This is a genomic window from Nocardioides marmorisolisilvae (assembly GCF_031656915.1).
GTDB classification, from domain to species: domain Bacteria; phylum Actinomycetota; class Actinomycetes; order Propionibacteriales; family Nocardioidaceae; genus Marmoricola; species Marmoricola terrisoli.
Map to the genome: position 1 here is coordinate 57,672 of NZ_CP134227.1, position 226,257 is coordinate 283,928.

A 226,257-nucleotide genomic window follows, 5' to 3' on the forward strand; every position below is an offset into this window, starting at 1 on the left:
CCGACCTGCTCAGCGCCCGGAGCACGGATGGCTGAGCCAGGATCCGGGCCAGGGGCCGCGCCCGAGCCAACCAGCGCCGGCCGCGGACGTGACCCGCGACGGACCTTCGCGCCGGTGCTCCTGCCGGGTGCAGCGGCGGCCGCGCTGGCGGCGGTCGCTGGGGCGAAGGTCTGGGCGCGGCTGGACAGCTCGGCCGACTCGGTCTCGGCAGGACTGCCGATCGACCGAGGCGTTCTCGACGCCGCGGGCCAGGTCCCGCTGGCCTCCGCGCTGAGCCTGGCCTGCCTGGCGGCCTGGGGCGCGATCCTGGTCACCCGAGGGCGCTTCCGCCGGGTGGTCGCCGCGGTGGGGCTGGTGTGCGCGGTCGCGCTGCTCGCCGTCACGGTCCGGTCGGCCTGGTCGGCGCCCGACGCCGTACGTCGAGCGGTTGACACCCAGCTCGGGCTCGGCAGCCCCGGCACCGGCACGGCTGCGGTGTCGCTGACCGGCTGGTTCTGGGTGTGCCTGGTCGCGGCCCTGGTCACCTCGGTGGCGCTCGCTCTGGCGATCCGGTTCGCCAGGTCGTGGCCGGCGATGGGGGCGAAGTACGACGCCCCGGGCGCGGCCGCACAGCGGGCCGCCGAGGCGGAGCCGAAGACCAATCTGGAGATCTGGAAGGCCATCGACGAGGGGCGCGACCCCACCGAGTGAGCAGTCCCCCTACTATGTTCCCCGTCCGAGACGCCAGAGGAGCCCTGAGCCATGTCAGACAACCACGGCAACACGCCTGCCGCCTGGACCGCCGTGACGATCGCCCTGCTCGGCTTCCTGGTGGGCGGGATCGGCCTGATGGTCGCCAGCATGCCCACATTCTGGGTCGGGGTAGCGATGGCTCCGCTTGCGATCATCGTCGGCACCGTGATGTCGCGGATGGGCTACGGCGCGGCACGCTGATGGCCATCGCGGGTGCCGTGACCGACGGCCCCGCCCGGCGAGCCCGGCTGTCCACAACGGTCGCGGTCGTGTTGCTCCTGCTCGTCGTAGCGCTGCACCTGCGCGATCCGCACCGCCATCTGTGGGTGCTCTGCCCGTTCAAGGCGCTCACCGGCTGGGACTGCCCCGCCTGTGGAGGCCTGCGGGCGGTCAACGACCTCGGCAACGGCCGGCTCGTCGCCGCCGCGCACAGCAACCTGCTGTTCGTGGCATCGTTGCCCCTGGCTGCCGTCGCCTGGCTGGCTTGGCTCCGCGGCGCAGGACGGGACCGGGTTCCAGCGGGGCTGAGGCGCCTCGCGCTGACCGCATACGTCGTGGTCGCGCTGGCGTTCACCGTCTTCCGGAACACCCCGTGGGGCTCGGCGCTGCACGTGTCGTGACATTCTTGGGGGCGTCCCCAAACCCGTCCCGCAGGCCCGTCCCGTAGTGAGGTTGTCGCATGTCCGTCCTCGACGACATCGTTGCCGGTGTGCGCGAGGACCTCGCCGTACGCCAGCAGGAGCTGCCCGAGGCCGACCTGCACCGCCAGGTCGAAGCCGCCCGGACGCCGATCGACCCCATGCCCGCCTTCCGTGAGCCCGGACTCGCCGTGATCGCCGAGGTCAAGCGCCGTTCGCCGAGCAAGGGGGACCTGGCCCCGATCCCGGACCCGGCCGCGCTGGCCACGGCGTACGCCGACGGCGGAGCCGATGCGATCTCGGTGCTGACCGAGCAGCGGCGGTTCGGCGGATCCCTCGATGACCTCCGCGCCGTCCGTGCGGCGGTGCCGACCCCGTTGCTGCGCAAGGACTTCGTGGTCACCGACTACCAGCTGATGGAGGCGCGGGCCGCCGGCGCCGACCTGGTGCTGCTGATCGTCGCCGCCCTCGACGATGTGCTCCTGGCGGACCTGCACGCGACTGCCCGGGAGCTCGGCCTGACCCCCTTGGTCGAGACGCACGACCACGCTGAGATCGAGCGTGCCGTGGCCGTCGGCGCCCGTCTCATCGGGGTCAACGCCCGCAACCTGAAGACCCTCGAGGTCGACCCCGACGTGTTCGGACGGCTGGCCGCGACGCTGCCCGCCGACGTGGTGAAGGTGGCCGAGTCGGGGGTCGCCGGCGTCGACGACGCCCGCCGGTACGCCGACCAGGGCGCCGACGTGGTGCTGGTCGGCGAGGCACTCGTGCGCGACGGCGATCCCGCCTCGGCCGTCGCCGCGATGCGGGCGGTCGGCAGATGAGTCAGCAGCCTCGCGACCACGGACCCGACGAGCGCGGCGTCTTCGGTGCCGACGGCGACGTCCAGTGGGGCGGGCGCTTCATGCCCGAGGCGCTGATCGCCGAACTCGACCGGCTCACCGAGGTCTGGCAGCAGGCGATGACCGACCCCGAGTTCACCCGCACCTTCCAGCAGATGCTGCACGAGTACGCCGGAGTGCCGAGCCTGCTCTACGACGCCACCCGGCTCTCCGAGCAGGTGGGCGCCCGGATCCTGCTCAAGCGCGAGGACCTCAACCACACCGGGGCTCACAAGATCCGCAACGTCCTCGGTCAGGCGCTGCTGGCGCGGCGGATGGGAAAGACCCGGATGATCGCCGAGACCGGGGCCGGCCAGCACGGTGTCGCCACCGCGACCGCAGCGGCCTACCTCGGACTCGACTGCGTCGTCTACATGGGCGAGCTCGACACCCAGCGACAGGCACTCAACGTGGCTCGGATGCAGCTCCTCGGCGCCGAGGTGGTGGCCGTGGGGTCCGGCAGTCGCACGCTCAAGGACGCGATCAACGAGGCGATCCGGGACTGGGTGGCCAGCGTCGAGCACACGGCGTACTGCTTCGGGACCGCGGCGGGACCGCACCCGTTCCCGGCGATGGTTCGCGACTTCTGTCGCGGCATCGGCGACGAGGCCCGCGTCCAGTGCCTGGGGCTGACCGGCGCGCTGCCTGATGCCGTCGTGGCCTGTGTGGGCGGCGGATCCAACGCGATCGGCCTGTTCACCGCGTTCCTCGACGACGCCGACGTCGCGATCCACGGCTACGAGGCCGGCGGCGAGGGCGTGGATACCCCGCGCCACGCCGCGACGATCTGGGCCGGCGATGTCGGGGTCCTGCACGGCGCCCGCACCTACGTGCTCCAGGACGAGGACGGTCAGACGATCGAGTCCCACTCGATCTCCGCCGGCCTGGACTACCCCGGGGTCGGCCCGCAGCACGCACATCTGGCCCGTTCGGGCCGGGCGACCTATGAGCCGGTGACGGACGCCGAGGCGATGGAGGCGATGGCGCTGCTGGCCCGGTCCGAGGGCATCATCTGCGCGATCGAGTCGGCGCACGCCGTCGCCGGTGCGTTGCGGCTCGCCGAGCAGCGGCCCGGCTCGACGATCCTGGTGAACCTCTCCGGACGAGGCGACAAGGACATGGGCACCGCGATCGAATGGTTCGGCCTGGGCCGCACCGACGGGGCGGGCCACCCCGACCGAGCGTCCGACGCCGAGATCGCGGAGGGGGCGAAGTCATGACCGGACCGAGCTCCCGGGCCGCCTTCGACGCCGCGCGCGCCGACGGCCGAGCCGCACTGGTCGGCTATCTGCCGGCAGGCTTCCCCGACGTCGATGGAGGCATCGACGCGATCCGGGTGATGATCGACTCGGGCTGCGACGTCATCGAGGTCGGCCTGCCCTACAGCGACCCGGTGATGGACGGGCCCACGATCCAGGCAGCCGCTCAGCAGGCCCTGGCCGGGGGGGTCCGCACCGCCGACGTGCTGCGCACGGTGGAGGCGGTCGCGGCGGCCGGCGTGCCGGTGCTGGTGATGACCTACTGGAACCCCGTCGAGAGCTACGCCCGGTCAGCGACGGCGTCGGCGCGTTCCGGTCGTGCCGGTGCCGCAGACAGCGGCGTCGCGCGCTTCACCGCAGACCTGGCCGCCGCAGGCGGGGCCGGGCTGATCACCCCGGACCTGACCCCGGACTCGGCCGACGAGTGGATCGCGGCGGCCGACGAGCACGAGCTCGACAAGGTCTTCCTGGTCGCGCCGTCCTCGACCGACGAGCGGCTGGCGATGACCACCGCCGCGTGCCGCGGCTTCGTCTATGCCACCGCGGTGATGGGGGTGACCGGCGCCCGGGCGAGCACCAGCGAGCTGGCCGGACCGCTGGTCGCCCGGACGCGCCAGGCGACCGACCTGCCTGTGGGCGTCGGGCTGGGGGTCTCCGACGGCGACCAGGCGGCCGAGGTCGCCTCGTACGCCGACGGCGTGATCGTGGGCTCCGCGTTCGTCCGCACCCTCCTCGACGCCGGCTCCGATCGGGCTGCCGGTCGCAAGGCACTCGCCGCGCTCACCGAGGACCTGGCCGCAGGGGTACGCCGTGCCCGTCGCTGACCCGCGGTCGACCGATCGCTCGCCTGCTGCGCGCCACCGGGCGGGCAGGGGCCCCGCCCGCTGGCTGCCGATGCTCGCGGTGGTCGGCCTGGCGGCCGCCGGGTGTGGGAGCACCGACCCGGCGGTGACGGACGTCCAGCGCCAGAACAACCACGGCTACCACGGCACCTACGTGGCCCCGCCGTACGACGTGCCCGCCGTCCGACTCACCGACGACGGCGGCCGGCCGTTCACCCTGGCCAGCGACGACCGCGCCGTCGACGTCGTGTTCTTCGGCTACACCAACTGTCCTGACGTCTGTCAGGTCGTGATGAGCACGATCACGTCGGCCTACCTCCGGTTGCCCGAGTCCGAGCGCAGCCGGGTGCGGGTGGTGTTCGTCACCACCGATCCTGCGCGCGACACCGGATCGGTGCTGGCGGACTACCTGGCCCGCTTCGACACGCACTTCCTCGGCGCGACCGGCCCGATCGACGCGATCGACCGGCTGGGCAAGCCGCTCGGGGTCTACGTCAAGAAGGGACAGCGACTTCCGAGCGGAGGCTACGAGGTCGACCACACCACGGCGGTGTACGGCGTCACCGGTGGCACCGCGCCGCTGGTCTGGTCGGGATCGACGTCGCCCAAGGACATGGCCGAGGACCTCTCGCGCCTGGTGAAGGAGAGCGCCGCGTGACCGCACTGTTGATCCCGGGCTTCATCCCGAGCCCGAGCCAGGGGGTCTGGCACCTCGGCCCGCTCCCGGTCCGTGGCTATGCACTGTGCATCATCGCCGGCGTGATCGCCGCGGTGTGGCTCGGCGAGCGCCGATGGGAGCAGCGCGGGGGCACCCGCGGCGAGATCGCCGACATCGCGTTGTGGGCGGTGCCGTTCGGCCTGGTGGGGGCCCGGGTCTACCACGTGATCACCGACCACGAGCTGTACTTCCCCAGCCATCCGATCGGGGCCCTCGAGGTCTGGAACGGCGGTCTGGCGATCTGGGGTGCGATCGCCGGCGGTGTGCTCGGCGGTGCGATCGCGTGCCGTCGCCGGGGCATCAGGATGCGGCCCCTGATGGATGCACTGGCGCCCGGACTGCTGCTGGCCCAGGCGATCGGCCGCTGGGGCAACTACTTCAACCAGGAGCTCTACGGCAAGCCGACCACGCTTCCGTGGGGGCTGAAGATCGACAGCTCCCACTGGGTGCCGCCGTACACCGCCGACAACCCACCGCCCACCGCGCACGGGCTTCAGTACGCGACCTTCCACCCCACGTTCCTCTATGAGTGCGTGTGGAACCTCGGTGCCTTCGGGCTGGTGCTGTGGCTGGACCGGCGGCTCCGCCTGGGCTTCGGGCGGTGCTTCGCGCTGTACGTGGCCTGCTACTGCGCCGGGCGGTTCTGGATCGAGAACCTGCGCATCGACGTCGCCGCCGACGGTGACCATTTCCTCGGGATGCGGTTCAACGCGTGGGTCGCGCTGGTGCTCTTCGTCTGCGGGCTGGTCGCCTTCGTGGTGATCGGCCGCCGGCACCCTCGCCCCGGCAGTCGCGAGGAGTCGCCGTACGTCGACGGGCACCGGCCCGCCGACTCAACCGACCCCGCCGACTCCACCCGCTCCTCCGCGCCGAGGGAGGACGAGGACGTTGCTGAGCCGCCCGACCCCTCGACGCCCACCGGCTCGGCGGGCGCACAGCACCCCGGCTGACCGCGCCAGCCGGGGCGGCGGTCCGGCGCGGGGTGCAACCTTGTGCCAGCGTCGGACGTAAGGATCTGTGAGTCGGGTCAACAGTGGTCCGGACGGAGCCCTGGGGGACACATGGACGAAGCCGAGTTCGACGACTTCTACGAGTCGTCCTTCCGCCGGATCACCGGCCAGGTCTACGTGATGATCGGCAACTGGGACGAGGCCGCCGACTGCGTCCAGGAGGCGTTCGTCCGGGCCTGGCAGCACCGCGCTCGCCTGAGCCGGGAGTCCTCGCCCGAGGCGTGGGTGCGCACCACCGCCCATCGGCTCGCGATCAGTCGATGGCGTCGGATGGTGCGCTCCCGACGCGAGCCCGACCGTGCCCACGAACGACCGGCGGCGGCCAACGGGCCCAACCCGGACCACGTGGCCATCGTGGCCGCCTTGCGCCAGGTCACGGACGCGCAGCGTCGCGCCCTGGTCCTGCACTACGTCTGCGACCTGCCGATCGCGGCGATCGCCGCGGAGACCGGCGCGGCCGAGGGGACGGTCAAGGCCCAGCTCTCCCGGGGGAGGGCCGCGCTGTTGGCGCAGTTCCGACCCGGTTCCGACCCACTTGAGGGAGTCCGTCATGCCTGAGCCCCTGGAACTGATCAAGCGGGTCGCCGAGGACGCCCCGCACCTGGTCCCGCAGCCCGCCGCCGAGGTGCGTCGTCGTGGCGACCGTCGCCGGCGCCGCCGTACCGCCGGGGCCGTCGCAGTGGCCGCCCTCGTCGTCGCCGGTGCGGTGACCGCGACCGTCCAGCTGACCGGAGGCAACGACGACGCCGTCGTACCGATCGGTCCGTCGCCGAGGCACACTGCGCCGGTCCGGCCGACGCCCACGGCGAACGCGGTCACCGGCGAGGTCCTGACCCATGATGGCTACGGGAAGATCAGGCTCGGGATGAGCCTCGCGCAGGTGCGGGCCACCGGTCACGTCGTGCTGACGGCGCATCGCTTCCGCGCTCCCGTGCGTTGCCTCAATGCGCAGTACTTCGACGCACCGGTCCGCGGCGGCCGGGGGACGGGGAACCACGTCGAGCTGGCGGTGTCCCAACGGCACGGTGTGGTCGCGATCTTCGCCAGCGACAGCGTGTCCACGGTCGACGGGATCCACAACGGGAGCACGGAGGCCACAACACGCGCGACGTACCCCCATGCGCGCAGCGAGGCCAACGGCTGGTTCCAGCGGCTCAGCCCGGCCGGCCAGCAGCCGGAGATCGACTACCGGTTCAGTTTCGAGCGGGGTCATGGTCCGGTCACCGACCTGTTCCTGCAGCGCTCGGACCAGGACTGTTACGAATGAGTGCCCGAGTGCGCTCGTGAGACGTCCGTCCCACGAAACGGACGCGCGCTCCCAGCCCGCTCTGGGGTAGATTGAGCTCTCCGCTTGGGCCAATGTCGTCCCAACACACGCATGCCCATATCCGCCGTGCGCGCCGAGGTCCCGAGCCGGGATCAGCAGCGCGCACTCGAAGACGACGGGAGAGTGCTCATGCCGGCATACCCGCCGCCCGCACCCGGGGCACAGACGTTCGGTGGTCCGCCACCGGCCGAGGGGCTGTACGACCCGCGACACGAGCACGACGCCTGTGGGGTCGCCTTCGTCGCCACCCTGACCGGCGAGCCCAGCCACGACATCGTGGTCAAGGCCCTCACCGCGCTGCGCAACCTCGAGCACCGTGGCGCGGCCGGCTCGGAGACCAACTCCGGTGACGGCGCCGGGATCCTGCTGCAGGTGCCCGACGCGTTCTTCCGCGAGGTGACCGCGGAGGCGGGATTCGAGCTTCCCGCGGCACGCGCCTACGCCGTCGGCACCGCGTTCATCCCCGGCGACGCGGACACCGTGGCCAAGACCCGCCGCCGGATCGAGGAGATCGCTGCCGAGGAAGGTCTCAGCGTCCTCGGCTGGCGTGACGTGCCCACCGACCCGTCGTCGCTGGGCCGGACCGCCCTGGCCACCATGCCGACCTTCGTCCAGCTGTTCGTCGCCTCCAAGGGCGCCCGGGTGCTGGGGATGGGGCTCGAGCGGCTGGCCTTCTGCCTGCGCAAGCGCGCCGAGCACGAGACCGACGCCTACTTCCCGTCGCTGTCGAGCCGGACGATCGCCTACAAGGGCATGCTGACCACCGATCAGCTCGACCACGTCTTCCCGGACCTGCGCGACGAGCGGGTCGCGTCTGCGGTCGCGGTCGTGCACTCCCGGTTCTCGACCAACACCTTCCCGAGCTGGCCGCTGAGCCACCCCTACCGGTTCATCGCCCACAACGGCGAGATCAACACCGTGATGGGCAACCGCAACTGGATGCGTGCCCGTGAAGCCCTGCTGGCCAGCGACCTGATCCCCGGTGACCTGGACCGGCTGTTCCCGATCTGCACGCCCGGCGCTTCGGACTCCGCGTCCTTCGACGAGGTGCTCGAGCTGCTGCACCTCGGCGGACGCTCACTGCCGCACTCGGTGCTGATGATGATCCCCGAGGCGTGGGAGAACCACGCCGAGATGGACGCCAGTCGTCGCGCCTTCTACGAGTTCCACTCCGCGCTGATGGAGCCGTGGGACGGCCCCGCCTGCGTGGTGTTCACCGACGGCACGCAGGTCGGTGCGGTCCTCGACCGCAACGGCCTGCGCCCGTCCCGCTATTGGGTCACCGACGACGGTCTCGTCGTGCTGGCCTCCGAGGTGGGCGTGCTCGACCTCGACCCGGCGACGATCGTCCGCAAGGGTCGGCTGCAGCCCGGCCGGATGTTCCTCGTCGACACCGAGGAGCACCGGATCATCGAGGACGAGGAGATCAAGTCCGAGTTGGCCGCCGAGCACCCGTACGACGAGTGGCTGCACGCCGGACTGATCCGGCTCGGTGACCTCGTCGAGCGTGAGCACGTGATCCACAGCCACGCCTCGGTCACCCGCCGCCAGCAGATCTTCGGCTACACCGAGGAGCAGCTGCGGGTACTGCTCAGCCCGATGGCCAACACCGGCGCGGAGCCGATCGGGTCGATGGGCACCGACACGCCCGTGGCGGTGCTCTCGGACCGGCCGCGGCTGCTGTTCGACTACTTCGCGCAGCTCTTCGCGCAGGTCACCAACCCACCGCTGGACGCGATCCGTGAGGAGCTGGTGACCAGCCTGAACGGAACCATCGGCCCGGAGGCCAACCTCCTCGACCCGACACCGGCCAGCTGCCGCCAGGTGGTGCTGCCGTTCCCGGTGATCACCAACGACGAGCTCACCAAGATCCGGCACATCAACCACGACGGCGACATGCCGGGCTTCATCACCCACGTGTCGCGTGGCCTCTATGACGTCAGCGGCGGTGGCGCCGCCCTCGGGCGTCGGCTCGACGAGATCTGCCGCGAGGTCAGCGAGGCGATCGCCGGTGGCGCGCGGATCATCGTGCTCTCCGACCGGCACTCCGACGCGAACCAGGCGCCGATCCCGTCCCTGCTGATGACCGCCGCGGTGCACCATCACCTGGTCCGGGAGAAGACCCGCACCCAGGTCGGGCTGCTCGTGGAGGCCGGCGACGTCCGCGAGGTGCACCACGTCGCCACCCTGATCGGGTACGGCGCGGCCGCGGTGAACCCCTACCTGGCGATGGAGTCCGTCGAGGACCTGGCCAGGGACGGCTTCTACGTCAAGGCCGACCCCGAGGCCGCCGTCCACAACCTGGTGAAGTCGCTGGGCAAGGGCGTGCTCAAGGTGATGTCCAAGATGGGCGTCTCCACGGTGGCGTCGTACACCGGCGCTCAGATCTTCGAGGCTCTCGGGCTGTCCCAGGGACTGGTCGACAAGTACTTCACCGGCACGACCTCCAAGCTGGGCGGCATCGGCCTGGACGAGATCGCCCACGAGGTCGCGCTGCGGCACCGCACGGCGTACCCCGTCGACGGGATCGCGCCGGCCCACCGCAGCCTGCAGATGGGCGGGGAGTACCAGTGGCGGCGCGAGGGTGAGCTGCACCTGTTCAACCCCGAGACCGTGTTCCGGCTCCAGCACGCCACCCGGTCCGGCCGCTATGACGTCTTCAAGCAGTACACCCGCGCCGTCGACGACCAGGCCGAGCGGCTGATGACGCTGCGGGGCCTGTTCCGGTTCAAGGACGCCGAGGTGTCGGGTCGCCAGCCGGTGCCGATCGACGAGGTGGAGCCGGTCTCCGAGATCGTCAAGCGGTTCTCGACAGGCGCGATGTCCTACGGGTCGATCAGCAAGGAGGCGCACGAGACGCTCGCGATCGCGATGAACCGGCTGGGCGCGAAGTCCAACACCGGAGAGGGCGGCGAGGACCCCGACCGCCTCCACGACCCCGAGCGCCGGTCGGCGATCAAGCAGGTCGCCTCGGGCCGCTTCGGCGTCACCGCGGAGTACCTCACCAACGCCGCCGACATCCAGATCAAGATGGCTCAGGGCGCCAAGCCCGGCGAGGGCGGTCAGCTGCCCGGCCACAAGGTGTACCCGTGGGTGGCGAAGACCCGGCACAGCACGCCGGGTGTCGGACTGATCAGCCCACCGCCACACCACGACATCTACTCGATCGAGGACCTCGCCCAGCTGATCCACGACCTCAAGAACGCCAACCCGCAGGCCCGGGTGCACGTCAAGCTGGTTGCCGAGGTCGGAGTCGGCACGGTGGCGGCCGGGGTGTCGAAGGCGCACGCCGACGTCGTACTCATCTCCGGACACGACGGCGGCACCGGCGCGTCGCCGCTGACCTCGCTCAAGCATGCCGGCGGCCCGTGGGAGCTCGGCCTGGCCGAGACCCAGCAGACGCTGCTGCTCAACGGCCTGCGCGACCGCATCGTGGTGCAGACCGATGGTCAGCTGAAGACCGGCCGCGACGTGCTGATCGCGGCGCTGCTCGGTGCGGAGGAGTACGGCTTCGCTACCGCTCCCCTGGTGGTGTCGGGCTGCATCATGATGCGCGTCTGTCACCTGGACACCTGCCCGGTGGGCGTGGCCACGCAGAACCCGTTGCTCCGGGAGCGCTTCAGCGGCAAGCCGGAGTTCGTGGTCAACTTCTTCGAGTTCATCGCGCAGGAGGTCCGCGAACTGCTCGCCGAGCTCGGCTTCCGATCCCTGGACGAGGCCATCGGCCACGCCGAGGTGCTGGATGCGCGCGCGGCGGTGGACCACTGGAAGGCCGCAGGCCTGGACATCGCCCCGATCTTCCACGTCCCGGACCTCCCCGAGGGTGCCTCCCTGCACAACACCCACGGCCAGGACCACGGCCTGGACAAGGCTCTGGACAACGAGCTGGTGGCCCTCTGCGCGGACGCGCTCGAGAAGGGCGAGCCGGTTCGGGCCGAGCTGAAGGTCCGCAATGTCAACCGCACCGTCGGCACCATCCTCGGGCACGAGCTCACCAAGCGGTACGGCGGCGACGGCCTGCCGGACGGCACCATCGACCTGACGTTCACCGGCTCCGCCGGACAGTCGTTCGGAGCGTTCCTGCCGCGCGGGATCACCCTGCGGCTCGAGGGGGACGCCAACGACTACGTCGGCAAGGGCCTGTCCGGCGGCCGAGTGATCGTCCGGCCGGACCGAGCCGCGAGGTTCGACGCTGCCGAGCAGATCATCGCCGGGAACGTGATCGGCTACGGCGGCACCGCCGGCGAGATCTTCCTGCGTGGCAAGGTCGGCGAGCGGTTCTGCGTCCGCAACTCGGGCGTGACCGCCGTCGTCGAGGGCGTGGGCGACCACGGCTGCGAGTACATGACCGGCGGTCAGGTCGTCGTCCTCGGTGAGACCGGCCGTAACTTCGCCGCCGGCATGAGCGGCGGCGTTGCCTACGTGCTCGACCTGGCAGAGGCGCGGGTCAACCCCGAGCTCGTCGAGCTCTCCGCGCTCGACGAGGCCGAGGCTGCGTCGTTGGGCGAACTGGTCCGCCGCCACGTCGACGAGACCGGCTCGACCGTCGGTGAGCGACTGCTCGCCGACTGGCCGTCGGCCGCAGCCCGGTTCACCCGGGTGATGCCCAGTGACTACAAGCGCGTGCTCGAGGCTCGGGAGGAGGCCCGCGAGGAGGGCCTCGACGAGGACGAGACCGCCGCTCGGATCATGGAGGTGCTGCATGGGTGACACATCGATCGTCTCGAACACGGGACGTCCGCTGGCTGCCGCCGCCGGATCTCCCGACGTCGCACGGATCACGGAGGCTCGTCTCAATGGCTGACCCCAAGGGATTCCTCAAGAACGGCCGCGAGGTGGCGGACCGACGCCCGGTCGAGGAGCGCGTCAAGGACTGGAACGAGGTCTACCCGGGCGGGCCCGGCCGCGCGCTGCTGCCGATCATCACGACCCAGGCTGGACGCTGCATGGACTGCGGCATCCCGTTCTGCCACCAGGGTTGCCCCCTGGGCAACATCATCCCCGAGTGGAACGACCTGGTCTGGCGTGACGACTGGGAGGGCGCGATCGAGCGCCTCCACGCGACCAACAACTTCCCCGAGTTCACCGGCCGGCTCTGCCCGGCTCCCTGCGAGACCTCCTGTGTGCTCGGCATCAACCAGGACCCGGTGACGATCAAGAACGTCGAGGTCTCGATCATCGAGCGGGCCTTCGAGGACCGCAACGTCCGACCGCAGCCGCCGGAGTGGCTCTCAGGGCGCACGGTCGCGGTGGTCGGGTCCGGCCCCGCAGGGCTCGCGGCCGCGCAGCAGCTGACCCGCGCGGGGCACACCGTCGCGGTCTACGAGCGCGCCGACAAGGTCGGCGGATTGCTGCGATACGGCATCCCGGAGTTCAAGATGGAGAAGAAGGTCCTCGACCGCCGACTGGACCAGATGCGTCGCGAGGGCACGATCTTCCGCGCCGGAGTGGAGGTCGGCCGGACCATCACCGGCAACCAGCTGCGCGAGCGGTACGACGCCGTCGTTCTCGCGATCGGCTCGACGGTGCCTCGTGACCTGCCGTTGCCCGGCCGGGATCTGGCCGGCATCCACCAGGCGATGGAGTACCTGCCGCAGTCCAACAGGGTCTCGCTGGGCGAGTCCGTCGAGGGTCAGATCCGCGCCGACGGCAAGCACGTCGTGATCATCGGCGGCGGCGACACCGGAGCGGACTGCCTCGGAACGGCGCACCGGCAGGGAGCCGCGAGCGTCACGCAGCTCGAGATCATGGCTCAGCCACCGACCTCGCGCCCCGCCGACCAGCCGTGGCCGACGTACCCGATGGTGTTCCGGGTCTCCTCGGCGCACGAGGAGGGCGGGACGAGGGTCTACGCGATGTCGACCCAGGAGTTCCTCGGCGACGACGAGGGCCGCGTCCGTGCCCTGCGCGTGGTCGAGGTCGACGCGAAGTTCCAGCCGATCGAGGGCACGGAGCGGGAGATCCCGGCCGACCTGGTGCTCTTCGCGATGGGCTTCGTCGGTCCCGAGCGCGACGGTCTGGTCGAGCAGCTCGGCGTGGAGCTGGACGAGCGCGGCAACATCGTGCGCGATGCGTCGTACGCCAGCACCGTGCCGGACGTGTTCGTCGCCGGTGACGCCGGGCGCGGCCAGTCGCTGATCGTGTGGGCCATCGCCGAGGGCCGGGCCGCAGCAGCGGCCGTCGACGCCCACCTCACCGGGGCGACGACCCTGCCGGCTCCGATCCCACCGACCGAGCGCCCGGTCACGGTCTGACCCGGCAGACCTCGAGGCGGGGCACACGCCGGACGGTGGGGTCAGGCTGGCAGCCCGTCACTGGCGGGTCAACCCGCCGGTGCTCCCGGGCTGCGATTGGATCGTTCAAGTCCGGACGCATTAGGCTCGGGGCGTGCGTAGAGCAAAGATCGTGTGCACCCTCGGGCCCGCGACCTCGACGATGGAGAAGATCCGTGAGCTGGTCGACGCCGGGATGGACGTCGCCCGGCTCAACCTGAGCCACGGCTCGTACGCCGAGCACGAGGCGGTCTACCGGATGGTGCGTCAGGCGTCCGACGAGTCTGGCAGGGGGGTCGGCATCTTCGTCGACCTGCAGGGTCCGAAGATCCGGCTCGGCAGCTTCGCCGACGGGCCGGTCGTCCTGGAGCCGGGACAGCCGTTCACGATCACCACCCGGGACGTTCCGGGCACTGTCGAGCTCGCCTCGACGACGTACGACGGCCTGCCCGGCGACGTCGGCGTGGACGACCAGGTGCTGATCGACGACGGCAAGGTGCGGCTGCGGGTCACCGAGGTCGACGGGCCCGACGTGCACACGGTCGTGGTGGTCGGCGGGCGGATCAGTGACCACAAGGGGATAAACCTCCCTGGCGTTGCGGTGAGCGTGCCCGCGCTGTCCACGAAGGACAAGGATGATCTGCGCTGGGCACTGCACCTGACCGTCGACTACATCGCGCTGTCCTTCGTGCGGTCGGCCAGCGATGTCGACGAGGTGCGCTCGATCATGAGTGAGGAGGGCGTGCTGCTCCCCGTGATCGCCAAGATCGAGAAGCCGCAGGCGATCGAGAACCTCAACGAGGTGGTCAGGGCGTTCGACGCGTTCATGGTCGCGCGCGGTGACCTCGGCGTGGAGTGTCCGCTCGAGGACGTTCCGTTCCTGCAGAAGCGGGTCATCGACAAGGCGCGCCGCAACGCCAAGCCGGTGATCGTGGCCACCCAGATGCTTGAGTCGATGATCGCGAACCCGGCTCCCACGCGGGCCGAGGCCTCCGACGTCGCCAACGCCGTCCTCGACGGCGCGGACGCAGTGATGCTCTCCGGTGAGACCAGTGTCGGGAAGTACCCCATCGAGACGGTGAAGACGATGGCGCGGATCATCTCCTCGACCGAGGGCCACGAGCTCGAGCAGATGGCCGCGATCGACTGGAAGCCGCTGACCCGCGGAGGCGTGGTCGCCAAGGCCGCGGCCGAGGTGGCCGAGCGCGTCGGGGCCAAGTACCTCGTCGCCTTCACCCAGAGCGGGGACTCCGCTCGCCGGCTGGCCCGCTACCGGGGGCGCATCCCGATGCTCGCCTTCACCCCCGAGGCGGTCGTCCGCTCGCAGCTCTCGATGACCTGGGGGGTCGAGGCGTTCAAGACGCTGCCGGTGGAGCACACCGACGAGATGGTGCGCCAGGTCGACGAGGAGCTGCTGCGCATCGGTCGGGTCCAGGAGGGCGACCTGGTGGTGATCATCGCCGGCTCCCCGCCGGGCATCCCGGGCTCGACCAACGCGCTGCGGATCCACCGGATGGGCGACGCCATCAACGAGGTGGCGCCGGCCTACCGCCGGCGTGGATGAGCAGCAGGCGCTGTCAGGTTCCCGAAAGGTGCCGCCGCTAGCGTGGATGGGTGACTTCAGCTCGAACTCGTCGATGGGCTGGTATCTCGGCCGCGGTCGGACTTGCGCTGGCTCTCGCAGGTTGCGCACAATCGGCCGCCCGGCCGACGGCCGCCACGCAAGCCCCGTCCGCATCTGCGACCTCGGCATCGGTGGCGACCCGGGTGCCCTGGCCGTTCCGCAACCCACTGCCCGGAATGCCGCCGGTCCTGCACGACGACGTGTACGCCGCCACCCGCGCCGGGATGCTGAGCCCGCGTGTGGCGCACGACCCGGCGTACCTCTACGTGCCCGACTCCGACGGCAGCCGGGTGACTGTGATCAACCAGCGCACCCGCCGGATCGTGCGAGTCATCCCGAGCGGCTTCCTCAACCAGCACGTCGTCCCCAGCTACGACCTGCGCACCCTGATCGCCAACGCCAGCGCGTCCGACGAGCTGGTCGAGATCAACCCACGGACCGCCCGCCGTACCCGAGTCATCTCGGTCCCGCGGCCGTACAACCTCTACTTCACCCCGAACGGCAAGGAAGCCGTGGTGATGGTCGAGCAGCACGACATCATCCGGTTCTCCACGCCGCACACGTTCCGGAAGATCGCGGACGTCTCCGCCCCCGACTGCCGTGGACCCAACCACGCCGACTTCTCCGCCAACGGCCGCTTCTTCGTGGTGACCTGCGAGTTCTCCGGTGAGCTCCTGAAGATCTCGACCCTCCGGCACAAGGTGATCGGCCACCTGGCCCTCGACCCCCGACCCACGAGTCGACACGTCGCACCGGGGACGATGGGGATGAGCATGCCCCAGGACATCCGGCTCTCACCCGACGGTCGCACGTTCTACGTCGCCGACATGGGCACCAACGAGCTGCGGCTGATCGACGCCCGCACGCTCAAGCAGCGGCGGGTGATCGGACTGCCCAGCCACCCGCACGGCCTCTATCCGAGCCGGAACGGCAAGCTGCTCTACATCTCCGACCGCGGCGCCGGCAAGGTCAGCGTGCTCGACTTCGCGACCAACAAGATCGTCGACACCTGGACGATCCCGGGGGGCGGCAGCCCCGACATGGGTGGGGTCTCCGCGAACGGACGGATGCTGTGGCTCTCCGGCCGCTACGACGGCGTCGTCTACGGGTTCAACACGCGCACCGGCAAGCTGGTCGCGAAGATCCCGGTCGGCGGCAGCCCCCACGGGATCGCGGTGTGGCCGCAGCCGGGCCGTTACTCGCTGGGGCACACCGGGAACATGCGGTGAGGCGGATCCTCGCCGGAGTCGTGCTGCTCGCGGTGGCCGGCTGCGGCGGCACCCGTCCCGCCGCGGCGCCTCCCGCCGGGCCGACCGACACTCCCTCCAGCACGACGTCCGGCCCGCACGGAGCCGGCAGGTTCGGGCCGGGCAGCGCGACGGCGACCATCGTGCGCTGGCGGCTGCCCGAGCCGGTCGCGCGTGAGGTGATCGCGTCGGCCAGCGGGACCCGGGTGATCGTGGCCGGCGGCATGCGCGCCGACGACACCTCCACCGCCCGCAGCTACCGGCTCGACCTCTCCACCGGACGGACGACCTCGGCGCCTGCCCTGGCGGTCCCGGTGCACGACGCCGCCGGCGGCGCCTGGGCCGGCCTGCCCGGGGTGTTCGGAGGCGGCAACGCCAGCGAGCAGTCCGTGGTGCAGCAGCTCCGTGGCGGACGCTGGCGGGTGGTGGCGCACCTGCCCACCACCAGGTCGGACCTGTCGGTCGCCGAGGTCGCCGGTGCGACGTACGTTCTCGGTGGGTACGACGGCTCCTCCGTCCCGCGTCCGGTGCTGCGCCAGCGGAGCGGTGCGGGGCTGGTGCCGGCCGGCAGCTTGCGTCACGGGGTGCGGTACGCCGCCTCCGCTGTGGTGGGCCGTGACGTCTACCTCTTCGGCGGCGAGGTCGCCGGCCGGGAGCTCGGTGTCGTCCAGCGCTACGACGCCCGCACGGGCCGGACGGCGGCGGTCGCCCGCCTCCCGCACCCGCTCGGGCACGCGATGGCCGCCTCCATAGCGGGCCGGGTGCTGCTGATGGGGGGCCACACGTCGCCGACCGGCCGCACGGCACGGATGTGGTGGTTCGACCCTTCCTCGGGACGGTTCCGCCATGCCGGCCGCCTGCCGCGTCCGCTCAGCGACGCGGCGGTGGCGGTGGCGGGCAGCTCGGTGATGCTGCTCGGTGGGGAGGACCCCGCGGTCACCGACCGGGTGGTCCGGGTCGTCGTGCACCCGCGCTGAGGGGCGGCCCTGTGCCGGACCTGATCGATGCGAGGACGCGGGACCGGCCCGGCTCCGGTTCCGGTTCCGGTTCCAGGCACGATCCTGGCCGTGAGGATCGAGACAGAGGTGCCCCGGGTGGGACTCGAACCCACACTGGACGGTGTTTGAGACCGCGGCCTCTGCCGATTGGGCTACCGGGGCGATGACCGCAGACGCTACCGGATCCGAGCTCTCGGCTAGCCTCCCGGGTGTGACCGAGCAGCGCCGCGTGGTGATCGCCGAGGATGAGGCCCTCATCCGCATGGACCTGCGCGAGATGCTGGTCGAGGAGGGGTACGACGTCGTCGGCGAGGCCGGCGACGGGGAGACCGCAGTCCAGCTGGCCGAGGAGCTGCGGCCCGACCTCGTGGTCCTCGACATCAAGATGCCGCGCCTCGACGGCATCACCGCCGCCGAGCGGATCGCCGGTCAGCGGATCGCGCCGGTGATCATCCTGACGGCCTTCAGCCAGCGCGACCTCGTCGAGCGGGCGCGGGATGCCGGGGCGATGGCCTACGTGGTCAAGCCGTTCTCGAAGTCCGACCTGGTGCCGGCGATCGAGATCGCTGCGGCCCGGTTCGCCGAGGTGCAGGTGCTCGAGGCGCAGGTCGAGGACCTCGACGAGCGGCTGGCCACCCGCAAGGCGGTGAGCCGGGCGCAGGGGGTGCTGCAGGACCGGCTCGGACTCAGCGAGCCGGACGCCTTCCGCTGGCTGCAGAAGACCGCGATGGACCTGCGCCTCTCGATGCGCCAGGTGGCCGAAGGGGTGGTCGAGCACGGCCCCTGAGCGGCCGGACGGTGGCTCAGATCACAAGATCACAAATGGCTAACGACCTAGGGGTAATCACGGGTGTGGCCTCCACGTGTCCCGGTCGGCGGCTAGGTTCTAGCCACTTCGTATCAAGCGCGCCCGTCATGGCTCGGCCGGCGGCACGCCAACTCCAGATGGAGGCTCAATGATTCGCCATCAAGGCATCCTCCGATCAGCTGCGGTGCTCGGTGTGGCCACGCTGGCGCTTGCCGGTTGCGGCAGCAGCAACTCAGGGGACAACAACACGTCGCCCAGCGCGAACAACAGCGCCAGCTCCGGCTCCGGCGGCGGGCAGGACGCAGGCAATGGCCGGCTGGTGATCGGCACCCTGCTCCCGCAGACCGGTGACCTCGCCTTCCTCGGCCCGCCCGAGTTCGCTGGCGTCGACGCTGCGGTCAAGGACATCAACGCGGCCGGGGGTGTGCTCGGCAAGCCGGTCACACAGGTCAAGGCCGACTCCGGTGACGGCACGCCCGACATCGCCGGCTCGTCGGTGAGCAAGCTGCTCGCCGGCAACGCCGATGTCATCATCGGTGCCGCGGCATCGGGTGTCTCGCTCTCGGTGATCAACCAGATCACCGATGCGGGCGTGGTCGAGTTCTCGCCGGCCAACACCTCGCCGACGTTCGACGACCCGAAGACCGACCCGCACAGCCTGTACTTCCGTACGTCGCCCTCCGACGTCCTCCAGGGTGCGGTGCTCTCCAACACGATCCTCGAGGATGGCCACAACAACGTGGCGATCCTCGCGCGTCAGGACTCCTACGGCGAGCTACTGGCGGCCCAGGTGGCCAAGGGCATCAAGGCCGGTGGCGGCACCGTCACGGCCAAGGTGCTCTACTCGGCCGACGCGACCAACTTCACCGCCGAGGTGAACAAGATCGCGGCGACCCACCCGGATGCGATCGCGCTGATCGCCTTCAACGAGACGACCAAGATCATCCCCACGATGATCGCCAAGAACATCGGCCCGAAGAACCAGCAGGTCTACTTCGTGGACGGCAACACCGCGGACTACTCCAAGGACTTCCCGAAGGGGACGCTCACCGGAGTCAAGGCCACCTACCCGGGAGCACAGCTCACGGGCAGCTTCAAGAAGGTGCTGCTCCAGACGAATCCCAAGCTGACGGACTTCACCTATGGTCCCGAGGCGTACGACGCGACCACGCTGACCGCGCTTGCGGCCGACGCGGCCAAGTCGGACTCACCGACGAAGTACGCGCCGTACATCATCAAGGTGTCGAAGGACGGCACCAAGTGCACGTCGTACAAGCAGTGCCTGGACCTGCTCAACCAGGGCAAGGACATCGACTATGACGGTGTCTCCGGCCCGGTCGACCTGGGTACCACCGGTAGCCCGACGAAGGCCACCATCGGCATCTTCCAGTACGGACCGAACAACACGTACCACAACGTGAAGTACGTGACCGGTGTGATCCCGGACTGATCCATCCGAACAGCAAGCAGGGGCCCGGCTGATGCCGGGCCCCTGTTGCATGCCGCGGGCTGCGGCGATGATGGCTACTTGGCCAGAGTGCCGAGGTAGAGCTCGATCACCTTGGGATCGTTGCCGAGGTCCTTGCCACTTGCCGTGTATGCGTTGCGGCCCTGGTCCAGGACGTAGCCCCGGTCGCAGATCTGCAGGCAACGACGGGCGTTCTGCTCGACCATCACGACCGAGACGCCGGTCCGGTTGATCTTCCGCGTCTGGACGAAGACCTCGTCCTGCATGACCGGCGACAGCCCGGCGGACGGCTCGTCGAGCAGCAGCACGGAAGGCTCCATCATCAAGGCGCGACCCATCGCGACCATCTGGCGCTCGCCTCCGGACAGTGAGCCCGCCCGCTGGCCGCGGCGGTCGATCAGGGCGGGGAACAGGTCGCCGACGAACTCGAACCGCTTCCGGAACGACTTCGGGCTCTGGTAGCTGCCCATCTCGAGGTTCTCCTGGATGGTCAGCGAGGGGAACACGTTGTTGGTCTGGGGGACAAAGCCGATGCCCTTGCGGACCAGCGTGTCGGCCCGCTCGTTGGTGATCTCGTCGCCCTTGAGCACGACCTTGCCGCTGCGGACGCGGACCAGCCCGAAGAGAGCCTTGAGCAGAGTCGACTTGCCGGCCCCGTTCGGGCCGATGATGCCGACCAGCTCACCGGGCTGGCAGTAAAGGTCGGTGCCGTTGAGGATGTTGACGCCCGGCAGGTAGCCGGCGATCAGGTCGTCGGCACGCAGCACGGCGCCCTCGGCAGCGGTGAGGTGTGCCGTGCGGCCGGCCGCGGCCTCGGCGGACGTGGGGGTCGAGTCGGCCATCAGGCGTCCTTGTCAGTTGCTTCGTCGTCGGCGGCAACCTCGGCTGCGGCCTTCTCGTGGATCTCCTCGACGACGTCCTCGCTGAGGTCCTGGTCGTGGTGCGAGCCCAGGTAGGCGTCGATGACGCGCTGGTCGCTCATCACCGAGTCGGGCGGGCCCTCGGCGACGACCTGGCCCTGGGCCATCACGATCACCCAGTCGGAGATGTCGCGGACCATGTCCATGTCGTGCTCGACGAACAGCACCGTGCGGCCCTCGTCGCGCAGCGACTTCACGTGGCCGAGCAGTGACTGCTTCAGGGCCGGGTTGACGCCCGCCATCGGCTCGTCCAGCATCACCAGCTCAGGGTCGGCCATCAGCGCCCGCGCCATCTCGAGCAGCTTGCGCTGACCGCCGGACAGCGTGCCCGCGAAGTCGTCGCGTAGCCGCGCCAGCAGGAATCGCTCCAACAGGGCGTCGGCCTTCTCGGTGATCTCGTGCTCCTGGCTGCGCCACATGCCGAGCAGACCGGGCAGGAAGCGCTCGCCGCGCTGGCCGGTCGCTCCCAGGCGCATGTTCTCGATGACCTTGAGCTTGGCGAGCACCTTGGTGAGCTGGAAGGTGCGGATCATCCCCATCCGGGCGACCTTGTAGGCCGGGACGTTGGCGAGCGACCGGCCGTTGAAGGCCCACTCGCCGGACTGCGGCCGGTCGAACCCGGTGAGCAGGTTGAAGAACGTGGTCTTCCCGGCACCGTTCGGCCCGATCAGCGCGGTGATCACGCCGCGTTGGATCTCGACGTGATCGACGTCGACGGCGGTGAGTCCGCCGAAGCGACGGACCACGTTGTCGGCGACGACGATCGCGTCCGGCTTCGGCGCGCCCGGCTCGCGGGGCACGTCGGCGAGCGCGGCTCGGGCGGCGCTCAGGCCGCTGGTGTCAACGGGCATCGATCGCCAACTCCCTTCGGTCGCCGAAGATTCCTTGTGGTCGGTAGATCATCAGCAGCATCAGCGCCAGCCCCATGATGATCAGCCGCATCAGGCTTGCCTGGTCGCTGTTCATCAGCCAGGTGGGCATGATCGGGTGGTTGCCGGAGGTCATCTGGCCGAACATCACGTCCAGGAACTGGATCAGGAACCAGAAGATGATCGAGCCGACGACCGGACCGAGCACTCGGGCCGCGCCGCCGAGGAGGAGGACGGTGTAGGCGAAGAACGTGGTGTCGGTGGCGACCCACGTGGGGTTCATGTTCGAGTGCTGCAGGGCGACGAAGAATCCCGCGAACGCGCCGAACAGACCGCCGAGAACCAGCGACTGCATCTTGTAGAGGTACACGTTCTTGCCGAGGCTGCGGACCGCGTCCTCGTCCTCGCGGATGCCCTTCATCACGCGGCCCCAGGGCGCGCGCATCAGCAGCCAGACCAGCACGCACCCGATGGCCACGATGATCCAGCCCAGGAACAGCACCCAGAAGTCGTAGGGTCGCCACGACACGATGCCGAGGTCGACCGTGTTGTGGAAGGGGTTCATGTTCGAGAAGGCGTTGTCGAAGTGGATCAGGCCGTCCTGGCCGCCGAACCATTTCAGCAGCGTCACCGAGCCGAAGCTGAAGCGCAGGATCTCGGAGGCCGCGATGGTCACGATCGCCAGGTAGTCCGCACGCAGTCGCAGCGTCGGGACGCCGAGGATCAGGGCCAGCACGACGGTGAAGAAGAGGCCGGCGAGGATGGCCAGCCAGAAGGGCAGACCCCACGTCGAGATGAAGGCGGCCATCACGTAGCCGCCGACCGCCATGAAGCCGGCCTCACCGAAGTTGAGCAGCCCGGTGTAGCCGAAGTTGATGTTCAGGCCGATCGCGGCCAGGGCGTAGACCACGGCAGTGGGGCCGAGGCCCGACTGTAGGGCCTGGCTGATGGTGCTTCCCCAGTCCATGCGTTCCTCCTCAGCCCACTCGCTCCGCGCGCCCGAGCAGCCCCTGCGGGCGGATCAGGAGCACCACGATGAGCACAACCAGTGCCCCCACGAACTTCAGCTCGGCCGGGATGACCAGCGTGGAGACTTCGATGAAGATGCCGATGATGAACGAGCCCAGCAGCGCGCCCCAGACGCTGCCGAGGCCACCGAGGACGACCGCGGCGAAGACCAGCAGCAGGATCTTGAAACCGACCTGGTAGTCGAACCCCTGCGTCATGCCGAGCAGTACGCCGGACAGGCCGGCGAGCCCGGCCCCGACGGACCAGACCACCGAGATCACCCGGTCGACGTTGATGCCCGAGGACGCCGCGAGCGCGGGGTTGTCGGAGACTGCGCGGGTCGCCTTGCCGATCCTGGTGCGCTGGATCGCCAGGCAGACCAGGACCAGGACGACTGCGGAGAAGATCACCACGCCGAGGTCCTTCGGGGTGAAGCTGACCTGTCCGACGTTCCACGGTGAAGGGTTGGTCCACTGCGTGTAGTTGTGGGTGTCGGCGCCGGCTACGTACTGGTAGATGTTGCGCAGGAAGATGGACAGACCGATCGAGACGATCATCGCTGCGATCAGCCCCACGCCCTTGCGACGCAAGGGACCCCACAGGATCTTGTCCTGTGCCCATCCGAAGAGCGTGGACAGCACGATGGCGGTGATGATGCCGGCCACCATGGTGACGTTGACACCGCCGAGGTCGACGTTGCCGGGGAGGCGGTCGATCGCGAAGGCGGCCATCGCGCCGAAGGTGATCAGCTCGCCGTGGGCGAAGTTCACCAGCCCCGTGGTGCCGAAGATCAGGGACAACCCGAGGGACGCCATCGCCAGCAGGAACGAGAAGACCAGTCCGCCGACGGCGAGTTGGATGCCCTGGATGAGATTGCTGGTCTCCTTGGGCGCGTTCCCGATGGGGAACGTCACGTAGCGGTCGCTCTGCAGGTTGAAGGTCAGCGGCAGCGACTCCTGCTTGGGGTTGCGCAGCTTGGTCCCGTGGGGGAGCGACTTCGAGTCGATGTGCACCGTGAAGGTGTGGCCCAGGATGTCGATCGCCTTGCCCGGGAGGGTGATGTCGAAGATGCCGGTCTGGTCGGTGACCGACTTGCCGACGACCTTGTGCGCTTCGTCGGTGACAGTGATCGTGACGCCGGGCACCGGAGTCGCCGGCTTGTGCCGGGCGTCGAGCAGGCACCCCTGCACGTGGATGGTCTCGTCGTTGTGGGCCGGCGGCCGGACGCAGGTCGGAGACGCTGCTTGGGCCGGGGAGCCGACGAGGACGGTCAGCAGGGCTACTGCCATGGCTGCCAGGGCAAGGCAGGCCAGCCGTACGGGGCGGGTGTGCATGTGGCTCCCAGGATCGCTGGTGGGTCTTGCGGGACTATAGGGCCAAAAGAGTGATCCGGCGCACATTTGGTCTGGCCCCGCTCACACTGAGTCCGACGTGTTACCGGCGACGCTCATCGAAGGGCGGCGACCAGCTCGGTGAGCACCGGTGCCATCACCAGGGCCGGGAGCAGGTCGCCGACCTTGATCCGGCGGACGTCCAGGAGCCGGAGGCCGACCCCGACCAGGAGCAGGCCGCCGGTGGCGGTCAGCGCGGCCAGGTGCGCATCGGGCAGGAAGTTGCCGAGCAGTGCACCGACCACCGTCAGCGCCCCCTGGATCGTCACGATCGACACGACGCTTGCCGCGACCCCCCAGCCGAAGGACGCCGCGAAGGCGATCGCGGCGAAACCGTCCAGCGCAGCCTTGAGGTAGAGCTGCTGCGGGCCGTCGCCGATCCCCTCGGTCAGGGAGCCGAGGATCGTCAGCGGGCCGACGCAGAAGACCAGCGAGCTGGTGACGAACCCTTGCACGAAGCGTTCCCGTGCGGCGTGGCCGGCGCCGCCGGACCGGCGCAGGACCAGGCGCTGGAGGTGGCCGCCGACGCCCTCGAGCCGGTCCTCGATGCGCAGCAGCGAGCCGAGGATGCCCCCGGTCAGCACGGCTCCGAGCACGATCAGTGTGGGCGCCGACGTACCGACGAGAGCGGACAGGGCGGGGTCTGTGACCGAGGTGGCAGCAGACGCGGCGATCAGCAGCGTGACCAGACCGAGGCCGTCGGTGACCACGGTGCGCGTGCGCTCCGGCAGCCGATGCCCGACCAGGACGCCGATGGTGGCGCCGAGGAGCACCGCGACGGCGTTCACCAGCGTTCCGATTCCGGGAAACACGGTTCTCCTCTACCATCGCGACAGAGACCCCGGCCGGGGGGACGGCACAGTGTCTCACTGCAGTCGGCGGGCGCAGGATGCGCGCACCGACGTCGACCTGTGGAAGGTGGGGAGCGATGCGTCGGCAACCGATGCCGGTCCGCGATGCCGTACCGGAGGATGCAGCCGCACTGGTGCTGCTGTGGTCCGAGGCCGGTCCCTCCGGTGAGCCGCTGGCCACCTTCGCCGAGGAGGTCCCGCGGGCGCTGGCCCATGTCGCCGCCGACCCCGACGAGCGCGTCGTGGTCGGTGAGTCCGACGGCGCCATCGTCGCGATGATGCACCTTCGACGTGCGCCGCTGACGCCCCTGCACCTCGAGCAGGTGGTGCACACCTCGTTCCTGCTGGTGCGGCCCGAGTACCGCCGACACGGCTATGCGCACGCATTGCTCGAGACCGCGGTGGCGTGGGCCGAGGAGAAGGACATCGCACATGTCAGCGCGGCCGCGTCGAGCGCCTCGCGTGACACCAACCGGTTCCTGGCGCGTCTGGGGCTCGGGACGGTCGGCACCTACCGGATGGCTGCGACGGCGACCCTGCGCAAGAAGCTGACCCCGCCGGCGCCAGGTCCTCGTAGCCGCAACGTCGGGCAGGTCCTTGCGGCCAGGCGGTCGATGCGGCGGCGGCGCGCGCTGACCGACGCCGACGACTGACCCGCCTCCCCGGCGGAGCGTCCCCGCCACCCACTAGGGTCGACAGGGTGGCAGAAACCAGACCTCGCCTCCTGCTTCTCGACGGGCACTCCCTCGCCTACCGAGCCTTCTTCGCCCTCCCGGTGGAGAACTTCTCGACCACCACGGGCCAGCCCACGAACGCCGTCTACGGCTTCACGTCGATGCTCATCAATGTGCTCCGCGACGAGGATCCCACCCACGTCGCAGTGGCCTTCGACAAGTCGCGCCAGACCTTCAGGCTCGCGGAGTACGCCGAGTACAAGGCCAAGCGGAACAAGACCCCCGACGAGTTCAAGAGCCAGCTGCCGCTGATCCAGGAAGTGCTCGACGCGCTGCGGATCCGGCACCTCGAGATGGACGGCTACGAGGCGGACGACATCATCGCCACGCTGACCACCGAGGCACTGGCCGCCGGCCTCGAGGTGCTGATCCTCACCGGCGACCGCGACTCGCTGCAGCTGGTCACCCCCGAGTCGACCGTGCTGTACCCGATGCGTGGAGTCTCCGAGCTCGCCCGGATGACGCCTGCCGCGGTCGAGGCGAAGTACGGCGTCCCCCCGCACCGCTATCCCGAGCTGGCTGCGCTGGTCGGTGAGGACTCCGACAATCTGCCCGGCATCCCCGGCGTGGGGCCGAAGACCGCGGCGAAGTGGATCGTCCAGTACGACGGCCTCGACAACGTCATCAACCACGCCGACGAGGTCAAGGGCAAGGCAGGTGAGAACCTCCGCGCCCATCTCGACGACGTGATCCGCAATCGCCGGCTCAACGCACTGGTCCGCGACCTGCACCTCGAGGTGGGCCCGACCGACTTGGTGCGCAACCCCTGGGACCGCGCCGAGGTGCACACGCTCTTCGACGGGCTCGAGTTCCGGGTTCTGCGTGACCGACTCTTCGAGACGCTCGAGTCCGAGGAGGACGTCGACGAGGGCGGGTTCGAGCTCAGCGCCACCACGCTCGCGGCCGACGGCGTCGCCGACTGGCTGGGTGCGGTCGGCACGCTCACGGTCGGGGTGCACGTGCGCGGATCGTGGGGCTCGGGCACGGGACGCGTGGAGGGCGTCGCGCTGGCGACCGCGGCCGGCGACGCGGCGTATGTCGATGTGGCCACGATGAGCCAGGCCGACGACGCCGCGCTGGCCGGGTGGCTCGCCGACCCGGCGCGACCCAAGGTGCTGCACGACGCGAAGGGACCGCTCCACGCGCTCGGCGCCCAGGGCTGGCCGCTCGCTGGGCTGCAGAGCGACACCGCGCTGGCGGCGTACCTCGTCCGGCCCGACCAGCGGTCCTACGATCTGGCGGACCTCACCGTGCGCTACCTGCGCCGCGAGCTGCGCGACGAGAGCACCGGAGAGCAGGGGATGCTCTTCGACGACGAGCGGGTTGTCTCCGAGGCGGCGATGCTCCGCGCGCGCGCCGTCGTCGACCTCGCCGAGGCGCTGGACGCCGCAGTCGAGGAGCACGGGGGCACCCGGCTGCTCGCCGAGGTCGAGCTGCCGCTGGTCGGGGTGCTCGCCACCATGGAGCGGGTCGGGATCGCCGTGGACCACGAGCTGCTCACCGAGCTCGAGTCGGGGTTCGCCGACCAGGTGCGCTCGGCCGCGCAGGAGGCCTACGACGTCATCGGCAAGGAGATCAACCTCGGCTCGCCCAAGCAGCTCCAGGTCGTGCTGTTCGACGAGCTGGGGATGCCGAAGACCAAGAAGACCAAGACCGGCTGGACCACCGACGCAGACGCGCTGCAGGGCCTCTACGAGAAGACCGAGCATCCGTTCCTGCAGCACCTGCTGCGGCACCGCGACGTGAGCCGGCTTCGGCAGACCGTCGAGGGACTGCTCAAGACCGTCGCCGACGACGGCCGGATCCACACCACCTTCAACCAGCTGATCGCCGCCACCGGGCGGCTGTCCAGCACCGACCCGAACCTGCAGAACATCCCGGTCCGCACCGAGGAGGGACGCCGGATCCGCGAGGCGTTCGTCGTGGGGCCGGGCTACGCGACCCTGCTCACCGCCGACTACAGCCAGATCGAGATGCGCATCATGGCGCACCTGTCCGAGGACGCCGGTCTGATCGAGGCGTTCCGCTCCGGCCAGGACTTCCACCAGGCCACCGCGTCCCGGGTCTTCGGGGTCGGCGCCGGCGAGGTCACCCCGGAGATGCGCGCCAAGATCAAGGCGATGAACTACGGCCTCGCCTACGGACTGTCCGCCTACGGGCTGTCCCAGCAGCTGCGGATCGACACCGGCGAGGCGCGCGGGCTGATGGACGAGTACTTCGAGACCTTCGGTGGGGTGCGCGACTACCTCGCCGGCGTGGTCGAGGAGGCGCGCCGGACCGGCTTCACCGAGACGATCATGGGTCGTCGGCGCTATCTTCCCGACCTGACCAGCGACAACCGACAGCGTCGGGAGATGGCCGAGAGGATGGCGCTCAACGCTCCCATCCAGGGGTCGGCCGCCGATGTGATCAAGGTGGCGATGCTCAACGTCGACCGGGCGGCCTCCGAGGCCGGCATGTCCTCACGGATGCTGCTGCAGGTGCACGACGAGCTGGTGTTCGAGGTCGCCGAGGGCGAGCAGGAGGCTCTCGAGCTGCTGGTGCGTGAGCAGATGGGGGCAGCTGCGGAGCTCACGGTCCCGCTCGACGTGTCGGTCGGCACCGGTGGCAGCTGGCACGCCGCCGCTCACTGAGGGGCCGCCGGCCAGTGTGGTGGGCCGGTCTCAGCGAACGGGCGAGCGCTCCGACGAGCGGAGCCGCAGCAGGCTGAGTGCGAGCAGCGCGACGAACAGCGTGGCATCGGTGGCGACGACGATCATCAGCAGCTCGTTGAAGCTAGTCGCGGTCCGGCCCACGGCGACAAGGACGACCAGCGCCGCCCAGATGAGCAGCACTGAGCGTCGGGCCTGGCGGGCCAGCACGCTGTAGACCAGCAGCTGGAGCAACGAGAGCAAGGTACCCAGGGCCGCGAACACCCACAGCTGGTGCTGGATGGCCAGGTACTGGTGGCCGCCGACGAAGATCAGCGCGAGACCTGACAGCGCGGCCGCGCCGCCGGCGGTCAGGACGCCGATCAGCGCCAGCAGCCCCAGTCCCTTGAGCAGTGTGCCCACCCGAGCTCCCGCGGTGCTCATCGTGGGAAAGGCCATCACGACCACGAACTGGGGGAGGAACAACCCCGCCTTGACGAGGATGAGGCCACCGGCGTAGAGGCCGGCCTCGTGAGAGCCCAGGGTGTTGCGGGCGACCAGGAGGTCGACGTTGGACAGCGCGAAGAAGGCCAGCAGGGTCTGGCCGTTGTGGGCCGTCTCGATCCACAGGGCGCGAGCCCGGTGCTCGCCCGAGCCGGCGTCGGAGCGGTCGGGACGCGACCGTCGCAGCGCGAAATGGCCGACGACTGTGGGAACGAAGGCCGAGAGCGTCACGCCGAGCATTCCGGAGAGCTCGGTCGGGTGCCACGCGACCGCAGCCACCCCGATGACCAGTCGGCTGACTCCCATGGAGAGGTAGACCAGGGAGAGGGAGGTCCAACGGCGCTCGCCCTGCAGTACGCCGGCTTGCGCGCCCATCAGGCTGAGCGGGGCCATGGCGACCCCGACGAGCGCCGCGGTGGCCACACTGTGCAGGTGCAGCAGCGCGTTCAGTGCGGGGGACAGGACCAGGCAGAGCACGGCAAGGCCCACCGACGCCTGCCAGCCGACCCGGAGCACCGTCTTCTCCACCTCGCCGGCATGGTCCAGATTGGCGGAGATCCTTCGGGCGGCCACGGCTTGGAGGGCGAGCTGGAGCACGCCGAGCACCAGCATCACGTTCATCAGCGACGCGACCGCGCCGTACGCCTGGGGGCCGAGCAACCGGGCCGCGACGATGGTGAAGCCGTAGGTCGAGACGTTCATGATCCCGACCGCGACCGCGATCACCGCACCGCCACGCAGGGCCTTGTTGGTGGCGTTGGCCGTCGTGCCCGGCGCCTGCTGCTGCACGCCGGCGAGTCTCCCACACGGGCAAGGGAACGGCCCTTCGGCGCGGTGTCGTTGGGTACGGTGACCCGGACATGAGCGCACGACAGGTCCGGCCGACCACGGTGGCCTCCCTTGCCGTGTATGGACTGCTCCTGCTGAGCGCCGTCGCCGAACAGTTCGGCAAGGTCACCAGCGACACGAAGTCGCAGCTGGTGGTGACCCCGTCGCGCTTCCTCGGGCAGGCCTTCTCGCTCTGGGATCCCACCGAGACGCTCGGCCAGCTCCAGAACCAGGCGTACGGCTATCTGTTCCCGATGGGGCCGTTCTTCCTCGTCGGCCACCTCGCGCATCTGCCTCCGTGGCTCACCGAGCGCTTCTGGTCCACGCTGCTGCTCGTCCTGGGCTGTGAGGGCGCTCGCCGGCTGGCGGCCGCCATCGGGCTGTCGGCGTGGCCGGCCTGGGTGGCGGGGATGGCCTACGGGCTCAGCCCCCGGGTGATCAGCGAGGTCGGCGTGCGCAGCGCCGAGATCCTCCCCGGCGTCGTTCTGCCGTGGGTGCTGCTGCCGATCGTGCTGGTGGTGACGGGCCGGCTGGGACCACGGCGCGGCGCGGTGCTGTCCGTGGCCGCCTTCCTCTTCTCGGGCGCGGTGAACGGGACCGCCACGGTCGCGCCGCTGCCGCTCGTCGTGCTCGTGATCCTCTGGGCGGTACGGCGGGGCCGGCTGCGTTGGTCGTTCGTGGCGGCGTGGTCCGGACTGATGGTGCTGGCGAATCTGTGGTGGGTGCTGTCGCTGCTGAAGCTGAACAGCTACTCGCCGCCGTTCTTCGACTACGTCGAGGACGCCACGACCACGACGTCGACGAGCGACTTCCTCGAGGCGCTGCGGGGCGCGAGCAACTGGGTGAGCTTCCTCAACGTGGGGTCGGCGCCGAACTGGCCGGCCGGGTGGGTGGTGAGCTTCTCTCCGGCGTACGTCGTGGCCAGCGGCGTGCTCGCGACCGTGGGGCTGCTCGGCCTGGCGCGCTGGCGCAGCCCCTGGCGCACTCCGTTGGCGGCCAGTGCGCTCCTCGGGCTCATCTGCCTCACGATCGGGCACGCGTCCGCCCTCGAGTCGCCGCTGGCGCCCTCGGTCCGCGACCTGCTCGACGGTCCCTTCGCGCTGCTCCGCAACGTTGCGAAGGCCGACCCGCTCTTGCGGCTGCCGCTGGCGATCGGCACGGGCTGCGTGGTCGTCGCGCTGTTGGGCCACGTGCCCCGGTGGCGGATCCGGTGGTGGCCCGCTGCGGCTGCCGTGGCGGTCGGGGCGCTCGCTGTCGGGATGGCTCAACCGGCATTGGCGGCGAACCTGCGAACGCCGGGCTGGACGAGGGTCCCGTCGTACTGGTCGCAGGCTGCACACTTCGTGGCCACGGGAGCGCATGGATCGGCGTCATGGGTGGTCCCGGGCACCGGATTCGGCATCCAGACGTGGGGCTGGACCGACGACGAGCCGATGTCGATCGTCGGGCGATCACCCTGGGTCACCCGCTCGCAGGTGCCCCTCGCCCCGCCGCAGACCATCCGGATCCTGAGCCAGCTGGAGAACTACCTGGCGACGGGGTCGGGCTCTCCCCAGCTCGGTGGGATCCTCGCGCGGCTCGGCATCGGCGACATCGTCGTGCGCCACGACCTGGCCCCGGACTCCGGTGACGCGACCTCCGCCAGCCTGGTCTCGATAGCGCTTGCGCGTTCCGGCGGGCTGACCCGGGTGCGCACCTTCGGACGCCTCGACCTCGGCCCGGCGATCGAGGTCTACCGGGTGGACCGGCCGGTGCCCCCGGCGGGCCTCACCGTCCGTTCGGCCGATGCGGCGGTGACCGTGGCCAGCGACAGCGCGGACGTGGTCAATGCGATCGGGGCCGGGCTGATCCCGGTCGGGCGGGCGGCGGTCGTCCGCGGCGACAGCGGCTGGGTCCGCCCCGTCCAGGTGCTCGGGGACGCCTACCGCGACCGGGAGCGGCAGTTCGGGCGCGTCCAGGAGGCGGAGGGCCCGATGCTGGCGCGTGGTGAGCCTCGGCACGGGCGGCGGGTGGTCGCGAACTACCCGAGCAACCCGGGAGCGCGCCCGACACTCGTCCAGTACGCCGGCCTGCGCTACGTCACCGCGTCGAGCTCGCAGGCATGGACGAACAACCTCGGCGCGGTCCTGCCCGAGGACGCGCCGTACTCCGCGGTCGACGGCGACCTGAGCACGGGCTGGGTCTCGGGCTACTACCACCGCGCGCTGGGCCAGTGGGTCGAGGTCCGCTATCGCGCGCCGCACACGTTCCACCGGGTCACCGTCGCGACCCCGCAGGGGGACCCGGTCTACGACGACGTCACCCAGGTCACCGTCACCGTCGGGCGCACCTCCCGGCTCGCCCACGTGGATCCCTCCACCGGCATCGCCTACGTCGACCTGGACGGAGCGACCGGCGACCGGCTGCGGGTGACCGTGACGGGCGTCGAGCACCCCGCGCAGCGCGGCCCGGTGCGGATCACGGAGATCGCCGGCCCCGGGCTCCCGGCGCGAAGGACCCTCGTGCTGCCGTCACCGCCGATGGCCCCGGACGTCGACTACCTGTTCACCGCTGCACCGGAGACCCGAGCCTGCCTCCCGACGCTGCTGGGTCCCGACTGTGACCCCGAGCGGATGAGGGCGAGCGAGGAGAGCGCTGGGATCGACCGGACGTTCCGGGTGCCTTCCCGTGGTCGGTGGACGGTGGGCGGCACGGTGGTGGCACGCTCGTCGCCAGCGACGGTCGGTCTGCTCGACCCGATCGGTGGTCGGGTCGTGATGCGCGCCAGCTCGACCTACGCGGACGACCCCACGGTCTCGGCCCGGATGGCCTACGACGGCACGCCCAACACGTCCTGGATCGCCGATGCCCGGGACCCGGCTCCGACGCTGACGGTCGACTTCGCCAAGCCCCGCCGGATCGATCGGATCACGGTCAGTGCCCCGGCTGCTCCGGCGATCGCGCCGACGACCGCCGTACTCCGCTCGGGAGGTGAGGTCCGGCGGGTCTCCCTGGACGACCTCGGCACCTTCGCGCCGCTACGGGTCAAGCACCTCACGATCAGGTTCGCGAACCCGACCCGCCGGGGCGCGCCTCTGGGGGTGGGCGACGTGTCGCTCCTGCCCGGACGGGTGGCGGTGCCGCTGCATGGCGACGCGCTCACCGGCGCGGTCTGCGGGTTCGGGCCGGAGGTCCGCATCGACGGTGCCCGCCACCGTACGGCGGTCCGCGGGCTGATCGGCGACGTGGTGTCCTCGGGTCCGCTCAGCATCGTGCCGTGCGGCGAGCCGCTGCGGCTGTCCCGCGGCGTGCACCACCTCCGCGTCGTGTCCACCTCCCAGTTCCAGCCGGTCCGGGTGAGCCTGACCCGACACCAGAGGACGAGCACGGTCGGCGTCAACCGGACCCTGCGCGTCGAGCACCGCTCGGCGTCGGGGCGCGTGGTCCGGGTCGGCCCCGGGGGAGCGGCGCTGCTGTCGCTGACTCAGAACTTCAACCGCGGTTGGGTGGCGACCCTGGACGGCCGTCCGCTCACGCCGCAACGGATGGACGGCTGGGCTCAGGGCTGGCGGCTCCCGGCCGGCGCCGGTGGGACGGTGCGGATCCACTATGCCCCGGAGGCGTCGTACCGCATCGAGCTCGTGGGCGGCCTCGCCCTGGCCGGGGTGGTCCTGCTGCTCGCGCTCGTGCTGCTGGGGTCCACCCGCCTGACGGCCGGCATGCCGGTCGAGCAGGACGCCGTCCGGCGGCCCGTCGGTCGCCGACGGTACGTGCTCGGGGGCTTGCTGATCGTGGTCGGCGTGCCGTTGGGCTGGCTGCTCCTCGGTGTGCCCGGTGCGGCGGCTGCGCTCGTCGCCTGGACGTTGAGGCGCTGGCCCGGTGTGGTCACCGGGTTGGCGGCCCTTGCCGTGGTTGCGGGGACGGTGCTGGCCGGCGCACAGCTTCTCGAGGTCCCACAGCTGCCGGGTGCGGTCTCGGCCGGACTGTGCGGGCTGGGCGCCTGCGTGCTGCTGGTCGCTGCGTTGCTCCCCGCACGGCGGGCGCAGTGACGAGGCGCGGTCCAGAGACGGAGCGGCTGGTCGAATGGGGCTGGTGCGCGCTGCTCGTCGTTGCGGCCCTCGGACCGGCCCTCTGGCGCGCGGGGTACGTGCTGCGCAGCGACATGGTCTTCGTGCCGCATCAGCCCTGGAAGGGAACCTGGCTCGGGCTCGACGGGACGGTGGGCCGAGCAGTGCCGGCAGACGCGATCGTGTCCGTGCTGACCCACCTGGTGTCCGGCGACGTGGTGCAGAAGCTCGTCTTGGGCGGCTCCCTGCTGCTGGCGGGTCTCGCGGTCCGCGCCCTGGTGGCGGACTGCTGCCTCGCCGGCCGGCTGGCCGCGACGACCCTCTACGTGTGGAACCCCTGGGTGGAGGAGCGGCTCGCCATCGGGCAGTGGGGCACCGTCCTCGGCTACGCGCTGCTGCCATGGGTCGTGGTGGCGGCGCGAGGACTGCGCCGGGACCGCCCCGGCCGGGGTGTGCCGCTGCTGGTCCTCGCGTTGGCGGGATGCTCCGCCTGCACGCCGTCTGCGGGGCTCCTTGCAGGCGCGACCGCCCTGGCGGTGGTGGTGACAGGCCGGAACGGTCGTGCGACGCGGGCCGGTGTCGTGGTCCTGACCACGCTGGTGGTGAGCCTGCCCTGGGTCCTGCCCTCCCTGCTCGGCGGCGGCCTGCGGGCGGCGTCGGGTGGGCAGTTCCAGGTGTTCGGCGCCCGTGCCGAGTCCGGTCTCGGCACCGCTGCCAGCGTGTTCTCGCTCGGCGGGATCTGGAAGGCGGCCGCCGTACCTCCCGAGCGGACCAGCTCGGCGATCGTGCTGCTCTCGCTGGTGGTCACCTGCGTTGCGATCGCTGGCGCCGCCCGCTGGTGGTCGGTGACCCGCGATCGCACCTGCCTGGGTTTGGCGCTGCTCGCGGCAGTGAGCGTCGTGCTCGCGCTCGCGGCCGCCGTCCCCGGGGTCGCCGCCGCTCTGGACAGCGCGTCGGTGTCGGTTCCCGCTCTCGGGTTCGTGCGCGACTCGCAGCGGTTCCTCGCCCCGCTGGCGTTGCTGCTCGCGGTCGGGACGGCCTGGTCGGTCGACTGGCTGTGGCGGCGTGCTCGGGTCGACGGCGCCCGCATCCTGGCTGGTGCGTTGGTGCCGTTGCCGGCGTTGCTGCTTCCGACGATGGCCTGGGGCCTGCACGGCGACTTCCGTCCGGTGCAGTATCCCGCCGAGTGGGGCACCGTCGCCCGCCAGCTGGCGGACCGCCCGCAGCCCGATCGGGCCACCGTCGTACTGCCCTGGCACGGCAGCTACCGCGGTTTCGCCTGGAACGGCCACCATGCCGTGCTCGACCCGGCCGACCGGTTCTTTCCCGGCCCGGTGCTGGTCGACGACCGGCTCTATGTCGGCAGCCACGTGGTCGGGTCGGAGCGTGCCCTGCTCGGGCGGGTCGGTGATGCGCTGGCAGCGCCGGACCCGGCACGCCGGCTGCGCGCCCTCGGCGTACGACGGATCCTGGTCGAGAAGGGCAACGGACAGCCGGCATCTGCTGTGCCGACGGGGCGCATCGTGCACGACGGGCCACAGCTGCGCCTCGTCGACCTCGGTACGGCGGCGTCGCTGCCGCGTTCGGGACCACCCACGCTCCCGGTCCTGGCGGTCGATGCCGGGTGGGCGGTGCTCGTGCCGGCCTGTGCGGCGCTGCTTGTCGCGAGTCGGCGCGGGGTCAGCGTGCGCCAGCGCGCTCGACCACGATGAACGCGCGGTCGCTCGATGGCCGTTGCTGCTGCTCGAGCGGGAACCGGCGGCGAAGGACCCAACGGACGACGAACCGCGTCAGTGCCCGGAGGTCGTGACCGTAGCGCGCGCGCACCGCGGTGCGGAGCAGCTCGTCACCCTCGGGGTAGCTGCCGGTGAAGTGGACCCGGACCGTGCGCGCCGGGTCGGCCGCCCTTGCCCAGTCGACGACGTCGGCGGGACGGGGCAGGCCGTGCTCCAGGTGCTCGGCCAGGAAGGGCAGCGTCAAGGAGTGCTCGGCCCGCATCCAGTCCGCGAGATCGCGCTCCGCGGCGCACTTGCCGGGGGAGCCGCACGGAACGCCGATCACCACGCGCCGTCCTGCCACGCGGACCAGCTCCGCGACGTGCGCGGCCCGCTGGGCCACCGGGATGTGCTCGAGCACGTCGCTGCTGGTGACCACGTCATAGGCGTCGTCGGGGTACGGCAACCGGCCGGCCGGCACCACCACGTCGGCGGGTGCCTCGACGTTCAACGAGGTCACCCGGGCAGCGCCCAGCAGGCTGGCCAGCTCGTGGCCGCGCCCTCCGACGTCGAGCACGCTGCCGTCACTGCCCGCCAGCTCGGCGACGGTGAGCAGCCGGTCCCACTTGTCCGGCTGCCAGGTCCAGCGCGCCACGAGACGCCCCCGCAATGAGGGCACCGAGGTGGAGTGACGACGGTCGACACAGCGCGGCATCGGGCCAGCCTAGGAGGGGGTGGGACCTTGGTCCTGAGCTTGCGGCGATTGGTGATGCGCCGGCGCTCAGGTCGTGTAGCCTTCAGCCACATTCCGGGGAGGGAATGTGGGAGGGGAATCACTGTGAAGATCGCCATTGCGGCTGCCGTGGGAGCGGTCATTGCCGTTGCTGGTGCGGTCGGTGGAGTCGCTGCGTACCAAGGGAGCCCGCACGGGGTGTCCCAGACCAGCCTCTACACCTACGCCGACAACTGACGTTTCCAGCTTGATGGCCCCACGCCGTACGGCGTGAGGTCCGTCTGTGGCTGGGGAGGGCCGTCAGACATGCAACTGATCATTCCTGCGTACAACGAGGAAGCCAGGCTTCCGGAGACGCTGCGCGCCCTGCGGGCCTACGCACTGTCGCCCCGGGTCGTGCCCGGCCGCCCGCTCGAGGTCATCGTCGTGGACAACGCCAGCACCGACGGCACCGCGCTCGTGGCCGCCGCCGCCGACTCGCCGGCGATGCGCGTTCGGGTGGTGCACTGTCCGGTGCGCGGCAAGGGTGCAGCGGTCGCTGCGGGGGTGGCGGTGACGACAGCCGACGTCGTCGGCTTCATGGACGCCGACGGGGCGACCGCCCTGGTTGCCTTCGCCGATGCCGCCGTGCTGCTGGCCCAGGGCGTCGATGTCGCCATCGGCTCCCGAGCGGTCGCAGGTGCGGTGACCTCCGAGCGGCACAGCCGGGCGCGTGCGTTCGGCGCCCGCGCCTACCGCAGCCTGGCCGGCCGGATCGTTCCCGGTGTCCTGGACACCCAGTGCGGGTTCAAGCTCATGGGCGGCGACCTCGCCCGTGTCGTGTTCGCGGACATCGCGACCACCGGCTTCAGCTTCGACGTGGAGGTGCTGGCCCGTGCGCGCACGCTCGGTGCCCGGATCGCGGAGTTCCCGGTGCACTGGGTCGACGTGCCGGGCTCGACCTTCAGTCCGGTGCGCCACGGGCTGGACAGCTTCTGCGCCCTCGCCGTCATCGCCTGGCGGGTACGCCGTCCGGTCCGCACGCCGGTGACGCTGCCGGTCCGGACGCCCGCGGCACTCGAGCTGGCGGCGGAGGGCTGATGGACCTCATCGGCAGGCACGTCGTCGTGGCCAACTGGCGCGATCCGGACCACTCGCTCGCAGGCGGCGCCGAGCGCTACGCCTGGGAGTTCGCGTGTGCTCTGGTTGCCGCCGGTGCCCGGGTGGACTTCCTCACTGCGCGGGAGGCCGGCCAGCGACGCAGCGAGCTGCGCGACGGCATCCGGATCCTCCGCCGGGGTGGCCGCCTCGGCTTCTACCCGAGCGCCGCGCTGCACCTGCTGCGCCATCGGCGCCGGGTCGACGCAGTCGTCGACGCCGAGGCCGGGATCCCGACGTTCTCCCCGCTGTTCGTCTCCCGTCGGACCGGCGTCGTGCTGCTGATGCATCACGTACACCAGACCCAGTTCGACACCTACTTCCCCCGTCCCCTGGCCGTGGTGGGTCGGCTGCTCGAGCGGGTGGCGATGCCACGGGTCTACCGGGGCCGCCCGGTCCTCGCCGTGTCCGAGTCGACCCGGACCGAGATGGCCCGGCAGCTCGGATGGACCCCCGCGGTCACGGTGCTGCCCAACGGCACCGCCGCCGTCGTACGCCGGGACGTGCCGGCAGAGGACACCGTCGACCGGGTCGTCGTGCTCGGTCGGCTCGCCACCCACAAGCGCGTCGACCTCGTCGTGCGCGCGGTCGCCGCGCTGGTGCCGCTCCGCCCGGCGCTGCACCTCGACGTGGTCGGGCGGGGGCCGGAGATGGAGAGCCTGGCGGCCCTCGTCGACACCCTGGACGTCGCGAAGCACGTGACGTTGCACGGGTATCTCGACGAGGCGGACAAGGCCGACCTGATGACCCGCGCCCGCCTGCACGTCTGTGCCTCGGATGCCGAGGGGTGGGGGCAGGTGGTCGTCGAGGCCGCGTCGTACGGCGTGCCGACGGTGGCGCGTGACGTCCCCGGCATGCGGGACTCGGTGCGCGACACGACCACGGGCTGGCTGCTCCGGGAGCCGGCCGACGACCTCGTGGCCGTCCAGGCACGGCTGCTCGCAGGTATCGAACAGGCCCTCGAGGAGCTCGACGACGAGGAGCGGCGCGAGGAGATCGCGGTCGCGTGCCGCGCATGGGCGGCGCGGTTCAGCTGGGAAGAGATGCACGACGGCGCTGTTGCCGCCGTGCTGCAGGCACTGGAGAAAGGCGGGACGTCATGTCCTCCATCGCAATGAGTCATTCCGAGGCCGAGGACGGGCACTCACGCCGCCGCATCACGGCGAGTGCCGGATCCGCAGGTGGGGCCTCGCCGTGGCTGGCCGTGGTCGCCGCCGTCGGCGCCTTCCTCCTGGTCGCCGGGATGCTGGTCCACTTCTATGCCACCCCCGCATTGGCGGTGGCGCCGAGCGACCAGAGTTCGGTGACCTCCCTGTCCGCGGCGGGTGCGACCGTCTTCGACACCAACAGCCTCAAGGACGTCACGACCGACCTGTCGATCAAGGCGCGCACCGTCGGCGACGTCGCCGCCTCGCAGAAGGCACCCGGCGACGCCGTGGTGTGGGTCAGCTCCACCTCGATCCGCGACGGCCAGGGTCAGGTGCTGTCCCGCAGCATGAAGCGTGCCGCGTTCGACGAGCGGACCGGCTCGGCGGTGAACTGCTGCGGGAGCTTCATGCAGACCGCGCAGGGCGCGCGCACCTCCGTGGTCCGCCACGGGCTGGTCTTCAAGTTCCCGTTCTTCGCCAAGAAGCAGACCTATCCGTTCTGGGACGACACCCTGGGCAAGGCCGTCGACGCGAAGTACGTCGGCATCGGCAGCGTCCAGGGGCTCAGCGTCTACCGGTACGTCGCCGACGTGCCGGCCAGTCAGGTGGGGACCCGGGACGTGCCGCGGTCGGTGCTCGGGCTGCATGGGTCGAGCAACATCGCCGCCGACAGCAACTACCAGAACCACACGACGTACTACGTCGAGCCGGTGACGGGCGCGATCATCAACCAGGTCAGCGACACGAAGTCCTGGCTCAGCGCTGCGGGCCACGACCTGGTCACCACCCAGGCCCACATCGGCTACACGCCCACCCAGGTCACCTCGATGGTCAAGGACATCAAGGGCAAGGCCTCGATGCTGTCGCTCGCCGACGGCGTCGTGCCCTGGCTGCTCTCCCTGGTGGGACTGGCCATGATGGGTGCCGCGATCCTGCTCGGCCGGCGGCGCCGGGTCGTCTGAGTCCGTACTCCGACCCAGACGGCCACGCGACCGGCTTCAGCCGCCGAGCTGGCCTGCGACGGCCTCGAGCAATTGCTCGAGGCCGTCGTGGTCGTGGTCGCGACCCCTGGCGCGCAACGTCACCACGGTGCGGTCGGCGACGGTGGCGGCGCCGAGAGACAGCCCGGACCCGCCGCCCGAAACGGGGTAGAACGCGATGTCCTCCACCCCGGGCGCGTGCACCCGCCCCAGGTGGGAGACCAGCAGCGTGGACCCGAGCCGAGGCGCGGCGAGCCGGGTCGCAGCCCCCACGACGGTCGTCAGCGGGCCGTTGCCGGGAGCGCGTGAGGGCTGCAGGGGAGCGGTGCGCAGCGCCACTGCCACCTCGTCCCGGGAGAGGCGCTCCACGTCGCGCAACCGGAGGAAGCCGCTGTGGTCGCCCAGGTGGCGCGCCCCGGAGCCGGTCAGCGTCACGCCCACAGCAACGCTGATCCGCGCGGACCGGCCGCCGCGGTGGGCGTTCCACGCGCGTACGGCGAGTGCGCCCGCCCGGACCAGGTCTGCAGTGCTCAGCGGCGCGTCCACCGTGCGGCGTGCGAAGACGTCCGGAGACGGTCTCCCCGCTGCTCGGCTGCGTCGCGAGGGAGCCACCCGGGCCGAGGGCCGGACCAGCACTTCGGTCAGCCGGTCCACGACTGCCGGCAACAGCGGGGCGTCCCGGTCCGCGGGCGCGATCCCGCGGGCCGCTGACGCGGCCGGTGCGCCGATCAGCTCGCCCAGGACCGAGAGCAGGCTCAGTCCGTCGAGCACGCGGTGGTCGCCGCGCAGGACCAGGCCGTCCGCGTGCACCGCCACGTCCAGCGGCTCCTCCGGCGCAAGCCGTGCCGACAGGGAGGCGAGCAGTGCCGGGGCCTCACCGGCGGCCACGGCGTCGAGCGCTGGCTCGGGCCACCGCTCGCGTCGTGCCAGGGCCTGGAGCCGTCGCCGGACGGATCCGGACTCAGGAGGTGTCGTCGTACGAGCGTCGAGCAGCACGTTCCAGGGGATCCGCGGATCGCCCAGGCCGTGGCGCGGCGGAGCGCCGGTCACGATGTCGGCCGGGTCGCGTGCAGAACGAGACTCATGCCCCGGCGTCGTCGCAGTGGCAGGTGCGCCTCGACCGCGAGGACGGCACGCAGCACCATGTTGAGCAGCGCGTTGACCGGCTGCATCTCGCTCTCGGAGGTGCGCCGGCGCCGACGGCGGACCCTCGCGATCGGCCGCAGCAGCACGTTCCAGCCGAAGACGTCCTCCACCTGCAGCCCGGAGCCTTGGACGAGCTCGACCAGGCTGCGTCGCTCGTAGCGCCGGAAGTGCGCGAGCGCGACGTCGTGCCCGCTCCACAGGTCGGTGCCCGCAGGGACGGCCAGGAGGAGGTGGCCACCGGGGCGGAGCACCCGTCGCGTCTCGGCGGCCACGATGTCGTCCCGGTCGACGTGCTCCCAGGCGTCCGTCGAGAGCACCAGGTCGAAGCTGGCGTCGGCGAAGGGAAGCGCGCGGGCGTCGCCGCGGACCACGGGCAGGCCGCGCCCGTGGGCGACCTCGGCCGACGCGGGGGAGTGGTCCAGACCCGTCACCTGCCAGCCGAGGTCCCGCAGCACCTCGGTGTTCCCGCCCGACCCGCACCCGACGTCGAGCGCGCGGCCGATCCGGAGCGGGGCGAGCTCGCGACGGACCATCGTCCGGCGCGCGGCATACCACCAGTGTCGCCGCTCGAGCGCGGCCGACTTGCGGATCTCGGCCTCGTCCATCCCTGTCCCTCCCGCGGCGGTGTCGGCTCCCCGAGGGTGGTCGCCGGAGCCCTGTTGCCCGGGCGGGAGCCTAGCCGAGGTCGGCGACGAAGATCGCGGTGCCGGGGGTGAGCAGGCCGCGGGTGCGCGACCACCCGCCCCAGGTCCGGTCGTGGTCCTCGGGCCACTCGGGCTCGACGATCTCGCGGAGGCGGAAGCCGGCCGTCGAGAGAGCGTGCACCCAGTCGCCGATGGTGCGGTGATGCTCGACGTACCGGGTCTCGCCGGTCAGGTCGTCGACCTCGACGTACGGCGTCCGGTCCCAGTAGGACTGTGAGGCGATCAGGCCGCCCTCGCCGGGGTCGTCGGGGAACATCCACCGGGTGGGGTGGGTGACCGAGAACGAGAACCGTCCACCGGGTCGGAGCACGCGCGCGATCCCGTGCACCAGCGCGTGGGCGTCGGCGATGAACTGCAGCGCGCCGAAGGCCGAGAACACGATGTCGAACGAGCCGTCGCGGAACGGCAGGTCGGCAGCTCCCGCGCAGAGCAGCGGAACCCGGGTGCCCTGCTCATCGTCGATCCGGACGCTGTGCTGCAGTTGGCGCATGGACACGTCGGTGCCGACCGGCCGGCCGCCGTGCTCGAGCACCCATCGGGAGCACTGAGCGGCCCCGCAGCCCAACTCCAGCACGTCACGTCCGGCGACGTCGCCCAGCGCCCCGACGACGTCCTCGGTGACGCCCTCGGGCCCCCAGAGGAAGCCCGCGTCGCCGAGGAACGCGCCGTGCGTGGCCTGGTACTCGTCGGCGTAGGCGTCCCAGTCGGCGCGGTTGGCCCGCAGCGAGTCACGCTCGTCGACGGCGCGACGGTCCGGGTGCACCTGGTTCATGATGAGACCGTAGCGGCAGCCGGCCGGCCGGCTCGTCTTGCCTCACGTCAAGGTGTCCGCGTGGGTTCATCGGTTGCCTCACGTGAAATGTCCGCGTAGGTCAGGCTGCGGGGCGGGTGCCTCGGGTGCGGGCGGCGGCGAGGTCGATGAGTTGGTTTTGGATCTTGTTGATCGCTCTGGTGACCTTGGCCGGGTTCAGTGCGGCGTGCTCGGTCTCGAGCCTGCTTCGGATCTTTTCGTCGAGGACGCCGGCGTCGAGCAGCCGCTGGTAAGGGGTGCGTGGCGGGTCGTAGATGCGCTTCTTGCGGCCCGCTTTCGTGGTTGTCCACCCGGTCGCCTTGACGCAGGGCAGCAGGTGGTTCTTGCGGGCCATGACGAGGGCCCACAGGTCGTTGAGTAGCGCCAGTTCGGCTTCGGTCTCGTAGCGGTAGCGGAAGGCGTGCTTGCGGACCCAGTCGCCGTTGCGCTGCTCGACGTGGGCGTTGTCGTTGTGCTGGTAGGGACGGGCGCGGGTGACAGGGATGTCGTGGTCGTCGCACCAGGCGATCACGCCCCAGTTGATGAACTCGCTGCCGTTGTCGAAGTCCACCCCGGCCACTGGCACTGGTGCTTGCGCGGTGATCCACTCCAGGGCGCCGTGGACGTGCAGGAACGCGTTGTTGCGGATGCTGCGCAGCATCGTCCACCCGGTGAGCGGGTCCGTCGCGGTCAAGGTGCGCAGGAACTCGCCCTTGAGGGTGTGCCCGCAGTGCGCGACGGTGTCCAGCTCCAAGAACCCAGGCACCGTGATCGGCTCGTCCATGCTTGTGCGCGTCGGGATCGAGGAGCGCAGGATGTGGGAGGGCTTGGTGCCCGAGAGCGCGCTCGGGTAGGCGGCGTCCTTGTGGGGCTTGAGGTAGCGGTCGATCGTCGCTGCGGACATCGAGCGCAGCTCGTCGAGTACTTCGGGTCTGACGCGCGGAGCGACCTTACCGAGCTCACCGAACCGGACCAGGCGTTCGAGGGTGTCGTCCATGACCGCGGCCAGGTACTTGCCCGACGGCTGGCCCGATAGCCGCCAGACCTCCTGGAGCACGATCAGGGCGTCATAGGAGTACTTCTTCGGCCGTGGTCTGCGCTGGACATCACGGGCTGCGCCCTTGCGCGCTGCTGCCACACGGATCGCACGCCGGGCGTGATCGCGGGTCCACCCGGTCGTCTCGACCAGCGCATCGAGCATCGCGCCCTTCTCGGCCCTGTTCGCACGGGCGTACTCACGAGCGAACTTCTTGGTGATCTCATGCCGCGTCGCCATCGACAACTCCCTGTTCACCAGGCCAGGGAACCGCTCGCGCTACGCGGACATCCTTAGATGAGGCACGTGCTGCCGTTCCCGGACATTTTTGGTGAGTCAAGTCGCGGCTTTGACCGCGTGCGTGCACGCCGGATACCCTGTCAGGTGCGCCAGTTGCCTGCCTGGGTCTCAGACGGAGCAGCCTCTCGCTCGTCATCGGCCCCACGTTCGGGGCAAGCGAACATTCGTGATGGTGAAACCGGCACCGGCGCGCCCGAAACGAGAAGTGCCCCTACTACTCACAGCCAACCGAAGGATCCACCTTCCCAATGACAAGCACCCCAACGCTCTCCGAGACCGTCGCCCCGCAGGTAGCGGTCAACGACATCGGCTCGGAGGCTGACTTCCTCGCCGCGATCGACTCCACGATCAAGTACTTCAACGACGGTGACATCGTCGACGGCACCATCGTCAAGGTCGACCGCGACGAGGTCCTCCTCGACATCGGCTACAAGACCGAGGGCGTCATCCCCTCGCGTGAGCTGTCGATCAAGCACGACGTCGACCCCAACGAGGTCGTCGCCGTCGGCGACAAGGTCGAGGCTCTGGTCCTGCAGAAGGAGGACAAGGAGGGTCGGCTGATCCTGTCCAAGAAGCGCGCTCAGTACGAGCGCGCCTGGGGCACGATCGAGCAGGTCAAGGAGGAGGACGGCGTCGTCGAGGGCACTGTCATCGAGGTCGTCAAGGGCGGCCTGATCCTCGACATCGGGCTGCGCGGCTTCCTGCCGGCGTCGCTGGTCGAGATGCGCCGGGTGCGCGACCTGCAGCCGTACGTCGGGCAGAAGCTCGAGGCGAAGATCATCGAGCTGGACAAGAACCGAAACAACGTGGTGCTGTCCCGTCGCGCCTGGCTGGAGCAGACCCAGTCCGAGGTCCGTCATGGCTTCCTCACCCAGCTCCAGAAGGGCCAGATCCGCAAGGGTGTGGTCTCCTCGATCGTCAACTTCGGTGCGTTCGTCGACCTCGGCGGCGTCGACGGTCTGGTGCACGTCTCGGAGCTGTCCTGGAAGCACATCGACCACCCGAGCGAGGTCGTCACAGTCGGCGACGAGGTCACCGTCGAGGTGCTCGACGTCGACATGGAGCGCGAGCGCGTGTCGCTGTCGCTCAAGGCGACCCAGGAAGACCCGTGGCAGCACTTCGCCCGGACCCACCAGATCGGCCAGATCGTGCCCGGCAAGGTCACCAAGCTGGTTCCGTTCGGTGCGTTCGTGCGGGTCGAGGAGGGCATCGAGGGCCTGGTGCACATCTCTGAGCTGGCCGAGCGTCACGTGGAGATCCCCGAGCAGGTCGTCCAGGTCAACGACTCGGTGATGGTCAAGATCATCGACATCGACCTCGAGCGTCGTCGGATCTCGCTCTCGCTGAAGCAGGCGAACGAGACCGAGACCGCCAGCCAGGTCGAGGAGTTCGACCCGACGCTCTACGGCATGACCGCCACCTACGACGAGCAGGGCAACTACATCTACCCCGAGGGCTTCGACCCGGAGACCGGCGAGTGGCTCGAGGGCTACGACGAGCAGCGCGCCACCTGGGAGGAGCAGTACGCCAAGGCGCACGCTCGCTGGGAGGCGCACGTCAAGCAGCAGGCCGAGGCCAAGAAGGCCGAGGTCGAGGCCGGCGAGGCCACGTCGTACAGCAGCGACGCAGGCGACGACTCCGGCTCCGCGCAAGGTGGCTCGCTGGCGTCCGACGAGGCGCTGCAGGCTCTCCGCGAGAAGCTCACCGGCAACGCCTGAGCCACTCGGCGAGGCCACTGAACGACCGCAGCAAGCCCAGCGGCACCCCGATCGGGGTGCCGCTGGTTTGCGTTTCGAGGACCGCCCTCAGGCCGCCGGCCGATCCGCGCCGGTGTCGAACGCGTCAGGGTGATGGCTGCGGGGGAGCGGGTGGGCGCGGGGGTGTCCGTAGCCGTCGTTGACGACGTAGTCGTAGAGAGTGGCGCCAGCCCAGCTGAGGGCGGTCAGGGCGGTCAGGGCGAGGATCAGGATCAGCAGGCTCATGGCAGCAATCCTGCGATGGAGAGATTCCTGCCACCAGTGGCAGGAATGACATTATGCATTGATTTCCTGCCAAGGCGGGCGCATGCTGGAGCGATGGTGCACCGGATGCAGAGGGTCGTCGTGATCGTGCAGGACGGCGCCGAGCCGTTCGGGCTCGGGTCGATGTGCGAGGTGTGGGCCGAGCCTTACCACCCCGAGGACGACGCCCCCGTCTTCGACTTCCGGGTCTGCACCCCCACCCCGGGCCGCGTGCGTGGGGCCTCCGGCTTCGACCTGTACGTCGAGCACGGACTCGAGGTGGTCCGTGGAGCCGACCTGGTGTGCGTCTGCCCCAAGCGTGACTTCACCGAGCCCGCTCCGGCGGTGGCGGATGCGTTGCGTGCCGCACACGACGCCGGCGCGACGATCTTCGCGCACTGCACGGCCGCCTTCGCGCTCGGCGAGGCGGGTCTCCTGGACGGGCGTGCCTGCACCACCCACTGGCGCCACGTCGACACCTTGGCCCGGACCTACCCGGAGGCCAGGGTCGACCCCGACGTGCTCTACGTGCAGGACGGCCGGGTGCTCACCGGGGCCGGCTCCTCGGCCGGGATCGACGCCGCGCTGCACCTGCTGCGCACGACGTTCGGCGGCAGGGTCGCCGCGACCACGGCGCGACGGATGGTGGTCGCCCCGCACCGTGACGGCGGCCAGGCCCAGTTCATCCGGTCGGTGGTACCCGACTTCGAGTCCGACGCGCTCGGCTCGGTGCTGGCCTGGATCCCCGAGCACCTCGGGGACGACCTCAGCGTCGAGGCACTGTCCAGGCACGCGCTGATGTCTCCGCGGACGTTCGCCCGTCGGTTCCGTCAGGAGACCGGGAGCACGCCCCACGCGTGGGTCACCCACCAGCGGGTGCTCGCCGCCGAGCAGCTGCTGGAGGAGACCGCGCTCCCGGTCGAGGAGGTCGCCTCCGAGGTCGGCTTCGCCAACGCGGCAACGCTGCGGCACCACTTCACCCGGGCCCGCAGGGTCAGCCCCCGGCAGTACCGCCGCACGTTCAGCTGTGCAGCGGATCCGGAGGAGCGGACCGGCTGATGCCCGGCAGCTCGTTGCGACGCACCTTGCCGGTGGCCGTGCGCGGCAGTACCGGCACCGGGTGGTACTCCTTGGGCCGTTTGGCAGGGGCGAGCCGCTCACGGGCGAATGCGTCCAGCTCGACGGGATCGGCGCTGCCGACGTACGCCGCACAGACCCGCTGGCCCCAGTGCTCGTCGGGTTGCGCGAACACCGCGATGTCGTTGACCCCGGCCGCCTCGGCCAGCACGTTCTCGACCTCGGCGGGGTAGACGTTCACGCCGCCGCTGATGATCAGGTCCTCGCGACGGGCGTCGAGGTAGACGTAGCCGTCCGGGTCGATCCGGCCGAGGTCTCCGACGGTGAAGGCATCACCCGACGGTAGATGCCGCCACGCCGCCGCGGTCTTCTCCGGGTCGCCGAGGTACTCGAACCGTGCGTACCGCGGCACCGTGCACCACAGCAGCCCGTCGTCGTCGACGGTCATCATCCGTCCCGGTCGGGCGCGGCCGAGGGTGCCCGGTCGGGTCAGCCACTCCTCGCTGCGGCACGCGGTGAACTGCCCCTCGGTCGACCCGTAGAACTCCCACGTCGACTCCGCCGGGAAGAGCTCGATCAGCCGTCGCTTGACGTGGGCGGGGCACGGTGCCCCGGCGTGGGCCACCAGCCTGAAGCAGCCGAGGTCGGGAACGCCGACCTCGTCCCAATGGGAGAACAACCGCTGCAGGTGGGCGGGCACGCAGAACATCGTGGTCGGGCGCTCGGTCCGGATCGCCTCGGTCACCCTGGCGGGATCGAACGCGCCAGGGGCGACGACGCGACCACGGGCCAGGAGAGTGCCCATCGCGAAGCGCAGCGGCGCTGAATGGTGCAGCGGGCTGAGCACGAGGTTGACGTCGGTGTCGGTGAAGCCCCACAGGGAGCGCTCCTCCTCGACGAGAGCCCGGGCGTCGGACTCGTCGAGGGGGCCGCTGAACACGCCCTTGGGTCGCCCCGTGGTCCCGCTGGTGACGTGGATCGGCCGGCCGCGCGGAAGCCCGAGACGGTACTGCGGAGGAGTGTTGGCCACCATCGAGACCAGCTGCTCCTCGGTCTCGACGACCAGGTGCGGACGGACGTCCTCGAGGATCCGCTGCCGCTCGAAGGAGGTCAGCTTGGGGTCCAGTGGCACCGGGAAGCGTCCGGAGGCGAGCAGGCTGATCACCAGCTCGACGTACGCCACCGAGCCCGGGACCAGCAGTGCTACCCGGTCGCCCCGTCGCAGCTCCACATGTCCGTCACCGGCTTCCACTCCTGCACGGTACCGAGGACCGACCCGGCATACTCGCGGGCATGGTGCTCGACGACATCGGCCCAGCGCCGTACCTCGCCGTCGTGCTGGTCGTCTCGGTCATCGCGCAGTGGCTGGCCTGGCAGGTGCGGATGCCGGCGATCCTGGCGCTGCTGCTCGTCGGCTTCGGGCTCGGACGGCTGGTTGCTCCCGAGCAGGTGCTGGGCCGCGAGGTGCTCTTCGGCGGGGTGACGATCGCCGTCGGGATCATCCTCTTCGAGGGGAGCATGTCGCTGCGGCTCAAGCACGTTCGCGACCTCGGCAAACCGGTGCTGCGGCTGTGCACCGTGACGGTGGCGATCGCCTGGGCGCTGATCACCCTGACTGCCTGGCTGCTGGGCTTCCGGCTCCCGCTGGCGCTGCTGCTGGGGGCGATCCTCGTGGTGACCGGGCCGACCGTGATCGCGCCGATCCTGCGCCAGCTGAGGCCGACCCGGCGGGTCTCGTCGCTGCTCCGGTGGGAGGGCATCGTGGTGGACCCCCTGGGTGCGCTGCTCGCCGTCCTCGTCTTCCAGGGTGTGCTGATCGGCGGGCTCGGCGAGGCCCTGCCCGAGCTGTTGTGGGCGGTGGTCAAGACCCTGCTGGTGTCGGTGGCGATCGCTCTCGCGCTCGGGATCCTGTTGGAGTTCTTGATGCGTCGACACGCGGTACCCGACTTCCTGCACGGGGTCACCTTCCTCGCCGCGGCCGTCGGCGGCCTGGTTGGCGCGAACGCGGTGCAGGACCAGAGCGGGCTACTGACGGTCACGATCCTCGGGGTGTACGTCGGCAACCGGCCCGATCTGCACGTGGAGCATGTCGCCGAGTTCAAGGAGCACCTGCAGGTCTTGTTCGTCGGCGGGCTGTTCGTCGTGCTCGCCGGGCGGATCAGTCCGAGGCAGATCCTGGACGTGGCGCCGCAGGCACTGCTGTTCGTGCTGGTCCTCATCGTGGTGGTCCGACCGGTCAGCGTCCTCATCGGTCTGTGGGGCACGAAGGTCACCCGGTCCGAACGGATCCTGCTGGCCTGCATGGCGCCGCGCGGGATCGTCGCCGCCGCGGTGAGCAGCATCTTCGCGCTCGCGATCGCCTCCGCCGCCCATGACCGTCCCGGCCTGCGGACCCTTGCGGGCCAGGCCGACCGGCTGGTCCCGGTGGTCTTCGTCGTCGTGGTGTGCACGGTCGCGATCTACGGGTTCGGGGTGGGCCGCCTCGCGGAACGACTCGGCCTCGCCAGCCCGTCGCCCCAGGGCGCCTTGTTCGTCGGCGACCAGGACTGGGTGGTGCAAGCGGCGCGGGTCCTCGACGAGGGCGGCATCCATACGCTGGTGGTGTCCCGGCACTACCGGTCGCTGGCCGGAGCCCGCATGTCGGGCCTGCCCACGGTGACGGCGAACATCTTGAGCGACTACGCGGTCAAGGACATGGAGCTGGCCGGGATCGGGACGCTGATCGCCTGCACACCGGAGGAGGAGGTCAACGCCACCGCGGCGCGCGAGTTCGCGCACGTGCTCGGGCGGGCCCACGTCTACCAGCTGCGACGCGACCAGACCGAGGATCGGTCGGGCGACCAACGCAAGGCGGAGGCTCGGCACCTGTCTGCGCGGTTCCCCTTCCGTCCCGCCCTCTCGGAGCCCGAGCTCGAGGAGCGGGTCGCTGCCGGGATGACCGTGAAGCGGACCAGGCTGTCGGAGGCGTTCACCCTCGACGACTTCCTGGCCAGGTACGGCGAGCAGACCGTGCTGATGTTCGCCGTCAAGGGGGATCAGCTCGAGGTGCTGCACGAGGGCAGCAAGCCCCCGCAGACCGGGGTCAGCGTGGTGGCCCTGGTCCACGACCGTAAGGACGAGGCAGCCGGAGCGGGCTGACCCCGGCTCGGGCTGGGCCGACGGACTGCGACGAGAGTGACAGGTCGAGGTCTGCCATACTCCCGCCCATGCGAGTGGGCCTGACCGGCGGGATCGCGTCGGGCAAGAGCACGGTGTCCGCGCTGCTGACCGAGCTCGGTGCCGTCGTCATCGACGCCGACGCGTTGGCGCGCGAGGTGGTAGCCGCCGGCACGCCGGGGCTGGCCGCCGTCGTCGAGGAGTTCGGGCCGGCTCTGCTACGACCTGACGGCGAGCTGGACCGTCCGGCGATGGCTTCGCTGGTGTTCGCCGACACCGAGGCGAGACGGCGACTCGAGGCGATAGTGCATCCGCTGGTCTTCGAGCGGATCGTCGAGCTCGAGGCATCCGCACCGGCCGACGGCGTGGTCGTTCACGACATCCCGTTGCTCGCCGAGTCCGGCCGCGCCACCGGATCGGATCGAGGGGGCTTCGACGCGGTGATCGTGATGGACGTGCCCGAGGAGGTCCAGGTAGCCCGCATGGTCGCCGACCGCGGCTGGACCGAGGCTGAGGCGCGCTCCAGGATCGCTGCGCAGGCCGATCGGGAGCAGCGCAACGCGCTGGCGACGTACCTCATCGACAACACCGGCACCCTCGAGGACCTGCGAGCCCGGGTAACGGAGGTCTACCGCGCGCTCACCAGCAGCGGTGGCACCGACGCCTGACTGCCGACCAGTCCGACCAGCCCGCTCAGGCCGGTCAGGCCGCCAGGTCGGGGTCGGCGAGTCGGCGCAGCTTCGCGATCGCCTCGCGCTCCAACTGGCGGACCCGCTCTGCGGAGATGCCGTGCCGGGTGCCGATGTCGGCCAGCTTGTGCTGGCGACCGTCGACCAGGCCGTAGCGGGACCGGATGATGTCCGCCGAGCGCTCGTCGAGGTGCCCGACCAGGGACAACAGCCGGTCGCGCGCCTCCACGTCCAGCACCGTGAGGTCGGGACCGGGGGAGTTCTCCTGGGCGATCAGGTCGCCGAGTGAGGTGTCGCCGTCCTCGTCGATGGGGGTGTCCAGGCTGACATGGTCGCGGCCCCAGCCCATCAGGTCGATCACCCGGTCGACGTCCATGCCCAGCTCCTCGGCGATCTCCGCGGGCTCGGGGTCCCGGCCGAGCTGGCGCTCGAGCAGCCGTCGGGCCGAGCCGACCTGGTTCAGCTCCTCGACCACGTGCACGGGCAGCCGGACGACACGTGCCTGCTGGGCGATACCGCGGGTGATGGCCTGCCGCACCCACCAGGTGGCGTAGGTCGAGAACTTGTAGCCCTTGGCGTAGTCGAACTTCTCGACGGCGCGGATCAGGCCGGTGTTGCCCTCCTGGATCAGGTCGAGCATCGGCATCGCGCTGCGACCGTACTTGCGGGCGATCGACACCACGAGCCGGAGGTTCGCATTGATGAACTGCTGCATGGCGCGCTCGCCTTCCTCGGCCATCCAGCGCAACTCGTCCTCGGTCGCGTACTTGGGGGCGCCGCCCTTCTTGCGTCCGACGCGGCCCTCGTCGAGCAGCGCCTGGGCGAAGAGGCCAGCCTCGATGGTCTTGGAGAGCTCCACCTCGGTGATCGCGTCGAGCAGGGGGGTACGGGCGATCTCGTCGAGGTACATGCCGACGCTGTCGCGGCCCTCGATGTCCCGGTTGTTGCGGCGAGTGGTCACTGTGACGCTCCCTTCCTACAGGGGGGCCGGTGCTGCTGGCTCCGTACTACTCCAACGCTCCGAGGGGGCCCGGGATTCCCGGTCCGGCCGCTTCGCATGGGCTGTCACCCGTCTAGACGTTTGGGAGTTCCCGGAAGTTGCCGGTCCATGCGCTTCTCAGTCAGTTCACAGGCGTCCGTCCTCCACAGGCGAGGGCCCGGCCCTGTGGACGACGGCGCCGAGATGGTGGAGATCGGCCGCCGATCTGTGGAGCGAGGCCGGTACTTCCGCAGTTGCGCGAGATTCCTTCCCCACGACCCTTGCGCGCGGCTCGTCCGTGCCGTAGACATCTCTCACCGGGGCCCGCAAGGGTCTCGGGGCCGAACGAAGAAGCACCGTCCAGTGAAGGTGGGGAGACCCGCCTGAGGCGACCGGGTGATGAGGTCAGCCGGAGGGTGCGGAGGCGAGCGGTCTGGGTCGGAGCATCACGGCCGGTCCGCACCGTAGGGCCCGTGAAACTCATACTTTCGCGGGCCCTACACCTTTCTCCGAGTGCTCGGCGTGGCTCGGCTCCCGGGGTCCCTCTCCGGGCTCGAGCGTCGGATCACTGGCTGAGCTGCTCCAACCGGAAGGTGTCGGTCCACGGGATCGGCGCACCCTGCGCGCATCTCCATGGTCAGGTCGACGGCGTCGCCGAGTGCCGATTATGAGTCGTCGGCGAGCACGGGGGCCCGGAGCGCGGGGTCGTCGGCGGGGAACGACCGGACCGGGCCGGGACCCGTCTCGGCCGTCTCGAACCGGACGGTGACCACTCCCTTGCCCGAGCCCCACACCCACCCTGGTCCGTGCTCGTCGTGGACGACGTCCATGCCCGGGTGCCAGCCGGTCCGACGCCGGGTCGCGATCACGTCGGCGGCCGCCGACGTATCCACCACGTCGCCGGCATCGTCCGGGGCCGGGTCGGGGTCCTCCGCGGTGAAGAGGTCGTCCTGGATCCAGTCGGCGAGGCCCGAGACCCCGACCCCCAGCAACCGCACTCCGCCCGACGTGTCCACCTCGCCGAGGAGTGCACGAGCCAACCGGGACACCGTGCGTGCGTCGTCGGTGGGCGCGGGCAGCGTCGTCGACCGGGTGTGGGTGGAGAAGTCGTGCAGCCGGACCTTGAGGGTGATGGTGCGGCCGGACAGCCCCGCACGACCGAGCCGTTCGGTGACCTTGGCCGCCTGCCGGTCCAGCAGCGCCTCGAGCAGTCGTCGATCGACGTGGTCGGTCTCGTAGGTGTCCTCCACGCTGATCGACTTCGCCTCGCGGGAGGCCGTCACGGGCCGGTCGTCCTCGGCGCGAGCGAGCAGGTGCAGGCCCCGGCCGTGGGCGCGGCCCAGGACGCGAACCAGCTCCTCCTCGCTGATCTGCTCCAGGTCACCGACCGTGTGCACGCCGATGCGCCGCAGCCGCTCGGTGGTGGCAGGGCCGACCCCCGGGATCACGGTGACCGCCATCGGACCGAGCAGCTCGCGCTCCATGCCTGGTGCCACCACGACCAGTCCGTCGGGCTTGTCGAGGTCGCTGGCGATCTTCGCGACCAGCTTGGAGGTGCCGATGCCCACCGAGCTGGTCAGCCCGCGGGTGGCGTCGTACAACCGCTGCTTGAGCTCGCGGCCCACCCGACTGACCGTCGCGACGGTGAGATCAGCGAGGTCGGCCGCGGCGAGGTCGACGAAGGCCTCGTCCAGGGAGAGCGGCTCGACCAGCGGGCTCATCGAGCGGAGAACCTCCATCACCCGCCGGCTGCTGTCCCGATAGGCCTCGAATCTGCCGGAGAGGAAGGCCGCGTGCGGGCATCGGCGCCGCGCCTCCGAGGTGGGCATCGCCGAGTGCACGCCGTACTTGCGCGCCTCGTACGACGCGGTGGCCACGACTCCACGACCGCCGACGCCCCCGACGACGACCGGCTTGCCGCGCAGGGACGGCTTGTCGCGCTGCTCGACCGCGGCGAAGAAGGCATCGAGGTCGACATGCAGGATGGACGCCTCGGCACGCACCCGTGCATGGTGCCACGCGCAGCGGAGGACGGCTGACCGTTCCGGGTCCACATCCGAGCCGAGCAGGGACCTTTCCACAGCCGTCTTCGAGGGGGCACGGAACGGTCCCCGGCCGGGCGCACGGTGTCGCCATGACGAACGAGACCTACACCGCACGCACGGCCGTCGACCTGATCGCCATCGCTCCTCACGCGCTGGGCTTCCAACCGCATGACGACGTCGTGCTGATGGCCTTCGGGTCGCCCGGGGGCACGTTCCACGCGCGGGTCGACCTGCTCACGGGGACCGACGACCAGCACCAGATCGCCGAGATGCTCGTCGGCGCCGTGGTGCGCAACCGCGGGACCGGGGCGGCCGTGCTGATCTACTCGACCGATGCCGAGGTCGCGGCGGCCCAGGGGAGGGTGCTGTGCGACCGGTTGCACGCCGCGGGCGTCGACGTGATCGATGTGGTGCGGGTGGAGGCCGAGCGCTACTTCCCGGCGCTGGAGGACGGCGCAGAGGGCACGGCGTACGACGTCACGGGGCACCCGTTCACCACCCAGCGGGTCTTCGAGGGTGAGGTCGTGGAGCGTTCTCGTGAGGCGCTGGCCGACACGTTGGTCGGCACCGATGAGGACGACCGCGAGGCCGTCGCCCGGGCGGCCGAGGCGATCATGGCGGCGGGGTCCGCGCCCGGACCGGTCGCGCGCGATGCGCAGTGGCTGCTGGCCTGCCTGCGGGCCAGGCTTCGGCGTCGCGGCGGTCTGCCGCTCACGGCCGCCGACGCGGGCCGGGTGCTCGCCCTGTGCCGGTCGATCCCGCTCCGCGACCTGGCTTGGGCGGAGATGACCCGGGACAACGCCGCCGCGTGTGTCGACGTGTGGCGCGACCTGGTCCGGCGAGCCCCCGACGAGTTGTTGCCGCCCGCCGCCGCGCTGCTGGGGTTCGCGGCCTGGCTCGCTGGCGACGGTGCGCTGGCGTGGTGCGCTCTGGACCGATGCACGGAGGTGGACCCCGACTACTCGTTGGCGCAGTGCATCGCCGACCTGCTGCTCGGCGCCGTCCCGCCGACGGTGTGGGACGAGATGTGTGCCGACGGGGCCGGGTGAGGAACCCGTCGGGGATCCCGGTGGGGCGATCTGCGCCGTAGTGTGCGGACATGGGACGCGACGTCGACCTCCAGGAGTTCAGCCGCGCCGACCGGACGCGCTACCGAGAGAAGGTGCGTCGCTGCCTCGACGTGCTGGCGCTGATGCTGCGGGAGTCCCGCTTCGACTCCGAGGACCCCATGACGGGGCTCGAGATCGAGTTCAACCTCGTCGACGACGAGGGCCGGCCGGCGTTGAAGAACGTCGAGGCGCTGAGTCGGATCGCCAACCCCGCCTTCCAGACCGAGCTCGGGCAGTTCAACCTCGAGATCAACGTCCCGCCGCGGCGGCTGGACGAGAACGGCGCGGCCCGGTTCGAGGAGACGTTGCGCGCCAGCCTCAACGACGCGGAACGGGCCGCGAACGAGGTCGACGCCCATCTGGTGATGATCGGCATCCTCCCGACACTCGAGGCCGGACACCTCGGGCCCGCCACGATCAGCCCCAATCCCCGCTACCAGCTGCTCAGCGACCAGATCCTGGCCGCGCGCGGCGAGGACCTGCTCATCGACATCTCCGGGCAGGAGCGGTTGCGCACGACCTCCGAGTCGATCATGCCTGAGGCCGCGTGCACCAGCACCCAACTGCACATCCAGGTGAGCCCGGACAACTTCGCGGCCTACTGGAACGCCTCGCAGTCGATCTCTGCCATCCAGCTCGCCCTGGGCGCCAACTCGCCGTACCTGCTCGGCAAGGAGCTGTGGCACGAGACCCGGATCCCGCTGTTCGAGCAGGCCACCGACACCCGGAGCGAGGAGCTCAAGACCCAAGGGGTGCGGCCGCGCGTCTGGTTCGGCGAGCGTTGGATCAACTCGATCTTCGACCTCTTCGAGGAGAATGCCCGCTACTTCCCGGCCCTGCTGCCGATCACCGAGGACGAGGACCCTGTCGCGGTCCTGGAGGCAGGTGGCACGCCGGCCCTGGAGGAGCTCAAGCTGCACAACGGCACCATCTATCGGTGGAACCGACCGATCTACGACGTGGTCGGCGACGTGCCGCACCTCCGGGTCGAGAACCGGGTGCTCGCGGCCGGTCCCACGGTCATCGACACGATGGCCAACGCCGCGTTCTATTTCGGCGTGGTGCGGTCCCTCGCGGAGAGCGAGCGGCCGCTGTGGTCCCGGATGTCGTTCTCGGCGGCCGAGGAGAACTTCCACGCCGCCGCCCGGTGGGGAATCGACTCTCGGGTCTACTGGCCCGGCATCGGGGAGGTCTCCAGCACCGAGCTGGTACTGCGCAGGCTGCTGCCGATGGCTCGCGAGGGGCTTGCGACCTGGGGCGTCGACGCAGCGGAGGCCGACCGGCTGCTCGAGGTGATCGAGCGCCGCTGCGTGGTCGGGCAGAACGGTGCCTCCTGGTTCGCCGGCCGGGTCCACGAGCGTGAGGCGACCGGCGTCGACCGCGGAGAGGCGGTCCGCCGGACGCTGCTCGACTACCTCGACCGGATGCACGCCAACGCTCCGGTGCATGAGTGGGACCGGCCGGTCGAGACAGGCTAGGCGTCGTGACGGAGCAGCCGAGCCGGTCTGACCCGGTGCCACGGATGCTGCTGGCCACCGACCAGCTCCGCCCAGCCGTACCGCGTCACCAGGAAGAACCCCGGCATCGCCAATCCGTGCCGGTCGTGCGCCGTCCGGGCTGCGGCCAGCCAGTCCCAGTCGGCGTCGTGGGGCTTCAGGTCGCCGCCCCGGGAGATCCAGGCCAGTGGGTCGGGGACCTCGAGACCGTCGATCGCACAGGTGGCGAGGTCGGCCCTCAGACCGTGGTCGTACCAGGGCTGGTCGCACACCGAACGGGTCTCGCCACCGGGGAGCCCCACGTGCAGCGTGACCGGTAGCTTGCGGCGCCGGCCGGCATCGGCGACGAACTGCTGCATCGCGATGTTGACCAGTCCTGCCAGGGGCACTCCGCCCCGCACCCATTCCGGCGACATGCCGCCATGATGCCCCCCGAGGGCCCGCTCAGCACGGACTCTCCACAGGCATCGGAAGCCGCCGTACGGCGTGACCTCCGGCGGATCCGAGCGTTCATGCTGGACAGGTGCGGTCGGGTGCCGCTTGGCCGCGTGTCACAATGGTCCGTGCGGCTGTTGACAGGTACGAGCCTTGGTGTGCCCGGGACCGCCGCGAGCCCAGTGAGAAGCAACCCAGACAGCACAACGGCTGCGCATCAGTGCCCCCCGTAGATCGACCCGAGAGGTAGTTCGTGTCCGCGAGCTCATCCCCTGCCGGAAAGACGGCCAAGAAGGCGACGGCGGCGCCGAACACCGCGAAGAAGCCCGCCGCCAAGCCTGCGGCGAAGAAGGCGCCGGTCGCCAAGAAGATCGCCCCCGGCACTGCCGAGGCGCTGCAGGCGACCGCCCAGGTGATCGGCCCCGACGGCAAGCCGGTGCTGGCCGACGTCCCCGACGAGCAGTTCGAGGCCGACGTCAAGGCTGACCCGACGATCGAGGAGGACGAGAAGAAGGCGTCCTTCATCGTCTCCGCCGCCGACGACACCGACGAGCCCGAGCAGCAGGTGATGGTGGCCGGTGCCACCGCCGACCCGGTCAAGGACTACCTCAAGCAGATCGGCAAGGTGCCGCTGCTCAACGCCGAGATGGAGGTCGAGCTCGCCAAGCGGATCGAGGCCGGCCTGTTCAGCGAGGAGAAGCTCGCCAAGGGCGGCAAGATCTCGCCGAAGATGCTCGAAGAGCTCGAGTGGATCGCCGCCGACGGACGGCGCGCCAAGAACCATCTGCTGGAGGCCAACCTTCGCCTGGTTGTCTCCCTGGCCAAGCGCTACACAGGTCGCGGCATGCTCTTCCTCGACCTGATCCAGGAGGGCAACCTCGGCCTGATCCGTGCCGTGGAGAAGTTCGACTACACCAAGGGATACAAGTTCTCGACCTACGCCACCTGGTGGATCCGGCAGGCGATCACCCGGGCGATGGCCGACCAGGCTCGCACCATCCGCATCCCGGTGCACATGGTCGAGGTGATCAACAAGCTCGCCCGAGTCCAGCGGCAGATGCTCCAGGACCTCGGTCGCGAGCCCACGCCGGAGGAGCTCGCCAAGGAGCTCGACATGACCCCGGAGAAGGTCGTGGAGGTGCAGAAGTACGGCCGCGAGCCGATCTCCCTGCACACCCCTCTTGGTGAGGACGGCGACTCCGAGTTCGGCGACCTGATCGAGGACTCCGAGGCGATCGTCCCGGCCGACGCGGTGAGCTTCACGCTGCTGCAAGAACAGCTGCACGCCGTGCTCGACACGCTGTCGGACCGTGAGGCCGGGGTGGTGTCGATGCGGTTCGGCCTCACCGACGGACAGCCGAAGACCCTCGACGAGATCGGCAAGGTGTACGGCGTGACCCGCGAGCGGATCCGCCAGATCGAGTCGAAGACGATGTCGAAGCTGCGTCACCCCAGCCGTTCACAGGTGCTGCGCGACTATCTCGACTAGGACGAGCGAGGATCACCCTGGCGGAGCCAGGTCCTCGACGGCCAGCGCGCCGAACACCATCGCGCTGCCCAGCGGCGCACCCGGCCCCGGGTAGACGGCTCCGAACACCGAGGCTGCACCGTTGCTCGTCGCGTAGAGCCCGGCGATCGGCCGGCTCTGGTCATCGAGCACCCGGGCCGCGGCGTCGGTGACCAGGCCGCCCTTGGTGCCCAGGTCCGAGAGCACGAACTGCGCGGCATAGTACGGCGGCCGGTCGATGGGGGTCAGTGCCGTGTTGGGCCCGTCGCCGCCGGCGAAGAACGTGTCGTACTCGTCGCCCCCGCGCCCGAAGTCCTCGTCGACGCCGGTGGTCGCGAAGTCGTTGAACCGGGCCACCGTGGCCGGCAGGTCGGGCAGCCCGAGCACGTCTGCGAGCTCCTCGAGCGCGTCCGCACGCACCCAGGTGCCGCCGGCGAGGTGCGCCTCGGGGTCGCCCTCGGGCATCGCGATCGCGGGAAGTCGGCCGGCCTCGCGGTCGTCGAAGACGAACCACGACGGCACCCGGTCCGCCGACCTCGCCATCTCACGGCCGAACCGGTCGTAGGGCAGGCACTCGTTGGCGTAGCGGTGCCCGGTCTGGTCCACCATCAGCCCGCCGCGGAAGCCCAAAGTGAAGCTCCCAGAGCCATCGGGCTGCACCAGACCGGGGCAGAACCAGCCCTGGTCGAGCAGATCGGTCGCGGCTCCGATCTCGCAGGCCGCGGCGATCGGCTCGCCGGTGTTGGTGCCGGCGGGAGCCATCGACCAGCGCGAGTCGCCGGGCACGCCGTACTGGCTGCGCCACGGCTGGTTGTGCTCGAACCCGCCGGCCGCCAGCAGGACGCCGCACCGGCCGTCGATCCGGACCCTGCCCGACTCACTGACCGCCTCGACCCCGACCACGCGGTCGTCCTCGACGACGAGCCGGTCCATGCAGTGGCCGGTCAGCACGGTGCCGCCGTCCCGGGTGAAGGCCCACAGCAGCCGGGCGATCAGCGCCTGGCCGCCGCTGAGGGTGTTGCGGCCGCGCTCTCCAGCGCGATCACGCTCGATCGGCGGCCGGACCAGGGCAGCGACGACGTCGGGCAGGTCGGAGCGCCTGACCTTCACCGGTTGGATGGAGCGTCCCCCGCCGACGCGCCCCGGCGCGTCGAAGTACTCCGGGAACGGCGACCACTCGAACTCCATCGTGGGATCGTCCTCGAGCGCGGCGACGAGGCCGGGGGCCGTGGCAAGGAAGGCGTCGATCTTGATCGGGTCGGGGTCTGCGAGCACCGCGTCGAGATAGCTGCGCGCCGACTCGGTGGAGTCGGTCAGGCCGGCACGCTGCTGGACCTGCGAGCCGGGCAGCCAGCAGGAGCCGCCGGAGTACGCCGACGTCCCGCCGAGCAGTGCGGTCTTCTCGACCACCACGGTGGACAGGCCGCGCTTCTGGGCAAGGTGCGCCGCGGTCATGGCGCCCCCACCGGAGCCCACCACGACGAGGTCGAAGCGGGCGGGGGAGTCGGTCATCGCGAGCCCTTCGTCTAGAACACGTTCTATTCCCCGGCTAGCCTGCTCCACCGGCGACTTGCCCGCAACCTGCACGGCGGTCGAGGGACGCCCCCTAGGTTGTGCTCATGAGCAAGATCCTGGTCGTCCAGCACCAGTCGGACTGCCCGCCGGGGTGGTTCGGCGACTGGCTGCTCGAGGAGGGCTGCCAGCTCGACGTACGCCGTCCGGACCGCGGGGAGCCGGTCGGCGCCACGCCTCAGCACGTCGGTGTCGTCGTCCTGGGCGGGTCGCCGAACGCCCACGACGACGAGTCGGCTCCCTGGCTAGCGGCGGTGCGCGCGCTGTGTGCCGATGCGCTGGCTCGGGAGGTGCCGCTGTTGGGGATCTGCTTGGGTCATCAGCTGCTCGCCGTCAGCGTCGGCGGACGTTCGGTCCGCAATCCCGACGGCCAGCAGATCGGAGTGCTGCCCATGGGTTGGACCGAGACCGCTGGTGCCGATCCGCTCCTCGCCTCGCTTCCGGCGGTGGCGGTGCAGTGGAACCACGACATCGTCGTGGGCCTGCCCGAGTCGGTGCAGGTGCTCGCGCGAGCAGCCGGGGGAGAGGTGCAGGCTGCCCGGTTCGGCCCGACCGCATGGGGCCTGCAGTGCCATCCCGAGGCCGGCGCCCAGATCTGCGCGGCCTGGGCCGAGCACGATCGTGGGGAGTATGCGGCCCGCGGCGAGGACGTGTCGGCCTACGTCGACGGGGTGCGGGTCGCCGAGGTCGCCCTGGCCGATGCCTGGCGACCGGTGGCGACGGCGTTCAGTCGGCTGGTCCGGTCCCGGAGTTGAGCCAGGAGTCCTTGCGCGAGACCAGCTCGAACTGCTCGGTCGCGCTGAGGGCGGCGAACGGCTCGGCCATCTCGGTGGCATAGCCGGTCACCTCTACCGCGTCGGCCGTCGGCACCACCGAGTGCACCACCTGGTCGTCGTAGAGGTGCAGCATCGTGAACGACTGGTGGCCGTCGACCCCGGACAGCAGCCGGTCGGCGGGCGCGACGTCCATGGTGTAGCAGGTTGCCCCGGCCACCGAGACCGGGACGCCGGCGAACGTCGAGAACGACGTGAAGTGGAAGTGCCCGCCGATCACCGCGCGCACGTCGGTGCCACGCACCACCTCGGCCAGTCGGCGCTGGTCGTGCAGCTCGATGAGCTCGGCCAGCGGGAGCATCGGCATCGGGATCGGGGGGTGGTGCATCGCCAGCAGCGTGCCGTCGGGGGCCGGCTCGGCCAGGAGGTCGGCCAGCCACGTGAGCTGATCGTCGGTGAGTTCGCCGTGGTGCCAGCCGGGCACCGTGCTGTCCATCGCCACGATGCGCAGCCCGCCGATGTGATGGACCCGGTCCTGAGGTGTCTCGGACTCGGCGTCGAAGAGGCCGTGGGAGTAGGCCGCCCGCTCGTCGTGGTTGCCCATCACCCAGACCACCTCGGCACCGAGGTCGGCCGCGACCGGCTCGACGATCTCGCGCAGCCGTAGGTAGGCCTTCGGCTCGCCCTTGTCGGCCAGGTCCCCGGTGAAGACCAGAGCCTCGGGCGGCGTCTGGAGGCGTCCGAGCAGCCGTAGCGCTCGTTCGAGTCGGACCTCGGTGTCAACGGCGCCGTACTGCAGCGCTCCGCCGGCCAGCAGGTGCGGATCGCTCAGGTGCGCGATCGTGTGCCGGGGCGCGCCGTGCTGCCCGAGGTTCGTCACCGCACAACGGTACGCCGGACTTCGCCACCAGACAGCCGAAATCATCCCAACGGATGACGACTCCGCCGCGCTCGCTCGCACACCATCTGCGGTATGCGGAGTGTGCGGGCTCTCGGACTTGCGCTCGCGTGCGCCCTGGTCACGGCTCTGGTCACGATCCTGCCCTCGTCGCTTGCGCCGGCCGTCGCCGACTCGACCGACGTCACGCCGATCCTGAGCGGCGGTGAGGCGCACTGGGTCGGCACCGCGACCCGGGTCTACAGCGGGAGGTCCGACGACGGCTACGTGCGGACCACCGACGACGCCACCTCGACGATCAGCTGGGACACCCGGATCCTGCTCGCCGGCCACTACCCCGACGACCCGAAGACGCCGGTCGGGGTGGGCGGCAACGGCTATGTGCTGCCCACCGACTTCAGGACCGACCTCGGCACCGGCACGGAGCACCTCACGCAGGAATGTGACGTCGACAATGGCGACCCCGACTGCTCGGCCAACATCACCCCGACCACCGACTGCAGCTGGCACGAGATCACCGCTGGCCCGGCGGCCTTTGCCTATGACGGAGGCCTCGGACACAGGTGGGTGATCTCGGAGGGGAATCCCACCGGCCACGGCGCGGACAGCAAGTACAGCTGCGCCGCGCAACAGCCCTGGTACGAGCCCGGGATGTGGCGCGACTGCGACGAGTTCGCTGGTGACAACGACCCGTGTGGGGCCTTCGTCGACTTCCCGGCGGAGCCCCTGACCGGAGCCGCGGCGAAGATCACCAAGACCTTCGACCACGCGAAGTCGCCCGCGGAACCCAACTGCGAGCGCACCGACGACACCGAGTCGTGCACCCAGACCGGCTCGTCGACGCTCACCGTCAGCTGCGCACTGTGCGTCACCGCCATCGACTTCCAGCAGGCGAACATCGACCGGGGCGGGATGCACGCCGTACCCGACGACGGCACCTTCGACGGCAACGTCGTGCGGGTCACCGCGACCGTGCACAACCAGACCAAGCACGCCATCACCGCGCCGGTGCGGTTCCGCGACCTCACCGTGGACAAGGACCTGCCGGTCGCGAAGGACGGACTGAAGCCGACCTCGTCGGTCACGTTCCCCGCTGGCGCGGACACCAAGGTGACCCTCGACTGGGACACCGAGGGCTTCGCGTGGTACCTCCCGCACAAGCCGGACCCGCACAAGGTCGCGGTCCTCACGCCGTACGGCGGTGGCCGCCGCGACCTGTCCGTGCGCCCCAAGCCTGTGCTGCTGGTGCACGGCTGGAACTCCGACGCGTCCACCTGGGACGGCTATCCCGACCGGTTCAGCAACATCCGCAGCGACTGGATCGCCCAGGCGGTCACGGGGATGAACACCGACCCGGGATCGGGCGACCCGATCGATCGGAACGCCCGGGTCCTGGGGTTCGCCATCGACAAGCTGCGCGCCCGCTACGACGCGGCGCACATCGACCTGTTGGCGCACTCGATGGGCGGGCTGATCTCGCGCGACTACCTGCAGTACCACGCGCCCGACGTCGCCGATCACCGTCCACTCGTCGCGCACCTGGTCATGCTTGGCACACCCAACATGGGCTCGGACTGCGCCTATCTGGCCTTCATCGCCGGGAAGACCGGACAGCCGACCTTCCAGCTGACCCCGGCGTTCATCGAGGGTGTGTTCAACCACCGCGTCACCGACCGTCGCGGCACGAAGTTCTCTGTGCTGGCGGGCATCGCCACGGGAGGCTTCCTCAACCAGTTCGCGAGCCATGTGCTGTGCGGGTTGGAGGAGCCAAACGACCTGGTGGTGTGGCGAACATCGGCGTTCTGGACGATCGTCGACCGCGCCGAGCAGCAGGGCCTGGTGCACATCAACATGACCCACGACGGACGCGCGTTCAGCACCTTCGTCACCCGCCATCTCGAGGTCACACCTGAGGGCACCGTGGCCGGTGCCCGGGCCGTGGCGTCGCCTCGCCCGGCCGTGGTGGCTGCGAGACCCGACCCCCTGCCCGGCATGGCGCTGGCCAAGACCGTGCGGGTGCCAGGACACCACACGACGAGAGTCCGGCTGGCAGTCCGCTCCGGCACCAGCGTGGGCGCGCTGCTGGTGGCGCCGGCAGGGATCCGCGCTCGACTGCTCGACCCGCACGGCAGGCAGATGTCTACGGTGGCGACCGGTCAGGAGCTCAGCGCGGTCGCAGCGAAGGTGCGCCGGCACGGCACGTGGACCATCGAGCTGAAGAACCTGCGTGCGACCACCGCGAGGGTCGGCATGGCCGCCCGGATCGGCGGGGACGACTTCGTCGTCAGACCTTCGGTGAAGAGGAAGTCACGCCACCGGCTCGCGCTCACCGTCAAGGTCGGTGGTGCCGGCCACCATGTCAGGGCGACCGCGCTCATCAGCAGCACCTCGAGCATCTCGCACCCGACGAGGTTGCGCCTGAAGCGGCACGGCACGGCCTGGAAGGCGACCACCACGTCGCTTCCTGCGGGCACGGTCATCACGGTGAAGGTGAAGGGCTCGCACGGCACCAGGACAGCGCTGGTCGGCGTGCCCTGACCCGGGCGCGGCCTCAGGTGTCCAGCACGAACCACACCGTCGTACCGACCGCGTCGACCACCGAGCCCCAGCGCGAGGCGAGCGCGTCGACGATCTGCAGCCCGCGCCCGTAGCCAGCCAGGACGTCGGTCTCCGCGGGCTGCGGAAGGTGCTCGGAGCCTTCGTCGCGGACGGTGGCCGTGAGCACGCCGCCGTCGAGGACGACCCGGACCTCACAGCCCCGGGTCGTGTGGATCAGCGCGTTGGTGATCAGTTCGCTGAGGCACAGCCCGGCGGTCTCGACCTGCTCCTCGGCCAGGCCCCAGGTGGACAGTGTGGCGGCGACGCTGCGCCGGGTGTCGCCGACGGTGCGTGGGTCGGTGTCCACGTCGTACGACACCGCGCGGGCATCCTCGGGCACCGGTTCGTCGGCCAGTCGCCGTCCGTGGCGGCGGCGCAGCCGCTGGCTACGTCGGAGTCGACGACCCAGGTCCGCGGCGATCGACTCGAGATCGGAGGTGTCAGGTGACCCGGTGCCCGCGAGGTAGAGCACGATCCCGCCGAGCACCTGCCCGGTCGCCCTGATCGGTACCGCCACCAGGGCCGACGTGACGGTCGGGTCCTGCCGGGAGACGAAGGCGGGGTAGCCCTGCTGAAGTTCGGCAAGCGAGCCGGTGATGGAGTCGCCACTGCGGACCGCCGTGTTGAGCGGCACGTCCTGGTAGGCGTCGACCTCGCACCAGTCGATCCGCTCGGCGTTGTCGCGGTCGCTGGCGGCGAAGAGCAGCCGCCGGCCGCCGCCCTCCGAGACCGCGAGGCCGACACGTCGTACGCCGGGCAGCGCAGTGAGCTCGGCGAGCGCCTCGCGCGCCCAGCCGTCGATCGCGGGCGCCCAGGCTCGGGCGCCATCGACTGCCCGGTTCACGCCGGACAGCCTAGTTTCGTCGCGTGGCTGTGTGGGGAGCGCGGGTCATGTCGCAGGCCACGATCGGCGGCCTGCAGGCGATGCGGATGCGTGCGAGTTGCGGTCGCGCCGTTGCCGCATGGTGCGGGACGGTGCCCTGGGCGGCGCCGCGCCACCGTCGTCGTGGTGGGCGATACTCGGCCCCATGGAAGTCATGGACTTCGAGTTCGCCGGACCAGTCGTCGAGTGGCGCGGCCCGGCGCCGTACTTCTTCGTGGCCATCCCGGTGGAGGAGAGCGCCGACATCAAGGTCGCCGCGCGAGGGGTCGAGTACTGGGGTCAGGTGCCGGTCGTCGTGCGGATCGGCGACACCGACTTCACCACGGCGCTGTTCCCCAAGGACGGTCGCTATCTGCTGCCGCTGAAGGGCGTGGTCCGCAGGTCCGCGCAGATCGAGGTCGATGAGCTGGTGACGGTCGCTCTGTCAGTGGGGCGCCGCTGAGGGCCCTCTCCTGCTCGTCAACGGGACGTCCCGATCGTCGTCCCATGCGGCGGCACTGATCTGCCACCCGGCTTCGGTGCGGACGAACTGGATCGACTTCATGCCTCCGCCGGCGTACGGCGCACCGTTCATCCGGCCGTCCTTCGCGTACCGGCCGAACCAGTGCGCGATGTCGCCGAAGATATCGATGCGCCCGCTGGTCGGCCACTCGTGGAAGTCGGTGAGGGTGCCATCGGTCAGCAGTGCCTGCCGCGGCTTGATGAAGGAGTCGACGTCGTAGGACGCGGGCACCACTCCGCAGGTGCGGACGATCCGGGCCTCGGGCAGCATCGCGGTGCGCAGCTCCTCCATCCGGACGTCGAGGCCAGGGCCCGAGGCGAAGGCGTCGAAGAACCGGCGGACGAGCGATTCGATCTCCCGCAGGTCGTCCGAGACTGTGGTGGGTGCTCGCCAGGCGTCTTCAACGAGGGCGAAGACGAGCTGAGTTGCCCAGGCGCCCTTGAACCAGATGTTGTCTACCAGCCGGGCTTCCTGCACGAACCCCAGACGACGCAACAAACGGACCGATGACTGATTGCCGTCGATGCACATGGCGGTGACGCGGTGCAGCCCCAGGTCGTCGAAGGCCAGGCGCAGCATCTCGGTGGCAGATTCGGCGGCGTACCCGCTTCCGTGATGCTGCCGCGCGAAGGCGAAGCCGATCTCGCCCTGGCGATGCTCGGCGCTTGCCCACTTGAGCAGCACCTCGCCGATCACCTGGCCCGTCTCGCGGAGTTCGACAGCCAGCACGAGCCACTGATCGGGACGGTCGATGCAGCCCTGATCGACCTTGACCGCCAGTGCCTCTCGGGTGGCCTCGCGATCGCGGACCGGCCACGGGACGAAGCGCACCACCTCAGGGTCGGAGTGGAACTCGAGCAGATCCTCAAGATCCTCCGGCCGGTGCGGTCGCAGCGCCAGGCGCGCGGTCAAGATCGGATAGTCCGGACGGAGTCCGACCGGCAGATGCGCTTCATGATCGACGTTCCGCATGCCTGCCAACGTAGATCACGACCACCCCACGCGCTCATAGCTCGAGCCTCTGCCGTGGTCCGCGACTCATCGACCCGGATCCGGGCAGGCGGCGCGATCGTGGGTGCCCATGTGCCAGCAGATGGCGCACCGAGGCGACGGGACCCGCAGAGTCACATCTGGAGCAGGGCGCCGGTTGCGTCCAAGATGCTGTTGCCGGTGGGGTCGACCAGCTTCCGAGCGGCGAATCCAGCCGCGTCCGCCGAGGACTGGTAGCGCAGCGCGGGGGAGGGATCGGCGGCGATCTGGCAGATGACCTCCGCGACTGATTCGGGTGACTGCCCCGCGGAGCCGAGGGCGGCCATGGTGGCGGTGAACCGATCGATGAGCTCCTTGTAGGGATCATCAGCGGCGATGTTGTCGACGCTGCCGCCGAGCTTGGCGAAGAAGGGCGTGCGCACGGGACCGGGCTCGAGGACCGAGACGTGCACTCCGAACTCCCTCATGACCGCGGCAAGGCCCTCCATCAGTCCCTCAACCGCGAACTTGGAAGCGTTGTAGGCGTCGCTGAAGGGCAGCGCGACCACCCCGTTGAGACTCGTCACGGTGATGATTCGGCCCGCGCGCGCGACCCGCATGCCCGGCAGGACCGCTTTGGTCACGCGGGCGACGCCCAGATAGTTGAGGTCCATCGTCTGCGCCAGCTCGCGCACGTCGAGCTGCTCGAGTGTGCCGCGGTGCCCGGCGCCGGCGTTGTTCACCAACAGATCGACCGCGCCCAGGTCGTCGATGACGGAGCTCACGCAGCTGGCGACCGATGCGTCGCTGGTCACGTCGAGGGCGCGGACCTGCACCGTCGGCAGTGCGGCGGCGAGTGCGCGCAGGGTGTCCGCCGTCTCTGGTTGGCGCGCCGTGGCGACGACCTCCCAGCCCGCCGCTGCCAGGGCGCTGGTGGTAGCCAGTCCGATCCCGCTGCTCGCACCGGTGATCATGGCGATCTTGGACATGTCGTTCCTTCTTCCGGTGGGCCCCCGAGTCATCGTCGCAGAGGTCGCCTGCCGCCGGGCTGAAGTGCCCAAAGATCACGTCCAGCGGCCGGGACCCTCACCGGGGCCCGAGGCCGACGCTGCCGTCGATGAGCTCGCGCGCGGCATCGAGATGGCCGGCGTGGCGCGCGGTCTCCTCGATGAGGTGCAGGGCCACCCAGCGCACGTCGGTGATCGGCTCGTCCGGCCAATCCATGCCGTGGTCGGCGGCCAAGGTTTGGTCGAGTTCGCAGGAGCGCAGGAGCGCAGGATCGCGTTCGAGTGCTCGCACTGGCGTCGGTAGTGTGCGATCACCGCCGCCGTCGAGTGCTCGGTCACGAGGGCGGCCTCCGGATCGTACGGCGGATCGACGACGCCATCGTCCCACTCGACGCCCGACTGTGACCCGGCGACAACCCGCTGGAACCACGCCGCCTCGGCGTTGGCCAGGTGGAGGATCATCCCGATCGGGGTCCAACCCGACGGCAGCACGGGCGTGCGCAACTGCTCTTCGTCCAGCCCGTCGAGGATCGCCAACACGGCACCGCGCTGCTGATCGAGGAAGTACACCAGCCGATCGCGTTCATCAGGCGTTGGCGACGCGGGCCGATGGGCGGGCACGCCGCCATCTTCCTGCGCTGGATGATCCGCTCTCGTGACCGTCTCCCTTCATTCCTTTCGCAGTTTGCAACTCCGCACGGTTCGCCGCCGAGTCCGCCGCATCGGGGAAGGTCAGCCGGGTTCCTCGCGTAGCGCCTCGAACTTGGCGGTGAAGCGGTCCAGGCCGGCCGCGGCCGTCCGTTCGATCGCGTCACCGATCACGACCTCCGCCCGAGCATGGTGTTCTGCGTCGGGGCTGCGCAACAGGCTGAGGGCGCGGTACCACGCGATCGGGTTGCGGATCGGGTGGAGACCGCGCTCGTCCAGCAGCGCGTCGGCGCGACCGAACAGCTCGTCGGCCTCGCCATACCTGCCCTGGGCGCCCACCGCGGCCGCCAACATCGCAGAGATCGGGCCGTTGGTGAAGATGTCGACGTTGGCCCACAGGTCTTGGTGGGGGCGGAGCACCGCTTCGACGGCACGACCCAGCTCGACGTCGTCGATCACCAGCGCCACGTAGCCGAGATAGGACTGAGAGAGCAGCGTGAAGTCGTCGACCGGGAACGCGTCCGGCCGACGCAGGCCGAAGGTGTCGACGATCTCCAGGGCCTCGGCGATCCGGCCGGCCATGCAGAGCAGGGTCGCGTGCAGGCATCGCCAGGCCGCTGCTTCGCCGTACCGGTCTGCGAACTCGCCGGCGGCGTCCGCCAGGTCCTCGGCTGTGCCCCTGGCGTACTGGATCGCCAGGGTGTTGGCGGCCCACCACTGCTCGGCGTCCACCATGCCGATCTCGGTGGCCAGCGTGAGGAAGCGGTCGTTGAGGGAGGCCGCCTCGTCGAGCTCCCCGTCGTAGAGGTGGTACTGCACCCAGTTCGCCATGGAGGCGGTCAAGGCAGCCGGCGGACAGTCGGTCCGGGCCAGCTCGAGCCCCTCGGCGGTGTAGCGGCGCGCGCTCGCGATGTCGCCGACGCCGAGGTACGCCGCGTTCGCGAACACCCGGGTCATCACCGCGAGGAAGGGGTCGCCAACCTGGTCCGCGAGTCGGACTGCCTCGGCCATCAACGGGGGAGCACCCGCCGCTCGGTCGGGGACCAGCTGGGTCCGGGCGGCGCGAAGCAGGACGTCGCTGAGCACTGCTGGGTCACCCAGCTGCCGTGCGATCTCGATCGACCTGTCGGCCAAGGCCAGCCGACGCTCGACGGGCACCGTGTGGTCGTAGGTGGTCTCTTCGGCGAGGGTGGCGCCGAGGAGGGCGGCCTCGGCGTTGCGTTCATCGCCGTACGAGGCCAGCACCGCCTCAAGTGCTTCGACGCGCTCGGCGTCGACGTCGTTGATGACGCTGCTGGTGCCTCGGAAGTTCGCGAGCGCGGCACGCGCGGCGAGGTCGCGGCGGCCGAGCTCGAGCGCCTCACGGGTGGTGTCGAGCAGGGTCTGCCGGAACTCAGGGTTGCCGAGGTCGCGTTGAGCCTCGCCCAGGCCGCACGTTGCCTCGGCGCGTCGGTGGGGGTCCGGCGCACCGGCGTCGATCAGCTCGATGGCCTGGCGGTAGAAGCCCTCCGCGCCGGCTATGTCTCGCGAGTCGGAGGCCTGGCCGGCCGCACTGAGCAGGTGTGCCACTGCGGCGCTGCTGTCGCCTCCGATCGGCCCGGCCTCGACCGCGTGATGGGCGAGTGCCACCGCGTCGTCGGGCCGCAGTTTCTCCAACGCGTGCAGAACCGCCTCGTGCAGCCGGCGCCGGCGGGCCGAAGACAGCTCGGCGTACAGCGTCTCCTTGATCATCGCGTGGAAGAACCGGAAGCGATCGCGGCCGGCCTCCTCGATCACCCGGGACCGACAGGCATCGTCGAGCGCATCGAGGATGGTGTTGTCGTCGATGTCGCTGACCTGGGCGACCAGCTCCAGGTCGAAGTCGCGTCCGATCACTGCTGCGACGGACAGCAGCCGGTTGGCCTCCTCCGAGAGCCGGCCCAGCCGCCTGCCGATCACGTCCCGGACTCCCTCGGGCACGTCGATCTGCCCGGGGTCGGTGACCTGCCAGCGCCCGTCGACGAGGCTGACCGTCGCCGTCTCCACGAAATGGCGCAGCACCTCGCCCACGAACAACGGATTGCCCTCGGTCTCGTCGAACGCCAGCCGGGCCAGCCGGAGACCGTCGTCGTCCAGCTCGTGTCCTGCGACGGACTGCACCAGCGCGACGGACTCCTCGAGGGAGAGCCCGCGCAGGTCCATGCGCTCCACCCCCGGCAGCCGGCGCAGGTCCGCCAGCACCGACGTCAGCGGGTGCGCCCGGTCGAGCTCGGTGTCCCGGTAGGTCGCGACCACGAAAAGTCGCGCCGCGTCGTCCCCTGCGGCCGCGCGCAGCAGGTGTGCCAGCAGCAACAGCGTGGACCTCGTCGCCCAGTGGATGTCATCGACCACCAGGACCAGCCCGTCGGGACGGGAGGCCTCGAGGAGCCAGGAGGTGACCGCCTCGAAGAGGCGATACTCCTCGGTCCGGGGATCCGAGGCGACCGCCGGTGGCAGGTCGGCCACCCGCGCGGACAACTCCGGGCACAACCGCACGAGCTCGCCTGGGAGCCGCCCCAGTCGTGGCTCGGGGTGGTGGCTGCTGTAGAAGTCGAGGGCCTCGACGAAGGGCTGGAACGGGACTCCGAGCTCCTCGTCGCAACATCCGTAGAGCACGGGTACGCCTCGCGCGTGAGCGTGTCGCGCGAGCTCGCTCGCGGTGCGTGTCTTGCCGATCCCCGGCTCGCCGGACAGCAGGGCGGCGGCCACGTTCGCTCTCCTCTCGAGGACCGACTGCAGCATCGCGGTCATCGAGCCGGTGAGGGCACCGCGGCCGACGTACGTCGCTGCGACACCACTCGCGAGGAGGCCGGGGAAGGGGAGGAGAGCACCGGTGGCGAGCTCGTCGGCGGGAAGCGGGTCCCATCGCACCTGGCAGGAGGAGAGTGGCTCGGGCAGGCCCTTCAAGGAGAGCTCGCCGACCGGCTCGAAGACGAAGCTGCCGCGCCCGCGGGACAGCGCCCGCACGAGATCGGCGACCAGGATCTGCCCGGGCTGCGCGGCTCCGCACAGCCGAGATGCTTCGACGACCGGCGTTCCGAGCACGTCCCCGGCCTCGAATGAGACGTCGCCCACAGAGAGGCCGACGCGCAGCCGTACCGCATCTTCGCCGTCGGCCACAGTGAGCCTGTCCGTCGATTCGCGTGCGGCGAGCTCGGCGTGCTGCTGGATCTTGACCGCCGCGCCGACGGCGTCGACCGCGGAGTCGAAGACCGCGAGAACGCCGTCGCCCAGGCCCTTGACGACTTGGCCGTGCTGCTCGCCGACAACGGCCCCGATCTGTGACTCGAGGGCACGGGCGAGCGCATCGGCGCGCTCCTCACCGAGCCGTGCTCGGAGCGCAGTCGACTCCACGACGTCGACGAATACGACCGACGCCGTCGCTGTTCGGGAAACTGGCCCCTTTCCAGCCGGGGCGCTCACATGGGGATGATAAGGGCGTTTCGCGCGAAAGGACCGGTGAAAGGGCTCAGGAGGTCGTCATCGCGGTGACGCCAGCAGGCAGCTTCTCCAGGCGAGCCGGGACGTACTTGTGCCACGGAGTCCCGACGAACTCGTCGCGGTCTTCCGACGCGGTGAGCTCATTCAGGCGTACGCCGACCCGCTCTCCGCTTCGCGAGGTGACGCCCAGTCCGTTGGGCAGCGACACGTGGCCAGCGCGCATGGAGTCGACGATCTCCACGGGCACCTCGGCTGCGCCGCGCCGCGTGCTCACCCGCACCCGGTCGCCGGTCTCCAGCCCGAGCGCCGCCGCGTCGGAGACGGAGAGGCGCAAGGCGCCCTCGGGATCGCGTCGTCGCCAGCTGCCGTCCCGGATGATGGTGTTGGCGGTGAACGCTCGTCGTTCGCCAGCGGAAAGCACGAAGGGATAGTCCCGATCGACCGGGACGGGATCGTCGGTGGTCAGCCCCGCCACGACCTCCAGCAGCTCAGGCACGTCGAGCTGGATGCGATGGCCGCCGAGCCGCTCCCACGAGGCGTCGTACTCGTCATCGGTGATGACGACGCCGTGCTGGCCGGCGAGGATGGCGTCGAAGAGCCGGTCACCCGCCATCAGACCGTCGCCGTACCCTGCCCTGGCGACGCCGGCGGGATTCTCCATCGCGCACATCACCGATGCGCCCCACAGGACCGCGGCGGCAGCCGCCCCGCCGGGCAGGGTCGGGCCGAGGGTGCGGTAGAGCAGCACTGGGGCAAGGCGCGCGAGGCGATGGTCGGTCAGCACGCGCATCATCGCGGTGGCGAACGCCTCGCGGCCCTCGGCGAGTGCTGCGCGCAGTTCCGCATAGTCGGCCTCGCATACCGCCCCGGACAGCTCGCACAGCCGGGCGTGGATCTCGGGCTCAGCCAGCATCCCGGCGGGTGCTTCGACGACCGGGTGCCGCAGGTGGAAGATGTTGCGCGGGAACTCGAAGTCGAAGAACGTCGCCTCGTACTTCTCGAACTGGGTGGGCGCCGGCAGCACGTAGTCGGCCTCGAGCGCGGTTTCCGTCAGCGCGACGTCGATGACCACGAGCAGGTCGAGCGCGCGGAACGCCTCGGTCATCCGCTGGCTGTCGGCCAGTGAGTGGAGCGGGTTGCTGCTCTCCACGATCGCCGCCCGGAAGCGCGCAGGGCGGTCGGTGAGGATCTCATCGGGGATCACGTTGCAGGGCACCAGCCCGCTGATGATCGGCGCGCCGGTGACCGGCGTGCGTGGCGTCTCGTCGAGAGCCTTCCCGCGATCGCGGGCGATCCGGGCCAGCCCGGAGAACACGTACTGGGTGCCAGGCTTGGCGAAGTTGCCGGTGAGCAACCAGACCAGCTTCTCGACGTACGACACGACGGTCGAGTGGCGGTTCATCTGGACGCCGAGGTCCTCGAGCATCGCGACCGAGTCCGCGCTCGCGATACGCCTGGCGGCCGCGCGGACGAGGTCCTCGGGCACGTCGGCGATGGCGCAGTGCGACGCGATCGGAACGTCACGCATGACCGCCGTGACGGCGTCGAGTCCGTCGGCACGCTCGGCGAGCCAGTCGTGATCGATCAGATCCTCCTGAACCAGGACCGCGACCAACGCCGTGACCAGGTGCAGGTCGGTGCCTGGACGAAGCTGCAGGTGGAAGTCGGCCAGCTCGGCGGTCTCGGTGCGGACCGGGTCGATGACGATCATCGAACGGGCCGGATCCTTGCTGATCTCCTTGAGCACCGAGCGGGCGCGGGGGAATCCGTGGGACTGATACGGGTTCTTGCCGAGGAAGACCGCCACCTCGGCGTGCTCGATGTCGGAGCGGTGTGGCCGCCCGAGCATCCGTGCGGACACCCAGAAGTCGCCGGTCTTCTCCTGCGCCAGCGCGCTGGATCGGTAGCGGGCGCCGTACGCAGCCATCGTGGCGGGGGAGTAGGCACCGCCGAGGTGGTTACCCTGCCCGCCACCCCCGTAGTAGAAGATCGACTCGCCGCCGTGCTCGTCCTTGATGGCCGTCAGTCGCTGGGCGATTCCCTCCAACGCCGTGTCCCAGTCGACCTCCTCGAACGTGCCGTCCTCGCGCCGGCGCAGGGGAGACATGAGCCGGTCGTTGCGGCCGTTCTGATAGGCGTCCAGGCGCAGGGCCTTGTTACAGGTGTAGCCCTCGGAGGATGGGTGCAGCTTGTCGCCGCGGATCTTGGTGAAGCCGCCGGTCGCGGGGTCGACCAGGATCTCGATGCCGCAGTTGCACTCGCAGAGGATGCACGCGCTCGCCTTCCACGCTGATGCGTCAAGGTCGGATCCTGCCGCCGGAGGTCGAGTGAGCTCCATGACAGAACGTTAGATGCTCGGGACCCTCCGTGCGTGAAAAAGATCCTGTGCGACTTTGGGGGATCAGATGTCGTAGGTCATGATCGACGTTGCCGTGTGACCTGCGCATACGGCGTTCCAGAGGGCCCGCGGGGTGCACTCGGTACGCATGACGTTGAAAGCTTTCGCGCGGTGACGTGATGGATAGCAGCAGCGGCGCAGCAAGGCTCATCGCGTAGAGGTTGATGAACCACAACAGCCGTGCGTCCTCGACGGGTCGGGTCGTCAGAGTCGCCCGGCTCACCGGCACCGACGCGTGCTGAATGGCTGGGTCAGTGGCGGCGGGTCGCTCGAAGGACGACGTCGTGGAGCGTTGCAGCGCCGCCGCTGTGGGCGCCGGCCAAGGTGCGGTGTGACTCCCGTGCGGTCACGACCTTCCACACGGTCAGGTCGAGGCGTGCCGTGACGCCGGCCGCGGTCACCGACGCTGAAGCAGGAGGATCAGCCCCGTCCGGCCGGTTCCCGTGCCCGCCATCGTGGTTGTGGTGGAGGTGTCCGACGATCAGCAGGGTGCCGCCCGGGGCGACCCAGGAGGCGACACGGTCGTAGAACTCCAGCTGCGGCATCGCAGGGTGCGCGTAGTGGGTGGTGACCAGGTCGTACGTCGCACCCGGTCCCCCACCGGGACAGGTCTGCCTGGACCCAGCGCACCCGATCGGCGACGCCGCTCGCGGTGGCGCGCTCGGCCGCTCGGCCGCTCGGCCTAAGGCTTGCCCCGCGATGTCCGCTCCGGTGACCTGCCAGCCGCGTGACGCGAGCCAGATCGCCTCCACTCCCGCGCCACAGCCGGTATCGAGCGCGGTCCCGGGTTCCAGGTTGTCGACCTCCCGCACCAGGTGGGGGTTGGGCGGGCCCTCGGCCATTGCCATCGGGGCACCGGTTCGGTCGCCCGGCCAGCGCTGGTCCCAATAGTCCTCGTCGAACGAGTGCGTCATCGGTGGGCCCGCTCCCGTCCGACGGCGGCCACGGCCTCGGCGAGGTCTTCCATCACGAGGTCGGCATTGATGTGCTGGGCCGCACGAGCTCCCTCCGCGGCGGCCGCACTGACTTGGGCGGAGAGATCGGAGGCGTTTCCAGCGACCCATACCCCGGGGACGCTGGTCCGCCCGGTGGCGTCGGCCTCGATGAACGAGCCGGCCGGATGTTCGGTCGGTTCGACGCCGATCCCGGCGAAGACGTCGGCACGGGCGACCATTCGCGGCGAAACTACCGCAACGTCGACCTCGATCAGCTGCTCGTCGGCCAGACGCACGCCGGTCACGCGATCGCCGACGACCTCGACCTGCGCGATCGGGCCTTCGATGATCGCGATGTCGAGAGCGTGCAGTCGGGCCCGGTCCTCCGGGGCGGGCGGCTGCTCGCCGGCGAAGAATACGACGTAGGGGCTCCACTGGCGGAACAGCAGGGCCTGGTGGACCGACATCGGCCCGGTGGCCAGCACTCCGACGGAGCGGTCGCGGACTTCCCAGCCGTGGCAGTACGGGCAGTGCAGCACGCCGTGGCCCCACTGCTCCCGGATACCGGGGATGTCGGGCAGTTCGTCGGCCAGGCCGGTAGCGATCAAGAGCCGTCGGGCCTGCAGGGTAGGGCCGTTGCGGAGCGCGACCGCGAACCCACACGTCCCTAGCTGCACGTCGACCACCTCGTCAGCGACGAGATCGCCGCCGTACCCGAGGACTTCCTGGCGACCGCGCGCCAGCAGTTCGCCAGGACTCACCCCGTCCAGCGCCAACAGCCCGTGCACGGCGTCAGCCGGCGCGTTCCGCGGTTCGCCGGCGTCGACGACGGTGACTCGGCGGCGGGCCCGCGCCAGGGTCAGCGCGGCGCTGAGTCCGGCCGCGCCTCCGCCGACGATGACCACGTCCCACACTGGGTCTTGCTCCGCCATGTCAACTCCTTCGATGGGCGAGGGCATCGCTCGACACCCGCTTGCTCAGATGGTGCGCAGGAGGGATCGGATTCGCAAACGTTGTTGCCGAATGGCAAACTGAAGCCATGGACGACTCGCCCGATCGCACCCTCGACGCGTTGGGGCCGCGACTCAAGGAACTCCGCCGGCGTCGCGACATCACTCTCAGTGGCCTCGCCCAGGAGACCGGCATTTCGACCAGCACACTGTCCCGGCTCGAGGCCGGACTGCGGCGTCCGACTCTGGAACAACTGCTGCCCCTGGCCCGCGCGTACGGCGTCACCCTCGACGAGCTTGTCGATGCACCACCCACCGGCAACCCACGCATCAACCTGCGGCCCATCCCGTGCGCCGACGGGTCCACGATCCTGCCCCTCACCCGCCGTCCCGGCGGGATCCAGGCCTACAAGTTCGTCCTCCCCGCCGGGCGAGATGACGCCGAGCCCGACATGCGCACTCACCAGGGATACGACTGGGTCTACGTTCTCAATGGCAGGCTCCGCCTCGTCCTAGGGGAGCACGACCTCATCCTCGAACCCGGCGAGGCTGCCGAGTTCGATACCCGCACCCCGCACTGGTTCGCCGCCACCAGCTCAGGACCTGTGGAGTACCTCAGCCTGATCGGCAAGCACGGCGAACGCGCACATGTCCGGGCTGCTCCCAAATCACGCAGCTCCAGCTAGACGCTGCGAGCGGCCAGATCCGGGCGTTCCGCATGAGATCGTGTAGCGGGACGGCGTGTGCGATCGCCAAGCCACTGGCGTCGGCCGAGTCCTTCGGGCCGCGACGAGAAGCATCTTTGGGAGCACGCGCTGCAACGCGATTGAGTTCATCATCTGGCGCCGCGATGTCGTGGCGGTCGGGGCGGCGCTCGGCGGCACCGTCACCGCGGATGCGGTGTCTTGGGGTGTTCGGGGAAGAGGATCTCGAGGGCGATGCGCACCTCGGCCCAGCGGTCGGCGCCGATCCTGGCGGAGAAGTCGGCCTCCATGGCGGCCATACGCCGGCGGGCTACCGCGAGACCCTCGAGACCGCGCTCGGTGTAGCGGACGACCACACCCCGACCGTCGACCGGGTCCGGTTCGCGGCGGACCACTCCGCGCCGTTCCAGATCATCGACGACCTTGGTGATCGCCTGACGGGTGACTCCCGCGGCGGCAGCCATCTCGCTGGGACGGGCTCCGAGCTCGCCGAGGTTGCGCAGCACGACGTGGTGCCCGGGATTGAGCTCGCTGAAGCCGGCGCGAGTCGCCGCCGCGGCCACCTCGGCGTCGACAGCGGCATGCGCATCGCGCAAGAGGACCTGCAGGCTCTTCGGCATCACACCACGCTACAAATAGTTCACCATGGTTGACAATATTGCCACGCGGGTGGATGCTCAGAAAATCGATCTCGGATGACAGCGGCAACGCCGCGGGAAGTAGTACCCGATGCCTACAGTGCTGGCCTTCCACGAAGTCGAGAACGTCGACCAATGGCTCACCTCGCCCAAGCGGACCGAGCTCTTCGGGAAGTACGACGTCACCCAGATCCGCACCTTCACCGACCCCAACGGCTCCAACCGCGTCGGGCTGATCCTGGAGGTGCCCGACCTCGCAGTGGTGCCGAAGGTCCTCGCGGATGAGGAGATGCCCGCAGCGATGCAGCATGACGGCGTCCGGCCCGAGACACTGCTGATCCTGCAAGAGATCTCGCGCTGATGACCCGCGTGGTCGTCAACCACCTGCGGCTCGCGGCACCGCTGACGGAGTCGGTCATCGGTGCTGCCGGCGAGGTCTGTGAACAGATCCTGGCCGCAGGCGCACGATCCGTCAGCGTCGTGCAAGTCGACGACGGCCACGCGATCCTCGTCCTGAGCTTCCCTGACAAGGAGACCGAGGAGCGGGTCTCCGCCGACATCGGCGGACCCTGGATGCGAGAGCACCTGCTCCCGCTGCTCTCCGGACCGCCCGAGCGCAGTTCAGGGGTGCTGGTCGCCGGTACATCGTAGAGAGGCCGCAGTTTCCTCTCGGTGGCCCTGCTGGCGGCTTGTGATTCTCAGAGGGCCTACCGATGACTGAACGGAGGAAGCCCGATGGACAACTCAAAGCCGAATCCACAGTTGGTCCAGCACGTGTACGACGCCTTCAGCCGAGGCGAGATGGACACCACGGGTGCGACGTAGGCCGACGAGGTCAGCCAACACAAGCCCGGCAGCGGATCGGCCCGCGGAGCGTGCCACAACGGGATCGCCTTGCGGTGATATGAAGTCCCGACTCAGAGCAGTAGGTTCCAAGTACTGCTTGCGGGCTGCCATGGCGTGGATGACCATCTCGCCGCCGCTCTCGAAGATGAGAACGACGGTCTCGAGCAGGCGCGCTTGAGTGCCGAATCCGAGCCGAAGCTCGAGGTGCGGCCAGTCCGCTTCGTCGAGTGGCTCGGCCCAGACCGGCCAGTCGGCTGCCTGGACCGAGTCCTCTGCGAGTACTCCGTGCTTGAGTGCGCTGTCGTGGACCTTCACGCCTCGAAGCTGGCCAGCGCCCTGCGGATCGCCTCGGATCGCGAAATGTGCTCGCGTTCGGCGATGGCGTCGACCGCAGCGAGCTCTTCAGCGGTTAGACGGACGGCCACTACCTGCATCGGTTCGGCGCCACGCCCGGGACGACCGCGTCCGCGGCGCTTCATCTCCTCGACGTCGTAGCCAGCTTCGGCCTCGTCCGCCCACTGCTGGACCTGCTCGTCACTGACCATGCCAATATCGTAAGACGAAAAACGGGTCCCGCGGAAGAAGCCGTCGTGGGAACCGAGTCACGCTCGACAACGCCTCATAAACCAACCGGCCCCTGACTCGAGACCCACCCGCTGGGAATGAATCTTCGCGTCAGAGGCCAGTTCACTGGGCCGTATGGCCTAGATGTCGTAGTAGAGCTCGAACTCGTGAGGGTGCGGGCGCTGCTGCACGGGCAGGATTTCGTTAGTGCGCTTGTAGTCGATCCAGGTCTCGATCAGGTCCGGGGTGAACACGTTTCCGACGGTGAGGAAGTCGTGGTCGGCCTCGAGGGTGTTCAGCACCGCGTCGAGCGAGGTGGGAACCTGGTCGATCTCGGCCATCTCGTCCGGCGGGAGCTCGTAGATGTCCTTGTCCACCGGGTCGGCAGGCTCGATCTTGTTCTGGATGCCGTCCAGGCCGGCGAGCAACAGCGCGGAGAACGCCAGGTAGGGGTTGGCCGACGGGTCGGGACAGCGGAACTCGATCCGCTTCGCCTTCGGGTTCGACCCGGTGATCGGGATCCGGACACAGGCCGAGCGGTTCCGTTGGCTGTAGACCAGCGAGATCGGCGCCTCGAAGCCTGGCACCAGCCGGTGGTAGGAGTTCACCGTCGGGTTGGTGAACGCCAACAGCGACGGGGCGTGCTTGAGGATGCCGCCGATGTAGTAGCGCGCCATGTCGGACAGCCCGGCGTACCCCGTCTCGTCGTAGAACAGCGGCTCGCCGTTGTTCCAGATCGACTGGTGGCAGTGCATCCCGGAGCCGTTGTCGCCGAAGATCGGCTTCGGCATGAACGTCGCGGTCTTGTTGTTGCGCCATGCGACGTTCTTGACGATGTACTTGAACTTCATCACGTCGTCGGCGGCCTTGAGCAGCTCATCGAAGCGGTAGTTGATCTCCGCCTGCCCTGCGGTGCCGACCTCGTGGTGGGCACGCTCGACCTGCAGTCCGGCGCGCTCCAGTTCGACGACCATCTCGTCACGGAGCTCGCCGAAGTGGTCGTACGGCGCCACCGGGAAGTAGCCGCCCTTGTACTTCACCTTGTAGCCGCGGTTGTTCTCCTCCGACCCGGTGTTCCAGGCGCCTGCCTCGGAGTCGATGTGGTAGAAGCCCGCGTTGGTCTTGGTCTCGAAACGCACCGAGTCGAAGACGTAGAACTCGGCCTCGGGGGCGAAGTAGGCCCTGTCGCCGATGCCCGTGCTCGCCAGGTAGGCCATCGCCTTGCGCGCGATGTTGCGAGGGTCGCGCGAGTACGCCTCCCCGGTGATCGGGTCGTGGATGAAGAAGTTCACCACCAGGGTCTTGGCCACCCGGAACGGGTCGATGTACGCCGTCGTCGGGTCGGGGAACAACTGCATGTCCGACTCGTGGATCGCCTGGAAGCCGCGGATCGAGGAGCCGTCGAAGCCGAGGCCTTCGTCGAAGACCGACTGGCCGAAGGACGAGACTGGCACCGTGAAGTGCTGCATGACGCCGGGCAGGTCGCAGAAGCGCACGTCGACCATCTCGACGCCCTCGTCCTTGATGTACTTCAGCAGCTCTTCGCTGTTGTTGAACATTCGTCCTCCTTGGCCCGCGATGAGCGGGCCGCACAGTGGTCCGGGCGACACCATGGGGGCGCCGCGTTGATCCGAAAGGTACGCATGGGCGGTTAATCGACCGTATCCGCTTTGTTTCGGGCGTGTAACACCTGCCCACCTGACGGTCAGCGTGCTCCCGCGGATAGGGTCGGCGCGATGTCTGGACCCTCCGCCCCTCCGCCCGCGCCCGCCGGCCTCGAGCTGGCTTCGTGGGGGCGTCGGATCGGCGCCGTGCTGATCGACGGCGTGGCGAGCGCGCTGGTGGCCCTCGCGATCCTCGGTCCCGAGGGATACAGCCGGAGCTCGTTCGCCCCCCTGATCGTGTTCTTCATCGAGACCGGAGTCGGCACTGCCATCGTCGGGGGGTCCTTCGGCCAGATGCTCACCCGGATCCGGGTGTTGCGCACCGATGGCAAGCCGCTCAGCCTGCTCATGGCCCTGTTGCGTAGCCTGATGGTGTGCCTGGTGATTCCGCCGCTGGTGTTCCGGCCCGACGGACGTGGGCTGCACGACATGGCCACGGGCTCGGCTGCCTACCGGTTGCCGAAGGCCCGCTGATCGACCCGCTGAGCAAGCGTGCCGATCGACCACCGTTGCTGACAGGAGCGAGAACATGAACAGGTCCCGAGCCCTTGCACTGGCCGCCGTCTCCACCACCGCAGTCCTCGGTCTGACCGGGTGCGGCGGCTCCAGCGCGGCCGGCCACAGTACGTCGGCTCCCGTGTCGTCTCCCTCCGGGTCCACGGGCACGACCACGGGGTCCGCCACGGCGGGCCGCCTGACGAAGGCCGACTTCGTGCAGACCGTGTCCTCCGCTGTCGGTGCCCAGAAGACGGCGCACGTAGCGGTCCGGTCCCAGCTGCTCAAGGTCGACGGTGACGTGTCCTATGCGGGCAAGGCCTCGGCGATGGCGATGACCCTCGCGGTGAACGGCCAGAAGGGCGAGGTGCGGATCGTCGACGGCGTGCTCTACATGTCGATGCCCGGGCTCACCCCCGCCGGCAAGTTCGTCAAGCTCACGGCGAGCGACCCCAATATCGGCCCGCTGATCGGGCAGATCCGCAACTTCGGCCCGCAGGGCAATCTCGAGGCGATGTCCAAGGGCCTGCAGAAGGTCCAGTACATCGGCGCCGACACCGTCGACGGCGCCAAGGTCGACCACTACAAGGTCACCGTCGACGCGCGCGCGATGCTCAAGCAGATGGGCACAGCGGTCCCGAAGGCCGCCAAGGACAAGATCCCGCACACGGTCACCTACGACATGTATCTCGACAGCAACCACCTGATGCGACGGATCGTCATCGACCTGATGGGTCAGCAGACCCGGGTGGACGTCACGAACTGGGGCAAGCCGGTGCACATCAGCGCCCCGCCAGCCTCGGACCTGGTGGCCAAGCCCAAGGCCTGACCGGGGGCGCACGCCGCAGTCAGCGACCGCGGAGGTTGCCGCGCATCCCCTTCATCGACGTCGGCACCGGCCCCTTGGGCAGCGGTACGGCGGACCGGTTCGCGTCGAGTGCCTTCAGCCGCTGCAGCACGTCGGTCATCTCTGCGGGCTTGAGGGTGCGCTTCATCTTGGTCATGTGCTTGCCAAGCTTGCGCAGCGGAACCTGACCCTCGCCGTCGCCGACGTACACCTCGTGGATCGCGGTCTCGCTGGCCACCCGCTCGTGCTTGCGTCGCTCGGAGGACATCAGCTGCTTGAGCCGGTTCGGGCTGCCCTCACCGATCAGCACGATGCCCGGAGGGCCGACCAGCCGGGTCACCAGGTCCTGCTGCTTGTTGAAGGCGATCATCGGCTCGATCTTCCAGCCCCGCTTGAGCATGCCCAGCGCAGCGGCAGCGGCGCCGGGCTTGCCCTCGATCTGCGCGAAGGCCGCCTTCTGCGCTCGCCTGCCGAAGACCATCAGGGCGGCCAGGGTGCCGAAGAGGATGCCGAAGACGATCGGGAAGACGATCCCCTGGAGCACGAAGAACAGCACTGCGAAGGCGATCACACCGACGACGGCGAAGGTGCCGAGGAGGATCCAGCCCAGGTTGGGGTCGGACTGCTTGGTCAGTCGGTAGGTCTGGATGATCTGGGCCGCGCGGCCCTGCTTCGACTTGTCTCGTGCCATGGACCCCAGTCTCTCAGACCGTGGCGGTGCGGGCTGCCATCGCCTGCTGGTAGAGCCGGCCGGCGCGGTACGACGAACGCACCAGCGGGCCGCTCATCACGCCGGCGAACCCGATCTCGAGCGCCTCGTCGTGCAGCTCGACGAACTCCTCGGGCTTCACCCATCGCTCCACCGGGTGGTGGCGCAGCGAGGGGCGGAGGTACTGGGTGATCGTGACCAGCTCGCAGCCGGCGGCATGCAGGTCGCGCAGCGCCTGGCTGACCTCCTCGCGGGTCTCGCCCATGCCCAGGATCAAATTGGACTTGGTGACCAGGCCGAACGCGCGGGCCTGGGTGAGCACGTCCAGGGAGCGGTCGTAGCGGAACGCCGGGCGGATCCGCTTGAAGATCCGCGGCACCGTCTCAACATTGTGGGCGAGGACCTCGGGCCGGGACTCGAAGACCTGCTGGAGCAGCTCCGGGATGCCGTTGAAGTCCGGGATCAGGTTCTCCACGCCGGTGTCCGGGTTCAGCTCGTGGATCGCGCGCACCGTCTCGGCGTACAGCCACGCGCCGCCGTCGGGCAGGTCGTCGCGGGCCACGCCGGTGATGGTCGCGTAGCGCAGGCCCATCTGCTGGACCGACTCCGCGACCCGGCGCGGCTCGTCGCGGTCCAGCGGCTCCGGCTTCCCGGTGTCGATCTGGCAGAAGTCGCAGCGTCGGGTGCACTGGTCGCCGCCGATGAGGAAGGTCGCCTCGCGGTCCTCCCAGCACTCGAAGATGTTCGGGCAGCCGGCCTCCTGGCACACGGTGTGCAGGCCTTCGCTCTTCACCAGCTGCTGGAGCTCCTGGTACTGCGGTCCCATCTTCGCGCGTGTCTTGATCCACTCCGGCTTGCGCTCGATCGGGGTGGCGGCGTTGCGGGCCTCGAGACGGAGGAGTTTTCGACCATCGGGAGCTACTGCGGAAGTCACCCGCTCAGCCTACGTCGCGGCGCACGAAGCTGAGGAACGACGGCAGCACCGCCACCGCGAGCAGCACGGCGAGGAACCAGGCCGCATTGCCGTGACCGAGGTGCCGGGCCGCGTCGCAGCTGGAGTAGGCGCCGCACCCGACGCCCGGGTCGGCGTACACGAAGTGGCTGTTGAGCCAGGCGTAGATGTTGTTGCCGATCGCCCAACGCGACGCGCCCGCGATCGGGATCAGGTTCACCAGCACCTCGCCGCCCGCTGCATACGCGAACAGCAGCCCGAGGGTCGCCACCGTGTGCCGGAAGAACATCGTCAGCGCGTAGCTGCCCAGCCCCGCGGCCATCGCCAAGCCGACGGCGCGGGCCCACTGCCAGGCGACGTCGTGGAAGAGGTGCGGACCCTGGTGCAGGTCGCGCACATCGGAGGTGATCCACAGGGTCGCCCAGAAGCAGGCCAGCAGGGCGCCGGTGACCACGGCGGAGGCGATCAGGACGACCATCGCCTTCGCGACCCAGACCGCGCCCCGCCGGGGCGCGAAGGTGAGCTGTGTGGTCAGTGCCCCCGAGGCCCAGTCGGCGCCGATGAAGGTCGCTGCCGCGAGCACCATCAACGCGACCAAGCCGACCGCCACGTCGGCTCCGCTGCCGCCGAGGACCTGCCGGAGGTCGAGCGGTTGCCGGGGCAACAGGCTCTGTGCAGAACCCGCCAGCGTGTCGCGACAGTCCTGCGCCGTGGCCCCGGAGCCCAGGAATCGTGCGGGATCCTGTCGGCAGCTGGCGATCTGGGCCTTCAGCTGAGACTCGCCGGCGATCAGCTGCGCCTGTGCTCGAGCCGTCGCGATCTCGGCGCTGCTGGGCGGCCGGGTGTCCCAGATCGTCTTCGCGGCGACCACCCCCACGAAGACCGCCCCCGCGAGCAGCAGCAGGGCGATCGCGCGACGGGAGACGAAGCGGCTCAGCTCTACCCGCAGCAGTCGCGTCATCGGTTCCCACCGTCCTCGTCCGTGCCGGTCATCGGGTGCCCGGTCAGCTGCAGGAAGTACGACTCCAGGTCGGGACGCACGGCGGAGAGCTCGCCGACGAAGAGGTCGTGGCCGGCCAGGATGCGGGTGACATCCTCGGGGTGCTCGTGGCCACCGACCAGGAGGGCATCTGCGTCGTGGCTCACCTCGTAGCCCGCCGCGCGGAGGACCTCAGCTGCTCGGTCGGGCTCACCGACCCGGACGCGGGTGCGGGACAGCCGCTCGCCGATCAGCGCATCCACGGGACCTGTAGCCAGCAGCCTGCCCCCACTGAGGATCGACACGTCGTCGCAGATCTGCTGCACCTCGGCCAGGTTGTGGGAGCTCAGCAGCACGGTCGTACCTCCGTCGGCGAGGCTGCGCACGAGCTCGCGCAGGTCGCGTACGCCGGCGGGGTCCAGACCATTCCCCGGCTCATCCAGGATCAACAGGTCGGGGGAGCGCAGCAGTGCCGCGGCCAGCGCCAGTCGCTGCTTCATGCCGAGCGAGTAGCGGCCGAACCGGCGACGGTCGTGCCGGCGCAGCCCGACCTGCTCGAGGACCTCATCGACACGGCGGCGCGGCAGCCCAGCGGTGCGCGCCAGCAGCATGAGGTTCCGGCGGCCGGTGAACCCAGGCGTGAACGCAGGCTCCTCGACCGTTGCGCCCAGCCTGTCGACCACGGCGGACAGGTGGGCCGGGACGCGCTGGCCGAACAGCTCGATGCTGCCCGCTGTCGGCCGGGCCAGGCCGAGCAGCAACCTGATCGTCGTGGTCTTGCCGGAGCCGTTCGGGCCGAGGAAGCCGTGCACGGTCCCGGCGGCGACGGTCAGGTCGAGCCCGTCCACGGCCACCACCGCACGCTGGCCGGGGGAGCGGAACACCTTGCGCAGGCCCGACGTACGGATCACCGGGTCGCTCGTGGGGGCCTCGCTCACCGGGTCAGTCTGACGCAACGGCGCCTACGGCAGCGGGACGACGCGCACGGACACGCAGGCGACCGGGTGTGCCCCGGAGCACAGCGATGGTCGGGCCCGATGGCGACCGTCGATTCGAAGGCGGTGGTGCAGCGCCGACCCGTCCTCGCCGCCGCGGTGACGCTCAGGGACCGAGCACGGGCACGCGCAGCCTGCCCGGCTCGGGGCGCGGCTCGTAGTCCGGCGTCGGGTCGTACGGCGCCCAGGCGAGCAACTCACGCAGATGTGCCTCGGCGATCGGAGCCACCTCCTCGACCGTCACGTCGCGACCGAGCTCGGCGCTCAGGCTGGTGACCCCGGCGTCGGAGATCCCGCAGGGGACGAAGCGGTCGTACCACCCGAGGTCGACGTCGCAGTTGAGGGCGAACCCATGCATCGTCACGCCGCGACTGACCCGCAGGCCGATCGCACCGACCTTGCGCTCCGGGCCGCGGTCGTCCGCGCGCAGCCACACCCCGCTGCGCCCCGGAACCCGGGCGGTGGTGACGCCGAGGTCGCGGCACACCCCGATCAGAGCCTCTTCAATGCGACGCACGTAGTCGACGACCAGCACGTGGTCGGGCAGCCGCACGATCGGGTAGCCGACCAGCTGGCCCGGTCCGTGGAAGGTGATCTTGCCGCCCCGGTCGACGTCGATCACGTCGGCGCCGCCCGGGTCGGTGGGTCGCTCGTGGGGGTCGGTGCGCTTGCCGCAGGTGAACACCGGGGGATGCTCGAGCAGCAGTACCGTGCCGGGGCCGCCGGCCACCACCTCGGCGTGCACCTGTCGCTGTGTCTCCCAGGCGTCGACGTAGTCGACGGCCGCGTCGCCGAAGCCGACGACGCGGAACTGAAGGTCACTCACCTCATCGAGGCTACTCCTGCGGGCAGCGACCGGATCGGTCGGTGAAGCGTCGGTGAAGATCGGCGAAGGCGTCCTGTGGACGACGGCCGGAGAGCCGCTGCGGTGCCCCAGAGTGGAGGCATGGTACGGATCTGCGTCCTCCTGGCACTGGTCGGCACGGCCTTCCGCGTGTGCGGTACGGCGGCCGCGCTGCCGGATCGACGGCCGGCCGCACCGGGCGCCCTGCCGGACCCGTTGGCGGTGCTGCACCAGTGGGACGACGCTCGCGCGGCGGCCTGGTTGCGCCAGGACGAGAGTGGGTTGCGTCGTCTCTACGTGCCCGGGTCGACCGCTGCCAGGACCGACGTACGCCGGCTGCGGGAGTACTCCGACCGCGGTGTGCAGGTCGTCGATCTGCACACCCAGATCTTCTCGGTGCGGGTGCTCGGCCGCAGTGGTGGCAGTCTCCGGCTGGTGATCGTCGACCGCGCGGTCGGCAGCGGGATGGGTCGCCAGCGGTGCGTCGCCCTCCCGGTGTCCCCGCCCCGGCAGCGCACCGTCGAGCTGCACCGCGGCGGGGGCGGTGCCTGGCTGGTCGCCTCGGTCAGCGGCTGAGGCGACCCGGCGCGGCGGGGGCGAAGGCGGCGGCGAGGATCGACCGCACATCGGGATCGGCGAACTCGTAGCCGTCGTCCAGCAACCGCTGGGGCACGGCCCGCACGGAGCCGAGCAGCTCGGGAGCCATCGGGCCCGCTGCGAGGCGGATCGCTGCCGATGGGACGCGCAGCATCGCCGGACGGTGCAGCGCGTTGGCCAGCGCCGTGGTGAAGTCGGCGTTCGTCGGCGTCCGCGGGGCGCAGAGGTTCACCGGGCCGCTGGCCTCGCCGGTGGCCAGGTGCGCGACCGCCCCGACCCAGTCGCGCCGGGAGATCACCGGGAAGAACTGGTGGCCCGCATCGATCGGCCCGCCGAGACCGAGGGAGAAGAGGATCCGCAGCTGCTTCAGCGGCGGACTCGCTGCGTCGAGCACCGGCGCCGTTCGCAGCACGACCACCCGGGCGCCGACCTCGGCGGCAGCCTCAGTCGCCTGTTGCCACTCCCGGGTCACGTCCGTGAGGAGGCTGTGTCCCCGGGTGTCCGCGTCCTCGGTCAGGGGTTGGTCGCCGTGATCGCCGTACCAGGAGATGCCGTTGCCGGCGAGCAGCGCGGGCCGGTGCGCTCCTGAGGCGATCGCCTCGGCCAGCGCCCGCGTGGTGGTGACCCGGCTGTCTCGCAGGTTGCGGGCCCACTTCCGTGAGCGAGGGTTCCCGAACGTCGGACTGCCCGCCAGGTTCACCACCACGTCGACATCGGCGAGCACGTCCGGGTCGAGCGGGCCGGCGTACGGGTCCCAGCGGCGTTCGCCCGATCCCGCCGTACGGCGCACCAGGCGAGTGACCCGATGGCCCTCACCCGTGAGGTGCTCGACCAGTGCGTTGCCAAGGAAGCCGGACGACCCAGCGATGAGCGCGTGCATCTCGTCAGCCTGCCATGATCGCGGTCGCAGCCGAGCGGATAGCCTGTCGCTCGTGAGTGATTTCGATGTCGTCGTCCTCGGTGCGGGCCCCGGTGGGTACGTCGCCGCCATCCGCGCCTCGCAGCTCGGCCTGAAGACTGCTGTCGTCGAGCTGAAGTACTGGGGAGGCGTCTGCCTGAACGTGGGGTGCATCCCCTCCAAGGCGCTGCTGCGCAATGCCGAGCTGGCGCACATCCTCAGCCAGGAGAAGGAGAAGTTCGGCATCGTCGGTGACGCGACGATGCAGTTCGGACCGACCCACCAGCGCAGCCGTGCGGTGTCCGACGGCATCGTCAAGGGCGTCCACTTCCTGATGAAGAAGAACAAGATCGAGGAGATCCACGGCTGGGGCACCTTCACCGGTCCGAAGAGCATCCAGGTCAAGGGCGAGGACGGCTCGATCCGCGAAGTGACCGGCGAGAACATCATCATCGCCGCCGGCGCGACCACGCGCCTGGTCCCCGGCGTGCAGCTGTCGAAGAACGTGGTGACCTACGAGGAGCAGATCCTCGACTCCGAGCTCCCCCGGTCGATCGTGATCGGCGGCTCGGGCGCGATCGGTGTGGAGTTCGCCTACGTGCTCAAGAACTTCGGGGTCGATGTGACCATTGTCGAGTTCCTCGACCGGATGGTGCCGACCGAGGACGCGGAGATCTCCAAGGAGCTGCTCAAGCACTACAAGAAGCTCGGCATCAAGGTGCTGCTGTCGACGGCCGTCAAGGGCGTCGAAGACACCGGTGCGGGCGTGAAGGTCACGGTGGCCCCGGCGGGTGGCGGTGACAGCCAGGTCATCGAGGCTGACCGATTCCTGGCAGCGTTCGGGTTCGCTCCCCGTGTCGAGGGCTACGGCCTGGACGCCGCCGGCGTTGCGCTCACCGACCGCGGCGCGGTCGCGATCGATGACTTCGGGCGCACCAACGTCGAGGGCGTCTACGCGATCGGCGACTGCACCGGCAAGCTGATGCTCGCCCACACCGCGGAGGCTCAAGGCGTCGTCGTCGCGGAGACCATCGCCGGTGCGGAGACGATGGCGGTGGAGTACGACTTCATTCCCCGGGCGACGTACTGCCAGCCGCAGATCGCGTCCTTCGGCTACTCCGAGGAGCAGGCCAGGGAGAAGGGGTACGACGTCAAGGTCGCGAAGTTCCCCTTCTCCGCCAACGGCAAGGCAATGGGTCTGGGCGAGGCGGTCGGCTTCGTCAAGGTGGTGGCCGACGCTACCCACAACGAGATCCTCGGCGCCCACCTGATCGGTCCCGACGTCACCGAGCTGCTGCCAGCCCTGACCCTGGCCCAGAAGTGGGACCTCACGGCCGACGAGGTCGCCCGCAATGTCTTCGCCCACCCGACGCTGTCCGAGGCCGTCAAGGAGGCTGTCGAGGGTATTGCCGGCCACATGATCAACCTCTGACGGCGCCGTGAAACGCACGCGCTGGCGGCGTTCTCGTCACTTGCCGACCAAACCCGGGTCGGCTGCGTTCCTCGGCCTTGCCATCACGCACGTTTGACGGCGCCGGGCGGTGAGCACACGCGCTGGCGGCGTTCTCGTCACTTGCCGACCAAACCCGGGTCGGCTGCGTTCCTCGGCCTTGCCATCACGCACGTTTGACGGCGCCGGGCGGTGAGCACACGCGCTGGCGGCGTTCTCGTCACTTGCCGACCAAACCCGGGTCGGCTGCGTTCCTCGGTCTTGCCATCACGCACGTTTGACGGCGCCGGGCGGTGAGCACACGCGCTGGCGGCGTTCTCGTCACTTGCCGACCAAACCCGGGTCGGCTGCGTTCCTCGGTCTTGCCATCACGCACGTTTGACGGCGCCGGGCGGTGAGCACACGCGCTGGCGGCGTTCTCGTCAGCGGAAGGTGAACATCCGCAGGCCGTCGGCGTACGGCGCCGGCTGGCCGGTGAACCGGGAGACTCCCACGCGGTAGGACGCATCCTCGGGGCGCACGAACGCGACCTCGCAGAAGCCGTGGTCGAGGAAGGCCTGGCGGACGAACGTGCTCGGGTCGCCGTCGACGGCCGACGGATCCCGCGGGTCGATCCGGTGGCCCCGGGTCCAGATCACCAGCGCGTTGCCCGCGAGCAGGTGCGGGAGACTCTGCACCGTGGCCAGCACATCGGCGTCGGGAACGTTGCCGAAGACCCCGCAGGCCATCAGCAGGTGGGCCGGGACGCGCTCGCGAACGCTGTCGCTGACCCCGGCGTCCGCGGTGCGTACGTCGACACCGGACAGCCCCAGGCGTGCGGCCTCAGCGCGGGCCCGATCGGCGAGTGGAGCGTCGTTCTCGACCAGCGTCGCGCTGACCGTCGGGTGGCCCGCGGCGAGCACCGGCAGCACGTCTCGGCCGTCGCCGGCGCACAGGCTGACGAGGCGGGGATGGTCGACGCCCTCGGTCTCCAGCCAGGACAGGGCCCGGTCGAGCTCGTGGCGGATCACCTCGAGCCGTCGGGACAATGACGACACGGGGTCGTCGTACTCCTGGTGCCAGGCGTGCCAGTCCCGCTTCACCTCAGACCTCGAACTGCGCGCCTTCGAGCCGTGTCTTGACGTCGGCCAGGAAGCGCCCGGCGTCCGCGCCGTCGATCAGCCGGTGATCGTAGGTGAGCGCGAGGTGGACCATGTGCCGCACCGCGATCGTCTCGCCGAGGTTCGGGTCGTCGATCACGACGGGACGCTTGGTGACCACGCCTGGGCCGAGGATCGCCACCTGGGGCTGGTTGATGATCGGGGTGTCGAACATCGCCCCGAACGTGCCCAGGTTCGTGATCGTGAAGGTGCCTCCACTGAGATCGTCGGGACCGATCTTGTTGTTCCGCGTGCGGTCGGCGATGTCGGCGATCTTCTTGGCCAGCCCAGCGATGGACAGATCGCCGGCGTCCTTGACGACCGGGGTCAGCAGGCCCTTGTCGGTGTCCACGGCGAAGGCGATGTTCTCGCGGTCGAAGTACGTGACCTCGCCGGCCTCCGTGTCGATGTTGGCGTTGAGCTTCGGGTGCTGCTTGAGCGCATCGATCGCCGCCTTGGCGAAGAACGGAAGGTAGGTCAGCTTGACCCCCTCGCGGGCCAGGAAGTCCGCCTTCGCGGCATCCCGCAGACGAGCGATGTTGGTGACGTCGACCTCCATGACCTGGGTGAGCTGGGCAGAGACCTGCAGCGACTCCACCATCCGGCTCGCGATCACCTTGCGCAGCCGCGACATCTTCTCGGTCTTGCCACGCATCGGAGACGGGGCCGACGGCGCTGCCGCCGGCGCGGCGGCGGCAGCCGACGACGCTGCCGGGGGCGCGGCTGCCTTCGCGGCCTCGGCAGCAGCGAGCACGTCCTGCTTGCGGATCCGACCACCGACACCGGTGCCCTTGACGCTGGCGAGGTCGACGCCATGCTCGGTGGCCATCTTGCGGACCAGCGGTGTCACGTAGGCGCCGGCGTCGTCGGAACGGGCCGCGGGTGCGGCGGGCTGCGCCTGGGTTGCGGGCGCCGACTGCTGCGCTGCCGGCCTCGGCTGCTCCTGGGGAGCCGGTGCGGGCTCCTCCTGCGGCTCGGACTCCTCCTGCGGCTCGGACTCCTCCTGCGGTGCGGGCTGCGGCGCGGGCTCAGCTTGCGACTCGGGTTCCGGCTCAGGCTTGGTCTCAGCCTGCGGCGCAGCGTCTCCGGAGCCGACGATCGCCAGCTCGGCGCCGACCTCGACGGTCTCGTCCTCGCTGACCTTGATCTCCAGGAGAGTGCCCGCAACCGGCGAGGGGATCTCGGTGTCGACCTTGTCGGTGGAGACCTCCAGGAGCGGTTCGTCGACGGCCACGGTGTCGCCAACCTGCTTCAGCCACCGGGTCACCGTGCCCTCGGTCACCGACTCGCCGAGTGCCGGGAGCGTGACCGGCGTACCGGAACCGCCGCCGGATGCTCCTGATCCGGACGAGGGCTTCTCGGCCGCAGCCGGTGGCTCCTCGCTCGCCTCGGCCCGCTCCGGCGCGGGCTGTTCCTCTTCCGCCTCGGGGGCGGCCGCGTCCTCCTCGGGCTCGGCCTCGGCCTGGGCCGAGGAGCTGGAGTCGCCGGACGACGCCGTGCCCTCACCCTCGTCACCGATCACGCAGAGCTCGGCGCCGACCTCGACGGTCTCGTCCTCCGCTGCCTTGATCTCCAGCAGCGTGCCGGCCACCGGAGAGGGGATCTCGGTGTCGACCTTGTCGGTGGAGATCTCGAGCAGCGGCTCGTCCACCGCAACGGTGTCGCCGACCTGCTTCAGCCATCGGGTGACGGTGCCTTCGGTGACGGACTCACCCAGCTCGGGCAGCTTGACCGGTGTCGACATCGTGTTCCTTCGTCTCGTGTGCGGGATCAGAGGCAAATCTATGCGGCTCGGACGCGGTTCGTCAGGTGTGGGCGTGCAGCGGCTTTCCGGCCAGCGCCAGATGCGCCTCGCCGAGCGCCTCGTTCTGGGTCGGATGGGCGTGCACCAGCGGCGCGACGTCCTCTGGGTGGGCGTCCCAGTTCACGATGAGCTGGGCCTCGCCCACGAGCTCGCCGACGCGGGCGCCGACGAGGTGGACACCGACGACGGGGCCGCCCTTGCTCCGGACCAGCTTGACCGCGCCCTGGGTCTTCAGGATCTGGCTCTTGCCGTTGCCGCCGAGGTCGTAGGTGAGCGTCTCGACCTCGCCGTACCGTTCCCGGGCCTGGGCCTCGGTGAGTCCCACTGACGCGACCTCCGGATCACAGTAGGTGACCCGCGGGATCCCGGACTCGTCGAAGGACGGTGGAGCCAGCCCCGCGATCTCCTCGGCGACGAAGATGCCCTGCTGGAAGCCGCGATGCGCCAGCTGCAACCCCGGGACGATGTCCCCCACCGCGTAGACCCCGTCGACGTTGGTGTGCATCCGGTCGTCGGTGAGGACGAAGCCACGGTCCATCGCGATGCCCTGCTCGTCGTACCCGAGGCCCTCGGTCACCGGTCCGCGACCCACCGCTACCAGGAGTACGTCGGCCTCGAGCGTGGTGGCCGCGCCGGATCCCGGCTGGACCGTCACCCGGACCCCGTCTTCATGCAGCTCGATCGACTGGAACGAGGTGCCGGTCATTGCCTTGATGCCGCGCTTGCGGAACGCCCTTTCGAGTGACTTCGACGAGGACTCGTCCTCGGGCGGCAGCAGCCGGGGGAGTGCCTCGACGATGGTCACCTCGGCGCCGAACGAGCGCCAGACGCTGGCGAACTCGCAGCCGATGACGCCTCCGCCGAGCACGATCGCCGAGCCGGGCACCCGGTCCAGGCGGAGCGCCTGCTCGCTGGTGATGACGCGCTCGCCGTCGACGTCGAGGCCCGGCAGCGACCGTGCATAGGAACCGGTGGCCAGCACCACGTTGCGGCCGGTGTACGTCGTGCCGCCGACCTCCACGGTCCCGGGGCCGGTCAGTCGACCCTCGCCCTCGACGACGGTGATCCCACGTCCCTGGATCAGACCGGTCAGGCCCTTGAAGAGCCGGTCCACGACGCCATCCTTGTAGCCGTTGACGCCGGCCATATCGATGCCGTCGAGGCTGGCCCGGACGCCGAACTGCGCGGACTCCCGGGCGAGGTCGGCCACCTCGGCGGCGTGCAGCAGCGCCTTGGTGGGGATGCAGCCGACGTGCAGGCACGTCCCGCCGAGCTTCCCCTTCTCGACGAGGGCGACCCCGAGTCCGAGCTGGGCGGCCCGCAGCGCGCAGGCGTAGCCCCCCGATCCGGCCCCGAGAACGACGACGTCGAACTGTTCCACCACTGCAACCCTCTCGCGTCGAGCAACCACTGCCCGGCCATCCTTGCACTTGGTCCTGCTATGCCTCGTCCGCGGTCCGGCCCGCGCAGCCGGGCTCGATGTCGACGATGGTTCCTCCCGAGTGCTCGTCGCCGGATGCCCCGGGCAGTCTAGGGACTGACCAGCCGGTACTCACGCAGGCGGACAGGCCCGTTGTCGTGCCATCGGTGGGTCCGGTGCAGCACACTTGTCCCATGAGCCTGTTCGACCGGTTCCGCCGTCGATCCGCCACGGCCGGCGCCCCGCCCGTCGTCGCTGAGTCGCAGCAGCACCTCGAGCGCTTCATCGGGTCCCGGCGTGGCGTGGAGGGGTTCGTCGAGCCTCGCACGGCGGTCAGCGACGTGACCCTGCTGCTGGTGGCGCACGACGGCGAGTGGACCCGCCGACGGGTGCCTTCGGTGCAGTGGGCACACCAGTTCGCCAACCGGCTCGGGGTCCCGTCGTACGACGCGGCCGTGGTCGGCATCCCTGCGCGGATGCGTGAGTACAACCGCCGCCAGAGGCAGTTGAGCGTCACCGACACCCCGCTCGGCGACGAGCCCGTTCAAGACTGAGCCAGGTCCTCACCGGCCGGGCGGGCCAGCGCAGCGACGTACTCGACCAGCGTGCGCACGCCGAAGCCGGTGGCGCCGCGAGGTACGTCGCCCCAGGCGGCCCCGTTGTTCCACGCCGGCCCGGCGACGTCGAGGTGGGCGAAGGGCACGTCGCCGACGAACTGCCGCAGGAAGGCCGCGGCGTAGGACGCCGAGCCCCAGCGGACCCAGTTGTGCTGCAGCACGTCGGCCAGCCTGGACTCCGTGCGAACCTGCTCCTCGATCCGCTCGGGGATGGGGAGGTGCCAGACGAGCTCGCCCGCTGTCTCTGCGGCGTCCCGCATCCGCGTCACCGGCCCGTCGTCGCCGAAGAGCCCGGCGACCCGGTCGCCCAGGGCGACCACGCACGGTCCGGTGAGGGTGGAGATCTCGAGGATCACGTCTGGTCGGGTCTCGGCGGCCATGCCCAGGGCGTCGGCGAGCAGCAGTCGGCCCTCGGCGTCGGTGTTGGTGATCTCGACCGTCTTGCCCCCATGGGTCCGGATCACGTCGCCGGGCCGCATCGCCGAGCCGGAGATCATGTTCTCCGCCATCGGCGCGAAGGCCTCGACCGCGACCGGTAGGTTCAGGGTCGCGATGGCGTGGATCGCGGCCACCACGGCCGCGGCGCCCGCCATGTCGTTCTTCATCGTGGCCATCGAGCCGCCCGGCTTGATCGTCAGCCCGCCCGAGTCATAGGTGACCCCCTTGCCGACCAGGGCGACGGACGCCACCGGGGCCTCGTGCCGCCAGCTCAGCCTGGCCATCCGGGGCGGGTTGGCCGATCCCAGCCCGACGCCCAGGATGCCGCCGCAACCGAGCTCCTCGAGCTCGCGGACACCGAGCACCTCCAGCGTCACGCCGGCGTCCTTCCGCGACGTGGTGAGCTCCTCGACCGCATCGGCGAACCGGCTCGGGGTGAAATCGTTCGCCGGCGTGTTCACCCAGTCCCGCACGTGATCGGTCAGCTCTGCCAGGACCCGAGCCCTCGTCATGGCTGCGGCTGCGTCCTGGCGTCGGGCCACCTCGCTCAGCAGGATGACCTCGGTGGGGGCACTGGCCGCCTCGCCCGACTTGTATCCGCTGTACTCGTAGCCGCCGGACATGAAGCCGTTCGCGACGGCACCGACGTGTGCAGCGTCCCCCGCGGGCAGGGCCACCGCGACGGTGGCCGCGTTGGCCACGTTGCGGGCCGCGACGCCGGCGCCGCGACGTACCTCCTGCAGGGACAGCCGGTCGCGCTCGCCGAGGCCGACCAGCACGAGCGTGGCCGCCTTCACCGCCTCGCCGGCCGGGATCCGCAGCACCTCCCCGCTGCGCGCGGTGAAGCCCATCGACGCAAGCAGCGGTGCGAACTTCCGGCCGTACGCCGACGCGACGTCCTCACCACCCGGGCAGACCACCAGACCACCCTTGGCGTCCCGCGCGACCCCGACCACGACGACGTCGGTCCGGGTGGTTGCCGGGCTGCCCTTGCGAAGTGTGTAGGTGGTCACGATCGGCCATGCTAGTCAGCAGCCTCGGGTCGGCGGTGGGGTAGTTTCCCCAGGCATGAGCATCAAGCGGTCCCCCCTCCATGAGCGCCACGTCGCGCTGGGGGCGAAGTTCTCGGAGTTCGGTGGCTGGGAGATGCCGCTGGAGTACCCCACGGGGGTGGTCAAGGAGCACAACGCCGTCCGTCAGTCCGTCGGCATCTTCGACGTCAGCCACCTCGGGAAGCTCGTCGTCCGGGGAATCGGTGCGAAGGAGCTGGTGAACTCGTCCTTCACCAACGACCTCGAGCGGATCGAGGTCGGCAAGGCGCAGTACACCCTGTGCTGCGACGAGCAGTCCGGTGGCGTCGTCGACGACCTGATCGTCTACCTCAAGGACGACGACCATCTGCTGCTGGTGCCGAACGCGGCCAACTCCGGCGAGGTGCTCCGCCGGCTCTCACAGCACAGCCCCGAGGGGGTCACCCTCACCGACCACCACGAGGACGAGGTGGTCATCGCCGTCCAGGGGCCCCACTCGGACGACGTGCTCAAGGCGGTCGGCCTCCCGGTCGGCCACGACTACATGTCGTTCGTCGAGGCGCCGTTCGGCGGCGAGGACATCGTGGTCTGCCGCACCGGCTACACCGGTGAGCGGGGCTACGAGCTGATCGCTCCCGCGTCGGTCGCCCTCGGACTGTGGGACGTGCTGATGGAGGCCGGGGAGAGCCACGACATGCTGCCCTGCGGGCTCGGAGCCCGGGACACCCTGCGCACCGAGATGGGCTATCCGCTGCACGGGCAGGATCTCAGCCCGCAGATCACCCCGAACATGGCGGGCCTCGGCTGGGCCGTCGGCTGGAAGAAGCCCGCCTTCTGGGGCAAGGACGCATTGGTGGCTGAGCGTGAGGCGGGCACCACCGTCGCGCTGCGGGGTCTGATCGCCAAGGACCGGGCCATCCCGCGCCCCGGGATGAGCGTCCGGCTGACCCGCGACCTGCCGATCGGCGAGATCACCTCGGGCACGTTCTCGCCGACGCTGCGCAAGGGTGTCGGGCTCGCACTGATCAACAAGCAGGCGCAGCTCGGCGCCGAGGTACTCGTCGACGTACGCGGAAAGCCCGAGACCTTCGTGGTGACCAAGCCGCCGTTCGTCTCGACCGATGTGAGGCAGTCATGAGCACGACACCGGAAGCGTCCGCATTCCCATCCCGCTCCGCGGCCGAGGCACTGCCGTGGTGGTGGCAGCGGCTGAACGCCTCGGGCGCGGTCATCGAACCCGAGGGTGGCCGTCAGGAGTTCCCGACCCGCGGCGATGCGGAGTCCTGGCTGGGCGAGTCCTGGGCGGAGCTGGTCGAGGAGGGGGTCGCGTCGGTGACGCTCTTCGAGGGTGACCGGGAGGTCTACGGCCCGATGTCGCTCTCGGCCCAGTAGCGCTACTTGGGCTTGCCGCCGATGCCGACCTTCGCCTTCGGCATCCGCATGAAGCGCATCTGGATGACCCGGGTGATGGCGTAGAAGTTCACCCCGCGCAGGCTCTCGTCCGGGAATTTGGCCCGCAGCGCCCGACGGAGCCGGACGATCATCCAGCCGGTGTCCACGATGACCAGCAGGATCGTGGCGGTCCACAGTCCATTGCCGAAGCTGCTCGCCTGGTGGCTGCCGGAGTAGCTGAGCACCATGATCACGATCAGCAGCGGCAACAGGAACTCCGCGAAGCACAGCCGGCTGTCCACGAAGTCGCGGACGAACCGCTTGACCGGACCCTGGTCACGGGCGGGCAGGTAGCGCTCGTCGCCGGACCGCATCGCCTCGCGCATCTTGCGGGTGTCCGAGGACCGGCGCTGACGAGCGCCCTTCTTGTCCGCAACCGCCCGTGCACGCTCCCGCGCCGCGGCCTCCGCCTCCTTGCGGGTAGGCGTCGGACGGCCCTTGCCGCCTTCCTTCTCCTGCGTAGCGGAGGGGGTGGTGGCCTTCTTGTCACTGCGTCCGAACAACTGCTGCCTCGTCGTGTCGTGGGTCGCCTGGTGGTGGGTGGAGCTCATCTTGAGCCTATCCGCCCGCAATCTCCGGGCCCGTGGTGGGACATGTCGGCTAGGTTTGATCGAGGCGCAGTACGACGCCGTACGGACGAGGTAGAACAGGGGCTCAGCGCATGAGCATGATGAAGCGGATCGGGATGATCTTCCGCGCCAAGGCCAGCAAGGCACTCGACAAGGCGGAGGACCCCCGCGAGACGCTCGACTACAGCTACCAGCGCCAGGTGGAGATGCTGACCAAGGTGCGCCGCGGCGTCGCGGATGTCGCGACGAGCCGCAAGCGAGTCGAGCTTCAGGTCAACCAACTCAACCAGCAGTCCGACAAGCTCACCGAGCAGGCCAAGAAGGCCCTATCGATGGACCGGGAGGACCTCGCTCGCGAGGCGCTGACCCGCAAGTCCGGCGTCCAGTCCCAGATCACCGACCTCCAGGCCCAGCACGCGCAGCTGCAGGCCGAGGAGGAGAAGCTGACGCTGGCCTCCCAGCGGCTGCAGGCCAAGGTCGAGGCGTTCCGGACGAAGAAGGAGACCATCAAGGCCACCTACACCGCCGCCGAGGCGCAGACCCGGATCAACGAGGCATTCTCCGGGATCTCCGAGGAGATGGGCGACGTGGGGATGGCGATCCAGCGTGCCGAGGACAAGACCCAGCAGATGCAGGCGCGTGCCGGCGCCATCGACGAGCTGATCTCGTCCGGTGCGCTCGAGGACAGCTCGTCGCTCGGTGGCGGCGACGACATCAGCCGCGAGCTGGAGTCGATGAGCTCGCAGTCCGAGGTCGACTCCGAGCTCGCGGCACTGAAGGCGCAGACCACGCCCGAGGTCGCCGGCTCGCAGACCGCCGCGCTCGGTCAGGGTTCCGGCGAGGCCGCCGCGCCCGCGGCGTCCCCGGCCGCCGAGGAGTCCGCACAGCCCGAGGGGCAGGGAGGCGCGCAGTCATGATCGTCCGGATCCTCGCGGAGGGGCAGTTCGACGTACCCGACGCGGAGCTCGACCGGCTCAACGAGCTCGACGCCGCTGTGCAGCGTGCGGTCGACACGGGCGACGAGGCACATTTCGGGGCGGCACTCGAGGCCCTTCTCGGCGCAGTACGCACCTCGGGTACGCCGCTGGCAGCCGACACGTTGGCGGACTCCGACTTCATCCTGCCGCCTGCCGACGGAACTCTCGACGAGGTCCGGGCGTTGCTCAATGACGACGGGCTCATCCCCGGCTGACCTCAAGGCAGGAGCACTCTTCCTCATGGCGCGCACCCGTTTCATCAAGGACGGTGGTCTCACCTTCCGGATGACCACGGTGATGTTCCTGCTCGGTGCACTCTTCGTGGCGCTGATCGTGGCCCTCATCTACGTGTTCGGCAGGAACAACGCCGGACTGGCGTTCCTGATCGCGATCGTCGGACTGGGCATCGCCTGGGGTCAGTGGTACTTCTCCGACACCGTCGCGATCAAGGCGATGCGCGCACGCGAGGTGACCCAGGACCAGGCGCCGGAGCTGCACGGCATGATCGAGCGGCTGTGTGCGCTGGCAGACATGCCCAAGCCGCGGATCGCTGTCGCCGACACCGCTCTGCCCAACGCATTCGCCACCGGCCGCTCGCCGAACCGCTCCGTGGTTTGCGTGACCACGGGGATCCTGAACACCATCAATGCCGAGGAGCTCGAGGGCGTGCTCGCGCACGAGTTGTCCCATGTCGCCCACCGCGACGTGCTGGTGATGACGATCGCCTCCTCGGCCGGCATCATCGCGGGACTGCTTACCCGCGGTGCCCAGTACGGCGCGATGTTCGGGGGCGGCCGTCGCAACAACAACAACAACAATGCCGGTGGCATGCCGATCTGGCTGGTGATGCTCGTGGTCAGCCTCGTCGTCTACGCGATCAGCTTCCTGCTGACCCGGATGCTCTCGCGCTACCGCGAGCTGTGCGCGGACCGCTCGGGTGCCTACCTGACGCAGAAGCCCGGCGCGCTCGCCTCTGCGCTGCAGAAGATCTCCGGAGAGATCTCCGCCACGCCGCAGCGCGACCTGCGCGAGGCCCAGACCATGAACGCCTTCTTCATCGCCCCAGCCATCCACGGCCTGGGTCTGCGGACCCTCAGCTCGACCCATCCGACGCTCGAGCAGCGCTTGGATCAGCTCGCGAAGATCGCCACCGAGCTCGGCCGGCCGCTGGACGGCCCCCAGTTGGGCGCCTGATGGGACTCTGGGACGTCATCCGCGGGCGATCGGCGACGCGGGGCCCCAACCTCGACAACCTGTTCGCCATCCCAGGTGCCGCCATCACCCTCCAGACGTCGCTGGGGATGAACCCGACAGGCATCGGGTCGGTCTGCTTCCGCGCAGCCGCGGGCGCGGCGATGGCGGGCGTCGAGGCGGACGCCGTCGCGCTCATCGAGACCGACGGCGGGCCCAAGGTCGAGCACTCAGAGGACGGCTTCGGGTTCAGCTGGCTCGTCGTACGCGCCGAGCCGACCGACGTCTCCGGCCTGGTCACCGACCTGCACGCGGTCAACACCGGTCTGGAGACCCAGGGCTTCGGCTCCGGCCTGCTCTGCTCGGTAGTCGGCTTCGCCGACACCGACGGGCGTCGCGTCGGACTGGTCTATCTCTACAAGCAGGGCACGTTCTACCCGTTCAGCCCGTCGGGTGAGAAGGCCCGGAACAGCATGTTCGAGCGCCAGGTCCGAGACGCGATCGGCAGTGACCTGCCCTTCGAGCCCGACCCGGGTCGCTGGCTCGCCCTCTGGGGAGCTCCGGGGCTCTGAGCCGCCGGACCGGGGACGATTCCACCACCGCGGCGGTTCAAGGATTGTCTCGGCTCCCGCGCATGCGTGCAGACGACCTGGTGACGACCTGGTCCGGAAAGCCGAGTTGCTCAGCTACGAGGTGCTCGGCAAGCCGCCGGTCCCCGCGCTGAGGGAACCTGCCGCCTCGGCGGCGCAGGTGTTCGGCACCACGGTGGGGGAGGTCAATGCCGTCACCTGCAGGAGGCTCCCGGCCACGGCCGCTCGGCTCAGTCCCTCGCGGATCGTCCGGGCAGCGCGAGCATGCGATCGAGGGCGAGCCGTGCCTCGGCCTGGGTCTGCTCATCGACCTCGATGACGTTGACGACGTGGCCGTCGACGAGCGACTCCAGTGCCCACACCAGGTGGGGAAGGTCGATCCGGTTCATCGTCGAGCAGAAGCAGACCGTCCGGTCCAGGAATGCGATCTGCTTGTCCGGATGGGCGTTCGCGAGTCGCTTGACCAGGTTGAGCTCCGTGCCGATGGCCCACGACGAGCCCGGCGGCGCGGACTCGATGGTCTTGATGATGAACTCGGTGGATCCGACCAGGTCCGCTTTGGTGACGACCTCGTGGGTGCACTCGGGGTGGACCAGGATCTGGATGCCCGGGTGCTGGGCGCGCAGCTCATCGACCACGTCGGCGGAGAACTTGCCGTGGACGGAGCAATGGCCCTTCCACAGGATCATCCGGGCGTCACGCAGCTGGTCCGTGGTCAGGCCGCCGTCGGGGAGAAGCGGGTTCCACACCACGCATTCATCCAGGGAGAGGCCGAGCTGGAGCACCGCGGTGTTGCGGCCGAGGTGTTGGTCGGGCAGGAAGAGCACCTTCGCGTCCGGCTTCTGCGCGAACGCCCACTCGAGGGCGACCTCGGCGTTGGACGACGTGCACACCGCGCCGCCGTTGCGCCCGCAGAACGCCTTGATGTCGGCCGAGGAGTTCATGTAGGTGACCGGTACGACGGAGTCGGCGACCCCGGCCGCGGCGAGCGCCTCCCAGGCATCCTCGACCTGCCTGAGCCGGGCCATGTCGGCCATCGAGCAGCCGGCCGCGAGGTCCGGCAGCACGACCTTCTGCTCGTCAGCCGTCAGGATGTCCGCCGACTCGGCCATGAAGTGGACCCCGCAGAACACGATGTACTCGGCGTCGGGTCGGGCCGCGGCCTCGCGGGCCAGCTTGAAGGAGTCACCGGTCACGTCGGCGAACTGGATGACCTCGTCGCGCTGGTAGTGGTGACCGAGCACGAACACGCGCTCCCCAAGCCGCTCCTTGGCCACGCGGGCACGCTCGACGAGAGCCGGGTCGGAGGCCGGTGGCAGGTCGCCCGGACACTCGACGCCGCGCTCGGTGCCGAGATCCTTGCCCTTGCCGAGAGGCAGCAGCGGAAGGTCAACGGTGGTCATGCCGGCGATTCTCCCACGTGCGGTCTGCAGCGATCACAGGAAGGAGCCATGGTGGAGGTAGGGCATCGGAGGCTTCATCCCGCGCAGGGCCAGGTGACCTGACGTGCGTACGGCGAGCCGCGCGGCGATCCCCACGTCGAGAGCCCACTCGTTCGCCGCCGTCACGTGGGCGACGGAGACCTCGGTGCCCGGCTCGGAGGAGGCGAGCGCCTCCCAGAGCAGGCGCGTGGCGGTACGCCGGTTGGTTGCCGCGACCAGCACTGGTCGACCATCGTCGACATAGGCGTATCCCGATCCGGTGCTGCGGTCGGTCACCAGCAGCCGGTAGAGACGGGTGAGCACCTCGTGGTCCACGCCGTGCGCCGCGTCGCGAAGCCGACGGTCGATCGAGTCCATCAGTTCGAAGTCGCCCGCGGTGCCCTCGCGGACGTGCTCGACCACGGGGATCGCGCTGCGGTCGACCGTCCCGGTCAACAGCAGTTGCGGGTGCAGGGTGAATCCCGCCAGCCGGTAGCGGCGGATCGCACGCGGATCGTCTGACGCCGCGAGCATCCCACGCAGGCATCCCCGGGAGTGACCCAGGGACGCGGCCAGCAGCGGCGTGCCGATCCCGACGCCCTGGCGACCGGGCTGCACGGCGTACGTGGCGAGGATCCAGGTCAGGTCTCGCCGGTAGGACACCGCGAAGCCGGTCACCTCGGCGTCGACCTCCACCACCCAGCACCCCGCCGGGTCGGTGGCCAGGAAGTGTCGGGTGCGCTCCTCCCACGCCGCGCGGTGTCTCGGGCTCGACTCGGTCGGCTCGGGATCGGTGCGCCGCGCGGTGGCCCGGTCGACCTCGCGGAAGGCCGCCTGGGTGATCTCGCTCGCCGTCACGACGTCCTCGGGTCGCATCGGACGGACCAGCACTGATCGGGGGTCGACCATCCGGTCGTTGCTGTCCTGGGCCATGGGTGGATGCTGCCGCATCGCCCCTGCTGGACGACACCGGATATCGTCACCGGCCATGCGCGTGGTGGTGGCTCCGGACAAGTTCGCGGGGACGCTCACAGCAGGCGAGGCGGCTGACGCGATCGCGTCGGGCTGGGCCCGGCACGCGTCGGCGGACGAGCTCGTCCGGGTGCCGATGTCCGACGGCGGTCCCGGCTTCATCGATGCGCTGCACGCTGCACTGGGCGGCGCGCTGGTCGCGGTCACCGTCCCGGATCCGTACGCCGCGGCCACACCTGCCGCCGTGCTGCTGGTCGGTCGGACCGGCTACGTCGAGAGCGCGCAGGCCATCGGGCTGCACCTGACACCGCCGAACGACCGGGACGCCACCCGAGCCAGCACGGTGGGACTCGGCGAGCTCCTCCGCGCCGCGGTCGACGCGGGGGCGGCGCGCGTCGTGGTCGGGCTGGGTGGCAGCGGCACCAACGACGGGGGAGCCGGACTGCTCGCGGCGCTCGGCGCGACCGCCGAGGGAGGGACGCTCGATGGTGGGCCGGCCGGGCTCGCCGGGGTGAGGTCGGTCGACCTCGAGCCGGCGCGACGCCTGCTGGGCGGTGTCGAGCTCGTGCTCGCCAGCGACGTCGACAACGAGCTGTTGGGCATCGTCGGGGCCACCAAGACGTTCGGCCCGCAGAAGGGGCTGAGCGAGGAGCAGCTGCTCACCGTCGACGGTTGGCTCCAGGGCTTCGCCGAGGCCACCGACCGCAAGGCAGCGTCACAGAAGGGCGCCGGCGCGGCGGGTGGTGCCGGGTTCGCGCTCCGACTCCTCGGGGCCATCCACCGGCCCGGGGTCGAGGTCGTCGCGGAGGCGGTGGGACTGGCCGAGCACCTGCGCGGTGCCGACCTCGCAATCACCGGCGAGGGGTCCTTCGACTTCTCCTCACGCGCGGGCAAGGTGCCCTACGGGGTCGCCCAGGCCGCCGCCGAGCGGCTCGCCGCCTGCATCGTGCTGGCGGGCAGGGTCGGCATCGGGGCCCGGGAGACCCGGGCGATCGGGATCGAGTCGGCGTACTCGATGGTCGAGCTGTTCGGCGAGGAGCGCGCGCTCGGCGCACCGGCGGCCACGCTGGCAGACCTGGCGGCCCGGGTCGCCCGGACCTGGTCGCGCTGAGTCGCGGACTTCTCCTTCTGCACGGGAATATCCAACCGTGTGCGACCATTGATGCAGACGTACGACGAAGCTTCGTTGGCAAGGGAGAGAGCATGACCGAGCAGGTCGACACCCAGACCGAGCACCGCACCGACGGCATCAACCTGAGCAACGCCGCCGCGTCCAAGGTCAGGAGCCTCCTCGAGCAGGAGGGTCGCGACGACCTTCAGCTGCGGATCGCCGTCCAGCCCGGTGGCTGCTCGGGTCTGCGCTACCAGCTGTTCTTCGACGAGCGCACCCTCGACGGTGACGTGGTCACGGACTTCGACGGAGTCGGCGTGGTCGTGGACCGGATGAGCGTGCCCTACCTCAATGGCGCCACTATCGACTTCGTGGACTCGATCGAGAAGCAGGGCTTCACGATCGACAACCCGAACGCCAGCGGATCCTGCGCCTGCGGCGACTCCTTCCACTGACTCGACCCAGTCAGCACGCACCCGGGCGTCTTGCCCGGGCCGTTGACCGGCACGCCACGAGCGCGCCCTGGGCTTCGCGAGGAAGCCGGCGCGGTCAGTCGAACAGGCTGCCGGCGAACTTCGCGGCGGACTCGCTGACCGCCAACGCCGTGCGGCCGAGCTGACGCGGCGCTTGGAGGACTGCGCCCGGCACCACGTCGACGGTGCTCCGGGCGGCACCCAGCAGGGCAACCGCGCGCGCGATGTGGGCCTCCGCCCGGCATGCCGAGGCGTCACGGACCATCTCCGAGGTGGAGTCGAGATCGTCGTACGCGAGGTGTGCGGTGGTCATGTCATCGAGGCTAGGGGCTACCGATGGGTACCCCCAGCGGTACCGCTCGGTAGTGTTTCCTGTCGTGTCCCTCCTGATTGCCGGCTCCATCGCGACCGACCACCTGATGACCTTCCAGGGCAAGTTCGCCGACTCGCTCGTCGTCGAGCAGCTCGACAAGCTCTCCGTCTCGTTCCTCGTCGACGATCTCGAGATCCGGCGCGGCGGCGTCGCGCCCAACATGTGCTTCGGGCTGGCGATGCTCGGTCTGCGCCCGGTACTGGTCGGCGCGGCGGGGGAGGACTTCCGTGACTACCGGTCGTGGCTGGAGCGACACGGCGTCGACTGCGACTCGGTGCGCATCTCGCAGAGCCTCCACACCGCCCGGTTCGTGTGCACGACGGACACCACGATGGCCCAGTTCGCCTCGTTCTACCCCGGCGCGATGAGCGAGGCTCGCGAGATCGAGCTCGCCCCGATCGTGGAGCGGGTCGGCGAGCCCGACTACGTGCTGATCGGCGCCGACGACCCGGACGGGATGCTGCGGCACACCCAGGAGTGCCGGGACCGCGGCTACCGCTTCATCGCCGACCCCAGCCAGCAGCTCGCCTTCGGTGAGGGCGCGCTGATCCGCAGTCTCGTCGATGGCGCGGAGATGCTGTTCTCCAACGAGTACGAGTCCCACCTGATCACCGAGAAGACCGGCTGGAGCGCCGAGGAGGTGCTCGCGAGGGTGGGCACCCAGGTCACCACTCTCGGGGCCGACGGGGTCCGGGTGACGCAACGCGGTGAGCAGCCCATCGAGGTGTCTGCGGCACGCGGCGTCGAGGCTCTCGAGCCGACCGGTGTCGGCGACGCCTTCCGCGCAGGCTTCCTCGCCGCGTTCGCGTGGGGGGTCGGCCTCGAGCGCGCTGCCCAGGTCGGGTGCGTGCTCGCGGCCTACGTCGTGGAGACGGTGGGCACCCAGGAGTACTCGTTCGAGCCGGCCGGCTTCGTGGCGCGGGTGCGATCGTCGTACGGCGATGCCGCTGCCGACGAGGTGGCCGCCCACCTGCCGGGTCTCAGCTGACCCGACGCACCAGGTATACAGGGGTGCCGTCCTGGGCACGGACGCTGCCGGCGTACTCCTGAGACCGCATCCGGCACCATGCCGGCACGTCGACGGCGGCGGCGGGATCGTCGGCGGCGACGCCCAGGATGCCGCCCACGGGCGTCTCGGTGAGGTGCCGGGCCAGCTCGATGATCGGGCGCGGACAGGGCATCCCGCGACAGTCGAGCTCACGGTCGGGGCGCGGGCCGTCCTGGGATTGCTCCGGGTTCACAGACCGACCTCGCTGCGGAGGCGGGCCAGCACCCCGGGAAGGGCGGACAAGAAGCGCTCGACGTCCGCCTCACTGGTCTCACGGGTGAGGGATACGCGCACGTTGCCGTGGGTCAGCACCCCCATCGCGGCCAGGACGTGGCTGGGCTCGAGCGTGCTCGCCGTGCACGCAGATCCGGACGCCACCGAGAAGCCGAGCCGGTCCAGCTCGGTGACCAGGGCCTCGCCGTCGATGTAGAGGCAGGAGAAGGTCACCAGGTGCGGAAGCCGTCGCTGCGGGTCGCCGACCACCTCCACGTCGGGCAGAGCGGCCACGGCGCCGCGGATCCGGTCGACCAGGCGGCGCTGGCGCGCAGTGGTGGCTTGATCGTCGGTGACGGCGCGCAGTGCCGCCGCCGCTGCGAGTGCTCCGGCCACGTCCTCGAACCCGATGCCGCGATCGTCAGCACGATCGTCGACGGGGAACGGGGCATGCCAGCGGGCGCGACCGCGTACGAGCAGCACGCCTACGCCGGCGGGTCCGCCCCACTTGTGCGCGGAGAGGGCTGCGGTCGCCCAGCCGTCGGGCAGCGCCAGCCTGCCTCCCGAGGCACAGGCATCGACGAACAGGTCGACCGCCGGCGCGGCCTCGGCGATCTCGGCGATCGGCTGGATCGTGCCCACTTCGTGGTTCGCAGTCTGGACCGCGAGCACGGATATGGGTCCGCCCTCGAGGGCGGCAGCGACCGTCGTCGGCTCCAGCCGGCCGGTCGGGTCGACGGGTAGCGTCTCGAAGCGGCCCCCGCGATCCGCGTGCCACCGCCCGGCGTGCATCACGGCGCTGTGCTCGACGGCCCCGGCCAGAACGCGGGCCTCGGGCCGGCGGGAGACCAACCCGAGCAGGCCCAGGTGCACCGCGTGGGTGCCGGACGGGGTGAAGGTGACCTCCTCGGTGCGCACCCCGAGACTCTCGGCGATCGAGGCGCGGGCGTTGTCCAGCAGCATCCTCGACCGCCGGCCGGGCTGGTGCAGGCGCCGCGGGTCGGCGTACCCGACCGCACGGGCCCGGTCGATGACCTCCAGCGCCGCCGGGTGCAGCGGCTCGCCCGATGCGGTGTCGAGATAGGTCTCGATCGGCGCGTCAGTTGGGGGATGCGTCACACCGGGAACTTACCGCCGACCTGCGGACCTTCGGAGGTTACCTCGGTAGTAGTGTTCGCCATGTCTGCTGTTGCGAAGTTGAAGAGAAAGGGCTCGTTCGTGAGTCTGGAGCTCCCCAAGCGCGCGCGCACCTTGGCGTTCGTCGTCGTCGGCCTCTCCTCCCTGTTCCTGCTGAGCGGTTGCTCGAGCGCGGACAAGGGTGAGTGGAAGCGACTGGCGATGCCGGTCCCGGCCACTCAGGAGGCACCGCACACGCTGCACCTGTGGCAATGGGCGTGGGTGGCGGCACTGATCACCGGCGGCATCGTGTGGGGGCTCATCTTCTACGCCTCGTTCCGGTTCCGCCGGCGCCACGAGGACGAGGTCCCGGTCCAGACGCGCTACAACCTGCCGATCGAGATCTTCTACACGATCGCCCCGATCATGATGGTGATCGTCTTCTTCTTCTTCACCGTCAAGACCCAGAACGAAGTACTGCACCAGTTCGAGCACCCTGACCGGACGATCACCGTCGTCGGCCAGCAGTGGTCCTGGACCTTCAACTACAACCTGGGCTACGACGACACGACCAACAAGTTCGTGCCCACGGGCAAGGTCGTGTACGACGCGGGCACCACCGCCAACCGACCGACCCTCTGGCTGGTCAAGGGCGAGCGCACCGAGTTCCACCTCTACTCGCCCGACGTGATCCACTCCTTCTGGGTGCCGGACTTCCTGTTCAAGATGGACGTCGTACCCGGGCGGGACAACAAGTTCGGGCTGACCCCCAGCAGGCTGGGCACCTTCGAGGGTCGCTGCGCCGAGCTGTGCGGCCTCTACCACTCGCAGATGCTCTTCAACGTCAAGGTCGTCACCAAGCCGCAGTTCGACGCCCACATGGCGGAGCTGGCCAAGCAGGGCAACACCGGTGAGGCGGTCGGCGGTTCGGATGTCTCCACCCAGACCGGTCTCGAGACCACGCAGAACGGAGGACAGCAGTGACTGCCGTTTCCGACGCACCCGTCGTGACACCCCAGCGGACGCTGGGGCAGCAGGTGGTACGGATCCTCACCACCACCGACCACAAGCTGATCGGGAAGCTCTACCTGGGGACGTCGTTCGCCTGGTTCATCATCGGCGGGATCATGGCGCTCCTGATCCGGTCCGAGCTGGCCTTCCCTGGTGAACAGATCGTCAACGACGAGACCTACAACCAGCTGTTCACGATGCACGGCACGATCATGCTGCTGCTGTTCGCGACGCCGCTGTTCTTCGGCTTCGGCAACGCGATCATGCCGCTGCAGATCGGCGCGCCCGACGTGGCGTTCCCACGGTTGAACATGTTCAGCTACTGGCTGTTCCTCTTCGGTGGCCTCATCGCGGCCTCCGGCTTCCTGTCACCGCAGGGCGCCGCGGACTTCGGCTGGTTCGCCTACTCGCCGCTGTCCGACGCGGTCCGTTCGCCCGGCATGGGCGGCGACCTGTGGGTGATGGGGCTGTGGATGGCGGGTCTGGGCACCATCCTGGGAGCCGTCAACTTCATCACCACGATCATCTGCATGCGTGCCCCGGGCATGACCATGTTCCGGATGCCGATCTTCGTCTGGAACACACTGGTCACCAGCCTGCTGGTGCTGATCGCGTTCCCGATCCTGGCCGGTGCGCTGCTCTCGCTCGAGGCCGATCGCAAGCTCGGAGCGCACGTCTTCGACGCGGTGCACGGCGGTCCGATCCTGTGGCAGCACCTGTTCTGGTTCTTCGGCCACCCCGAGGTCTACATCATCGCGTTGCCGTTCTTCGGCATCGTCACGGAGATCTTCCCGGTGTTCAGCCGCAAGCCGGTGTTCGGCTACGTCGGTCTCGTCGGGGCGACCATCGGCATCGCAGTGCTCTCCGTCGCCGTGTGGGCGCACCACATGTTCGTCACCGGCGCGGTCGACCTGCCCTTCTTCTCCGGCATGACCTTCCTGATCGCAGTGCCTACCGGCGTGAAGTTCTTCAACTGGATAGGCACGATGTGGGGGGGATCCATATCCTTCGACACACCGATGCTCTGGTCCGTCGGGTTCCTGACCACCTTCCTCTTCGGTGGCCTGACCGGCATCATCTTGGCGTCGCCGCCGCTGGACTTCCACGTGTCCGACTCCTACTTCGTGGTGGCGCACTTCCACTACGTGGTCTTCGGCACCGTGGTGTTCGCGATGTTCGCGGGCTTCTACTTCTGGTGGCCCAAGATGACCGGCAAGATGCTCGATGAGCGCTTGGGCAAGATCCACTTCTGGCTGCTGTTCGTCGGCTTCCACACCACGTTCCTCGTCCAGCACTGGCTGGGTGTGGAGGGCATGCCGCGTCGGTACGCCGACTACAGCGCCTCCGACGGCTTCACCACCCTCAACCAGGTGTCGACCATCGGCGCGTTCCTGCTGGCGTCGTCGATGATCCCGTGGTTCATCAACGTCTACAAGAGCTCCCGGACCCCGAAGGTGCCGGTGGACGACCCGTGGGGTTGGGGTCGTTCGCTCGAGTGGGCAACAAGCTGCCCGCCGCCGCGGCACAACTTCAACTCGATCCCGCGGATCCGTTCCGAGTCGCCGGCCTTCGACCTGCACCATCCGGAGATCGCAGCGTTGGAGTATGCCGAGAACGAGAACATGGAGCGGGTGCTCGCCGACGCGCCTGAGGTCAGCGGGCGACGCGAGCACCTCGACGAGAGAAGGGATGACCGATGAAGTCCGAGGCATGGATCTTCGTGATCTGCACGGTGTTCTTCGCGCTCGTCGCCCCGGCGTACTGGTTCATCACCTATGACCCGACCGGCACCTCGGCACTGGTGATGACGACCCTGCTGATGGCGCTGTGCAGCTTCTACCTCGGCTTCCACGCCTCCCGGATGGAGCCGCGTCCCGAGGACCGCAAGGACGGCGAGATCGCGGAGGGAGCCGGCGAGCTGGGCTTCTTTCCGCCGTACAGCTGGTGGCCGCTGTGGTGCGGACTGACCCTGGCGATGATCGTGCTCGGCGTGGTCATCGGCTGGTGGCTGGTCGTGATCGGCTCCGTCCTCGGCCTGGTGGCACTGCAGGGGCTGATCTTCGAGTACTACCGCGGCGAACACGCGCACTGACGCGACGAGCGGTGCGAGCGCGCTCGTGCTCCGCAACTCGTGACGGACGCGTGATGAGGCACACCTCGTGCCCTGGCGAGAACTGAGGGTTCTCGTTGTTAGGCTTTCACCCTGTTCTGATGGCCGAATGCGCGAGCGGCGGCCGCTGAAGCGAGGGAGAAGCCCCGATGTATCGTGCCCCGAGGCGCACCGTGACCGTCTTGGCGGTGGCGACCGTGGCGGCGCTCGCCATGTCCGGCTGCAGCGCCGCGAAGGTCCTCGAGACCAGCTCGGGCACGTCCGGGTCGCCGACCTCCTCGCCCACGCCGAAGGTTCCTCAGGTCGCGATCCACATGAACGTGCGTCGGCACGCGACGCGGGTCGCGGTCGACCAGAAGATCAAGGTCTCGTCGACGAACGGCGAGCTGCAGCAGGTGACGCTCACCGGCCCTGGCGGCACCGTGCCGGGCAAGCTCGCCACCAACTCGCAGGTCTGGAAGGCGAGCGGGCTGCTGCGTGCAGACTCCAAGTACGTCGTGCGTGGGCTTGCAGTCGACAACGAGGGACTGCGCAAGCACTTCACCCGCAAGTTCCACACCCGCAAGCTGACCCTGGACCAGCAGACCTATCCCAGCTTCGTGCCCACCGCCGGTTCCACGGTGGGGATCGCGATGCCGGTGATCATCCGCTTCGACGTACCCGTGACCGACAAGGCGTCGATCGAGCGACACCTGAGCGTGGTCAGCCAGCCGGCTCAGGCGGGCGCGTTCCACTGGATCAGCGACAACGAGGTGCACTGGCGGCCGAAGACGTACTGGAAGCCCGGGACCGCTGTGACGGTGAAGGCCGATATCGGCAGCGTGCCGGCGGGCAACGGGATCTACGGCCAGCTGGACCGGGAGGAGACCTTCCACATCGGCCGCGGCCAGATCACCAAGGTCAACGTCGCAGAGCACGAGCTGAGGGTCTTCCGCAGCGGCAAGCTGATCCGGACCATCCCGGTCACGTCCGGCGCGGAGCCGAAGTACACCACCCGTTCCGGCATCAAGGTGATCGTGGAGAAGGATCGCCGCCACGACATGAACTCCGAGACCATCGGCATCGACCCGAACAGCGCCGACGGCTACAACCTCAAGGGAGTCGAGTACGCCATGCGGCTGACCTACTCCGGCGAGTTCCTGCACGCCGCGCCCTGGTCGGTTGCATCGCAGGGCCACGTCAACGTCAGTCACGGCTGCACCGGCATGTCCACCTCGAACGCCGGCTGGCTCTACAACCACACCCTCATCGGCGACCCGGTGGAGTTCTCCGGCACCAACCGCCAGATGACCCTCACCAACGGCTACGGCGACTGGAACGAGTCGTTCGCCCAGTACAAGCAGGGCTCTGCGCTGTCGTAGCTGGGTGACTTTCCCAGGTTAAGAACCCAAGGGTCACGTTCACCCAGGAGAGTTCGTGTGTGAACGTGACTGTTCCTGGGGGAACGGCGGGCGTACGTCGTGGCTCAGGCTGCCGCGTCCCGCATCGCTTGACGAATCTGGGCTGCGACCCACTGCGGACGTGCCAGGTCGGCCCACACGAAACGGACGAAGCGCCATCCGGTGAGCCGCCGGATGAGGTCCTCGCGCTGCTTCTCCCGGAAGACGACGTCGCCCGGATCGTCACCGTCGTGATACGGGCGCAGATACTTCGCCCTGCCGTCGAACTCGCCGAAGAGACGGTGCTGCTGCCATGCGAAGTCCGTGGAGGCGATGAGCCGGCCGGCGTCGTGGACCTCCCACTGCAACTCCGGCGTGGGGAGTCCTTGGCGCCAGAACAGGTGCCGGGCGCGCGTCTCGCCTACGGACTCCGCTCGTCCGTCCATGTGATGCAGCACGACATGGAAGGGCTGTGACCCCGGCCAGTTCGTGAATCGTTCATTGAAGTCCCGCAGCTCCGCGGGGGTCGTCATCTGGGTGAACAGAGCATTGTCCGCCGAGACGAGCCCCGACTCGGTCGATGTGATGGAGGCGTGCTCGATGACTGCTCGGCCCGGCCTCACCACGGGGAGGCCCTGTGCCGTGGACAGGTCGTTGTCGTTGCACAGGCCGACGTGGTGCACGACGTCGACCTCCCGCCGATAGGCACCCTCGTCCAGCCGGGTGGCGTGGACGCGGGAGAGGTCGGCTCCCCAGACCGCGATCCCGTGCAGCACCAGCGCCGTGGTGTGGCTGAAGGCGATCGGGCCGGGCGTGGTCCGCGCGACCGCACGGGCGAGTACGACGTGCCGCTCCTCGGCGCTGAGCGTGGCCCAGACGTCACCGAAGCAGTAGGCGCCGTGCCGGACCCGGTGCCAGATGCCCTGCCGGCGCATCGCGGCGATGGCCGCCTTGGTGTAGCCGGCATCGAGCGCCTCCCGGTAGAGGAAGACGCCGTCGTGGTGCGCGATGGCACGCAGCGGGTCGTCGTTCATGCCGAACAGCGTGGAGGGCGTCCGGTGCTCGCCGCCGTACGACGTCCGCATCCTGTGGGCGGAACCGTCGAGCGCCTCCCTGTGGACGCAGAACGGTCGACCCGCGGGGCAGCAAGGGCGAGGGCCGCCGTGGCACGGGGGAGGAGAGCGCTCAGGCGGGCGTCCTCACATGGCAACGGTCCTCTTCACACACCAACTCTCGTGTGTGAAGGGGACCGTTGGCTGCTTAACCTGGGAAAGTCATTTCCCGTCAGTGCTTGTGCGTCAGGTCGTCACCCTCGACGTCGTGCATACCGTCGAACTGATGACCGTCCGCGGGATGGTCGAGCAGTGGCGCCTGGTGGGCGGCCTCGTGATCGGCGTGGTGGTGGGCGTCCTCGAGCTCGGCCGTTGTCGGCTTCTGGACGTTGTCGGCGAACCAGGCGTGCGACAGCTTCGCGCGGACGGTGTCCGCGCGGGCGGTCGGGGCCGGGACCCCGTTCGCGTCGGTGCCGTTCGGGGCGGAGTGGATCTCGTCCCGCTCCCGTGCGGTGAGCGTGTACTGGCGCTCGATGGACAGCGGCAGGTGCTTCTCGGAGTAGCCGCCCTCGGGATCACGCATGATGACGCCGGACTCGTAGCCGTGCAGCAGCATGTCGTTGTCGTGGCGCTGCAGCGAGATGCACCAGCGCTTGGCGATCATGAAGACGATCACCGGCAAGATGAACACCGCGACCCGCATGAACCGGCTGATGTCCTCCATGTTCAGGTGGAACTGGGTGGCGATGATGTCATTGCCGCCGGCGGCCCACAGCAGGCCGTAGACGGTGATCATCGCCGCCAGGAACGCCGTACGGGTCGGAGCGTTGCGTGGACGCTGCAGTAGGTGGTGCTCACGTCGGTCGCCGGTCACCCACTGCTCGATGAACGGATAGGCGAGCACGGCCGCGAGCAGCGCGATCGGAGCGATCTGGCCGGGCAGGAAGATGTTCCAACTGATCGTGATGCCCCACAGATGCGTCTCCCAGCCGGGCATGATGCGCAGCAGGCCCTCGGCAATGCCCATGTACCAGTCGGGCTGTGAGCCTGCGGTGACCTGGTTGGGCGTGTAGGGGCCGTACTTCCAGACCGGGTTGATCGTCATCAGTGCGCCCATCAGGGCCACGACGCCGAAGACGATGAAGAAGAAGCCACCGGCCTTGGCCATGTAGACGGGCAGCATCGGGAAGCCGACGACGTTCTGCTCGGTGCGTCCTGGGCCGGGCCACTGGGTGTGCTTGTGGTAGACGAGCAGCAGCATGTGCGCGCCGATGAGTGCGAGCAGCAGGCCGGGCACCAGCAGCACGTGGGCGATGTAGAGCCGCGAGATGATCGCGTCACCGGGGAACTCACCGCCGAACATGAAGAACGACATATAGGACCCGACCACCGGCGTCGCCTTGACGAGGCCGTCGGCGATCCGCAGGCCGGTGCCGGACAGCAGGTCGTCGGGCAGGGAGTAGCCGGCGAAGCCCTCGACGATGCCGAGCAGGATCAACACGCCGCCGATGAGCCAGTTGAGCTCACGCGGCTTGCGGAACGCACCGGTGAGGAACACCCGCATCATGTGAACGAGCATCGCTGCGATGAAGAGCATCGCCGCCCAGTGGTGCATCTGCCGCATCAGCAGGCCGGCACGTACGTCGAAGGAGATGTTCAGGGTCGAGGCGAACGCCTCGGACATGCTCACACCGCGGAGAGGGGAGTAGGTGCCGTTGTACGTCGTCTCGGCCATGCTCGGCTTGAACCACAGCGACAAGAACACACCGGTGAGCAGCAGCGTGACGAAGCTCCACAGCGCGATCTCGCCGAGCATGAAGGACCAGTGGTCGGGGAACACCTTGCGGATGTTCTTCTTGGCCATCGCACCGATGCCCAAGCGCTCGTCGGCCCAGGTGGCTGCGCCACCGAGCTTCGACGGCTTGTCTGCGGTGGCCGGCGTGGTGCGGTTGCTGGAGATGGTGCTCATCTGAAGATCAGCCTCGTTCCCAGAAGCTCGGTCCGACAGGCTCGTGGAAGCCGCTCTGCGCGACGATGTAGCCCTCGGAGTCGACGGTGATCGGCAACTGGGGCAGCGGTCGAGCAGCGGGCCCGAACACCACCTTGCCGTTGTCGCCCAGATCGAAGGTCGACTGGTGGCAGGGGCAGAGCAGATGGTGGGTCTGCTGCTCCCACAGCGAGATCGGACAGCCCACGTGGGTGCAGATCTTGGAGTAGCACAGGATCCCGTTGATCCCCCAGTTCTCACGGTCCTTGGCCGGGGTGATGTCGTCAGGGTCCATCCGGACCAGGATCACCGCAGCCTTCGCGGTCTGCTGCAGCAGTGCGGTGCCTTCGTACTTCGGCTTGCCGTCAGGACCGAGGTTCTTGGGGTCGAAGACCTCTGGCTCGCAGTTGACCAGCTGGCCGACCTCGAGGTCCCCGGGCTTGATCGGGTTGAAGCCGACGTCCTGGACGACGCGCATGCCCTTGCGCCACACCGTCTCGTACAGCTTGTGGCCGGGCAGCGGGCCGAGGTCGCGCAGTGCGACGATCGCCGGCAGTCCGAGCGCGCCCATCGCGACCAGCAGCGAGTTGCGGATCAGCGGCCGGCGGCCGATCCCGGACTCCTCGACGCCCTGGGTGAAGGCGGCCACCGCCTCGGCGCGATCCTCGTCACTGGAGGACGCGGAGTGGCGGTACTCGACGATCTCGTGGTCGCTCATCAGCTTGCGCGCCCACTGGATCGCGCCGATGCCGATGCAGAGCAACGCGAGGCCCAGGCACAGGCCCAGCACCACGTTGGAGGCACCCAGGCCGAGGATGACGGTCGGGTGCTCGCCGATGCTGAAAGCGAAGTAGGCGACGCAGAAGAGGATCGCGAAGATCACCGAGAGGCCGAAGAGCATCGCGACCTGGCGCTCGGCACGACGCTCCGCGGCGGGGTCGACGTCGGTGGGACGCGGCTCGTGCGGGGGGAGGCCCGGGTCGGCGATCGGCTCGTGGGTGATCTGCTCGAGCTCGTGGCCGTGGCCGTTCTGGTTGTCACTCACGCGTCAGCCTCCACCTTCTTCTTCGAGCGTGCCGTGTGGGCAGCGATCCAGATGGCCGCCAGCACGAGCACGCCGATGCCGACGATCCAGGCGAACAGACCCTCCGAGACGGGGCCCAGGGATCCGAGGCTGAAACCTCCGTACCCGGGCTCGGAGTTGATCGCCTTGATGTAGCCGACGATCTCGCGCTTGTCCTGGGGTGAGAGAACGCTGTCGGCGAAGACGGGCATCTGCTGCGGACCGGTGATCATCGCCTCGAAGATCTGCCGCGGGGTGTCCTCGTAGATCTTCGGTGCGAACTTGCCCTCGGGCATGGCTCCGCCGTGGCCCTGGAAGTTGTGGCAGGCGGTGCAGTTGGTGCGGAAGAACTCGCCACCGCGGGAGATCTCGTCCGCGCTCATCCCGTTGATGTCGGTCTCCGACGAGGACGGTACGGCGGGGCCGGGACCCAGCGAGGCGACGTACGCACCGAGCTGGCGGATCTCGGTGGAGTTGAAGACCGGCGTCTTGCGCAGCGCTTGGACGCCGGGCTGGGCCATCGGCATCCGTCCGGTGCTCACCTGGAAGTCGACGGCAGCGGCGCCCACGCCGACGAGGGAGGGCCCGTGGTTGTGGCCGCGCCGGGTGACGATCCCCTCGGCGTTCTTGCCGTGGCAGGAGGCGCAGCTCACCAGGAAGAGTGCGCGGCCCTTGGCGACATCGTCGCTGTTGGCCGTGCTGGCGGCGCCGTTCGCCGGGGCGAACATCGCGTAGAGGCCGCCGGTGAGCAGCAGGCCGAGGAGGATGACCGCGGGACCGGCCAGTCGGCTGCGCCGCTTGCTGGAGATCCTGGCGGAGATCTTGTCGCTGAGGAGTCGCACTGAGGAGTCCCTATCCGGTCCGGCGCTACTTGATCAGGTAGATGGTTGCGAACAGGCCGATCCAGACCACGTCAACGAAGTGCCAGTAGTACGACACAACGATCGCGGTCACGGCCTGCTCGTGAGTGAACTTCCGGGCCAGGAACGTGCGGCCCAGCACGAAGAGGAAGGCCACCAGCCCGCCGGTCACGTGGAGACCGTGGAAGCCGGTGGTCAGGTAGAACATCGTGCCGTACGACGACGCCGGGATGGTGATGCCGTCGTGGATCATGCTGGTGTATTCGGTGGCCTGACCGGCGATGAAGATCGCGCCCATGATGTAGGTCAGCACGAACCACTCGCGCAGCCCCCAGCCCTTGACGTTCAGGACACTGCCGACGCGGCCGACCTGCCCGCGCTCCGCGGCGAAGACGCCGAGCTGACAGGTCAGCGACGACAGCACCAGGATCGTGGTGTTCACCGAGGCGAACGGAACGTCGAGATGCGCCGTCGACTGGGCCCACAGCTCGGGGCTGACCGCCCGGATGGTGAAGTAGCTGGCAAACAGGGCCGCGAAGAACATCAGCTCGCTGGAGAGCCAGATGATCGTTCCGACGCTGACCATGCTGGGCCGGTCATGATGCCCGTGTAGACGGGACGCAGGAATCGCCGATGCAGTCGCCACGCGGTCATTATGTCGTGAGTGCGCCCGATCGGCACCCCGACCCCCCTGTGTGGGCCGTCATCTTCTTCACATCGGCTGCTCACCTGCCCCGGAGCGCCGCTGAGGAGGCGCAGACTTAGGGTCCTGCCATGCCCGAATGCCTCGCTGCGATGCCGCTGCTGACGCTGCTGCACGCCGACGTACCCGGCCTGCCGCGATTCGGGCCGTCGGTGATCTGGACGCAGTGGGGACTGGACCCGTGGCTGTTCGTCGGGATCGTGTGGATCGCTGGCGCCTATGTGTACGGCGTGCGCGTGATCCACCGCCGCGGCGACCGCTGGCCGGTCGGCCGCACGCTGTCCTTCGTCCTCGGTGGAATGGGACTGCTCTACTTCGCGACCAGCTCCGGACTGGCGGCGTACGACGACACCCTGCTGAGCGTGCACATGGTCCAGCACATGCTGCTGATGATGCCGGTGCCGCTGTTCCTCGCCCTCGGTGCGCCGGTGACGCTCGCGTTGCGTACCTTCCGGCCCCGGCCACGCCGCTGGCTGCTCTGGCTGCTGCACTCGCCGCTTGCCCGGGTGCTGACGTTCGCGCCGCTGACGCTCGCGGTCTACGTGCTCAGCCCATGGGTGCTCTACTTCACCGGTTGGTACGACGCCTCGCTGCGCAGCGACCTCGTCCACGAGCTGATGCACGTGCACCTGGTCCTCGCCGGCGCGGTGTTCTTCTGGCCGCTCGTGGGAGTCGACCCGGTCCCTGGCCGGCTCGCGCACCCGTTCCGGCTCCTGCTCGTGTTCCTCACGCTGCCGTTCCATGCATTCCTCGGTGTCACGATCATGAGCCAGAGCACCCTGATCGGCGGCGACTGGTACCCGCACCTGCACCGCACCATGGGCTGGCTGCCGGATCCGCTGGCCGACCAGCACCTGGCCGGCGGCATCCTCTGGGGGTCGGGCGACCTGATCGGGCTGATGTTCTTCGTGGTTCTCTTCGTGCAGTGGGTCCGCTCGGCGAAGAGGGAGGCCGAGCGGGAGGACCGGCGGCTCGACCGGGTGGAACGCCTCGCCGGTGCGGGCCGGTAGCATCAGCCGCGTGACTGACGCCACTTCCTCCGTGCCGCCTGCGGACCCGCTCCGGGTGCTGGTCTACAGCGACGACGCCGACACCCGCCAGCAGGTGCTGCTGGCGCTGGGCAGCCGGGTGCACCCCGATCTGCCGCCCCTTGAGTACGTCGAGGTGGCGACCGAGCCCGTGGTGATCCAGCAGATGGACACCGGCCGCATCGATCTCGCCGTACTGGACGGTGAGGCCGCGCCGGTCGGGGGCATGGGGATCGCTCGCCAGCTCAAGGACGAGATCTACCAGTGTCCGCCGGTGCTGGTGCTGACCGGGCGTCGCGACGACAACTGGTTGGCGACTTGGTCCCGCGCCGACGCAGCGGTGCCGCACCCCCTGGACCCGATGGAGCTCGCCGAGGCAGTGATCCGGCTGCTCAGGTCGCGCGTCCCCGCGACGCGCTGAGCGATGAGCGTGTTCACCTGGCCGGAGGTGCTCACCGGGCTGATCTCCGGCGCTGACCTGAGCACCGAGCAGACGGCCTGGGCGATGGACGAGATCCTCGCCGGCAATGCCACCCCGGTGCAGATCGCCGGCTTCGCTGTGGCGCTGCGCGCGAAGGGGGAGACCACCGACGAGCTCGAGGGACTGGTCAGCGCCATGCTGGCCAACGCCAAGCCGATCGCGGTGCCAGGGCGGCTGCTCGACGTCGTCGGCACCGGGGGAGACCGGTCGTTCTCGGTGAACATCTCCACGATGTCGGCGCTGGTCGCGGCCGGCGCCGGTGCCATCGTGGTCAAGCACGGCAACCGCTCGGCCTCGTCGAAGTCGGGTTCGGCAGACGTGCTCGAGGCGTTGGGGGTACGACTGGACCTGCCGATCGCGCGGGTCGCTGAGATCGCGGGGGAGGTCGGGATCACCTTCTGCTTCTCCGCCGCCTTCCACCCGGCGATGCGGCACGCGGCCGCCGCACGGAGCGAGCTCGGGGTCGCGACGACGTTCAACGCCCTCGGGCCGCTGGCCAATCCGGCCCGGCCCGCCGCCCAGGCGATCGGCTGCGCCGACCTGCGGATGGCGCCGCTGATGGCTGGCGTCTTCGCGCGCCGAGGGGTGGATGCCTGGGTGTTCCGGGGCGACGACGGGCTCGACGAACTCACCACCACCACGACTTCACGCCTCTGGGTCGTCAGCGACGGCACGGTCACCGAGACCACCGTCGACCCGGCGACTTTCGGCCTCCCCCAGGGCACCGCCGAGGGGCTGCGCGGCCAGGACGCGGCGTACAACGCCGACGTCGTACGCCGGCTGCTCGCCGGTGAGACCGGTCCCGTTCGCGATGCGGTGCTGCTCAACGCGGGTGCCGCGATCGCTGTGCACGCCGCTGCGGCCGGAGGCGTCGACGAGCGACTGGCCGCCGGGATCAGTGCGGCTGCGGATGCGATCGACTCCGGCGCGGCAGCCACCAAGCTGGATGCCTGGGTGGCTGCCTCGCACGACTGATCCCGATCGCTGCTGAACCCGATCGCTACCAGGTGACGACGAGCCTGCTGGCCGAGGATCGGGACGGCTTGGTGACGCTGCTTCCGAGGTAGCGGACCCGGATCCGGTACTTGCCCTTGTGGAGCCTGGGCAGCCTGATCGTTGCGGAGCCCGCCCGGTATGCCAGAAGGGTCACGGCTGCAAGGCGCTTCGTGCCGGCGTACGCGACAACCTTCCCCAGCGGCTTGGGTACGCCGGTGACGAGCACGTGCACCTTGGCGTGCCTGGTCCGGCGAACGACGGACCTCGCGAGGGTCGCGCCGGTCGCCGTTGCGACCTTGGCGATGGTCTTGCCCGCTGTGGTCGCCGTTCCGTCGCGATAGCCGAGCCTGTGCGCCGTCACCCGGGCGGCGATGCGGTGCCCGACGTCGCGAAGCTGGACCCAGTAGGTCGTGCCGGTGGCGCCACTGATCCTGTTGCCGTCGCGCAGCCACTGGTAGCTGAAAGCAGGAGTCGGAGTTCCTGCCCATGCCCCTGGGTACGCGCTCAGAGCCTGGCCCACTGCCGCCGTACCAGACAGGCTAGGAGGATAGGTAGGCGTCAGCGCATTGCCTGCTGCGACCCGCACGGCCTCACTGGTGAGGACAGCAGGCGTATAGCCCTGACGTGTGCCGGTGACCTCCGCGGAAACCCAGTGCCCCACCTGCTGTGGGCCAAGGGTGAAGGTGTCACTGGTGGCGCCGCCTTGTGCTGTTCCATCAACGAGCCAGCGATAGGTTGTCGTCACGTCGGCCTGCTGCCAGGAGACCTGTGCGACGTGGAGCGCCGCACCTGCTGCAGCGGAGCCGGTAAGGCGAAGGGCGCTTGCCAGGCTGGGCGCCTGGCCGAGCCCGATCTTGACGGCATTGCTGGTGAGGCTCACGTCGTCGTACCCCGGTTTGTGGCCGCGGGCCACGACCGAGAGACTCTGGTTCAGGTCCGCGAGCGTGGGCTGGTAGACCCGGTCGATGGCACCGTCGATAGGCGTCCTGCCACGAAACCATTGATAGCTCGTGATGACGCCGTCCATGTTCCACGACGCAGCACTTGCAAGCATGCTCGTGCCGACCTGTCCCGAACCGGTCACTACTGGGGGCGTGCCCGTGATGACCGTGACGGTGAAGGTTTGCCACGGAGCCGAGCCCAGCGGCTTGCCCGCCGCGTCGAGCGCCGTCACCCGCCACTGCCAGTCGCCCGCGGGGAGCGCTTGTGTCGGCGCCCATGAACTGGCATAGGTGATCACGGATTCTGTCGGTCTCACGGCGCCGACGGTGGCTCGCTCGTACCGATAGGACGTTGCCCCGTCAAGTACAGACCACGTGAAGAGCGCACCCCGAGGCGATACTGAATCGGCTGGCCCGGGCTCCGTGAGGTCCGGCTTGGGGGCGGGGACGTCGAATCGAACGGGGTCCGCCCAGGGCCCCACTCGTCCGGATGCGTTGACCCGCTGAATGGTCCAACGGTAGGCGGAACCTGCGAGAAGCGGTGCGGTAAGGGCGTACCCCGCCTGCTCGACTCCGGTGACGCTGACGACAGGTGTCGTTGCGTCGACGGATGAGTCGCCGGCAGGCAAAACTCGGAAGTTGTATTTGGCCGCGAAGGGCTGCCTTGGCCAGGTGAACAACCCGGAGCTCCCTAGGGGGTCACCCACCGCTGGGGTTGCCCCGACGAGAGCAGGCGGATCTGACCGCACATCGATCCTGTGGGTCGCGCTCCATTGCAACCGGTTGAGAGAGCCGTCAATCGCCGCCACATGCCAATAGATGGGTCCGTCCGGGTAGAGGATGGACGGGGAGGTGAAGGTCGTCTGGTCGACCGTGGCGTCATCGAGCGTGCCGCTCCACGTGGTCCGGTCGCCAGGCTGCGTCGACACCTGGACGCGATACGACCTGGCCTCGATCGTTGGAAGGGTGCTCAACGAGGTAGTGCTCCCACTTTGCATGTCGATCCCCGCGTCTGCGGGACAGGTAAGGGGCGCGACAGTCGGCGGTGCCGACCCGTCCGTCGGGCAGAGGTAGTCATACCAGCTCAGGGTCACGTCGTTCTGCGCGGTCTGATCCGGCCCCGGCCCGCTGGTCATCACGGGGTTCGCCTGTTTGCTGAAGGACGCGGTGGCGGCATGTTCGGCGGGACAGACCGACGATGAAGTACACGCAAGGATCAAGACGTAGTCGGCCGAATCCGCATTGGTGTCTGCATACTCGGTGTTCGGCATCCACATGTTGCTGTACGCAGTGAAGGTGCCGATCTTGTTCGTAAGGGTGGCGTCTCTGGAAACGATGACCTTGTAGTACGCCGCATCCGGATCGGCATCCCACCTCAATACGGGCGTCTGTCTGAGATTCTGACAGGCAGTTGCAGACGACATGTCGCACCACTGACGGGCGGCCGGTGCGGCGTCGAGGTCATGAGCGGCCAGGGCTGCTCGATACCCCGTCACCTCGCCGCCGTGGTCGGAGATGGGATTGGTGATCGTGAAGAAGCCACTCGTGCCGGTGCTGAGGTAGGCGCTTCCCGAATATGCATCCACCTGCCACTCGTATCGCCCGGGCGCAAGGAACGTGTCGCCGGTGTCCTCGCCCGCAGGGTATGCAAAGGTGCCGCTGACGGTCGACCATGACGTCGCAGCAGTCGAGCGCACGCGTATGACGTACCGCGTGGCGTTCTGAGTTGCAGCCCAGCTCAGGGTCGGGAACCGTCGGTAGCTGCGTTCCGGTGTCGTGGCGTTGGGCCTGGCCGCGGTCCCGGGTGCGGGATCGGACACGCTGAACGTATCTTGGTCAGCGAGCAGGGTTCCGGCGCCAAGGCGACCATCGGCTGCGACGGTCTGAACCTGCCAGCGGTATCCGCCCGCCTTGAGAAGCCCCCTGGGCGTGTAAGAGGTGCCGTCTGTGGTCCAGGTGCTCGTCGAACCGGTTGCCGAAGTGAGCGTGACCCGGTACTTGGCAGCCCCGGAGACGGGCGACCACTGCATGGTCGGGATGCTCACCGCGGCGCCCGGGACAGGGGCCTCCAGTGTTGATCGCTGGGGGTCATAGGTGAACTTGTGCACCTCAGCATGGTCAAGCCCCACCGTCCTGATGCCGGATGGGTCGTCGACACCCGTGACCCGCCAGTAGTACGTGCCGCCCGCGCCCGGATAGCAGTCCGTCCCGGGCACCAGTGTGGTGTGCACTGTGCCGCACTTCTGCGTCGACCCGGTGAATCCTGGATTGTTGGCGATCTCCAGCAGGTACGACGATGCCAGTCGTACAGGTGACCACTCAAAGTACAGAGGATCGCCAACAGTGTCGCCATCCGCCGGGTAGATGAGATGGGGCTGGTCGGGCCAGCTGCGGTGGAACGTCCAGGTCGGTGACTCCGACCAGAGCCCAGCATTGCCGTCAGAGTCGAGTGGGCGAATGCGCCACCAGTACTGGTCGTTCTGAAGCGTCGAAGGTGGGGAGTAGCTGGTTGCGGGTCCCGTATGGGTAGTCACCAGGGTCAGGAAGTTGTCGTCCGAAGCAACCTGCAGCTCGTAGCTCGCCGCGCCCAGGATCGGCCTCCACTTGAAGACGATGCCCGACACGCTCTGATCAGTGGTGGGGTCGTTCGGCGGCGAGATCGGTTCGTTGGTCGAGTATGTCGCCGGATCGAACGCCTTGATGACGTACTCATTCGAAGTCGACCACTCGCTCAGAACTGTTGGTGAGTACTGCGCTTGGACCCGCCAGTAGTAGGTGCCGGGGGTGGGCATCCTGGGAAGGAGAAGCGACGTCGACTTCGTTGTGTAGGCCTTATACCGGGAAGGGTCAGTGAAGTTGGCGTCGTCACCGATCTGAACGTTGTACTGGCTCGCGCCGTGAATCGGCCCCTCGGTGTCCGGAGCCCGCCAAGACAGCGCCAGAGGCCCACTCTGCGCGTAGATCGGTGTATCGCTCGACGCCGGCTCCTCCAACTGGGGCACCGCCAACGCGCCGCGAGTGAACGAGGTCGTGCTCCAAGTGGCCTGCCCTGTGACGCGAACCCGCCAGTAGATCTCCCCAGCCGGGAGCGGAGTTGTCGGCGTGTATTGGACGTTTGCCGTGGTAACGGCGGCGATTGTCGAGTCGAAGGCATCCGTCTGCGAAATTTGCAGATCGTAGGTCTGGGCGCCGTCGACCCGGGACCACGACAGCGTGGGGATCTCTGAGACGGTCGTGCCGGTCGACGGCGAGAGCGAACCCGGTGCGGCAAGCACCTCCGCAGTTGCGGGGCTCGAAAGCGCGAGGCCGGCCACGAAGACCGACAGCACGGCAACGATCGTCGTGAGGGGGCGCAGATGCACCCCTCCCCAGATGTTCAACTGTGTCCCCTTGTCAGTGTGCGATGCTGCGGCCCGCGCGACGCACCCCTCCGGTGCGGAGACGCTTGCCGATCAGGTCCAGCGAGATGTTGATCGCGTTGAGGTTGCTCTGTCCCTTGCCCCGCGAGTAGTCGGTGTAGTCGACGGTCACTGGGTGCTCGACCCAGCTGAGCCCTCTCGCGGCGACCTGGTCGAGGATCTCGCTGGCGTGGGCCATCCCGCTCATCGTGATCCGGAGCTCGCCGACGGCTCGCCGCGAGAGGACACGGAGACCGTTGTGCGCATCGCTGACGCGCAGGCCGCTGGTCACCCGAGTGAAGTGGACCGCGCCCCGGAGCACTGCCCGGCGAGTCGCCGGCATCGTCGTACTCGGTCCGCCCAGGAAGCGCGACCCGAGTACGAGGTCGACCGCTTCGCGGCGGGCCCGCTCGACCATGTGGACCGCGTCCGTCACCCGGTGCTGTCCGTCGGCATCGAACGTGACGATCCAGTCCGGCGCCCCGTTGCGCAGGGCATAGCTGAAACCGGTCTGGAGCGCGGCTCCCATCCCCAGGTTGATGGGGTGGCGCAGCACCGTCGCGCCGGCTGCTGTCGCGACTCGTGCGGAGTCGTCGGTGCTCCCGTCGTCCACGCAGACGACATGGTCGAAGCTGTGACGCAGCTCCGCGACGACGGCGCCCACGGCGGTCGCCTCGTTGTACATCGGAACTACTACACAGGCGTCGGAATTCTCCCTCATCCTCGCCCTCCCAAGGCCGAGCGTAGGTAGTCGCAAGGCCCCTTCGCAGCCGAATGACCGATCTTCATCGTTCGCCCGCGCGCGAGGCCTGAGCGAACTACGCTTCGATGCGTCGACATGCCCTGGAGGGGGGCCAGCTCAACGATGCCGATCAAGTTGCTCCTGCTTGCCGCGATCGCGCTGTTCGGCGTGCTCGCGATGCGCGGCACGCACAGCGCCGGCCACCGCGCGCTCTGGCGCTTGATGGGACTGCTCGTCCTGGTCCTGGGGGCCGTGAGTGTGGTCTTTCCCGCTCTCGTCACGTGGGTGGCGAACGGGCTGGGCATCGGCCGTGGCGCGGACCTGCTTCTGTACGCGCTCGCGGTGACGTCGCTCCTAGTGGTCACGGTGATCTTCCGTCGCATGGGCGAGCTGGAGGCCCGGATCGTGGAGCTCACCCGGCAGATCGCGATCAGCGATGCCGAGCGCGCGGCTGCGGTCGATCGTCGGACACCGAACGACGAGCTGACCCGGTGAGTCCGCGGCGTTTCGCGGTGCTGGTCATGATCGGCATCGCGCTCATGCAGGCGGCCTGGATCGCCGTACTCCCTCCCTTTCGCGGCATCGACGAGGTGGACCACGCCTACCGTGCGGCCGCGGTTGCTCATGGCCAGTGGACGGCGGGGAGGTACGCCGAGGACGGCCGCGGGCGATTGGTGCGCGTACCTGCCGACATCGCGGCGGCGGCGGCGGGTCAGTGCTGGTCGCTGCCCTACACAGGGCTGGACAACTGCTTCCCGGTCTCGGAGGCCAGTGACGGGACGGTTCGGATCGCCTCCAGTGCCGCGAACTACAACCCGCCCTTCTACTGGGTGATCGGGACCGTCGCTCGTCCGTTCAGCGGGGCAGGTGCCCTGTATGCGATGCGCATCGCGACGGCGCTCATCTGCACGCTGCTGATCGGCGCCGCAGCCTGGTCGCTCGGGCTCAAGCGTGCCGGGCCGTGGCGGGGCATCGCGCTGATGATCGCGCTCACCCCGGTGGCGCTCTACTCGACCACGGTGGCTGCGCCCAACGGTCCCGAGATCGCCGCCGCCGTCGCCTTATGGTGCGCGCTGCTCGGGCTCGGCCGGGTAGAGGACCCGCAGACTGAGACGCGCCTGCTGTGGGTCGTCGGCGTTGCCGCCGTGATCCTGGGCAACCTACGGGAGCTCGGTCCGGGCTTCCTGGTGGTCGTGGTGGCCATCTGCGCCGCGCTCGACCTCTCGCGTTTCGCGGAGGTCATCCGCCGGCGCCGAGGGGCGGCGACGGCGATCGGCGTCCTCACTCTGCTCTCGGTGCTGGAGCAGGTCGCATGGATCAGGAGCAGTGGCGGTACTCAACTGCCCCAAGACGGCAAGCCGCACTGGGAGTGGCAGAACCTTCTCAGTTGGCCCCTGTCGACGATCGCGGCGTTCCCGTTCCGGGACCAGCCGGCGCCGGCGTTCGTCTATCCGGTCTTCATCGTCGTGCTGGTCTGGTTCTGGGTGACCTGCTATCGGCGGTCCGTCGGACGTATGCGGTACGTCTTCATCGTGCTCAGTGCCGGGGCCGTGCTGATGCCCGGAGTGCTCACGGCAGCCACGTACTCCACCACCGGCGCGATCTGGCAGGGCCGATACGGGCTGCCCCTGGACGTCGGCGTGCCACTGCTGGGTGCACTGGCGCTCGAGCGTTGGCGACCTCAGGTGAGTCACCTGATCGTACCGACGGTGTGCGCATCTTTCGCTGCGATCAACCTGGGCAGTCTCCTGCACGTCCTCGCTATGGAGAGTCATCGTCGGGTGTCGCGTACCGATGCCGCGTGGCACCAGCCTTCGGTGACTCTCGTCTGCGCGGTGGTGCTGTTGGGATGGGCCGCTTGGTCGGCGTCAGTGTGGGGTTGGGGCGATCGGGAACGCGTGGGGTCATCCCACGACGTGTCGGAGCAGGTCGATGACGACCTCGCGTTCACCCGTGCTCGTGACTGACCGCGGAACGAGCGCCAGCGCATGGAGTCGCGAGCTGAGATGCCAGCGGGCGGCGCGCGCCGCTCGTCGCTGCCCCTGGGCCAGCAAGGAACGGCGTGCCTCGCGGAAGTAGGCGCGCTCCTCCCGGAAGCGCTCGCCGGACAACGCCCTGAGGGCAGAGACGCTGGCCGGGTGTCTGCGGTACTGGAAGTGTGTGCCCGGCACGACGACCATGGTTCCGCCGTTGCGGATGAGGTCAACGAGGAGGGCCAGGTCCGGCACCACCTCGTACGTCTCATTGAAGCCGTACTCGAGCACCGTCGGGCGGTGCCAGGCAAGATTCGGGAAGTAGGTCCAGTTCCCCCGCAGGAGCGAACCCAGCAGCCGCTCACCTCCCATGACGTGACCGAGCGGACGAGGGGATAGTGCACGCTTCACCCGATCGGCCAGCGGATCAACGACGAGACCGTCAGCATCGATCACCTCCACCTCCGTCGCGATGATCGTGGTGTCCGGGTAGGTGTCGACCGCGCCCCTGATCGAGGAGACATAGTGCGGAAGAAGCAGGTCGTCGCAGCCGAGGAAGACGACGTAGTCGCCCTCGGCCAGCTCGAGAGCGCGAGCGAAGTTGCCGCTCACCCCTAGGTTCGCGTCATTGCGGTGATAGGTCACCCGAGGGTCGTCCAGGCCATCGAACCACTCGGGGATGCTCGGGTCGGGGTAGCAGTCATCCACCACTGTCAACCGCCAGGTCGTGCAGTCCTGGGCGAGCACGCTCCGGACCGCCGCCTTCATGAGGTCGGGGTCGCCGTAGAACGGCAGGAGCACCTCGAGCTGCGTCATGGACACTCGCTCGGCCACATACGTTCAGTTCAGTCCAGGCCGAGGGAGAACGCCGACTCCAGGTCGTGCCGGGAGTAGGCCCGGAACGCGATGTGAGTCTCGGTCTCGAGGACCCCGGCGACCTTGTTGAGCTGGTCGGCGACGACCGCGGCGACGTCGTCGTGGGAGCGCACCCGCACCATGGCGATCAGGTCGATCTGCCCGGTCACCGAGTAGACCTCGCTGACTCCGTCGAGCGCGGCGATCGCCTCGGCCACCTCGGGGATTCGGGCGACGTCGGCCTTCACGAAGACGATGGCGGTGATCATGGGCCAACCGTAGCCGGATCAGCGGGCGGGCCGATGCACCGGCGCGAGCTCGCGACGCTCGTCGAACGGCACCAGGCTGCGTCGGGATACCTCGACGGCGTCGTGCAGCGCGAGATGTCGCGCCGCACCCCGCACCGGGCAGGACCACTCGCCACTGACGCTGACGAGCCGAACGCCCGGTGACTCCAACCAGCGCAGGATCTTCTCGGACTCCTCGGCGCTTGCCGCCGGTGTCGGACCAAGACCGGGCAGGACGGTCTCGGCGCTCGCCCGGAGCTGGGCGACGAACTCGCCCGCATGCGCGCCCGGTGGGATCACGCCGGCCGCTGCCAGGCGGCCGTGCCGTACGACGTGCACCACCCAGCGTGCCTGCCCCGAGCGGGACAGGTCGTCCTGACCCTGTCGGACCGAGGACTCCTCGCGTCGTGCGGCGACCACTTCCGGGCATCGAGTCAGCGCCCCGAGTCGCTGCCGACGTGATGCTGCTCGGAGGAACGTGGCCAGCCGGTCGCGATGGGTGGTGGCGTCCTCGTAGCGCTGAGCGGAGGCGAGATGGCTCATCCGGGCGGTGATCGTGTCGACGACCCGGTCCGCGCGCACCAGCAGGTTGTCGCGCAGCTCGGCAACCACCAGGGCGTAGTCCTCCGATGTGACACTGCCGTCGCAGGGGGACAGGCAACGGCCCATCTCCGCCAGCACGCACGGCGAGCGCGAGGGCCCAAGAGGAAGCCGTCCGGTGCACTGCCGGACCGCGAAGGTCTCGTGCAGGGCGGCGAGGCACTTCTCCGCCGTCTTCCGCGAGCTGAACGGGCCGAAGTAGTCGGCGTCGTCGTCGAGCACCCTTCGGACCAGCGACAACCGGGGCCAGGGCTCGTTGGTGAGTTTGAGCCAGTGCACCTTGTGGGGGTCGCGGCTGCGCTTGTTGTACGGCGGGCGGTGCTCGGCGATCAGTCTCAGCTCGCGGATCTCGGCCTCGAGCGTTGTGGCGCACTCGACGCCGGTGACGGAGGCCGCCAACCCGACCATCTCGCCCATTCGCGAGCGCGTCTCGGAGGCGGTGAAATAGGACCGGACCCGCCGGCGCAGGTCCCGCGAGGTGCCGACGTAGAGGACGCGCCCGGCCTCGTCGCGGAACAGGTAGACGCCTGGGGCGTGGGGGAGGTGCTCGGCCAGGTGGCGCTTGCGGCGCTGCTGTGGGGTGACCCGGGCGGAGAAGGTCTGCAGCTCCTCGAGCGTCTGGACCCCCAACGCACCGAGCCGGCCGATCAGCCCGTGCAGCACGTCAACAGTGGCCCGGGCGTCCGACAGGGCGCGGTGATTGGGTGTGGTCTCGGCGTTGAAGACCACCGCGAGTGAGCTGAGCTTGCAGTTCGGTGCGTCGTCACGGGTGATGACGCGGCGGGCAAGGCGTGCGGTATCCAGCACCTCGAAGCTCGGCCACGGGCGCCCCTGGAGCTCACAGAAGTGTCGCAGGAACCCGATGTCGAAGGGTGCGTTGTGGGCGACCAGGACCGATCCCCGGGCGAAGTCCAGGAAGGCAGGCAGCGCGGAGTCGATGGTCGGAGCCGTGGCGACCATCCCATTGGTGATGCCGGTCAGGACGGCGATGAACGGAGGGATCGTGGTGTGCGGGTTGACCAGCGTCTGGAACTCACCGAGCACCTCGCCGCCGCAGACCTTCACCGCGCCGATCTCGGTGATCATCGCTCCGCCCGCTGCCGATCCGCCGGTGGTCTCGAGGTCGACGACGCAGAACGTGACGTCACGGAGCGCGCGGCCGAGCTCGTCGAACGTCATCTGTGTCGATCGCGAGGGTCGTCCCAGGAGCCCGGTCCGGGTGGTCATGCTGCTGACGGTAGGCAGCGGCGCCGACAGTTCGGACGACCAACGCGCCGGGGGACCTCACCGAACCGGCCGGAGCAGCACCGCCCAGTCGGCGTCGGCGTACTGCTGCCTCCAGCCGTCGCTGCGCAGTGAACCGGCGATCGCGGAGCCGGGTGGCACCACGGCACATCGGATGCGCCATCTCGTGAAGAGTGGGCGGTAGTCGCCGCTCGCCTCGGCGTGGCGGTCCTCGAGCACCACCGACGACGGATACGGGTCGAACCTGCTGTCGATGAACACCGGGACCTGAGGCACGAACCACAGCAGCGGGCCGCCCTCGGCATAGGTGTTGTACAGCGGCTCCGGACACTGGCGGACCGCTCGTTGTGCGGCTGGGCTGATCGGGTTCCAGCCCAGCCGCCCGAGGGGCTGGGCCCAGCTCAGTGCGACCACGACGCATCCGACCAGAGCAGCGCAACCGAGGAGCTGTCGGGCCGCGGGCACCACGTCGCGAGGGCCGGGATCCGCGGGGCAGAACGCCACGATGAGCGTGGGCAGCGCCACCAACATGAGCAGGGCCACGTTGCGCGCGGCCACGATCGTCAGCGCGGACATCCCGATCGCAGCCACCGGGAGGAGGAGGTTCGGCCAGCTGGCGAACCGGTCACGGCGAGTGACGACGGCCGCGGCGGTTGCGGCGATGAAGATCCAGCTGCCGATGCTGACCGGGTCGAGATGGAACGCAGTGTGGAACTCCTGTAGTGACGACCGGCCCGGGGTCGACGGCGAGCTGAGGACGTAGCGCCACAGCACCGGTCCGAGCGGGTTGAGCAGCGTGAGCAGCGCGCACACCGCGGTGACCAGGCCGACCCGGACGGTGCGGCCGCGCGACGCGACCGTGCGCGACCGAGCATGCACGATCAGCGCGGTGCCGGTGACCAGCACCAGGAGCAGCCCGCCGGCGGCGACGCCTGCGTGCACGTTCGCCCAGATCAGGAACAGCGGAGGCAGCACAAGGAACCGATCGTGGGCCAGCGCCGAGAGGGTCACCGCGAAGAAGAGCAGGGTCGCGACCTGGGGACGCAACGTCCACTCGGCACTCAGCAGCGGGATGACCAGGACCAGCACGATGATCCCCACCCGGCCACGCGCGGGCGCCAACCGGCGTACGACGATGAGGGCGGCGATCGCCATCGCGGCATTCACGGCAGTGAGCAGCGGCATCCCGCCGACTGCGTGCACGGCGTACGCCGCTGCCTGCCACAGCCACTCGTGGTCGGGCCAGTCCCGTCCCGCCGCGGTGAGGGAGTGGTGGTCGACCAGCGGGATCGTGCCGGTGCGCCAGATGTCGGCGCCTGCCCGCAACTGCCACCAGGTGTCGTTCTGGGCAGGCATCAGGCAGGCGGCGACAGCAGCGGCGCCCAGCACGAGGCGGTGGGCGAAGGCGTCGAAGTCCACCCGGTGATTGTTGTCGGTGGCGGCTGGCAGCGTGTGAGAACACCGACTTCCCCCGGTGATGACGAGGAGTGACGAGATGAGCGTTCTGGTCGATTGCGACAGCTGCCTGGTGCGTGGGCTGGCCTGCCACGACTGCGTGGTGACGGTGCTCCTGGGGCCACCTCCGGAGCTCAGTTTCGACGAGGACGAGCGTCAGGCGCTGGCTGTCCTGGCCGACTCGGGCCTGGTGCCGCCGCTGCGCCTGGTCACAGCCATGCGGGGACCGGAGGTCGAGTCGGCGTGAGCGGGCCCGACCCATCCTGTGTGGCTCACGTGGCCGATGTGACAGGCGATGCCTGAGAGGACCGTCGTGGGCGAGAACACATCCACAGACCCGCGCGTTTTCTTTGCCAGTCATCGCCCAGCGCGGTTAGTGTGTGTGCCTCATGGCTGCTGGACCAGCGGGCCGACCAGGTCTGCTCAGGAGCCGCGTCGAATCCGGTTTCGTGCCCACGGGGGGTGCGCGAGACTGGAGCCGGGGAACCACTAACTTGGGGTGAATCCGGCACACCATGCAGGTCGCCACCGTGGCCTGACGTGTGCTGGTAGGGCTTTTCTTTGGGCCCGAATCCGTCAGCTCACCTGGTAGGCGTCAGACACAAAGAGGAGACCGTCCGCTCGTGCACGACGGCCGGAAGCGCCACACGGCGCGCAAGATCGTTGCCGCTGCCTTTGCCACCGCCCTCTCGGGCACGTTGGTCTGCACCGCAGCACCCGCCACCGCCAAGCCGAACGTCGACACCGTTCAGCAGAAGGTGGACAAGCTCTTCCATCAGGCGGAGATCGCCTCGGAGCACTACAACAGCGCCAAGATGCAACTGCATGCATCGTCGACGACACTGAAGGCGCTCAGCGCCGACCTCGGTCGTCAGCGCAAGGTCGTCGACCAACTGCGCCAGCAGGTCGCGACCATGGTGGTCCAGCAGTACCAGGGCCAAGCGCTCTCGACCGCCACCCAGCTGGCGCTGTCCGACGACCCGTCGTCGTTCCTCGACCAGCTCAACACCGTCTCGGCCTACAACAGCCAGCGCGGTGAGGTCATGCACCAGTACGGCGTCGAGCTCTCCCGGCTCAAGCTGCGTGAGAAGGCCGTCGGTGACGAGGCCAAGGCCCTCACCAAGACCAGGGACCAACTGGCCGCGGACAAGGCCGACATCGACAAGCGGGCCGCCGCAGCGAAGCAGCAGCTCGACCAGCTCCAGGCCGAGCAGCGCCAGCAGTTCCTCTCCGGGGACTACTCCGGTCCGGTCCCGAGCGTGAACGCCTCCGGCCGGGCAGCCGCTGCGGTCCGCTACGCGCTCGCCCAGGTCGGCAAGGCCTACGTCTACGGCGCGGCGGGGCCGAGCGCGTTCGACTGCTCCGGCCTGACCATGCGGGCCTGGGGCGCCGCAGGCGTCGGCCTGCCGCACAGCTCGAACGCCCAGCAGGGCTACGGCACCCGCGTCTCCGAGAGCCAGCTGCAGCCCGGTGACCTGGTGTTCTACTACAGCCCGGTCAGCCACGTCGGCATGTACATCGGCAATGGCCTGATCGTGAACGCAGAGAACCCGTCGGTCGGTGTGAAGATCACCGGCCTGCACTCGATGCCGTACTCCGGTGCGGTCCGACCTGGCTGAGCCACGCCGGTGGCGCGCGACCGGGTTGGTCGCAGCGCTGCTGCTCGTCGCCCTCGCTGCGCTGGCCGGGTGCAGCCACGAGGTCAGCATCCGGCCGCCGAAGCCACCGCAGGACGTTGCTGCCTCCCGAGCCGATGCTGCTCAGCAGGCGCTGGACACGCTCCGTCGCGCCATCGCGACCGGGCGGCCCGCGCCGGACCTCGCGGCTCCAGGCGCCGCGGCCCTGGTGCCGCAGATCCTCCGCAACGCAGCCGCTCTCCGGGTGCGCCATGTCTCGCTCGACTACCTCGACGCGAACCTCGGCGTGCCCAGCCGCGCGCAGGCCGCGAGATTCGGCGCGGGCGCCTGGGTGGCCAGCGTGCAGATCTCCTATCGGATCCCCGAGGACACCGGCGCCACGCACATGGAGGCGGCATTCACCTTCGTGCCGGGCCGACGCACTGCCACGATCGCAGCGATCGGCGGGCACGGAGAGCGCAGTCCGTTGTGGATGCGCGGGTCGCTGCAGGTGCGCCGAACGGCACGGACCCTGGTTCTCGATGCAGGCCCGGGCAGCCCGGCGCCTTACGTCCGACTGGCCAAGCACGCCGTACGCGACGTCAACCTCGTGCTGCCGAGATGGCGGGGACGCCTGGTGATCGAGGTCCCCGCGTCCGAGGGGGAGCTCGACTCGGTGCTGGATGCGCAGCGAGCGACGTACGCGAACATCGCCGCGGTGACCACCACGGTGGACGGCTCCACGATCCGGGGGGCGCCGGTGCACGTGTTCCTCAACCCGAGCGTGTTCGGCACCTTGAAGACCAAGGGCGCCCAGGTCGTGGTCAGCCACGAGACCACCCACGTGGCGACGAACGCGCCCTTCGCGCAGATGCCGACCTGGCTGCTGGAGGGCTTCGCCGACTACGTCGCGCTCGACCACGCCGGTGTTCCGGTGCAGACCGCAGCAGCGCAGATCCTGGCCCGGATCCGCAAGCACGGGCTGCCGCACGGGCTGCCGACCGCCACCGATCTCGAGCCGACCGCAGGAGGGCTGGGCGCGACCTACGAGGAGGCGTGGCTGGCCTGCCACTACCTGGGCGCGACGTACGGCGAGGCGAAGCTGGTGGCGTTCTATCGGGCCGTCGACCACGGGATGTCCCTGTCCGCAGCCTTCCGCAACATCGTCGGGGTGAGCCAAGCCCAGTTCGTGGCGGGCTGGCGGCAGGACTTGGCCCGGCTGGCAGGCTGAGCCCATGAAGACCCCGGGCGAACGCGCTTCGCTTGCCGTCGCCCGGGGACCACGATGAACCCACCTATCGGGCGACTGCCGGACCGCTGGCTGAGTCTTGCGGTCACGGTGGTGGGGGCCGTCGCCTTCCTCGTGCTGGCCGCCCTCCTGGTGCCGTGGCAGTGGGTGCCGGGCGGCCACTACGTGCACGTGCGCGCAGACCAGGTCTTCACCGCCCACCAGATCGCGCAGGGACAGCGCTACTCCTCCGCGCAGCGCCACCTCGGTTGGGCGGCGTACGCCGTGTCGTGCCTGGTCGCTCTGGTGCTGGGGCTGACACCGTGGGGTGCCGGGCTGCTCCGCAGGCTGGGAGGGCGCTGGTGGTGGAAGGTCGCCGTCGGCAGCGCCATCGTGCTGGCCATCGGGGCCGCGGCCACGCTGCCGTTCGAATGGCTGTCCTACCAGCGCGCTGTCGCCGCCGGGCTGAGCCGCCAGCCGGCCTCTGGCTGGTGGCACGACCAGGGAGTCTCCTTCGGGGTCGGCTGGGTCCCGACCGCGATCCTGCTCCTCGTGCTGGTGGGTGTCGCTCGCCGGGCCCCCCGCAGCTGGCCGGTCTGGGTCGCCGCGGCGACGGCCGTGCTGGGGGCGCTCGCGTCCTACGTGTACCCCGTCGTGGTGGAGCCGCTGTTCAACCACTTCACCCCGATGGGGCCGAGCCAGCTCCGATCGCAGATCATGGACCTGGCCCACAAGGAACACGTGCACATCAGCGACGTGCTGGTGGCCGACGCCTCACGTCGTACGACGACTCTGAACGCCTACGTCACCGGCTTCGGCAACACCCGCAGGGTCGTCGTCTACGACAACCTGCTCCGTGAGGCGCCGCGCGGCGAGATCCTCGTCGTCGTCGCGCACGAGCTCGGTCATGCCCGGCACGAGGACGTCGTGCTGGGCACCGTGCTCGGTGTCGCCGGCGGCGTGGCGGGCATCGGCCTGCTGGGGATGGTCCTCTCCAGCGAGCGGTTGCTCCGGCGCAGCCGTACCGGCGGCGCGGACGACCCGACGGTGGTGCCGCTGGTGCTCGCCCTGGCCGTGGTGGCGACCTTCCTGGTCAGTCCCGTGGAGAACACGATCAGCCGGGCGATCGAGGCGCGCGCAGATCGTGCGTCGCTGGCGGCGACCGACGACTATCGCGACTTCATCGCGATGCAGCGCCGGCTCGCGGTGTCCTCGAAGAGCGACCCCACACCTCCACTGTGGGGTCAGCTCTGGTTCGGGACGCATCCGACCACGCTCCAGCGGGTCGGCATCGCCGAGGCGTTGGAGCACAGGGCGCACTGATATGGGCTCTGGAGGCCCAGCACGGTGCGGGGGCCGTGAACGGGTGCACGTGAGCGGTCCGCGGCGTGGCGCCTCAGGTGCACGTGGTCGACACGTGCGCGGCGACTGACTGGCACGAGTCGGAGAAGAGATTGAGCACCGCCCCGCCGAAGAGAAACACGGCGGCGGCGATGACGGCGGCGATGCCGGTGATCAGCAGGCCGTACTCGACGGCCGAGGCGCCGGTGTCATCGTGCGTTGGGCCGGTGGGCATTGCGACCTCGGCCGGAGCCGGCTGCCCAGGACCCGTCAGGCGGGCACAGGGCAACCGGTCGGCCGACGATCAGCAGGCCGTGTTGCTGTTGATCGATGCGCAGGTGTTGGTGAACACGTTGTGCAGCACACCGCCCAACGCGAACACGATGACGACGATCACCGCAGCGATGCCGGCGATCAGCAGCCCGTACTCGACGGCCGAGGCGCCCTTCTCGCTGCGTGCTCGCAGTCGCTCATCGACCGAATGGATTCCACTCTCGAGCATGACGTAGATAAAAGTGAACATGGTCCCTCCCGAGGACTCGTCCTGATGTGACTGTCCGGCCGAACGGTCAGGTTCGGCCATCACAAAGTCTTCCAGTTGGCGGCCCTGGGGACATTCCCCTTCCGGACAGAGCTCAGTGACGAGGACGGGCCATCCGTGGAGTAGTCCTTTCGGGCTATGCCCCCGCCTCAGGGCGGCGGTGCCTCCGCGCCGAGGACACCCGTTCGGATCGCGGTCATCAGGGCCTGGGCCCGGTTGGCGGCGCCCAGCTTCTCGTAGATGCTGGAGATGTGCGCCTTGGCGGTCGACTCGCTGATGTACAACCGGCTGGCGATCCCGCTGACGCCGAGCCCCTCGGCCAGCAGTTGCAGCACCTGACGCTCGCGATCGGTGAGTCGAGGCGAGGCCGACGACCTCCGTCGGACCATCGCGGTGGCCAGACCCGTGCAGGTGAAGCTGCGCGGCGCCACCGCCGCCTGACGGGCGGCGTTGACCACGTCGGTGCTCGGGGCGTCCTTGCCCACGAAGCCGGAGGCGCCGGCATCCATGGCCGCGAAGATCTGTTCGTCGCCGGCGTACATCGTGAGCACGACCAGCCCGATCTCCGGCCGCTCGGTGCGTAGCGTCCGCACGATCTGCAGTCCGGAGCCGTCGGGCAGGTTGACGTCGGTGATCAAGACGTCTGGGCGTAGATCGTGCGCGACGTCGAGGCCGTGGGCGACGCTGGCGGCATCGCCGACGATCTCGAAGCCTCCGGCGCGGGCGAAGGCACCCGCCAAGCCGTTGCGGATCAGCTCGTGGTCATCGACCAGCACCACGCTGGTAAGCCTCGCCATGGAGCCACGCTAGCGGTCCACACGCACCGTCACACAGGTTCCACGGCTGTCGGCCGCCGGTGAGTCGATCTCGAGGTCGGCGCCGACCGCCGCGGCCCGCTCCTTCATGATCTGTAGCCCGTGCGAGTCGTCGCGTCCTGGGCCGAGGCCCGAGCCGTCGTCGCGTACGACGAGCTCGGCCTCGGGGGCGCGCACCCGGCAGGTGACCCAGAGATTGGTCGCAGCAGAGTGCTTGCGGGCGTTGTTGATCGCCTCTTGTGCGATCCGCAGTAGCTCCGACTCGATCTTCGGGCGCAGTCTCGGCCCGGACTCATCGAGGGAGAGGTGCACGGCCATCGTCGTCCGGCTGCCGACGAAGCGGGCCATCTCCGAGAGGCTCTCGCCCAACCCACGGCCCACCGTGACGCTGTTGCGCAGGTCGAACACCGAGTAGCGGAGCTCACCCACCACGCGACTGATCTCCTCGCGCAGCCCGCCCAGCTGGCTCTCCTGCTCAGGGTCGGCGGGGGTGACGCCGTCGAGGAGGTAGCCGAGCGAGGCGACGTCCTGGGCGATGCCGTCGTGCACCTCCCGCGCCAGACGCTGGCGCTCCTCCTGGGTGGCCGAGCTGCGCACGCCGTCGAACAGCAGGGCGGCATGCAGCTTGAGGGTCTCTGGGGACAGCGCTGCCACGAGGTCGTCCAGGTCCTGGCGCGAAGGCGGGTACTCACAGGTGGCGGCCAGCACCGCGACCGTCTGTCCGTCCCGGACCAACGGCACCGTGAGGTCGCGGCCCTGAGCGATCGGGGCGCGGTCGAACCAGGCGTACTCTCGCGCCCGGTGATCCCCGATCTCCTCGGGCACGCTGCCCGCACTGCACCGTAGCGGGGTGATCGTGCCGGCGGGCGTGCGGGAGAACAGGGCGGAGGTCCGTAACGGCAGGCAGTCCGATGCGGCAGCGAGAAGCGTGTCCGCGATGCCGGTCAGGTCGAGACCATCGCTGAGCCGTCCCGAGACCTGCTGGAGCTGCTTGATGAGGTCTGCGGCGTTGCGGTACGACGTGTCGGTGGCCGTCTCGGCCAGCAGGCGGTGGATCGAGGCGCCGAGGAGGCCCAGACCGATGCCCGTGACCATCCAGACGATGCCACGGGCCGCCACCGGGCGGCTCAGTTCGTGAAGGAAGAGGAAGCCGACGGTCATCACCACGGCCTCGGTGGCGATGACCCTCAGCAGGCCGCTGATGCGCCCCGCGAGGCCGCCGATGAGGACCGGAACTGTCAGGTAGGGCACCACCGAGTCGTTGCCGGGAGCGAGCGCTACCGCTGCTGCCGCCGCTACGGCACCTTCGAGGATGCCGATCCAGGTCTCCGATATGCGCCGACTCAACGACAGGACCTGGCCCGTCGCGGCGATCAGGAGAACGATCAGGCCCCCATCGGCCGTGGGCGTGCCGGACACCGGAAGCATCGCCAGGATGGCGGCCAGGCTGAACACCCGGGCCGCGAGTGCCACCCGCCGGATCTGGCTCACGGACAGCTCACCCGACGGTCCCCGAGAAGTTGTTAATGATAGAGATCGCCGCCGGCCCGAGCACGGCGATGAACAGGCACGGCAGGATGCAGAAGATCAGCGGGATCAGGATCTTGACCGGCACCTGCTGGGCCTTCTCCTCGGCCCACTGCCGCTTCTTGACCCGGATCTCCGACGATTGGACCCGCAGGACCTGACCCACCGGGATGCCGAAGGCATCGGCCTGCACCATCGCGCTCACGAAGGCACGCAGCTCGGGCATTTGAGTGCGCTCGGCCAGCGAGCGCAGGGCGTCCGAACGGCTGCGGCCGATCTGCATCTCCTGCAGCATCCGGGCGAACTCTTCAGCCACCGGACCCTCGGAGTTGCGTGCGACCTGAGCAACTGCGGCGTCGAATCCCAACCCGGACTCGACCGAGATGGTGAGCAGGTCGATCGCGTCCGGCAGTGCCCGCTGCATCTGCTCGGTGCGGTTGTAGGCCACCTGGTAGAGGTAGAAGTTCGGGGTGAGGTAGCCCGCGACGGAGGCGAGCACGACGAACCCGAGCGTCGGCAGGAAGCCGATCCCCATCGCCACTGAGGCAAGCAGCGACACCACCAGCGCCGCGAGGAAGCAGAGGACCTTCCCGGCGATGATCCGGTCGACCGTCCAGCCCTTGGGGTTGCCAGCGTGCTCAAGCTTCTGCCGGAGCCGGACGCTGGCGTCGGCCGGGGTCAGCCTGCTGCCGAGGCCCTGCAACCGGCCGAGCAGGGGGATCAGCACCCGTTCGCTGAACGGCGGCTCGAGCTCCTGCTTCATCTCCTGCGGAGCCGAGGTCAGCGCCTCGAGCACGGCCAACGAGCGGTGCACGCCGGTGCGCTCTTGGGTGAGGCCCCCGAGGGCGGCGAAGACGACGAACAGGGCGGCGAAGATCATCGCCACGCCGAGCAGTAGGAGCAACGTGTTCATGCGGGGCCCCCGGGGCGTTGTGCGGCGGAGTGAAGCGGGGGAGCAGAACGTCTTGGGATGCTCATAGGTCCACCTTCGCGACCTTGGACATCCAGAAGATGCCGACTGTGAGGAGGACGGCGATGCCGACGCACATCACCCAGCCGAGCGGCGTCGTGTACAGCGGGTGCACGTAGTCGGGCTTGGTGAGGGTGAGGTAGACGAGGAACAACGGCGGCAGCCCACCGAGGATGGCGGCCGAGAGACGGCCCTCGGCCGACAAGGCCTTGACATGGCGTCGCAGGAACTCACGCTCCCGCAAGGTGGCGGCGACGGTGAGCAGCAGCTCGGCGAGGTTTCCGCCGACCTGGCGCTGGATCCGGATCGCCATCACCACCCAGCTGAAGTCCTTGCTGTTCATCCGCTGGGCGACACCTTCGAGCGCATCCTCGAGGGTGACCCCGAGGCGGGCCTCGACGACGACGCGGCGGAACTCCGAGGACACCGGCTCCGTCCCCTCGCGAACGATGGTGTCGATTGACTGGGCCAACGAGAGCCCGGCGGACAGACTGCCCGACATGAGTTGCAGGGTGTCGGCGAGGCTGCTGTCGAACGCTCGCAGCCGGCGGCTGCGCTTGAGGCCGAGGAAGATCCACGGCCCGATCGCCCCGCCGGCGAGGAAGATCACGATGAGCAGCGGGTTGCCCGCGCCGAGGAGTCCGCCGACCAGCCCGGCGGCGATCGCGATGCCGCCGTGGATCAGCACCCACTCAGCCGGTTTGACCGCCATGCCGGCGGCCTCGAGCCTCTTCTCGATCCGGGCCTCGAGACTGCGGTTGTTGGCCAGCGCGCGCGCCGCCACCCCCTTGGCCTGGTCGGCGAGGGAGAGTCCGGCCTCCTTCTCGATCGCACGCTTGCCCGGGCGGCTGCCGGTGCCGCTGGCGCCGTACGTGCCGATCTGGTCCTCGACCGATGCGCCAACCACCGGCTGCGGCAGGCCGCCGAACAGCCCCATCAGCAGGGCCAGGAGCGCGAGGCCGATCGCGGCGACCGCGCCGAGCGCCACCGGCCATGGAATCGACAGCGCGCCGGCTTGCACTCGCGTCGGGGCGTGCGTCGCCGGGGGACTGGTCGCGACTGACCGGTGGACGGCCACGAACGCCGAACCCGTGTAGCTCTGGCCCGCAGCAGACAGGGTGATGGCGACGTCGGCGTCCTTGGCGGTCACCGAGGCCGGCACGGCCACTGTCACCAGCACCTGCCGAGCGAGCACGGCGGCCTCGCTGCGGTACGCCGCGGTCAGGGTCGTCGGGTCGGCGGCACTGAGCACCGTGCCTCGTCCGGCGCGCGCGATCGCGTTGAGGGGCTTGTTGCTCGCGTCTGCCCGTGCCAGCGAGACTGCGTCCAGCTTCACCCCGGACCGGCGGACGTGGTCGAGAGCCGCCTGCAGGGACGAGCCAGTGGTGTCCTTGCCGTCGGACAGCAGCAGGACGTCCCGTTGGCCCGCCGTGCCGGTGGCGTCGACGGCAGCGCTGACACCGTCGTAGAGCGAGGTGTGCGTGGACAGACTCAGACCGCCCAGTGCGGAGCGCGCGGCCGCACGGTCCGTGGTCGGCGGCAACAGCTCGTCGACGGAGTCTGCGAACGTCACGATGCCGACGGCGACGTTGGCCGGCACGGTGTCCAGGTAGGACTGCGCAGCCTTCGTCGCCTCCCTGATCCTGGTACCGCGCATGCTGCTGCTGGTGTCGATCGCGAGGACGGTGGTGCGCTGCACGGCGTTGGTCGTCGAGGCCTCTTGGGCCGTCGCCGTCGCGTCCGTGCCGCCGACGGTCGCGCTGACCGACTTCAGATCGACCGCGGCCGTGCCCGGGACCGAGACCAGCAGCTTGAGCGTGCCGTTGCCGGTCTGCACGTGGTCGATGCTGACGCCGTCCGCGGCGTACGACGGTGCGGCGAGAGCTCCGCCGACGAGAACCGCGACGGCAAACGGGCCCAGCAGGCCGCGCAGGAGTCTCATCGGAAGCCGCCGGTCGCGAAGATGCGAGGGTCGACGCGCACGTTGGAGTGCGCCATCTTCTCCAGGAACTTCGGGCGGAGCCCGGTCGCCCGCAGGGTGCCGAGACTTGTCCCGTCGGCGTCGAACCCGGCCCCGGTGTCGTAGACGAAGATGTCCTGCAGCGTGATCACGTCGCCCTCCATCCGCTCGACCTCGGTGATGTGGGTGATCCGGCGGCTACCGTCCTTGAGACGCGCCTGGTGCACGATCAGGTCGACCGCCGAGGCGATCTGCTCGCGAATGGCGCGCATCGGGAGATCCATGCCGGCCATCAGCACCATGGTCTCGATGCGGGACAGGGTGTCGCGCGGTCCGTTGGAGTGCACCGTGCAGATGGAGCCGTCATGGCCGGTGTTCATCGCCTGCAGCATGTCGAGCGCTGAGGAGTCACGGACCTCGCCGACGATGATCCGGTCCGGCCGCATCCGCAGGGAGTTGCGCACGAGGTCGCGGATGCTCACCTGGCCCTTGCCCTCGATATTGGCCGGTCGTGACTCCAGGCGTACGACGTGATCCTGCTTGAGCTGGAGCTCGGCGGCGTCCTCGATCGTGACGATCCGCTCGTCGTCGGGGATGAAGGACGAAAGCACGTTGAGCGTCGTCGTCTTGCCTGCTCCCGTGCCGCCGGAGACGATCACGTTGAGCCTTCCTCGGACGCAGGCGTCGAGGAACTCCGCCGTCTTCTCGCTGAGCGAACCGAACGTGATGAGGTCGTCCACGGTGAAGGGGTCGGCGGCGAACTTCCGGATGGTCAGCGAGCTCCCGTCGATAGCCAGAGGCGGCACCACCGCGTTGACGCGGCTGCCGTCGGGCAGGCGAGCATCCACCATCGGGGAGGCCTCGTCCACACGGCGGCCGATCCGGGAGACGATCTTGTCGATGGTGCGGCGCAGATGTGCCTCGTCCTTGAACTTGCCATCGACCCGCACCAGCTTGCCCTTGCGCTCGAGCCAGATGTCGAAGGGCCCGTTGACCATCACCTCGGCCACGTCGGTGTCGCGCAGGTAGGGCTCGAGGGGGCCGTAGCCCAGGATGTCATCGGCGATCTCCTGGGTGATGCGCTGGCGATCACCTGCAGTGAGAGGCCGGTGGTCCGCAGCCATCACGTCGATGAGCGCGGCGCGGACCTTGCTCTCGAGCTCGGACTGGGTGAGGTTGGCGTCGTACAGCTGGGGGCCGAGCTGGACCAGCAGCTCGGCGTGCACGCTCGCCTTGAGATCGTCGAAGCGGGTCTGGCTCGCGCGTGCCCGGGTGCGGGGGTCGCCGGAGTGCGCACCCTGGACCCGAGCCGGGGGAGGCGGCGGTGCCCCGGCACCGCTGGGAGCGGTCTCCGAGCTGGGAGCGGCCTCCGAGCTGGGAGCGGCCGCGGGGGCGGGTGCTTCGGGAGCTGGAGTCGAGCCTCCGCGCGCTGCTGCGGCCAGCCGGTCGCTCAATGAACTCATCGGGTCACGCTCCGTTCCGCTTGTGGCGGCGCAGGAGGCCGCGTCGGCCACTTGACTTGGTGGGCAGCTCGGACCCCGCGAGCCGCGCGGCGAGTTGGCGGATCGACTGCGACACCGGGCTGTCCGGGTGCCCCAGCACGATCGGGCGCCCGTGGTTGGTCGAGCTGGCCACGGCCATGTCCGAGGGGATCGCCGCCACCACGGACTGCTTGAGGATCGTCTCGACGTTGTGCACCGACAGGCCGACCTCGTCGTCGGCACGGTTCAGCACCAGGTGCCGGTTCTCCTTGACGAGGTCGAGCAGGTCGAGGGTTTCCAGCGCCATCTTCATGTTCTTCACGGTCGGTACGTCGAGCGTGGCCACCAGCACCAGCTCGTCGGTCTCGTCGAACGCCTGGAGCACCGGCTCATCGAAGCCGGGGGAGGTGTCGATCACCACGAAGTCGAAGTGCTTGCGCAGTGTCGTCACGACGCGTCGTACCAGACTGGCGGGAATCCGGTCCCGCGCATCGGGGATCGTCGGTGCGGCCAGGATCATCACGTTGTCGGCGTGCCGGGTCAGCAACTGCCGGAGGAGGGAGAAGTCCAAGGTCGTCTCCGAGCCGACGGCCTCATCGATGGTGTGCTCCGGGATCAGCTGCAGGGTGATGGCGACGTCGCCGAAGGCCAGATCGAGATCGATGATGCAGACCCGTTTGGCGGGGTCGCTCGCCAGCGCGAGCGCGAGGTTCACCGCCATCGTGGTCTTGCCGACGCCGCCCTTGGGGCTGAAGACGGTGATCACCTTGCCGCCGGTGCCGCCAATGCTGGTCGCCGGACCGTGAATGGCCTCCCAGGTCTGCCGGGCGCGGTCAACGGCGCTCCGAAGGCCCGCGGTGTCGCCGGCAGCGACCACGGAGGGGATCCCGGCGCTCATCGCGGACTCGAACACCGACGTGGTCAGCTCATGGCGGATCAGCACCACCCCGGCCGACGGGTGGGTGGTGCGCAGCTTGTCGGCCACCTCGGCGGCCTGGCGCAGCGGAACATCGGGGCCGAGTACGACGACGTACTCGTCGGGGCGGCTCTGCATCCAGGCAGCAAGCTGGTCGGTGCCGGCAACGACGTGCGCGCCGTCGGCGAGCAGGGCCGTCATTGCGGCGGCCTGCTTGCTGTCCTGTTCGACGAGGACCGGCATTGCTAACCCTCCCTCATGAAACGCGTGCTCACCGGAAGAGGTTCGACCCCGAGACACCGCGATCGGGGTGGACCTTGGAGTCCTTGTTCAGCAGCCCGAGCGCGAGCTCGCCGTTGCCGCTGGCGAACAGCACCTTCTCCGACTCGGCCTGGTCGAGTGCCAGCGTGATCAGCGTGCGAGGGAGCTGCTCGGTGGTCTGTGCCCCACTGCTGTCGGTCTTGGTGGTCGAGACCACCGTGGTGGTGCCGACGCCGATCACCTCGACCTTGGGGAGCAGCAGCCGGGAGAACGGACCGGCGGTGCCCAGGCCGGCACCCTGCATGTAGATCGCGACCTCGTCGCCGGGGTTGACGAAGCCCGCGACCCTGGCCGGGTCGGTGAGGTTGACCGACACCGCCATCTTGCCCTTGGGGATCGTCAGCGTCGTGCCGGAGCCGGTCGCCCCGAACTTGGTCGAGATGATCTGCTCGCCGGGGTAGATCGTCGTGTTCGCGACCTGGTTGCTCACGGCGGAGAGGTCGGTCAGCGCACCGGGGAGCACCTGGCCCTGTGGCACGCTGCCCAGCTCGATCTTGCCGGCTGCCTGGGCAGCTGCCACGGTCTCGCCCGGGTCGATCTGCTTCACCGCACGGAGCACCTTCACCGCGTCGTACTGCTGCGCGGCGCGGTTGTCGGCACCGCGGACGTAGAGGAACACGAGAAGTGTTCCGAGCACGGCGATCACTGCTGCCGTGGCCAGGAGTACTTTCCTGCGATCCATGGTCGAGCCTCCCTCAGTCCCGACGCACGCGTGCCGTGCGCGCGAGCGCGCGGTGCATGCGATCGCCGACGCCCCTCCGCGTCGGCAGTCACCATGGTGACGGCAAATGCGGGCTCATGTGTGCGAATCACGGAACTTGTGATCTGGAATGCGCAGTTCCGGATCGGGACGCGCAGGCGATCGGAGTCCGGCCCGGGGAGCCATCGAGGCTGCTGAGCGCGTCAGCGCGCGTAGAGCGCCTCGACGTCGTCCGCGCACTCCCGCATGACCACGTTGCGCTTCAGCTTGAGGCTGGGCGTCAGCTGGCCGCCCTCCTCGGTCCAACTGACCGGAAGGATCGTGAACTTGCGGATCGACTCCGCCTTCGAGACCGCCTTGTTGGCGTCCTCGACCGCAGCCTCGATCTCGGCACGGAGGTCAGGGTCGTCGACGAGCTCGGCGAGCGGGCCGGACTTGTCGTGCTGCCGGGCCCAGGCCTCGAAGGCCTCCTCGTCGACGGTCACCAGGGCCGCGATGAACGGCTGGCCGTCGCCGACCACGATGCACTGGTCGACCAGCGCGTGGGCTCGGAGCCGGTCCTCGAGCACCGCGGGAGCGACGTTCTTGCCGCCTGCGGTGACCAGGATCTCCTTCTTGCGACCTGTGATCCGGACGAAGCCCTCGTCGTCGATCTCCCCGACGTCGCCGGTGTGGAACCAGCCGTCGCCGTCGATGGCGTCGCTGGTGGCCCGCGGATTGTTCCAATAGCCGGCGAAGACCTGCCCGCCACGGAAGAGCAGCTCGCCGTCGTCGGCCACCCGGACCGAGGTGCCCTGGACAGGGCGTCCCACAGTGCCGATCCGCTGGGCGTCGGGAAGGTTCACCGTCAGGGCTGCGGTGGTCTCCGTCAGGCCATAGCCCTCCAGGACGTTGACCCCCACGCCGCGGTAGAAGTGGCCGAGGCGCTCACCCAGCGGAGCGCCCCCGGAGACGGCATACTCGCAGTTCCCGCCGAGCGCGGTGCGCAGCCGGCCGTACACGAGTCGGTCGAAGACCGCGTGCTGTGCCCTGGTGAGGAGTCCGGCGCGGCCGGTGTCCTGGGCGCGCGACCAGGCGATCGCTGCCTCCGACGCGCGCTGGAAGACGCGGCCCTTGCCGTCGGCGACAGCACGTTGGGACGCGGTGTTGAAGACCTTCTCGAAGACGCGGGGCACCGCCAGGATGAAGGTCGGCCGGAACCCGGCGAAGTCCTCGAGCAGGTTGCGTACGTCGGCGGAGTGCCCCATCCGGACCCGGGCGCGGATGCAGCCGACCTCGATGATCCGCGCGAAGACGTGCGCCAGCGGGAGGAACAGCAGCGTGGACGGCGGATCCTCCCCCTCCTCGGGCCTGAAGAGCCGGTCCAGCTCCTCGATGGCGACGGTGGCCTCGAACAGGAAGTTCGCGTGGGTCAGCATGCAGCCCTTGGGACGGCCCGTCGTTCCTGACGTGTAGATCAGCGTGGCCAGTGCGTCCGGTCCGGTGCCGGAGCGTCGCGCCTCGAGGTCGGCGTCAGGGACGTCCTCGCCGAGGGTGTGCAGCACGTCGAGCGCCCCGCCCTCGATGGACCAGACGTTGTGCAGGTCGTCCAGACCCTCCCGGACCTCGCTGACCCGGCTCATGTGATCGGGCGTCTCGGCGAGAACGGCCCGCGCCCCTGAGTCCGCCAGGATCCAGCGCACCTGCTCGGCGCTCGATGTCTCGTAGATGGGCACGCTGGCCGCCCCGGCGTACCAGATGGCGTAGTCCAGGACGGTCCACTCGTAGCGGGTCTTGGACATCAGGGCGACCCGGTCCCCGGGCTGGACGCCGGCCGCGATGAGGCCCTTCGCCGTCGCCCGCACCTCGGCGAGCAGGGTTGCCGCAGTGACGTCACGCCAAGCGGTGCCGTCGCGGCGGCTCAGCACGACGGCATCGGGGTGCTCGGTGCCGTTGGCCACCACGTCGTCGGCCAGGTTGCCGATCTGCGGGACGGTCACCTCGAGGGGGGTGGAGTACTCACGCACGGGGCGCCTCCTCGCGGGTGGTGCCGACGTGAGCCGGCGACGGGATCTGCTCGGGTGGTGGGGCTGACGTTACCGACTGCGCACCCTGAGGAGTACGGCGACCAGCAGCCGGACCGTGCGTCCGCCGCGCTGACGGGACGATCCTCGGGGCCCGGACTCGGATAGCCTGTCCGACATGGCCGAGCAGACCACGTCGAGCATCCTCATCGAGGCCCCCGCCGAGCGGGTGATGGCGGTGATCGCGGACTTCCCGGCGTACCCGACCTGGGCCCAGGGCATGAAGCAGGTCGACGTGCTCAGCGCCGGTGCCGACGGGCGGGCCGAGCAGGTCCACTTCGAGCTCGAGGCGACCCCGATCAAGGACACCTATGTCTTGGGCTACGACTGGGACGGTGACCGGGCCGTGCACTGGCACCTGGTCGAGGGCAAGATGCTCAAGGCCATGCAGGGGGCCTACGAGCTGAGCCCCGCCGGGACCGGGACCGAGGTCACCTACCGGCTCACTGTGGAGGTCGCGATCCCGATGATCGGGATGCTGCGGCGCAAGGCCGAGAAGGTGATCATCGACAGCGCGCTGAAGGGGCTGAAGAAGCGCGTCGAGTCGCTCGGCTGAGCCGCTGTGGCTCCGCGGATCATCCTCTTCACCGGCAAGGGGGGCGTCGGCAAGACCACGACGGCGGCGGGCACGGCGACGCTCGCGGCCCGGTCGGGCAGCCGCACCCTCGTGCTGTCCACCGACGCTGCCCACTCGCTCGCTGACACGTTCGGCGTCGCCATCGGTGCCGAGCCCACCCAGGTCGAGGAAGGACTGTGGGTCCAACAGGTCGACGCCCAGCGCCGCTTCGAGCACTCCTGGGGCGAGATCCAGGGCTACCTGCGCAGCGTGCTGGACACGGTCGGGGTCGACCCGATCACCGCGGAGGAGCTCACCGTGGTGCCGGGGGCCGAGGAGGTGCTCGCCCTCCTCGAGCTCCGCTCGCACGCGGTGGGGGACCGGTGGGACCTCATCGTGGTGGACTGCGCGCCGACCGCCGAGACCCTGCGCCTGCTCGCACTGCCCGAGGCGCTCGGCTGGTACATGAACCGCGTCTTCGGCGTCCAACGCCGGGTGGTCAAGGCTCTCCGTCCCGTCCTCACTCGCGCGGCCGGCGTGCCGATGCCGGAGGAGTCCGTCTTCGACGCGGTCCAGCGACTGCACCACGACCTGTCGGAGGTGCAGCAGATCCTCAGCGGCAAGGACGCCACGGTGCGGCTGGTGCTCACCCCGGAGGCCGTCGTCGTGGCGGAGGCGCGCCGTTCGCTGACCACCCTCTCGCTGTACGGCTACCGGGTGGACGGGGTCGTGGCGAACCGGGTGTTCCCCTCCGGGAGCGATGAGTGGCTGGCAGGCTGGGTGCGCGCGCAGTCCGAGGTGCTCGACGAGATCCGGCACTCGTTCGCCGGTCTGCCCATCTGGGTGTCGGCGTACCAGCCGGGCGAGCCCGTCGGAGCGGACGCTCTGGCGTCCTTCGCGGCCGCGGCGTACGGCGACGACGACCCGTTCGCCCTGCTCGAGGACGAGGGGCCGATGAGCGTCCGACGGACCGACAGCGGTGCCGTGCTCAGCATCGCGCTGCCCTTCGCGAGCCGGGAGGACGTCGACCTCGCTCGGCACGGCGACGAGCTCGTCGTGACCGTCGGGTCGTACCGGCGGCTGCTGGCGCTGCCCGTGGCGCTGGCCCGGCAGACGGTCACCGGCGCTCGTGTCGAGGATGGCGCCCTGCAGGTACGGTTCAGGTTCGAGGAGGGATCCACCCGTGACCGATGATCGCGCCGACGACGAGCAGGATGCCTCCGGCAGGCCGCCGGTCGGCAGCGTCGCCGAGGAGGCCGCCGCGCTGTTGGCGGCGCTGTCCGGCTTCGCCAAGGAGCAGGGCAGCCAGTACGCCGGTGCCGCCTCCGGGGTCGCGACCGCCGCGTCGGAGTCGCTGCACAACCTCAACGAGCACATCGCCACGGGGTCGAAGGACTGCGTCTACTGTCCGGTGTGCCAGGTGATCCACGCAGTGCGTGCGACCAGCCCGGAGGTGCGCACGAACCTGGCCATCGCCGCGAACGCCCTCGCCCAGGCCGCGGCGGGCATGCTGGCCAGTCACGTCCCGACGGACGAGTCCGGTCCGGTGCAGAAGATCGACCTGGACGACGGCTCCGACTGGGAGGACTCCTGAGTGGCAACGCACGGCACGCAGCACCTGAGCATCGGCGTCGACGTCGGCGGCACCAAGATCGCCGGTGGCCTGGTCAGCGAGGACGGCACCCTGCTCGGCTCCGCCAGGCGAGAGTCGCCGGCGACCGACTCGAGTGCGATCGTCGCCACCATCGCCGACCTGGTCGAGGAGCTGACCGCGACCGCCGAGGGCGCGGTCCGCGGCATCGGCGTCGCCGCGGCAGGGTTCGTCGACCGGGACCGTTCGACGGTGCTCTTCGCCCCCAACCTGGCGTGGCGAGACGAGCCGCTGCGGGCCGACCTGGAGACCCGGCTGAAGCTCCCGGTGGTCATCGAGAACGATGCGAACGCGGCGGCGTGGGGGGAGTTCCGATTCGGTGCGGGCGCCGATGTCGACGACCTGTTGCTGATCACCGTCGGCACCGGCATCGGCGGCGGCGTGGTCCTTGACGGCCAGCTGATGCGCGGTGGCTTCGGCATCGGTGCCGAGGTCGGGCACATGCGCGTCGTACCGGACGGGCGGCTGTGCGGCTGCGGCAACCACGGCTGCTGGGAGCCCTACGGCTCGGGCAACGCGCTCGTCAAGAACACCCGCACCGAGGCCGCACAGTCATTGCTGGCCAGCGACCTGGTCGCGCGCGCCGGCGGCGACCCGGACGACATCGACGGGCCGATGATCAGTGCCGCAGCGGCCGCCGGCGACCAGTTCGCGATCGACCAGATCAAGGAGATCGGCACCTGGCTGGGGGCCGGTATCGCCTCCCTGGCTGCGATCCTCGACCCGACCGTGGTGGTGATCGGTGGGGGCGTCAGCGAGGCCGGCGAGCTGCTCGTCGGACCCGTCCGGGAGACCTTCGGCCGGCTCCTGACCGGGCGTGGTCACCGTCCGACGGCCGAGATCCGCCTCGCCAGCCTGGGCAACCGAGCCGGGATGCTCGGCGTCGCCGACCTGGCCCGCACGCCCGCTCGCTGAACGCGCGGTCCCTCAGACGACCGCACCGTCGTCCCACGGATCGTCGTCGTCACCCTTGCGCATCGTGGCCACCAGGTAACCGAAGCCGCCCACGAACGCGCAGAACAGCAGCAGGGAGGCCCAGGACGGCAGGCTGATCCGCAGCAGGATGCAGACCAGGGCGATCGAGGGCGAGCCGAACAGGGCGATCCAGGCGGCGCCGCGCGGTCCGGTGGGCCGGGGGGCGGGCGGTGGCGGCGGGGGCACGTAGTGCTCCTGCGGTTCGTCGACCCAGGTCGCAGGGGGGTCCGGCTCCGGCTGGGCACGCGCCTCCTGCTGGCTGCGGTCGAGGGCCCGATCCCAGTCCTGCCCGGTCAGGTCGTCCTTGAGGGCGGGCTCGCCGTAGTTGGCGACGATCTCGCGCCAGACAGAGTCCTGGTCGCCGGCCGGAAGGTCGCGGTCGGGATCCGGCTGGTCAGCCATCGGAGGTCACCCGCGCGACGAAGGCCGCACTCTCCTCGTAGATCTGCTCGGCGTCGTTGTCGATGGTGGCGACGTGGTAGCTGTTCGTGAGCAGCCGCTCGGTGAGGTCGCGTGAGGAGACGCCACCGAGGATGATCCGGCCCGACGACGGGTCCACCACATGGTCCTCAGCGGAGCGGAAGAGCAGCAGCGGGCAGGTGATCCGGTCGAGGTCGGCACGGACCCGCTTCCAGGCTGCCGTCATCGAGGCCAGTGGCTTGAGCGGGGTCCGATCGTAGGCGGCCTCGTCGACGCCGGGCTTCTTGATGTCGTTGCCGATGGCCGGCATCGACCGCACGACGTGCTTGAGCAGCGGTACGGCGAGGAGTTGTCTGTTGGTGCTGGCCACCGCCGCGTTGACCAGGACCACGCCGGCGATCTCGGGGTGCTGCTCGGCGAGGTGGAGCGCCAGCGTGCCGCCCATCGAGAGGCCCCCGACCACCACAGCGTCGGTGCGGGCCGCCAGGGCGGCGTACGTCCGCTCGACCTCTGCTGCCCAGTCGTCCCAGCGGGTGCGCAGCATGTCCTGCACGCTGGTGCCGTGTCCGGGGAGCCGGGGGACCTCCACCGCGTACCCCTGCGCGGCGAGGTACTCGCCCCATGGAGTCATCGAGGCCGGGGAGCCGGTGAAGCCGTGGCTCAGCAGCACTCCGACGCGGCGTCCGGCGGATCCGGCCCGCCCCTCCGACGAGTACGGCGGAATGCGGACGTCTGCACTCACGGAGTCTCCTGGCGGGGTGGTCGGGTGGGGACCTCCATCGTTTCACGCGCCCGGTGGAGGGGCTAGGGTGTGGGCGGCGACGGCGCGTTATCGGGAGGACTCGGCTTGTTCTACTGGTTCCTGAAGTGGATTGCCCTCGGCCCCATGCTGCGTGTGGTCTTTCGACCCCGGGTGGCCGGTCTCGAGAACGTCCCCGAGGAGGGGCCGGTGATCCTCGCCAGCAACCACCTGTCCTACGCCGACTGGCTGTTCATGCCGCTCACCCTGCCGCGCCGGGTGAGCTTCGTGGCCAAGGCCGAGTACTTCACCAGCCCCGGCATCAAGGGATGGCTGCAGAAGACCTTCTTCAGAGGTGCCGGGCAGATCCCGATCGACCGATCGGGAGCCAACGCGGCCGAGGGTGCGCTGATGTCGGCAAAGTCCGTGCTGGCCAATGGGGAGATGTTCGGCATCTACCCCGAGGGCACCCGCTCCCACGACGGCCGGTTGTACCGCGGCAAGACCGGCGTGGCCCGGCTCGCGCTGGAGACCGGGGTGCCGGTGATCCCCGTGGGCGTAGTGGGCACAGACGCGATCGCCCCTCCGGGCAAGACCTTCGGCCGGCTGACCCGGCCGCTGGTGCGCTTCGGCAAGCCGCTGGACTTCTCCCGCTACGAGGGGATGGAGAACGACCGCTACATCCTCCGGTCGATCACCGACGAGATCATGTACGAGATCATGCGCCTCTCGGGTCAGGAGTACGTCGACATGTACGCCAGCCGGGCCAAGGAGGAGGCCAAGCGCGCCGACCGGGAGGCCCGGAGTGCCGGAGCCGCCCCGCGGGACGGTGCCGAGAGGGACCGCAAGGCATCGTGAGGGTCCACTCGGTCCACCGCTACCCGGTGAAGTCGATGGGCGGAGAGGACCTCACCAGCGCGGTCGTCGAGCCCTGGGGGCTGGCCGGCGACCGCCGGTGGATGGTCGTCGACGCCGAAGGCCGCGCCCTGACCGCCCGCGAGGCGCCGGCCCTGCTCCGCGTGCGCCCGACGCTGACGGCGGACGGCGTGCTGCTGCGCTGCGATCGGCGGGCCGTCGCGGCCCGGCCCGAGGAGCCGCTGGTCGAGGTCACGGTCTGGGGCGACACCGTGAAAGCCACCCCTGCGGGGCCGGAGGCGAGCAGCTGGCTGAGCGAGCTGCTCGGCGTTGCGGTTCGCCTGGTCTTCCTCGACGACCCCACCCGGCGGCCGGTGGACCCGCGCCACGGACGTCCTGCGGATCGGGTCTCCTTCGCTGACGGCTACCCGCTGTTGCTGACCAGCACGTCGTCGCTCGAACAGCTCGAGACCTGGGTGGCAGCCGGTCCGCACGCCGCGGAGGGCCCGCTGCCGATGTCCAGGTTCCGGCCCAGTGTCGTCGTCGAGGACGTGGAGCCGTGGGCCGAGGACGGCTGGCGGCTGCTGCGGATCGGGGCGGCGCAGTTCCGTTCGGTCAAGCCCTGTGCGCGCTGCGTGATCACCACCACCGACCCGCTGACGGGTCGGCGCGGGCGCGAGCCCCTGGCGAGCCTGGCCAGGCACCGCAACATCGACGGCGGCCTGCTGTTCGGCGTCAACCTGGTGCCCGACGGTGCGGGCGAGCGGATCGCCGTCGGCGATGCCGTCGAGGTGCTGGGATGACCATTCATCATGAGCACCCGTTCCTGGATCCCCACGTCGATGACGTACGACGGCTGCGTGGCCGGGTCGGCGCCACGGTCTCGTTGTGGACCAGCGGTGTGCTCGGTGCCGGCGCGGCCGGGTTGACGGTGTCGTCGTACGCGGTGGTGGCCGGCGAGCCCGGCCACTTCGTCGCGGCGCTGGACCCCGACTCCGACCTGTCGGACCGGTTGCGTGAGACCGGGCGCGCCGTGGTCCACCTCCTGGCCTGGGCCGACCGGGACCTCGCCGACGCCTTCGGCGGCACCGCGCCCGCTCCCGGTGGTCCGTTCCGACTGCGCTCCTTCCTGGACTCCCCGCATGGGCCTCGGCTGGAGACGGCGACCACCTGGGCGTCGGTCCGCCTCGAGGACGGCCGTGACGTGGGGTGGTCGTGGATGGTGACCGCGGCGATCGAGGAGCTGCGGGTCGGCGACGCCGACTGGCTGGTGCACCGCCGCGGGAGGTACGCCCACGCTGGTCCGACCCGCGGGTGATCACGCGGGATGATTCGGCCGCCGGGTAGCGTTGCACCCGTCGGACGAGAGGGGAGCAGTCATGGTGGCCGAATCGGTGCTGTTGCGTGAGTCACTGGGCACGGTGCTGCGCGCCGAGCGGATGCGGCGCGGCATGACGCTGCGCGAGCTGTCCGGAGCTGCCCGGATCAGCCTGGGCTACATCTCCGAGGTCGAGCGTGGCCAGAAGGAGGCCTCGTCCGAGCTGCTGGCGGCCCTGTGCGACGCCCTCGGGGTGCCGCTGTCGACGGTGCTGCGGTTGACCAGTGACGAGGTCGCGGTGATCGAGTCGCCAGTGCCCGACACGGTCCCGGCGGTCCGCTCCGACGTGCGCAGCGACGCCGCCGTGGTCCTCAGCGGCGTGGTGGCCTCGGCCGCCTGACCCTCGGAGCACCGGGTCAGCCGACGCCCGCGGCCTTCTCCAATGCGGCCAGCTCGTCGTCGAGGTGCACCAGCAGCCGCTGCAGGTGCGGGACACTGCGTCGGCAGCCGGTCAGTCCGAACTCCATGTCGTCGGCGTAGCTGTTGCAGGTGATGTTCAGCGCCATGCCCTGCATCGGCACGGAGACCGGGTAGGTCCCGGTGAGCCGGGCGCCGTTGAAGTACTGGACCGCGCGCGGGCCTGGGACGTTGCTGATGATGAGGTTGAACGGCGGACGGGCGATCCCGTTGAGCCGCAGCATCGGGATCACCAGGGAGGGCGCCATGCCCAGGGCCGACATCGCCACGATCTGGTTCGGTGTCATCGACGCGAGCGCCGCCTTGCCGTCCTTCATCGACCGGTGCACCGACTCCAGCCGCTCAGCGGGGTCGGCAAGGTCGGTACCGAGCTTGACCATGACGGCGCCGACGGCGTTGCCACCCTCGCCCGACATCGAGCTCGCCTTGCGGGAGCTCAGCCCCACCGGGACCATCGACACCAGCGAGGTGTCGGGCAGGGCGTTGAGCTCGAGCAGGTAGGTGCGCACCGCGCCGGCGCACATCGCGAGCACGACGTCGTTCATGGTCGTCCCGGATGCCTTGGAGACGCCCCGGATCCGCTCCAGCGGCCAGCCCTGCGCGGCGAACCGGCGGGACCCGGTGATGTTGACGTTGAACATCGTCCGCGGGGCATGCAGGGAGACTGCCGAGGTCTCGTTGCGGATCCCCTTGGCGAGGGTGCGGATCAGCACTGCCGGCAGCCCTGCCGCCTCGGCGGTGAGCCCGAGTGCGGTGCGCAGTGCGCTGATCGGTACGTCGGCCAGCCGCCGGTCCGACTCCGGACTCGTCGCCGAGCGGCTCGGCGGGCGGGCCGCGAAGGGCAGTTGCATGTTCCGCTTGGCGGGGTCGCTGCTCAGGGTGCTCTCCATCAGCCGCATCGCCGAGATTCCGTCGACCAGGGCGTGGTGGACCTTGGTGTACATCGCCATCCGACCGTCGGCGAGGCCCTCGACCAGGTGCATCTCCCACAGCGGCCGCTCGCGGGCGAGCATGGTGCCGTGCAGCCGGCTCACCAGCTCCAGCAGCTCACGCACCCGTCCGGGCCGGGGGAGTGCGTTGTGCCGGACGTGGTGCTCGATGTCGAACTGCTTGTCCTCGGTCCACACCCACTGGCCCAGGGTGCCGATCGAGTAGAACGGGCGCCGGCGGAAGAGCGGAGCCACCTCGTCGACGGCGATCGCGGCCTCGAACATCTCCCGCGCGAAGTCCGGGGAGGCCCCGTCGGGCGGGTCGAAGAGCTGCAGCCCGGCGACGTGCATCGGCTGGTTGCGATTCTCGGCGAGCAGGAAGGCAAGCGATGTGGGGTCGATCGTCATGGCCATAGGGGTCACCTCTCGTCTCGTGGCCGATGATGTCCTGTTTGGGGCCGGAATGCACGGGCCTGGGTGCGTGGCCCTCCGAGGAGGGGACTTTGGGCCCATTCGGGCCGCCGTCGGCTGGGGGATGATGGCGCCATGGCACGAAGGAGGACGTCGTGAGTCGTACACCGGTTGAGCTGACTTTCGAGGAATGCCTGCAGGGCCTGTCTGCGGGAGTGATCGGGCGAGTGGCGCTGTCCACGCCGCGAGGCCCGCGGATCGTCCCGGTCAACTACGGCGTCTTCGACGACGCGATCATCATCCGTACCGCGCCGTACAGCGAGCTGGGCACCTACGGGCCGGACGCCCTCCTGGCCTTCGAGGTCGACGACTTCGACATCGACCTCGAGGAGGGCTGGAGCGTGGTCGCCCACGGTCGGGCCCAGCGCATCGACGACCTCGACGAGATCGAGCAGATCCGCACTGCGCTCGACCCCCAGCCGTGGGCGGCCGGCGTGCGCTCGATGTACCTCCGCCTCGAGTGGCGTGAGTTGACCGGCCGGCGTCTGGGTGGCGGCTGGCTCTCCGGCGCGCTCAGCACTCCGGGTGCGCGAGACGCGTCGCGTTGACGGGACTCCGACGGTGACGCGTGCGATCCCGCCCGGGCCACCGCTCGGTAGCGTGGCCACCATGTTCAGCGAGCCCGACGAGGTCCGGCTCGACGGGCCGACCCAGGGCCTGGTCGACGCGTTGGTGGCGGTGAGCACCGACCTCGACCTTCCTCGGGTGCTGGAGCGCCTGGTCCGGGCCGCCTGCGACCTGACCGGTGCGCGGTACGGCGCCCTGGGGGTCCTCGGCGGCGACCGGGCCCGGCTCGCGCAGTTCATCACGCACGGGATCGAGCCCGACGTGCGGTCGCTCCTCGGCGACCCGCCCCAGGGACGGGGCATTCTCGGGCTGCTGATCGATGACCCGCGCCCGCTCCGGCTACGCAGACTGCAGGACCATCCCGGGTCGGTGGGCTTCCCGCCGAACCATCCGCCGATGGAGAGCTTCCTGGGCGTCCCCATCCACGTGCGTGGCACGATCTTCGGGAACCTCTACCTGTGCGACAAGCGTGGCGCGGGCGCCTTCACCGAGCTGGATGAGCGGTTGGTGGGCGTGCTGGCGACCGGCGCGGCGCACGTGATCGACAACGCGCGCACCTTCGAGCGCACCGAGCGACGCCGGGTCTGGCTGGAGTCGGTCGCCCAGATCGGTGCCCTGCTCCAGGACGACGGCAGCGTCGAGACCGCCGTCGGGCAGATGGCGATCAGCGTGCGCCGACTCGCCGGCGCGAGTGCGGTGGCGGTCGTCCGACTGGTGGGCGACGAGATCGTGGTCGAGGTCGTAGACGGCCCCCGCTCGGACTTCTTGAACGTGCTGATGCCTGCGCTCAGCGGACAGGTGCGTGCGGCCGCGGGGCTGCACGGGGTGGTGCGCCAGGCGACCTTCGGCATCAACCACGCTCTCGTGGTCCCGTTGCGCGAGCACTTCGACCAAGGGGGTGCCGTGGTGGTCGTGGGGGACGAGCCGGTGGGATCCGCGATGACCGAGCTGGTCTCCACGTTCGTCGACCAGGTGACCCTGGCCGTGGACCGGGCACGCGCACTCGGCGAGCGTGAGGAGCTCCTGCTGGGGGCCGACCGCGAGCGGATCGCGCGCGACCTGCATGACGTGGTCATCCAGAGGTTGTTCGCGACCGGTCTGCAGCTGCAGGGGGTCCGGCGGGCGACCTCGGACGACGGCGTCCTGCAGAGGATCGACCAGGCCGTGGAGTCCTTGGACGTGACCATCCGCGAGATCAGGAGCACCATCTTCGACCTGCAGCGCTCCGAGGCGACGGGCGGGCTGCGCAGCGATCTCCAGGCGGTGCTCGAGGAGTACGTCGAGCCGCTCGGTCATCGCCCGGTGCTGCGCACCGACGGCCCGGTGGACACCGCGGTCGGACCCGAGCTGGCCGAGCAGGTGGTGATCGTGCTCCGCGAGGCGTTGTCCAACGTGGCGCGACACGCCCACGCGAGCGCCACCCGGGTCGAGCTGGCGGCGGACGCGCACCGATTGCGCCTCACCGTCGCCGACGACGGAGTCGGCCTGCCCGACCAGCCCGTCGAGAGTGGGTTGCGCAACCTACGCAGCCGGGCGGGCCGCCTGGGCGGGACCTTCGAGGTCGGTCGGGCCTCCGAGGGGGCGGGGACCCGGATGCGCTGGGACGTCCCGGTCGACTGACCGGGACGTCCCAGGCCTCGCAGGTCTGTTCAGCGGAGGATCGGGTGACGGCGGACCAGGCCGGTGCGGCCCCAGACCCGGCCCAGTCCCCAGGTGTCTCCGGCAAGGGTCGCGGCGAGCGCCACCACGCTGACCGCCCCGAGCAGGTGTTCGTCGATGAAGGGGTGGTTGGCCAGTGGGAACGATGCGGTCCACATCAGCAGGTAGAGCGTGACGCCGCTGATCGCCGCGAGCCGCATCCCGACCCCGGCCGTCAGGGCGACGCCGAGGCCGAGGAGCCCGAGCATGAACAGCCAGTCGGCCCAGGCGGACCCGGCCATCGAGGTGAAGACGCCGTGGAACCAGTTGCTCGGGGCGACCCCGAACTTCAAGAACCCCTCTGTCGGGCTACCGCCGTGGATCCAGGCAGCCGGGCCGAGGCGGTCGACCTGACCGGTCGCCGCGTCGCGGCCGGTGCCGAAGCCCAGGGCGAGCAGCTTGTCGAAGAATGCCCAGAGGAACGTCAGTCCGAAGCCGAGCCGGAGCAGGGCCAGCGCCCGGCGTGCTGTCGCGTGCAGCGCGACGACGGCAGTCGCGTCCTCCACAGTGGACTCGGTCCGGCCATGTGCCTGTCGTGGAATCGACCGTTCGCCGCGCCGGGTGACCTTCCTCGGAACCTGTGTGGTGGTGCTCATCTGACTCCTCCTCCTTCGTCGACCTCGTCCATGGGTCGAACCCTCACCACAAGGGTCGCTCCGGGGAGGCGCGTGAGGCAGTGCCGAGCGGCACCTGCGCGCAGGGACCTTGGTCCCACGGGTGCGGCTCGTTCAGCGGAGCAGCCGGGTGGCCAGCACCGCAGCCTGGGTACGGCTCTCCAGACCGAGCTTGGACAAGATGCTCGAGACGTAGTTCTTCACGGTCTTCTCGGCGAGGAACATCCGGACCCCGATCTGCCGGTTGGTCAGACCCTCGGCGATGAGGACAAGGATCTTGCGCTCCTGGCTGGTGAGCGCGGCCAGCTCCTCGTGCTCCTCGGTCCCGCGACGGACCCGCTCCAGCACCCGGGCGGTGAGCGAGGGGTCGATGAGCGACTGGCCGGCCGCGACCCGTCGTACGGCGTCGAGCAGCGCGCTGTTGGTGATCTCCTTGAGCACGTAGCCCGAGGCCCCGGCGAGGATCGCGGCGAACAGGGCGGTGTCGTCGTCGTAGCTCGTCAGGATCAGCGCCTTGACCGCCGGGTTGGTGGAGCGGACATCCCGGCACAGGTCGATGCCGCTGCCGTCGGGGAGGCGCGCGTCGAGGATCGCGACGTCCGGACGTGCGGCCGGGATGCGTGCGCGCGCCTCAGCCACGGTGCCGGCCTCGCCGACGACCTCGATGTCGTCCTCGGCCGAGAGGAGGTCGATCAGGCCGCGGCGAACGAGCTCGTGGTCGTCGAGCAGGAAGACCCGGGTAGTCATGATGGCTTTCTACCCTGTCGGCAGGCGTGGGTATAGGTTCGCCGCACGGTGGCGTGTTCGACGAATGGGGTGCCGATGGCGGGTACGACGGACCGAACGGCGAGCTCTGCGGACTACGTGGTGGTCGGCGGCGGCAGCGCGGGAGCGGTGCTCGCTGCCCGGCTCAGCGAGGATCCCGGGGTCGAGGTCGTGCTGCTCGAGGCGGGCCCGGAGCCGGTGGCCGACGAGATCGCCATCCCGGCGGCGTTCGCGTCGCTCTTCCGGACCCGGTGGGACTGGAACTACTCGACCACCCCGCAGAAGCAGCTGCACGGCAGGACGGCGTACTGGCCCCGGATGAAGGCCCTGGGCGGGTGCTCGGCGATGAACGCGATGATCTACATCCGCGGGAATCGAGCCGACTACGATGCCTGGCGTGACGAGTACGGCGCCACCGGCTGGGGCTATGACGACGTGCTGCCCTACTTCGTCCGGGCCGAGGCGAACTCGCGCTTCGGCGCGCCCTTCCACGGCCAATCCGGCCCGCTGCACGTCGAGGACCGGCGCTGGACGCACGAGCTGACCCAGCTGTGGGTGGACAGCGCGGTCGGCGCCGGGCTGAAGCGCAACGACGACTTCAACGGCGCCGAGCAGGAGGGCGCCGGCATCTACCAGGTCACCTGTCACAAGGGCCGCCGCTGGTCGACGTACCACGGCTACCTCGAGCCCAACCTCGGGCGACCCAACCTGCGGGTGGTCGCGGGCGCCCTCGCCACACGGATCGAGGTCGACGGCGACCGCGCCGGCGGCGTCCGCTACCGGCATGGCGGCCGAGAGACGACAGTCACCGCGCGCCGCGAGGTGCTGCTCTGCGGGGGTGCGGTCAACAGCCCGCACCTGTTGATGCTCTCCGGCATCGGTCCGGCCGCCCACCTGCGCGAGTTCGGCATCGATGTGGTGGCCGACGTCCCCGGCGTCGGTCAGCGGCTGCAGGACCACCCGGCCACGCCGTTCCTCTGGCACACCCACGACACGACCGACCTTGCCGACTTCAACAACGTCCGCAACCTGCTGCGCTGGAAGGCGCGCGGGACCGGGCCGCTGACCTCCAACGTCGGCGAGGGCGGCGGCTTCCTGCGCACCCGCGACGACCTGACCGCTCCCGACATCCAGTACCACGTCGCGCCGTCCGGCTTCTACGACAACGGCTTCCACGAGCCCAACCAGCGGATGTTCACCGCCGCCCCCACGCTCGTTGCCGTGGCGAGCCGCGGTCAGCTGCGGCTCCGGTCGGCAGACCCCGCCTGGCAGCCCGAGATCGACGCCGGCTACTTCGACGACACCGCCGACCTCGACACGATGCTCGCCGGTGCGCGACGGGTGTGGGACATCTGCACCCAAGGACCACTCGCGCGTCACCTCGGCCGGCCCTGGCAGCTCCCCGAGAACCCCACCGACGACGATCTCGTCGAGCACATCCGGCGGTGGACCCAGACCCTCTTCCACCCCGTCGCGACCTGCGCCATGGGCACGGGCGAGGACGCCGTGGTCGACCCGGACCTGCGGGTCCGCGGGGTCGATGACCTGCGGGTCGTCGATGCGTCCGTGATGCCCGTCGTACCCCGGGGGAACACCAACGCACCCACCATCATGGTTGCCGAGAAGGCGGCCGACCTGATCAGGAGCGACCGATGAGTACGCACAGCGAGCAGCTCGCGCCACCGGTGACCACCTTCGACTCGCTCGACCCGCGCACCGGAGACGTGGTCGGCACTCACCCGGTCCACGACGCCGCCGCCGTCGACGAAGCCGTGGGCCGTGCTCGTGAGGCCGCGGCCTGGTGGGGCGCGATGTCCTACGACGAGCGCGCCGAGGTCCTGACCCGCTGGAAGGGCGTCCTCACCCGTCGGGTCCACCAGTTGGCCGACGTGGCGCACCGCGAGACCGGCAAGCCGCACAGTGACGCGGTGCTCGAAGCCGGACTCGCCATCGATCACCTCGGCTGGGCAGCGGGCCACGCGGGCAAGGTGCTCGGCCGCAAACGGCGCAGCTCGGGGATGCTGATGGCGAACATGGCGGCGACGGTCGAGTACCGCCCCCTGGGCGTGGTCGGCGTGATCGGACCGTGGAACTACCCGATCTTCACGCCGATGGGCTCGATCGCCTACGCCCTCGCAGCCGGCAACACGGTGGTGTTCAAGCCGAGTGAGTACACCCCCGGCGTCGGGGTCTGGCTCGCGAACTCGTTCGCCGAGGTGTGCGACCAGCCCGTCCTGCAGGTGGTCACCGGGCTGGGGGAGACCGGTGCCGCGCTGTGTCGAGCGGGGGTCAACAAGCTCGCCTTCACCGGCTCCCCGGCCACCGGCCGCCGGGTGATGGCCGCCTGCGCGGAGACTCTGACGCCGGTGCTGATCGAAGCCGGGGGCAAGGACGCGATGATCGTCGACGAGGACGCCGACCTCGACGCAGCCGTCGACGCCGCCGTGTGGGGCGCCTGCAGCAACGCCGGCCAGACGTGCGCAGGGGTGGAGCGGGTCTACGTCCACGAGCGGGTGTACGACGACTTCCTCGCCGAGCTGGTCGACAAGACCCGCCAGGTCACCGCCGACGCGTCGAGCGAGAGCAAGATCGGCCCGATCACGATGCCCGGGCAGATCGACATCATCCGCCGCCACATCGACGACGCGATCGCGCACGGCGGCCGCGCCGTACTCGGTGGGCCGGAGGCGGTGGGGGAGCGGTTCGTCCAGCCGACGATCCTCGTCGACGTCCCCGAGGACTCCGCAGCGGTGCAGGAGGAGACCTTCGGTCCGACAATGACCGTCTGCAAGGTGCGCGACATGGACGAGGCCGTGCGGCTGGCCAACGACACCCACTACGGCCTCGGGTCGACGGTGTTCTCCCGGTCCCGCGGCATGGAGATCGCCTCACGGATCCGGTCGGGGATGACCGCGATCAACTCGGTGATCTCCTTCGCGGGGATCCCCTCGCTGCCGTTCGGCGGCATCGGCGAGTCGGGCTTCGGCCGGATCCACGGTCCCGACGGTCTCAAGGAGTTCACCTACGCACACGCGATCGCGCGGCGCCGGTTCACCACGCCGATGGAGCTGACCACCTTCCGGCGCACGCCCCAGCAGGACCAGCGGTTCGTCCAGCTGCTGACCATGATGCACGGTCGCAGCCGCACCCTGCCCAAGCGCTGAGTCGGCGCGAGAGCCTGTGCGAGCCAGGCCCTCCGTGCTGGCGGTCAGCCGAGCTCGCGCACCACCGAGTCGACCACCGCGACCAGGTCTCCATCGGTCTGCTGGGCGACGCGGCGCTGCCGCTGGTACGACGCGCCCCGTCGCGGGATCTCCTCGACGAGCCCGAGCGCGTCGGCGCAGCCCAGTCGACGGGCGACCGGGGTGAGGCGCTCGAGCACGTCGGCCAGGTCGTCGAGGAGCAACCGCTCGTGGGACTGCTCGTCGAGGATGATCCAGGCATCCAGGCCGTAGCGTGCCGCCCGCCACTTGTTCTCCTGGACGTGCCAGGGCGGCAGCACCGCCAGGGGCTCCCCGCGGTCGAGCCGGTCGCTGAGATCGACCACCAGACAGTGCGTCAGCGCCACCAGGGCACGCATCTCGTCGTAGGTCGACACGCCGTCACAGATCCGCACCTCGACCGTTCCCAGCCGCGGCGCCGGTCGGACGTCCCAGCGGATCTCGTCGACCTCCTCGATCACCCCGGTCACGAGCAGGTCGTCGGCGTACCCCTCGAAGCCCGACCAGGTGTCGAACTGGAAGGGCAGTCCGGCGGTGGGCAGCTGCTGGAACATCATCGCGCGGTTGCTCGCGTAGCTGGTGTCGTGCCCGGCCCAGATCGGCGACGACGCGCTGAGCGCCTGGAGATGGGGGAACTGGTTGAGCACGGCGGAGACGATCGGCATCACGTGGTCTCGCCGTACCCCGACGTGCACGTGGACGCCCCAGATCAGCATCTGACGGCCCCACCACTGGGTGCGCTCCATCAGCTCTTCGTAGCGGTGCCCGGGCGTCAGCAGCTGGTGCGACCACTCCGCGAACGGATGCGTTCCGGCGCTGTAGAGGTCCGCACCGAGCTCGGCCGCAAGCGGTCGGACGTCGTCGATCAGTGCGATCAGGTCCGCGACCGCCTCGTCCGTGGTGCGGCACACGCCGGAGGTCAGCTCGACGGAGTTGCGCAGCAGCTCCTTGTGCAGGTGGGGGTTCGGCCCGTGCCGCTCGCCGAACGCCCGGAACAGCGGGTCGGCGACGTTGACCAGGTCGCGGCTGTGTCGGTCGACCAGGGCGAACTCCCACTCGACCCCGAGCGTGCCCGGCGTGCCCTGCGCGAACTCGATCGCCACCCGACGATCGTTCCACACCGTGGGGTCTCAGAGCAGCGCGCCGGGATCGTCGGGGACGTCGACGGCGTGCTCGCGCAGCATGGCCAGGTCGATGACGTCGAGCGCGCGCTCACTGGTGGCCGCGAGCACGACCGGCGCAGCGGCCCCGTCGTCGTACGCCTGCCGCCAGCGGAGGGCGACCACGCACCAACGGTCGCCCGGGTGCAGGCCAGGAAAGCCCCACTCCGGGCGCGGGGTGACCAGGTCGTTGCCCACCGAGCGCTGGTGGGCGAGGAACTCGGTGGTCATCACCGCGCAGACCGCGTGCAGGCCGACGTCGTCGGGACCACACGTGCAGGTCCCGTCGCGGTGGTAGCCGGTCAGGGGGTCGGTGCTGCACGGCTCGAGCTCGTCGCCGAGGACGTTGCGTTCGGGCATGGGTCGAGCCTGCCACCTCGGGGTTCCTCGCGGCGATACCGTGACCGGGTGACGACGAGCCCCCAGCCGCGCGTGGTCCGGCTCGAGACCCGCAAGTGGCCGGACTCGCCGCACTGGGAGTTCGACGCGGTCTGGCTCGGCGCCGACGGGATCGGCCAGTGGGTCGGGCTGCCGCGGGGGACCTGGCTGTCCCGTCCCGGTGCCGGCTTCCACGCCACCGCGCCGCACGTCGTCCTGGTGCCCCACGACGCCTGGTGGGTCGCCACCTTCTACGACGACGATCCCGACCGCCCGGTCGACACCTACGTCGACATCACCGGTCCCGCGACCTGGCACGGCGACACCATCCGCTGCGTCGACCTCGACCTCGACGTGATCCGCGGTGTCAGCGGGCGCGTGTGGGTCGATGACGAGGACGAGTTCGCCGAGCATCGCCTCTCCCTGGGCTACCCCGACGATGTCGTCGAGGGTGCAGTCCGGTCGTGTGCCGACGTACTCGCACGGGTGCAGGCCGACGCCCCGCCCTTCGACCGAGCCGCTGCCGCCGCCCGGATCGCGCGCCTTCGGGACATGACTTTTCCCAGGTTAGGAACCCAAGAGTCGACTTCACACACCGACTCTGGTGTGTGAAGAGTGACTTCGGGTTCCCAACCTGGGAAAAGTAACTCAGCGCGGCAGCACGAGCCGGGCGGCCCGGGCGAACACATCCTGGTAGCGGGAGCCGAGCAGCTTGCCGGTCCAGTGGATGGCGTGGGCATCGGCGCCGACGAGCACTCGCGCCTTGCCGGCGAGCATGCCGTCCACGATGATCGCGGCCGCCTTGTCCGGTGTCATCCGGGCCAGCTTCGCGTCGAAGGTGGCAGCGAGCTTGTCGTGATCCTCGCCGGCGGTGGTGCGGCCGTTGCGGGCGATCCCGGTCTTGATGCCGCCGGGGTGGACGCAGGTGACGCCGACCTTGTGCTTGCCGAGGATCATGTCCTCGCGGACCGCCTCGGTGAAGCCCCGCACGGCGTACTTCGTGGCGTTGTACGTCGACTGGCCGGGCATCGACACCAGGCCGAACAGTGAGGAGATGTTCACCAGGTGTCCGTCGCCCGACTCGATCAGGTGCGGGAGGAACTCGCGGGTGCCGTAGACGACGCCCCAGAAGTTGATGCCGACGATCCATTCGAAGTCGGCGTACTCCATCGCGGTGACCGGACCCGAGTGTGAGACACCGGCATTGTTGACGACGACGTTGACCCGGCCGTAGTGCTCCTTGACGGCGGTGGCGTAGGCGACGAACGCGTCCTTGTCGCTCACGTCGAGCCGGTCGGCCTTGATCCCGCGCGCTCCGGCCTCCTTCAGCAGCTCGACGGTCTCGGCCAGCCCGTCCTCGTTCCAGTCCGAGACCGCGAGCAGGGCGCCCTTCGCGGCGACGTTGAGGGCGACGGCACGGCCGATGCCCGATCCGGCGCCGGTGACGACGACGACCTTGTCCTCCAGTGACTTCATGCGACTCGCTCCTCTTCGTTGGCGGGCTCGGTGGCTGTGACGACGTACTGTTCGGGGTCGAAGCTCTTGAGCAGGTCGCGGAACTTGAAGGTGGTGCGTGGCCAGAGCGTGGTGTTCCGGCCGTGCTTGTCCAGATACCAGCTCGAGCAGCCGCCGGTGGTCCACACGGTCCTGCGCATCCGGGTCTGCAGGTCGTCGTTCCAGGCGCGCTGGGCATCGGGCTTCGGCTCGACCGTGGCCCAGCCGTGCTCCTCCATCGTGCGCAGCGCGTCCATGATGTAGGCGATCTGCGCCTCGATCATGAAGACCATGCTGGAGTGGCCCAGCCCGGTGTTCGGGCCGACGATGAAGAACATGTTCGGGAACCCCGAGACCGTGGCGCCCTTGTAGGCCTGCATGCCGTGGGTGTCGAAATAGCCGGCGAGGGTCACCCCGTCGCGGCCGGCGACGTGCTCCGCGATCGGTAGGTCGGTCGTGTGGAAGCCCGTCGCGATCACCAGCGCGTCGATGTCGCGCTCAGTGCCGTCCGCAGTGACGATCCCGTGCGCGGTGACCTTGGCGATCGGGTCGGTGACAAGGTCGACGTCGGGCCGCGCCAGCGCCGGGTACCAGTCGTTGGAGAACAGGATCCGCTTGCAGCCCACGGTGAAGTGCGGCGTCACCTTCGCCTTGAGCTCAGGATCCTTGATTGCGCGGGAGATGTTCGCCCGGCACAGCCGGGCCAGATGGAACCCGAAGCGGGGGTTGTGGTGCAGCGGCGGACCGACCATTCCCTCCATCAGCCAGTAGATCGCCGTCCGCTGAAGCCGCTGGGCGCCGGGGACGTGCCGGAAGATCGCCTTCTCCACACGGGTGTACGGGCGCTGCATCCGTGGCATCACCCACGGCGCGGTGCGCTGGTAGACGTCAAGGTGTGCAGCGACCTTGGCGAGCTCGGGAACGATCTGGATGGCCGAGGCGCCCGTGCCGATGACCGCGACGCGCTTGCCGCTGAGGTCGTAGTCGTGGTCCCACTGCGCGGAGTGGAAGACCGCGCCCTGGAAGCCCTCGATGCCCTCGATGTCGGGGAGCTTCGGCTCGGAGAGCGCGCCGGCGGCGAGCACCAGCACCTCTGCCTCGACGGGACCTCGCGAGGTGGTCACCCGCCACCGACGCGTGTCCTCGTCCCAGCGCGCGTCCTCGGCAGCGGTCCCGAACGCGAACCGGTCGAGCACGCCGGCCCGGTCGGCGACGTTGCGGATGTACTGCTGGATCTCGGGCTGCGGCGAGTAGGTCTGTGACCAGTCCGGGTTGAGCGCGAACGAGTACGAGTAGAGCTGCGAGGGCACATCGCAGGCGGCCCCGGGGTAGGTGTTGTCGCGCCAGGTGCCGCCCACCTCCTCGCCCTTGTCGATGACCAGGAAGTCCGTGTCTGCGGACTCCTGGAGCTTGATGGCCATGCCGAGGCCGGCGAAGCCGGCGCCGACGACCAGGGTGCGCACCTGGCCGGGGAGGGGACGGGGTGCGGACAGGGGCTCAGCGGCGGACTGGGTCATGGAACGAGCGTACGGAGGCTGTTGAACCACCGTCAATAGCCGTGTTGAACAAAGTTCAGTATCGTGGCTCACATGACGACGACCACGCGGGTCCGGATGAGCAAGGAGGGCCGCCGCGAGCAGCTGCTCGAGATCGGCGTCCGGTTGCTGGCGACCCATCCTCTCGAGGAGCTCTCCATCGAGCTCCTGGCCGACCACGCCGGAATCTCGCGAGGGCTGCTCTACCACTACTTCGGCAACAAGCAGGACTTCCACGTCGCCGTCGTACGACGTGCCGTCGCGGACATCTACGCGATCACCGCTCCGATGGACCTGGCCGACCCGACCGAGCAGCTGATGGCGTCCCTGGCCGCCTACCTGGACTACGTCACGCAGAACCACGCCGGCTACTTGTCTCTCGTCCGGGCCGCCCAGGGCGGCAACGAGGAGCTGCAGACGATCTATGAGGATGCCCGACGAGCGCTGACCGACCGCCTGTTCGAGAGGATCGACGCCACCGAGGCACTCGGCGTCCAGGACACCCCGGCGACCAGACTGCTGGCGCGGTCCTGGGCCGCGCTCGCCGAGGACGCCGTGCTCGCGTGGCTCGAGGACCCCGCCGGGCTGTCCCGAGAGGTCCTGCTCGAACGGATCGCCGCCGCGCTGCCTGCACTGATCCTGCCCGCAACCTGACCCAGATCCACCGCCGAGCGCGACGGCATCAGCCACCCGTAGCAGTCTGCCGAGCGCGCCCAGAGTGACCGGCGGTCCCGTCGCGCCCGTGGGCTCCGCAACCCGGTGGCGCCCAGAGCACGTGTCCGAGCACAATGGTCCGCGTTGTGCGCCCACTCGAAGACATCCATTTCCCCCCAGAGCTCCCGGTCTCCGAGCGTCGTGACGACATCGCGGAGGCGATCCGTGACCACCAGGTCGTCGTCGTCGCTGGCGAGACGGGGTCGGGCAAGACCACGCAGCTGCCGAAGATCTGCCTGGCCCTCGGTCGCGGCACCGACGGGCTGATCGGCCACACCCAGCCCCGCAGGATCGCGGCGCGCAGCGTGGCTGAGCGGATCGCCGAGGAGCTCGGCGTCGACCTCGGAGCCGAGGTCGGCTACCAGGTCCGGTTCACCGACAAGACCTCCGAGACCAGCAGGGTCAAGGTGATGACCGACGGCATCCTGCTCGCCGAGCTGCAGCATGACCGGGACCTGCGACGTTACGACACGATCATCATCGACGAGGCGCACGAGCGCAGTCTCAACATCGACTTCCTGCTGGGGTACCTGCGCCGGCTGCTCCCACGCAGGCCCGATCTCAAGGTGGTGATCACGTCGGCGACCATCGACCCTCAGCGGTTCGCGGATGCGTTCGGCGGCGCGCCGGTGATCGAGGTGTCCGGGCGCACCTATCCGGTCGAGGTCCGCTTCCGGCCGCTCATCGAGGAGGCGTACGACGAGGACGGCGAGATCGTCGTCCGCGACCAGACCGAGGCGATCCAGGCCGCCGTGGACGAGCTGACGCGCGACACGACCGGCGACCTGCTGGTGTTCCTGCCGGGGGAGCGCGAGATCAGGGACGCCGCCGACGCCCTGGCTGAACGGGCGGCCGACCCCCGACGGGGCTTCGAGGTGCTGCCGCTCTTCTCCCGGCTCTCCGCTGCCGAGCAGCACCGCGTCTTCGCGCGGCACAGCGGTCGTCGGGTGATCCTGTCCACCAACGTCGCGGAGACCTCGCTGACCGTGCCCGGCATCACCGGTGTCATCGACACCGGCCTGGCCCGGATCAGCCGGTGGTCCGCGCGCACCAAGGTCCAGCGCCTCCCCGTCGAGCCGATCAGCCAGGCCTCGGCGAAGCAACGCTCGGGCCGGTGCGGTCGGGTCGAGGCCGGTGTTGCCATCCGGCTCTATAGCGAGGAGGACTACGAGGGCAGACCCGAGTTCACCCAGCCCGAGATCCTGCGCACCAACCTGGCCAGCGTGATCCTGCAGATGACCTCGCTGGGGCTGGGAGACGTGGCCAGGTTCCCGTTCCTCGACCCGCCCGACCAGCGGGCCGTCCGCGACGGCATCGGGCTGCTTGAGGAGCTGGCTGCGCTGGCGCCCGGGAAGGGCGGCCGTCGCCGGCTCACCGGGATCGGCCGCCGGCTGGGCCGTCTCCCCGTCGACCCCCGGCTGGGTCGGATGATCCTCGAGGCCGACCGGCTCGGCTGCCTGGGCGACGTACTCGTCCTCACCGCAGCTCTGTCGGTGCAGGACCCCAGGGAGCGGCCGGTCGACCAGGAGGCGCGCGCGGACCAGCTGCACGCACGCTTCCGCGACCCGACCTCGGACTTCCTCACCTGGCTCAACCTGTGGCGGTACCTGCAGGAGAAGCAGCGCGAGATGGGGTCGAGCGCGTTCCGTCGGCTGTGCCGCGAGGAGCTGCTCAACCACCTGCGCGTCCGCGAGTGGCAGGACCTCGAGCGCCAGCTGCGACAGATCGCGCGCGAGCTCGGCCTGAAGGTGCCACGACCGCACGGAGCCGACGAGGTCGATGCCGACGGCGTCCACCAGGCGCTGCTGTCCGGGTTGCTGTCCCACATCGGCCTGCGGGAAGTGCCCAAGGACGGGTCCCGCCGGCGGGGGGAGTACGTCGGGGCCCGGGGCACCCGGTTCGCGATCTTCCCGGGTTCGGGACTGTTCCGAAAGCCGCCCGAGTTCGTGATGGCGGCCGAGCTCGTGGAGACATCGCGCCTCTGGGCGCGCCAGAACGCCGCGATCGACCCGGCCTGGGCCGAGCGTCTCGGCGCACACCTGATCAAGCGCAGCTGGTCGGAGCCGCACTGGTCCCGCAAGCGCGCGGCAGCGATGGCACACGAGAAGGTGCTGCTCTACGGCGTACCACTGGTCGCGGATCGCCTTGTCGGCATCGGTCGCACCCAGCCGGAGCTCGCCCGCGAGCTGTTCATCCGGCACGCCCTCGTCGGCGCGGAGTGGGACCGCGCGGATCCCGACCGGCGCGGCGGCCACCGGTTCCTCGCCGACAACCGGCGGCTGCTCGAGGAGGCCGAGGAACTCGAGCACCGGGCCCGGCGGCGCGGCATCGTGGTCGACGACGAGACCTTGTTCGACTTCTACGACGCCCGGCTCCCGGCGCACGTCGCCTCGGGCGCCGACTTCGACCTGTGGTGGAAGCAGGAGCGGCCGGCCCACCCGGATCTGCTCACGTTCGACCCCGCGATGCTCGTTCGCGAGGACGCCGCGGAGCTGGCCGAGGAGTTTCCCGACACCTGGCGGCAGGAAGCGGCGAGCCTCCCGCTGCGCTACCAGTTCGAGCCGGGCAGCGACGTCGACGGCGTCACGGTGGACGTGCCGCTCGCCACCTTGAACACCGTGGGCGCGGCACCGTTCAGCTGGCAGGTGCCGGGCCTGCGCGCGGAGCTGGTGACGGCGCTCCTGCGCGCCCTGCCCAAGCAGCTGCGGACCAGTTTCGTCCCCGTCCCGGACACGGCGCGCGCCTTCCTCGCGGACGTGACCCCCGGAGAGGAGCCGCTCACCGACGCGCTCGGGCGCTACCTGCGGGCGCGGACCGGCGTGCACGTGCCGGAGGAGGCCTGGGACTGGAGCAAGGTCCCCGCGCACCTGCGTCCGAACTTCCGGGTGGTCGACGACGCCGGGGCCGTTGTTGCCACCGGGCGTGACCTCGACGCGCTCAAGGCCCCGCTGCTTCCCGCCTTCGAGGAGGCGGTCGCCCGGGCCGCCGACGACTCCGACCTCACCGCCACCGGGCGCACGAGCTGGACCTTCGGCACCATCCCCGAGTCGTTCTCGACCACTCGGGCCGGCCACGTGGTGCATGGGTTCCCGGCGCTGGTGGACGAAGGCCGGAGCGTGGGGCTGCGCGTGCTGGGCCGGGCCGAGGACGGGGCGGCGCAGCACCGCCTGGGCGTACGTCGGCTGCTGGTGCTCAGCATCGACTCACCGGTCCCGGCGCTGCTCGACGGTCTGGACAACGCCCGCAAGCTGGCCCTCGCGGGCAGTCCCTACCCCGACGTACGGCGGCTGCTGGAGGACTGCGTCCTGGCCACTGCCGGAGAGATCGTCGGACAGCACGATGTCCGTGAGCCGGCCTCGTTCCAGTCGCTGGTGGACCGGGCGCGGCGGGAGCTGCCGGCCCTCGCGATGCAGGTCGTCGACCTGGTGGTCCGCGTGCTCGGCGACTGGCGGGAGACGGATCGGCTGCTGCACGGCCGGGTCGAGCTGCCGATGCTGCCGGCGATGACGGACCTGCGGGGGCAGCTGGCCCGGCTGGTCCACGACGGCTTTGTCGCTGAGGCGGGCACGGCGGCGCTGCGCAACTACCCACGCTACCTGGCCGCGATGCGTCGGCGTGTGCAGCGGCTGCCGGAGTCACCGGCGCGCGACCGCGAGCAGCAGGACCGGGTCGAGGCACTGCAGCAGGCCTGGCAGCACCGTGTCGACGCCCTGCAGCCCAACCAGCCGCCGGACGAGCGTCTCATCGAGGTGCGCTGGCTCCTGGAGGAGCTCCGGGTCAGTCTCTGGGCGCAGCAGCTGGGAACGCCGGTGCCGGTGAGCGACGTGCGGATCCGCAAGCTGCTGGACCGCGGCTGAGCGTCGCCCGTCAGCCGCCCAGGTAAGGCGCCGCCGCGTCGACGACCCGCTGGAAGACGTCAGGGTCCAACGCCGCGCCCTCACGACGTACGGCGGCGGGGTCCAGCCGGAGCACCCGGTTGAGCCTGACCTCGCTCGGCCGTCGCCGACGGTCCCACGGACCGGAGCCGACGTCCATCCAGATCCGTCCCGCGCGGGCCTCCTGGTCGGCGTCCCGGTCGTGGTCCTTCGAGGTCAGCTGGAGGGCGACCAGCTCGGCGCCGTCGCGCGCGATCACCAGCACCGGCCGGTCCTTGCCCTGCTCCGGGTCGTCCTCGTAGGGGACCCAGGCCCAGACCACCTCGCCGGGGTCCGGGCTCCCGTCCTTGACGGGGGAGTACGACGGCCGCCAGCGGGGAAGCACCGGCCGAACCGGGCGGATCCTGGGCAGCCTCATCGGCTCGTGCTCGGTGACGTTGGTGCGCCGGGCCGGGAGCGCCTCACGGCGCGTGGCCGCTCGTAGCGGCTGATTGTGGGACCCGGGGCTGCCGCGGCCCGACGCGACGACGACTCTACCTGCTTCAACCCAGCCGTCCATGGAGTTCGAGCCGACCGGCATCCTCGAGCTGTGCCGAGAGGGTCAGCAGGCGCGCGGCGGAGACGTCCCGGTCGTGGGAGCTTTCGCCGGTGACCTGCTCGGTTGCCCTCCCCGTGGCCGCCACCCGGGCGAATGCCGCCGCCCGGAACAGGGTGTCGGCGAAGTCGGAGGTGACGATGCCGGAGAGCACGGCGTCCACCAGCGCACGGACCTCGTCGGGACCGGGCGGGTCCTCCACCCCCGAGATCGCCTCGGCGACCGGCGCCAGGGTGCGGCCGCGCTCGAACTCCCGGGCCACGCCCACCGGATCGGCGTACACCCAGGAGCGCAGCAGGTAGAGACGCCACACGACTCCGGCCAGGCTGTCGGCCGGCGCGCCCGCCCACAGCTCCGCGAGCGTCTCCAGTCCCTCGCTCTCGGCGAGGTGGACCACCCGTTCGACCAGCGTGCTGTCGGCAGATCCACCCGCGCCGCGCACCAGTGCCTCGGCGGCGCGCTCGGCGGCCTCGGTCAGGAGGGCAGGGTCGGCCCCCGCGTCGATCTGCTCGAAGCGGGCGGCACCGGGAAGCACCGGACGATGGTGAGGTCGGTCGGTCACGGTCTCAGCCCAGCAGTCCCGCGGCGGCGCGGACGCCGGCCGCGATCGGGTCCTGACCGGCGGGGTAGTTCCGGTCCTGGCCGTCGTTGTCCATGGTCAGGAGCGCCATCGTGCTGCCGTTCGCGGCCACCCCGAAACCCTGGAAGTGGCCCTGGTCACCGCCCTTGGACCAGCTGGTCACGTACCACCAGCCGCTGCCTGCGGGGAGCGGCACCGTCGCGACCTTGCCCACCCGGAAGTTCGCGCCCGGGTTCACCCGCGCGGCGCAGGTCCGGTGCCAGGACTCCAAGACCTTCTCCACGCGCACGGCGGTCATCTGGTCCGGGAAGGTCGCCACCTGCTCGGCAGCGGTCGATCCTCCCGGACCGGTGAAGTCACGCTGGACCACACGGCTCGCTCCGATCGTGGTGAGGTCGAACTGCTGGCAGGTGCCGAACCCGTCGGCGCCGGCCCGGTGGGTCCGTCCCTGGTGCCAGGTGAAGTCGGCGTTGAGGCCGGGGAGGCCGCCCGCGCTGAGCAGGCGTGACGCCGGTCCACGCGTGCTGCCGGTCGCTGTGGAGGAGGGAGTCCCGGAGGGGGTCGTCGTCGGCGAAGGGGACGGTGTGGCCGGGTTCGAGGAGCCCGGCTGCGAGGGAGAGTCAGCCGACCCCGACGGCTGGGTCGAGGTCCCGCCACAGCCGCCCAGCACGGTGAGTCCGGCGACGGCCGCAACCGCCAGCGCAGACGTACGTCGCGGCCGGGGACGAGTCCGGGCGCTCCCCGGACGGGGGGAGCCGGTGGCGGGCGAGGGGCGGCGCATGACCACGAGCGTAGGGCGATGCTGGTCACACCCCGGTGACGGTGCCGTCCGGCGTGTTGCCGCGGTGCCCCGGCTATCGTGTCGATGCCGACAGACGAGGAGCACGCGTGGTGAGAGTCCGTGGCCTGGCCCGGGTGGCTGCAGTGACAGCGGCGCTGGCCGTTGCCGTCGCTGGCTGCACCCCGGACGGCGAAGCGCCTCCACAGACCAAGGAGCTGGCTGGGCCGGCCCTGCTGTCCGTCGCCGTCTACGGCCCGCCGCCGGTGATCGCTGCCTACACCCGGATCGCGGCCGACTTCACCGAGAAGAACCCCAACATCGTCGTCAACGTCAAGCCCTACGACTCGCGGGCGGCCGAGTTGAAGGCGACCCGCGAGGCGATCGCCAAGGGTCACGGCCCCAACCTGTTCCTGATCGACGGTCACGACCTCTCCGGCCTCGTTGCGGCGAAGATCACCCAGCCGGTCGACGAGCTGCTCGGAGAACGGCAGGTCGACTTCGGTGACGGTTACTCGCGCGACGCGCTCGAGGCGTTCAGCTCTGACGCGGCGCTGCAGTGCATGCCGACCGCCCAGTCGCCGCTGGTCGTCTACTACAACACCCGCCTCGTCGACCTGACACGGGCACAGGGCCGCGACGGCAACCCGATCAGTGCCGACACGGGATGGACGTTCGAGCAGTTCGCCCGCGCCGCCCGGCAGGCCTCCCATGGTGGCCATCGCGGGGTGTACGTCGCGCCCGACCTCGACCAGGTGGCACCGTTCATCTGGTCCGGTGGCGGCCAGGTCGTGGACAACGTCGAGGCGCCCACCACGCTCACTCTCTCCTCGGGACAGAGCGTCGCCGCGTTGCAGACGCTGCTCGAGCTGGTCCGCAAGCCGCGGCTCACCTACGACCAGGACCAGTTGGCCCGGCGCAGCGCACTCCAGCGTTTCAAGTCGGGCCAACTCGCGATGATCCTCGGCTACCGTGGGCTGACCCCCCAACTGCGCCAGCAGGAGAACCTCCACTTCGACGTCCTCCCGCTGCCCAAACTGGGCACTCGGGCGACGACCGGTGACCTGTCCGGCATGTGCATGAGCCGCAACGTCGCGGACTCCGGACAGACCGCCGACTTCCTGGCCTACCTGGTCTCCGACCCGGCGATGGCCGTGCTGGCGCGCACCGGCTACGTGATGCCCACGAACCTCTCGGTGATCAGCTCCGATGCCTTCCTCCAACCGGCCCAGATGCCGGCCTCGGCCAGCGTCTTCGCCGACCAGGTGCGCCGGATCCGGCCGCTTCCCACCACGATCGACTGGCCGCCGGTCGCGGCACTGGCCGACCGGCAGCTGAACAAGCTCTTCTACGAGCCGGTCGTCGACCCGCTGCTGCCGCGGCTGACCGCAGCCGACCAGACCTCGGCGGGCATGCTCGCCCCGCCCACGCCGTCGGGCAGCCCGTCGCCGAGCGAGTCCGGAAGTCCCACCAGCAGCCCGTAGCGGTCGCACGGTGCGGTGCCCACGGCGCCCTTCGCCAGGGGCGGGACCGCGCTCCTGTGCTCCGGCTCAGTCCTCCGGGTCGGTGCGTTCGGCCTCGGCGGCGGGTACGTCCGGGTGCTCGATCGCGTCGACCAGGATCGGCGCGGTGAGCTCCACCTGCCAGGGGCGGGCACCGAGCTCGGTGAGCCGGTCGCCAACCCGTTCGACCAGCTGGGCTCCGGTGCCCTCGGGCGGTGCCCACAGCACGCGGCGCATGTAGTCAGGAGTCAGCAGGTTCTCCACCGGCACCTGTTCGGTCTCCGACATCGCGGCCAGCGCTGCCCGCGCCTTGGCCAGCCGAGCCGCGGCGACCGGGTCGCGATCGGCCCACGACCGGGCCTGTGGCGGACCATCCGGGCGCTGGTTGACCGGCGGCAGTTCGCCCTCCGGCAGGTCGCGTGCGCGGGCGATCGCGGCCACCCAGCGGTCGGCGTACCGGCGGGCGCCGCGGCCGTGGAAACCGTCGGTGCCGAGCAGGGCACCGCGATCGGTCGGCATGGCGCGTGCGGCGGCGATCAGGGCAGCATCCGGCACGAGCCTTCCGGGAGTCACGTCACGCTCGGCGGCGATGCCGTCCCGCTCACTCCACAGCTCGCGTACGGCGGCCAGGGCACGACGGTTCTTGACCTTGTGGATCCCGGAGGTACGCCGCCACGGCTCCTGGCGCACCGCGGGCGTGAACCCGACGAGATACTGGAACTCCTCGGCCGCCCATCGGGCCTTCCCGGCGGCCTCGAGCTCGGCGGCCAGGACGTCGCGGAGCTCGCGGAGCACCTCGACGTCGAGGGCGGCGTACTCCAGCCAGGCCTCGGGCAGCGGACGCCGGGACCAATCGACCGCGGAGTGCTCCTTGCGCATCGACTGGCCGAGGATCGTCTCGACCAGGGTCGCCAGCCCGACGCGCGGATAGCCCAGCAGCCGTGCGGCGTGCTCGGTGTCGAAGAGGGTCGTCGGTCGCAGGCCGACCTCGCGGAGGCAGGCCAGATCCTGGGTCGCAGCGTGCAGGATCCACTCCGCGTCGCCGATCGCCTCGTTGACCTCGGCGAGGTCAACGAAGGCGATGGGGTCGATGAGGAAGGTGCCACTGCCCTGACGCCGCAGCTGGATCAGGTAGGCACGCGCGGAGTACCGATAGCCCGACGCCCGCTCGGCGTCGAGGGCCACCGGACCGGAACCGTCGGCGAGCCGCCGGACGGCGTCATGCAGGGCGTCCGGGGTGTCGACGACTGCGGGCAGGCCGTCACGGAGGCGCAGCAGCGGCGCCGGCTCAGGTGGGGTCTCCGGCTGGGCCTGGGGCTGCATCCCGGCGTCACCGGGGGGATGGTCCTCCGACGGGGCGCCCGCTCCGGAGCCGACGGCTGAGCCCACCTCAGAGCCCGCTTCCGAGCTCACTCCGCGCCGCGTTGGCCGCGGCGGCTCGGCATCGTCGCGACGCCCTCGGGCACCGGCGGCAGGCCGACCGCCGTGCACAACAGCTCCCCCCAGGCCTCGACGTGGTCGCCGAGGTCACCCTCGGGGGTCCATGAGGCGCGGATCTCCAACTGGGCGGTCGACGGCTCGTCGGCCATCGCTCCGAAGCTCTCCGACGACACGCAGGTCACGGTCCCCGACGGCGCGGCGTACGTCGCGCCGTGGGCCTCCAAGGCTTCGGTCAGCCAGGACCAGCCGACCTCTCCCAGCAGGGGATCGGTGACGAGCTCGGGGTCGATCTCCGCCCGGGCGTAGGCGACACAGCGGAACGTGCCCTGCCAGGCGTCGTTGCCCTCCGGGTCATGCAGCAGCACGATCCGGCCGGAGCCGACGTCCTCGCCGTCGACGGTCACGTCCGCGGAGAGCGCCGAGGCGAACGGCGCGATGCGCTGTGGGGCCGGCATCTCCTCGATGAAGACCTCGGACCGGAATTTCGCCGCACGGAGCTGGGAGACGGCCCGCTGGAACTCCTTCGGGGCGAGCGGCTCCCTTGTGTGCTCGGTGGGTGCGGGCATGAGTTCAGGTTAGGCCCGATCCGTGACTCCGGTGCCCCGACTCGCCGCCTGACCTGCGAGGATCGGGCCATGGACCGTCATCCCGAGCTCTCCAGCTCCGTGTTGCTCCGGGCCGCCCGGGGCGAGCCGGCCTCGCACACTCCCGTGTGGTTCATGCGGCAGGCCGGCCGGTCGCTGCCGGAGTACCGCAAGGTCCGCGAGGGCATTGGGATGCTCGACTCCTGCATGCGCCCCGATCTCGTCACCGAGATCACCCTCCAGCCGGTCCGTCGCTACGGTGTCGACGCGGCGGTCTTCTACTCCGACATCGTCTTGCCGTTGAAGGCGGTCGGCGTCGACCTCGACATCAAGCCCGGAGTCGGGCCGGTCGTCGCGCGACCGGTGCGCACCCTCGCCGACGTCGAGGCCATCGCGGACCTGACGCCCGAGCACGTGCCATTCGTCACCGAGTCCGTGCGGCTCCTGGTGGCCGAGCTGGGCGCGACCCCGCTGATCGGGTTCGCCGGGGCGCCGTTCACCGTGGCCTCCTACCTCGTCGAGGGCGGGCCCTCGAAGGACCACGCCCGCACCAAGGCGCTGATGTTCGGCGCGCCGGACGTGTGGGACGCGCTGATGCGCAAGATCGCCGGCATCGCCGCCGACTACCTCGAGGTCCAGGTGGCCGCGGGTGCCTCTGCCGTCCAGCTCTTCGACTCGTGGGCCGGAGCGCTGACTCGTGCGGACTACGAGGCGTTCGTGCTGCCGTACTCCCGCACCGCGCTCGAGCGGGCCGGTCGGCTCGGGGTGCCGCGGATCCACTTCGGCGTGGGGACGGGGGAGATCCTCGACCTGATGGGCGCCGCCGGTGCCGACGTCGTCGGGGTCGACTGGCGGGTCCCTCTCGCCGAGGGCGTACGACGAGCCGGTGCCGACGGCACCCGGCGGGCCGTCCAGGGCAATCTCGACCCGACGCTGGTGTTCGCACCGACCGAGGTGATGCTCGAGCGGGCCCGTGGCGTCCTGGATGCGGGCGCAACCGCACCGGGCCACATCTTCAACCTGGGCCACGGCGTGATCCCGTCGACCGACCCGGACCAGCTGGCCAGGCTCACCGATTTCGTCCACGAGCAGTCCACACACTGATCTCCTGCGACGCGCAACCCCGGGAAGCCCTCAGGACAGGGCGTGGCGTCGACGGCGGCGGACCACCAGCCACGCGGGCCCGAGCAGCACGGCGCCGAGGAGGGCGAAGGGCAGGACTGCACCGACCGCGGTGAGCACACCGGCGGCCACGCGGGTCAGCGCGTGCCAGCCGTCGCTCAGTCCGCCCACGAAGCCGCTGTGGCTCACCGGCGCGGGGGCGGCCCGGCCGGTCCGCTGGATCGTCATCGTGATGGTGGACAGCGAGGTCTGGTCGGCCAGGTACTTCTGCTGGCGCTCCAGTGAGTCGAGCCGTGCTTGACGCTTGGACAGCTGAGCCTCGATGGACATGATCTGTCCGATCGTGGTGGCCCGGGCGTAGAGGCGTTCGATGCTGCGCACGCTCGCGCGCTGGGCGCGCACCCGCGCGGCGACGTCGAGCACCTGGGTGGTCACGTCCTGGGCCGACTGCTGCCGGTGCCGCAGGGTCCCGACCCGCGACAGGGAGTCCATCGCGGCGTCGAACGACTTCGACGGGACCCGCAGGGTGAGGTCGACGGTGCGCAGTCGGCCGTGTCGGTCGGAGGTCGCCTCCTCGTCGGCGACGAAGCCGGCGAATCCCTTCGCCAACGCCTCGGCACGCTGGCGGGCATCGGCGACAGCTCGGGTGGTCAGGTCGAGCGAGCCGGTGGCGATCACCTTGCGGTCGATCACGGAGGGGGCCGATGCGTCCGTCGTACGCGTCCCGAAGTCTGCTTTGCCAGCCTGCGGCGGTGAGGGCGTCGCGATGCCGAGCGAGTCCATCCGGGCGGCGTGTGTGGACGACCCACCCGAGGCAGCAGAGCTGGTAGCCGGGGACCCGCCACACGCGGCCGCCGCGAACAAGGCCGTGAGCGCGGCCGTGATGCCGAGTGCGCGCCGGGCCCGGCTCCGTGGCCCGCTGGCCTGCCGGCCTGAGCCCCTGGTGTCCCTGATGTCCATGGCGGTCCGACGCAGCGGGAGCGCCACCGGTTCCCGCAGGGACGGCCCGGAGTGGCACAGTGTCCGCGTGAGTGCATCCGGACGGTCGGTGGTCGTCGTGGGCGGTGGCATCTCGGGCCTGGCCGCAGCGCTCGCCCTGCGCGAGCGACTCCCCGACGCCGAGATCACCGTGCTCGAGGGCGCGCCGCGCATCGGAGGCAAGCTGCAGCGCGCTGAGGTCGGTGGGGTCACGGTCGACGTGGGCGCGGAGGCGATGCTGAACCGCCGCCCCGAGGCGACCGCGCTCGCCCGGGCGGTGGGTCTGGCCGACGAGCTGGTGCACCCGCTGACGACCACGGCCTACCTGTGGAACCGCAACCGGCTGGTGCCGATGCCGCGCACGCTGATGGGCGTTCCCGGCGACGCCAAGGCGCTCGACGGCGTGCTCTCCCGGGCAGGGCAGGCCAGGGCTGCGCTCGAGCCGAGGCTGCCCGCAACCGAGCTGGCGGGCGCCGACATCAGCATCGGGCGGCTGGTCGAGGAGCGTTTCGGCAAGGAGGTCGTGGATCGGCTCGTGGAGCCCCTTCTGGGCGGGGTGTACGCCGGGCACGCCCGGGAGATCTCCGCGCGGGCCGCCGTACCCCAGGTCGTCGCGCTGCTCGAGAAGGACCGATCCCTGACCCGTGCCGCAGCGGCGGCGCTGGCCGTACCGGCCGGGGAGGTGCCGGTGTTCGCCGGCATCCGCGGCGGGCTCGGCCGCCTCCCGGAGGCGGTGGCAGCTGCCTCGGGTGCCACGGTCCTGACCGGCTCCACCGCGCGGGACCTGGCCCGGCGGACCGATGGCGGCTGGCACGTGGTGGTGGGCGAGACGAGGGACCCGCGGCTGGTGGCAGCCGACGCCGTCGTCCTGGCCACCCCGGCGCGCCCGACGGCGCGGCTGCTCAGCGACGTCGCGCCGACCGCGGCGCTCGAGCTGGCCCGCATCGACTACGCCTCGATGGCGATCGTGACGCTGGCGTTCCCAGCGCACGACTTCCCGCCGGTGGGAGGCTCGGGCTTCCTGGCGCCGCCGGTGGACGGACATGTGGTCAAGGCAGCCACGTTCTCGCACCAGAAGTGGAACTGGGTGGCACAGGCTGGCCGGCGCGGAGACGGTGCCGACGTGGCGGTGATGCGCTGCTCGATCGGCCGGCACGGTGAGGAGGAGGTGCTCCAGGTCGGCGATGAGGACCTTGTCGCCGCCGCGGTGGCGGACCTGGGTCGGGCGATCGGGCTGTCAGTGGCGCCGGTGGACAGCCACGTGCAGCGCTGGGGCGGCGCGCTACCGCAGTACACCGTGGGACACCTGGACCGGATCGCGACCGTGCGCGCCGACCTCGAGGGTGTGACCGGCCTGGCCGTCTGTGGTGCGGCGTACGACGGGCTGGGCCTGCCTGCCTGCATCGGCTCTGCTCGCCGGGCCGCCGACAAGGTCGTGGCGGACCTTCGGGCCCGGGAGGCGTCGGCGAGCTGACCGGCTGGGCCCGGCGCCCCGCATCGGCTCTGCTCACCAGGCCGCCGTCGGGGTCTTGGCGGACCTTGAGACAATGGATGTGAAGGAGGCGGGCATGAAGAAGGCACGCGAGCTCAATGACGTGATCCGCTACACGATGTGGTCGGTGTTCCGGCTACGAGACGTGTTCGGCGAGGTCGAGCGGGACGAGGAGATCTCCGAGGTCGAGGAGCTGCTGGGCAAGCTGGCGGCCGAGGACGTCGTCGTCCGAGGGCTGTACGACGTGTCCGGGCTGCGTGCCGACGCCGACCTGATGATCTGGTGGCACGCAGAGTCCTCCGACGCCCTCCAGGACGCCTACAACCGGTTCCGGCGCACCCGGGTCGGCCGCCGGATGGAGCCGGTGTGGTCGCAGACAGCCCTGCACCGGCCGGCCGAGTTCAACAAGAGCCACATCCCGGCCTTCCTGGCCGAGGAGGAGGCGCGGGGCTACGTCGCCGTCTACCCGTTCGTGCGGTCCTACGACTGGTACCTCCTCGAGGATGCCGAGCGTCGCTCGCTGCTCGCCGAGCACGGCCGGATGGCGCGGGAGTACCCCGACGTGCGCGCGAACACCGTGCCGGCCTTCGCGCTCGGCGACTACGAGTGGATCCTCGCCTTCGAGGCCGACGAGCTGGACCGGATCGTCGACCTGATGAGGCACCTGCGCGGGTCGGAGACCCGTCGCCATGTCCGCATCGAGATCCCCTTCTACACCGGCAAGCGGCGCGGCACGCGCGAACTCTTCACCGCGCTGCCCTGAGCATCCGCGCTCGAGGCAGCCACCGCCGGCCGCGGCCGGGCGCTCTCACTGTCCCGTGGTGTCAGCGGGCTCCAGGCTCAGGCTGATCGAGTTGATGCAGTAGCGCTGGTCGGTGGGGGTGTCATAGCCCTCGCCCTCGAACACGTGACCGAGGTGGGACCCGCAGTTCGCGCACCTCACCTCGACGCGCTTCATGCCCAGCGAGGTGTCCTCGATGTACTCGACCGTGTCCGTGATCGGCTGGAAGAACGAGGGCCAGCCGCAATGCGAGCCGAACTTGGTGTCCGACTCGAACAGCTTCGCGCCGCAGGCCCGGCACGAGTAGACCCCGGGCGCCACCGTGTCGGTGTACTCGCCGGTGAACGGCGCCTCGGTGCCGGCTTTGCGCAGCACGGCGTACTCCTGCGGGGTCAGCTGCTCGCGCCACTCGGCGTCACTCTTCTGCACGGGATAGCTCACGCCTCCACGGTAGCCAGCCCGGCAAGTGTCGCGGCGCGGCACCGGCCGGACGTTCGGAGGTCTCGGGTGTCAGGCTGGGGTCATGGAGTCCACCCAGCTGCGACTTGCCCGCCGTCCGGTCGCCGAGCCCGACGAGACCACGTTCGAGACCACGACCGCGACCCTGCCCGCTCTCGAGGACGGCCAGGTGCTGCTGGCCGTCCGCTACCTCTCGCTCGACCCCTATATGCGTGGCCGCCTCAGCACTGCGAAGTCGTACGCCGCCCCCGTGGAGATCGGCCAGGTGATGGTGGGCGGGACCGTCGGCGAGGTGGTCGAGTCACGGTACGACGGGCTGCAGCCGGGCGATCTGGTGCTGTCCTACTCGGGCTGGCAGAGCGCCGACGTGGTCGACGGGGCGGCGGTTCGCAGGCTCGACCCGGATGCGGGGCCGCCGAGCACCGCGCTCGGCGTGCTGGGCATGCCCGGATTCACCGCCTACGCCGGCCTCCTGGAGATCGGTCGACCGCAGCCCGGCGAGACCGTGGCCGTCGCCGCTGCGACCGGTCCGGTCGGCTCGGCGGTCGGCCAGATCGCACGGATCAAGGGCGCCCGCGCGATCGGCATCGCCGGCGGCCCGGCGAAGGTCCGCGCCCTCACCGAGGACTTCGGCTTCGACGTGGCGCTCGACCACCGGGCGCCCGACTTCGCCGAGCAGCTCGCCCGGGCCACCCCCGACGGGGTCGACGTCTACTTCGAGAACGTGGGTGGTCACGTCTTCGAGGCGATGCTTCCCCAGTTGAACAAGCACGCGCGGATTCCTGTGTGCGGATTGGTCGCCGGCTACAACGCGTCCAGTGCCCCGGCCGGACCGGACCGGCTGCCCGGCTTCATGGCCGCGGTGCTGACCCGCAGCCTGGTCGTGCGCGGGTTCATTCAGGACGAGTTCACGCACAGCCACGGCCGGGACTTCGTGCGCGACATGGGGGAGTGGGTCCGCAGCGGGCAGGTGCGCTACCGGGAGGATGTCGTCGACGGTCTGGAGAACGCGCCTGCGGCCTTCGCCGGGATGCTGCGCGGGACCAACTTCGGCAAGCTCGTCGTGCGGGTCTCCTGAGCGTTCACGGCCCGGCTCGAGATCCCACCGGGCCGGCCGCCGTCTCGTAGGGTGTGGCCATGGCGAGCCCTGCGACAGAGGTCGAGGCCGACGGACGGACGGTGCGGGTGTCCAGCCCCGACCGGGTCATCTACCCGGCCACGGACACCACCCCTGCGGCGACCAAGCTGGACGTCGTCGAGTACTACCTGGCCGTCGGTGAGGGCATCCTGCGCGCCCTGCGGGACCGCCCGGTCGCGCTCGAGCGTTGGACGTCCGGTGTGCACCCCGGCATCCGGCTGGCGACCGGCCGCGGCGATCGCAGCGATGCCTTCTATTCCAAGCGGGTGCCCCAGGGCGCCCCCGAGTACGTCGAGACGACGCAGGTCACCTTCCCCAGCGGTCGGACGGCGTCCGAGGTGTGCACCACCGAGCTCGCCACGGTGGCGTGGTGCGCGCAGATGGGCACGATCACGTTCCACCCCTGGCCCACGCGGCGCGACGACAACGATCATCCCGACGAGCTGCGGATCGACCTCGATCCGCAGCCGGGGACCGACTTCGCCGACGCCGTCCGGGTGGCAGGGGTGGCCCGCGGGCTGCTCGACGACCTCGGGTTGGTGGGCTTCCCCAAGACCAGCGGCAACCGTGGCGTCCATGTCTACTTGCGGATCGAGCCGCGCTGGGAGTTCGTCGACGTACGCCACGCCGCGATCGCCTTCGGCCGGGAGCTCGAGAAGCGCGATCCCGGCGTGACCACCAAGTGGTGGAAGGAGGAGCGCGGCGAGCGGGTGTTCGTGGACTTCAACCAGAACAGCCGCGACCGGACCATCGCCTCGGCGTACTCCCTGCGCCCGCTGCCGGGCGCTCCGGTGTCGATGCCGTTGTCCTGGGACGAGCTCGCGGAGGTGCGCGACCCGCGCGTGTTCAACCTCTTCACCGCGCCGGGGCGGTTCGCCGAGCATGGTGACGCGATGGCGGCGATCGACGATCGGGCGTGCTCGCTCGAGCCCTTGCTCGCGTTGTGGGAGGAGCAGCCCACCGAGCTGAACTACCCGCCCGACTACCCCAAGATGGCCGGAGAACCGCCCCGGGTGCAGCCCAGCAAGAAGGTCGCGGCGCACTGGGATGAGGACGGCGCCCGGGTCGACTGAGCCGCCGAGAAGTGTCGCACCGCGATTGATCGGTCCGGCGGCCGGGTACGGCTGGCGGATGACAGGCTTCGTTCGGGAGATGCACCGCAGCGCGAACCCGCTGCTGGTACGCGTGGCGGCCATCGCAGCGATCGGGGGCCTGCTCTTCGGCTACGACACCGGGGTCATCTCCGGTGCCCTGCTCTTCATCAAGAAGGACCTGCACGCGGGCACCTTCGAGCAGCAGTCGATCGTCGCGGTGCTGCTGCTCGGCGCGATGGTCGGCGCGCTCTGTGCGGGCTACCTCGCGGACCGGATCAGTCGGAAGTGGACCAAGGTGATGTCGGGGACGATCTACTTCGTCGCCGCCCTGGGCTGTGCGCTGTCGGTCAACGCGGAGATGCTGATCGGCTTCCGCTTCCTGCTCGGTCTCTCGGTCGGTACGGCGTCCTTCGTCGGCCCCCTCTACATCTCCGAGGTGTCTCCGCCCAGGGTGCGCGGGGGCCTGGTGTCCTTCAACCAGATGGCGATCGTGATCGGCATCCTGCTGGCCTACATCGTCAACTTCCTGTTCAAGGGCTTCACCGACGAGTGGCGATGGATGCTCGGGGTGGCCGCGCTGCCCGGCGCCGCCCTCGCGGTAGGGATGCTGACCGTGCCGCACACCCCCCGCTGGCTGATGCTGGCCGGCCGCGAGGACAAGGCGCGCAAGGTCCTCGAGCGGCTGCGCTCGGGCGACGAGGACGCCGACGTCGATCAGGAGATGCAGGACATCGAGGAGGCCAACGAGCGCGAGCGCGGCACTCGGCTGCGCGAGCTGTGGCGTCAGCCGCTGCGCGCCGTGGTGCTCATCGGCGTGGTGCTGGCCGTTGCCCAGCAGTTCGTCGGCGTGAACACGGTGATCTACTACGCGCCGACGATCCTGTCCGACACCGGGGAGAAGAACGCGGCCGCGCTGGCCGGGACCCTGATCGTCGGCGTCACCAACGTGGTGTTCACGATCGTCGCAGTGCTCCTCCTGGACCGGGTGGGGCGTCGGCCCCTGCTGCTCACCGGAACCGTCGGTCTGCTGGCCGCGCTTGTGGTGCTGGGCGTCTACTTCAGCTCCTCGACCCTGCAGCAGGACTACGGCTGGATCGCGCTGGCAGGGCTCATCCTCTTCATCGCCGCCTTCGCGATCGGCCTGGGGCCGGTGTTCTGGCTGATGATCTCCGAGATCTTCCCGGTCGGCGTCCGTGGTGCCGCGATGGCGACCTGCACGATCTTCAACTGGGGCGCGAACTTCGTGGTCGCACAGACCTTCCTCACCCTGAGCGGAGCGATGGGTCGCAACGGCGTCTTCTTCCTGTACGCCGGATTGGCGGTGCTGTCGATCGTGTTCTTCGTGCTGCGTGTCCCCGAGACGAAGGGACGCAGCCTGGAGGAGATCCAGGACGACCTCGGCTCGGCCGAAGCCCTCACAGACCGGTGACGCCCTCCTCGCCGAAGCTCTCGGCCTGCCCGTCGAAGGTCTCGTGCTCCAGCAGATGCAGGACCGGTACGCCGAGCTTGCGTCGCGCCCGCGAGGTCCAGTCGAGGTGGAAGAACTCCGCGACCACGTGCGAGCGGGTCAGGATGATCGCCTCGCGCGCGTCGACCTCGGCGACCTTCGCGGTCAGTGCAGCGATCGGCTCGTCGGTGACCGGGGTGCCGTGCGCCCGGGCGCCGGCTGCGGTGAGGAGCGCGACGCTGGAGGCGAGCTCCTCGCGGCAGTCCTGGAGGAGCTCCTTCTGCAGCTCCTCGACGCCCTCGTTGGAGATCGCCATCGCCGGCGCCGCCATCACCTCGCCGGCTCCCAGCGCACCGATGCCGCTCTCGATGCGCGCTGCGGCGTTCTCGACCGGAAGCAGCAGGTGGTAGCAGACCTGCTCCTCGACCTGCTCGTGCAGGGAGTAGACCTGCCTCGCATCGATCTCGGACAGTCCTTGCTCGATCAGCAGAACCACGTCGTAGGTGCTCATCGTCGCCTCCCGGAGGCCGGCTCGTCGCTGACACCCAACACTCTAGTCAGGTCGTAGCTCACCGGCTCCTCCAACTGCTCGTAGCCGCACGACTCCGGGTCGCGGTCGGGGCGCCAGCGCTTGAACTGGGCGGTGTGCCGGAAGCGCCTGCCCTCCATGTGCTCGTAGCCGACCTCGAGCACGCGCTCGGGCCGCAGCGGGGTGAAGGAGAGATCCTTGCCCGCGCTCCAGCGACTCTGGGTGCCCGGGACCCGGTCCGGGTTGGCGATGGCCCACTCCTTCCACTCGCCCCAGGGGTGCTCCTCGATCGGGCACACCAGCGGCTGCAGCTCGTCGTACAGCTCGGCACGACGCTTGTCGGTGAAGCTGGCCGCCACCCCGACGTGCTGCAGTCGGTCGCCGTCGTACAGGCCGAGCAGCATCGACCCGAGCAGTGGCCGTTCCTCCGTCGAGGTCTTGTGCAGCCGGTAGCCGGCCAGTACCACGTCGGCGGTGCGGGCGTGCTTGATCTTGAGCATCGACCGCACGTTCGGCTGGTACGGCGCCGCCAGCGGCTTGGCGACGACGCCGTCGAGCCCGGCACCCTCGAACTGGTCGAACCACTGCTCGGCCTCGGCCGGGTCGTCGGTCGTCCGGGTCAGGTAGCACGGCCCGTCGAGGCCCGCGAGCGCCTCCTCCAGGGCGGCCCGTCGCTCGGCGAACGGTCGGGCCATCAGGTCCTCGTCGCCGAGGGCGAGCAGGTCGAACGCGACGAAGCTGGCCGGGGTCTGCTCGGCGAGCAGGTTGATCCGCGATGCGGCGGGGTGGATCCGCTCCTGCAGCACCTCGAACTCGAGCCGACCTCGGCCGCCGTCCGGGGTCAGCGCCACGAACAGCTCGCCGTCGAGCACGCACTTGTCCGGGAGCTGAGCGCGCATCGCCGCCACCACCTCGGGGAAGTAGCGCGTCAGCGGCTTGGTGTTGCGGGAGGCCAGCTCGACGTCGTCGCCGTCCTTGAAGACCAGGCAGCGGAACCCGTCCCACTTGGGCTCGAAGGACAGACCGCCGGGGAACTTCGCCGGGTCCGGGATTCCCTTGACCGACTTGGCGAGCATCGGACGGACCGGTGGCGTCACGGGCAGCATGGGCCAACCCTATGCATAGGCTTCGGCCCATGGCACCGATCAGCGAGCTGCTCCGCCTCGCGCCGGGAACCCGGCTGGCGGAGGTCGATCCGCACGGCAAGCCGGGCTTCGACGGTGCCAAGTCCGCCGGGAAGCGTGCTCTGCCGGCGATGGGCACCGAGCTGGCTGATCTGTCCGAGAAGCTGTTCGCTGAGGCGTACACCGGTGCCGATAGAGCCGGTCGCAGGGTGCTGCTGGTCCTGCAGGGGATGGACACCTCCGGCAAGGGCGGGGTGGTCTCGCACACCGTCGGTCTGTTGGGCCCCGAGAGCGTGCACCTGACGTCGTTCAAGAAGCCGACCGAGGAGGAGCTCGCCCACGACTTCCTGTGGCGGGTGGAGAAGGAGCTCCCAGAACGTGGGACGGTCGGCATCTTCGACCGCTCCCACTATGAGGACGTGCTCGTCGCCCGGGTGCACAGGCTGGTGGACGCGGCGGAGATCGAGCGCCGCTACGACGCGATCAACGACTTCGAGAGGCGGATCGCTGAGTCCGGCACCGCCGTCGTCAAGTGCATGCTGCACATCTCACCCGAGGAGCAGCGCAAGCGGTTGCTGGCCCGGCTGGACGAGCCGACCAAGCAGTGGAAGTTCAAGCCCGGCGACGTCGATGAACGCAGGCTCTGGCCGGCGTACCAGCAGGCCTACGAGCTGGCGCTCGAGCGGTGCAACACCGACGTCGCGCCCTGGTACGTCGTACCGAGCGACCGGAAGTGGTACCGCAACTGGGCGATCGGGATGCTGCTGCTGGAGACGCTGCGGGGGATGGGCCTGTCGTGGCCGGCGCCCGACTACGACGTCGCCGCGCAGCGTGCCCGGTTGCAGGACCGTGCACTGTGATCCCGGTGGTCACCGCGACCCGGTACGTCGCACCGCTGCGTGAGGGCGGCTCGCTGCCCGGGATCGTCGAGGCCGACGACCTGGGCACCTACGTGTGCAAGTTCCGCGGAGCCGGTCAGGGGCTGAAGGTTCTGGTGGCCGAAGTGGTCGTCGGGGAGCTCGCTCGCGCGTTGGGTCTGCGGACCCCGCGGTTGGTGGGCCTGCAGCTCGAGCAGGCGATCGCGCGCTACGAGGCCGACGAGGAGGTCCAGGACCTGCTCAACGCCAGCCTGGGGCTCAACCTGGGCGTCGACTTCCTGCCCGGCTCGTTCGGCTTCGACCCCACCCTCGAGGTGGATCCGGACGTCGCGGCCAGGATCCTGTGGCTGGACGCGTTCGTGGCCAACGTGGACCGCTCCTGGCGCAACCCCAACCTGTTGTGGTGGCACGGCAACCCGTGGCTGATCGACCACGGAGCGTCGCTGTACTTCCACCACGCCTGGTCCGGCGGCGTCGGTGACCCCGCCCGCTTCGCGGCCCAGCCATGGCAGCTCGACGACCACGTGCTCGCTCGGCACGTCGACCACGTGGCGAGCGTGGATGCCGAGATGGCCGATGCCGTGACCGACCGGTTGCTCGCGGAGGTGCTCGCGATGGTGCCCGACGAGTGGCTCGAGCCGGTGCCGGGCGCGCCGACCCCGGAGGCGCTCAGGTCGGCGTACCGCAGCTTCCTGCGGGCTCGGGTGGACGGCGGTCGGGCCTGGCTGCCTCGACGAGGTGCGGCATGACTCTGCGCCCCTACCAGTACGTCGCGCTGCGCTGCGTGCCCCGGGTCGAGCGCGAGGAGTTCGTCAACGTCGGCGTGGTGCTGTTGTGCGAGGAGGACGGCTTCCTCGATGCCGCCTGTGCCGTCGACGAGGTGCGCCTACTCGCCCTGGCGCCCGACCTCGACCTCGGCGCCCTGCACCGCGCCTTGGCCTTCGTGGAGTCGGTCTGCCGCGGGGACGGGTCCGCGGGCGACGTCGCCACCGGCACGCTCGGCAACCGGTTCGGCTTCCTCAAGGCGCCGCGCTCCACCGTCGTGCAGCCCGGCCCCGTCCACGGCGGCCTCACCGCCGACCCCGCCGCCGACCTCCTCCGACTCCGCGACGTCCTGGTGGGCTGAGGCTGACTTTCCCAGGTTCAGAACCCAGGGGTCGCCTTCACCCACGAGAGTCGGTGTGTGAAGAGCGACTCTCCTGGGTGAAGGTACGGCGCATGGCGTCCGCGCGGCTCAGACCGGGACGAGCTCCACGGCACCGACGGCGTACCTCGCGAGCACGGTGCGGGCCACGGCAGGGTCGGCCCCGAGGGGCGCCGAAACGGCCACCGCGCCGGCCTCCAGCGCCAGCTCGGCGGCGCGGTCGGGCAGGAAGCCGGGAGCCAGGAACATCGAGGCGACCGCGACGTGCCTGCGGCCCTCGGCGCGGAACGCGCGAACGGCCTCACCGGTCGCCGGGGGAGCGGCGGAGGCGAAGGCAGCCGTGACCGGCAGGTGGTGACGGGCTCCCCAGACACGGGCCAGCTTGCCGATCGCCTGGTTGGCCAGCGGGTCGGAGGATCCAGCCGCTGCCAGGACCAGCGCGTCGAGCTCACGCACCCGGGCGGCCTTCAGCGCGGCGCGCAGTCGTTGGTCGAGGACACCAAGGAAGCTGGGCTCGAGGCCGAGGATCTGGCTGGCGCGGACCTGGATGTCGGGGTGTCGAGCCGCGACCTCCGCGACGGCCGACGGTACGTCGACGCGCGCGTGGTAGGCCTGACTGAGCAGCAACGGGACCACCACGATCTCCTCGTGGCCCTTGCGCACCAGCTTGTCGACGACCTTGCCGAAGCGGGGCCGGGACAGGTCGAGGAACGCCGCCTCGATGGGTAGGTCCGGACGCATCGCGCGAACCTGGGCGACCAGCGCCTGGATGGTCTCCGCCGAGCGTGGGTCGCGGCTGCCGTGGGCGAGTGCAATGAGAGCTGGGGCCGTCATGGGCGGCCTCCTTTCGATCCGTGTGCTCTCGACGCCGTTGTCGATTGCCTGGTGGCGGGTGCGGTCATTGGTGGATACCGCACTCGGTCTTGTTGAGCCCGGCCCATCGACCCGAGCGGGGGTCCTCCCCGGGAGCGACCCGTCGGGTGCAGGGCCAGCAGCCGATCGACGGGTAGCCGTCGTACTGGAGCGGGTTGACCAGGACGCCGTGGGTGGCGATGTAGCGCTCGACGTCCTCGTCGCTCCACCGGGCCAGCGGAGACACCTTGACCTTCTGGCGGGACTGGTCCCAGCCGACGACGGGTGCGATCACCCGGTCGTGGGTTTCGGCGCGCCTGAGCCCGGTGGCCCACGCGTCGTACGACTCGAGCGCCTGCTGCAGCGGCCGCACCTTGCGCAGGCTGCAGCACAGGTCCGGGTCGCGGGCGAAGAGGTCCTTGCCGTACGTCGCGTCCTGCTCGGCAACCGTCAACTGGGGACGGACGTCGACCAGGTTGACGGGCAGGGTGGCCTCGACGGCGTCACGGGTCCCGATCGTCTCGGCGAAGTGGTAGCCGGTGTCCAAGAAGACCACGTCGATGCCCGGCGCCACCGTCGAGACGAGGTGGGCGAGCACGCAGTCGGCCATCGAGGAGGTCACGCAGAACCGCTCGCCGAAGGTGGCCGCGGCCCACTCCACGATGTTCTCCGCCGGCGCGAGCTCGAGCTCGGCGCCGACGTGCTCGACGATCGCCCGCAACTCGGTCGGCGTGCGGCCGACGGTCTCAGAGCCCCGGCGGGCGCGCGCGGCCATCGTTGCGGCGACGGTCATGATCGGCCCCCAGGACGTGCGATCTGACCGATCATCGACACCGTAAACGCACGCAGGCACGAGCGGCACTCCCAGCCTGCGGTCGCCGCCCTCGAGCGGGGCGGGTCGTCCTGAGCGCCGGCGACGGACGCGCCCTCGTGCGGCCAGAGGTTCTCGTCGCCGCAGTAGGGGCAGTGGAAGGGAACTGCGCGCTCGGTCATCTCACACCAGCTCCGCGACCTGCTCGCCGCGAAGGAGCACCTCGTCGGCGCGGGCGACCCAGGCGGCGAACGACTCGCCGTCCGTGCGGTCGGCGAGGTAGGCGGACACCACGCTGCTGACGTAGTCGTCGAGCGCTGCGCTGGTGACCTTGTGGGCACGCAGCTTCCGTCCCAGCCCCTGGGTCAGGCCGATGCCGCCGCCGAGGTGGACCTGGAACCCCTCGACCTGGTTGCCGTCGTCGTCGAGGACCAGCTGGCCCTTGAGCCCGATGTCGGCGACCTGGGTGCGGGCGCACGCGTTCGGGCAGCCGTTGACGTTGACCGTGATCGGCGTGTCGATGTCGGGGAACCGGCGCTCCAGCTCGTCGATGAGCGCGCTCGCACGGTTCTTCGTGTCGACGATCGCGAGCTTGCAGAACTCGATGCCGGTGCACGCCATCGTCGAGCGTCGCCAGTGCGAGGGCCGGGCCGACAGCCCGATCACCTCCAGGTCGTCGAGCAGATCGTCGATGCGGTCGCCGGCCACGCCCAGGATCACCAGCTTCTGGTACGCCGTGAGCCGTACTCCCTGCACGTCGTACTTCTCAGCCAGGTCGCCCAGCGCGGTGAGCAGGCTGCCGCTGACCCGCCCCACCGTCGGGGTCGCCCCGACGTAGAAGAGGCCGTCCTTCTGCTCATGCACCCCGATGTGGTCGCCGTTGCCGACGCCGACCGACGGTGACTCGCCGTCGGCCAGGCGACGGTGCAGGTACTCGGTCTCGAGCACGTCGCGGAACTTCTCGATGCCCCAGTCGGCGACCAGGAACTTCAGCCGCGCGCGCGAGCGCAGCCGGCGGTAGCCGTAGTCGCGGAAGATCGAGATCACGCCCTCCCACACGTCGGCGACGTCGTCGAGCGGGATCCAGACGCCCATCTTCGCGGCGAGCATCGGATTGGTGGACAGCCCACCGCCGACCCAGAGGTCGAACCCGGGACCGTGCTCGGGGTGCTCCACGCCCACGAACGAGACGTCATTGATCTCCGGCGCGCCGTCCAGGCTGGGGTGGCCGCTGACCGACGTCTTGAACTTGCGCGGCAGGTTCGCGTAGTCGGGGTTCGCCGCCCGCCGCCGGGTGATCTCCTGCAGCGCCGGGGTGCCGTCGATGATCTCGTCCTTGGCGACGCCCGCCACCGGCGAGCCGAGGAAGCCGCGTGGTGAGTCACCGCAGGCCTCCTCGGTGCTCAGGCCGACCGCGGCCAGCCGGTCCCAGATCTCCGGGACGTCGCGGATGTCGATCCAGTGGTACTGGATGTTCGAGCGGTCGGTGATATCGGCGGTGTCGCGAGCGAAGTCGGTGGAGATCCCGCCGAGCGTGCGCAACGCCTGCGCGCTGAGCAGCGCGCCGTCACTGCGGACCCGCATCATGAAGTACTTGTCGTCGAGCTCCTCGGGCTCGAGGGCGCCGGTCTTGCCGCCGTCGAGCCCGGGCCGGCGCTGGGTGTAGATGCCGTACCACCGGAACCGCCCGCGCAGGTCCGCCGGGTCGATCGAGTCGAAGCCGCGCTTGGAGTAGATGTGGATGATCCGCGCCCGCACGTTGAGCGGGTTGTCGTCCTTCTTCTGCTGCTCGTTGCCGTTGAGCGGCTCGGAGTAGCCGAGGGCCCACTGGCCCTCACCGCGCTTGGGTCGATTGCGGCCGGAGCGGCCGACCTGACCGGCACGGGCCTGTTCTGCGAGGGGGGAGGTCGTCATCAGTGTCTGTCCTGGAGTCTGGGAGCGGCGCGTGCGCGACGGCGTTGTCGCTGCACTGCGCGCCGCTGGTCGGCGGGGGATCAGGCGCCGTGATGACACATCATGCTGCGGGTGCGACCGAGGTCCACGTGGCGACGAACCACGAGCCAGGTCGAGGTGGCAGCACTGATCATGGACCGAAGTCTCATCCTGCGGACACCAGAACCACAAACACGAATCTCATGCCGTGAGACGGCCGTCCGGGATTTGGTACGACGGCTCCGCGCCACCGACCGCCCGGCGCGTGACCCCTAGGCTGATCGGCATGAGCGACGTACACGCGGCAGAAACCCCTGTTTCCAGCGCGGATCCGGCCGTCAGCCCGGATGCGGAATCCCTCGCGAAGACCGCCTCGACCGCCTACGACGCGGCCCTCGAGGTGATCGCCGCGGTGGAGCCGCGTGTGGCGGAGGCCACACGCAAGGAGCTCGCCGACCAGCGCGGCTCGCTGAAGCTGATCGCCTCGGAGAACTACGCGTCCCCGGCGGTGCTGCTGACCATGGGCACCTGGTTCAGCGACAAGTACGCCGAGGGCACCGTCGGGCACCGGTTCTACGCAGCCTGTCAGAACGTCGACACCGTGGAGGCGCTCGCCGCCGAGCATGCCCGTGAGCTCTTCGGGGCGCCGTACGCCTATGCGCAGCCGCACTCGGGCATCGACGCGAACCTGGTCGCCTTCTGGTCGATCCTGGCCCACCGGATCGAGACCCCGGCGCTGGAGAAGGCGCAGAAGAAGAACGTCAACGAGCTCTCCGAGGCCGATTGGGAGGAGCTGCGCCACGAGTTCGGCAACCAGCGCCTCCTCGGGATGTCCCTGGACGCCGGCGGCCACCTCACCCACGGGTTCCGGCCGAACATCAGCGGAAAGATGTTCCACCAGCAGCAGTACGGCACCGATCCCGAAACCGGCCTCCTCGACTACGACGCCGTCCGGGCGAAGGCGCGCGAGTTCAAGCCGCTCGTGATCGTCGCCGGGTACTCCGCCTACCCGCGCCGGGTGAACTTCGCCACGATGCGCGAGATCGCCGACGAGGTCGGCGCGACCCTGATGGTCGACATGGCGCACTTCGCGGGCCTGGTGGCCGGCAAGGTGTTCACCGGCGACGAGGACCCGGTCCCGTTCGCCCACATCACCACCACGACCACCCACAAGTCGCTGCGCGGACCCCGAGGTGGGCTGGTACTCGCCCAGGAGGAGTTCGCCTCGGACGTCGACCGCGGCTGCCCGATGGTGCTCGGTGGCCCGCTGTCGCACGTGATGGCGGCCAAGGCGGTCGCGTTGGCCGAGGCCCGGCAGCCGTCGTTCCAGACCTACGCCCAGAACGTCGCCGACAACGCCAAGTCGCTCGCCGAGGGCTTCTTGAGCCGTGGGGCGACGCTGGTGACGGGCGGCACCGACAACCACATCGTGCTGCTCGACGTCTCGGCCTACGGGCTCACCGGCCGACAGGCCGAGTCCGCGCTGCTCGATGCAGGAGTGGTCACCAACCGCAACTCGGTGCCGGCCGATCCCAATGGCGCGTGGTACACCTCCGGGATCCGCTTCGGGACGCCGGCGCTGACCACCCGCGGCTTCGGCCACGACGACTTCGACAAGGTCGCCGAGCTCGTCGTCGAGGTCCTCTCGGGCACGTCGCCGGGCACCACCAAGGCGGGGACGCCGTCCAAGGCGACGTACCAGCTCGCCGACGGCCTCGCCGAGCGGGTCAAGGCGCAGTCCGCCGAGATGCTGGACGCACACCCGCTGTACCCCGGTCTCGAGCTCCGCTGACCTGAGGAGCGCGCCGGACGGCGCCGCTCAGGCGACCGCCGGTGTGGTGCGCTCGACGATGCTGGGCAGGTCGGTGCCGGCGGGGAGGGTGCCCAGGGTGCCGTTGTAGTCGCCGCCGAGCCGAGTGGCGCAGAAAGCGTCGGCCACCGTCGGCGGCGCGAACCGCAGCAGCAACGACGCCTGCAGGCAGGTCGCCATCTGCCCGGCCAGCCGACGGGCCGAGACCTCGAGGCTCTCGGCGTCGCCGAGCAGCCCGAGCGCACCCTCGACCGCGGCGTCCAGGCGCGGGTCCTCTCCGCGGGCGAGGCCGACCTCCGTGATCCAGGCGTCGAGGACCTCGGGCTCGCGGCCCAGCGCCCGCAGCACGTCGAGTGCGTTGACGTTGCCCGAGCCCTCCCAGATCGAGTTCAGCGGGGCCTCGCGGTAGAGCAGCGGCATCCCGGAGTCCTCGACGTACCCGTTGCCACCGAGACACTCCAGCGCCTCGGCGACCATCATCGGTGTGCGCTTGCAGACCCAGAACTTCGACAACGGCAGGGCGATCCTCCGTAGCGCTGCCTCGTGGGGGTCGGCCAGGTCATCGACCGCGGCGGCGAGCCGCATCGCCAGCACCGTCGCAGCCTCGGACTCGACCGCAAGGTCGGCGACGACGTTCTGCATCAGCGGCTTGTCGGCCAGCAGCGAGCCGAAGGCGGAGCGGTGGGCGACGTGCCACGCGGCCTCGGCGACCGCGCGACGCATCAGCGACGCCGAGCCGATGACGCAGTCCAGCCGGGTCGCCGCGACCATCTCGATGATGGTCCGGACACCGCGCCCCTCGTCGCCGAGCCGCTGCGCCCAGGTGCCGTGGAACTCCAGCTCGGAGGATGCGTTGGAGCGATTGCCCAGCTTGTCCTTCAGACGTACGACGTCGATGCGGTTGCGGGTCCCGTCCGCCAGCACCCGCGGTACGACGAAGCAGGTGACCCCGGCGTCGGCCTGCGCGAGAACCAGGAACACGTCGTTCATCGGCGCGGAGGTGAACCACTTGTGCCCGTGCAGGGTGTACTCACCGTCCACGGACGTACGCCGGGCCTCGGTGACGTTGGCTCGAACGTCGGACCCGCCCTGCTTCTCGGTCATCCCCATCCCGGCCAACGCGCCGGTCTTCTCCTCGACGGGTCGCAACCCGAAGTCGTAGCTGCGCGCAGCGAGCTTGGGGACCCACTCCTTGGCCAGCGCGTCGTCCGCGCGCAGAGCGGGGACCGCGGCATAGGTCATCGAGATCGGGCAGCCGTGGCCCGGCTCGGTCTGCCATGCGAAGAACCCGGCCGCCCGGCGCAGATGCGCGTGCGGGTCACCCGCCTCCTGCTGCTCCCACGGCGCGGCCTGCAGGCCGTGGGACACCGCCCGCTCCATCAGCCAGTGCCAGGACGGGTGGAACCGGACCTCGTCGACCTGGTTGCCGTAACGGTCGAACCGGGTCAGCTCGGGGTGGAACTCGTTGGCGAGCATGCCGTGCTCGCGGGCCTCGGCAGACCCGGCCTGCTCGCCGAGCGGGACGAGCTGGTCGACGACTTCGGGCGAGCCGTGTCGGGTCACGGCATCGACGAGTGCCGCGTCGGAGGTGACTGTGTTGTGGCCCACGAGCGGCGGGGCCTGGTTCAGCGCTACCCGGTTGTCGGTCGTCATGCCTCTACGGTAGTTCCATGGCGGCGGGCAGCGGTACGGGTACGCGCACCGGCACCGTCGTCGTTCTGCGCCGGGTGCGCCACGGGCTGTGGCGCGTCGTCGTGGCCACGGTCGACACCTGCATGCGGAACCGGGTGACGGGCCTCGCCGCAGAGGCGGCCTTCTTCGCCGTCCTGTCGCTGCCACCGCTGATCTTCGCGCTCGCGGGTTCCATCGGCTTCATCTTCGAGCGCTTCAGCGACGCCCAGGTGGCCGACGTCCGCGTCTCGGTCATCCACGTCGCAAGCCGGGCCCTGACTCCCCAGACGGTGCACACGATCATCCGGCCCACGCTCAACGAAGTGCTCGCCGGCGGTAGGTACGACGTGATCTCGATCGGCTTCGTTCTCGCGCTGTGGTCGGGGTCGCGAGCGCTGAACGTCTTCGTCGACACGATCACGATCATGTACGGGCTGGGTGGGCAGCGCGGCATCATTCGCACCAGGGCGCTGTCGTTCCTGCTCTACGTCCTCGGCATGGTGACCGGAGTGGTGACGATCCCGCTCGTCGTCGCCGGCCCGGAGCTGGTCGACCGGGCGCTGCCGGACCGGCTCAGTGCGCTGAACGAGCTGTACTGGCCCATCGTCCTGGTGCTCGGGATCTGCTTCCTGACCACGCTTTATCACGTGTCGGTTCCGGTCCGGACGGCGTGGCGCTACAACCTGCCCGGCGCGGCGTTCACGATGTTCTGCTGGGTGTTCGGCTCATCACTGTTGCGCTGGGTGCTGGTCGGGACCGCACGCGGATCGACCTCGATCTACGGCCCGCTGGCCGCGCCGATCGCGGTGCTGCTCTGGCTCTACATCCTGTCCATCGCGGTGCTGATCGGTGCCGCGCTGAACGCTGCCTGCGACCTGATCTGGCCGCAGAAGGAGACCAGCACGGCCCGGCTCGAGCTGCTGCGCAAGCTCGACGCGGTGCTGCCGTGGCGTTCGGCGACCCACGACAGTGCCGAGGCTCCGGAGGCCGACGGTCGGGAGACCCGGCGGCAGGCATAGCCGGGTCCGGAGGCTGGCGATATTGAGGTGCCGGGCCGCCATGCCCGGCGTACATTGAGCAGATGCCGGCCTTCGATGGAGCCACGGATGACCGCTGAGCGCGTCGGGTTCGCCGACCCTTGGGTGGGGTGCGTCCTGCACGGTGAGACCGGGGTCTTCCGGGTGCTCACCGATGTCGGGGAGGTCCGAGCCAGCCTCGACGGCCGGATGCTCTGTGAGGTGGCGCGCGACCGCTCGTGTCTTCCCCAGGCCGGCGACTGGGTCGAGCTGCGCAGCTGGCCCGATGGCCGGGTGACACTGCTGCGCGCGCTGCATCCGAAGCTGGCGCGGGTGATTCAACTGCGCCCGCGCGCCGTCTGAGGGGCCCTCCCGGGCTGCGCACGCCGGTCGTGCCATGCTTGCCGCGTGGGAAACGTGACGCTGCCGGCGCCCCTCGTCGTCGCAGGTGGCGTCTTCTGCGTACTTGCCGGTGCCGTCGCGGGCGTCGCCCTCGCTCCGGACCACAACGACCACAACACCGCGACCGTGGTCAGCTATGACTCCGGAAGCTCCCGGCTGTGCCTCTCCGGCAGCGAGGCCAAGGCTGAGAAGGGCGCGAACAGCAGTGGCGAGCTCTGCGGGGTCTGGCGGCACTCCGGGATCAACCACATCCCGAGGCCGGGCCAGACCTTCCGGTTCGTGGCGGTCTACACGTCGGGGAGCAGCGCCGGCCAGGAGCACCGCCAGACCGTGCTGTACGGCGACGTGGTCAGGTAGCGGTCGTGCCCGAGACCCCCGCCTCGCGCAGCGTTCCCGGCCAGCTCAAGCTGCCGGCCCGGAACCGTTCGCCCTGGTGGGAGCTGACCCGTCGGCTGCTGCTCGCCGTCGGGATCCTGGTCTTCACCTTCCTGCTCGTCTACCTCGACCGCGGCGGTTACCGCGACCACGGGAGCCAGCTCGAGCACAAGGTCAACGCGCCCGACGCGCTCTACTACGCGACCGTGACGCTCAGCACCACCGGGTACGGCGACATCACGCCGGTCGCCGAGCACTCACGACTGATCAACGCGTTCATCATCACGCCGCTGCGCATCGGGTTCCTGGTGCTGCTGATCGGCACCACCCTGGAGGTGCTCGCCACCCAGGGCCGGGAGTCGTTCCGGGTCGCCCGCTGGAGGAAGCACATGGACCATCACGTCGTCATCGTCGGCTACGGCACCAAGGGGCGCAGCGCCGCCGAGACGCTGGTGAACAACGGCGTCGACAAGGAGTCGATCGTCGTCGTCGACCCGAGCAACATCGCGCTCGGTGAGGCGCACACCGACGGCCTCGCCGTCGTCACCGGCGACGCGACCCGGCGCGAGGTGCTGCGCCGAGCCGGCGTCGACCACGCCGAGCAGGTGATCATCACCGCGGCTCGCGACGACACGACCGTGCTGGCCACGTTGACCGTGCGGCAGCTCAACCCGACCACCTACATCGTCGCGGCGGTCAGGGAGGCCGACAACGTTCCGCTGGTGCGGCAGAGCGGTGCGGACTCCGTGGTCACCTCCTCCGACGCGGTCGGCCGGCTGCTCGGCCTCTCCTCGGTGTCGCCGACCCTCGGCGCGGTCATGGAGGACCTGCTGACCTACGGAGAGGGCCTCGAGGTCGCCGAGCGCGACCTGCTGGTCAGCGAGCTCGGCAAGGCCCCGCAGTCGCTGCCCGACCAGGTGATCGCGGTGGTGCGCGACGAGAAGGTCTACCGCTACTACGAGCCGACGGTGACCCAGCTCGCCCGCGGCGACCGGCTGATCGTCGTACGCCCGGCCAAGGAGCTGCCGTGGGCGCCGCGTCCGGGCACCCATGACGAGGTCCAGGCCGACGAGGCCTGAGCCGGACGCCGGCCGCGAGGCACATCCTCCGGGGCGTGAATGGGTAGTGCCCCGACATGGAGCACACACTGGTGAACGACGAGCTCTGGCAGGACTTCCACACGGTGGTCAACATGACCTCCCGCGAGTTGGAGGACTGGCTCCGCACGGACGCGGCGACCGAGGACACCGAGGCTCTGCCCGACCAGGCGGGGAGCCATCTCGGGCGGCGGGTGCTGGAGATCCTGGGGAAGCGACGCAGAGATCTCACTCCCGACGACGCCTCCGTGATGCGGCGCGTCGTCGACCGGGTGCACGGGCGTCGTGCGGACGACCTCGAGCCGACCGCGGGGGACGAGACCTGGCGCCACGGCCTGATGCGGATCGGCCACGACCCCCTCCGTCCGGTCCAGACCCCACGTGACCGGGGTCGCTGACCGGGTACGTCGTGCAGGACAGCGACTACCCGAACGTGAGGAGGAGACATGGCGACCGGTGAGACCGGATTCGACGACGTGACCTATGACCTGATCGCGGTGCAGTACCACGCGCTCAAGGCCGGGCACGACTACGGCCAGTACGTACGCGACGCCGAGAACGCCGGCGAGCAGGACATCGCCGACTTCTTCCGGCAGGTGATGGCGGAGGACTCCCAGCGCGCGCACCAGTGCCACGGGCACCTGCGCAGGCTCGGAGGCACCGACAACACCGCGCCGCAGGCCGCCACCGGCTGACCCCGCTGGTGTCGGCTGCCGAGGGCTGGGAGCTACTCCTGGTCCTCGGCCCGTCGGCGCGCCTTTCCGGCGACCTTTGCCGCGACCTGCCCGAGCGAGTCGGGGATGAAGCCGCCGGGGGAGGCGTCGAAGCTGGACTCGTCGAGGACGTCCTTGACCATCTGCAGGGCGATCCGGTTGCGGTTGGGGGTGCCCGCCTTGAGTGCGGCCGCCATCTTCTTGACCTGCTGTGGCTTCACCTTGGCGGGCATCGGCGGCTCGTGCTCGTCGACGAGGACCTCGACGATCGCGGGTCCGTCGTACTCCATGGCCGCCCGGAGCGCATCGCCCATCTCGCCGGGCTTCTCGACGTGCCAGCCGCGGGCGCCGGCGGCCTCGGCGAACTTCACGAAGTCAAGGGGGGCCATGTTGACGCCGTACTCCGGGTTGCCGAGAAAGACCATCTGCTCCCACTTGATCAGACCCAGGGTGTTGTTCTTGACCACCACGATCTTCACGGGGAGCTGATGCTGCACGCAGGTCAGGAAGTCACCGAGCTGCATGGTCAGGGAGCCGTCGCCCGTGAAGACCACGACCTGCCTGCCGGGATACGCGGTCTGCGCGCCGATCGCGTAGGGCAGCCCGGCGGCCATCGAGCAGTTGGTGCCGCTGAAGGAGAACAGCATGTCCTTGCGCACCTTGACCTGTCGCGCCACCCAGGTGGTGACGGTGCCTGAGTCGCCGCACACGATGGCGTCGTCCTCGAGAACGTCATTGAGCGCCCAAGCCGGCACCTGCGGCTTCATCGGTACGTCGTCGCTGGTGCCGCGCTCCTCCATCAGGGCCCACCAGTCCTTCATACCGTCCTGAGCCTGCTGCAGGAACGACCGGTCGCCGTTGGTCTCCAGCAGCGGCAGCAGCGCGCGCAGTGTCGCGCCGGCGTCACCGCACAGTCCGACGTCCACGGGATACCGCAGCCCGATCCGCTGCGGCTTGTCGTCGATCTGCACGCACACCGCCTGGCCGGGCTCGGGCAGGAACTCGATGTAGGGCATCGAGCTCCCCACGATGACCAGGGCATCGCACTGCTCCATCGCATCCTCGCTCGGTCGGGTGCCGACCAGCGCGATCGATCCGGTCGTGTAGGGCGAGTCGTCCGGCACGCAGTCCTTGCCCAGCATCGCCTTCACGATCGGTGCGCCCAGCGTCTCCGCGAGCTGCTCGAGCTCCCGGCCGGCACCACGCGCTCCTGCACCGGCGAGGATGGTGACCTTCGTCTTGCCCTTCAACAGGTCGGCGGCGTCCTGGAGGTCCTGCTTCTCGGGCACCCGGATCGCGGGGCGGTACTGGGCCGAGGAGTGGCCCGGCACATTGCGTTTGAACCGCATCCCGGCCTCGGCCGGAGCCGCCTGGTAGTCGATCGGGAAGCCGAGGTGCGCGGGCCCGCGCTCGGTGAGCGCGGTCCGGCAGGCGTAGTCGACGACGTTGGGGATGGACTGCGGGCTCATGATCCGCTGGTTGTAGAGCGCCAGGTCGTTCATCAGGTAGTCGATGTTCATGTCCTGCAGGTACGACGTACCGATGAGGTCGGAGTAGGTCATCCCGGAGATCGCCAGGATCGGCGCCTGCTCCAGCTTGGCGTCGAGCAGGCCGTTCATCATGTGCACCGCGCCGGGTGCGGCCGTCGAGAAGCAGACGCCGAGCCGGCCGGTGAACTTGGCGTACCCCACCGCTGCCATCGCCGCCACCTCCTCGTGCCGCACATGGATGTAGGAGATCTCGTCGTGCCGCTTGCGCAGCGCGTCCATGAACCCGTTGATGCCGTCGCCGGGCAGCCCGAAGACGGTGTCCACCCCCCACTCGATGAGCCGGTCGACGAGTACGTCGGAAGCGGTCTGTGAATCCGGCATGTGCTTTCTCCTGTCAGGTGTCGGATGGCCAGGTGTCAGTGCGTCGGCTGCTCGTGCATCCGCCCGAACAACGGCAGCACCGACTGTTGCCAGGTGCGGTTGAGCACCATCGCGGTGGCGGCGTAGGCGGCGAAGGTGCCGACGGTCTCGCTCATTGTTCTGCTCCTTGCTGTTCTTGCTGTCCTTGCTGTCGTGCTATTGGCTGCCGAGCCGTTGCGCGGCCCTGCGGCCGGCCACTGCAACCGCGGCGATCGCAGCAGCGCCGGCGAGCGCTGCCGGGCTGGTCAAGGGATCTCGCAGCCGGCTCCGACCGGGCGGGCCTTGGTAGGGACCGGGGATGCGCCGTTCGATGCGCTGCTCGGGGAGGACGCTGGACTGGTTCGGGTCGGGTGCATCCAGCCCGGCAGCAAGCAGCTCGACACTGTGCACGGCGCGCCGGTCGCTGAGCTGGTCGATCTGCTCTCGGCAGCTGAAGCCGTCGGCGAGCAGCACGGTGTCATCACGGGCCGCGCGTACGCCGGGGAGGAGGACCCGCTCCGCACAGGCCACCGAGACGTCGTACCGTTCGCCGGCCTCGTAGCCGAAGCTGCCGGCCATCCCGCAGCAGCCGCTGTCGGGCACGTCTGTGCTCACCCCCGCCCGCTCCAGCAGCCGCTGCTCGGGGCCGAAGCCGAGGACGGCACCCTGGTGGCAGTGCACCTGGACGAGGGCGCGGGCGTCGACTCGCGGCGGCTCCCACTCGGGGACGAGCTCTTCGAGCGCTTGGGCGACGGTGAAGGTCTGCTTGGCCAGCCGGCGCGCGTCCTCGTCGTGCGGGAAGAGGTTGGGCAGCTCGTCGCGGAAGACCGCAAGGCAGGACGGCTCGGTCCCGACGACCGGCGTACCGGCCCTGATGTCATCCCGCAGCGTGTCCAGCACGCGCTGTAGGTAGCGTCGGGCGGTCGGCAGCATGCCGTAGTCGTAGAGCGGGCGCCCGCAGCACAGCCGGGCGTCAGGGACCCGGACCCGCAACCCGGCAGCCTCGAGGACCTCGACGGCAGACATCGCGACGTGCGGCTGGAAGTGGTCGGCGAAGGTGTCCACCCAGAGCAGGACCTCGCGGCCGTCAGGATTGGCTGGAGTACGACGCCGCTCCCACTCGCGGAACGTCCTCGGGGCGAATGCCGGCAGGCTCCGCTCGGGCGCCACCCCGGCCGCCAGCTTGACCACGCCAGACACGACCGGTGCGCGAGCGACCGCGTTGGCGAGTCCCGGCGCCCATGATGCGCCACGGGCCCACCGCTGGATCAGCCCCATGGCGTAGGCGGCCCGGGGCCGAAGCCGTCCCTCGTAGTAGTGCGAGAGGAACTCGGCCTTGTAGGTGGCCATGTCGACGCGGACCGGGCAGTCGCCCTTGCAGCCCTTGCACGCGAGGCAGAGGTCGAGCGCATCCTTGACACCCTCGTCGCGCCATGGGCGCTTGCGATCGCCGGCCTCGCGCATCATCTCGAACAGCAGCCGTGCGCGTCCGCGGGTGGAGTTCTTCTCCTCGCGGGTGACCATGAAGCTCGGGCACATCGTGCCGCCGTCGAGGTGGCGGCACTTGCCGACGCCGAAGCACCGGTTGGCCGCGTCGGCGAAGCTGAAGCCGTCCTCGGCGAAGCTGAAATGGGTGTCCAGGTCCGGCGGGGCGTACGACGTGCCCAGCCGAAGGTGCTCGGTGGGCGGATAGGGGTCGACCACCATGTGGGGGTTCATCAGTCCGTCGGGGTCGAAGATCGACTTGAACTCCTCGAAGGCACGCACCAGCTCCGGGCCGAAGACGCGCTCCAGGAACGTCGCCTTGAGCTGGCCGTCGCCGTGCTCGCCGGAGGGGACGCCGCCGTAGCGAAGGACCAGGTCGGCGGCCTCGTCCAGGAAGCGGCGGAACTGCTCGATGCCGTCGACGGTCCTGATGTCGAGGTCCAGACGATTGTGGATGCAGCCCTGTCCGAAGTGGCCGAACAGCACGGTGTGGTACCCGTAGCGCTCCACCAGCTCCCGGTAGTCCCTGAGGTAGCCGGGCAGCACCGACGGGTCGACTGCCGCGTCCTCCCAGCCGGCCATGCCGCCGTGCTCCTGCGGGATCCGGGTCGAGCCGATCGCGCCTCGTCGGACCTCCCAGATGTCGGACTCGTGCTGGGGGTCGTCGTACATCTTCATGGTGGGCGCGTGGGGCAGCTCGCCCAGCCGCTCCATCATCCGGGAACCCTGCACGTCGGCCTCATCCTGGGTGTCCCCGCCGTACTCGATGAGCACGAACGTGTTGCCCTCGGGGAGCTCGCCCATCCCCGCGGAATCGAAGTCCTTGGCGCGAAGGTTGTCGATGATCCCGCTCTCGAAGAACTCCAGGCCGTGGGGCCGGCTGTCGAGGATGTCGGTGACGTGCTCGGCGGCGGTAGGGGAGTCGGGGTAGCCCAGCACGACGAGCGAGCGCTTCGGCGGCCACGGCAGCAGCCGAACGGTGGCGGACAGCACCAGTGCGCAGGTGCTCTCTGTGCCGACCAGGGCGCGTGCGGTGTTGAAGCCCTTCTCAGGGAGCAGGTCGTCGAGGTTGTAGCCGGTCACCCGGCGCGGGATGTCCGGATAGCGCTCACGGACCAGGTCGGCGTAGCGGTCGCGGAGGTCGCGGAGCCGGCGATAGATCTCACCGCGCCTCCCGCCTGCGCCGACGATCTCGTCTAGCCGGGGCTCCTCGTTGACGCCGACGGTCAGCAGGGTCCCGTCGTGGAGGAGCAGCTCGAGCTCGAGCACGTTGTCGACGGTCTTGCCGCCGTACACCGAGTGCGTGCCGCACGAGTTGTTGCCGATCATCCCGCCCAGGGTGTTGTGGTCGTGGGTGGCGGGGTCGGGCGCAAAGGTGAGCCCGTGGTCCATCGCGGCATAGCGAAGCTGGTCGCAGATGACGCCTGGCTCGACCACGGCCGTCCGCGCCTCGGGGTCCAGGTCGAGGATCCGGTTCATGTACTTGGAGAAGTCGAAGATGACGGCGGCATTCACGCTCTGCCCCGACAGGGCGGTGCCTCCTCCTCGTGCGAGGACCGGTGCTCCGTGGTCGTGGCAGACCGCCATGGCAGCGACCACGTCCTGGACGTCGCGCGGCACGACGACGCCGATGGGCACCGTCCGGTAGAGCGAGGCGTCGTTGGCGTAGAGGTGCCGGCTCGCTTCGTCGAACCGCACTTCCCCCCGGACCGCACCGGACAGGTCGTGGGCGAGCCGCTCGGCTGTCCTCGGGGGAAGGGTGGCGCTGGGCATTTCGTGTCGCACTCCGACATTTCGAGGTTCACAGCGCAGTACCCACCGCCCCGGGTGTCCATGTGGCGCCGTGGGGAAGTTGTCGGCGGGCTCTGGTTCGGGCAGTCCGCGACGCTCCGGCGGACGGAGATCCCGACGCCTCAGCGTCGCTCGGGTCGGCCTACGCGACCTGCACGACCTGCACGCGGCCCGGCGATGGAGCAGGTCCATCCGGCGCAGCGCCAGCCACGTCAGGAGATGGGTTCTCCGGCATCTGATCGGTACCGTGGTCGACCATGGAGGAGATGAAGGCGCGTCGCGTGGTCGACGCGCTGCGCGCGCGAGGCACCGACGCCGATCTGGCACACGTCGGTGTGCACCAGGTCGGCGTGACCGTGAAGCTGTCCGACGGGCGCGAGGCGATCTGGGACTCCGACGACACCGCCAGCCTGGAGGCACAGGTGATGCGGGACGGAGACCTGGTTGGGTTCGTCCCCGAGATCGAGGGCTCCGGGGACTACACCGAGGAGCAGATCGTGGATGCGATCGTGCGCACCGACTACGACCAGCCCATCGCCACCCGCAGGTCCAGCGCCCCCGCACCGGAGCCGGCCCTTCCCGTCAAGGGCGGCCTGTTCCGCCGGTTCATGGACGGCTTCCGGTACCGCTGAGCACTGCTGGAGCCCGGCCCACAAGCCCGTTGAGCACGCGCTCCCTGTCGGATGGTTGGCCGCTCCCGTCGGACCTGGCCAGGCGCGGTCAAGACCGCCGGACCCTGCCGATGCGTCGAATACGCGACCGGTGCCGTATCGTGGGGTGTGTTGAAGGGATGGCTCTGGCGAGCCATCCTGGCCGCGCAAGATGTCGTGGCTTGTATCTCTCTTACTTCCTGGTTTTCGGTTCGCTGGACATCAGCACAGGTGGATGTCTTCAGCAGCTAGGGGCACAGTGTCCCCGGCATCGGAACAAAGGAAAAGATCATGGCTCAGGGCACCGTCAAGTGGTTCAACGCCGACAAGGGTTTCGGGTTCATCGCCCAGGATGGTGGCGGCGAGGACGTCTTCGTCCACTTCTCCGCGATCCAGTCCAGCGGCTACAAGTCGCTCGATGAGAACCAGAAGGTCGAGTTCGACATCACCGCCGGCCCCAAGGGTCCGCAGGCTGAGAACGTTCGCGTCGCCTGACATCACTTGAAGGGCCCCGACCACACAGGTGGTCGGGGCCCTTCGTGCGCCCCGCTCGGACTGGCCGCGGGATCCGCCCCATGTTCGGGCGTCGCCGACACGTCTTGCAGGCTTCTCCGCCGCCGCAGCCTCGACAGAGTGGTAGCGCGAGATACGCGGCGGTTCCGGATGGCCGCAGCGCGCTATGCGGCAAGAGAGTGCACCGACCAGCGATCAGCGGAGAATCTCGATCTGACACCGGGGACCGGTCGGGTTCGCAAGTCGTACGTCTGCGGTGAGCAGGGGTACGTCGAAGGCTTCGGCGAGGGCCACGTACGCGGCGTCATAGACGGTGAGGGTGTCCCGCAGTTCCCAGCCCCGGGGGGATCAGGCGCATGGGCGGCACGCGTTGTAGGGGCAACATCGCCGAGGGTCAGCTCGAGGCCGTACGTCTCGGACGGAAGACGCTGCGCATTAAGGTGGACTCGATCGAGCGGTTCATCGAAGCGAGGCCGGCCGGCGGGCCCGAAAGGAAGACAGGAGCAGCCAAACCTGGCCGCTCCTTGATCCCCGTGTGTTCCCGGATTCAGATCCGCATCTCGGAAACCGCCTCTGACGTGCGGGTTTGTGGTGGGCGATACTGGGTTTGAACTTTTGAGAGCCCACCTCGTTTGACGTCGTAGTTCCCCGCCCATGAGAGGTAAACTCGCAGGTCAGAGGGCATATTCGGGGCCTGACGGCTGGCGACAGATGGTGACAAATAGTGTCGCCTCTGGACGTCCTTGTTCCCCGTATGTTCCCCGGGGAACAAGGAGGCGATACAGAATGGCTCGGGAACTGGAGCCCAACCGGCGCGGATTTGGCCGCATCGAGAAGCGAGATTCCGGCCGCTACCGTGCGGCGTACACCGGCCCCGACGGGCGCCTCTATCGGGCGCCGATGACCTTCGACGCTCGCGACGACGCCGTCGCCTGGCTGTCCGCCCGGCGTGCCGAGATCCAGATGGAGGTCTGGGCTCCGGCCGCGGCGGCTCGGGCCGCGTTCCGTCATGAGGTGCCCACCTTGCGCGAGTACGGCGACAAGTGGCTCGCCAATCGAAAGACCCGCGGCCGTGAACTGCGCCCGACCACGCTCCAGCAGTACCGGATGATCCTGGACACCTACATCTACCCGGTCTTCGGTGACGAGCCGCTCGACCTGATCTCCGCCGATGCGGTGAACCGCTGGTACGACGCTCTGGCGCCCGGCAAGGAGACGATCCGCTCTCAGGCCTACAGCCTGCTTCGCACCATCTTCACGAGCGCCGCCTCGGAGCGGCCGCATCCCCTGATTCCGTACAACCCTGCGCATATCCGTGGAGCCGGCAACACCACCCGACTCCACAAGGTCGGACCTGCTTCCCTTGCCGAGCTCGAGACGATCGTCGAGGAACTCCCCGAGCGCTACAAACTCATGGCGCTGCTCGCCGCCTGGTGCGCGATGCGGTTCGGCGAACTCACCGAGCTGCGCCGCAAGGACATCGACCTGGTCAACAACCGGGTCAAGATCACCCGCGGTGTCGTCCGAGCCGGGGGCAAGTTCATCGTCGGCCAGCCGAAGTCGGATGCGGGCGTGCGCGACGTCGCCATCCCGCCGCACCTGGTGCCCGTCGTGAAGGCGCACCTCACGAGCCACACCGGCAGAGGCAAAGACGCACTGCTGTTCCCGGCCGCAGCCAACAGCAACTCCCACATGGCGCCCTCGACGCTCTACAAGGTCTACTACCCAGCTCGGAAGGCCGCGGGCCGCGGCGACCTGCGCTGGCACGACCTCCGTCACACCGGGGCTGTGCTCGCTGCTCAGACCGGCGCCACCCTCGCCGAACTCATGGGGCGACTCGGCCACTCAACTCCTGGTGCCGCCATGCGCTACCAGCACGCCGCCGCCGACCGCGACACCGAGATCGCACGACGGCTGTCCGCGCTGGTCGAGATGTCTGACCCGGCTGGCAGGGTCGAGTCATGAGCGAGTGGACCACGGAGTTCTACGAGGACGACGCGGGACGTCGTCCTGTCGAGCTCTGGATGGACTCGCTGACCATCGCCGAGTTTGCTGCCCTTCGCGCAGCAATTCTCCGGGTCCTCGAGATCCAAGGCATCGATCTGGGATCGACTCCGTGGTTGAAAGCGCTTGGCGAGGGCCTCTTCGAATTCCGGATCCGTCACGATGCCGCGACGATCGAAGCGCTGTACGCACCGATGGCCGATGCCGAGCAGTCGACGCCGCAGCCAACCCAGCACAAGATCCTGCTTCGGCTGTTCATCCATTTCCACGGCAACAAGGTGATCCTGCTGCTCCATGGATACGACAAGGGCGGGAACGACAGCCCACGTCAGCAGAATAAGGAGATCCAGGAGGCGCGCAAGCGCCTGACACATTGGAAGGCGGCCGAAGCGCGGCGTGCCAAGCAGCAGCGCAAGAAGAAGTAGGCCCGTTGAGACATATGTGGTTTTCGACATACACTTGCTGATGTTCGACCGACCAGAGGAGCAGTGATGGCCAAGACCTTTGCCGAATACGCGCGTGAGCGCGAGGCGACGATGACCGCCGCCGAGCTGGACGTCGTGCACGCCTTCGACCAGGCCGCTGCGTTCGGACAGGTGATCTACGGCGCCCGCAAGGCTCGCAACCTCCGTCAGACTGATCTGGCAGAACTCTCCGGCGTGACCCAGGCCGACATCAGTCGGATCGAGCGCGGCCAGGTTGCGCCGACTACCCAGACGCTTCTGAAGCTCACGGCCGCCCTGGGAGTCGAGATCCAATTCGTGCTCGCGGAGTCCGGCACCGCTCCGGCTGAGTCCATCAGTCTTCGCGTACCTGTCGCGGGTTGACTCTTCCAGCAGCGTGAATCAACTGCTGTGGTCATCGTCAGGCACGTCCCGCTCTGACCGTAGATAGTGAGACCGCCGACTGGGTCGGAGGCGTATGAGCGCCCCCGGCGGGCCGTTGTCTTCTGCATCGGACGCTCGCGGCCGCCGGCTCTTGGGGAGGGTCTTGCGGATGAGCGGAAGCCAGGCACGGCGAATGGGGTCGGGAAGGTCGAGTTCCTTCCAGATGTCGACGAGAAGTGCACCGTCGACGTAGTCGAGAAGATCGGTCGGACTGCCCTCACGAAGGATCAGCGTGTAGGCGCGCGCCCGATCCTCGCGATCGCGTAGGCGGTAGGGGCGGCGAGGCGATGGCCAGTCATGGTGCGGTCCGGGAAGCACGACTGTGCTGAACGCGCGTTCGGGAGCCAGTCGCCACAACTCGTTGGCGAGCCAGAACGGGTGCAGGCCGTGCTGGCCGGGCACCTCCACGAACTCCAGGTTCGGCGCCACTTCCAAGCGATGGCCTGCGGCTTCGATGATCCGCTCGGCGACTGCCAACGAGGGCGACTTCGCGCCGCGCTCGTACGCCGAGAGGGTCGACTGCGACGTACCCGCGAGCCGCGCGAGGGCGTCCTGAGTCAGCCCGGCCGCGCGGCGGACGTACGCGAGTAAGGAGTGCCCGGACACCCTTCGAGCATATCCGACTGGATCTGAACGCTCAGATTGCTCGATTCGCGTCCTCACCTGCACAAACGTCGCTGACGGGTGACAACGGCGGCCAGGCCGAACGGGGAGTTGAGGCCAAATTCGGACATGCCTTGCACACCTACCTATTGAAGACGCCCATCTGATGCAACAGGAGGAGCCCCATGAGCGTTGCAACGTGCCTCGGCCTCGACTACCCCGGCGGGCCGCCTCTGCTGGCCGCTGCCGCCGCTTGGCAGCGCTGGTGTCATCAAGATCCGGCCCTCGCTGTAGTCGACGACCTGGTCGATCTACCGGCATGGACGCGCCGGGCCGAAATCGCCGAGAAGGACGGCCTACTCTCGCGGCTGCACTTGATTGCGCAGCTCGATGCAGAGGCTGCCGTCGTCGTGTCCTGGCTTCTCCTTCCGGGTGCCAGCAGGCTCGCATGCCAGCTGGCCGATCTGTCCTCCGAAATCGACGCTCTCGTAGCCGGAGCGCTCTGGATCAGCGCCCGGACCCGGCCGGCATCCCGCTGCGTCGCGTCAACGATCCTGCGCGAGGTGCGCCAATCCGTACTGTCCGAACTTGGAATCGGCGAGTCCGGCCGGCGTGCAGATCCCGTTTGGACGCGGACAACAACGTACGACGACCCCGACCATCTGCGGTCGAAGGAAGACCCCCAAATGATCGTCTCCGCTGAATCAGAATCTGGATTCCTGGTGCAGGCCGCAGTCCTCGACGGCGCGATCACATCGTCGGATGCCAACCTGCTGCTGTCACTTTCGCAGGCCGCCAAGGAGCTCGGCAGCCCTGCCCGCCGCGGCCGCGCCGGGCTGATGGCACCCGCAGTCATCGACGCCGTGACCAGCCAATGGCCGACGTCGGCACGGAGCGTCCGGCGCCGCGTCGGCGAGATCATCGAACGGCTCGGAAAGTTCGCGCGTGACCGTCAGGTGGGCGACGACCTGTCCGACTTCCTCGCTACCCACGAGCTGCCACCAGTCGAAATGGCCGAGTTCCTGGAGCTCTACCTGTGGGATCACATCGACGAGTATCTCGACGAGTTCCACCGTGAATTCGACGAGTCCGCGTGAGCGCATGGCCAGGATGCGCTGGGCTTGAGGGCGCGGCGGCTGTGGCACCACACCCTCTCGGTCCGGATCGTCCGATCGGCGGACAGCTCTCGATCCGGCAAGATTGGCTCTATGGGGAAGGCGGCAGCGCAGTGGCGCAAGACGGTTGACATCCATTTCGGCTACCTCAAGGACTTCGGTTTCCGGCGGGTCGATTCCGATGACAGCTCGTTCTGGTCGCTCTGGGTTCAGTACCGCTCACCGACCGCTGCCCTTCGGGTCAGCAAGAGCAATGAGTTTGTCCGCGCCGAAGTGCATCTGATTCGACTCGTGGACGGCGAGGTGCCTGCCTACCCGATTTGGATCACTGACGCACGAATCGATTGGACCTTGCTCGACAATGTCGTTGAGGCTCGCAGGCCCGAGCTTCTAGACGAGGCCTCCCGGCAGCACGGCCTCAAGGCCTCTGAGATTGAGGGCCAGTTGAGCTTCTGGGCCAACGTCCTCAAAGAGGTGGCGTCGGATTTCTTGGACGGCGACTTTGCTCCGATTGACGAAGCCGGAGCACTGGTGAGGCTTCGTGTTGCCGAGCACCCGCAGGAGGTCAAGGTTTGGATTCCAAACGACGCACCCGAAGGCGCAGAGATTGGCGAGTCGGCTGCGGTTGAGGCGACTCTTCCTTCCAACGTGGGTGTGTCCGTGCGGCGCTACTGGCGCGGACGACGATCAAAGCCGAAGTGATCGAAAACGCTCGCATCCGCGGCATGGAACGTCCGTCCGTTCCGCAGGATTTCTCGACGCCCCACCCTTGAGGATGCCGAGGTGATTCGATGGGTACGTGGCTGAGGCCTTGAGCGCGCTCGTGCGGGACAAGTGGGCGTCCCTGCTTGTCCAAGACTTCGTGATCGCGGTCGAGGACACCCATCGGGTGGTGCTGGAGTCACCCAACATGCAGGTCGTCGCTGGACATGACCCACGCGGCGAGTTCGACGTCTCTGTCCGCCCGCGCAGCGCCGAGTGGCCCACCCAATGGTCGTATTCGGGCATGGTCGGCACGGCTTCCATCGGTCGCCTCTTGGAACTGGCGCTCGCCGCAATGCGGGCAGAACCGGCGATCCTGGGTGGTGACCCAGACTTCTACGAGCGGATTGGAAGAGAGAACAAGGCGATCTCCCACGCATGGACCGAGTACTACGCTGGGCGAGGGTCGCGACCAGGGGACAGGCACCTTTCGTAAGCCTCGGCGAACAGAACCTCGCCCGCCGCGCCTTGGCGTGCGCCTGCCGTGGATCTGTGAGCACGGATGACGTCGAAGTTCACGGCGAACCTCCTGGCGGTGAGTCACCCGGGCAGCACTCATATCCCGATGCCCGGTGCGGGAGTCGTTGGCGCTGGTCGACGTTGCTCGATGCCGACCGGTTCCGGGCGGCGACGTCTCGGTGCGAGCTGCTTGCGGATCCGATACGCGAGGGCTGAGGTCCGGTGCTCTTGGGGCAACGGGCTAGCCATAGCGCTCCGGAGCAGTCGCTCGGGATCGTGCCCCTGCCGACGCAGCCTGCCGAGCTCGCGGGCCAGATCGAGTGTGCTCTCATCGGCTCTGCCGACGTACTGGACCACACGGCGCTCCCAGACCCGGACGGTTTCGTCGTACCGACCGTTCACCACACTGAGGAGTCGTCGGCGGTAGGACGCGGCGCGGTCGTCGTCCGGCGGAGGACCAGCGACGGTTCGCTCGTCAGCCGCAATGCCCTGCGCGGCTCGCCAGACAGCGATGTCGCCACGAAGGTCTGGGGTGAGGACGTCGTCGTAGGCGTCGAGCCAGCCAGGCAGGGTCGCGTCCGCGCGGTCGCGGACCTCTGTTGCGAGGGACGACACGAGGGCCTTTCGCGCGGTCAGATACGGACCCCAACCCGGGTGGTCAGCGACCTCGACGGGAATGTGGGGGAGCCACGCGAGCGGACCCCAGGCCCCGGCCTCTTCATCGCCGGCGCTGAGCACCTTCTGGGTCGCGAGGGCCACCGAATCGGCGTACCGGGTCGCTGCGTCGTACAGGCGTGCCTCCGGAGTCGCGGCCACTTGACGGGTCGTGGTCGCCGAGACGGCCGCGCCGTCATTCGCAAGGACACGCTCGAGAATCTCAACGACGGTGAGTTGCTCGGTGATGCCGGGCAGCTCGAACTCACGCTCGTCGCTCAGGTCATCCGCGACGACGTGAACGTGGTTCTCGGCGCGGCCGCGAGTCAGCATCGTGTAGAGCAGTTGCCGGGTTTCGTCGCCTGTGATGACCCCGTGCATGACGTCGGCAGTCAGGCCCTGGGCGGTGTGGACCGTGGAGGCGTAGCCGAGCTCGAGGTGGTTGGCGACGTACTCGGCGGGCAGCACGCTGGTGAGTTTGGAGTCGCGGTGTCGCACGGTCAGGATGCCGTCCCGGATGTCTGTGACGATCCAGCGGTCGCCGTTCTTGACCCAGTCGGTGCTGCTCACCCCGAGCCGACGGTCGTTGCGTCGAGTAAGTACGACGTCGCCGACCGACGCACAGGTACCGTCCCGAAGCCGCACTTCGTCGCCGACGGTCGCTTCCCCGAGCCGGGTCGCGCGGGCGCGCTGGTTGAGTTCGCGCACCAGTTCGTGGGTCGGCGCCAACATCAGGCAGTCTCGGCCGGCGGCCTGCTCACTCTGCCAGGCGTCGAACACCTCATCGGTGACGGCGCAGTGGTCGCCGACGTGGATGCGCTCGAGGTCGAGGTAGTACCCGAGAGCGCCACGGTCTCCATCTCTGAGTGCCAGTGATGCTTCCGCCTCGACTGGATCGTCGAACCGCACGACCTCGTCGAGTCGTACGGCGCCATGTGTACGAGCGATGTCGCGGAGAACACCGCCTGCGCCGATGGCCGCGAGCTGCTGGTCGTCGCCGATGAGCCGCACGGTGGCGCCGCGCTCGATCGCGAAGGTGATCACCCGATCGAGGGTGATGGTATCCGCCATACCCGCCTCGTCGAGGACGAGCAAAGTCTCCGGACCGATGGCCGCCGCGAGCGGCGAATCGGGTCTTGCGTCGAGGTCGTGAACGAGCTTGGCGAGGGTCTCGCAAGGCATGCCGGTGGCGTCACGAAGCGCGGCTGCCGCGGCTGCCGACGTGGTGAGGCCAAGTGCGTTGGCACCAGCTTCCGTCCACACGCCGGCGAGGACCCGCATCGCGATCGTCTTGCCTGCCCCGGCGGGTGCGAGGGCGAGCTGCACGCGTCGGCCGCTGGTAGCCAGTTCACGGACCAGCCCTTCTTGGCCGGCGTTGAGTTCGGTGCCGTCGAGGTGGGAGGCCAGGATGGCCAGCTCAACGTCGTCGGTCGACCAGGCCACCGCGTCGATACTCCCGGCTGCCTCGATGACGCGGGCCTCGGCGTCGAGGACGCGAGTGGTGGTGAAGTGGTCACGTCCGGTGTGGCGGTAGACGCTGGTCCCGTCAGAGCGACGCAAGCCCTCCGGCTCGCTGATCGGGTCGAGTTCTGGCGTGAGATTGATCGTCAGTTCCGAGACCTCGTCGACGACCCAGCCGACGGCCTCCGCCATCGGCCCAGGGGAGAGGTCAGTGCCACGGATCTGACGCTGAACTTCGGCGTAGACGTGCCAGGACTCCCATGTAGCCCGGTGCGCCTCGAGTTCGCCGAGCACACGCTCGGCCATCTCCCGAACCCACGAAGTCGACACCTCGGTCTGCGGAGAAGTGCGCTTGGGGTGGAGAGCGGCCTGGACCATCCGATCGACGGCGTGTGGGGATCTGAGCACGTCGACGGCTTGGCCTCGCCAGGTCGCCCGCTGCTCGGCGAGTGATCGCGGCTCGTGCTTGGCCTGACGGGTCTCCAGATTCGCCTGCTGTGCAAGGGCGACCGCTTCGACTGGCGTGGGCGTCCGGCCGTGGGCGTCGCGGAACTCACGAGTCAGCTCGCGTTGGCGAGCGACAATGTCGGCCCGCCGGCGGGACCATGCCTCGCAGAGTCCGCGATCGACGCCGACGATCTCACGAATCGGCCGCTTCTCCCGATCCACGCCTGAGCGCTCGGCGAAGAGGACGCCGAGCGCCTCGACCAGGTGACCCTCCAGCGCGGTGTTGTAGGTCTCTGACGCGGCGACCACGTGCTGGTGCAGCACACGCCCGTAGATCGAGAGCCACTTGCCCTGCTTGGTCTGCACCTTGTTCGCGACCGCCACGTGCGTGTGCAGGTCCGGGTCGCCAGCGCGCGAGTCGCGGTGGGCAAAGGAAGCGGCGATGAGTCCGCGCGTTTCGACCTGGCGGGCACCGTCCTTGCCCTCGCGGGTGAAGAGGGCGTGCTCTTCGATGAATGCCAGTGCATCGGCCACCGCGGCTTGGTGGGCCTGTTCGACCTGCGTTGCGACCTCGGGCGGGGCAACCGCCCACAAGGCGGAGACCGACTTGACCGGGCTGAAAGTCAGATCGAAGCCGGCCACGGCCGTCTGCCGGGGGCGTGAGTACCTGGCCACCGCGGCCGAAAGTTCCCTCGACGTCGCGGGTTCGTGACCGTTCTCGGCGACGAAGAACTCCTGTCCTGCGGTCGCCCGAGCGTCCGCGCGGTCAGCATGCGTCGGATGAGTGGTATGGCTGAGCAGTTCGTCGACCCGGGCGTTGAAGGCATCGACCGTCTCGTTGTCATAGACCTTGTACGCAGAGCCGAGCTGCCGTGCCGAGACTGGATCGCACCCTGCGCCGAACAAAAGCTTCATCTGCTCGGCGGTGACGATGTCGTCGGGCTCCAACCCGTCGATCCCGACCAGCCCGCTGCCGACCCACCGCCCAGGCGCCTCGCCCTTCGCCGAGTAGTAGTCGGCCAGCGGCATCGACCCGAGTTCGGTCGAGTCGGCAGCGGCGACCTGCCGCGTCAGGTACTCGTACCCCGACCCGGCGGACAGCTTCTGCAGCGTCATCGTCACACCCCTCAAGGCCGGACCCGGCGCGCGAGTGGCCACGTCGGGCGGGACCAATGAAATAGGTGTGTGGTGAAGGAGAGGGGAGAGCGGAGAGTGGGGGCAGAGGGCAGGAAGGAGGGAAGGAAGGGGAGAAGAAGAGCAGGAGGCAGGATGAAGGCGAGGAGAGGGATAGGACGCGGGAAGGAGTAGAGGAAATGGAGTCGAGCCCGTCCTCCGGGGAGGTCATCGCCCGGATCGCGCCTCAGAGCCTCGGGTCGACGGGCTCCGACTCCAAAGCAAGAACTGCGAACACCGACTGGTGCACCTTCCACAGCGGCTCGTGGTCGACGAAGGCGGTGAGTGCCTCCAGTCCCAGCCCGTGCTCTCGCTGCGCGAGTTGGCGCTTCTTGCCCAAGTTCCTGTCGCGCAGTACGTCGAGCGAGTCGGTGTAGTCGGGTCCGTAGATAATTCGGAGGTACTCCCGGCCACGCACCTTGATGCCGGGCTGAATGCGCCCCTCGGTCAGGTGGGCAGGCTTAACGACCATGCCCTCGCCTCCGGTAGCAGTCATGTCGAGCCACCACAGCGTTGCCGCGTCTCTATCTTCCCGCGACGCGAGATCGACGAAGCGGTGACGCGTGGGGGTGATCAGGCCGCCCTTCAGCTTGGCGAGCTCGGCAAGGTGCCACTCGTGCGATTCGGTGAGTGCCAGGGTGCGGCCCTCGGACGCGAGGATCTGGAACGGCGCCAGCGTCACCCCTTCAAGCCCGTTGGTTGGACGGACATAGGCCGCATAGGCGTCACGGAACGCTTCAGCGTTGGCGAACCGGCCCTTCGTCTTGGCTGCAAGATCGCCCACGTCGAGGCCGCGCTTCTCCGCCTGCTCCAGGACCGCCAGTGCTTCGGGAAGGACGTGGCGCGCGGCTGCGCCGACCGAGGCGTACTGCGATTTGATGAGATCAATCGCCTTCGCCGACCACGGCAACAATTCGCAGTCGAGAGCCAGCCAGTCGGTGTCGAGCGACTCGAACAGCGGAGCTGCCGTATCCCGAAGCTGGTCGACCAACGCTGTTGTGTCCGCGAAGAAGGGTCGGCCCGTGCGGGTGTAGACGACACCGGTCAATCCGTCGCTGACCCCGAAGCGACGCTCAGCAGCGTCGGTGTCCTTGGCGATGACGGCGATCGCTCGGGAGCCCATGTGCTTCTCTTCGCACACGACGCGGGTCACGCCCCATCCGGCGTATTCGTTGAACGCCTGATCGGGGTGCTCCAGGAATCCGTCGAGCTTGGACGTCGCGACCGGCGACATCGTCGGCGGCAGGTAGATGAGCCAGCGTGGGTCGACCGCAAAGCGACTCATCACCTCAAGTGCTGCCGCAGCGTTCTCCTCAGGGATCTTCACCTTGCCGGCTTGAGTGGTTTCGAGCCAGCGCGTGCCCGCGACGTCATCGATCTTGAACACTGACGGCTCGCGGTCAGGGATCGAGGAGGCGAGGGGTCGGACCGGCTCGTACCACTCCTGCTCAGCCGGGACCGAGACGAGCTCGCGTTCCGGGTAACGCAGGGCTGTCAATGAGCCACCGAAGACGACACCAGTGTCGAGGCAGATCGTGTTGTTGATCCATTCCGCCTTCGGCACGGGCGTGTGGCCGTAGACCACCATCGCCTGGCCTCGGTACTCCTGTGCCCATGGGTAGCGGACCGGGAAACCGTACTCATCGGTCTCGCCAGATGTGTCCCCGTAGAGCGCGAAGGAACGTACGCGACCGGAGGAACGACCGTGATAGGCCTCCTTGAGGCCGGCGTGGGCCACGACGAGCTTTCCGTCGTCTAGAACGAAGTGGCTGATCAGCCCGTCCATGAAGTCGAGCACACTCTTGCGGAACTCGGCTGATTCGGTCTCCATCTGGGCCAGAGACTCTGCGAGCCCATGCGAGACGGTCACCTTGGAACCCCGCAGCGCCCGGACGAGCTTCGCCTCGTGGTTACCGGAGACGCACAACGCGTTCCCCGACCTGACCATGCCCATGACCAGGCGGAGCACGCCGGGTGTGTCCGGGCCGCGGTCGACGAGATCGCCCACAAAAACAGCCTGGCGTCCCTCCGGGTGCGAAGCGCCGACTGCACCATCGCCGTCGTACTCGATCTCCCAACCGAGTGTGGTGAGCAATGTGCGTAGCTCGGATGCGCAGCCGTGGATGTCGCCGAAGATGTCGAACGGACCATGGACATCGGTGCGGTCGTTCCACGGCCGCTCGCGCACGATCTCGGCTGACTCGAGTTGCTCGGTTCCGCGCAGGACGTGCACCCGGCGGAAGCCTTCCTTGTTCAGTCGCTTGAGTGACCGCTTCAGGTCGCGGTGCTGACGAGACACGACATGGCTGCCGAAGTCACGGTCGGGTCGCTGAGTGTTGCGCTCGACGGCCACTGATTCCGGGACGTCGATCACGATGGCGTCGACGAGAACATCGTGGCTCTTGGCCAGTCTGATCAGCGAGGCTCTTGAGGCCTGCTGAACGTTGGTGGCGTCGACGACCGTCAGAAGTCCTCGCCGCAGCCGTGTACCGACGATGTAGTTGAGGACGTCGAACGCATCCGGTGTGGCTGACTGGTCGTTCTCGTCGTCGGCCACAAGCCCACGGCAGAAGTCGCTGGAGACTACTTCCGTCGGCTTGAAGTGAGTACGCGCAAAGGTCGACTTTCCGCTTCCGGAGACGCCAACCAGGACAATCAGCCCCATCGCTGGAACGGTGACTTGGCTCTTCTCAAGTGCCTCAGTCATCACTGCCTCCGGCCTTCGTGAAGATCGCCATCTGAGTGGGCGTCCCGAAGGTTTCGTCTAGATCGCCGATCCCACGTCGTTCGACGGCGTAGCCGTGTGTCTGGGCGACGCGGTCCGACCATTCGGCGAATTGCTCACGAGTCCATTCGAAACGGTGGTCCGGATGGCGCCTGCCGACGAGGGTTTCGTACAACACGTTGTACTCACAGTTCGGGGTCGTCACGATGACAGCCCGTGGCTTCGCGGCGCTGAAGACAACGTGTTCAAGCGCTTCCAAACGAGGCGGATCGACATGCTCGATGACCTCCATCAGAACCGCAGCATCAAAGCCTGCGTAGCGCTCGTCCTCGTAGGTGAGTGCCCCCTGGAAGAGATCGACACGCTCCGACTGACGCTCGCTCATCTGGTCCACATACAGCCGCCGGGCGGCGTGCTGAAGTGATCGCGTGGAGACGTCGCTGCCAGCAACTCGGGTGAAGGACGAGGTCTTCATCAGGCGTTCCATGAATTGGCCTGGCCCACACCCAAGGTCGATGACACTTCGGGCCCCAAGTTCGAGGAGTACCTCGTAGACCGCATCGTGGCGCTGCGCGTTGAGCGGGATCCTCTTCTCCTCGGGCTGGAGGACTTCCTCATCGTCGGCCGGCTCGATTGCGGTCTCAACTTCATCTCCGAGTTCCGCCAGGCGTGCCAGCGCAACGCGAGTCAGACCGGCCGTACGTGCCAGGTAGCGGCGGGTGATCAGGTCCTTGTCTGGGTGGCTTGCGAGCCAGCCCTCGCCGGAACGCATGAGCTTGTCCACTTCGTCGGGACCCTGCCAGTAGTGCTTCGACTCATCGAGAACGGGCAGGAGCACATGCAACTGGCTGAGTGCGTCAGCGAGCCGGACCTCACCGGTGAGGCGAAGCCGGATGTAGCGCGAGTCGCCCCACTCGGCAAACGCGTGATCGAGCGCGATCGGTTCGGCCTCAACTGCCCAGCCCAACGGTTCGAACACGCGGTGTGCGATCGTGGCGCCTCCGCGGCACGGCAGCACCGGAATCTCGATCTCCAGCGGGATAGCCGAGTCGGCAAGATCCTGATTCGCGTTGCAGCGGCCGCTGCGCGCGGTGCTGAAGACGTCAGCCATCGCGACACCCAACAAGGACGACGCAGCGTACGAGCGGTCGTTCACGTACTGGGCCAGGCTGAAGTCAGGCGCATTCTTCGCGCGCGACCGCGCCAGCCGAACTGGGTCCACGGTCAGCATCAGCGCGACGGTGCACCGCTCCTCGGTGGCCTCGGGGTAGAAGACCGTCGCGGTGCCGAACGACTGCTTGAACTCCTGGACCCGATCTGGGTGCTTGTGCAGCAGGAAGCCAAGGTCAGTCGCCGGCTTGTGGGTAGTGGAAACGGTCAGGAGCACCCGCACAGTCTGCATGAGTGCAGCGAGCGCTTTTCCGCCTTCACTCGAAAGCCACCATTTCCGTCGGCGAAGGCGGACGGATCCACGATCACGGACCTCGGCCAGACGGCGGCTAATGATCACGTTTGGCCACTCGCCGCCGAGCCAGGGCCTTGGGGAGTGAGGGCGCCCAGCGGGGGTGCCACCAAGCCCGGAGGTCACGATGGTTGCCACCCTTACCCGACGACTCGTCTCAATTGGCGACGCGGCTGACGCGCTCGCTGTCTCGACGAGAACGGTCCGCCGCTACATCGCTGACGGCCAACTCGAAGCCGTACGGCTCGGGCGCAAGACGCTGCGGATCAAGGTCGACTCGATCGAGCGGTTCATCGATGCCCGGCCGGTGGGGAACTGGCGATGAGGGCTGCCAGAACCGGCCAAATGTGCCGGTTCCTTGTTCCCCGTATGTTCCCTGAAACGGAAAGAGACCCCCGAAGGGGCCTCTGACCTGCGTGTTTCTGGTGGGCGATACTGGGTTTGAACCAGTGACCTCTTCCGTGTCAAGGAAGCGCGCTACCGCTGCGCCAATCGCCCTCGGGTGTTGCTGTTCAGTTGTGGTCGAGGTGGGTACGGGATTTGAACCCGTGTACACGGATTTGCAGTCCGTTGCCTCGCCTCTCGGCCAACCCACCGCGGAGGCCAAGAATAGGCCCAGAACAATCGGCCGACCTCTCCGAGCGGACGACGAGGCTCGAACTCGCGACCTCAACCTTGGCAAGGTTGCGCTCTACCAACTGAGCTACGTCCGCTTGTCACTCCCGGTCTCCCGGAAGCGCGAGATGAACCATAGCGGACCCCTCGTCGGATTCTCAAAACGGCTCGACCGGCGGGTTGTCGTCGGGGCCGCCGCGGCTGCCGCCACCTAGACTCGCTGCGTGCGGGTATGGGTCAACGACAGGTTGCTGGAGCATGCCGACGAGCCCGCGGTCACGGCCGCTGACCACGGACTCACCGTGGGCGACGGGGTGTTCGAGGCGATCAAGGTGGTCGACGGCGAGCCCTTCGCGCTCACCAGACACCTCGAGCGGCTGACTCGCTCGGCGGCCGGCCTCGGCCTGCCCGAGCCGGACCACGATCGGGTCAGGGGGGCGGTGGAGGCCACCATCGCGGGTCAGGACCTGCCACTAGGCCGGATCCGGATCACCTGGACCGGCGGCCCCGCCCCGATGGGGTCGGGTCGTGGCGACTCCGGCGCGACGCTGGTGGTGGCCACCGGCACTGCGGAGCCTTGGGAGCCGGCGACGCGTGTGGTGACGGTCCCATGGCCCCGCAACGAGCACGGAGCGCTCGCCGGGCTCAAGACCACGTCGTACGCCGAGAACGTGGTCGCCCTGGCGCGTGCCCACCAGGCAGGTGCGAGTGAGGCGATCTTCGGCAACACCGCCGGCCATCTGTGCGAGGGCACCGGGACCAATGTCTTCTACGTGCTCGACGGCGAGCTGCGCACGCCGACGCTCGCGTCAGGCTGTCTCGCCGGTGTCACCCGCGCGCTCGTCCTGGAGTGGTACGGCGGCCGCGAGGTCGACGGACCGCTCGACGTGCTGGAGCGGGCCAGCGAGATCTTCCTGACCTCGACCACCCGCGACGTCCAGCCGGTGACACGCTGCGATGCGCGCGAGCTCGAGGTGGGCCCGATCACCCGGGCGGTCCAGGAATCGTGGGCTCAGCGGCAGACGACCGACCTCGACCCCTGAACCGACCGGGCTCTCCCTCCCGACCGAGTCTGGTCAGTCAGGTCAGCAGGGACGCGACGGCGGCGTCGACATCCAACAGGGCCGATTCCTCACCGAGTGGCACCAGCGCCAGGGCACGCTGCACGAACGTGCTGATGTCGCTGCTCTGACCCTCGAGGAGCGCAGACCCGTCCGGCGAGACCAGCTCCAGCATCACCACCGCGTTGCCCCCGTCGTCGAGGCAGGGCCACAGCAGCACGTCGCCGATACCACTGGGGGAGTGGATCCCGGTGGCGATCAGGTCGCGGCTGAAGGTCCACGTCACCTCGTTGCCGGGCTCCTTGAACACGACGCTGACGGCGTAGGGGTCCTCCGTGCAATACACGAGGTCGGCCTCGACGGCGGCAGAGCCGGGCTTGTGCACCAGGCGCAGCGTCACGGCCTGCACGACGCTGCCCTGCTCACGCTTGGCGTCAACCCGCTCGGACATCGTTCCCCTCCACAGCGAATCTTCCGAGATTCCTCCGGAAGTCTGCCCGCAGGTTGCGGGCCGCCGCAGCAGAATCGGCGAACCCGAGCCGTGCCGGGGACAGGAACGGGTCGCCGGTGTGGTCCCCAATGTGAGATCCGCGGGTCGGTTGCGCTAACGTGTGCGTCGCATCGCAGGGGCGATTGGCGCAGTGGTAGCGCGCTTCGTTCACACCGAAGAGGTCACTGGTTCGAACCCAGTATCGCCCACCGGATCCCGCCCAGATCCGACCGTTTCCGTCCGCATCTGGAGCACGAGCCCGGCCCCAGCGGTCGGGCTTCGCTGTTCGAGGAGACACCATGAGGGGCTGGCGCCGGGCACTTCCACCGCCAGGTCTGGCGCGCCGCCTCTCGCTGTTGTCGGGTCTCTATGCCATCGGTTCCGGAGTGTTCCTGGCCGGCAACGCGGTGTTCTTCACCCAGGTCGTGGGCCTCTCGCCTGCCAAGGTCGGCCTCGGCCTGTCGATCGCCGGTGTTGCGGCGTTCGTGGTGTCGGTGCCTGCGGGCCGGCTGGCGGACCGGCACGGCGTCCGGGGGGTCTGGGCGGCGGGCTGCCTGGTCGAGGGCCTGCTCTACCTCGCCTACCCGTGGGTCCGCGGCTTCGGGCCCTTCGTCGCCATGGTGGTCGCGTTGGCCGTCGCCGTGGCGGCCGGCTCCGCGGGGCGGGGCGGCTACAGCCTGGCTGCCATCCCGCGCGGCGAACGAGTCCGCGTCCTCGCGTTCGTGCGGAGCTTCCTCAACATCGGCTTCACCGGTGGCGCCCTGATCAGCGGCCTCGCGCTGGGGCTCGGCGACCGGGACGTGATCGAGCTGTTGCCCCTCGTCACCGGGGCCGTGCTGGTCTGCACGGCGGCACTGATCCGTCGGCTGCCGCGGCCCGACCGGCTCATGCCGGAGCCCGAAGTCGTGGTTCCGGCACGAGTGGATGGGCACGCGGATGGGCACTCCGTGATGCGCAACAGGGCGTTCGTCGGCCTCTCGATGCTCAACGGCCAGCTCAGCGTCAACCAGGTGCTCCTCGTGGTGGTGCTGCCGCTGTGGCTGGTGGAGGCCACCGACGCGCCCCGCGCGGCGCTGGCGTGGCTCTACGGCACCAACACCGTCCTCGCCGTGCTGCTGCAGGTCCCGACCGCTCGAGGCTCGGAGACGCTGGCCGGGGCGCTCCGCGCGGCACGGGTGGCGGCCCTCGCGGTGACTGCCGCCTGCGGCCTGGCCATGGCCACCCACTGGACGCACGGCTGGCCCACCGTCGCGGTGCTGTGGTGTGCCTACGTGGCGGTCACCGCCGCCGAGCTCTATAGCTCCGCGTCGTCGTGGGGGATGCTGTCCGAGCTCACCGACCCCGCTCGACGCGCCGAGTACCAGGGCGCGTGGCGGCTCGGCACCCAGTTCCAGACCATGGCCGGTCCGGCGCTGTGCACCTGGCTGGCGGTCACCTGGAGCCCGTTCGGCTTCCTGGTGATCGCAGGGATCGCGGTCGCCGCGGCGTTGGGCATGCCGCCGCTGATCGCGGCCGCCCGGCGTACGGCGGGGGAGGACGCCGCCGCCGGCCGGCTACCCGAGCTCGAGTCGACCGTCGACCCCGTCACGACCGAGGCCGGCGGAGCAGGCATCGGCACGACGGAACCGCGGGCGGAGAAACCCACGGGCACCCTCCCCGCCAGCGCCGATACGATCGGCGGGTCCCCGTCCGACCCGCCCATCCGAGGAGTCCCGTCGTGTCCGACGTACCCATCAAGGTCATCACCCCCGCCGGCGACGCCGAGCGCACGGTGACGGCGGGCACGAAGGCGTGGGAGCTCTTCCGCGACGACCCCGACGTCGTCGCCGCCCGGGTCAACGGTGAGCTGAGAGACCTCGCCCACGAGCTGTTCGCCGACGACGAGGTCGAGGGCGTCGTGATCGACAGCCCGGACGGGCGCGCGATCCTGCGGCACTCCACTGCGCACGTGATGGCCCAGGCCGTGCAGCAGCTCTATCCGGACGCCAGGCTCGGCATCGGTCCGCCGATCGAGAACGGCTTCTACTACGACTTCGACGTTGAGACCCCCTTCGTGCCGGACGACCTCGACAAGATCGAGTCCCTGATGCGCAAGATCATCAAGGCCAACCAACGGTTCTCCCGTCGGGTGGTGTCCGACGACGACGCTCGCGCCGAGCTCTCCGACGAGCCCTACAAGCTGGAGCTGATCGGCCTCAAGGGTCCATCGGCAGCCTCAGGCGCCGGGGTCGATGAGATCGCGGAGGGCGCGTCTGCGGAGGTCGGCGCCGGCGAATTGACGATCTACGACAACCTCGATCGCAACGGTGACCTGGCCTGGAAGGACCTCTGCCGCGGGCCGCACCTGCCCACCACCAAGCGGATCCCCGCCTTCAAGCTGATGCGCACCGCAGCGGCGTACTGGCGGGGCAACGAGAAGAACAAGCAGCTGCAGCGCATCTACGGCACCGCGTGGGAGTCCAAGGAGGCGCTGGCCGAGCACCTGCACCGGCTCGAGGAGGCCGAGAAGCGCGACCACCGCAAGCTCGGCCGTGAGCTGGACCTGTTCAGCTTCCCGGACGAGATCGGCTCCGGGCTCGCCGTCTTCCACCCCAAGGGCGGCGTGATCAAGCGGGAGATGGAGGACTACGTCCGGCGTCGGCACATCGAGGAGGGCTTCGAGTACGTCGGCACGCCGCACATCACCAAGGAGGGGCTGTTCCACACCTCCGGGCACCTGCCGTACTACGAGGAGACCATGTTCCCGCCGATGGAGCTGGAGAACGCGCGGTACTTCCTCAAGGCGATGAACTGCCCGATGCACAACCTGATCTACCAGTCCCGGCAGCGCTCCTATCGTGAGCTGCCCTTACGGCTGTTCGAGTTCGGTGGCGTCTACCGCTACGAGAAGTCCGGGGTGGTGCACGGGCTGACCCGGGTGCGTGGGATGACCCAGGACGACTCACACTCCTACGTCACCCCCGAGCAGGCGCCCGACGAGGTCAAGCACCTGCTGTCCTTCGTGCTCGGCCTGCTCAAGGACTTCGGGCTCGACGAGTTCTACCTCGAGCTGTCCACCCGCGACGACAGGCGCAAGGACAAGTTCATCGGCACCGACGAGCAGTGGGAGACCGCGACCCGGGTGCTGGAGCAGGTCGGCGACGAGACCGGGCTCGATCTGGTGCCGGACCCGGGGGGCGCGGCGTTCTACGGTCCGAAGATCTCCGTGCAGGCGCGCGATGCGATCGGCCGGACCTGGCAGCTGTCGACGATCCAGTACGACTTCGGCCAGCCGACCGGCTTCGGGCTCACCTACACCGCCGCGGACGGGTCCCACCAGCAGCCGGTGATGATTCACTCCGCCAAGTTCGGCTCGATCGAGCGGTTCATCGGCGTGCTCACCGAGCACTACGCCGGCGCGTTCCCGCCTTGGCTCGCGCCGGTGCAGGTGGAGGGGATCCCGATCGCCGAGCGGCACGTCGACTACCTCTACGACGTCGCACGCAGGCTGAAGGCGAGGGGGCTGCGCGCCGAGGTCGACGACTCCGACGACCGGATGCAGAAGAAGATCCGCAACGCGCAGCTGCAGAAGGTGCCGTTCATGATGATCGCCGGCGATGACGACGTCGCGGCGGGCGCAGTGAGCTTCCGATACCGCGACGGCCGGCAGGACAACGGTGTCCCGGTCGATGAGGCGATCGATCGCGTCGCCTCCGCCGTGGCCTCGCGCGAGCAGGTCTGAGCACGTGGGCCACGAGCACGTGGACGAGGAGATCCGCCAGGACGGAGTCGGGGAGGCAGACGAGCTCGAGCGGCTGTGGACGCCGTACCGGATGGCCTACATCCGCGGTGAGAACAAGCCCACCGACGAGAGCGTGGGGGAGTGCCCGTTCTGCCGGATCGGATCGGTCGATGACGACGAGCGCACGCTGGTCGTGCACCGGGGCCGGGCCAGCTTCGTGGTCCTGAACCTCTACCCGTACGCCGCCGGCCACCTGATGGTGTGCCCGTTCCGGCACGTCTCCGACTACACCGAGCTCGACGACACCGAGACCGGTGAGCTCGCCGCTCTGACCAAGCGCGCGATGAGCGTGCTGCGGTCGGTCAGCCACGCCCAGGGGTTCAACATCGGCATGAACCAGGGGTCGGTCGCAGGAGCGGGCATCGCCGCGCACCTGCACCAGCACGTGGTGCCCCGCTGGGGCGGCGACCAGAACTTCATGCCGATCATCGGGCACACCAAGACACTGCCCGAGCTGCTGCACGACACGCGCAGGCTGCTCGCCGACGCGTGGTGAGCCCCGATCGGGGGCATGGTGAGGGCATGACCGACCTGACTGCAGACGCAGCCCTGGCCGCCGACCTCGTCCGGGAGGCCGGGGCTCTTGCCAACGAGCTGCGGGGGCCGGACCTGGTCGCCGAGGAGAAGACCTCGGTCTCCGACCTGGTCACCGCGGCCGACCGTGCCGCGGAGCGGTTGGTCACCGACCACCTCGCGGCGTGGCGACCCGACGACGGGGTGATCGGCGAGGAGGGCGCATCGCGGACGAGCACCTCCGGGCGCACCTGGGTCATCGACCCGGTGGACGGCACCTACAACTTCGTCCAGGGACTCACCTGGTGGTGCTCCGCGGTGGCTCTCGTGGCCGACGACGACGTCCTGCTCGGGGCGGTCTACCACCCGCACGAGGACGCGCTCTACGTCGGCGGGCCGGGGCTCCCCTCGACCCGCAACGGTGAGCTGCTGCACCCGATGACCGATGTCGCCCTGGCCGACGCCTGCCTGACCACCTACCTCCACCCACCGCTGTACGGCGGTCCCGTGGGTGAGGTGTTCGGCCGGATGGTCGGCCGGGCGGCGACCCTGCGGATGCTCGGCTCGGGCACGCTCGACTCGATGGCGGTGGCCCAGGGCCAGGCACACGTGCGCTGCCAGCACTCGGTGGCCGCGTGGGACTGGCTCCCCGGAGCCGCGATCATCCGCGGGGCCGGCGGCGCGGCCCGCCGTACCGAGGCCGGCGGGGTGGTGTGGTCCGTGGCCGGCGCGCCCACGGCGGTGGACGAGGTCTGTGCCGCCCTCGCGGACCGGTAGCCTGCTCCCGCCATGCTTGAGAG

209 protein-coding genes, 5 tRNA genes, 1 pseudogene and 1 riboswitch (2 of these 216 running past the window's edge) are annotated in these 226,257 nt (G+C 69.6%); of the genes and pseudogenes, 114 read left to right on the top strand and 101 right to left on the bottom strand.

What is annotated here, in order from left to right:
* The 16 genes from hisI to Q9R13_RS00350 all read left to right on the top strand — a co-directional run.
* Positions 1-35, top strand: partial view of a phosphoribosyl-AMP cyclohydrolase gene (gene hisI / locus Q9R13_RS00275; protein ID WP_310963030.1) — the 3' portion only. 322 nt of this gene lie to the left of the window's left edge; the window shows 35 of its 357 coding nt (coding positions 323-357); the start codon falls outside the window, past its left edge; its stop codon occupies positions 33-35.
* Complete coding sequence (locus Q9R13_RS00280; protein ID WP_310963031.1) at positions 28-690, top strand: Trp biosynthesis-associated membrane protein; 663 nt, start codon at positions 28-30, stop codon at positions 688-690. Before hisI ends, Q9R13_RS00280 begins: the two co-directional genes overlap by 8 nt.
* A 51-nt stretch (positions 691-741) precedes the next feature.
* The gene (locus tag Q9R13_RS00285; RefSeq protein ID WP_310963032.1) at positions 742-933 is read left to right on the top strand and encodes an HGxxPAAW family protein; all 192 of its coding nucleotides are present in this window, start codon (positions 742-744) and stop codon (positions 931-933) included.
* Positions 934-950: 17 nt separating this feature from the next.
* Positions 951-1,352 (top strand): DUF2752 domain-containing protein, encoded by a 402-nt coding sequence (locus tag Q9R13_RS00290; protein WP_310963033.1) that lies wholly within the window; start codon positions 951-953, stop codon positions 1,350-1,352.
* A 59-nt stretch (positions 1,353-1,411) separates the two neighbouring features.
* Positions 1,412-2,194: an indole-3-glycerol phosphate synthase TrpC gene (gene trpC, locus Q9R13_RS00295; RefSeq protein WP_310963034.1), complete on the top strand. Its 783-nt coding sequence runs from the start codon at positions 1,412-1,414 to the stop codon at positions 2,192-2,194.
* The gene (trpB, locus tag Q9R13_RS00300) at positions 2,191-3,471 is read left to right on the top strand and encodes a tryptophan synthase subunit beta (RefSeq protein WP_310963035.1); all 1,281 of its coding nucleotides are present in this window, start codon (positions 2,191-2,193) and stop codon (positions 3,469-3,471) included. Before trpC ends, trpB begins: the two co-directional genes overlap by 4 nt.
* Positions 3,468-4,334 (top strand): tryptophan synthase subunit alpha, encoded by an 867-nt coding sequence (gene trpA, locus Q9R13_RS00305; RefSeq protein WP_310963037.1) that lies wholly within the window; start codon positions 3,468-3,470, stop codon positions 4,332-4,334. Before trpB ends, trpA begins: the two co-directional genes overlap by 4 nt.
* The gene (locus Q9R13_RS00310; RefSeq protein WP_310963038.1) at positions 4,321-5,010 is read left to right on the top strand and encodes an SCO family protein; all 690 of its coding nucleotides are present in this window, start codon (positions 4,321-4,323) and stop codon (positions 5,008-5,010) included. The genes trpA and Q9R13_RS00310 overlap by 14 nt, the downstream gene beginning before the upstream one ends.
* Complete coding sequence (lgt, locus tag Q9R13_RS00315) at positions 5,007-6,020, top strand: prolipoprotein diacylglyceryl transferase (RefSeq protein ID WP_310963039.1); 1,014 nt, start codon at positions 5,007-5,009, stop codon at positions 6,018-6,020. The genes Q9R13_RS00310 and lgt overlap by 4 nt, the downstream gene beginning before the upstream one ends.
* A gap of 111 nt (positions 6,021-6,131) precedes the next feature.
* On the top strand, positions 6,132-6,638 hold the full coding sequence (locus Q9R13_RS00320) for a sigma-70 family RNA polymerase sigma factor (protein ID WP_310963040.1): 507 nt from the start codon (positions 6,132-6,134) through the stop codon (positions 6,636-6,638).
* Complete coding sequence (locus Q9R13_RS00325; protein ID WP_310963041.1) at positions 6,631-7,347, top strand: hypothetical protein; 717 nt, start codon at positions 6,631-6,633, stop codon at positions 7,345-7,347. The genes Q9R13_RS00320 and Q9R13_RS00325 overlap by 8 nt, the downstream gene beginning before the upstream one ends.
* A gap of 189 nt (positions 7,348-7,536) precedes the next feature.
* The gene (gene gltB, locus Q9R13_RS00330) at positions 7,537-12,117 is read left to right on the top strand and encodes a glutamate synthase large subunit (RefSeq protein ID WP_310963042.1); all 4,581 of its coding nucleotides are present in this window, start codon (positions 7,537-7,539) and stop codon (positions 12,115-12,117) included.
* A gap of 86 nt (positions 12,118-12,203) precedes the next feature.
* A complete protein-coding gene (locus Q9R13_RS00335; protein ID WP_310963043.1) occupies positions 12,204-13,661 on the top strand; it encodes a glutamate synthase subunit beta in 1,458 nt (485 codons plus the stop codon).
* A 133-nt stretch (positions 13,662-13,794) separates the two neighbouring features.
* The gene (pyk, locus tag Q9R13_RS00340) at positions 13,795-15,243 is read left to right on the top strand and encodes a pyruvate kinase (protein WP_310963044.1); all 1,449 of its coding nucleotides are present in this window, start codon (positions 13,795-13,797) and stop codon (positions 15,241-15,243) included.
* Positions 15,244-15,446: 203 nt separating this feature from the next.
* On the top strand, positions 15,447-16,532 hold the full coding sequence (locus Q9R13_RS00345; protein ID WP_310963045.1) for a YVTN family beta-propeller repeat protein: 1,086 nt from the start codon (positions 15,447-15,449) through the stop codon (positions 16,530-16,532).
* Positions 16,529-17,527, top strand: a complete 999-nt coding sequence (locus Q9R13_RS00350; RefSeq protein ID WP_310963046.1) for a Kelch repeat-containing protein — start codon at positions 16,529-16,531, stop codon at positions 17,525-17,527. Before Q9R13_RS00345 ends, Q9R13_RS00350 begins: the two co-directional genes overlap by 4 nt.
* Positions 17,528-17,636: 109 nt before the next feature.
* Here Q9R13_RS00350 and Q9R13_RS00355 read toward each other — a convergent pair.
* Positions 17,637-17,710, bottom strand: a tRNA-Leu gene (locus Q9R13_RS00355).
* Position 17,711: 1 nt separating this feature from the next.
* On the opposite strand from Q9R13_RS00355, the gene Q9R13_RS00360 reads away from it, so the two are divergent.
* On the top strand, positions 17,712-18,335 hold the full coding sequence (locus tag Q9R13_RS00360; RefSeq protein WP_310963047.1) for an ANTAR domain-containing response regulator: 624 nt from the start codon (positions 17,712-17,714) through the stop codon (positions 18,333-18,335).
* A 169-nt stretch (positions 18,336-18,504) separates the two neighbouring features.
* Entirely contained in the window at positions 18,505-19,806 is a 1,302-nt protein-coding gene (locus Q9R13_RS00365) for an ABC transporter substrate-binding protein (protein ID WP_310963048.1), read from the top strand.
* 74 nt (positions 19,807-19,880) lie between these two features.
* Here Q9R13_RS00365 and Q9R13_RS00370 read toward each other — a convergent pair whose 3' ends face one another.
* The 5 genes from Q9R13_RS00370 to Q9R13_RS00390 all read right to left on the bottom strand — a co-directional run bounded on the left by Q9R13_RS00370 (position 19,881) and on the right by Q9R13_RS00390 (position 24,824).
* A complete protein-coding gene (locus tag Q9R13_RS00370; protein ID WP_310963049.1) occupies positions 19,881-20,666 on the bottom strand; it encodes an ABC transporter ATP-binding protein in 786 nt (261 codons plus the stop codon).
* Positions 20,666-21,595 carry an ABC transporter ATP-binding protein gene (locus Q9R13_RS00375; protein ID WP_310963050.1) on the bottom strand — a complete coding sequence of 310 codons (930 nt, stop codon included), beginning with the start codon at positions 21,593-21,595 and terminating at the stop codon, positions 20,666-20,668. The genes Q9R13_RS00370 and Q9R13_RS00375 overlap by 1 nt, the downstream gene beginning before the upstream one ends.
* A complete protein-coding gene (locus tag Q9R13_RS00380; protein WP_310963051.1) occupies positions 21,585-22,580 on the bottom strand; it encodes a branched-chain amino acid ABC transporter permease in 996 nt (331 codons plus the stop codon). Before Q9R13_RS00380 ends, Q9R13_RS00375 begins: the two co-directional genes overlap by 11 nt.
* Positions 22,581-22,590: 10 nt before the next feature.
* Positions 22,591-23,955, bottom strand: a complete 1,365-nt coding sequence (locus Q9R13_RS00385) for a branched-chain amino acid ABC transporter permease (RefSeq protein ID WP_310963052.1) — start codon at positions 23,953-23,955, stop codon at positions 22,591-22,593.
* Positions 23,956-24,068: 113 nt separating this feature from the next.
* Positions 24,069-24,824, bottom strand: a complete 756-nt coding sequence (locus Q9R13_RS00390; protein WP_310963053.1) for a DUF554 domain-containing protein — start codon at positions 24,822-24,824, stop codon at positions 24,069-24,071.
* Between the two features lie 116 nt (positions 24,825-24,940).
* Here Q9R13_RS00390 and Q9R13_RS00395 point away from each other — a divergent pair, with 116 nt between their 5' ends.
* Positions 24,941-25,516, top strand: coding sequence for a GNAT family N-acetyltransferase (locus Q9R13_RS00395; RefSeq protein ID WP_310963055.1), 576 nt, complete (start codon positions 24,941-24,943; stop codon positions 25,514-25,516).
* Between the two features lie 47 nt (positions 25,517-25,563).
* Positions 25,564-28,230: a DNA polymerase I gene (gene polA, locus Q9R13_RS00400; RefSeq protein WP_310963057.1), complete on the top strand. Its 2,667-nt coding sequence runs from the start codon at positions 25,564-25,566 to the stop codon at positions 28,228-28,230.
* Between the two features lie 30 nt (positions 28,231-28,260).
* Here polA and Q9R13_RS00405 read toward each other — a convergent pair whose 3' ends face one another.
* Positions 28,261-29,520 (bottom strand): lipopolysaccharide biosynthesis protein, encoded by a 1,260-nt coding sequence (locus Q9R13_RS00405; RefSeq protein ID WP_310963058.1) that lies wholly within the window; start codon positions 29,518-29,520, stop codon positions 28,261-28,263.
* Between the two features lie 71 nt (positions 29,521-29,591).
* On the opposite strand from Q9R13_RS00405, the gene Q9R13_RS00410 reads away from it, so the two are divergent.
* Entirely contained in the window at positions 29,592-33,587 is a 3,996-nt protein-coding gene (locus Q9R13_RS00410; protein WP_310963059.1) for an alpha-(1->3)-arabinofuranosyltransferase domain-containing protein, read from the top strand.
* Positions 33,584-35,317 (top strand): hypothetical protein, encoded by a 1,734-nt coding sequence (locus tag Q9R13_RS00415; protein ID WP_310963060.1) that lies wholly within the window; start codon positions 33,584-33,586, stop codon positions 35,315-35,317. The genes Q9R13_RS00410 and Q9R13_RS00415 overlap by 4 nt, the downstream gene beginning before the upstream one ends.
* On the opposite strand, the gene Q9R13_RS00420 is transcribed toward Q9R13_RS00415, so the two are convergent.
* Positions 35,286-36,035: a class I SAM-dependent methyltransferase gene (locus tag Q9R13_RS00420; RefSeq protein ID WP_310963061.1), complete on the bottom strand. Its 750-nt coding sequence runs from the start codon at positions 36,033-36,035 to the stop codon at positions 35,286-35,288. The two genes, Q9R13_RS00415 and Q9R13_RS00420, sit on opposite strands and share 32 nt — an antisense overlap.
* Before the next feature lie 123 nt (positions 36,036-36,158).
* Here Q9R13_RS00420 and Q9R13_RS00425 point away from each other — a divergent pair, with 123 nt between their 5' ends.
* From Q9R13_RS00425 to Q9R13_RS00440, 4 genes are all read left to right on the top strand, one after another.
* A complete protein-coding gene (locus tag Q9R13_RS00425; protein ID WP_310963062.1) occupies positions 36,159-36,290 on the top strand; it encodes a hypothetical protein in 132 nt (43 codons plus the stop codon).
* Positions 36,291-36,359: 69 nt separating this feature from the next.
* Positions 36,360-37,133: a glycosyltransferase gene (locus tag Q9R13_RS00430; RefSeq protein WP_310963063.1), complete on the top strand. Its 774-nt coding sequence runs from the start codon at positions 36,360-36,362 to the stop codon at positions 37,131-37,133.
* Positions 37,133-38,308 carry a glycosyltransferase family 4 protein gene (locus Q9R13_RS00435; RefSeq protein WP_310963064.1) on the top strand — a complete coding sequence of 392 codons (1,176 nt, stop codon included), beginning with the start codon at positions 37,133-37,135 and terminating at the stop codon, positions 38,306-38,308. Before Q9R13_RS00430 ends, Q9R13_RS00435 begins: the two co-directional genes overlap by 1 nt.
* Positions 38,290-39,300, top strand: a complete 1,011-nt coding sequence (locus Q9R13_RS00440) for a DUF3068 domain-containing protein (RefSeq protein ID WP_310963065.1) — start codon at positions 38,290-38,292, stop codon at positions 39,298-39,300. Before Q9R13_RS00435 ends, Q9R13_RS00440 begins: the two co-directional genes overlap by 19 nt.
* Positions 39,301-39,336: 36 nt before the next feature.
* On the opposite strand, the gene Q9R13_RS00445 is transcribed toward Q9R13_RS00440, so the two are convergent.
* From Q9R13_RS00445 to Q9R13_RS00460, 4 genes are all read right to left on the bottom strand, one after another.
* Positions 39,337-40,368, bottom strand: a complete 1,032-nt coding sequence (locus Q9R13_RS00445; RefSeq protein ID WP_310963066.1) for a hypothetical protein — start codon at positions 40,366-40,368, stop codon at positions 39,337-39,339.
* Positions 40,365-41,069 (bottom strand): class I SAM-dependent methyltransferase, encoded by a 705-nt coding sequence (locus Q9R13_RS00450; RefSeq protein ID WP_310963067.1) that lies wholly within the window; start codon positions 41,067-41,069, stop codon positions 40,365-40,367. The genes Q9R13_RS00445 and Q9R13_RS00450 overlap by 4 nt, the downstream gene beginning before the upstream one ends.
* A 70-nt stretch (positions 41,070-41,139) precedes the next feature.
* Positions 41,140-41,940, bottom strand: coding sequence for a class I SAM-dependent methyltransferase (locus Q9R13_RS00455; RefSeq protein WP_310963068.1), 801 nt, complete (start codon positions 41,938-41,940; stop codon positions 41,140-41,142).
* A gap of 100 nt (positions 41,941-42,040) precedes the next feature.
* Positions 42,041-43,234 carry an integrase gene (locus tag Q9R13_RS00460; protein WP_310963069.1) on the bottom strand — a complete coding sequence of 398 codons (1,194 nt, stop codon included), beginning with the start codon at positions 43,232-43,234 and terminating at the stop codon, positions 42,041-42,043.
* A 308-nt stretch (positions 43,235-43,542) separates the two neighbouring features.
* Here Q9R13_RS00460 and rpsA point away from each other — a divergent pair, with 308 nt between their 5' ends.
* Positions 43,543-45,012 (top strand): 30S ribosomal protein S1, encoded by a 1,470-nt coding sequence (rpsA, locus tag Q9R13_RS00465; protein ID WP_310963070.1) that lies wholly within the window; start codon positions 43,543-43,545, stop codon positions 45,010-45,012.
* An 87-nt stretch (positions 45,013-45,099) separates the two neighbouring features.
* On the opposite strand, the gene Q9R13_RS00470 is transcribed toward rpsA, so the two are convergent.
* Positions 45,100-45,276 (bottom strand): hypothetical protein, encoded by a 177-nt coding sequence (locus Q9R13_RS00470; RefSeq protein WP_310963071.1) that lies wholly within the window; start codon positions 45,274-45,276, stop codon positions 45,100-45,102.
* A gap of 105 nt (positions 45,277-45,381) precedes the next feature.
* Between Q9R13_RS00470 and Q9R13_RS00475 the strand changes: the two genes are divergently transcribed.
* Positions 45,382-46,353, top strand: a complete 972-nt coding sequence (locus tag Q9R13_RS00475) for a GlxA family transcriptional regulator (protein WP_310963072.1) — start codon at positions 45,382-45,384, stop codon at positions 46,351-46,353.
* Here the strand turns inward: Q9R13_RS00475 and Q9R13_RS00480 are convergent.
* A complete protein-coding gene (locus tag Q9R13_RS00480; protein ID WP_310963073.1) occupies positions 46,316-47,623 on the bottom strand; it encodes a class I adenylate-forming enzyme family protein in 1,308 nt (435 codons plus the stop codon). The genes Q9R13_RS00475 and Q9R13_RS00480 overlap by 38 nt on opposite strands.
* Positions 47,624-47,664: 41 nt before the next feature.
* Here Q9R13_RS00480 and Q9R13_RS00485 point away from each other — a divergent pair, with 41 nt between their 5' ends.
* A complete protein-coding gene (locus Q9R13_RS00485; protein WP_310963074.1) occupies positions 47,665-49,509 on the top strand; it encodes a cation:proton antiporter in 1,845 nt (614 codons plus the stop codon).
* Positions 49,510-49,577: 68 nt separating this feature from the next.
* Positions 49,578-50,195, top strand: coding sequence for a dephospho-CoA kinase (gene coaE / locus Q9R13_RS00490; RefSeq protein WP_310963075.1), 618 nt, complete (start codon positions 49,578-49,580; stop codon positions 50,193-50,195).
* Positions 50,196-50,229: 34 nt separating this feature from the next.
* On the opposite strand, the gene Q9R13_RS00495 is transcribed toward coaE, so the two are convergent.
* On the bottom strand, positions 50,230-51,126 hold the full coding sequence (locus tag Q9R13_RS00495; protein WP_310965140.1) for a sigma-70 family RNA polymerase sigma factor: 897 nt from the start codon (positions 51,124-51,126) through the stop codon (positions 50,230-50,232).
* Positions 51,127-51,860: 734 nt separating this feature from the next.
* Entirely contained in the window at positions 51,861-53,198 is a 1,338-nt protein-coding gene (locus tag Q9R13_RS00500) for a DNA polymerase IV (RefSeq protein ID WP_310963076.1), read from the bottom strand.
* A gap of 131 nt (positions 53,199-53,329) precedes the next feature.
* On the opposite strand from Q9R13_RS00500, the gene Q9R13_RS00505 reads away from it, so the two are divergent.
* Complete coding sequence (locus Q9R13_RS00505; protein WP_310963078.1) at positions 53,330-54,289, top strand: DUF4192 domain-containing protein; 960 nt, start codon at positions 53,330-53,332, stop codon at positions 54,287-54,289.
* Between the two features lie 50 nt (positions 54,290-54,339).
* On the top strand, positions 54,340-55,827 hold the full coding sequence (locus tag Q9R13_RS00510) for a glutamate-cysteine ligase family protein (RefSeq protein ID WP_310963079.1): 1,488 nt from the start codon (positions 54,340-54,342) through the stop codon (positions 55,825-55,827).
* On the opposite strand, the gene Q9R13_RS00515 is transcribed toward Q9R13_RS00510, so the two are convergent.
* Positions 55,824-56,261 (bottom strand): hypothetical protein, encoded by a 438-nt coding sequence (locus tag Q9R13_RS00515; RefSeq protein ID WP_310963080.1) that lies wholly within the window; start codon positions 56,259-56,261, stop codon positions 55,824-55,826. The two genes, Q9R13_RS00510 and Q9R13_RS00515, sit on opposite strands and share 4 nt — an antisense overlap.
* 272 nt (positions 56,262-56,533) lie before the next feature.
* Between Q9R13_RS00515 and Q9R13_RS00520 the strand changes: the two genes are divergently transcribed.
* Positions 56,534-57,769, top strand: a complete 1,236-nt coding sequence (locus Q9R13_RS00520) for an RNA polymerase sigma factor (RefSeq protein ID WP_310963081.1) — start codon at positions 56,534-56,536, stop codon at positions 57,767-57,769.
* A gap of 12 nt (positions 57,770-57,781) precedes the next feature.
* Here Q9R13_RS00520 and Q9R13_RS00525 read toward each other — a convergent pair whose 3' ends face one another.
* Positions 57,782-59,299 (bottom strand): FAD-binding protein, encoded by a 1,518-nt coding sequence (locus Q9R13_RS00525; RefSeq protein WP_310963082.1) that lies wholly within the window; start codon positions 59,297-59,299, stop codon positions 57,782-57,784.
* A gap of 107 nt (positions 59,300-59,406) precedes the next feature.
* On the opposite strand from Q9R13_RS00525, the gene Q9R13_RS00530 reads away from it, so the two are divergent.
* Complete coding sequence (locus tag Q9R13_RS00530; RefSeq protein ID WP_310963083.1) at positions 59,407-60,114, top strand: type 1 glutamine amidotransferase; 708 nt, start codon at positions 59,407-59,409, stop codon at positions 60,112-60,114.
* Here the strand turns inward: Q9R13_RS00530 and Q9R13_RS00535 are convergent.
* Positions 60,086-61,012, bottom strand: a complete 927-nt coding sequence (locus Q9R13_RS00535; RefSeq protein ID WP_310963084.1) for a metallophosphoesterase — start codon at positions 61,010-61,012, stop codon at positions 60,086-60,088. The genes Q9R13_RS00530 and Q9R13_RS00535 overlap by 29 nt on opposite strands.
* A 93-nt stretch (positions 61,013-61,105) precedes the next feature.
* Between Q9R13_RS00535 and Q9R13_RS00540 the strand changes: the two genes are divergently transcribed.
* On the top strand, positions 61,106-63,568 hold the full coding sequence (locus Q9R13_RS00540; protein WP_310963085.1) for an esterase/lipase family protein: 2,463 nt from the start codon (positions 61,106-61,108) through the stop codon (positions 63,566-63,568).
* A 13-nt stretch (positions 63,569-63,581) separates the two neighbouring features.
* Here the strand turns inward: Q9R13_RS00540 and Q9R13_RS00545 are convergent, their stop codons facing one another.
* Positions 63,582-64,472, bottom strand: a complete 891-nt coding sequence (locus Q9R13_RS00545; RefSeq protein ID WP_310963086.1) for an ATP-binding protein — start codon at positions 64,470-64,472, stop codon at positions 63,582-63,584.
* Positions 64,473-64,656: 184 nt separating this feature from the next.
* Between Q9R13_RS00545 and Q9R13_RS00550 the strand changes: the two genes are divergently transcribed.
* Positions 64,657-64,953, top strand: coding sequence for a DUF1905 domain-containing protein (locus Q9R13_RS00550; protein WP_310963087.1), 297 nt, complete (start codon positions 64,657-64,659; stop codon positions 64,951-64,953).
* Here the strand turns inward: Q9R13_RS00550 and Q9R13_RS00555 are convergent.
* The 8 genes and pseudogenes from Q9R13_RS00555 to Q9R13_RS00590 form a co-directional block, all read right to left on the bottom strand.
* A complete protein-coding gene (locus Q9R13_RS00555) occupies positions 64,936-65,985 on the bottom strand; it encodes a GNAT family N-acetyltransferase (RefSeq protein ID WP_310963088.1) in 1,050 nt (349 codons plus the stop codon). The two genes, Q9R13_RS00550 and Q9R13_RS00555, sit on opposite strands and share 18 nt — an antisense overlap.
* A 152-nt stretch (positions 65,986-66,137) precedes the next feature.
* The gene (locus tag Q9R13_RS00560; protein ID WP_310963089.1) at positions 66,138-66,971 is read right to left on the bottom strand and encodes an SDR family oxidoreductase; all 834 of its coding nucleotides are present in this window, start codon (positions 66,969-66,971) and stop codon (positions 66,138-66,140) included.
* Positions 66,972-67,068: 97 nt separating this feature from the next.
* The gene (locus tag Q9R13_RS00565; RefSeq protein ID WP_310965141.1) at positions 67,069-67,206 is read right to left on the bottom strand and encodes a mycothiol transferase; all 138 of its coding nucleotides are present in this window, start codon (positions 67,204-67,206) and stop codon (positions 67,069-67,071) included.
* 47 nt (positions 67,207-67,253) lie between these two features.
* A pseudogene (locus tag Q9R13_RS00570) lies at positions 67,254-67,610 on the bottom strand (mycothiol transferase); the annotation flags it as partial.
* 111 nt (positions 67,611-67,721) lie between these two features.
* Complete coding sequence (locus tag Q9R13_RS00575; RefSeq protein ID WP_310963090.1) at positions 67,722-71,078, bottom strand: ATP-binding protein; 3,357 nt, start codon at positions 71,076-71,078, stop codon at positions 67,722-67,724.
* Between the two features lie 46 nt (positions 71,079-71,124).
* Complete coding sequence (locus Q9R13_RS00580) at positions 71,125-73,434, bottom strand: molybdopterin-dependent oxidoreductase (RefSeq protein WP_310963091.1); 2,310 nt, start codon at positions 73,432-73,434, stop codon at positions 71,125-71,127.
* 311 nt (positions 73,435-73,745) lie between these two features.
* Entirely contained in the window at positions 73,746-74,408 is a 663-nt protein-coding gene (locus Q9R13_RS00585; RefSeq protein WP_310963092.1) for a class I SAM-dependent methyltransferase, read from the bottom strand.
* A complete protein-coding gene (locus tag Q9R13_RS00590; RefSeq protein ID WP_310963093.1) occupies positions 74,405-75,361 on the bottom strand; it encodes an NAD(P)/FAD-dependent oxidoreductase in 957 nt (318 codons plus the stop codon). The genes Q9R13_RS00585 and Q9R13_RS00590 overlap by 4 nt, the downstream gene beginning before the upstream one ends.
* A 107-nt stretch (positions 75,362-75,468) precedes the next feature.
* Between Q9R13_RS00590 and Q9R13_RS00595 the strand changes: the two genes are divergently transcribed.
* Positions 75,469-76,065 (top strand): helix-turn-helix domain-containing protein, encoded by a 597-nt coding sequence (locus Q9R13_RS00595; RefSeq protein ID WP_310963094.1) that lies wholly within the window; start codon positions 75,469-75,471, stop codon positions 76,063-76,065.
* 200 nt (positions 76,066-76,265) lie between these two features.
* Here Q9R13_RS00595 and Q9R13_RS00600 read toward each other — a convergent pair whose 3' ends face one another.
* The gene (locus Q9R13_RS00600; RefSeq protein WP_310963095.1) at positions 76,266-76,703 is read right to left on the bottom strand and encodes a MarR family winged helix-turn-helix transcriptional regulator; all 438 of its coding nucleotides are present in this window, start codon (positions 76,701-76,703) and stop codon (positions 76,266-76,268) included.
* Positions 76,704-76,812: 109 nt separating this feature from the next.
* Between Q9R13_RS00600 and Q9R13_RS00605 the strand changes: the two genes are divergently transcribed.
* Both Q9R13_RS00605 and Q9R13_RS00610 read left to right on the top strand, forming a co-directional pair.
* The gene (locus Q9R13_RS00605; RefSeq protein ID WP_310961346.1) at positions 76,813-77,082 is read left to right on the top strand and encodes a hypothetical protein; all 270 of its coding nucleotides are present in this window, start codon (positions 76,813-76,815) and stop codon (positions 77,080-77,082) included.
* A complete protein-coding gene (locus Q9R13_RS00610; protein ID WP_310963096.1) occupies positions 77,082-77,372 on the top strand; it encodes a hypothetical protein in 291 nt (96 codons plus the stop codon). The genes Q9R13_RS00605 and Q9R13_RS00610 overlap by 1 nt, the downstream gene beginning before the upstream one ends.
* A gap of 93 nt (positions 77,373-77,465) precedes the next feature.
* Here Q9R13_RS00610 and Q9R13_RS00615 read toward each other — a convergent pair whose 3' ends face one another.
* The 3 genes from Q9R13_RS00615 to glnA form a co-directional block, all read right to left on the bottom strand.
* Positions 77,466-77,882, bottom strand: a complete 417-nt coding sequence (locus tag Q9R13_RS00615; protein ID WP_310963097.1) for a hypothetical protein — start codon at positions 77,880-77,882, stop codon at positions 77,466-77,468.
* A complete protein-coding gene (locus tag Q9R13_RS00620; protein WP_310963098.1) occupies positions 77,879-78,112 on the bottom strand; it encodes a ribbon-helix-helix domain-containing protein in 234 nt (77 codons plus the stop codon). The genes Q9R13_RS00615 and Q9R13_RS00620 overlap by 4 nt, the downstream gene beginning before the upstream one ends.
* A 159-nt stretch (positions 78,113-78,271) precedes the next feature.
* Positions 78,272-79,690: a type I glutamate--ammonia ligase gene (gene glnA, locus Q9R13_RS00625; protein WP_310963099.1), complete on the bottom strand. Its 1,419-nt coding sequence runs from the start codon at positions 79,688-79,690 to the stop codon at positions 78,272-78,274.
* Between the two features lie 177 nt (positions 79,691-79,867).
* On the opposite strand from glnA, the gene Q9R13_RS00630 reads away from it, so the two are divergent.
* Positions 79,868-80,269 carry an RDD family protein gene (locus tag Q9R13_RS00630; RefSeq protein WP_310963100.1) on the top strand — a complete coding sequence of 134 codons (402 nt, stop codon included), beginning with the start codon at positions 79,868-79,870 and terminating at the stop codon, positions 80,267-80,269.
* Between the two features lie 55 nt (positions 80,270-80,324).
* Positions 80,325-81,119: an LppX_LprAFG lipoprotein gene (locus Q9R13_RS00635; RefSeq protein WP_310963101.1), complete on the top strand. Its 795-nt coding sequence runs from the start codon at positions 80,325-80,327 to the stop codon at positions 81,117-81,119.
* Between the two features lie 19 nt (positions 81,120-81,138).
* On the opposite strand, the gene Q9R13_RS00640 is transcribed toward Q9R13_RS00635, so the two are convergent.
* The 5 genes from Q9R13_RS00640 to lipB all read right to left on the bottom strand — a co-directional run bounded on the left by Q9R13_RS00640 (position 81,139) and on the right by lipB (position 85,598).
* Entirely contained in the window at positions 81,139-81,828 is a 690-nt protein-coding gene (locus Q9R13_RS00640) for a DUF4191 domain-containing protein (protein WP_310963102.1), read from the bottom strand.
* Between the two features lie 13 nt (positions 81,829-81,841).
* Positions 81,842-82,780, bottom strand: coding sequence for a lipoyl synthase (gene lipA, locus Q9R13_RS00645; RefSeq protein ID WP_310963103.1), 939 nt, complete (start codon positions 82,778-82,780; stop codon positions 81,842-81,844).
* 4 nt (positions 82,781-82,784) lie between these two features.
* Positions 82,785-83,759, bottom strand: a complete 975-nt coding sequence (locus Q9R13_RS00650) for a hypothetical protein (protein WP_310963104.1) — start codon at positions 83,757-83,759, stop codon at positions 82,785-82,787.
* On the bottom strand, positions 83,756-84,715 hold the full coding sequence (locus Q9R13_RS00655) for an ABC transporter ATP-binding protein (RefSeq protein ID WP_310963105.1): 960 nt from the start codon (positions 84,713-84,715) through the stop codon (positions 83,756-83,758). Before Q9R13_RS00655 ends, Q9R13_RS00650 begins: the two co-directional genes overlap by 4 nt.
* Before the next feature lie 163 nt (positions 84,716-84,878).
* Positions 84,879-85,598, bottom strand: coding sequence for a lipoyl(octanoyl) transferase LipB (gene lipB / locus Q9R13_RS00660; RefSeq protein WP_310963106.1), 720 nt, complete (start codon positions 85,596-85,598; stop codon positions 84,879-84,881).
* A gap of 120 nt (positions 85,599-85,718) precedes the next feature.
* Here lipB and Q9R13_RS00665 point away from each other — a divergent pair, with 120 nt between their 5' ends.
* Positions 85,719-86,192 carry a hypothetical protein gene (locus Q9R13_RS00665; RefSeq protein ID WP_310963107.1) on the top strand — a complete coding sequence of 158 codons (474 nt, stop codon included), beginning with the start codon at positions 85,719-85,721 and terminating at the stop codon, positions 86,190-86,192.
* On the opposite strand, the gene Q9R13_RS00670 is transcribed toward Q9R13_RS00665, so the two are convergent.
* Entirely contained in the window at positions 86,182-87,093 is a 912-nt protein-coding gene (locus Q9R13_RS00670; protein ID WP_310963108.1) for a TIGR01777 family oxidoreductase, read from the bottom strand. The two genes, Q9R13_RS00665 and Q9R13_RS00670, sit on opposite strands and share 11 nt — an antisense overlap.
* Before the next feature lie 52 nt (positions 87,094-87,145).
* Here Q9R13_RS00670 and lpdA (Q9R13_RS00675) point away from each other — a divergent pair, with 52 nt between their 5' ends.
* Positions 87,146-88,543 carry a dihydrolipoyl dehydrogenase gene (lpdA, locus tag Q9R13_RS00675; RefSeq protein WP_397218722.1) on the top strand — a complete coding sequence of 466 codons (1,398 nt, stop codon included), beginning with the start codon at positions 87,146-87,148 and terminating at the stop codon, positions 88,541-88,543.
* Between the two features lie 440 nt (positions 88,544-88,983).
* Here the strand turns inward: lpdA (Q9R13_RS00675) and Q9R13_RS00680 are convergent, their stop codons facing one another.
* The 3 genes from Q9R13_RS00680 to lpdA (Q9R13_RS00690) all read right to left on the bottom strand — a co-directional run bounded on the left by Q9R13_RS00680 (position 88,984) and on the right by lpdA (Q9R13_RS00690) (position 92,885).
* Entirely contained in the window at positions 88,984-89,643 is a 660-nt protein-coding gene (locus Q9R13_RS00680; RefSeq protein ID WP_310963109.1) for a class I SAM-dependent methyltransferase, read from the bottom strand.
* A 1-nt stretch (position 89,644) separates the two neighbouring features.
* Complete coding sequence (gene sucB, locus Q9R13_RS00685; RefSeq protein WP_310963110.1) at positions 89,645-91,444, bottom strand: 2-oxoglutarate dehydrogenase, E2 component, dihydrolipoamide succinyltransferase; 1,800 nt, start codon at positions 91,442-91,444, stop codon at positions 89,645-89,647.
* 61 nt (positions 91,445-91,505) lie between these two features.
* Entirely contained in the window at positions 91,506-92,885 is a 1,380-nt protein-coding gene (gene lpdA, locus Q9R13_RS00690) for a dihydrolipoyl dehydrogenase (RefSeq protein ID WP_458295157.1), read from the bottom strand.
* A gap of 233 nt (positions 92,886-93,118) precedes the next feature.
* On the opposite strand from lpdA (Q9R13_RS00690), the gene Q9R13_RS00695 reads away from it, so the two are divergent.
* Positions 93,119-93,478, top strand: coding sequence for a hypothetical protein (locus Q9R13_RS00695; protein ID WP_310963112.1), 360 nt, complete (start codon positions 93,119-93,121; stop codon positions 93,476-93,478).
* Here Q9R13_RS00695 and Q9R13_RS00700 read toward each other — a convergent pair.
* Positions 93,469-94,992: a leucyl aminopeptidase gene (locus Q9R13_RS00700; protein WP_310963113.1), complete on the bottom strand. Its 1,524-nt coding sequence runs from the start codon at positions 94,990-94,992 to the stop codon at positions 93,469-93,471. The genes Q9R13_RS00695 and Q9R13_RS00700 overlap by 10 nt on opposite strands.
* 55 nt (positions 94,993-95,047) lie before the next feature.
* Here Q9R13_RS00700 and gcvT point away from each other — a divergent pair, with 55 nt between their 5' ends.
* A complete protein-coding gene (gene gcvT, locus Q9R13_RS00705) occupies positions 95,048-96,148 on the top strand; it encodes a glycine cleavage system aminomethyltransferase GcvT (protein WP_310963114.1) in 1,101 nt (366 codons plus the stop codon).
* On the top strand, positions 96,145-96,402 hold the full coding sequence (locus tag Q9R13_RS00710; RefSeq protein WP_310963115.1) for a hypothetical protein: 258 nt from the start codon (positions 96,145-96,147) through the stop codon (positions 96,400-96,402). The genes gcvT and Q9R13_RS00710 overlap by 4 nt, the downstream gene beginning before the upstream one ends.
* A gap of 2 nt (positions 96,403-96,404) precedes the next feature.
* On the opposite strand, the gene Q9R13_RS00715 is transcribed toward Q9R13_RS00710, so the two are convergent.
* Positions 96,405-97,013 carry a DUF3043 domain-containing protein gene (locus Q9R13_RS00715; RefSeq protein ID WP_310963116.1) on the bottom strand — a complete coding sequence of 203 codons (609 nt, stop codon included), beginning with the start codon at positions 97,011-97,013 and terminating at the stop codon, positions 96,405-96,407.
* A gap of 110 nt (positions 97,014-97,123) precedes the next feature.
* Here Q9R13_RS00715 and Q9R13_RS00720 point away from each other — a divergent pair, with 110 nt between their 5' ends.
* From Q9R13_RS00720 to pspAB, 4 genes are read left to right on the top strand one after another with little or no spacing between them, the layout of a single operon-like run.
* Positions 97,124-97,948, top strand: coding sequence for a PspA/IM30 family protein (locus tag Q9R13_RS00720; RefSeq protein WP_310963117.1), 825 nt, complete (start codon positions 97,124-97,126; stop codon positions 97,946-97,948).
* A complete protein-coding gene (gene pspAA, locus Q9R13_RS00725) occupies positions 97,945-98,223 on the top strand; it encodes a PspA-associated protein PspAA (protein ID WP_310963118.1) in 279 nt (92 codons plus the stop codon). The genes Q9R13_RS00720 and pspAA overlap by 4 nt, the downstream gene beginning before the upstream one ends.
* Positions 98,224-98,248: 25 nt before the next feature.
* Positions 98,249-99,202, top strand: a complete 954-nt coding sequence (htpX, locus tag Q9R13_RS00730) for a zinc metalloprotease HtpX (RefSeq protein WP_310963119.1) — start codon at positions 98,249-98,251, stop codon at positions 99,200-99,202.
* Complete coding sequence (gene pspAB, locus Q9R13_RS00735) at positions 99,202-99,771, top strand: PspA-associated protein PspAB (protein WP_310963120.1); 570 nt, start codon at positions 99,202-99,204, stop codon at positions 99,769-99,771. Before htpX ends, pspAB begins: the two co-directional genes overlap by 1 nt.
* A 248-nt stretch (positions 99,772-100,019) precedes the next feature.
* On the opposite strand, the gene nadA is transcribed toward pspAB, so the two are convergent.
* Positions 100,020-101,192: a quinolinate synthase NadA gene (nadA, locus tag Q9R13_RS00740; RefSeq protein WP_310963121.1), complete on the bottom strand. Its 1,173-nt coding sequence runs from the start codon at positions 101,190-101,192 to the stop codon at positions 100,020-100,022.
* A 33-nt stretch (positions 101,193-101,225) separates the two neighbouring features.
* Entirely contained in the window at positions 101,226-102,143 is a 918-nt protein-coding gene (locus Q9R13_RS00745; protein ID WP_310963122.1) for a GNAT family N-acetyltransferase, read from the bottom strand.
* 55 nt (positions 102,144-102,198) lie between these two features.
* Between Q9R13_RS00745 and Q9R13_RS00750 the strand changes: the two genes are divergently transcribed.
* Entirely contained in the window at positions 102,199-103,293 is a 1,095-nt protein-coding gene (locus Q9R13_RS00750) for a glycerate kinase family protein (RefSeq protein ID WP_310963123.1), read from the top strand.
* A gap of 92 nt (positions 103,294-103,385) precedes the next feature.
* The gene (gene erpA / locus Q9R13_RS00755; protein WP_310963124.1) at positions 103,386-103,748 is read left to right on the top strand and encodes an iron-sulfur cluster insertion protein ErpA; all 363 of its coding nucleotides are present in this window, start codon (positions 103,386-103,388) and stop codon (positions 103,746-103,748) included.
* Between the two features lie 94 nt (positions 103,749-103,842).
* On the opposite strand, the gene Q9R13_RS00760 is transcribed toward erpA, so the two are convergent.
* The gene (locus tag Q9R13_RS00760; protein WP_310963125.1) at positions 103,843-104,079 is read right to left on the bottom strand and encodes a hypothetical protein; all 237 of its coding nucleotides are present in this window, start codon (positions 104,077-104,079) and stop codon (positions 103,843-103,845) included.
* Positions 104,080-104,143: 64 nt separating this feature from the next.
* Here Q9R13_RS00760 and Q9R13_RS00765 point away from each other — a divergent pair, with 64 nt between their 5' ends.
* On the top strand, positions 104,144-105,127 hold the full coding sequence (locus tag Q9R13_RS00765; protein ID WP_310963126.1) for a carbohydrate kinase family protein: 984 nt from the start codon (positions 104,144-104,146) through the stop codon (positions 105,125-105,127).
* On the opposite strand, the gene Q9R13_RS00770 is transcribed toward Q9R13_RS00765, so the two are convergent.
* Positions 105,120-105,380: a sulfurtransferase TusA family protein gene (locus Q9R13_RS00770; protein ID WP_310963127.1), complete on the bottom strand. Its 261-nt coding sequence runs from the start codon at positions 105,378-105,380 to the stop codon at positions 105,120-105,122. The genes Q9R13_RS00765 and Q9R13_RS00770 overlap by 8 nt on opposite strands.
* Positions 105,377-106,519 carry a cysteine desulfurase family protein gene (locus Q9R13_RS00775; protein ID WP_310963128.1) on the bottom strand — a complete coding sequence of 381 codons (1,143 nt, stop codon included), beginning with the start codon at positions 106,517-106,519 and terminating at the stop codon, positions 105,377-105,379. The genes Q9R13_RS00770 and Q9R13_RS00775 overlap by 4 nt, the downstream gene beginning before the upstream one ends.
* A 99-nt stretch (positions 106,520-106,618) precedes the next feature.
* Here Q9R13_RS00775 and ctaC point away from each other — a divergent pair, with 99 nt between their 5' ends.
* From ctaC to Q9R13_RS00795, 4 genes are all read left to right on the top strand, one after another.
* Positions 106,619-107,500, top strand: coding sequence for an aa3-type cytochrome oxidase subunit II (gene ctaC / locus Q9R13_RS00780; protein ID WP_310963129.1), 882 nt, complete (start codon positions 106,619-106,621; stop codon positions 107,498-107,500).
* Positions 107,497-109,227: an aa3-type cytochrome oxidase subunit I gene (gene ctaD, locus Q9R13_RS00785; protein ID WP_310963130.1), complete on the top strand. Its 1,731-nt coding sequence runs from the start codon at positions 107,497-107,499 to the stop codon at positions 109,225-109,227. The genes ctaC and ctaD overlap by 4 nt, the downstream gene beginning before the upstream one ends.
* A complete protein-coding gene (locus Q9R13_RS00790) occupies positions 109,224-109,619 on the top strand; it encodes a cytochrome c oxidase subunit 4 (RefSeq protein WP_310963131.1) in 396 nt (131 codons plus the stop codon). Before ctaD ends, Q9R13_RS00790 begins: the two co-directional genes overlap by 4 nt.
* A gap of 191 nt (positions 109,620-109,810) precedes the next feature.
* Positions 109,811-110,998 carry a L,D-transpeptidase gene (locus tag Q9R13_RS00795; protein WP_310963132.1) on the top strand — a complete coding sequence of 396 codons (1,188 nt, stop codon included), beginning with the start codon at positions 109,811-109,813 and terminating at the stop codon, positions 110,996-110,998.
* A gap of 104 nt (positions 110,999-111,102) precedes the next feature.
* Here the strand turns inward: Q9R13_RS00795 and Q9R13_RS00800 are convergent, their stop codons facing one another.
* The 5 genes from Q9R13_RS00800 to ctaE form a co-directional block, all read right to left on the bottom strand.
* On the bottom strand, positions 111,103-112,050 hold the full coding sequence (locus tag Q9R13_RS00800; protein ID WP_310963133.1) for a type IV toxin-antitoxin system AbiEi family antitoxin domain-containing protein: 948 nt from the start codon (positions 112,048-112,050) through the stop codon (positions 111,103-111,105).
* A gap of 250 nt (positions 112,051-112,300) precedes the next feature.
* Entirely contained in the window at positions 112,301-114,037 is a 1,737-nt protein-coding gene (qcrB, locus tag Q9R13_RS00805; protein ID WP_310963134.1) for a cytochrome bc1 complex cytochrome b subunit, read from the bottom strand.
* A 7-nt stretch (positions 114,038-114,044) separates the two neighbouring features.
* Positions 114,045-115,100, bottom strand: coding sequence for a cytochrome bc1 complex Rieske iron-sulfur subunit (gene qcrA, locus Q9R13_RS00810; protein WP_310963135.1), 1,056 nt, complete (start codon positions 115,098-115,100; stop codon positions 114,045-114,047).
* Positions 115,097-115,960: a cytochrome bc1 complex diheme cytochrome c subunit gene (gene qcrC, locus Q9R13_RS00815; RefSeq protein WP_310963136.1), complete on the bottom strand. Its 864-nt coding sequence runs from the start codon at positions 115,958-115,960 to the stop codon at positions 115,097-115,099. The genes qcrA and qcrC overlap by 4 nt, the downstream gene beginning before the upstream one ends.
* A gap of 25 nt (positions 115,961-115,985) precedes the next feature.
* A complete protein-coding gene (gene ctaE / locus Q9R13_RS00820; RefSeq protein ID WP_458295158.1) occupies positions 115,986-116,624 on the bottom strand; it encodes an aa3-type cytochrome oxidase subunit III in 639 nt (212 codons plus the stop codon).
* 128 nt (positions 116,625-116,752) lie between these two features.
* Here ctaE and Q9R13_RS00825 point away from each other — a divergent pair, with 128 nt between their 5' ends.
* The 3 genes from Q9R13_RS00825 to trpD are packed head-to-tail and all read left to right on the top strand — an operon-like array spanning position 116,753 to position 119,165.
* Positions 116,753-117,691: a cytochrome c oxidase assembly protein gene (locus Q9R13_RS00825; RefSeq protein WP_310963137.1), complete on the top strand. Its 939-nt coding sequence runs from the start codon at positions 116,753-116,755 to the stop codon at positions 117,689-117,691.
* Between the two features lie 10 nt (positions 117,692-117,701).
* Complete coding sequence (locus Q9R13_RS00830; RefSeq protein ID WP_310963138.1) at positions 117,702-118,130, top strand: Rv3143 family two-component system response regulator; 429 nt, start codon at positions 117,702-117,704, stop codon at positions 118,128-118,130.
* Between the two features lie 3 nt (positions 118,131-118,133).
* Positions 118,134-119,165 carry an anthranilate phosphoribosyltransferase gene (gene trpD, locus Q9R13_RS00835; protein ID WP_310963139.1) on the top strand — a complete coding sequence of 344 codons (1,032 nt, stop codon included), beginning with the start codon at positions 118,134-118,136 and terminating at the stop codon, positions 119,163-119,165.
* A gap of 25 nt (positions 119,166-119,190) precedes the next feature.
* On the opposite strand, the gene Q9R13_RS00840 is transcribed toward trpD, so the two are convergent.
* Together Q9R13_RS00840 and Q9R13_RS00845 are read right to left on the bottom strand one after the other, a co-directional pair.
* Positions 119,191-123,507 carry a hypothetical protein gene (locus Q9R13_RS00840; RefSeq protein WP_310963140.1) on the bottom strand — a complete coding sequence of 1,439 codons (4,317 nt, stop codon included), beginning with the start codon at positions 123,505-123,507 and terminating at the stop codon, positions 119,191-119,193.
* A gap of 13 nt (positions 123,508-123,520) precedes the next feature.
* Entirely contained in the window at positions 123,521-124,246 is a 726-nt protein-coding gene (locus Q9R13_RS00845) for a glycosyltransferase family 2 protein (protein ID WP_310963141.1), read from the bottom strand.
* Between the two features lie 144 nt (positions 124,247-124,390).
* On the opposite strand from Q9R13_RS00845, the gene Q9R13_RS00850 reads away from it, so the two are divergent.
* Together Q9R13_RS00850 and Q9R13_RS00855 are read left to right on the top strand one after the other, a co-directional pair.
* Complete coding sequence (locus tag Q9R13_RS00850) at positions 124,391-124,762, top strand: DUF2304 domain-containing protein (protein WP_310963142.1); 372 nt, start codon at positions 124,391-124,393, stop codon at positions 124,760-124,762.
* Complete coding sequence (locus tag Q9R13_RS00855) at positions 124,759-126,234, top strand: DUF2142 domain-containing protein (protein WP_310963143.1); 1,476 nt, start codon at positions 124,759-124,761, stop codon at positions 126,232-126,234. The genes Q9R13_RS00850 and Q9R13_RS00855 overlap by 4 nt, the downstream gene beginning before the upstream one ends.
* On the opposite strand, the gene Q9R13_RS00860 is transcribed toward Q9R13_RS00855, so the two are convergent.
* The 4 genes from Q9R13_RS00860 to Q9R13_RS00875 are packed head-to-tail and all read right to left on the bottom strand — an operon-like array spanning position 126,172 to position 130,646.
* Entirely contained in the window at positions 126,172-127,056 is an 885-nt protein-coding gene (locus tag Q9R13_RS00860; RefSeq protein ID WP_310963144.1) for a glycosyltransferase, read from the bottom strand. The two genes, Q9R13_RS00855 and Q9R13_RS00860, sit on opposite strands and share 63 nt — an antisense overlap.
* 29 nt (positions 127,057-127,085) lie before the next feature.
* Positions 127,086-127,364, bottom strand: a complete 279-nt coding sequence (locus tag Q9R13_RS00865; RefSeq protein ID WP_310963145.1) for an Lrp/AsnC family transcriptional regulator — start codon at positions 127,362-127,364, stop codon at positions 127,086-127,088.
* An 18-nt stretch (positions 127,365-127,382) separates the two neighbouring features.
* A complete protein-coding gene (locus Q9R13_RS00870; protein WP_310963146.1) occupies positions 127,383-129,209 on the bottom strand; it encodes a DEDD exonuclease domain-containing protein in 1,827 nt (608 codons plus the stop codon).
* Positions 129,210-129,266: 57 nt separating this feature from the next.
* Positions 129,267-130,646 (bottom strand): hypothetical protein, encoded by a 1,380-nt coding sequence (locus Q9R13_RS00875; RefSeq protein ID WP_310963147.1) that lies wholly within the window; start codon positions 130,644-130,646, stop codon positions 129,267-129,269.
* A gap of 76 nt (positions 130,647-130,722) precedes the next feature.
* Between Q9R13_RS00875 and Q9R13_RS00880 the strand changes: the two genes are divergently transcribed.
* From Q9R13_RS00880 to Q9R13_RS00895, 4 genes are all read left to right on the top strand, one after another.
* Positions 130,723-130,929 carry a hypothetical protein gene (locus Q9R13_RS00880; protein WP_310963148.1) on the top strand — a complete coding sequence of 69 codons (207 nt, stop codon included), beginning with the start codon at positions 130,723-130,725 and terminating at the stop codon, positions 130,927-130,929.
* Between the two features lie 176 nt (positions 130,930-131,105).
* Positions 131,106-131,292, top strand: a riboswitch (cyclic di-AMP (ydaO/yuaA leader).
* Positions 131,293-131,305: 13 nt separating this feature from the next.
* Positions 131,306-132,301, top strand: a complete 996-nt coding sequence (locus Q9R13_RS00885; RefSeq protein ID WP_310963149.1) for a C40 family peptidase — start codon at positions 131,306-131,308, stop codon at positions 132,299-132,301.
* Positions 132,282-133,529 carry a gluzincin family metallopeptidase gene (locus Q9R13_RS00890; RefSeq protein WP_310963150.1) on the top strand — a complete coding sequence of 416 codons (1,248 nt, stop codon included), beginning with the start codon at positions 132,282-132,284 and terminating at the stop codon, positions 133,527-133,529. The genes Q9R13_RS00885 and Q9R13_RS00890 overlap by 20 nt, the downstream gene beginning before the upstream one ends.
* Positions 133,530-133,583: 54 nt before the next feature.
* Positions 133,584-134,849: a M48 family metallopeptidase gene (locus tag Q9R13_RS00895; RefSeq protein ID WP_310963152.1), complete on the top strand. Its 1,266-nt coding sequence runs from the start codon at positions 133,584-133,586 to the stop codon at positions 134,847-134,849.
* A gap of 73 nt (positions 134,850-134,922) precedes the next feature.
* On the opposite strand, the gene Q9R13_RS00900 is transcribed toward Q9R13_RS00895, so the two are convergent.
* The 10 genes from Q9R13_RS00900 to Q9R13_RS00945 all read right to left on the bottom strand — a co-directional run bounded on the left by Q9R13_RS00900 (position 134,923) and on the right by Q9R13_RS00945 (position 146,104).
* Entirely contained in the window at positions 134,923-135,102 is a 180-nt protein-coding gene (locus Q9R13_RS00900) for a Flp family type IVb pilin (RefSeq protein ID WP_310963153.1), read from the bottom strand.
* Positions 135,103-135,171: 69 nt separating this feature from the next.
* Positions 135,172-135,390, bottom strand: coding sequence for a Flp family type IVb pilin (locus tag Q9R13_RS00905; protein WP_310963154.1), 219 nt, complete (start codon positions 135,388-135,390; stop codon positions 135,172-135,174).
* Positions 135,391-135,557: 167 nt separating this feature from the next.
* Positions 135,558-136,205, bottom strand: coding sequence for a response regulator transcription factor (locus Q9R13_RS00910; protein WP_310963155.1), 648 nt, complete (start codon positions 136,203-136,205; stop codon positions 135,558-135,560).
* 9 nt (positions 136,206-136,214) lie between these two features.
* Positions 136,215-137,714 carry a sensor histidine kinase gene (locus Q9R13_RS00915; protein WP_310963156.1) on the bottom strand — a complete coding sequence of 500 codons (1,500 nt, stop codon included), beginning with the start codon at positions 137,712-137,714 and terminating at the stop codon, positions 136,215-136,217.
* 7 nt (positions 137,715-137,721) lie between these two features.
* A complete protein-coding gene (locus tag Q9R13_RS00920; protein ID WP_310963157.1) occupies positions 137,722-138,663 on the bottom strand; it encodes a type II secretion system F family protein in 942 nt (313 codons plus the stop codon).
* Between the two features lie 61 nt (positions 138,664-138,724).
* Complete coding sequence (locus Q9R13_RS00925) at positions 138,725-140,662, bottom strand: type II secretion system F family protein (RefSeq protein WP_310963158.1); 1,938 nt, start codon at positions 140,660-140,662, stop codon at positions 138,725-138,727.
* On the bottom strand, positions 140,659-142,143 hold the full coding sequence (locus Q9R13_RS00930; protein ID WP_310963159.1) for a CpaF family protein: 1,485 nt from the start codon (positions 142,141-142,143) through the stop codon (positions 140,659-140,661). Before Q9R13_RS00930 ends, Q9R13_RS00925 begins: the two co-directional genes overlap by 4 nt.
* Positions 142,144-142,147: 4 nt before the next feature.
* Positions 142,148-143,320, bottom strand: a complete 1,173-nt coding sequence (locus Q9R13_RS00935; RefSeq protein WP_310963160.1) for an AAA family ATPase — start codon at positions 143,318-143,320, stop codon at positions 142,148-142,150.
* Between the two features lie 28 nt (positions 143,321-143,348).
* The gene (cpaB, locus tag Q9R13_RS00940) at positions 143,349-144,080 is read right to left on the bottom strand and encodes a Flp pilus assembly protein CpaB (RefSeq protein WP_310963161.1); all 732 of its coding nucleotides are present in this window, start codon (positions 144,078-144,080) and stop codon (positions 143,349-143,351) included.
* Between the two features lie 221 nt (positions 144,081-144,301).
* Positions 144,302-146,104, bottom strand: coding sequence for an AMP-dependent synthetase/ligase (locus Q9R13_RS00945; protein ID WP_310963162.1), 1,803 nt, complete (start codon positions 146,102-146,104; stop codon positions 144,302-144,304).
* A gap of 175 nt (positions 146,105-146,279) precedes the next feature.
* Here Q9R13_RS00945 and Q9R13_RS00950 point away from each other — a divergent pair, with 175 nt between their 5' ends.
* The 4 genes from Q9R13_RS00950 to Q9R13_RS00965 are packed head-to-tail and all read left to right on the top strand — an operon-like array spanning position 146,280 to position 149,283.
* Complete coding sequence (locus Q9R13_RS00950) at positions 146,280-146,717, top strand: SRPBCC family protein (protein WP_310963163.1); 438 nt, start codon at positions 146,280-146,282, stop codon at positions 146,715-146,717.
* 6 nt (positions 146,718-146,723) lie between these two features.
* Positions 146,724-147,911, top strand: coding sequence for an ArsA family ATPase (locus Q9R13_RS00955; RefSeq protein WP_310963164.1), 1,188 nt, complete (start codon positions 146,724-146,726; stop codon positions 147,909-147,911).
* Positions 147,901-148,311, top strand: a complete 411-nt coding sequence (locus Q9R13_RS00960; RefSeq protein WP_310963165.1) for a hypothetical protein — start codon at positions 147,901-147,903, stop codon at positions 148,309-148,311. Before Q9R13_RS00955 ends, Q9R13_RS00960 begins: the two co-directional genes overlap by 11 nt.
* Positions 148,312-149,283 carry an ROK family glucokinase gene (locus Q9R13_RS00965; protein ID WP_310963166.1) on the top strand — a complete coding sequence of 324 codons (972 nt, stop codon included), beginning with the start codon at positions 148,312-148,314 and terminating at the stop codon, positions 149,281-149,283. It abuts the gene before it with no gap.
* A 12-nt stretch (positions 149,284-149,295) separates the two neighbouring features.
* Here Q9R13_RS00965 and Q9R13_RS00970 read toward each other — a convergent pair whose 3' ends face one another.
* Positions 149,296-149,745 carry a hypothetical protein gene (locus Q9R13_RS00970; RefSeq protein WP_310963167.1) on the bottom strand — a complete coding sequence of 150 codons (450 nt, stop codon included), beginning with the start codon at positions 149,743-149,745 and terminating at the stop codon, positions 149,296-149,298.
* The gene (locus tag Q9R13_RS00975; RefSeq protein ID WP_310963169.1) at positions 149,738-150,505 is read right to left on the bottom strand and encodes an alpha/beta hydrolase; all 768 of its coding nucleotides are present in this window, start codon (positions 150,503-150,505) and stop codon (positions 149,738-149,740) included. Before Q9R13_RS00975 ends, Q9R13_RS00970 begins: the two co-directional genes overlap by 8 nt.
* 144 nt (positions 150,506-150,649) lie before the next feature.
* Between Q9R13_RS00975 and Q9R13_RS00980 the strand changes: the two genes are divergently transcribed.
* From Q9R13_RS00980 to Q9R13_RS00995, 4 genes are all read left to right on the top strand, one after another.
* Complete coding sequence (locus tag Q9R13_RS00980; protein WP_310963170.1) at positions 150,650-151,360, top strand: lysophospholipid acyltransferase family protein; 711 nt, start codon at positions 150,650-150,652, stop codon at positions 151,358-151,360.
* Positions 151,357-152,160: an MOSC domain-containing protein gene (locus tag Q9R13_RS00985; RefSeq protein WP_310963171.1), complete on the top strand. Its 804-nt coding sequence runs from the start codon at positions 151,357-151,359 to the stop codon at positions 152,158-152,160. The genes Q9R13_RS00980 and Q9R13_RS00985 overlap by 4 nt, the downstream gene beginning before the upstream one ends.
* Positions 152,157-152,675 (top strand): flavin reductase family protein, encoded by a 519-nt coding sequence (locus Q9R13_RS00990; RefSeq protein ID WP_310963172.1) that lies wholly within the window; start codon positions 152,157-152,159, stop codon positions 152,673-152,675. The genes Q9R13_RS00985 and Q9R13_RS00990 overlap by 4 nt, the downstream gene beginning before the upstream one ends.
* A 61-nt stretch (positions 152,676-152,736) precedes the next feature.
* Positions 152,737-153,075, top strand: coding sequence for a helix-turn-helix domain-containing protein (locus tag Q9R13_RS00995; RefSeq protein WP_310963173.1), 339 nt, complete (start codon positions 152,737-152,739; stop codon positions 153,073-153,075).
* Between the two features lie 16 nt (positions 153,076-153,091).
* Here Q9R13_RS00995 and Q9R13_RS01000 read toward each other — a convergent pair whose 3' ends face one another.
* A complete protein-coding gene (locus Q9R13_RS01000; protein WP_310963174.1) occupies positions 153,092-154,495 on the bottom strand; it encodes a WS/DGAT/MGAT family O-acyltransferase in 1,404 nt (467 codons plus the stop codon).
* A gap of 152 nt (positions 154,496-154,647) precedes the next feature.
* Between Q9R13_RS01000 and Q9R13_RS01005 the strand changes: the two genes are divergently transcribed.
* Positions 154,648-155,100 carry a pyridoxamine 5'-phosphate oxidase family protein gene (locus Q9R13_RS01005; RefSeq protein WP_310963175.1) on the top strand — a complete coding sequence of 151 codons (453 nt, stop codon included), beginning with the start codon at positions 154,648-154,650 and terminating at the stop codon, positions 155,098-155,100.
* A gap of 61 nt (positions 155,101-155,161) precedes the next feature.
* Positions 155,162-156,739, top strand: coding sequence for a GAF domain-containing sensor histidine kinase (locus Q9R13_RS01010; RefSeq protein ID WP_310963176.1), 1,578 nt, complete (start codon positions 155,162-155,164; stop codon positions 156,737-156,739).
* A gap of 29 nt (positions 156,740-156,768) precedes the next feature.
* On the opposite strand, the gene Q9R13_RS01015 is transcribed toward Q9R13_RS01010, so the two are convergent.
* Together Q9R13_RS01015 and Q9R13_RS01020 are read right to left on the bottom strand one after the other, a co-directional pair.
* Complete coding sequence (locus Q9R13_RS01015; RefSeq protein WP_310963177.1) at positions 156,769-157,413, bottom strand: hypothetical protein; 645 nt, start codon at positions 157,411-157,413, stop codon at positions 156,769-156,771.
* Between the two features lie 132 nt (positions 157,414-157,545).
* Positions 157,546-158,178: a response regulator transcription factor gene (locus Q9R13_RS01020; RefSeq protein ID WP_310963178.1), complete on the bottom strand. Its 633-nt coding sequence runs from the start codon at positions 158,176-158,178 to the stop codon at positions 157,546-157,548.
* Positions 158,179-158,253: 75 nt separating this feature from the next.
* Between Q9R13_RS01020 and Q9R13_RS01025 the strand changes: the two genes are divergently transcribed.
* Positions 158,254-159,852 (top strand): GMC family oxidoreductase, encoded by a 1,599-nt coding sequence (locus Q9R13_RS01025; protein ID WP_310963179.1) that lies wholly within the window; start codon positions 158,254-158,256, stop codon positions 159,850-159,852.
* Positions 159,849-161,360: an aldehyde dehydrogenase family protein gene (locus Q9R13_RS01030; protein ID WP_310963180.1), complete on the top strand. Its 1,512-nt coding sequence runs from the start codon at positions 159,849-159,851 to the stop codon at positions 161,358-161,360. The genes Q9R13_RS01025 and Q9R13_RS01030 overlap by 4 nt, the downstream gene beginning before the upstream one ends.
* A gap of 44 nt (positions 161,361-161,404) precedes the next feature.
* On the opposite strand, the gene Q9R13_RS01035 is transcribed toward Q9R13_RS01030, so the two are convergent.
* Entirely contained in the window at positions 161,405-162,520 is a 1,116-nt protein-coding gene (locus tag Q9R13_RS01035) for a glutamate--cysteine ligase (RefSeq protein ID WP_310963181.1), read from the bottom strand.
* 27 nt (positions 162,521-162,547) lie between these two features.
* Positions 162,548-162,937, bottom strand: a complete 390-nt coding sequence (locus Q9R13_RS01040) for a DUF2237 family protein (RefSeq protein ID WP_310963182.1) — start codon at positions 162,935-162,937, stop codon at positions 162,548-162,550.
* 48 nt (positions 162,938-162,985) lie between these two features.
* Between Q9R13_RS01040 and Q9R13_RS01045 the strand changes: the two genes are divergently transcribed.
* Positions 162,986-163,567 carry a DUF402 domain-containing protein gene (locus Q9R13_RS01045; protein ID WP_310963183.1) on the top strand — a complete coding sequence of 194 codons (582 nt, stop codon included), beginning with the start codon at positions 162,986-162,988 and terminating at the stop codon, positions 163,565-163,567.
* A 36-nt stretch (positions 163,568-163,603) separates the two neighbouring features.
* Here Q9R13_RS01045 and Q9R13_RS01050 read toward each other — a convergent pair whose 3' ends face one another.
* Both Q9R13_RS01050 and Q9R13_RS01055 read right to left on the bottom strand, forming a co-directional pair.
* Complete coding sequence (locus Q9R13_RS01050) at positions 163,604-164,431, bottom strand: SDR family NAD(P)-dependent oxidoreductase (RefSeq protein ID WP_310963184.1); 828 nt, start codon at positions 164,429-164,431, stop codon at positions 163,604-163,606.
* The gene (locus tag Q9R13_RS01055) at positions 164,428-165,966 is read right to left on the bottom strand and encodes a flavin-containing monooxygenase (RefSeq protein WP_310963185.1); all 1,539 of its coding nucleotides are present in this window, start codon (positions 165,964-165,966) and stop codon (positions 164,428-164,430) included. Before Q9R13_RS01055 ends, Q9R13_RS01050 begins: the two co-directional genes overlap by 4 nt.
* A 72-nt stretch (positions 165,967-166,038) precedes the next feature.
* Between Q9R13_RS01055 and Q9R13_RS01060 the strand changes: the two genes are divergently transcribed.
* Together Q9R13_RS01060 and hrpA are read left to right on the top strand one after the other, a co-directional pair.
* Positions 166,039-166,638, top strand: a complete 600-nt coding sequence (locus Q9R13_RS01060) for a TetR/AcrR family transcriptional regulator (protein WP_310963186.1) — start codon at positions 166,039-166,041, stop codon at positions 166,636-166,638.
* Positions 166,639-166,784: 146 nt separating this feature from the next.
* Complete coding sequence (gene hrpA / locus Q9R13_RS01065; RefSeq protein ID WP_310963188.1) at positions 166,785-170,555, top strand: ATP-dependent RNA helicase HrpA; 3,771 nt, start codon at positions 166,785-166,787, stop codon at positions 170,553-170,555.
* Between the two features lie 10 nt (positions 170,556-170,565).
* Here the strand turns inward: hrpA and Q9R13_RS01070 are convergent, their stop codons facing one another.
* From Q9R13_RS01070 to Q9R13_RS01080, 3 genes are read right to left on the bottom strand one after another with little or no spacing between them, the layout of a single operon-like run.
* On the bottom strand, positions 170,566-171,132 hold the full coding sequence (locus tag Q9R13_RS01070) for a type II toxin-antitoxin system PemK/MazF family toxin (protein ID WP_310963189.1): 567 nt from the start codon (positions 171,130-171,132) through the stop codon (positions 170,566-170,568).
* On the bottom strand, positions 171,116-171,730 hold the full coding sequence (locus Q9R13_RS01075) for a hypothetical protein (RefSeq protein WP_310963190.1): 615 nt from the start codon (positions 171,728-171,730) through the stop codon (positions 171,116-171,118). Before Q9R13_RS01075 ends, Q9R13_RS01070 begins: the two co-directional genes overlap by 17 nt.
* 4 nt (positions 171,731-171,734) lie before the next feature.
* Positions 171,735-172,529 carry a hypothetical protein gene (locus Q9R13_RS01080; protein ID WP_310963191.1) on the bottom strand — a complete coding sequence of 265 codons (795 nt, stop codon included), beginning with the start codon at positions 172,527-172,529 and terminating at the stop codon, positions 171,735-171,737.
* A 107-nt stretch (positions 172,530-172,636) separates the two neighbouring features.
* Here Q9R13_RS01080 and Q9R13_RS01085 point away from each other — a divergent pair, with 107 nt between their 5' ends.
* Complete coding sequence (locus Q9R13_RS01085; RefSeq protein ID WP_310963192.1) at positions 172,637-174,010, top strand: extracellular solute-binding protein; 1,374 nt, start codon at positions 172,637-172,639, stop codon at positions 174,008-174,010.
* A gap of 66 nt (positions 174,011-174,076) precedes the next feature.
* On the opposite strand, the gene Q9R13_RS01090 is transcribed toward Q9R13_RS01085, so the two are convergent.
* On the bottom strand, positions 174,077-175,441 hold the full coding sequence (locus tag Q9R13_RS01090) for a ribonuclease D (RefSeq protein ID WP_310963193.1): 1,365 nt from the start codon (positions 175,439-175,441) through the stop codon (positions 174,077-174,079).
* Positions 175,438-176,034 carry a DUF3000 domain-containing protein gene (locus Q9R13_RS01095; RefSeq protein WP_310963194.1) on the bottom strand — a complete coding sequence of 199 codons (597 nt, stop codon included), beginning with the start codon at positions 176,032-176,034 and terminating at the stop codon, positions 175,438-175,440. Before Q9R13_RS01095 ends, Q9R13_RS01090 begins: the two co-directional genes overlap by 4 nt.
* A 69-nt stretch (positions 176,035-176,103) precedes the next feature.
* On the opposite strand from Q9R13_RS01095, the gene hemE reads away from it, so the two are divergent.
* Positions 176,104-177,156 carry a uroporphyrinogen decarboxylase gene (gene hemE, locus Q9R13_RS01100; protein ID WP_310963195.1) on the top strand — a complete coding sequence of 351 codons (1,053 nt, stop codon included), beginning with the start codon at positions 176,104-176,106 and terminating at the stop codon, positions 177,154-177,156.
* A gap of 30 nt (positions 177,157-177,186) precedes the next feature.
* On the opposite strand, the gene Q9R13_RS01105 is transcribed toward hemE, so the two are convergent.
* Positions 177,187-177,867 carry a DUF4349 domain-containing protein gene (locus Q9R13_RS01105; RefSeq protein ID WP_310963196.1) on the bottom strand — a complete coding sequence of 227 codons (681 nt, stop codon included), beginning with the start codon at positions 177,865-177,867 and terminating at the stop codon, positions 177,187-177,189.
* 73 nt (positions 177,868-177,940) lie between these two features.
* Between Q9R13_RS01105 and hemG the strand changes: the two genes are divergently transcribed.
* Both hemG and hemQ read left to right on the top strand, forming a co-directional pair.
* Positions 177,941-179,626: a protoporphyrinogen oxidase gene (hemG, locus tag Q9R13_RS01110; protein ID WP_310963197.1), complete on the top strand. Its 1,686-nt coding sequence runs from the start codon at positions 177,941-177,943 to the stop codon at positions 179,624-179,626.
* A gap of 94 nt (positions 179,627-179,720) precedes the next feature.
* On the top strand, positions 179,721-180,407 hold the full coding sequence (hemQ, locus tag Q9R13_RS01115) for a hydrogen peroxide-dependent heme synthase (RefSeq protein ID WP_310963198.1): 687 nt from the start codon (positions 179,721-179,723) through the stop codon (positions 180,405-180,407).
* 45 nt (positions 180,408-180,452) lie between these two features.
* Here hemQ and msrB read toward each other — a convergent pair whose 3' ends face one another.
* The gene (msrB, locus tag Q9R13_RS01120) at positions 180,453-180,866 is read right to left on the bottom strand and encodes a peptide-methionine (R)-S-oxide reductase MsrB (protein WP_310963199.1); all 414 of its coding nucleotides are present in this window, start codon (positions 180,864-180,866) and stop codon (positions 180,453-180,455) included.
* An 82-nt stretch (positions 180,867-180,948) separates the two neighbouring features.
* On the opposite strand from msrB, the gene Q9R13_RS01125 reads away from it, so the two are divergent.
* Genes Q9R13_RS01125 through Q9R13_RS01135 form a run of 3 tightly spaced genes read left to right on the top strand, consistent with a single transcriptional unit; the run spans position 180,949 to position 184,545 of the window.
* Entirely contained in the window at positions 180,949-181,962 is a 1,014-nt protein-coding gene (locus tag Q9R13_RS01125; protein WP_310963200.1) for an NADP-dependent oxidoreductase, read from the top strand.
* 59 nt (positions 181,963-182,021) lie between these two features.
* On the top strand, positions 182,022-183,095 hold the full coding sequence (locus tag Q9R13_RS01130; RefSeq protein ID WP_310963201.1) for a DNA polymerase domain-containing protein: 1,074 nt from the start codon (positions 182,022-182,024) through the stop codon (positions 183,093-183,095).
* A gap of 58 nt (positions 183,096-183,153) precedes the next feature.
* Complete coding sequence (locus tag Q9R13_RS01135; RefSeq protein ID WP_310963202.1) at positions 183,154-184,545, top strand: sugar porter family MFS transporter; 1,392 nt, start codon at positions 183,154-183,156, stop codon at positions 184,543-184,545.
* Here Q9R13_RS01135 and Q9R13_RS01140 read toward each other — a convergent pair.
* Both Q9R13_RS01140 and Q9R13_RS01145 read right to left on the bottom strand, forming a co-directional pair.
* Positions 184,532-185,074: a hypothetical protein gene (locus Q9R13_RS01140; protein ID WP_310963203.1), complete on the bottom strand. Its 543-nt coding sequence runs from the start codon at positions 185,072-185,074 to the stop codon at positions 184,532-184,534. The genes Q9R13_RS01135 and Q9R13_RS01140 overlap by 14 nt on opposite strands.
* On the bottom strand, positions 185,071-186,198 hold the full coding sequence (locus Q9R13_RS01145) for an ATP-dependent DNA ligase (protein WP_310963204.1): 1,128 nt from the start codon (positions 186,196-186,198) through the stop codon (positions 185,071-185,073). The genes Q9R13_RS01140 and Q9R13_RS01145 overlap by 4 nt, the downstream gene beginning before the upstream one ends.
* A gap of 29 nt (positions 186,199-186,227) precedes the next feature.
* On the opposite strand from Q9R13_RS01145, the gene Q9R13_RS01150 reads away from it, so the two are divergent.
* Genes Q9R13_RS01150 through Q9R13_RS01160 form a run of 3 tightly spaced genes read left to right on the top strand, consistent with a single transcriptional unit; the run spans position 186,228 to position 188,220 of the window.
* Positions 186,228-187,076 (top strand): PPK2 family polyphosphate kinase, encoded by an 849-nt coding sequence (locus Q9R13_RS01150; protein WP_310963205.1) that lies wholly within the window; start codon positions 186,228-186,230, stop codon positions 187,074-187,076.
* The gene (locus tag Q9R13_RS01155) at positions 187,073-187,843 is read left to right on the top strand and encodes a HipA family kinase (protein WP_458295159.1); all 771 of its coding nucleotides are present in this window, start codon (positions 187,073-187,075) and stop codon (positions 187,841-187,843) included. The genes Q9R13_RS01150 and Q9R13_RS01155 overlap by 4 nt, the downstream gene beginning before the upstream one ends.
* Positions 187,840-188,220: a DUF3037 domain-containing protein gene (locus tag Q9R13_RS01160; protein WP_310963207.1), complete on the top strand. Its 381-nt coding sequence runs from the start codon at positions 187,840-187,842 to the stop codon at positions 188,218-188,220. The genes Q9R13_RS01155 and Q9R13_RS01160 overlap by 4 nt, the downstream gene beginning before the upstream one ends.
* 108 nt (positions 188,221-188,328) lie before the next feature.
* On the opposite strand, the gene Q9R13_RS01165 is transcribed toward Q9R13_RS01160, so the two are convergent.
* The 3 genes from Q9R13_RS01165 to Q9R13_RS01175 form a co-directional block, all read right to left on the bottom strand.
* Complete coding sequence (locus tag Q9R13_RS01165) at positions 188,329-189,072, bottom strand: sirohydrochlorin chelatase (protein ID WP_310963208.1); 744 nt, start codon at positions 189,070-189,072, stop codon at positions 188,329-188,331.
* Positions 189,073-189,136: 64 nt separating this feature from the next.
* Complete coding sequence (locus Q9R13_RS01170; RefSeq protein WP_310963209.1) at positions 189,137-189,883, bottom strand: phosphoadenylyl-sulfate reductase; 747 nt, start codon at positions 189,881-189,883, stop codon at positions 189,137-189,139.
* 201 nt (positions 189,884-190,084) lie between these two features.
* A complete protein-coding gene (locus tag Q9R13_RS01175) occupies positions 190,085-191,815 on the bottom strand; it encodes a nitrite/sulfite reductase (protein ID WP_310963210.1) in 1,731 nt (576 codons plus the stop codon).
* Between the two features lie 304 nt (positions 191,816-192,119).
* Here Q9R13_RS01175 and Q9R13_RS01180 point away from each other — a divergent pair, with 304 nt between their 5' ends.
* Complete coding sequence (locus Q9R13_RS01180) at positions 192,120-193,625, top strand: glycine hydroxymethyltransferase (RefSeq protein ID WP_310963211.1); 1,506 nt, start codon at positions 192,120-192,122, stop codon at positions 193,623-193,625.
* A gap of 27 nt (positions 193,626-193,652) precedes the next feature.
* On the opposite strand, the gene Q9R13_RS01185 is transcribed toward Q9R13_RS01180, so the two are convergent.
* The gene (locus Q9R13_RS01185) at positions 193,653-195,296 is read right to left on the bottom strand and encodes an acyl-CoA dehydrogenase family protein (protein ID WP_310963212.1); all 1,644 of its coding nucleotides are present in this window, start codon (positions 195,294-195,296) and stop codon (positions 193,653-193,655) included.
* Between the two features lie 17 nt (positions 195,297-195,313).
* Between Q9R13_RS01185 and Q9R13_RS01190 the strand changes: the two genes are divergently transcribed.
* The 6 genes from Q9R13_RS01190 (at position 195,314) to Q9R13_RS01215 (ending at position 198,899) form a co-directional block, all read left to right on the top strand.
* Positions 195,314-196,333: a YihY/virulence factor BrkB family protein gene (locus Q9R13_RS01190; RefSeq protein WP_310963213.1), complete on the top strand. Its 1,020-nt coding sequence runs from the start codon at positions 195,314-195,316 to the stop codon at positions 196,331-196,333.
* Between the two features lie 87 nt (positions 196,334-196,420).
* Positions 196,421-196,693, top strand: a complete 273-nt coding sequence (locus Q9R13_RS01195; RefSeq protein WP_310963214.1) for a hypothetical protein — start codon at positions 196,421-196,423, stop codon at positions 196,691-196,693.
* A gap of 45 nt (positions 196,694-196,738) precedes the next feature.
* Complete coding sequence (locus tag Q9R13_RS01200; protein ID WP_310963215.1) at positions 196,739-197,089, top strand: hypothetical protein; 351 nt, start codon at positions 196,739-196,741, stop codon at positions 197,087-197,089.
* Positions 197,090-197,094: 5 nt separating this feature from the next.
* On the top strand, positions 197,095-198,186 hold the full coding sequence (locus Q9R13_RS01205) for a potassium channel family protein (RefSeq protein ID WP_310963216.1): 1,092 nt from the start codon (positions 197,095-197,097) through the stop codon (positions 198,184-198,186).
* 56 nt (positions 198,187-198,242) lie between these two features.
* Positions 198,243-198,602 (top strand): DUF3140 domain-containing protein, encoded by a 360-nt coding sequence (locus Q9R13_RS01210; RefSeq protein ID WP_310963217.1) that lies wholly within the window; start codon positions 198,243-198,245, stop codon positions 198,600-198,602.
* A 48-nt stretch (positions 198,603-198,650) separates the two neighbouring features.
* On the top strand, positions 198,651-198,899 hold the full coding sequence (locus tag Q9R13_RS01215; protein WP_310963218.1) for a hypothetical protein: 249 nt from the start codon (positions 198,651-198,653) through the stop codon (positions 198,897-198,899).
* Between the two features lie 32 nt (positions 198,900-198,931).
* On the opposite strand, the gene Q9R13_RS01220 is transcribed toward Q9R13_RS01215, so the two are convergent.
* On the bottom strand, positions 198,932-200,788 hold the full coding sequence (locus tag Q9R13_RS01220) for a thiamine pyrophosphate-dependent enzyme (RefSeq protein ID WP_310963219.1): 1,857 nt from the start codon (positions 200,786-200,788) through the stop codon (positions 198,932-198,934).
* Between the two features lie 195 nt (positions 200,789-200,983).
* Positions 200,984-204,064 carry an FAD-binding and (Fe-S)-binding domain-containing protein gene (locus Q9R13_RS01225; protein ID WP_310963220.1) on the bottom strand — a complete coding sequence of 1,027 codons (3,081 nt, stop codon included), beginning with the start codon at positions 204,062-204,064 and terminating at the stop codon, positions 200,984-200,986.
* 275 nt (positions 204,065-204,339) lie between these two features.
* Here Q9R13_RS01225 and Q9R13_RS01230 point away from each other — a divergent pair, with 275 nt between their 5' ends.
* The 5 genes from Q9R13_RS01230 to Q9R13_RS01250 all read left to right on the top strand — a co-directional run bounded on the left by Q9R13_RS01230 (position 204,340) and on the right by Q9R13_RS01250 (position 208,076).
* Positions 204,340-204,714 carry a hypothetical protein gene (locus Q9R13_RS01230; protein ID WP_310963221.1) on the top strand — a complete coding sequence of 125 codons (375 nt, stop codon included), beginning with the start codon at positions 204,340-204,342 and terminating at the stop codon, positions 204,712-204,714.
* A 309-nt stretch (positions 204,715-205,023) separates the two neighbouring features.
* Positions 205,024-205,227, top strand: a complete 204-nt coding sequence (locus Q9R13_RS01235; protein ID WP_310963222.1) for a cold-shock protein — start codon at positions 205,024-205,026, stop codon at positions 205,225-205,227.
* Between the two features lie 804 nt (positions 205,228-206,031).
* Positions 206,032-207,210 carry a tyrosine-type recombinase/integrase gene (locus tag Q9R13_RS01240; protein WP_310963223.1) on the top strand — a complete coding sequence of 393 codons (1,179 nt, stop codon included), beginning with the start codon at positions 206,032-206,034 and terminating at the stop codon, positions 207,208-207,210.
* Positions 207,207-207,674, top strand: coding sequence for a hypothetical protein (locus Q9R13_RS01245; protein ID WP_310963224.1), 468 nt, complete (start codon positions 207,207-207,209; stop codon positions 207,672-207,674). Before Q9R13_RS01240 ends, Q9R13_RS01245 begins: the two co-directional genes overlap by 4 nt.
* 66 nt (positions 207,675-207,740) lie before the next feature.
* On the top strand, positions 207,741-208,076 hold the full coding sequence (locus Q9R13_RS01250) for a helix-turn-helix domain-containing protein (protein WP_310965005.1): 336 nt from the start codon (positions 207,741-207,743) through the stop codon (positions 208,074-208,076).
* Positions 208,077-208,094: 18 nt separating this feature from the next.
* On the opposite strand, the gene Q9R13_RS01255 is transcribed toward Q9R13_RS01250, so the two are convergent.
* Positions 208,095-208,742: a helix-turn-helix domain-containing protein gene (locus Q9R13_RS01255; RefSeq protein WP_310963225.1), complete on the bottom strand. Its 648-nt coding sequence runs from the start codon at positions 208,740-208,742 to the stop codon at positions 208,095-208,097.
* Between the two features lie 182 nt (positions 208,743-208,924).
* Between Q9R13_RS01255 and Q9R13_RS01260 the strand changes: the two genes are divergently transcribed.
* From Q9R13_RS01260 to Q9R13_RS01270, 3 genes are all read left to right on the top strand, one after another.
* Positions 208,925-209,836 carry a hypothetical protein gene (locus tag Q9R13_RS01260; protein ID WP_310963226.1) on the top strand — a complete coding sequence of 304 codons (912 nt, stop codon included), beginning with the start codon at positions 208,925-208,927 and terminating at the stop codon, positions 209,834-209,836.
* Between the two features lie 111 nt (positions 209,837-209,947).
* Positions 209,948-210,556, top strand: coding sequence for a hypothetical protein (locus Q9R13_RS01265; protein ID WP_310963227.1), 609 nt, complete (start codon positions 209,948-209,950; stop codon positions 210,554-210,556).
* A 97-nt stretch (positions 210,557-210,653) separates the two neighbouring features.
* Entirely contained in the window at positions 210,654-211,052 is a 399-nt protein-coding gene (locus Q9R13_RS01270) for a hypothetical protein (protein WP_310963228.1), read from the top strand.
* Positions 211,053-211,171: 119 nt separating this feature from the next.
* Here Q9R13_RS01270 and mobF read toward each other — a convergent pair whose 3' ends face one another.
* The 3 genes from mobF to Q9R13_RS01285 form a co-directional block, all read right to left on the bottom strand.
* Entirely contained in the window at positions 211,172-214,753 is a 3,582-nt protein-coding gene (gene mobF, locus Q9R13_RS01275; RefSeq protein WP_310963229.1) for a MobF family relaxase, read from the bottom strand.
* A 244-nt stretch (positions 214,754-214,997) separates the two neighbouring features.
* On the bottom strand, positions 214,998-217,517 hold the full coding sequence (locus Q9R13_RS01280; RefSeq protein ID WP_310963230.1) for a polynucleotide kinase-phosphatase: 2,520 nt from the start codon (positions 217,515-217,517) through the stop codon (positions 214,998-215,000).
* A complete protein-coding gene (locus Q9R13_RS01285; protein ID WP_310963231.1) occupies positions 217,510-218,922 on the bottom strand; it encodes a 3' terminal RNA ribose 2'-O-methyltransferase Hen1 in 1,413 nt (470 codons plus the stop codon). Before Q9R13_RS01285 ends, Q9R13_RS01280 begins: the two co-directional genes overlap by 8 nt.
* Before the next feature lie 202 nt (positions 218,923-219,124).
* Between Q9R13_RS01285 and Q9R13_RS01290 the strand changes: the two genes are divergently transcribed.
* Positions 219,125-219,322, top strand: coding sequence for a helix-turn-helix domain-containing protein (locus tag Q9R13_RS01290; protein ID WP_310963232.1), 198 nt, complete (start codon positions 219,125-219,127; stop codon positions 219,320-219,322).
* 98 nt (positions 219,323-219,420) lie between these two features.
* Here the strand turns inward: Q9R13_RS01290 and Q9R13_RS01295 are convergent.
* From Q9R13_RS01295 to Q9R13_RS01305, 3 genes are all read right to left on the bottom strand, one after another.
* Positions 219,421-219,495 (bottom strand) — tRNA-Val (locus Q9R13_RS01295).
* A gap of 27 nt (positions 219,496-219,522) precedes the next feature.
* Positions 219,523-219,593: transfer RNA gene (locus tag Q9R13_RS01300), tRNA-Cys, on the bottom strand.
* Positions 219,594-219,637: 44 nt separating this feature from the next.
* A tRNA-Gly gene (locus Q9R13_RS01305) sits at positions 219,638-219,710 on the bottom strand.
* A 126-nt stretch (positions 219,711-219,836) separates the two neighbouring features.
* Here Q9R13_RS01305 and Q9R13_RS01310 point away from each other — a divergent pair.
* Positions 219,837-220,655, top strand: coding sequence for an aminotransferase class IV (locus Q9R13_RS01310; protein ID WP_310963233.1), 819 nt, complete (start codon positions 219,837-219,839; stop codon positions 220,653-220,655).
* A gap of 37 nt (positions 220,656-220,692) precedes the next feature.
* Here Q9R13_RS01310 and Q9R13_RS01315 read toward each other — a convergent pair whose 3' ends face one another.
* The gene (locus tag Q9R13_RS01315; RefSeq protein ID WP_310963234.1) at positions 220,693-221,124 is read right to left on the bottom strand and encodes an SsgA family sporulation/cell division regulator; all 432 of its coding nucleotides are present in this window, start codon (positions 221,122-221,124) and stop codon (positions 220,693-220,695) included.
* Between the two features lie 176 nt (positions 221,125-221,300).
* Here Q9R13_RS01315 and Q9R13_RS01320 point away from each other — a divergent pair.
* The 6 genes from Q9R13_RS01320 to pgsA form a co-directional block, all read left to right on the top strand.
* Positions 221,301-221,372 (top strand) — tRNA-Val (locus tag Q9R13_RS01320).
* Positions 221,373-221,462: 90 nt separating this feature from the next.
* Positions 221,463-222,938, top strand: coding sequence for an MFS transporter (locus Q9R13_RS01325; protein WP_310963235.1), 1,476 nt, complete (start codon positions 221,463-221,465; stop codon positions 222,936-222,938).
* Complete coding sequence (gene thrS, locus Q9R13_RS01330; protein WP_310963236.1) at positions 222,881-224,884, top strand: threonine--tRNA ligase; 2,004 nt, start codon at positions 222,881-222,883, stop codon at positions 224,882-224,884. The genes Q9R13_RS01325 and thrS overlap by 58 nt, the downstream gene beginning before the upstream one ends.
* Before the next feature lie 4 nt (positions 224,885-224,888).
* The gene (locus Q9R13_RS01335; RefSeq protein WP_310963237.1) at positions 224,889-225,440 is read left to right on the top strand and encodes an HIT family protein; all 552 of its coding nucleotides are present in this window, start codon (positions 224,889-224,891) and stop codon (positions 225,438-225,440) included.
* Positions 225,441-225,466: 26 nt separating this feature from the next.
* On the top strand, positions 225,467-226,234 hold the full coding sequence (locus tag Q9R13_RS01340) for an inositol monophosphatase family protein (RefSeq protein ID WP_310963238.1): 768 nt from the start codon (positions 225,467-225,469) through the stop codon (positions 226,232-226,234).
* 12 nt (positions 226,235-226,246) lie between these two features.
* A protein-coding gene (gene pgsA / locus Q9R13_RS01345; RefSeq protein ID WP_310963239.1) for a phosphatidylinositol phosphate synthase crosses the window boundary here: on the top strand, positions 226,247-226,257 show its beginning. It continues 676 nt past the right edge of the window; only the first 11 of its 687 coding nucleotides appear in the window; its start codon is at positions 226,247-226,249; its stop codon lies off the right edge, out of view.

Bases quoted from the DNA above. Each gene is read 5' to 3' on its own strand.
- nadA (WP_310963121.1), bottom strand. From the start codon at position 101,192: ATGACCACCGTTGACCTTCCGCTGCTGCCTCTCGGCAAGGGCAAGGAT.
- Q9R13_RS01210 (WP_310963217.1), top strand. From the start codon at position 198,243: ATGGAGCACACACTGGTGAACGACGAGCTCTGGCAGGACTTCCACACG.
- Q9R13_RS00930 (WP_310963159.1), bottom strand. From the start codon at position 142,143: ATGAGTTCATTGAGCGACCGGCTGGCCGCAGCAGCGCGCGGAGGCTCG.
- Q9R13_RS00640 (WP_310963102.1), bottom strand. From the start codon at position 81,828: ATGGCACGAGACAAGTCGAAGCAGGGCCGCGCGGCCCAGATCATCCAG.
- Q9R13_RS01170 (WP_310963209.1), bottom strand. From the start codon at position 189,883: ATGACCGTCGCCGCAACGATGGCCGCGCGCGCCCGCCGGGGCTCTGAG.
- Q9R13_RS00995 (WP_310963173.1), top strand. From the start codon at position 152,737: ATGGTGGCCGAATCGGTGCTGTTGCGTGAGTCACTGGGCACGGTGCTG.
- Q9R13_RS00935 (WP_310963160.1), bottom strand. From the start codon at position 143,320: ATGCCGGTCCTCGTCGAACAGGACAGCAAGCAGGCCGCCGCAATGACG.
- Q9R13_RS00420 (WP_310963061.1), bottom strand. From the start codon at position 36,035: ATGCCGCGCTGTGTCGACCGTCGTCACTCCACCTCGGTGCCCTCATTG.
- Q9R13_RS01225 (WP_310963220.1), bottom strand. From the start codon at position 204,064: ATGCCCAGCGCCACCCTTCCCCCGAGGACAGCCGAGCGGCTCGCCCAC.
- gcvT (WP_310963114.1), top strand. From the start codon at position 95,048: ATGAGCATCAAGCGGTCCCCCCTCCATGAGCGCCACGTCGCGCTGGGG.
- Q9R13_RS01015 (WP_310963177.1), bottom strand. From the start codon at position 157,413: ATGAGCACCACCACACAGGTTCCGAGGAAGGTCACCCGGCGCGGCGAA.
- Q9R13_RS01185 (WP_310963212.1), bottom strand. From the start codon at position 195,296: ATGACGACCGACAACCGGGTAGCGCTGAACCAGGCCCCGCCGCTCGTG.
- qcrB (WP_310963134.1), bottom strand. From the start codon at position 114,037: ATGAGCACCATCTCCAGCAACCGCACCACGCCGGCCACCGCAGACAAG.
- Q9R13_RS00860 (WP_310963144.1), bottom strand. From the start codon at position 127,056: ATGACGCAGCTCGAGGTGCTCCTGCCGTTCTACGGCGACCCCGACCTC.
- Q9R13_RS01055 (WP_310963185.1), bottom strand. From the start codon at position 165,966: ATGACCCAGTCCGCCGCTGAGCCCCTGTCCGCACCCCGTCCCCTCCCC.
- Q9R13_RS00920 (WP_310963157.1), bottom strand. From the start codon at position 138,663: ATGAACACGTTGCTCCTACTGCTCGGCGTGGCGATGATCTTCGCCGCC.
- Q9R13_RS00630 (WP_310963100.1), top strand. From the start codon at position 79,868: ATGTCTGGACCCTCCGCCCCTCCGCCCGCGCCCGCCGGCCTCGAGCTG.
- Q9R13_RS01125 (WP_310963200.1), top strand. From the start codon at position 180,949: ATGGAGTCCACCCAGCTGCGACTTGCCCGCCGTCCGGTCGCCGAGCCC.
- Q9R13_RS01230 (WP_310963221.1), top strand. From the start codon at position 204,340: ATGGAGGAGATGAAGGCGCGTCGCGTGGTCGACGCGCTGCGCGCGCGA.
- Q9R13_RS00950 (WP_310963163.1), top strand. From the start codon at position 146,280: ATGGCCGAGCAGACCACGTCGAGCATCCTCATCGAGGCCCCCGCCGAG.
- htpX (WP_310963119.1), top strand. From the start codon at position 98,249: ATGGCGCGCACCCGTTTCATCAAGGACGGTGGTCTCACCTTCCGGATG.
- Q9R13_RS01135 (WP_310963202.1), top strand. From the start codon at position 183,154: ATGACAGGCTTCGTTCGGGAGATGCACCGCAGCGCGAACCCGCTGCTG.
- Q9R13_RS01195 (WP_310963214.1), top strand. From the start codon at position 196,421: ATGACCGCTGAGCGCGTCGGGTTCGCCGACCCTTGGGTGGGGTGCGTC.
- hemQ (WP_310963198.1), top strand. From the start codon at position 179,721: ATGAAGAAGGCACGCGAGCTCAATGACGTGATCCGCTACACGATGTGG.
- Q9R13_RS01245 (WP_310963224.1), top strand. From the start codon at position 207,207: ATGAGCGAGTGGACCACGGAGTTCTACGAGGACGACGCGGGACGTCGT.
- Q9R13_RS01180 (WP_310963211.1), top strand. From the start codon at position 192,120: ATGAGCGACGTACACGCGGCAGAAACCCCTGTTTCCAGCGCGGATCCG.
- Q9R13_RS00845 (WP_310963141.1), bottom strand. From the start codon at position 124,246: ATGAGGGAGAATTCCGACGCCTGTGTAGTAGTTCCGATGTACAACGAG.
- gltB (WP_310963042.1), top strand. From the start codon at position 7,537: ATGCCGGCATACCCGCCGCCCGCACCCGGGGCACAGACGTTCGGTGGT.
- Q9R13_RS00710 (WP_310963115.1), top strand. From the start codon at position 96,145: ATGAGCACGACACCGGAAGCGTCCGCATTCCCATCCCGCTCCGCGGCC.
- Q9R13_RS00760 (WP_310963125.1), bottom strand. From the start codon at position 104,079: ATGACCACCGCACACCTCGCGTACGACGATCTCGACTCCACCTCGGAG.
- Q9R13_RS00450 (WP_310963067.1), bottom strand. From the start codon at position 41,069: ATGGACGAGGCCGAGATCCGCAAGTCGGCCGCGCTCGAGCGGCGACAC.
- Q9R13_RS00870 (WP_310963146.1), bottom strand. From the start codon at position 129,209: ATGACCACCCGGACCGGGCTCCTGGGACGACCCTCGCGATCGACACAG.
- Q9R13_RS01240 (WP_310963223.1), top strand. From the start codon at position 206,032: ATGGCTCGGGAACTGGAGCCCAACCGGCGCGGATTTGGCCGCATCGAG.
- Q9R13_RS00380 (WP_310963051.1), bottom strand. From the start codon at position 22,580: ATGGACTGGGGAAGCACCATCAGCCAGGCCCTACAGTCGGGCCTCGGC.
- Q9R13_RS00970 (WP_310963167.1), bottom strand. From the start codon at position 149,745: ATGGCTGACCAGCCGGATCCCGACCGCGACCTTCCGGCCGGCGACCAG.
- Q9R13_RS00715 (WP_310963116.1), bottom strand. From the start codon at position 97,013: ATGAGCTCCACCCACCACCAGGCGACCCACGACACGACGAGGCAGCAG.
- Q9R13_RS00910 (WP_310963155.1), bottom strand. From the start codon at position 136,205: ATGGCGAGGCTTACCAGCGTGGTGCTGGTCGATGACCACGAGCTGATC.
- Q9R13_RS00510 (WP_310963079.1), top strand. From the start codon at position 54,340: ATGGGACGCGACGTCGACCTCCAGGAGTTCAGCCGCGCCGACCGGACG.
- Q9R13_RS01095 (WP_310963194.1), bottom strand. From the start codon at position 176,034: ATGCCCGCACCCACCGAGCACACAAGGGAGCCGCTCGCCCCGAAGGAG.
- Q9R13_RS00590 (WP_310963093.1), bottom strand. From the start codon at position 75,361: ATGGCGGAGCAAGACCCAGTGTGGGACGTGGTCATCGTCGGCGGAGGC.
- Q9R13_RS00285 (WP_310963032.1), top strand. From the start codon at position 742: ATGTCAGACAACCACGGCAACACGCCTGCCGCCTGGACCGCCGTGACG.
- Q9R13_RS01315 (WP_310963234.1), bottom strand. From the start codon at position 221,124: ATGTCCGAGCGGGTTGACGCCAAGCGTGAGCAGGGCAGCGTCGTGCAG.
- Q9R13_RS00280 (WP_310963031.1), top strand. From the start codon at position 28: ATGGCTGAGCCAGGATCCGGGCCAGGGGCCGCGCCCGAGCCAACCAGC.
- sucB (WP_310963110.1), bottom strand. From the start codon at position 91,444: ATGTCGACACCGGTCAAGCTGCCCGAGCTGGGTGAGTCCGTCACCGAA.
- Q9R13_RS00800 (WP_310963133.1), bottom strand. From the start codon at position 112,050: ATGAACGACGACCCGCTGCGTGCCATCGCGCACCACGACGGCGTCTTC.
- Q9R13_RS01290 (WP_310963232.1), top strand. From the start codon at position 219,125: ATGGTTGCCACCCTTACCCGACGACTCGTCTCAATTGGCGACGCGGCT.
- Q9R13_RS01000 (WP_310963174.1), bottom strand. From the start codon at position 154,495: ATGGCCATGACGATCGACCCCACATCGCTTGCCTTCCTGCTCGCCGAG.
- Q9R13_RS01010 (WP_310963176.1), top strand. From the start codon at position 155,162: ATGTTCAGCGAGCCCGACGAGGTCCGGCTCGACGGGCCGACCCAGGGC.
- Q9R13_RS00865 (WP_310963145.1), bottom strand. From the start codon at position 127,364: ATGATCACCGCCATCGTCTTCGTGAAGGCCGACGTCGCCCGAATCCCC.
- Q9R13_RS01260 (WP_310963226.1), top strand. From the start codon at position 208,925: ATGAGCGTTGCAACGTGCCTCGGCCTCGACTACCCCGGCGGGCCGCCT.
- Q9R13_RS00470 (WP_310963071.1), bottom strand. From the start codon at position 45,276: ATGAGCCTGCTGATCCTGATCCTCGCCCTGACCGCCCTGACCGCCCTC.
- Q9R13_RS00580 (WP_310963091.1), bottom strand. From the start codon at position 73,434: ATGGAGCTCACTCGACCTCCGGCGGCAGGATCCGACCTTGACGCATCA.
- Q9R13_RS00635 (WP_310963101.1), top strand. From the start codon at position 80,325: ATGAACAGGTCCCGAGCCCTTGCACTGGCCGCCGTCTCCACCACCGCA.
- Q9R13_RS00325 (WP_310963041.1), top strand. From the start codon at position 6,631: ATGCCTGAGCCCCTGGAACTGATCAAGCGGGTCGCCGAGGACGCCCCG.
- Q9R13_RS00375 (WP_310963050.1), bottom strand. From the start codon at position 21,595: ATGCCCGTTGACACCAGCGGCCTGAGCGCCGCCCGAGCCGCGCTCGCC.
- Q9R13_RS00790 (WP_310963131.1), top strand. From the start codon at position 109,224: ATGAAGTCCGAGGCATGGATCTTCGTGATCTGCACGGTGTTCTTCGCG.
- Q9R13_RS00430 (WP_310963063.1), top strand. From the start codon at position 36,360: ATGCAACTGATCATTCCTGCGTACAACGAGGAAGCCAGGCTTCCGGAG.
- Q9R13_RS01280 (WP_310963230.1), bottom strand. From the start codon at position 217,517: ATGACTGAGGCACTTGAGAAGAGCCAAGTCACCGTTCCAGCGATGGGG.
- Q9R13_RS00555 (WP_310963088.1), bottom strand. From the start codon at position 65,985: ATGCGGAACGTCGATCATGAAGCGCATCTGCCGGTCGGACTCCGTCCG.
- Q9R13_RS01140 (WP_310963203.1), bottom strand. From the start codon at position 185,074: ATGAGCACCTACGACGTGGTTCTGCTGATCGAGCAAGGACTGTCCGAG.
- Q9R13_RS00370 (WP_310963049.1), bottom strand. From the start codon at position 20,666: ATGGCCGACTCGACCCCCACGTCCGCCGAGGCCGCGGCCGGCCGCACG.
- Q9R13_RS00395 (WP_310963055.1), top strand. From the start codon at position 24,941: ATGCGTCGGCAACCGATGCCGGTCCGCGATGCCGTACCGGAGGATGCA.
- Q9R13_RS01175 (WP_310963210.1), bottom strand. From the start codon at position 191,815: ATGACGACCTCCCCCCTCGCAGAACAGGCCCGTGCCGGTCAGGTCGGC.
- Q9R13_RS00595 (WP_310963094.1), top strand. From the start codon at position 75,469: ATGGACGACTCGCCCGATCGCACCCTCGACGCGTTGGGGCCGCGACTC.
- Q9R13_RS00650 (WP_310963104.1), bottom strand. From the start codon at position 83,759: ATGACGCGACTGCTGCGGGTAGAGCTGAGCCGCTTCGTCTCCCGTCGC.
- Q9R13_RS01340 (WP_310963238.1), top strand. From the start codon at position 225,467: ATGACCGACCTGACTGCAGACGCAGCCCTGGCCGCCGACCTCGTCCGG.
- Q9R13_RS00565 (WP_310965141.1), bottom strand. From the start codon at position 67,206: ATGGATTGGCCGGACGAGCCGATCACCGACGTGCGCTGGGTGGCCCTG.
- glnA (WP_310963099.1), bottom strand. From the start codon at position 79,690: ATGTTCAACAACAGCGAAGAGCTGCTGAAGTACATCAAGGACGAGGGC.
- coaE (WP_310963075.1), top strand. From the start codon at position 49,578: ATGCGAGTGGGCCTGACCGGCGGGATCGCGTCGGGCAAGAGCACGGTG.
- Q9R13_RS00320 (WP_310963040.1), top strand. From the start codon at position 6,132: ATGGACGAAGCCGAGTTCGACGACTTCTACGAGTCGTCCTTCCGCCGG.
- Q9R13_RS00850 (WP_310963142.1), top strand. From the start codon at position 124,391: ATGCCGATCAAGTTGCTCCTGCTTGCCGCGATCGCGCTGTTCGGCGTG.
- Q9R13_RS01165 (WP_310963208.1), bottom strand. From the start codon at position 189,072: ATGACGGCCCCAGCTCTCATTGCACTCGCCCACGGCAGCCGCGACCCA.
- Q9R13_RS00665 (WP_310963107.1), top strand. From the start codon at position 85,719: ATGGTACGGATCTGCGTCCTCCTGGCACTGGTCGGCACGGCCTTCCGC.
- Q9R13_RS01130 (WP_310963201.1), top strand. From the start codon at position 182,022: ATGGCGAGCCCTGCGACAGAGGTCGAGGCCGACGGACGGACGGTGCGG.
- Q9R13_RS01145 (WP_310963204.1), bottom strand. From the start codon at position 186,198: ATGCTGCCCGTGACGCCACCGGTCCGTCCGATGCTCGCCAAGTCGGTC.
- Q9R13_RS00895 (WP_310963152.1), top strand. From the start codon at position 133,584: ATGAACCCACCTATCGGGCGACTGCCGGACCGCTGGCTGAGTCTTGCG.
- Q9R13_RS01220 (WP_310963219.1), bottom strand. From the start codon at position 200,788: ATGCCGGATTCACAGACCGCTTCCGACGTACTCGTCGACCGGCTCATC.
- Q9R13_RS00385 (WP_310963052.1), bottom strand. From the start codon at position 23,955: ATGCACACCCGCCCCGTACGGCTGGCCTGCCTTGCCCTGGCAGCCATG.
- pspAB (WP_310963120.1), top strand. From the start codon at position 99,202: ATGGGACTCTGGGACGTCATCCGCGGGCGATCGGCGACGCGGGGCCCC.
- Q9R13_RS00925 (WP_310963158.1), bottom strand. From the start codon at position 140,662: ATGAGACTCCTGCGCGGCCTGCTGGGCCCGTTTGCCGTCGCGGTTCTC.
- Q9R13_RS00585 (WP_310963092.1), bottom strand. From the start codon at position 74,408: ATGACGCACTCGTTCGACGAGGACTATTGGGACCAGCGCTGGCCGGGC.
- Q9R13_RS01160 (WP_310963207.1), top strand. From the start codon at position 187,840: ATGACTCTGCGCCCCTACCAGTACGTCGCGCTGCGCTGCGTGCCCCGG.
- Q9R13_RS00670 (WP_310963108.1), bottom strand. From the start codon at position 87,093: ATGCACGCGCTCATCGCTGGGTCGTCCGGCTTCCTTGGCAACGCACTG.
- Q9R13_RS01325 (WP_310963235.1), top strand. From the start codon at position 221,463: ATGAGGGGCTGGCGCCGGGCACTTCCACCGCCAGGTCTGGCGCGCCGC.
- Q9R13_RS01215 (WP_310963218.1), top strand. From the start codon at position 198,651: ATGGCGACCGGTGAGACCGGATTCGACGACGTGACCTATGACCTGATC.
- trpC (WP_310963034.1), top strand. From the start codon at position 1,412: ATGTCCGTCCTCGACGACATCGTTGCCGGTGTGCGCGAGGACCTCGCC.
- Q9R13_RS00900 (WP_310963153.1), bottom strand. From the start codon at position 135,102: ATGCCCACCGGCCCAACGCACGATGACACCGGCGCCTCGGCCGTCGAG.
- Q9R13_RS00720 (WP_310963117.1), top strand. From the start codon at position 97,124: ATGAGCATGATGAAGCGGATCGGGATGATCTTCCGCGCCAAGGCCAGC.
- Q9R13_RS00560 (WP_310963089.1), bottom strand. From the start codon at position 66,971: ATGTCCAAGATCGCCATGATCACCGGTGCGAGCAGCGGGATCGGACTG.
- cpaB (WP_310963161.1), bottom strand. From the start codon at position 144,080: ATGGATCGCAGGAAAGTACTCCTGGCCACGGCAGCAGTGATCGCCGTG.
- Q9R13_RS00540 (WP_310963085.1), top strand. From the start codon at position 61,106: ATGCGGAGTGTGCGGGCTCTCGGACTTGCGCTCGCGTGCGCCCTGGTC.
- Q9R13_RS01150 (WP_310963205.1), top strand. From the start codon at position 186,228: ATGGCACCGATCAGCGAGCTGCTCCGCCTCGCGCCGGGAACCCGGCTG.
- rpsA (WP_310963070.1), top strand. From the start codon at position 43,543: ATGACAAGCACCCCAACGCTCTCCGAGACCGTCGCCCCGCAGGTAGCG.
- erpA (WP_310963124.1), top strand. From the start codon at position 103,386: ATGACCGAGCAGGTCGACACCCAGACCGAGCACCGCACCGACGGCATC.
- Q9R13_RS00495 (WP_310965140.1), bottom strand. From the start codon at position 51,126: ATGTACCTCGACGAGATCGCCCGTACCCCCCTGCTCGACGCGATCACC.
- trpB (WP_310963035.1), top strand. From the start codon at position 2,191: ATGAGTCAGCAGCCTCGCGACCACGGACCCGACGAGCGCGGCGTCTTC.
- Q9R13_RS00600 (WP_310963095.1), bottom strand. From the start codon at position 76,703: ATGCCGAAGAGCCTGCAGGTCCTCTTGCGCGATGCGCATGCCGCTGTC.
- Q9R13_RS00335 (WP_310963043.1), top strand. From the start codon at position 12,204: ATGGCTGACCCCAAGGGATTCCTCAAGAACGGCCGCGAGGTGGCGGAC.
- Q9R13_RS01080 (WP_310963191.1), bottom strand. From the start codon at position 172,529: ATGCGCCGCCCCTCGCCCGCCACCGGCTCCCCCCGTCCGGGGAGCGCC.
- Q9R13_RS00505 (WP_310963078.1), top strand. From the start codon at position 53,330: ATGACGAACGAGACCTACACCGCACGCACGGCCGTCGACCTGATCGCC.
- Q9R13_RS01070 (WP_310963189.1), bottom strand. From the start codon at position 171,132: ATGGACGGCTGGGTTGAAGCAGGTAGAGTCGTCGTCGCGTCGGGCCGC.
- Q9R13_RS00825 (WP_310963137.1), top strand. From the start codon at position 116,753: ATGCCCGAATGCCTCGCTGCGATGCCGCTGCTGACGCTGCTGCACGCC.
- Q9R13_RS00365 (WP_310963048.1), top strand. From the start codon at position 18,505: ATGATTCGCCATCAAGGCATCCTCCGATCAGCTGCGGTGCTCGGTGTG.
- Q9R13_RS01040 (WP_310963182.1), bottom strand. From the start codon at position 162,937: ATGCCCGAACGCAACGTCCTCGGCGACGAGCTCGAGCCGTGCAGCACC.
- Q9R13_RS00530 (WP_310963083.1), top strand. From the start codon at position 59,407: ATGAGCAAGATCCTGGTCGTCCAGCACCAGTCGGACTGCCCGCCGGGG.
- Q9R13_RS01050 (WP_310963184.1), bottom strand. From the start codon at position 164,431: ATGAAGTCACTGGAGGACAAGGTCGTCGTCGTCACCGGCGCCGGATCG.
- Q9R13_RS01020 (WP_310963178.1), bottom strand. From the start codon at position 158,178: ATGACTACCCGGGTCTTCCTGCTCGACGACCACGAGCTCGTTCGCCGC.
- Q9R13_RS00550 (WP_310963087.1), top strand. From the start codon at position 64,657: ATGGAAGTCATGGACTTCGAGTTCGCCGGACCAGTCGTCGAGTGGCGC.
- Q9R13_RS01025 (WP_310963179.1), top strand. From the start codon at position 158,254: ATGGCGGGTACGACGGACCGAACGGCGAGCTCTGCGGACTACGTGGTG.
- Q9R13_RS00605 (WP_310961346.1), top strand. From the start codon at position 76,813: ATGCCTACAGTGCTGGCCTTCCACGAAGTCGAGAACGTCGACCAATGG.
- Q9R13_RS00525 (WP_310963082.1), bottom strand. From the start codon at position 59,299: ATGACCGACTCCCCCGCCCGCTTCGACCTCGTCGTGGTGGGCTCCGGT.
- Q9R13_RS00455 (WP_310963068.1), bottom strand. From the start codon at position 41,940: ATGAACCAGGTGCACCCGGACCGTCGCGCCGTCGACGAGCGTGACTCG.
- trpA (WP_310963037.1), top strand. From the start codon at position 3,468: ATGACCGGACCGAGCTCCCGGGCCGCCTTCGACGCCGCGCGCGCCGAC.
- Q9R13_RS01060 (WP_310963186.1), top strand. From the start codon at position 166,039: ATGACGACGACCACGCGGGTCCGGATGAGCAAGGAGGGCCGCCGCGAG.
- hemE (WP_310963195.1), top strand. From the start codon at position 176,104: ATGGACCGTCATCCCGAGCTCTCCAGCTCCGTGTTGCTCCGGGCCGCC.
- Q9R13_RS00990 (WP_310963172.1), top strand. From the start codon at position 152,157: ATGACCATTCATCATGAGCACCCGTTCCTGGATCCCCACGTCGATGAC.
- Q9R13_RS00880 (WP_310963148.1), top strand. From the start codon at position 130,723: ATGAGCGTTCTGGTCGATTGCGACAGCTGCCTGGTGCGTGGGCTGGCC.
- Q9R13_RS01190 (WP_310963213.1), top strand. From the start codon at position 195,314: ATGGCGGCGGGCAGCGGTACGGGTACGCGCACCGGCACCGTCGTCGTT.
- Q9R13_RS01235 (WP_310963222.1), top strand. From the start codon at position 205,024: ATGGCTCAGGGCACCGTCAAGTGGTTCAACGCCGACAAGGGTTTCGGG.
- Q9R13_RS01265 (WP_310963227.1), top strand. From the start codon at position 209,948: ATGGGGAAGGCGGCAGCGCAGTGGCGCAAGACGGTTGACATCCATTTC.
- Q9R13_RS00695 (WP_310963112.1), top strand. From the start codon at position 93,119: ATGAGCCTGTTCGACCGGTTCCGCCGTCGATCCGCCACGGCCGGCGCC.
- trpD (WP_310963139.1), top strand. From the start codon at position 118,134: ATGAGCGTGTTCACCTGGCCGGAGGTGCTCACCGGGCTGATCTCCGGC.
- Q9R13_RS00905 (WP_310963154.1), bottom strand. From the start codon at position 135,390: ATGTTCACTTTTATCTACGTCATGCTCGAGAGTGGAATCCATTCGGTC.
- Q9R13_RS01250 (WP_310965005.1), top strand. From the start codon at position 207,741: ATGGCCAAGACCTTTGCCGAATACGCGCGTGAGCGCGAGGCGACGATG.
- Q9R13_RS00475 (WP_310963072.1), top strand. From the start codon at position 45,382: ATGCAGAGGGTCGTCGTGATCGTGCAGGACGGCGCCGAGCCGTTCGGG.
- Q9R13_RS00745 (WP_310963122.1), bottom strand. From the start codon at position 102,143: ATGGCCCAGGACAGCAACGACCGGATGGTCGACCCCCGATCAGTGCTG.
- pspAA (WP_310963118.1), top strand. From the start codon at position 97,945: ATGATCGTCCGGATCCTCGCGGAGGGGCAGTTCGACGTACCCGACGCG.
- Q9R13_RS00360 (WP_310963047.1), top strand. From the start codon at position 17,712: ATGACCGCAGACGCTACCGGATCCGAGCTCTCGGCTAGCCTCCCGGGT.
- Q9R13_RS00410 (WP_310963059.1), top strand. From the start codon at position 29,592: ATGAGCGCACGACAGGTCCGGCCGACCACGGTGGCCTCCCTTGCCGTG.
- hemG (WP_310963197.1), top strand. From the start codon at position 177,941: ATGCCGAGCGAGTCCATCCGGGCGGCGTGTGTGGACGACCCACCCGAG.
- Q9R13_RS00980 (WP_310963170.1), top strand. From the start codon at position 150,650: ATGCTGCGTGTGGTCTTTCGACCCCGGGTGGCCGGTCTCGAGAACGTC.
- Q9R13_RS00620 (WP_310963098.1), bottom strand. From the start codon at position 78,112: ATGGTCAGTGACGAGCAGGTCCAGCAGTGGGCGGACGAGGCCGAAGCT.
- Q9R13_RS00435 (WP_310963064.1), top strand. From the start codon at position 37,133: ATGGACCTCATCGGCAGGCACGTCGTCGTGGCCAACTGGCGCGATCCG.
- Q9R13_RS00750 (WP_310963123.1), top strand. From the start codon at position 102,199: ATGCGCGTGGTGGTGGCTCCGGACAAGTTCGCGGGGACGCTCACAGCA.
- Q9R13_RS00515 (WP_310963080.1), bottom strand. From the start codon at position 56,261: ATGTCGCCGGAATGGGTGCGGGGCGGAGTGCCCCTGGCAGGACTGGTC.
- Q9R13_RS00440 (WP_310963065.1), top strand. From the start codon at position 38,290: ATGTCCTCCATCGCAATGAGTCATTCCGAGGCCGAGGACGGGCACTCA.
- Q9R13_RS00485 (WP_310963074.1), top strand. From the start codon at position 47,665: ATGGTGCTCGACGACATCGGCCCAGCGCCGTACCTCGCCGTCGTGCTG.
- mobF (WP_310963229.1), bottom strand. From the start codon at position 214,753: ATGACGCTGCAGAAGCTGTCCGCCGGGTCGGGGTACGAGTACCTGACG.
- Q9R13_RS00610 (WP_310963096.1), top strand. From the start codon at position 77,082: ATGACCCGCGTGGTCGTCAACCACCTGCGGCTCGCGGCACCGCTGACG.
- Q9R13_RS01030 (WP_310963180.1), top strand. From the start codon at position 159,849: ATGAGTACGCACAGCGAGCAGCTCGCGCCACCGGTGACCACCTTCGAC.
- Q9R13_RS00460 (WP_310963069.1), bottom strand. From the start codon at position 43,234: ATGGCGACGCGGCATGAGATCACCAAGAAGTTCGCTCGTGAGTACGCC.